Consider the following 178,786-nt stretch of genomic DNA (forward strand, 5'->3'; position numbering starts at 1 on the left):
TGAAGTCTCGGCGCGGGGTGGAGATCACGGCCGTGGAGGCGGTGTGGACGCCGTTGGCGAAACGCCTGGATCTGCATGCTGCGGCGGAGGAGGAAATCTTCTATCCCCAACTTCTCCGCGTCGGCGAGGACGGCGAGGCCGAGGCCGAGACCCTCGACGCGATCGGGGACCACAACGACATCCGCGACGGCGTCCGAGCGGCGGCGGGGAACCCCATCCTGTCCGAGGAGTGGTGGGCGGCAGTCGGCCGCACGCGCCGGGCCAACGACGAGCACATGGCCGAGGAGGAACGGGAGGGCCTGGCCGATTTCCGGACCGCCCCGGATGATCTTCGCGAGTCGCTCGGGCGGCGGTTCGCCGAATTCTTCCTCGTGCACCGCACCCTGTCGGAGGTGGACACCTCGGACAAGGACCCGAAGGAGTACGTTCGCGAGATCGAAGACGACCTCGACGAGGACGACAACCCCGGATCGCTTCGAATCGGCAGCTTGAAGGGCCGGTAGCAACGCACTCCCCACATCACAGACCGCGCGGTCTGTGTTCTATAGTTCGGGCGGTCCGCGGCATCGGGCCGGCCGGTTCTGTGGGGAGATGGGGTTGTGGCGCGAATTTCCCGTCCGGTGCCCGATGCCCTTCCTCCGATGTCGTTCGAGCGGACCGTGCCCCGCAGGTACGTGCACCGGCAATCCGTGGCCGAGGTCTTCCTCACCGACTGCGTCTCGCTGCCGGTGCCGGATCGGTTCGTCGTCGCCGCGCAGTGGCCCCGCCTGCACGGCTTCTACCGCACCCGAGACGGGCACTACGACCCCATGCTGCTGGCGGAAACGCTCCGGCAGACCGCCATCTACCTGGGACACACCCGTTTCTCCGTCCCGCTGCCGAACCGGTTCGTCATGCAGCACCTCGAGGTGCATGCGGTGCCCGGCACGCTGGCGGTGGGTGCGGCGGCAGCGGATGTCGTCGTCGAGGTCACCGTGTCCGAGCACGTGTACCGCGGCGGGGCGCTGTCTGCATTCCGCGTGCACCTGCGGTTCCGGATCGACGGACAGGACGCCGGGACCGCGACGGGGCACGCGGTGATTTTCCCTCCGGCCGCATACTCACGCGCCCGCTGGGGTGAGCGCGGCCCGCGGGCGATCGGAGCGCCGTGGTGCCCCGCTCCCGTCCCGGCGGGGATGGTCGGTCACGTCGACGACGCACACGTAGTCCTCGGTCCGCGACGCTCCGAGAACGAATGGGAGTTGCGGATCGACCACACGCACCCCGTGCTGTTCGACCATCCGTGCGATCACATTCCCGGGATGCTGCTGCTCGAGGCGATCCGGCAGGCGGCCTGCGCCGGCCTCGGCCTACCGGACGCGCACCTCGCGTCGCTGGGTGCCACGTTCCACCGTTTCGCCGAACTCGACGAACGGACCACGATCCGGCTGGACGCGGTGGACGACGGCGCGCTGTCCGTCACCGGGTCTATCCGGCAGGGCGGTGTGACGGTCGTGCGCGGAACCGCGGCGCTCGCACCTACCGCGGTGAGCGCGTGCGCGGGCGGCTAGTCGGCGTCGTCGGGCACCCAGCGAGCCCGCCGGATCCGGGCGATGTCCTGGTGCCGGCTCGCGGGCATGACTCCGGGGAGCAGGAACCCCCACATGTCGTCGACGCGCTGTTCGAGGTCCGTGCGCTGCGTCAACACCTGGGAGACGGTCTGGACGCCGGTGAAGGCGCCGATGACGAACCGCGCCAGCCGCGGCGGGTCGATGTCGGCGAGAAGGTCCCCCTGCTCGACGGCCCGGGTGGCGAGCATCTCGCAACTGTTGATCCAGTCGAGATAGGGATCCGCGGGGCCCTGGTCGTCGGCGCTGAGTTCGAGGGTGATCCGGATACCGGCGCGCACGATCGGGTCGTTCACGATCTGCCGGGCCATTTCGTGGCACAGCATCACGATCTGCTCGATCGCCGATACCTGCTCACGGCCGATCGCCTCGACCGACGCGATGGAGATCCGGTGTTGCTCACCGATGATGAAACGCGCCAGATCCTCTTTCGAACGGAAATGGAAGTACAAGGCCCCCTTCGTGATTCCGGCGTTCTCGACGATGTTGCCGAGTCTGGCTCCTTCGAAACCCGACTTCTCGAACATCTCCGCCGCCCCGCGGACGATCTGCTGTCGAGTCGCCGCAGCACGCGCCTGCTGAACCACGTTCACACCTTTCCCTGCCGCATGAGAGAAGAACGATGACGATGAAAGCACGGAACACGCGCCCATTGCCCGGAGAGACGGTACCAGCGTCGACCGAAAGCGAGCGCGGTCGAACACCGTCCGCGCCTCTACGTGTCGCGGTCGTGGGAGCGACGGGCTTCATCGGGTCCGCCACCGTGCGGGCCCTCGTATCCGCCGGGATTCCGTGCACCGCGGTCGCGCGCACACGCTCGGAACAGGACATTCCGGGCGTTCTGTCTGCGCAGGCGGATCTGACCGATCCGGCGAGTCTCGGCACGGCACTCACCGGCAACGACATCGTGATTCACGCCGCCTCCTACACCGGCAGCGACCCGGCGCACCGCACCGCCGTGAACGTCGGCGGCACCGAGAACCTCCTGGCCGCCGCCGCGCGGAACGGCATCCGCCGGGTGCTCTACGTCAGCACCATCGGCGTGTACGGCGACGGACCACACAGCGGAATCGGTGAGTTCGACGCCACGCCCGCACCCGTCTCGGCGCTGAGCGCGAGCAGGCTGACCGCCGAACACCGCGTCCTCGAATCGGGCGGTTGTGTCGTCCGGCCCGGATTCGTCCACGGCCCCGGCGACCGCTGGTTCGTCCCCGGATTCATCCGGATCCACGAGACGCTGGGCGCCTGGGTGGACGAGGGGCAGTCCCGGATCTCGGTCGTCGCGGTGACCGACCTCGCCCGGCTACTCGCGACCCTCGCCGCGCAGGCCCCGGCACATTCCGGCGACGTGTTCCACGCCTGCCATCCCGACCCCGTCACCGTCCGCGAACTCGGCCGGGCACTCGCGGACTCGGGCCGCCTGCGACTGCCGGCCGACTCTCTCACCTTCGACGACGCCTTCACCGCCGGAACCCGGCACGGCCTCACCGAACGGCACCTCGACCTGATCGGCCGCGACCACTGGTACGACCCCACACGCCTGCTGACTGCCACCGGCGCGACGTTCGACCACGGTCCCCTCGACAACCTCCCGGCGTGACGAGGTCCGGCGGGAAGTCGGTGGACGGAACGTCGTTTGCGGTCCGCCGTCGGGGTGTATACCCGGATAGAGATCGATTTCCCCCACCTGACGGAGTGTCGAGATGGCCCTTCTCGCCGAGATCGTCGTGGACACCGAAGGCGACAGCCGGATGGTGGTCCTGTATCCCGTGATGTGGCTGTTCATCGCGGTTCTGGTGACGTTCGTGGTCACCCGGCTCATCACCCGACGCATCCGCTCTCGAGGAGCGGAACCCGCGGACGACGCCGTGGACCCTGGGGGCGGTCTGATCGGCGACATCACGGTCGGCGGAGTGCACCTGCACCACCAGGTTTTCGGAATCATGTTCATGACGCTGGCGGGATTGGCACTGATCGCGACCACCCCGGAGGGCACCGCACTCAACGTCTTCGCCGCACTGTTCGGGGTCGGTCTCGCGCTGACCTTCGACGAGTTCGCGCTGTGGGTGCACCTCGACGACGTGTACTGGAGCACGTCCGGCCGGAAGTCGGTGGACGCGATCTTCTGCGCGCTCATGATCACCGGTCTGATGATCGGGGGCGCCGAACTCGTGAGCGGGCAGATCGGCACCGCGCAATGGTGGACGTCGATCGGCTATCTGCTCATCTCACTCGGCATCTCGCTCATCTGCCTGCTCAAGGGCAAGTTCGTGACGGGGATCGTGGGGATCGTGTTCCAGCCCGTCGCGATCGTCGGCGCGATCCGCCTGGCCAAGCCCGATTCCTGGTGGGCGGTCCGCCGCTACGGGACCCGGCCGCGCCGGCTCGCCCGCTCCCAGGCACGTTTCGGAGAGCGCTACCACGCCCGCTGGAATCGGGCGCGTGACTTCGTCGCCGGACCGCCGGACCCCCGTCACGCCGAAACACAGAGCTAGCCTTCGTCCGCCGTCCGCGAGCGTCCCATCATCTCCAGGCCCGCCATCGCCTTCTCGGCGCCTGCCTCGTCCACCTTCTCCATCGCGAATCCCATGTGGATGACGATCCAGTCGCCCGGTTCCAGGCTGACGTCCTCGGGCAGCATGCCGATGTTCACCTTGCGCTGTTCACCGACGACGTCGACGAGCGCGAGTTGGTTGCCGTAGCCCTCCAGCATGCGCACCACCTGGCCGGGAATTCCGAGACACACGATTCAGCCCTCCGTCTTCTCCGGTTGCAGCGTCACTGCGTGAGGCGCCAGGAGTTGGTCCACGATTTCGAAGACGGCGTCGACGGCCGGCCCGACGGCGGCGGCGACGCGCGGTGACAACCCGATTCCCTCGTCGGTGTTGTCCACCTGGCAGCCCAGCACCACGGCCCGCGGCAGCGTTCCGCCGAGCGCGCGGAGGCTGGCGAACACCGCCCCCGGATCCATGCTGTGCGCGTCGAGCGGCGCCGCGGGCACCGAATCGGGGCCCACCTCGAACGCCCTCAACGCCCCCGGTTCACCTCGATCGGGAACCGCGTCGACCAGCAGCAACGCACCCCAGCCGTCGAGCAGTTCGTACGCCAGATGTGTTCCACGGATGCCGAAATCGACGGCCCTGACTCCCGCCGGCAGCGGCCTCGTCGCGACACCGCGCAGCACCTCGGGACCGAATCCGTCGTCGCCGAAGAAGATGTTGCCCACACCGGCAACCAGTACCCGCCTGTCCGTCACGGGGCCTCACATCTTGCGCATACGCATGTACCGCTTGATGTCGGGAAGCGAGAAGACGGCGACCGCCACTCCGGCGACCGCAAGCAACGCCAGCGCGGCGGTGGTGGCCTCTCCGAGAATCTTCATGACTGTTCATCCTTTCCGGTGTCTGCCGATACGGGCTCCACCTCGTCCGGGGCGAAGTACAGATACCTGCCGTACCACTCGTGCAACTCGGACGCGGGGTCGTCGACCAGCACGACGCCGACGTGGGTGCCACCGTCGACGTCCGCGTGCACGGTCACCACGCGAGCGAGTTGTCCCGCGAAGAACAGGTCCTGGGCGTCGGCGCGGCGCGAGGGGTGGATCCGCACGACGGTGCCCTTCGCCACCCGGACGCCGTTCACGATCACACCGTCGATGTCGGGGCGCACGGCGGTGTCGGCGTCCGGATCCCACCACGGCACGTCGTCGGTCAGTTCCGGGACCAGCCCCATGTCCGGGAGGCCGCGCTGCTCCGGGATGTCGGGGCTCGGGAAGTGCGGGTTCCGCAGGACGCCGTGCATCTGGGCCAGTGTCGCGGGCGACATCTGCTCGCAGCGGTCGATGATCTGGGCGGCGAGTGGGTCGGTGGCGCGGGCCTGACGCTTCTCCTCCTCGGTCAGGGTCATGACGCGCAGGGTGAGGATCTCGTCGATCTCGGTGGCGTCGAACAGGGCGCCGTCGCTCTGCTCGGCCACCTCCGGGTGGTCGTACAGGATGATCGGCGACACCAGGACGAGGTCCGTCTCCCCCGGCAGCCCGGCCAGGACGGGGTAGCAGCGTTCCTGATGGCAGGTCGACGCGAGATCCGTGGCGTCGTCGGGCGGCTCGAGCAGCGAGACGAACTCGCCCCCCTCGGCGGCCAGCATCAGGTGCGCCCCGATCAGCGAGTGCCTGATGGCCGAATCCTTCGACCACGTGCCGATCGCGTCGATCTTCACGTTCTCGATCGACACCCGCAGCACGTCCAGCCCGTCGTGCCGGTCGCTGCCGACGCGGACGACGGCGCGCAGCGGCCACCGGGTCCGCACCACGCGCCCGGCGAGGGTCCCGTCCTCCTCACGCAACTCCTCGACGTCCACTCCCCCGTCGACGTCCACGTCGAGCCGGCAGTCCTCGAGCTCCTCGTCCGGGTACGCCGCGCCCAGGTCGATCTCGCATTCCACCGCCTCGTCCCACGACAGCCAGCTGCGGCCGGCGACGGTGAGTTCCTCGACCGGCTCGAAACCGGACCCCGCAACCTTCTCGACCTCACGCACCTGCAGTTGCAGGAAGCGGACGGTCACCGAGACGCCGGACCGCTGACCCGCGCGGGGGCGCATCAGTGTCTGACAGGACAGCCGCGGTTCCTCGCCGACCCCCGATTCCGCCGCACCCGGCGGTCCGAGGACGCCGAACTGCCAGCGCGATTGGTTCTTCGACGAACTCGCACGATACGGATACAGCAGGTAGCCCTCGTAGAGGACCGCGTCGGCCACGGCCCGGACTCGCTGCAGGGACGCCGGGGAGATCATGCGATCACCTCCCCGGCTCCCTGCAGCAGGTTTGCGATGGCGACGTCCAGCCCGAGTAGTCCGTGCGCCGCCTTGTATTTCGCCAGTGCCGCCAGCGTGTCGTGGTCGAGGCGCACCCAGCCCGTGTTCGGGTAGTGCGCCTGGACGAGTTCGCGCCACACCGCCACCGGCAGGTCGTACGTCGATTCCCGGTCCCACGGAATCCGTTCCACGCCGAACCCGGCGACGCCTCGCGTGAAGACCGTTCCGCTGAACAGGAACACCAGCGGCACCGTCGACCCGGCCTCGTCCAGGGCGTGCAGGTACTTCGAGGCCGTCACCTCGAAGTCGTACGTGCACGGCAGCGGCAACTCCACCATGCTCGCCCCGGTGAACCCCTGCGCCACGGTGCTGGTCTGCATCCACTGGAACGGTTTGAGTGTCGACGTCCACCGCTCGCGGGGCCCGAACAGATCGAGCAGACCCTCCACCTCGGTGTCGGTGTAGCGGCGGCGCTGCGGGTCGATACGCACCTGGCACCGCACGGCCATCGCGTGCACGACAGCGCCGCTCGACTCCGTCACGTCCACCCGCGCAGTCAGATTCGGCGCAACCGCGAACGGTTCCGGGAACACGTCTTCCACACGGAACGTCAACTCGGTCACGTCGGCTCCTTCGCGACGCGACTGCGCGCCCGCACGTCGTCGAAGAACGTGTCGATGACCCGGCGCGCGTCCTGACCGCCGTCGAATCCCCGCCACACCTGCCGCAACTCGCCCACCAACTGGTAACAGGCGTCGATCGGAACGAGGTAGCACTCGGGGTCGCCCTCACCGTGCTCGGGGACCCGCAGCAACAGGGCTTCCGTGTCGGCGGACAGCTGGCCGAGCGCGGGGTTCACCGCGAGCACACCGTCCCAGGCGTCGAGGGGCAGTTCCGATTCGGTCGCGCCCGCCGGACCGGGATAGAACGCGACGGTCTTGGCCAGCAGCGAGTTCCGGAACACGAACGCGAGCCCGACGGGGATCTGCAGTTCGTCCCAGCGTCCGGGCGCGAGTTCGAAGTTCGGAAACGACAGGTAGCGTTCCGGGACGGCCCGGAACCGCAGCTCGGCTTTTTCGTCGGTGAACAGCAGGTAGCACCCACGGCACACGCACATCAGTTGCCGGTCCTGCACGTTCACGACGTGCTGGTGGGCGTCGGCGATCGGCACGGCACACATGTCGCACCGTTCCCCGACCACCGGTTTGGGCCGCTCGGACGCGATGCGCTGCAGAATGCGCAGCCCGTTCCCCGACGGGCTCATCACGCCACCTCCGCGGCGGGCACGGCCACGGAGACGACGCCGTCGCGCACGAGGACCGGGAGCGGCGAGAGCGTTTCGGCGCCCGCGTCGCCGTCCAGGCGCAGGCCCGCGCGACGCGGGTCGAAATGCGCCCTGCACGTCGGGCAGCGCAGCACCGCGTCCCCCACCTGCCCGCCCGCCCTGCGTTGCAGCGTGGCCCCGGCGAGTGAGTTGGTGCAGGCGGCGCACCGGTCCCGGTAGGCGAACAACTGCTCCCCGATCCGGCACACCAGGATCGGGAGTCCGGCGACGGAGAACCCGGCCACCTCCCCAGGCGTGAGCTCCTCGAGTTCGGGCACCGACACCCACGTCCCGGTGCCGCTCGACCCGTCCAATCCGTTCGGATGAACATGGGAGAACAGCGATTCCGCCGCGATCAGTCCGGACCCTGCGGCGGGGGTTGCGCCCACCACCTCGATGTCCACCGTCTCCGGCGCGGCCGCCAGCACGGCGTCCTTGACGGCGAGTTCCAGGGTCACCGCCGACGACGGGCAACTCTGACAACTACCGGTCAGCCGCAACCGCACCACACCGTCCACCACACCGAGCAGTTCGACGTCACCGCCGTGGGAGCCCAGGTAGGGGCGCACGCTGTCGAGGGCGGTGGCGACCCGCGTCTCGACGTCGTGCGGATGAAGTCCGTTCACGAGGAGCAGGCTGGCCACGAGTTCGTCGGCGGCGAGACGTTCGACGAGGTCATCGTCGCGGTCGCCGATGATGTCCAGGACACGCTGCAACCCGGCGCCGTAGAGTTCGACCACCTCCCGGACCAGTTGCTCGGCGCGCTCGCGGGCCACCGAACCACCTGCCGAACTCGCGTCCAACAGGCTGTCGATCCGTTCGCCGGCTGTCCGCCACCGATCGGGGTCGTCTACTACTTCGTCACTCCCCCACGTCTCCGATCCGCCACTCTCCATGCGTACTCCGTCACTCGCCGGTCACGGACTGGGTCGGCGAATGCAGCTTCTCCAGTGTCTTTCCCTCACCGAGATACATGTGCACGCCGCAGGGCAGGCAGGGGTCGAAACTGCGGACGGTCCGCATGATGTCGATGCCCTTGAAGTGCTCCCGGTCGTTCTCCTCGAAGATCGGCTGGCCCTGCACCGCGTCCTCGTACGGCCCCGGTGTTCCGAAGCTGTCGCGGGGGTTGGCGTTCCACGGCGTCGGCGGATACGGATGATAGTTCGCGATCTTGCCGTCGCGAATCACCATGTGGTGCGACAGGACTCCGCGCACCGCCTCGGTGAAGCCGCAGCCGATGCCCTCGTCGGGGACGTCGAACTTCTCCCACGTCTTCGTGTGCCCGGCGCGGATCTCGGCGAGCGCCTTCTCCGCGAAGTGCAGCGCGCACGCCGCCGCGTAGGCCTGGAAGTAGGTCCGCGCCCGGTCCCGCTCGATCGTGTTGCTGCCGTACTGCGGGATCTTCCATTCCAGCTCGACCGGGCCCTTCAGCGCGGTCTTCGGCAGGTTGATCTTCACGCTGTGACCGGTCGACTGCACGTACCCGATGTCGACGAGGCCCGCGAGGGCCGTACTCCAGAGCCGGGCGAGCGGCCCGCCGCCGGTGTCCAGTGCGAGGTGATCGGTGCCGTCGAACCACCGCGGCGACATCACCCAGCTGTACTTGTCCTCCATGTCGCGTTTCTGCGGGTGCGGGTTGGTGTGCTGGTTCCACGGGTGCCTGCGGTCGATCGGATTCCCCAGCGGATCGTTCTTCACGAACATCTCCTGGTCGGTCCAGTCGTCGTAATACGAACTGCCGAGCAGGATTCGGATGCCGAGGTTGATGTCGACCAGGGACGTCGTCACCAGCTTTCCGTCGACCACGACGCCGGGCGTCACGAACATCGCCCGACCCCACTTCTCCATGTCCTTGTAGGAGAAGTTGCACACCGCCGGATCCTGGAACGACCCCCAGCAGCCGAGCAGGGTCCGGCGCAGACCGACCTTCTCGTAGCCGGGCATCGCCTCGTAGAAGAAGTCGAACAGGTCGTCGTGCATGGGCACGACCTTCTTCATGAACTCCACGTAGCGCATCAGGCGCGTCGTGTAGTCGGTCATCAGCTGAATCGTCGCGACCGTTCCCACGCCACCCGGGTACAGGGTGGACGGGTGAACGTGCCGACCCTCCATGAGACAGAACATCTCTCGGGTCCACCGGCTGACCTGCAACGCCTCCCGATAGAACTCACCGGTGAACGGGTTCAGCGACCGCATGATGTCGGCGATGGTCTTGTAGCCGTGTTCCCCGGCGTGCGGCGCCTCGGTCTTCTCGGCCTGAGCCAGCACCCCCGGATTCGTCTCGGAGACCATCTTCTCGCAGAAGTCCACACCGACGAGGTTCTCCTGAAAGATGTTGTGATCGAACATGTATTCCGCGGCCTCGCCGAGGTTGACGATCCACTCGCCGATGTTCGGGGGTTTCACACCGTAGGCCATGTTCTGGGTGTAGCACGAACACGTCGCATGGTTGTCACCACAGATGCCGCAGATACGGCTCGTGATGAAGTGGGCGTCGCGCGGGTCCTTGCCCTTCATGAAGATCGAATAACCACGGAAGATCGACGAAGTGCTGTGGCACTCCACGACTTCCTTCTGCTTGAAGTCGATCTTCGTATAGATGCCCAGGCTGCCCACGATGCGCGTGATCGGATCCCACGCCATCTCGACCAGGCCGTCGGATTCCGACTTGTGCGAAGGTTCCGGAATGATCGTTGTCATCGACGTACCTCTCAGTGTTCGAGGCCGGCGGACCACCGCCCGAGACCCCGAGCGGGACTACCAGGTGCGTGTCGCGCCCGTGGTCAGTTTCGTACCGCGACTGCGCCAGTGCGGCTCTTTGTCCAGCGTGTTCTTGGTGATCTTGCGCAAACTCCGAATGGCCGAGCCGTACAGCCCGGACGCCGTCGTCGAGAGTTTGCCGCCCGGCGGTTCATCCATGAACGGCATGAACTTGTCCGGGAAGCCCGGCATCGTGCACCCGATGCAGATACCGCCCACATTCGGGCACCCACCCACACCGTTGATCCAGCCCCGCTTCGGGACGTTGCACTTGACGACAGGACCCCAGCACCCCAGCTTCACGATGCACTTCGGTGAGCCGTACTCGGTGGCGAAATCACCCTGCTCGTAATAGCCGGCGCGGTCGCAGCCCTCGTGCACCGTGGCGCCGAACAGCCACTGCGGACGCAACGCGTCGTCGAGCGGGATCATGGGCGCCTGCTCGGTGGCCATGTAGAGGAGATACGTCAACGTCTCCGACAGATTGTCCGGCTGGATCGGGCAACCGGGAACGCAGACGATCGGAATGCCCGCCTTCGACTTCCAGTCCCAGCCGAGATAATCGGGAACACCCATCGCACCGGTCGGATTGCCCGCCATCGCGTGGATACCGCCGTACGTCGCGCACGTGCCCGCCGCGACGATCGCCGTCGCCTTCGGGGCCAGACGGTCGAGCCACTCACTCGTCGTCACCGGCTGACCGGTCTCGGGATTGTTGCCGAAGCCGCACCAGTAACCCTCGTCGTGAAGTTGCTCGTTCGGGATGGAACCCTCCACCACCAGCACGAAGGGTTCGAGTTCGCCGCGGTCCGCCTTCCAGAACCACTCCAGGAAGTCGTCGGCGCCGCCCTCCGGACCGTTCTCGAAGTCGATCAGCGGCCAGTGCACGGCCACTTTGGGCAGGCCCGGCAGGGCTCCCAGGGCAATCTCCTCGACACTGGGCTGCGTCGCAGCCGTCAAGGCCACCGAATCGCCGTCGCAACTGAGTCCCGCATTGATCCACAGCACGTGAATCAGGGTGTCCTCGGCGTTGATTGCTTCCTGTGTCGGCATATCAGGTCGCTTTCCGGAGTGAACACAACTCCTGTCGCCACCGGAGTCGACCGTCGGCCCACCTGCGTGGCGCTGATATTTATTTAGCTCCGCCGCCGAGCGGATGTCAACGGTCCCCGGCGCGTCGCGCCGCGTCGTCCGTCCGCGTCGTGTAAAGGCGTCATTGCTTCGCGATCCAGTCGTACCACTGCTGGATGCCCTGACCGGTCGTCGCCGACAATGTGATCATCTGCAGGTCGGGGTTCACCGACCGGGCGTACTTCGTGCACAGGTCGACGTCGAAGTCCACGTACGGCAACAGGTCCGCCTTGTTCACGATCACCAGGTTCGCCGCCGCGAACATGTGCGGATACTTCAGCGGCTTGTCCGTCCCCTCGGTCACCGAGATCACCACCACCCGGCTCTTCTCACCGAGATCGAACAGTGCCGGACAGACGAGATTCCCCACGTTCTCGATGAACAGCAGCGAATTCGGTTCGGGGTCGAGGGCGGTCAGCGCGTCCCGCATCATCTCGGCGTCGAGATGACACCCGGCGCCCGTGTTCACCTGCACCACAGCACATCCCGTCGCCTTGATGCGGTTGGCGTCGAGCATCGTCTCCTGATCGCCCTCCACCACCGAGACCCGACGCTGCCCGCCGATGTCGGCGATCGTGCGTTCGAGCAGCGTCGTCTTCCCCGACCCCGGCGAACTCATCACGTTGAGAGCGAGCACCCCGCGCCCCGCCAGCCAACCCCGATTGCGCTCGGCCGTGAGGTCGTTCTTCGCGAGCACCTTCTGCTCGAGGGTGACCGTCTCGGTCGCGCGCTCGTGGGGGTGTTCGTGATTGTGTGGGTGGTCGTGGTCGTGCGGGTGCTCGTGGTCGTGCGGGTGCTCGTGGTCGTGCGGGTGCTCGTGCGGCACCGTGATCCTGGTCCCGGTCTCGTCTCCGCATCCACAGGTGGCACACATTTGCGTCAGCTCACTTCCATCGAGAGGATTCGTAGTTCCCGACCCGACGTGACCTCCACGTCCGCACTTCCGCACGGGCACAGCAACACCAGGTCCGTGAGCACGAAGTCGTCGCCGCATGCACGGCAGTGCGCACCGCCCGGAGTGTGGTCGATGTCGAGACGGGCACCGTGCGCGACGGTCCCTTCGGTGACCAGTTCGAAACAGAACTGCATCGAATCGGCGACCACCGCAGTCAGCGCCCCCACCTGCACCCGCACACTGTGGACCGTCCGTCCCGCGGCGGTCTCGCAGACGGCGTCGACGACGCTCTGGGTGATTGCCAATTCGTGCATCACGGCCCCGTTCAGGACTCGTCACTATCCTGTTCGAGCGTAGCGCTTCGCACCCGTGAGTACTTGTTAACCGCCGGCGGTTAAGAAGTACTCACAGGCGTTCGATGATGGTGGCATTCGCGGTGCCGCCGCCTTCGCAGATGGTCTGCAGGCCGTAGCGGCCGCCGGTGCGTTCGAGTTCGTTGAGGAGCGTCGCCATCAGTTTCGTGCCGGTCGCGCCGAGTGGGTGGCCGAGGGCGATCGCACCGCCGTTGACGTTGACCTTCGCCGGGTCGGCGCCGGTCTCCGCGAGCCACGCTAGGACCACCGGCGCGAAGGCCTCGTTGATCTCGACGAGGTCGATGTCGTCGATGCTCAGGCCGGTCTTCTCCAGCGCGTAGCGGGTCGCGGGAATCGGCGCGCTGAGCATGAAGATCGGGTCGGCGCCGCGGGCGCTGAGGTGGTGGATGCGGGCACGGGGCGTCAGGCCGTACCGCTCGACCGCTTCCGGTGAGGCCAGCAGCACCGCGCTCGCGCCGTCGGAGATCTGGCTCGCGACCGCGGCGGTGAGACGACCACCGTCGGTGAGGGTCTTCAGCGCCGCCATCTTCTCGAGGCTGGTCTCCCGCGGACCCTCGTCGGTCGTGAAGTCGCCCACCGGCACGATCTCGCGGTCGAAGCGACCTTCGGCGATGGCGGTCCGCGCCCGCTCGTGGCTCTGCAGCGCCCAACGTTCGAGTGCCTCGCGGCTGATGTCCCACTTGTCCGCGATCAGTTCGGCGCCGTGGAACTGCGACACTTCCTGGTCGCCGTAGCGTTCGGCCCAGCCCGTCGATCCGCCGAACGGGGTGTCGAACCCGTACTGCTGCCCGACCACCATCGCCGAGGCGATCGGGATCTGGCTCATGTTCTGCACACCGCCGGCGACGATCAGGTCGGCGGTGCCGCTCAGGATCGCCTGCGCCCCGAAGTGGACGGCCTGCTGGCTCGACCCGCACTGCCGGTCGACGGTGACACCCGGGACCTCTTCCGGGTAGCCGGCGGCGAGCCACGCGGTGCGGGCGATGTTGCCCGCCTGCCCGCCGATCGCGTCGACACAACCGAAGACGACGTCGTCGACACCAGCCGGGTCGATGCCCGTGCGCTCGACGACGGCCTTGATGACGTGCGCACCCAGGTCTGCTGGGTGCACGCCGGACAGGCCACCGTTCTTCTTGCCGATCGGCGTGCGAACAGCGTCGACGATGTAGGCCTCGGTCATGTGAAACTCCTAGTCAGTGTTACGGACTCGCAAGTCCGTCGAGGACGATCGAGAGGTACTGCTTGGCCACGGTGTCGACCGTGACGGAACCGCCGGGCCGGTACCAGCGGACGGCGACCCAGGCGGTGTCGCGGAGGAAGCGGAAGGCGAGTTCGACGTCGATGTCGGCCCGAAAGCTGCCGTCCTTCACCCCCGCCTCGAGCACACCCATCCACAGGTCGCGGAATTCGGTGTTCAGTTCGGACAGGTACGTGAAGCGCTCGTTGGCGACGAGATGCTTCACCTCGTCCTGGTAGATCGCGACCGCCGAGTGCGACGCGTCGATCGCCTCGTAGGACGTGGTGACCAGCGCTTCGAGGGTCGCGCGGCTGTCGAGTCCGGATGCGACGATCTCGCGGTACTTGCCGAACAGGTCGTCGAGGAAGCCCCGTAGGATTTCGTCGACCATCGACTCCTTGGAGTCGAAGTGGTGGTACAGGCTGCCCGACAGGATGCCCGCGGCGTCGGCGATGTCGCGCACGGTGGTGGCCCGCAGGCCGCGTTCGGCGAAGAGGGTGGCCGCGATGTCGAGGAGTTCGGCCCTGCGTCCGGACTTGCCGGTGGTGTCGTCGGGGGGTGGAGTCATCGTCACATCCTATCAACCAAGCGCTTGCTAGGGCCTCCGGCCCCGTGCGCCTTTTTGGTAGCTGGAACAACCAGAAAGGCGCACGGGTGGCGAAGCCGCCTACGCCCGCTGCGACGAGATCGACACGACCTCGCCGGTGAGGTAGGTGGTGTAGTCGCTGGCGAGCATGGCGATGGTGGCGGCGATTTCCCACACCTCGGCGGCGCGGCCGAAGGCCTCGTCGGACGCCAGTTTGTCGAGGAGTTCCTCGCTGGTGACCTTGGCGAGGAACGCGTGCCGCGCGATGGACGGTGCGACGGCATTGATCCGGACCCCGTAATCGGCGGCCTCGATCGCGCTGCACCGGGTGAGGGCCATGACACCGGCCTTCGCCGCCGCGTAGTGGGCCTGCGAGTGCTGCGCCCGCCAGCCGAGGACGGACGCGTTGTTGACGAGGACGCCGTTGTGCTCCACGCCCTTGAAGTAGCGCAGCGCGGCGCGGGTGGCGCGGAACGTGCCGTTCAGGGTGATGTCGAGGACGCGGTCCCATTCCTCGTCGGTCATGTCGACGAGCGGCGTCTCGCCGCCGAGTCCGGCATTGTTGACGAGGACGTCGATCCGGCCCAGGCTGTCGGCCGCCCCGGAAATCAGCGCGTCCACCTGTTCGGTGCTCGACACGTCGCACGTCAGCGCCTCGACGGCCTGCCCGGGAAATTCCGCGGCCAGTTTCTCCTTCGTCTCGGTGAGGCGGCGTTCGTGCCAGTCCGACACCAGGACGTCGGCACCCTCGAGCAGGGCACGACGCGCGGATGCGAAGCCGATGCCGGTGCCCGCGGCGGCGGTGACGACGACCTTCTTTCCTTTCAGCAGGTCGTGGCCCGGTGTCTCGACGGGTGCGGTGGCGAGCGGTGCGGGTTTGGTCACGGTCGTGCCTCTCGGGGGAGTCCGAGCACGCGCTCGGAGATGATGTTGCGCTGGATCTCGTTGGATCCGCCGTAGATGGTGTCGGCGCGGGTGAACAGGAACAGCCGCTGCCATTCGCCGAGTTCGAGATGTTCGGGATCGGTGACGTCGGACGTCGGTTCGACGGGGGCGAGGAGTGACGACGCGCCCTGCACTTCCATCGCCAGCTGCCCGAGGTCGCGGTGCCAGTTGGCCCACAGCAGTTTCGCGACGGAGGCCTCGGGTCCGGACGTTCCGGCGTCGACGGCCTCGAGGGTCCGCAGGGCGTGGGCGCGCATCACCCGCAGTCCCACCCAGGCGCGAGCGATCTTCTCGCGAATGTTCGGGTCGGATGCGGCGCCGGTGGCTTTCGCGAGGTCGACGACGCCCTGCAGTTCGCGGGCGAATCCGATCTGCTGCCCGAGTGTGGACACACCGCGTTCGAAGGTGAGCAGTCCCATCGCGACCCGCCAGCCGTCTCCGGGTTCCCCGACCACCAGATCGGCGTCGGTGACGGCGTCGTCGAAGAACACCTCGTTGAACTCGGACGTGCCGGTGAGTTGCTGGATCGGCCGGACGGTGACGCCGGGCTGGTCGAGGGGCACCAGCAGGAAGCTCAGCCCCTGGTGCCGCTTCGAGCCGGGTTCCGTGCGGCACAGCACGAACGCCCACTGCGCGACGTGCGCGAGCGACGTCCATACCTTCTGGCCGTTGATCACCCACCTGTCGCCGTCGAGCCGTGCGGTGGTCGCGACGTTGGCGAGGTCTGAGCCGGCGCCGGGCTCGGAATAGCCCTGCGCCCACAGTTCGGTGACTGTGTTGATCCCGGGCAGGAAGCGTCGTTTCTGCTCCTCGGTGCCGAACGCGATGAGCGTCGGCCCGAGCAGTTCCTCGCCGACGTGGCTGACGCGTGCCGGTGCCCCTGCCTTCGCGTATTCCTCGTGGAACACGACCTGCTGCGCCAGCGTGGCGCCGCGTCCGCCGTGTTCCTTCGGCCAGCCGAGGCACGTCCATCCGGCGGCCGCCAGGTGCCGGTCCCAGGCAAGCCGTTCCTCGAAGAACTCGTGCTCGCTACCGGGGCCGCCCTTTCCCTTCAGCCGGGCGAAGTCGCCGGTCAGGTTGTTTTTCAGCCACGTCCTGACGCTCTCGGCGAAGTCGTCGTCGGTGATCAGCCCGTCCGGGCTCTCGCTCTGGTCCACGTCTGTAAGATAACCTACCAAGCACTTGCTAGGTAGGTAGGGAGCCCAGTGACCGAACATCCGAGAACCATCCCGTCCGCCGTCATCCACGCCGCGCGTGCATACGGCGAGCTTCCGGCGGTGTCCGACGGCGACGTCCGTCTGACCTTCACACAACTGCATGACCGTGTCCGCGATTTCGCCGCCGCACTCTGCTCACAGGACGTGCGGCCCGGCGACCACGTCGCGGTGTGGTCGCCCAACACGTATCACTGGGTGGTCGCGGCGCTCGGCATCCACTACGCCGGCGCGACGCTCGTCCCGATCAACACCCGGTACACCGCACCGGAGACCCTCGACATCCTCGAGCGCACCAAGACGACCGCGCTCGTCGTCGCGGGCAACTTCCTCGGCACCGACCGGTACGCGTTGCTGCGCGACGAGTCGAGCACCCTCGACCTGCCGACGGTCGTCCGCGTGCCGGTCGACGGCGGCGACGCCCCGACCCCCGGTGTCGTCGACTTCGACGACTTCCTCGCCCTCGCCGACGACGGCACCCGCACCGAGGCCGACGCCCGCGCGGCCGCCGTCTCCCCCGACGACGTCTCCGACGTCATGTTCACCTCGGGCACCACGGGCCGGAGCAAGGGGGTGATGAGCGCGCACCGGCAGTCGGTGGGCATCGCCCGGGCGTGGGGCGAGTGCGCGGACGTGACGTCGGACGACAACTACCTCATCATCAACCCGTTCTTCCACACCTTCGGCTACAAGGCCGGGTTCCTGGTGTGCCTGCTGAACGGGGTGACGGTGGTGCCGATGGCCGTGTTCGACGTGCCGAAGGTGATGGCGACCGTGCACGACGAGCAGATCACCGTGCTGCCCGGTGCCCCGACGATCTTCCAGTCGATCCTCGACCACCCCGACCGCCCGAAGTACGACCTGTCCAGCCTGCGGGTCGCGATCACCGGCGCGGCCGCGGTGCCCGTCGCCCTGGTGGAACGCATGCAGTCGGAACTCAGCTTCGACGCCGTCCTCACCGCCTACGGCCAGACCGAGGCCGTGGTGGTCACGATGTGCCGGACCGACGACGACCCGGTGACCGTCTCGACCACGTCCGGTCGCGCGATCCCCGGGATGGAGGTCCGGATCGGCGACCACGGCGAGATCCTGGTGCGCGGCGAGAACGTGATGCTCGGTTATCTCGACGACCCCGAATCGACGGCCAAGACCATCGACGCCGACGGCTGGCTGCACACCGGCGACGTCGGGACGCTCGACGACCGCGGGTACGTCGACATCACCGACCGTCTCAAGGACATGTACATCTCCGGCGGGTTCAACGTGTATCCCGCTGAGGTGGAGAACGCCCTTGCCAGGCTCGACGGTGTCGCGGAGTCTGCCGTCATCGGTGTTCCCGACCAGCGGATGGGCGAGGTCGGGCGCGCGTTCGTCGTGGCGAAGGCGGGTACCGCGCTCGCCGAGGACGACGTGATCGCGTTCTGCAAGGAGCGCCTCGCCAACTTCAAGGTGCCCCGCTCGGTGCGCTTCGTCGACTCCCTGCCCCGGAACCCCTCCGGGAAGGTCATGAAAAACGTTCTGCGTGAGGAGAAGAAATGACGGTTCCGGACGAGGGTGACGTCGTCACCTACGACGTGCGCGACGGTGTCGCGTTCGTGACGCTCAACCGCCCCGATTACCGCAACGCCCAGAACTCGGTGATGACGTACGCCCTCGACGCCGCGTTCGAGCGGGCCGTCGAGGACGACAACGTGAAGGTGATCGTCCTCGCGGGCAACGGAAAGCACTTCAGCGCCGGGCACGACATCGGTACCCCGGGCCGCGACCATCACGTCCGTTACGACAACAAGGCCGTGATGTGGTGGGACCACGTCGACAAGCCCGGCGGCGACCAGCGCTACGCCCGCGAGATGGAGGTGTACCTGGGGATGTGCCGGCGGTGGCGGGAAATCCCGAAGCCGACGATCGCGATGATCCAGGGCGCCTGCATCGCCGGCGGTCTGATGCTGGCGTGGGTGTGCGACCTGATCGTCGCGTCCGACGACGCCTTCTTCTCCGATCCGGTCGTACGTATGGGCATTCCCGGGGTCGAGTACTTCGCGCACCCGTGGATGCTGGGACCGCGGTTCGCGAAGGAAATCCTCTACACCGGTGACCGGTTCACCGCGCAGCGCGCGTACGAGGTGGGGATGGTCAACCGCGTCGTGCCGCGCGAGGACCTCGAGACGGAGACCCTGGCGATCGCCGGCCGCATCGCCGCGATGCCCCGGTTCGGTCTCGCGCTCACCAAGAAGGCCGTCAACCAGTGCGAAGACCAGATGGGCATGCGTAACGGGATGGATTCGGTGTTCGGACTGCATCACTTCGCGCACGCACACAACGCCGAGGTCGACTCGGATTCCCTCGGCGGCATGGACGCCAAGTCGATGGCGGCGAGCGCCCGCAACGAGAACGGGGCCAAGTAAGTGGATCTGGAGTACGACGACGCCACCCTCGCCTTCCGCGACGAGGTCCGGGCGTTCCTGAAGGCCAACGTTCCCGCCGAACCGCTGCCGTCGATGGACACGGCCGAAGGGTTCGAGGCGCACCGCCGGTGGGAGCGCACCCTCGCCGACGCGCGGCTGTCCGTGGTGTCGTGGCCGGAGGAACTCGGCGGCCGGGACGCGTCCCTGCTGGAGTGGGTGGTGTTCGAGGAGGAGTACTACCGCTCCGGCGCGCCGGGACGCGTCAGCCAGAACGGCATCTTCCTGCTCGCCCCGACGCTGTTCGAGCACGCCGACACCGAGCAGTTGGCCCGGATCATGCCGCGCATGGCCCGCGCCGACGACATCTGGGCGCAGGCGTGGTCGGAACCCGAGTCGGGCAGCGACCTCGCGTCGCTCCGCTCCACCGCCCGCCGCGTCGACGGCGGCTGGGTGCTGAACGGGCAGAAGACGTGGAGTTCCCGCGCGAGTTTCGCCGACTGGGGTTTCGGGCTGTTCCGGTCCGACCCGGATGCGCAGCGCCACAAGGGCATCACGTACTTCATGTTCGACCTGCGGTCGCAGGGTGTCACCGTCCGCCCGATCGATCAGCTCGACGGCGAACCCGGCTTCGCGGAGATCTTCCTCGAGGACGTCTTCGTGCCGGACGACCCCGCGCACCCCGGCGAATCGGGTGTGATCGGCGGCGTGAACGAGGGCTGGCGGGTCGCGATGAGCACGGCGTCGAACGAACGCGGGCTGTCGCTGCGCAGCCCCGGACGGTTCCTCGCCACGGTGGACCGGCTCGTCGCGCTGTTCCGGGACAGCGGCCGCACCGACGACACCGCGCTGCGCAATCGGGTCGCCGACGCCTGGATCGGGGCCCGCGCCTACCAGCTCAGCACGTTCGGGACCGTCACCCGGCTCGCCGACGGCGGACAGCTCGGCGCCGAGTCGTCGATCAACAAGGTGTTCTGGTCAGAGTGGGACATCACCACCCACGAGACCGCGCTCGAGCTGCAGGGCCCGTCGGCGGAGCTCGCCGACAACTGGATGGACGGCTACCTGTTCTCCCTCTCCGGTCCGATCTACGCCGGCACCAACGAGATTCAGAAGAACGTGATCGCCGAGCGGCTGCTCGGCCTACCGAAGGCAGACCGATGAGATTCACACTCGACTCCTCCCGGACGGACTTCGCGTCGAGTATCGACGCACTGCTGTCGAAGGCCGACCTGCCCGCGGTGATCCGGTCGTGGAACACCGGCGACACCGGCCCCGGCCTGAAGGTGTGGCAGCGCCTCGCCGAGACGGGCGTGAACGGACTGCTGGTGTCCGAGGAACACGACGGACTCGGCGCCGACGCCGTCGACCTCGTGGTGGCCGTCGAACAACTCGGACGCCATGCGGTCCCGGGGCCGGTGGCCGAGACCCTCGCCGTCGCACCGGCCCTGCTCGCGCAGGTGTCCCCGGACCGCCTGGCGGCATTGGCATCCGGGTCCCTCACCACCGTGGCCGCGGCGCCGCACGTGCCATTCGCCGTGGACGCGGACTCGGCCGAAATGGTCCTGCTCGTCGACGGTGCGACCGTGAGTATCGGCGCGCCCGGCGACGCGCAGAGGTCCGTGGATCAGTCGAGGCGACTGTTCCCGCTCACCGCCGGTGACGCGCTGGGCGACGTCGATTTCGCGCCGGCGTTCGATCTCGGCGCACTCGCGACCGCGGCGCAACTGCAGGGTCTGGGGCAGACCCTGCTCGACGTCGCCACCGACTACGCCAAGCAGCGCAAGCAGTTCGGCGCGGTGATCGGACAGTTCCAGGCGATCAAGCATCACCTGGCGGAAGTGGCTGTCGGGCTGGAGATGTCGCGGCCGCTGCTGCACGGTGCGGCGCTGGCCGTGCGGGACGGGTCCGGCGACGCGTCGCGGGACGTGTCGGCCGCGAAGGTGGCGTGCGGGGATGCCGCGTACCGGGCGGCGCGGGTGGCGCTCCAGGTGCACGGTGCCATCGGGTACACGCAGGAGCACGACCTGTCGCTGTGGCTGACGAAGGTCCGCGCGCTCGTGTCCGCCTGGGGCACACCGGCCTTCCACCGCGGGAGCGTCGTCGATTCACTGGTGGAGGCGTCGTGAGTTTCGACAACGAGGAACGGGCCGCGCTGCGGGAGTCGGTGCGGGACCTGCTCGGCAAGCATTCCGACTCCGCCGCCGTCCGCCGGGCGATCACCACCGAACACGGTTACGACGAGTCCCTGTGGTCGAAATTGTGCGAGCAGATCGGCGTCGCCGCACTCGCGGTCCCGGAGAAATACGACGGTGTCGGCGCATCACTGCTGGAAGTCCATGTGGTGCAGGAAGAGCTGGGTCGCAGGCTGACGCCGTCGCCGATGCTCGGCAGCGCGGTGCTGGCCGCGCAGGCGCTGGTGCTGTCGGGGGACGACGACGCGTGCGCCCGGCTACTCCCCGCCATCGCGGCGGGCTCGGTGGCGGCGCTGTGCTGGGCCGGTCCGGACGGGTGGAGCGACTTCGGCGTGACGGCGTCGGGCGAGACGCTGTCCGGGACGGCGTCGTACGTGCTCGGCGGTGACGTCGCGGACGTGCTGCTGGTCCTCACGTCCGACGGACTGTTCGAGGTCGACCCGGTGGCCGACGGCGTCACCCGGCGTCGGGTGCCGGCGATGGACCCGACGCGGTCGCTGTCGGAGGTGACGTTCGACGGTGTCGCGGCACGCCGGCTGGTCTCCCCGACCGACCTCGTCGAGCAGGTACGCACGATCGCGCTGGTCGCACTGTCGGCGGAGCAGGTCGGCGCGGCAGCGGCGGCGCTGGAACAGACGGTCGAGTATGCGAAGTCGCGCAAGCAGTTCGGACGTGCCATCGGATCCTTCCAGGCGCTGAAACACCGCATGGCCGACATGTACGCGCTCGTCGAGACGGCCCGGTCGATGTCGTACGCGGCGGCGCTGTCGGGGACGCACGACGATGCCGTCGTCGCGAAGGTGTACTGCTCCGAGGCGCTGCAACAGGTCGCGGCCGAGGCCATCCAACTGCACGGCGGCATCGCCATCACCTGGGAGCACGACGCGCAGTTGTACTTCAAACGCGCCCACGGGAGCGCACAGCTCTTCGGGCAACCGCGGGAGTTCCTCCGCCACCTGGCGACGGCGGCGGGGCTGTAGGCGGCTCCGCCGCCCGTGCGCCTTTTTGGTAGCTCCAGCAACCAGAAAGGCTCACGGGTGCGGAGCGCCCGCCAGCCCCTCCAGATAGCTGGCGACCCCGTCCTCGTCGTTGCTGGGCAGGACGTGGTCGGCGAGGGCGAGGACTTCGGGCAGCGCGTTGGACGGGCACAGTGCCGTGCCTGCCCACGTCAGCATCGGGACGTCGTTGATGGCGTCTCCGGCGACCGCGACCTCTGCCGTGGTGATCCCGTCGACGGCGCACAGTGCGGCGAGGGCGCTCGCCTTGGACACACCGGACGCCGCCATCTCGACGTATGGCGCACCGGAATGCGTCAGTTCGACGCCGGCGACGCCGGCGGCCACCGCCGCGCGGTACAGGTCCGCGCTGGGCACCTCGGGGTGCCGGGCGACGATCTTCACCATCGGCTCGTCCATGTCGGGCAGCAGTTCCGACAGCGTCATCTCGTGCGGATGCCGGTGGTGATCGGCGAACTCGCACAGCGCCGCGTACGCCGGTTCGGCGACGAACCGCGTCGGGCCGACGTTCGCGAACACCACTCCGGGCATCAGCGTCCGCACCCGGTCCATCGCCGCCGCGGCCGACGCCATCGCGATGGTCGTCGTCGCCGTGATCACCGGGGTGCCGTCGGCCAGGTCGAGGACGACGGCACCGTTCGCGCAGATCGCCTTGCCGCGGAATCCGCACGACTGCGCGAGTTCGTGCACCGAATGCCGGGCACGGGCCGTGGCCCACACCACCTCGACCCCCGACCGTCGCGCATCCTCCATGGCCCGCGCGGTGCGCGGGGAGATCGTGCGGTCCGATCGCAGCAGGGTGCCGTCGAGGTCCGTCGCCAATAGCCGAATTCGGGTCACCTCCGCATGATGCCAGGCGGCGCATGTACCCAGTCGATAGCCTGGACAGCATGAGTCCTCGAGTACCCAGCATCGTGCTGAATTCCGGAACCATCGTCCCCCAACTCGGCTTGGGGGTCTGGCAGGCCGACAACGACGAGACCGAACACGCCGTCGGGTTCGCCCTGGACGAGGCGGGCTACCGGCACATCGACACGGCCGCCGCGTACGGCAACGAGGAGGGCGTCGGCCGCGGCATCGCGAACTCGGGAGTCCCGCGCGAGGACATTTTCCTCACCACCAAGTTGTGGAACTCGGACCAGGGCTACGAGCCGGCGTTGAAGGCGTTCGACGCCAGCCTCGGACGCCTCGGTGTCGACTACGTCGACCTGTACCTGATCCATTGGCCGCTGCAGGACGACGACCGCATCCTCCGCACCTGGGATGCGCTGGAGAAGATCGCCGAGTCCGGGCGCGCCAAGGCGATCGGCGTGTGCAACTTCGAGCCGCGTCATCTGCAGTTGCTGATCGACCGCGGCGGCGTCGTCCCGGCGGTCGACCAGGTGGAGTTGCATCCGCATCTGGCCCAGCAAGAGGTCCGGGGATTCGCCGTCGAGCACGGCATCGCCGTCGAATCGTGGAGCCCGCTCGGCGGCACCAGCAACTCGGGCTGGGGCGACGACTCCAAGCCGAACATCCTGCTCACCGATCCGATCATCACCCGCATCGGCGACCGGCACAGCAAATCCCCGGCCCAGGTGCTGATCCGCTGGCATCTGCAGAGCGGGCTGATCGTCATCCCCAAGTCGGTCCACGAGTCGCGGATCCGCGAGAACATCGACGTGTTCGATTTCGAACTCAGCGAGCAGGACCTCAGCGAGATCGAGACGATGGACGACGGCGCCCGCATCGGCGCGCACCCGGACGAGTTGAACATCGACGCACCGGAGTAGGCGGCTTCGCCGCCCGTGCGCCTTTTTGGTAGCTGGAGCAGCCAAAAAGGCGCACGAGCCCGAAGGGCCTACACCTTCACCGGCATCTCCTCGAGCCCGGACACGAAGTTGGCGGGACGACGCCGCAGCGGGGTGTCGTCGACGAGCATCATGTCGGGCAGCCGCGACAGCAGTTGTTCGAACATGATCTTCGCTTCGAGCCGGGCGAGTTGGTTACCGAGGCAGAAGTGGGTGCCGAAACCGAACGCGACGTGCGGGTTCGGGGACCGTTCGGTGTCGAACACCTCGGGGTTCTCGAATACTGCCTCGTCGAAGTTGGCGGATTCGAACAGCAGCATCATCTTCTCGCCTTCGCGGAGGGCGGTTCCGAAGAAGTCGACGTCGCGGGTGACGGTGCGGCACATGTTCTTGATCGGCGACGACCAGCGCAGCATCTCCTCGACCGCCGTGGGGATGCCGCCGGGGTCGTTCACGAGGCGTGCCTGCTGTTCGGGGTGGCGCAGCAGTTGTTCCATGCCGCCGCTCAGGACGTGCCGGGTGGTCTCGTCGCCGCCGATGAGGATCAGCAGGGTTTCGCCGACGATGTCCGCGTCGCTCAGCCGGTGCCCGTCGATTTCGCTGTGCACGAGGATGCTGGTGAGGTCGTCGGTCGGGTTCTGCCGCCGTTCCTCGATGGTGCGGAGGGTGAACTCGTTGAACGCCAGGTAGGCGTTGGCCTGCGCCTGCAGTCCTTCCGGGGTGGCGTTGCTGCCGAGCGCGTTCATCAGGTCGTCGGACCACTGCAGAAACAGGTCGCGTTCCTGGGGGCGCACGCCGAGCATGTCGCCGACGACGGCCATGGGGAGCGGCGCCGCCAGATCGCGCACGAAATCGACTTCGTCCTTGTCGCACGCGGCGTCGATGAGGTGGTCGCAGATCTCGCGGATCCGGCCGACCTTCGCCTCTACCTGTTTGCGAGTGAAGCCGGCGTTGACGAGTCGGCGATGCTGCAGGTGCTGGGGGTCGTCCATGTCGATCATCTGGGGCAGCGGACCCACGCCTGGCCGGATTCCGCCCGCGTTCGAGAACAACTCCGGATCGCGTTCGGCGGCCAGGACGGCCTCATACGACGCGGCGCCGAGGATGCCGTCGGCCCGGTACACCGGTTCGTGGGCGCGCATCCAGGCGTATGCCTGCCGCGGGTCACCGAGTTCGCCCGAGTAGAAGCGTCCGTCGATGAGATCGAATTCCGGCCTGTCCGTCATCGAGACGCTCCTCCGCATTGAATCCCGCCGTTCGTGCCCCGATAATAGAACGTGTTCCTACTATGACGCAGTGGTATAGCGGCAGTTTTCACAGATCCCCGGCTCGATAATTGACACGAGTTCTATTACCTGGAGGTGCGCGTGGTTACCAACGACGGCAGCAGCGGGCTCGCGAAGATGTCCGTACTCGTCACCGGCGGCGGCAGTGGCATCGGACTGGGCATCGCCACCGCACTGGTCGCCGAGGGGGTCCACGTCACGATCTGCGGTCGGAACGAGGAGAAACTGGCACGCGCGGCGGAGCAGATCAGCGCCGACAACCCCGCGGGGACGGTCGACACGGTGACCGCCGACGTCACCAACGAGGACGACGTCGTCCGCGCGGTCGCGAAGGCGAGCGAACGCACCGGGCAACTCGACGGCGTCGTCACCTGCGCAGGCGGCAACGAGACGGTGGGGCCCGTGACCCAACTCGACGTCGACGCCTGGCGTCGAACCGTCGACCTCAACGTCACCGGCACGATGCTGACGATCAAGCACGCCGCCCGCGCGCTGGTCGCCGGGGGCGGCGGTTCCATCGTCACCATCTCCTCGATCGCGAGCAGCAACACCCATCGCTGGTTCGGCGCCTACGGCCCGTCGAAGGCGGGCGTCGACAACCTGACGCGACTCGCCGCCGACGAACTCGGGGCCAGCAACGTCCGCGTCAACTGCATCCGCCCCGGACTGACCCGCACCGACCTCGTCGCACTCATCACCGACGGCGGACCCGTCCTGGACGACTACCTTGCCAACACACCGATCTCACGGGTCGGCGAGGTCACCGACATCGCCGCGCTCGCCAAGTTCCTCCTCGGCCCCGACTCCACCTGGATCACGGGCCAGATCATCAACGTCGACGGCGGACAGATGCTGCGGCGCGGCCCCGACTTCGGGTCGATGTTCGAGCCCATGTTCGGCGCCGACGGCCTGCGCGGGGTGGTCGCGCCGTGACGTCGCACGAGGTTCTGGGCAAGCAGGTCGCCATGCCCGTGGAGATCCGGGCGGCGTCGGCGTTCACGGCGATGTATTCGGTGCCGACCGCGGCCGCCCAGTCACTGATCGACTACACCGGACTCGAGATCCTGCAGTTCCGGCCGGGGCGCGGTGTGTGCGTGCTGGTGTTCGTCGACTACGTGGACGGCGACCTCGGGCCGTACAACGAATTCGGGGTGTCATTCCTCGTCCGCGACCACCGGGCCGCCGGGACGTCGGTCCCGCAGGACCTGAAGGCGCTGGCCCAGGGCCGGGCAGGCGCGCTGATCCACCACCTGCCGGTCGACGGCGACTTCACCCTGGCCGCCGGCCGCGGCATCTGGGGCTTCCCGAAGGTCCTCGCCCATTTCGACGTCGACCATTCCGGGTCCGTCAAACGCGGGTCGGTGAGTCAGGGCGGTCGGCTGATCGCCCAGTTGAGTGTCAAACAGGGCATTCCCGTGCCGGGCTCGGGCGCGAGTACGTCGCTCGCCGCCTATTCACACCTCGACGGACTGACCCGATTCACCACCTGGGACATGAGCCCGACCGGCGTCCGCTCCCGGCCGGGAGGCGCGGAACTGAAACTGGGGAGCCATCCGATCGCCGACGAACTGCGGTCGCTGGGACTGCCGAAGCGGGCGCTCGTCACGTCGTCAATTCCCGAGTTGAGGATGACGTTCGGGGACGCCCAGCCCGTCTGACCCGCAGGTGAGTGGCAAAGTGTGCCGGGGACGCTTTGCCACTCACCTGCGGGTGGGGTTGCGCCGATCACCGAACTGCGGTCCAATACCGGTTCTGGACGCTTGACCAATTCGTGGTGCCCCGGGGGCTGCCGCCGAAAGGACGATCGGTAGTGCAGATCAAACGACGCAGCGTGCTCGTGGGCGCAGCCCTGACTCCGGCGGTCGCGACGCTCGGTTCCGGCCGGGCCGCCGCGGATCCCGGCACCGACGACGCCGGCGAATTCCTGGTCGGCGTCGGCATTTCCGACGCCACCGGGCCGGTCGCCGAGGTCGGAATGATGGGCTACTCCAGCTTCGAGCAACGCGCGGAGGGCCTGCATCAGCGAACCCGCGCCCGGGCATTCGTGTTCGCCGAATCCGGCGGGACGCAGCGCGTGGTGTACGTGTGCGCCGACGTCTGCATGATCTTCCAGTCCGTCCACGACGCCGTGCTCACCCGGCTCGCGCAGGTCTACGGCGACCTCTACACCGAACGCAACGTGATGCTCACGGCCGTCCACTCCCACGCGGCGTGCGGCGGCGCGTCCCACGACTACGCGTACAACCTCGCCGTGCTCGGCCACAACCCTCAGGTGTTCGACGCCGAGGTCGGCGGCATCGTCGAGGCGATCACCGCCGCACACGATTCCCTCGCACCCGGTTCGCTGTCGTACGGTCGCAGCGAACTCACCGACGCCAGCGTCAACCGCTCGCGAATCGCGTTCGACCGCAACCCCGCCGAGGACAGGGACTACTACCCGCTCGGCATCGACACGTCGATGCGGGTGCTGCGAATCATGCAGGGCGGCAGGGACGTCGGCGCGATCAACTGGTTCCCGACCCACGGCGCGTCGCTCACCGACACGAACCACCTCATCTCGGGTGACAACAAGGGCGCGGCCGCCTACTTCTGGGAGCACGACCACGAAGGTGTCCGCTATCTCGACGGCACACCGCAGTTCGTCGCCGCGTTCCCGCAGACGAACACCGGCGACATGTCCCCCAACCTCGACCTCCGGCCCGGCCACGGACCCACCGACGACGAATTCGAGAACACCCGCATCATCGGGCAGCGGCAGGTCGAGGCCGCACGCACCGCGTGGGCGTCGGCGTCCGAGAATCTCACCGGCGGCGTGGACAGCCGAATCATGTACCTCGACATGGCGAATCAGGAAGTCGGCAGCGAGTTCACGCCCGACGGCCGAACATATCGGACGTCACCCGCCTGCGTCGGTGCCGCCATGAGCGCCGGCAGCACCGAGGACGGTCCGGCCATCCCGATCTTCCCCGAGGGCACCACCAACCCGCTCGTCGACGCACTCGGCGGGATGGATGCCCCGATCCCCCAGTGGCTGCAGGACGCGCAGGCCCCGAAACTCGTGCTGGTGGCCGTGGGCCTGCTGCCACCGGACGGCTGGGTTCCGCACGTGCTGAAGATCCAGATCCTGCGCATCGGCGGGTTGTATGTCGTGGGCGGTCCCGCGGAGTTCACGATCGTGGCCGGGTTGCGGATCCGCCGCACCGTCGCCGACCGACTCGGCGTGCCACTGGAGAACGTGATCTTCCAGGGTTACGCCAATTCGTATGCGAGTTACTGCACCACCCCGCAGGAGTACGACGCCCAGCAGTACGAAGGTGGGTCGACCCTCTTCGGCCGGTACACGCTGCCCGCGTACCAGCAGGGATTCGCGGCGCTCGCCGACGCGTTGCGCACCGTCGGCGACGTCCCGCGCGGCCCGGCACCCCGCGACCTGTCGCAGTTCCAGCCGTATTTCGGTCCTCGTGTCGAGCACGACGAGCCACCCGCCGGCCACGCCTTCGGCGATATCCTTACCCAGCCGGCCTCGAAAACTACTCCGGGCCAACAGGTCACCGTCGAGTTCGTCACCGGACACCCGCACAACAACCCGCGCCGTGGGGGAACGTTTCTCGAGATTCAGCGCCTGAGCGGCGACCGCTGGCTACGGCACGCCGACGACGGCGACTGGTCGACCAGGTACCACTGGACACGCACCGAACCCCACCGGTCGGTCGCGCGCATCACGTGGGACATTCCGGACGAAACGCCCGCCGGGCAATACCGGGTGCAGCACTACGGCGACAGCCGGGACGCGGCGGGAACGATCACCCCGTTCACCGGGACGTCGAACGACTTCGACGTCGAGTAGCGGGCGGCGACTACCTCGCGCACACCGGCTCCCTGGCACATGTCCCCGCTTACACCGACCGCGCGATGCCTTCCGCACCACATGTCTGCTGTGCCACATTCAGCCTGCACGCCAACGTATTTCACGATCACCCGTCACACCGCCGACCGTGTGAGGAAACGGCTTCGCAATACGGCGGGGACACAGTGGGTGCATGAACGATGCCGAGAGAGAACCCGGAGTTCATGTCAACGCGTGCGAGGCGTGCGGCCGGCTTCCGCATCCCCGCCGGGTCCGTCTGGCTCTGGCGAAGCTGTGCGCCGTGTTTCCCGTCGAGCTGTTACTCCATGCCTTGGTCGTTCATTTTCACACCTCCTATCTGATGACAGTCGCGGTCCTCACCGTCACCACGACCGTGTTGGTGATCTGGGTGGTCGAGCCGTCGGCGATGCGGCTCCTCGGCGGGTGGTTGCACGGTCCCGCGGACGGTAAGCACGGCCACCTCGCGACCGGACAGTCGCTCTGGCGCATCCGCGTCCGGGTGAGCGATCGCCCGGGTCAGCTGGAATCGCTGGCCCACCACCTCGCGGAGCTGGACGCGAACATCCTGACCGTGCACGTTCATCACTTGGAGGGCGGTTCACTCGACGAGTTGATCGTCGGGGCGTGCCGCGACACGTCGCCCGAGGCGCTGTCGAATGCCGTTCGCGCCGGCGGCGGTCACGGTGTCGGCGTCTGGCCGGCATCGGCGCTCGCCCTGATCGACGGCCAGACCAAGGCCTTGACGTTGGCGTCGCGGGTGGTGGCCGATCCGTCCGAACTTCCGCTGTCGATCGCGGAACTCCTCGGGGCCCAGTACGTCGATGCGCGCGTGAGCGACGTTCCCACTGCCGTGACGAGTGTCGAGATTCCGTCGGGTGATGAACAGCTCGTCTTCGTCCGGTCGGCGGACGAGCCGTTCACGCCGGCCGAGATCGCCCGGGCCCGCCGCCTCGGCGAATTGGCGCAGAAGGCACGAGAGATGGCGGTGTAAGGACCGCAGGGACGGTCATTCGCACACAATTGCACCCCAACACGAGCCGACTTCCGTGACAGATCGTCAATCCGTTTGACATACTTGAACTAATGACTACCCGGACAATGTTTCACGGCTCTCACAAGGATGCGATCTCGATGCGAGATAACCAGTCCGCAGCCTCCGCCTTGCAACTCTACTGCGCCTTTCGGCATCAGCATCCGCGCAGCGTGATGCCCTTCGATTACGTCACCGACTGCGGTTTCCGACTCGGACGCTGGCAGGACCGTCAGCGCGTGGCCCGGATGCTGGGCACCCTGCCGCCGCAACGCATCCAGCAACTCGACGCGATCGGCTTCCTGTGGAGCGATGACGCTGTCCCGCTCCCGGCCGTGTCGGCGGCGGACGGCAAGCGGCGGCGAATGCTCACCGCCATCGCCGCCTACCGCGAAGAGCACGGCAACGCACTCGTTCCCGCGAACTACGTCACCGCCGACGGAGAACAGGTGGGCCAGTGGCTCTATCGAGCGGTGAAGAAGTGGCGGGCCGACGCACTGCCGGACGAAGAACGTCGCCCGCTCGTCGTGCTCGGTGTCTCCCCCGGTCCACGCCCACGAGGGCCGCGGACCTCGGCGTCGCACGTCGGAAGGCAGTCCGCCGGTCGCCACTGACGGCCAGAGCCGTCAGAAGTCCTCATTGATGCAGGCCAGACGATCACCGGCCATCCCAGCCTGGCCAGGACCGGTCATGGTGTGCTGCGCGTGGAGCACTACGGAATTGGCCTCGCCTTCGCGAAACTCCCAGTCGACCGTCGTCGACGCCTGCGCATTGCCGCTCGCGTCGGTGGTGACGTCGAGCCAGATCTCGTTCTGAGGGTTCGCGTATGCGGGATCCGAAGACGGCTTTTCCGGGGTCGCCGCGGGATCCACATTGTTCTGATAGTGCGGTCCCGAATCCGAAGGCTTCGGCCCGCACGGACGCGTGTGCGCGTGCACACCGAAGTCGCGGTTCGGCGCGAGCCCGGTCGCGGTGAACGTCACCGTCGTGCGGCCGTCCTGTCCCTCGGATTCGACGTGGACGGACGAACCCACCGGGACAGCTACCTCGTCGTAGGTGAAGGCGTTGTCCTCACTGGCACCTTCCACGGGAAGTTGGAAGCCGTCGCCTGTCGTGCCCGGAAGCGGGACCGCCACGCTGGTCGTCGTTTCGGCGGAAACCGGAGGTGTCTCGACGGTGGCATCCGTCGACGCGTCGTCGCTGCCGCACCCGGCCGCCACGAGCGCGGTCAGGGACACTCCGGCGATCAGAGTTGCTCGTCGTGTATTCATGATTTCCCGCGTACCCGGGGAGCGGACCACCGAATCCAGCTAGGCCCTTCGGGCCCGTGAGTGGTTAGCGAGTCTCTGGACTCGTCAACCACGCGCAGGCGCGGAGCGCCTCCGGCGCCGGCGCAGGGTGAGTTGGAGTTCGAGGAGAAGGCGGTCGGAGGCATCCTGTAGGTTCACCCCGACGATCTCTTCGACGCGGCGAATCCGGTACCGCAGCGTGTTCGGATGCACCTGCACCGCCGCCGCGGCGCTGCGGACGTCGCCGTAGTGCGCGAGGTAGCTCTCGGCGCTCTCACTGAGGTTCGACGCGTGTGTGGTGTCGTACTCGAACAGGGCATCCAATCGTGGATCGTGGAGTTCGGGGTGCTGATCGACGAGGTCGAGGATCTCGCCGAGCAACACTGCGGTGCGTGATTCGGCGAGGGTGGTCACCCGCCCTTCCGGGAAGGTGGCGGCGGTGCCGTCGAGGACCCGATCGACCTCGGTCCGCGCGCCGGCGACGTGCCCGAGATCCGTGACCGGGACGGCGATCGCCGCGCGGAGGACGATCGACCGCTTCGTTTCGAACTGGTCGACGAGTTGCCGGGTCCAGGCGGCGACGGTGTTCGCCGACTTGTAGCGCGGCAGCAGTACATACGCACGGTCGCCGATGATGGTGACCACCGAGTCTCGGCTGAAGGAACTGGCGTGCAGGCGCAGCATGCTGCCCGATTCCGCGAAGTCGCCGATCGGCGCTGCCGCGTCCGTGGCGGTCGGAGCGAAACCGACGACGGCGGCCGGACCGGTCACCGGCAGATTCAGCGCACCGGCCACCGACGGGACGTCCACTCCGCCCCCGCGCGCACCGAACAGTCGTTGGATCAGCAGCGCCTCCGTGGACGGGGCGTTGAGGGTGCGCGAGATGATCCGTGCGGCAATCGCCGACGCACCCCGCAGCACGTCGGCCGCGTCCGGCGTCAGTGGAGTGTCGCCCTGCTGCACCCAGATCGAGCCGAGCAGCCGGGACGCCCCCGCCCCTTCGGTGGTTTCCCGGATGCTGACCACCAGCCGCCTCTTCGTACCGAGTTTCGGATGCGCCGGGACGTCGATGACCTCGTCGCTCTTGCGGAGCCGGTCGAACACGCCCCATTTCTGCAGCACGCGCAGATAGTCCCGCGGTCCCTCGCGGCCGAGAATCGACAGCATCCGCAACTCGTCCGCCGACTCGTCGGACGACGAATACGCCAGCACGCGCGACTGCGCGTCCTCGATCGACACCATGCCGCCGGAGTTCTGGGCCACGATCTGGGCGAGTCCGAACAGGTCGGTGTCGGTGGCCAGCAGTTCCTGGTCTCCCAGACCGGACTGCCGCCGACGGGAACGGTCCAGCATCCGCTGCACCAAGGGGAACACGTGGTCCCACCGGGCCCTCGGATGCACGGCCACCAGCGCGACACCCGCACGGCGCGCCGCGGTCTGAAGTGCGCGCGACTCGGTCGCCGTTTTTGACATCACTGCGCGCGGTCGCTGTCCGGGTGGCCGCTGCGCGACGCGATCGAACCAGCGCACCGCCTCGGCCTTGCCGACCCCGACGTGCAGCAGCAGGTCGGGCAGAGGAGATTGCGATTCGATCTCGGCGGCCAGATCGGTGCCGTCGACGAGCGCGACCGACGCAATTACGACGTCGTCACCGGCGGGGGCCTCCACCAGTTCGACGACCGCGGTGTCGAGAGAGCGGAGAAGCTCACGCAGAGTGATGATCTCGACCTCGTCCGGCGCCTTTTCGGAGACCGGAAATACGGGTCGATCACGGCGGCTCATGGGGATGTCTCCAGTTCGGAAATCGAAAATCGGTTTGGCCAATCGTACAACTCGACGCGAGACAATTTGTTCGACTGGCTCATCAACCAGGGGCTCTCCCAGTGTTCACTGTGACTAGTTCGTTGCGGCGGTGCTCGCCGCCACATCTCGTAGGAGGTTTCATGGACGCCGTCATCACCACTCCGCAGCCGGTCAACGAGCCGGTCGGCAGTTTCGCACCCGGCAGCCCCGAGCGGGCACGGCTGCAGGCCAAGCTCGCCGAACTCGGGTCGAACCCCACCGAGATCCACAACGTGATCGGCGGGCAGCACCGCCGCGGCAACGGCCCGACGATCGATGTGGTGCAGCCGCACCGGCACGCCGCGGTGCTGGGCACCTTCACCAACGCCGCCACCCAGGACATCCAGGACGCGGTCACCGCGGCCGCCGCCGCGGCACCGGCATGGCGGGCGCTGTCGTTCGAGGACCGCGCCGCGGTGTTCCTGCGCGCAGCCGACCTGTTGTCCGGACCGTGGCGCGAAACCCTAGCCGCCGCAACGATGCTGGGTCAGTCCAAGACCGCGTACCAGGCCGAGATCGATACCCCGTGCGAGCTGATCGACTTCTGGCGGTTCAACGTTCATTTCGCCCGGCAGATCCTCGCCGACCAGCCGATCTCCTCCCCCGGTGTGTGGAACAAGGTCGAATACCGCCCCCTGGAGGGCTTCGTCTACGCCATCACCCCGTTCAACTTCACCGCCATCGCAGGCAACCTGCCCACCGCCCCCGCACTGATGGGCAACACGGTGATCTGGAAGCCCTCCGAGACGCAGGCCGTGGCCGCGTACTGGACGATGAAGCTGCTCGAGGCCGCCGGCCTGCCTCCCGGCGTGATCAACCTCGTCAACGGCCCCGGCGCCGCCGTCTCCGACGTGGTTCTCGCCGACCGTCGCCTGGCCGGCATCCACTTCACCGGCTCGACCACGACGTTCCAGCACCTGTGGCGTCAGGTCGGCAACAACATCGCGAACTACGACTCCTACCCCCGCCTGGTCGGCGAGACCGGCGGCAAGGATTTCGTCCTCGCCCACAGCTCCGCGAACCCGGACACCCTGACCACCGCCCTGATCCGCGGCGCCTTCGACTTCCAGGGCCAGAAGTGCTCCGCCGCCTCCCGCGCGTTCGTCCCGAAGTCGGTGTGGGCGAAGATGGGCAACGACTTCATCGAGAAGGTGTCCGACCTGAAATACGGTGACGTCACCGACTTCTCGAACTTCGGCGGCGCCGTCATCGACAAGCGGGCATTCGACCGCAACGCCGACGCCCTCGCCCGCGCCAAGGCCACCCCCGGCCTGACCATCGCCGCCGGCGGCCACGTCGACGACTCCGTCGGCTACTTCGTCGACCCGACCGTCCTACTCGGTGACGATCCCACCGACGACGCGTTCCGCACCGAATACTTCGGGCCGATCCTGGCGGTGCACGTCTACGACGATTCGGCCGCCGGATCCTTCGACACCGTGCTCGACCTGGTCGACAAGGGCTCGAAGTACGCGCTGACCGGTGCGGTCATCGCCGACGACCGCACCGCCGTCGCCAAGGCCACCGAGGACCTGCGGTTCGCGGCCGGCAACTTCTACATCAACGACAAGCCCACCGGCGCCGTCGTCGGACAGCAACCGTTCGGCGGAGCCCGCGCGTCCGGCACCAACGACAAGGCCGGTTCCCCGCAGAACCTGCTGCGCTGGGCGTCCGCCCGCACCATCAAGGAAACGTTCGTCCCCGCCACCGACCACCGCTACCCGCACCAGGGCACCGACACCACCGAGGACAACTGATGGCCGTCTCCGATCTGCTCCGGCCGGCGCTGCTCGCCGCCGCCCGCTCACCGCGCATGGAACGCACCGTCACCAGGATCCCGGTGACCCGCAACCTCGTCGACCGGTTCGTCGCCGGCGAAACCGAGGACCAGGCCGTCACCGCGTCCACCGGCATTCTCGGCTCCGGCCGCTTCATCACCATCGACTACCTCGGTGAGGACACCACCGACCTCGCGCAGGCGAACAGCACGGTCTCGCACTACTTGACGTTGCTGTCCTCGCTGGCGCGACTCGCTCCCGCCGCTGCGAACACCGGTGAGCCGCGCAACATCGAGGTCTCGCTCAAGCTGTCCGCACTGGGTCAATTCCTCCCCCGGGACGGGCACAAGGTGGCGCTCGAGAACGCGCACAAGATCTGCGCGGCCGCCGAGGAGGCCGGGGCATGGGTCACCGTCGACGCCGAGGACCACACCACCACCGACTCGACGCTGTCGATCGTGCGCGAGTTGCGGCAGGACTTCCCGTCGCTGGGCACCGTGCTGCAGGCGTACCTGAAGCGCACCGAGGCCGACTGCCGGGACCTGTCCGGGCCCGGATCACGGATCCGGCTGTGCAAGGGCGCCTACAAGGAACCGGCCTCGGTCGCCTATCAGGGCAAGGCCGCGGTCGACGAGGCATACCTGCGCTGCCTGCAGATCCTGATGAACGGGCAGGGCTACCCGATGGTCGCCTCGCACGACCCGGCCATGATCGACGCCGCACTGCAGTACGCAGAGACGGGGGGCCGCGGCGTCGACGACTTCGAACTCCAGATGCTCTACGGCATCCGGGACGCCGAACAACTGCGGCTCATCGACGAGCAGCAGCATGTGCGGGTCTACTTGCCCTACGGCGAGCAGTGGTACGGCTACTTCATGCGCCGCCTCGCCGAACGACCCGCCAACCTGGCGTTCTTCCTGCGCTCACTGGCCTCGACGAAGTAGGCCGAGACTACGATTACAAATTCTCGCCCTGCCGCTGCGCGATGCTCCATGCCGCGATCTGTGCGCGGGAGGTGAAACCCAGCTTGGACAGGATGTGTTCCACATGGCCCTGCGCGGTGCGCTGCGAGATGACGAGCCTGCCGGCGATCGCCTTGTTCGTCAGGCCCTCGGCGACGAGTTCTGCGACTTGTTGTTCGCGCCGCGTGAGGCTCGTGGGTCCCGGCTCGATTGCGGTATCGGAAGGCCCGGTCTCGTCGAGGGCGTACGCTGCGGCGTCGTCGAACCGCATTTCGAGGCCCTGCCGGAATTCCGCCTCGAACGCGCGGTCACCGATCGCCAGGCGTGCCTGTTGCTCGAACCGGGCATGTTCGAGGTGTGCGCTCGGGAAAATGGCGCTCGGACTCCCCACCGTGTGAACAAGGGCCTCGGTGGCACCCATCAACCTGGCCGCGCGCCTCGAGGCCTCCTGATCCACCGCAATCCACGAGAGGAGCTCCATACATCCCAAAGCGCTGATGCGGTCGTCCACCAGCCGTGCGAGCTGCAGCCCTCGCGTGACCAGATCCTTCGCACGGGAGCCCTCGCCGCGCCGCCAGGCGCCCATCGCAGCACCCCACAGCGACCATCCGCGGTACACGGATTCGCCCCGTGACTCGGTGACCGCCAGGATCTCCCGCTGACAATCCTCACTCCGGGTGCGGTCTCCGGCCGCGTCTCCGGCCAGCACGAGACCGAGCAGCGACCACATCAGATACAGCAGGTTGCCGTCCTCCCGGAACACCGGAAGCGAGGATTCGAAGTACTCGCACGCCGCCGCGGACTCCCCGATGAACAGCGCATGCCAACCCGCGGCATCGGCCATCATCGCCTCGCCGACACGATCACCGACCTGCGCCGCCATCGCCGCTCCCCGCTCGGCATAGAGCGCCGACGCATCCGGGTCGCCATTGAGCCCGGACAGCGCACTGAGCACATACAACGCCTTGATCGGCTCCACACCGGGCGTGCCGCCGTGAACCGCCAGAAGCTGCGCGAGCCACCGCATACCCTCCCGTAACCTTCCCCGCACCCGCCAGTACGGGTACAACGCCGCTGCCATTCTCAGCCCCGCACCCGCCTCACCCGGACCGGTCAGGCAGAACTGCAGCGCCGCACGGATATTCGGCAGCTCGGCGTCGAGACGCTCCAGCCAGGCCACCTGCCGCGAGCTGATCCACTCGGACTCCGCCCGCAGCACCAGCTGTTCGTACCAATCCCGGTGCCGACGCAACAGCGATGCGAACTCCCCGGTCTCCTGCAACCGTTCCGTACCGTAATCACGCAACGTCTCGAGCAGCCGAAACCGCACCACCCCGACGGCCTCTTCCCGGATCAGGATCGACTTGTCGATCAACGACCCCACCACATCGACCACCTGATCCGCCCCCCTGACGTGGCCGCAGATGCCTTCGACCGCGTCGAGCGCGAAGCCGCCCGAGAACACCGCCAACCGGCCCCACAACTCCCGCTCGGCGGGCGAACACAACTCGTGACTCCAGTCGATGCACCACGCCAAAGTCTGCTGCCGAACCGGTGCACCACGACTGCCCATTGTCAGCAGCCCGTACCGGTCCGTCAGCCGTCGCAGGATCTGATCCTCCGACATCGCCCGCAGCCGCACCGCCGCCAACTCGATCGCGAGCGGCAGACCGTCCAGTCGACGACAGATCCTCGCCACCACATCCTGATTGTTCTCGGTGACCGCGAAGCCCGGGACCACCATCGCCGCGCGTTCGGCGAACAGGCTCATCGCCTCGTAGTGGTCGATGTCCCCTCCGGCCGGGGACGGGCGGTCCAGGTCCGGCATGGTCAGGGGCGGCACCCGATACACCGCTTCTCCCCCGATGCCGAGCGGTTCCCGGCTGGTCGCGAGAACCCGAAGTTCCGGGCACGCGCGGAGCAGGGAGCCGGTGAGGTCGGCGGCCGGTTCGACAAGATGCTCACAGTTGTCCAGTACGAGCAGCAGCTTCCGGGCCGCGAGGTACTCGACGAGCAATGCCTCGGGTGCGACGCCCCCGCCCTCGCGAAGCCCCAACCCCGACAGGACCGCGTCGACGACCGCACCCGGCTCCTGAACCTCCCCCAACTCGACCAACCACACACCGTCGTCGAACGCGCGCAGGGAGTCCGCGGCGACCCGCAACGCGAGCCTGGTCTTTCCCACGCCCCCGATACCCGACAACGTCACGAGCCGCGACACCGACAGCAGTCGGCGAACCTCGACGATCTCACGGCGACGGCCGACGAAACTCGTCAGTTCGTGGGGAAGATTCCCCACGTTAGCCCTGCCTCCGAGCGGCATGAACCGTCACCTTCTCACGTACCCCCGCTGACCACGGTACCTCCGCCGACCGGCCGCGGTCCGGAGGTTCGCGACCACCACCGGACACGACCGGCGGAGAAGGCGGTGTGTGGTTCATTCGGTGTTGCCGTACAACGAGCTTCGAGTCCGGAGGCGGCTCGCGTCCTGCCCTCGAATCCCGGACGAATTCGGCTGCAGCTCTTTTCGGCTCGCACACTGAGCCGCGGGCGCGCCGACCCACTCCCTGGGACAATGGCGCGACGACGAAGAAGGGCCGTCCGCCTGGACGTGTCGAGATCCGGTCGGTCCGTTCGTCATTTCTTCGAGACATCGTGACAGTGGTGATTGGAGGAGCTGTGCAGTACATGCTGCTGATTTACGACTGTGAGGGGCCCGAACCCGCCGATCCGGAGTTTCCCGAGGCGATGGCCAGGGTGAATGCGTTCGCCGACGAGGGTCCGATGCTCGCGGTAGACCTTCTGAGGACCGCCGTGGTTGCTGACCGCGGGCCGCAACAGTGCCGTCGACCGGCTACGGCGGGTTCACGGCGGCGAGCCTTCCCGGCCCCTCCCGCCGCGGCACCGTTCCCGCTCATTTGTTCGCGTATCAACTCGAGTACGGCGTCATTCCACGGCTGGGCTGGTCAGGGGCCGACGATTCGGTGCTGTGTCACCAATGTGACTTCGCCGGCTGCGTCAACCCGCACCACATGCGTCTGGGCACGAACGCCGTCAACCGCACCGAGTACCACCTGCGTCGGCGCAATCTCTCCAGCCCGCTCGCCGACGTCCGGGGCCCCGCCGGCCGCATCCGCGCAGTCGCCGCCGCCATCCGCACCGGACTCGCACGTAGTGACGACACCGACAGCATCGAAGAACGGATCCGGTGCGCCGAAGCGGCCGGGCTTCCCCTCACCCTCTGGTAACCGTCCACGGTGCCATCGGCTGCCGGCAAGTGTGCGAATCTCGGTCCGAGGGTTTCAGCCCCGGTGTGCGTGGCCAGGTATTTCGATCTGCGAGTTCTGACGCAGAGGCTCGGGCGGGCCAGAACTCCCGTCGGCCGTACTCCGAACCGGACGCGCAGATCTTCCTGTCGTCCAGGCCGGTTGGAATCGGTACGTGATGTTCAGATCGGGAACTTGGCTCATGCTCCGAACTGCGGAGCACGTGTCCCTGTTCAGAAGATGCGTGATCTCACGCGAACTGGTAAATCGACTTGAGTTGTTGGTAGGCGGCCAGCCCTTCGGGCCCGAACTCGCGTCCGAGACCGCTTGCCTTGATCCCGCCGAATGGTGCAGTGGGTTCGGGGAGGTAGCCGTTGATACCGATGGTTCCGGATTGTATGCCGGACGCCACGGACAGTGCCCGGTCGCTGTCTGTGGACCAGACACTGCCGCCGAGTCCGAAGTCGGAGTCGTTGGCAATGCGGATTGCGTCGTCGTCTCCGTCGTAGGCGATGACCGACAGCACGGGTCCGAAGATCTCCTCCCTGGATACGGTGGCGGTGTTGTCGATGTCGGCGAACAAGGTCGGCTTGACGAACCACCCTCGGTCGATACCGTCGGGTCGTCCCGTTCCCCCGACGACGACCCGCGCGCCCTCCCGGGAACCGAGATCGATGTAGTGAGCGACTCGATCCCGTTGGATGGAGCTGGCCATGGGGCCGATCAGGGTGGATTCATCGAGGGCGTCGCCGACCGGTGCGCCTTCGATCAGGGCGGCGAAGGTGTCGACGACCTCGGTGTATCGGGAACGAGGTGCCAGGACGCGCGTGCCGAGGAAGCAGACCTGGCCGTTGTTGGCGAGCGTCGCGGCGAACAGCGACTGGCCTACGTTGCCCAGGTCGAGGTCGGCATCGTCGAGGATGACGGCCGCGGATTTGCCTCCGAGTTCGAGGGTGACGGGACGCAGGAGTCCCGCGCAGGCCTGAGCGACGGCTTGTCCTCCGGCGGTGGACCCGGTGAAGGCGACCTTGTCGATGCCGGGATGCGAGACGAGGTAGGCGCCGAGTTCGCGGCCACCGGGGACGATACTGACCACGCCGTCCGGGATGCCGGCGGCTTCGGCGGCCCGGGCCAGTAGAAAGGCATCGAGAACGGTCTCCGGGGAGGGCTTGATGACGATGGTGCAGCCGGCGGCCAGGGCCGGAGCGAGTTTCGTCATCGTCAGCGTCTGGGGCACGTTCCACGGGATGATTGCGGCGACAACACCGATCGGTTGACGGCGGACGATCGTCGACTTCACGAACAGTCCCTCACGGAGCTCCTCGACGGGTTGGCTCCGGATCAGGTTCGCGTAATACCGCAGCAGGGTGGGCGGGAAGGTTGCTTCGAGCTGCCTGGCGATAGCGATCGGCATGCCGTTCTGCTGAGAGATCGCGTACAGGATTTCTTCGCCACGCTTGTCGTACTCGTCGGCGAAACGATCGAGGATCTCGGCGCGGCGGTGGGCGGGCCACCGGGACCATCCGTGCGGATCGTCGAATGCGCTGCGGGCCGCGGTGACGGCCGCGTCGACGTCTGCTGGGGCGCCTTCGGGGACCGAACCGATGCGCTCTTCGGTACTGGCCGAACGCACCTCGATCCGATGAGGGCTCGACGGTGTAACCCATTGGCCGCCGATGAACAGGGAGGAGTGATCGATCGTCATGTGTTGTGCTCCTTCAGGACGTAGGGGATCTACATCGCGGGGGGTTCACCCGGGGAAACGGTGTGATGTAAACAACAATGGAGGCAGTGCGAGCCGTGGTCATTGGCTCGGCAGTCCAAAGTTCGGTGTAGATGTTGTACGCGAGCTGCCCTGGCTGTCAGGGCAGCAGCACGTGGGTGCCGAAATAGTCGGCGAGTAGCAAGGCGCAGTACAGTTCGGTTCGCCGTTGTGAAATGGGATGTCCGAGAGTGTCTTCGATGCGCCGGATTCGGTAGACGACCGTGTTGCGGTGGACATGTTGGGCGGTGGCGGTGTGTACGAGACTCTGATTCGACTCGATGTAGCTGCGCAGCGTCGACCGTTGTTCCGCGGCCGCGGCGTCGGACCGCGCGAGGGGACCGAGGCGGGCGCTGACAAACCATCGGGCGCGTTCGAGGTCACTGCCCAACAGGGTCACCAGCCCCGTGGTGTCCCAGCTGGTGACGGTGTCGCTGGTGTGGGAAATTCGCGCTGCCGCGGCCGAATCTCGGGCCTGCCAATGGGATTGTCGGAAACCCTCGGCGCCGGCGCAGACCGGCCCGTACGCGACACGGACGCCGGGCACCGACGGTCGTAGACCATCGAGGTTCGTGACCGTATCGGGTGTGGGGACACAGGGGAAGCTCAGCCACGCCCACATCTGCCCGTCGTCCACGGGCACCGTGAGCAGGGTGTTCTCGGGAAAGATGGACGTTATCTGTCTGGCAACGCGTTCGAGTTCGTAGCCGGCGGCTATACCGGGAAACCACAGCACGAGCGCCAAGTGGTAGCGGGTGATATCGATGCCGAGCTGGGATTGAACCAGTCCGGTGTCGACAGAGCTCGATCCCTCACACAGCCCCTGTACGGTGGCGCGGCGCCAGGCGAGTTGGCCGGCGAGAAGTTGTTCCCGTTCGGCGAGGTACTCGGTGATGAACGTGTCGACGACCGCATCGAAGACGCGGGAAGTGATCGTCAGGATCTGTTGCAGGTCCGGTGACGCCGGGACACCGCCGATGACGTCGAGAAAAACGCTGACCCAGTGTTGTTGGACGATTCGCATCGCATCCACGATCAGTCGGACGTGGACTCCGCGGCGGGCGGCGTCGCGGGAAAACCCCCGATACTCGTCGGTGAAGCGTGTCAGTTCCGTCCCCCCGACCAGCAGTCGGCAGATCTGCAGCAGGGTGCTCTCGATCGCCCGGGCGATACTGTCCACCGGCAGGTCGGGAACCCCGGGATAAAAGGCCTCGATCATCTCGACGGTGCGCGCCGATTCTTCGATCGCCCAGGCGACTACCTGTGGCGGCAGAGCCTGGCAGGCGTCGACGATTTCGGAATCCGGTAGGACCGAGCACTTCAGGGCGTCGGACGTCGTTGTTGCCGGAGCCAGTGCCCGCACCGCCGATATCACTGCGGCGCTCGGCGGTACACCCTCGGGGTCGAGGGGGCCGTGCGTGAGTGAAGTCGGCGGTGGCGGGTCGATCATTGGAGATGCTTTCTGTCAGCCGGTCGCATTGGCCTTGCGGGCTTCGACGACTTCGATCGGTTCGCTCACCACTGCCTGGCCGGCCGGGTGGGGGCACTGGCCACCGCCCCCGAGGGGCGAGACGGCTGCCTGGTGGTCGAGGCTGCGCGCGACCGCCTTCCTGCGGCGATGGATTTCCGGCAGTGACTCCTGTGGATCGGGCAATACCTTCTCACTGAGGGTCAGACCGAATCGGACGCCGAGCCGTACCAGCTTTCTGGTGATCGGGCGCGGGCGGGGCATGTTGTGTACGCGCAGGACGGTGTCGTTGTACATCGCAAGGACGAGCGTACGGGCCAAGGGGTGCAGTAGTCGAGGGAAGTAGCGTTCGGCGAACGGACCCAACATGCGTTCGGTGACGTCGGCTCCGAGGGGATTGTCCGGCCAGTTCTTCCCCTCGTACTCGTCCATGAAGGCGTTGATTCCCGCGAAGTCCTCAGGGAACCCGTGCAGTTCGGCGCCGCTGTCGGCGTTGACGAACAGCTTCGCCATCCGAGACCAGAATTCCCAGGCTGCCTGCTGCTGTTTCTCGCTGATGCCGTTCATTCCCAGCTTCAGGCGCAACCGGTGCATCAGCGCGGCTTCATAGCAGAGGGTGTAGATGTAATCCTCGTTGTAGCCGAAGTTTCCGGGATACTTGCGGGCGTAATACTTGTGGAGGTTGTTCAGAGACTGCACGGACCGTTGGGTCTTGATGTCCGACGGGCCGTTCTCCCACCAGACCAGCATGTGGCGTGTCGTGTCATCCATGCGGCGGTTGGGATCGGTGTAGACCTTGCCGGTTCCCTCTCGCAGCACCGCCTGGGCGCCTCGCTGCGGAACGATGAAGTTCGGGAAGGTGATGGCGTAGATGTAGTCGGCAAGGAAGTCGTTGATGTAGTAGATACTCGACAGCTTCCAGATCGTCTCGTAGTCGGTCTTCGGATCGAGCTTCTCGATTTCCCTGGCAATCCACTTGTAGGGTTTCGTGCGTGCCATTGCCCCACGTTCTCCTTCGATTCTCACTTCGGAAGGGCGGTGGCTGGTCCCACTGCCGCCGAAGTTCGTGGTGTGATGGAAGCAACATTTCCCTGTTTTCGGGCGGAGATCATTGGTGGTCCGATACGAAAAGCACCGCTCGTTCGGTACCCCCGATACAGCCCGGCCACCGGCATGCATCGGGGGTCCGGCCATATCAGGATCCGGTGTCGACCCGATTGCGGACAGGGGTGATGTCGGCGGGGGGTTTGGGGCCGCGGGTGGCGCCCTTCGTCGGGCAGGGAACGGCGCCGGTGGCCCTGACGTTCACGGACAGGGTCCCGATCCGGTCGATGGTGACGGTCACGGTGTCGCCGTCGTGGATCTGACCGATTCCGGCGGGGGTGCCGGTGGTGATGATATCGCCGGGATGCAGGGTCATCACCGAGGAGGCGTAGCTGATCAATTCGGGAACGCCCCAGATCAGGTCCTTGATGTCGGCATCTTGGCGGAGGACGTCGTTGACGCGGGTGCGCAGCTGTAGCTGTTCGAGCGGTCCGACCTCGTCCGGGGTCACCAGGTAGGGGCCGACCGGGGTGAAGGTGTCGAAGGACTTGCGGGTGGAGCGGTCTTCGCCGCCGCGCATGGTGATGTCGAGTAGGCAGGTGTAGCCGGCGACGACGTCGAGAGCATTCTCGGCGGAGACGTTTTCGGCGGTGCGGCCGATGACGAGTGCGAGTTCACCCTCTTGGTCGAATCGGCGGTCGGTGTAGGGCAGTTCGATGGTGTCGCCGTGGCCGATGACCGACGACGGTGCCTTGAGGAAGACTCCGAGGGAGTCGATGTGATAGTCCTCCATCATTTCCGCCTGGTGGTCGCGGTAGTTGACCGGTGCGGCAATGACTTTGGTGGGGTCGGCGACGAGAGGGGACACCGCGACCGAGTCCAGGGCGATGCGCTCGAGGCCGGCCAGGTCATTGTCGTGGAACTGCAGACGGCCCCCGGTGGCGTGCAGTAGTCGGCGAATCGGGCTCAGGCCGGTGGCGTCGGTGCCGGCGGTCAGCGGTGCGAGGTCGACGAGTGTGTCGTCCGCGATCAGGGCTCCGACGGAGTCGTGGCCGGTGGCAGTGCGGTAGCTGAGGATCTTCATGGGGTTCTTTCTGTTGGTGCGGCGATGCGGTCGCCGGATCGGTCAGGCGCGCAGCGGCTCGGTGTCGGTGGGGCGTTCGGCGTAGAGCCAGTCGAGTTCGGAGTAGTCGTCGGCGGCACGCGTGCGGAAGACGCGGTTGCGCAGCGCGAGCATGGCGGGATCATCGGTGTGCCAGGTACGACCCCACGGGCGGGCGACGGTCTGGCATCTGTTGGTGACGGGGACGCGCAGTTCTTCGTATGCCTTGAACGCACGTGGCGCGTCGCCCGGGAAGGCCGCCAGGGCCCGGGACAGGCTCAGCGCGTCTTCGAGTGCTTGGCAGGCGCCCTGTCCCAGGTACTGCAGCATCGCGTGCGCGGCGTCCCCGATCAGGACGGTGTGAGGCGTGCTCCAGGTACTGATGGGGTCGCGGTCGAAGACCGGCCAGGCCCGACTGGTGTCGATCTGGGTGACCGCGTCGCGCACGGCTTCACAGGCCGGGGCGAACATCTCGTCGAACTCGTCTTGGCTGCCCCAGTCGTCACCGCCTTGGGCGTAGCGGGGACTCTCGTACACCGCGACCTGGTTGTAGAGTTCGCCGCGGCGCACCGGGTACTGCATCAGATGGATCCCGGGGCCCATCCACAACACGACGTCGTCGGTGGAGACGTCGGTGCGGACCTCGGCGATGTCGATGGCTCCGCGGTGCGCGATGTGTCCGCTGAAGACCGGTTCGGAGGTGTCGAGGAGTTGCCGGACCCGGGACTTGATGCCGTCGGCACCGATCACCACGTCGGCGGTGTACTCGTCGCCGTCACCGAAGGAGACGACCGCACCGGTCGCGGTGTCGGTGACCGCCTGGACGGTGCGGTTGTTCTCCAGGGTGACCAGTGGTTCCTCTTCGCAGGCGCGCAGCAGGATCGACAGCACATCGCTGCGGTGAGCGACCAGGTACGGGTGACCGTAGCGGGTGAGAAACGGTGTCCCCAGGTCCAAGGTCGTGAGAATGTCCCCGGTGTAGGCGTCGTGCACGATCGCGCTGCGCGGGTGTACGGCGATCGCGGAGAGTTCGTGGAGCAGGCCGAGGCGGTCGAGGGCCCGGGTGGCGTTGGGCCCGATCTGCAGACCTGCCCCGATCTCGGTGAACGCCGGAGCTTGTTCGACAAGCTGCACGGGGCGGCCGGTGCGAGCGAGGGCGAGGGCGGTCGCCAGCCCGCCGATACCTCCGCCGATGACCAGGGTGTCGAAATGGGTTGTTGTCATGATGGATTGACCTGCTCACTGCGGTAGAGCGAGAGCGCGTCGAGGACGGGCGCGTCGCTGGTGGTGAAGATGTCGAGGTCTCGGTCGGCGTGCACCCGGTGGGTGGCCCACGAGGGGACGACGAAGATGTCGCCGGCGGCGAGAGTGAAGCTTGCCTCTCCGATGTCTACTCGCCCGCTGCCGTTGAGAACCGCACAGACTCGAGAGCCGGTCTGTCGATCGGTCGGTGTGCTTGCGCCGGCGAGGAGTCGGCGCATCTCGCAGCGCAAGGTCGGCATGACGTCGCGATCACGGGTGGGATCGCGGAAGCGTAGTTGCGCGTGACCGGTGTCTGTCAGTTCGAGCATCGCCGACAGCGCCGCATCGGTATCGGCCCATCGGTAGACGACCAGGGGGGAATGCGGCGAAGCGTGTTCGGTGATATCGCCGCCGACAGGGGCAAGCCCCGGTCCTTGGCCGTAGAGCCGCTCCGACCGGGACCGTGGGGCGACGCTCTGATCGGCGACCTCGCTCGGTCCCTCTTCGAAGAAGACCGCATCGAGTCCGGCGACGATCGGCAGATCGAGGACATCGAGCCACATCATCGGCTTGCTGCCCGGGTTGTGGTGCTCGTGGAACGACCAGGCCGGGGTGAGGACCAGATCGCCTCGGGACATGGTCACGGGATCGCCGTCGAGAACGGTGTAGACCCCGTCGCCGTCGAGGACGAAGCGTAGAGCTGCCGGGGAATGCCGGTGCGCCGGAGCCAGCTCGCCGGGTTGGAGGAACTGCACCGCGGCCCACAAGGTCGCCGAGATGAAGGGCGCACCGTCGAGACCCGGATTGGACAGGGCCAGGACCCGTCGATCCCCTCCGCGGTCGATCGGTACCAGCTCACCGGATCGTTCGGCGAGCTTGGACAACTCACCGGAGCTCCACCGGTGCGGCACGGTGGCGACCGTGGGTGTCTTGGTCAGCAGGCCCCGCATCTCCCACAGCGGTTGCAGATCATGTGCGGCGATATCCGCGTAGAACGCGTCCAGCTCGGGATTGTCCGCGGTATAGCGTGTGGTTGTCATCTCGTCTCACTTACATCAATGGCGGGTCGGGGACCCTCGGTCACGGGGCGGGTTCGGGGCCGGGAAGGCGCGTCGAGGCCGTCGGTGGCGCTCTCGCGCAGGAACAGCAGCGCCAGGAAACTGACCGCACCCAGCACGGCCATATAGGCGGCGATCAACGTCGAGGTACCAGTCGCGGCGTACAGGGCCGTCGCGATGATCGGGGCGAGGGCGCCGCCGAGAATGGAGCCGACCTGGTAGGCGAGGGAGGCTCCGCTGTAGCGCACTTCGGCCGGGAACAGCGCTGCCACCAAGGTCGCCTGTGGGCCGGCCATCCCGGCGATACCCGCCGTGCCGACCGCGAATGCCAGCAGGATCAGTGCCGGTGAGGCGGTGTCGACGAGCAGGAAGAACGGGAATGCCCACGCGGTCACCAGAAGAGCGCCGGCGAGGAACACCGGTTTGCGGCCGATCCGGTCGGCGGCTACTGCGGCCACCGCGATCATGATCAGCCAGACCGCGCTGCCGAGCACGATCAGCCAGAGCATGGTCTCGCGCGGCAGCTTCAAAACCTGGACACCGTAGGACAGCATGTAGACCAGCACCAGGTAGCCCAGTGCGGGGGCGGCGATCGACGCCGCGCAGGCGAGCACCAGAGCCTTGCGATGCCGACTGATGACCTCCACGATCGGGCTCCGGGACAGGTTCCGCTCTGCCTTGGCAGACACGAACGCCGGGCTTTCACCGATCTTCAATCGCAGCACCAGACCAGCGAAGATCAACACCGCGCTGAGCAGGAACGGCACCCGCCACCCCCATGAGGCGAATGCCTCGGGTGCGACGGTGGCGCTGACGAACAAGAAGACCAGGTTCGCCGCGATGATTCCGGCGGGAAGACCCATCTGTGGGAACGCCCCGTATAGCGCACGGCGGTTGCGTGGGGCGAACTCCACGGCCATCAGGACGGCCCCACCCCATTCGCCGCCGACCCCCAGTCCCTGGATGAAGCGCAGGACGACCAGCAGGATCGGAGCTGCGATCCCGATCGTGGCGTAATTCGGCAGCACACCGATGGCCACGGTGGCCGCCCCCATCAGCATCATCGACCAGACCAGCATCGACTTGCGCCCGACACGGTCGCCGAAGTGCCCCATGACGACCCCGCCGATGGGACGTGCGATGAAACCGACGGCGAACGTGGCGAATGCCGCCAGCGTCCCGGTCAACGGATCGGCGGTGGGGAAGAACTGTGGTGCGAACACCAGCGCCGCAGCGCTGCCGTAGATGAAGTAGTCGTACCACTCGATGGTGGTGCCGATGAAGCTGGCGGCAGCGACGCGGCGACGCTCGCTGGCAGTCGGCGACAGCTGTGACGGATCGGGCATAAGAACTCCTCGACGGGAACGTAACCAAATTAGTCCGTATACGTACGATTACGCTAATCCGGTTCTCGCGTGACTGTCAACACACCGATTCCGGAGGTCGACGTACGCCGCGCGGCGCAGCCGCAACACGCCATGCATGGTCACTACTGGCCTGTTGAGCGCATCGGATGGCAAAACCTTCTCCGATCACCACCCTCCAGACGCGTTGACCCAACGGGCCGATGCGTTGTAGCGTCCATCACATCGCATTTATTACGTATACGGATTGATAGCACTGCTGGCGAGAGCCGAATCCGAGTAGAGGAGAAGGACCGATGTCTGTCATCTCTCACGACAGTTCCCAGTTCACCGACATCGCCGCTAGTTCCTGGCCGATGAATGCCTGGTACGTCGCAGCATGGGATCACGAAGTCGGACGCGCGTTGCAGCCCTGCAATGTCGCGGGCCGCCCAGTCGTGGTCTACCGCACCACCGCGGGTGAGCCGGTCGCACTGGCCGACGCCTGCTGGCATCGGCTGGTGCCCCTGTCGATGGGCACGCTCTGCGGAGACGAAGTGCAGTGCGGGTACCACGGGATCAGATACGACCCGGACGGCAAGTGCACCTTCATGCCGGCCCAGGAGACCATCAACCCGAGCGCGGCCGTCCAGTCGTATCCGACGGTCGAGCGACACCGGTTCATCTGGGTTTGGCCGGGCAATCCCGCCTTGGCCGATCCGGATCTGATCCCGGACTTGCACACCAACGACGATCCGGACTGGGCCGGGGACGGCTCCGCAATTGCCGTCGACGCCGGATATCAACTGGTACTGGACAATTTGATGGACTTGACTCATGAGGAGTTCATCCACACCTCGAGCATCGGCAACGAGCACCTCTCGGTGGCCCCGTTCGATACCGAGCACTCCGAAAACGCGGTGACGGTCACTCGATGGATGCGCAACATCCCGGCGCCGCCGCTCTGGCAGTACATGCTCAACATCAAATTCCCCGACTACCAGGGTCCGGTGGACCGATGGCAGATCATCAACTACCTGGCACCGTCGACGATCGCCCTCGACGTGGGCGTCGCCATCGCCGGAACCGGTGCACCCGAAGGTGATCGCAGCCAAGGAGTGAACTGTTTCGTCCTGCACACCATGACCCCCACCGGCCCGAAGACCTGCATGTATCACTGGGCCATCACCCGCAACTTCGCGATCGACAAACAGCGAGTGACCAATGAACTCCGCGAGGGCGTGGCAAAGGTGTTCTTCGAAGACGAGACCATGCTCAACGCGCAACAGTCGGCCATCGACGCCAACCCCGGCTACGACTTCTACAACCTCAACATCGATGCCGGTGGCATGTGGGTGCGCCGCACAATCGCCAAGATGATTGCCGAGGAACGTCAGTGAGCGCCACCTCCCAGCGACGTTGGACCACCGCCACCGTCATCGCCGCCGTCGACGCCGCCGACGGCGTACGCAAGATCGTCCTCGAATACCGCGATCCGATACGAGACCCGATCGAAGGCAGCCACCTCGACGTCGACGTCCATATCGAGGGCCGCACCGAGGTCCGCTCCTACTCGATCGTCGAACGGGACAAGGCGAACCCCCGTCGCCTTGCCCTCGGGGTGCACCGCGCACTCAACTCCCGCGGCGGATCGCGCTACATGCACACGCTCACCGCCGGCATGACGCTACGCACCACCCAGCCCCTGAACAGTTTCCCTTTCCGGCGCACCGCCGGCCCGGTGCGATTTCTCGCCGGGGGCATCGGAGTGACCGCCGTGATGTCGATGGCCGCCGCCGCCCGCGCCAGGCCTGCCGCCCCCGGAAGCGACTACCACCTCACCTATGTCGGGCGTGCACCATCGGTGATGGCCTTCCACGACGAGCTCGCCGAACTGCACGGCGAGGCCCTGACGGTGCACCACAGCGACACCGACGGGCTCTTCGACGTTCCCACCTTCGTCGCCGGCTGCCCCCGCGAGAGCATGCTGTACCTGTGCGGACCCATCGGCCTGCTCGATGCGGTCCGCACCGCCTGGGTCGGCGACGGACGAGCCCTGCGAGACCTGCGATTCGAAACCTTCGGCACGACAGGTAATTTCCCCACCGAGTCCTTCACCGTCACCGTGCCGGCGCAGGGTCTGGAAGTGGTGGTGCGCGAGGATCAGTCCATCCTGGAGGCACTCGAGGCCGCCGGGGCCGAGATGATGTTCAACTGCCGCAAAGGAGAATGCGGACTGTGCCAGGTCGACGTCCGGGGCGTACGAGGGCACATCGATCACCGAGATGTGTTCTTCAGCGATCAGCAGCATGCCAACGGAGCGAAGCTGTGCACCTGCGTGACTCGGATCGCGCGTGCAACCGGTGCCGAAGCGCCGGCAGTGACACTGCATCTGCCCTGACCAATCGACAAAGACCGGCTCCCCGGTCGCCGATCAGCCAGCACCGACCGGAAGCCGGTCCACCGGATCCCGCTCGATCAGAGCGACCTGCTGCATCAACGAAACGAATCGATCGCGTTCCCGCGCATCGAGCGCACACAGGAGCTCGTCCTGCACCTGCTCGACAGAGCGAGTCAGATGCCGCATGGCCGTCACCGCCGGCACGGTGAGGTGGATCCGCATCCGTCGGCGGTCCCCCGGATCCCGCCGACGGGTGATCCAGCCCTTCTCTTCCAGCCGGGCCACGATGTCCGTCACACTCGACGAATCCAACGAAGCACGCAGACTGATCTGCGATTGATCGACCGAATCCGTGCCCGCAGTAGCGGCAGCGGTGAGTACCGCATACTGCGGGCTGGTGAGGTCACCGGCGAAGATCCGGTTCCACACCGCAGCATGCACCTGCTGGGCCCTCCGAATCAGGTATCCGGGTGTGGTACTCATCTCCAACACATCAACACTGCGCAATGGCGCAGTACTTACGGTCGACTCGGCATCGGGGAACGCCACCCGTTGCAACAAGTCGATGAACTCCGGCCGATCCCGCTCCACCAGCGGCTGCAACAACAGACGCTGCACTTCGGCCGCCCCTGCGGTCAGCTCAGGTAGGCGGCGCCGAGCATCCTCGGTGAGCACGAGCAACCGGCGCCGCGCATCGGCAGGATGGCGTTGCCGAGAAATCCACCCCTTCTTCTCCAGCCGGGCGAGAACTCCGGCCACAGTGGATTTGTCCAGCGAGGCGAGCTCTCCGGCCAACTTCTGGTCGACTTCCGGCCACCCGGCCACCGACACCAACGTCGCGTACTGGGGACCCGTGATGTCCTCGTCGATCTCGCGCGACCAGTAATCGGTGTGTACTTGCTGAGCCCGGCGCAGCAGATGTCCCGGCGCTGCAGAAAAACGCAGGGCAAGAGGGTCTTCATCTGCCACGCCATCACCTCCCATCTCGCCTCAAACTGCTTATCCATACAGTATTGCGCTGATGCGGACTTCGTTCACGGCCCGCCGGTCCGCATCAGCGAGGTCGCCAATCACTTAATTTAGTATGTATGCATACTAAATGCTGGCATGTGAAGCGGACGCTGAGATAGGCTTCGGTCACCTCCCGATCCCGTCGCCAAATTCGTGCTATTCAGCAAATTGTCCTCTACCAGAGCGGCTCGCGAAGTTCACCGGACCGCCGTTGTGACGCCACGGATCACTGGTTCAAGCCAAATAAGATACGTATACGGACTGAGTATTCGGGTGCTGGAGTCACCAGAATCCATCCCCGCATCCAAGGAATCCGCTATGAGTGCAAACAGAGCAGTAACCTTCGTCGGCCCAGGCAAAGTCGAGGTTCGTGACATCGACTTCCCTACGTTGGAACTGCGGAACGGCCCAGGCATCAACCCCGCCAACATCGGGCGCAAGTGCGAGCACGGGGTCATCCTCAAGGTGATCTCGACCAACATCTGCGGCAGCGATCAACACATGGTTCGCGGCCGCACCACCGCCACCGAAGGGCTTGTTCTCGGCCACGAAATCACCGGCGAGGTGATCGTGGTAGGCCGTGACGTCGAGTTCATCAAGGTTGGTGACCTTTGCTCGGTACCGTTCAACATCGCCTGCGGACGATGCCGCAACTGCAAGGAACGCAAGACCGGAATCTGCCTCAACGTCAACCCAGACCGACCCGGCTCTGCATTCGGGTACGTTGACATGGGCGGCTGGGTCGGCGGACAGGCAGAGTACGTCATGGCCCCCTACGCCGACACACTGCTGAAATTCCCCGACAAGGACCAGGCGCTCGAGAAGATCCGCGACCTCACGATGCTCCGGATATCTTCCCAACCGGTTACCACGGCGCGCTGACCGCCGGAGTCCGCGCCGGCTCTACCGTCTACATCGCCGGTGCCGGCCCCGTCGGGCTCGCCGCCGCCGCCGGAGCACAACTGCTCGGTGCCGCAGTGGTCATCGTTGGTGACCTCAATGCCGACCGGCTCGGCCAGGCCCGCTCCTTCGGGTGCGAGACCATCGACATCTCAAAGGGTGCACCCCAGGACCAAATCGAACAGATCCTCGGCATCCCCGAAGTCGACGCCGCCATCGACGCCGTCGGATTCGAGGCCCGCGGCCACGGCGGCTATACAGGCCACGAACAACCCGCAGCCGTCCTCAACTCGTTGATGGAACTGACCACCGCCGGCGGTGGCATCGGCATCCCCGGCCTCTACGTCACCGGTGACCCGGGCGCCGCCGACGACGCAGCCAAAGTCGGAGCCTTGTCGCTGAGCCTGGGAACCGGCGACTGTAGCTGAGGCTAAGACCGGAGCGCTGGTCGCGTGCGTCCGCTCGATGGTGCGGAACTGCCAGTCGCGCACGCACACGTCGTTCGTCACGGTGAACCCGGCGATCGCATCGACGGCGTTGTCGAGAAACGCGCGATGGACGCCCCGCCCGATGACCACAACGAGCTCGACCTCCCCAGTCCAGGGTGTCGGTCTCGGCCGGCTTCACGATGTCGTCGTTCGCGCCGATCAGGGTGTCGGCGAACTTCGGGAACAGCGTCGGGTACGACGGCGGCTCGCCGCCCATCTCCTCGATGTGGTTTGCGTCGTTCTGCCCGACGCAGATCCCCTTCGGCGGATTCGGGATGACGGGAGTGAAGTCCGCGCCCTCGATCGGATAGGACGTGCCGGCGGCCGGAGCGTCGCGCCAGTCGGGTCGGGCGAGCAGTTCGCCGACGTCGGCCGCGCGAATGTTGGCGAGCTTGATCAGGTGTTGTCCTGTCGGGTCCGACGGTCGGACGGCAGGGTCGAAGGTTCGCCGAGAAACAGTTTCGCCTGCTCGACGAAACGCTCGGCTTGCTCGATCTGGATCCAGTGACCAGCGTGCGGCAGGACGTGGAGCTGTGCATTCGGGAGGTTCTCGGCGAGGTAGTAGCCGGCCCGGACCGGCAGCATCCGGTCCTCGCGACCGTGGAGCACCAGTGTCTCGTTCTTGATCTGCGCGAGCGCTTCCTCGCTGTACCCGACCGGGCTGAACGCAGGGTTGAAGGTCGCCAGATGGGAGCGGCGTACGTCGGGCCGGTTGGCTTTTGCAGCTCGGTCCGCCGCGATCTGGTCGAGTTTGCCGGCGAACAGATCGGTGTTGTCGACGAAACGGATGAGCAGGCCGGCCATGGCCTCTGGAGACGGGTCGTCGTAGAAGGTGATGAGCCGCATGAGGTCGTCGGTCGGCTTCATCGGTGCACCGCCGGACCCCATCAGGATCATCCGGTCGACGCGCTCGGGCGCGATCTGTGCGATGCGCAGCGAGATCATGCCGCCCATCGAGTTCCCGATGAAGTGGGCCTTGTCGATGCCCAGCGCGTCGAGCAGGGCGATCAGGGAAGTGGCGCGAAGGTCGGTGTACTCCGGCATTCCACCGACCGGTGCCGGGTCCGGATGCTCGGAGTCGCCGAAACCGAGGACGTCGGGTGCGATCGCGAAGTAGCCGGCCTCGGCGAACACCGGAAGCAGGTGCTCCCAGTTCGACGGTGCACTGACACCCGGCCCCGAGCCATGGACCAGCACAACGGCAGGGAGCACCCGATCACCGCAGGTGTAGACCCGGAGCCGATGGTCCCCGGCATCAACATCCCGGCTGGTGACCTGCCCGCTGACCATCGCTCCGCTGGCGGCCACGGTGTCACAGGTGGCCCTCACGACTGGACCTCTGCCGCAGCGGCGACGGCCTCGTCGACGGCTGCGCGCTGGAGCTCGTCGCCGCGGTCGGCACTCTCGATGAGCCACTTCCCGAGCTCCCGCGAGTTCTTGTGCCCCCACATCGAAATCGCGTCGTACTGGGTGACTTCCCAGGCTTCGTCGTCCTCGATGATGAGACCGCCCCAGCCGAACTCGACGGCAACACCGGAGGGTGAGTGGGCGTAGAAGGAGAACATCTTGTCGTTCGGGTGCACGCCGAGGGTCATGAGCAGCGGCACGCGGGCCTCGAGGATACGGTCGTAGGCCAGGCCGACGTCCTCGCGGAGGTTGTTCTCGATCAGGAAGTGGTGCAGCTTGAACGGCGCCGGGGCCTCGGCGATCGCGAGGGTGTGGTGGCGGCCGTTGCAGTGGGTGAACGCCGCGTCGATGTAGACGCCGGGCGCCATCTCCTCCTTGATGTAGTCCGACAGCTTGAAGCCGAGGTAGCCGTAGAACTCGAGCATCACGTCGCGCATGCCTTCTCCGCAGAGTAGGAAGATGTGGCCGGCACCCCCTTGCTGGGTCTGGAAGCCGCCGCTGTTGACATCGTTGCGGTAGGGCTCGGTCGCCGCGGCGAGACCGGTGATCAGCTCGACGCGGATCTGTTCCGGGTCGTGGGTGATGAAGACCCGCTGGACTCCGCGCTCGGTTCTGAGCGCTTCGTCGCCCTCGGTGACTTCGTGGCCTTGGGCTCGGAGCAACGCGACGACCTCGTCGAGGTCGGCATCGGACCCGCAGTCGTAACCGACGAACGAGACGTCGTTCTTCGGGCCGTGCTCGATGATGTGGCGGTGGATGCGGTCGTCGATCCGGAATGTGCGGACGTCCTCGGTGTGACGAGCCGGCATCACGCCGAGCAACTGTCCGAGGAAGCCGCTCCAGGCATCGAGGTCGGAGGCCTCGATGCCGACGTACGCGAGTTCTTTGACGGTGGCGGTCATGGTGACTCCTTGCTGATCAGAGAGCGGGGATGGAGAGGCCGGTGCTGTCCGCAGCGGCCACGAACCGATCGGGACGTACGACGACCACGCGGGCGCTGTACCTGCGAAGCCATGCGAGGAGGGTGCCGTCGATGTCGACGACGTCCTCGGGGCCCTCGGTGGCCTGGTCTGCGGCGCGCACGGCGACGTACCGGACACCGATCGCGTCCCATGCGGTCTTCTCCGCCGGGGACAGGACCGTGGCCGGGTCGACGTTGTCGCCGAGCACGACGAACCCGCTGCCGAGGAGGTCGTCGAGCGGCCCGATGAGACCCTGAACGTTGGCCGCACGTGGCTGCGGGATCATCCGGCCGACTGCGCCCTCAGGCATGCCCATCGGATCGGCGGAGATGCCGGTGAACCATCCGGCGGGGTAGGTCGGCGGCCACAAAAGCGGCGGCAGCTCGCCGGACTCCTGAGCTGCGGCCAACCCGGCCTGCTCCTCGGGCGTGAGCTCTTGCTTGATGATGCGGCCGAGTTGGATCGAGACGCCGGTGTAGAAGTCGACGTTGGGTCGCCGCTCGGCCTCGTAGGAGTCGAGGATTGTCTCGGGCAAGGTGCCGTCGAGGACGCCGGCCAGCTTCCAGGCGAGGTTGAACGCGTCCCGGATGCCCGACTGCATGCCGGATCCGGCCCACGGGGGCATGAGGTGGGCGGCATCGCCGAGCAGGAAGAGGCGCTCTCCGAGTCGCCACTTCTCGGCAGATCGGATGTGGTGGCTGTAGAACGCCCAGCCGTGGATGTCGATCTCCTCGTGCGAGACGCCGACCGACTCGAGCAAGGGCCAGATCTTCTCGGGGCTGTCGAAGTCGGCGTCGGTCTCGCCCGGGTTGAGTGGGATCTCCCAGCGGTGGTTGTCGCGGCCGAGCGCTATGTCGACGACGGGGCGCTCCCTGTCCGACCAGAAGGTGAGGATGTGGCGGTTGGGCCACCAGCGCTTGACCTTGCCGTCGATGACAACCCAGCGCACATCGAGCGTGTCGCCGAGGAGGTTGACCCCGAGGTGCTCGCGGGTGCGCGCCTCGCCACCGTGACATGCGAGTGCGTAGCGGGCGCGGACGCTCGACTCCTCGTCCGTCACCATGTCTCGGGTCGTCACGGTGACACCGTCGGCATCCTGGGCGACGTCGACCACAGTCGCTCCGTACTCCACGCGGATCTTGTCGCCGTAGCGCGAGGCGCCGTCGCGCAGCGTCTGCTCGAGCGTGGGCTGGTAGATGGCGTATGAGGTGGCGTGGCCGAGCTCGCCGGGTGGGAACGATGTGCGGAGCAGCTCGGCGCCGTCGTAGGTGATCCACCGCAGCGCGACTGTCGGGTCCATCTCGGCCTTGGCCTGCTGGTCCAGGCCGACGGACTGGAAGTGGCGCATCGTCCAGTCGTTGACGGTGACGGCGCGAGCCCGGGCGTAGATGTCGTGGTCGCGCTCGAAGGCGATTGCGGTGACCCCGAGCGCGCCCAGCGCGTTCGCGGCCGCGACGCCGGACGGGCCGTATCCGATGATTGCGACGTCGGTGTCGTAATTGGTGCTCATGGCACTCCCTCAAGTTCTGGACTGAACGTTCCAGACAGAAGTCTGTGGCCCTGATTACACTCGCAGCGGTCACGCCTGTCAAGAGTTCTGGAATAAACACTCCAGAAACACCGTGGCCAGCGGTGCCCTCGCGCACCTACACTTCGTCGCGTGCCACCAGCAGCGAAGCGACCGAACAAGCGCATGGCCCAGGGTGCGAGGTCTCGCGACGAGATCCTCGACGCCGCCTCCCGGATGATGGCCACCCGCGGATTCGAAGGAACGAGCGTCGCCGACATCGCCCGCGAGTCAGGCCTGCCGAACAGCTCGATCTACTGGCACTTCAACTCCAAGGCCGGCATCCTCGCGGCGGTGATGGAGCGGGGCGCGGAGCGCTTCTTCGCCGACGTACGACCGTCGCCGGCACTGCCGGACGAGACTGCGGACGCCCACCTACACCGAGCTCTGCGCGGCGTCGGCGAGGTTTTCGTCGCCCACCCGGAGTTCTTGCGGCTGTTCGTCATCCTGTTGTTGGGCAACGAGTCCGACGATATCAGGGAGATCGTGCATCGGGTGCGTGAGCGCGGACGTCAGAGCCTGAACACCTTGCTCCAGGCCACCCTCGGGCCATGGGGTGAGGCGACGGCCGCCCGTGTCAGCGACCGCATCGTCGACTTTGCCCTGGCGGGATTCGACGGCGCCTTCCTTGCCCTGCAGGCCGGTTCTCCGACCTCACACGAAACCCTGATGTCCCAGCTGGCCGACTCCGTCATGGAACTCGCACGCGGCGAACGGGAAGTTCAGCCGACCCCCCTGAGTCGCCCGAGTGTAGTTCGCCGTCGCCATTGAGGCAGGGTCCCCGCCGGCGCGAGCACGATGCCGAACCGCCTTTCCTGCGGTATCGGGTTCTCGGGGACATGGCCGCGGCGCACTGCCCAACGATAGAACCCAACGATAGAAAGTGTTGACCGCGGACACTTCCCGGTTCCATGTGGCGCCGGCGACCCGCGGACCCTCGGGATCGCGGCGGCGCCCACCAGATAGGCGACGTGATCTTCTTCGGTCGAATCGCGCCACGAGCGGCCCCCGCGAGCCGCGGTCAGGAAAGAGAAAAAGTCCGCGATGTTCCACGCGTACCCGTGCTGGGTCACCGGCGACAATCCCACGACCCCCGAACTCCGGAAGTTTCAGTTCAGCAGCACGTCGAACTCAAACGCCGGCGACAACAAGAACGGAGCGCCGGCCATCGTGTCTTCAGGAAAGAACCCAGACGCACGGCCTTCGACTGTCCCGCTCGCAGAGGGACGGGGAACCCCGGCTCAGAGGCGACATGCCGACACGGCGCGCGGCGGGGACGGCACCGAATGGGTCGCCGTCGGCGAACTGAGCGCGCAGTCTCCGGACGGCCCGCGCCGGCGACTCGATCTCGATGCGCGGACTCGCGGCACGGTGCACTGGATTCAGCCGGATCCGTATACCGATCCAGCAAACGCGGACGTCATGGCGAGAATCTCGGTGCCGATGCCGCGTCCGCGGCTGTCGGACGAGACGGCGGGCCAGTGACCCTGTTTATACGCTCCGACCTGTCTGTCAAGCTTTTTCAGAGAAGCGGCGGGCCGGATGTCCTCCAACTATCGTCGCATTTCGAAGGTGACCGGATCGTGCTTCCAGGGATCTGACCAGCGGAACCGTACCGCTTTCGGTACTCCGTTCAGCACCCAGGAAAGCGAACTCGGGCGTTGCGTGACCCGGTGAAGTGGATTGATCTCGTCATCGTGCAGCAGTGCTTCGGACTGGTTGAACAGGCAAAGCGTGAAGCTGACACCTGCCAGGTCGACGACCCCGCCGAACAGCAATTTCGGATCGTGTTTGATTAGTGGTGCGGCCGACCACCAGTCGCTCGTGACCGTCTCGATTCGGGTGAACGGATCGAACGACAGATGCGTGTTCGAGAGATCACCCGTCACACCGAGTCCCCACGCGCTGGGCCAGCCCGCACGATCGAGCAGCAGGTCGATCGCCTCGTCGGAGACGAGAGTCGTTACGCGCTCGCCGTTGTTCCCGGTGAGCACGTCCGCGGCGGCATGGGTGATCAGTAGTTTGAGTACCCATCGCTGGAAGTCGTCTCCTGACACCTCGACCTCGTCTGGCTCACCCCAGGTGCCGGCTCCGTTCATGTATCGGAGAGCGATGCTGCGCAGGAAGGTCGCGAAGGCGAGCGCTGCTCCGTCCGCATTGCTGAGACCATTGTTGTGCGCCGTGCAGAGGACATTAGCGACGAATCTCCTTGGCTGGATGCCGACGGGGATCCGGTAATTCGGTGTGGGTTGGATCCGGACGCCGGGGTCGTCGAATGTGTAGAGGCGGATCAGCGCGTGAGATATGTAGTGCTCGCCCGAGATGGTGGTCGAGCAGCCGCCTCTCGTGTTCGCGTAACACTTCGGGTGCACGTAGCTCGGGTCCGTGTCAGGCATCTCCGTTTCCTATCTGTCGAGGTCGCAAGAGGCGGGCCCGGAATCTCGCAGACCGAACCCGAGCATAGGGGCGACGGCCGACACCACAATCCACACGTCACCCTTCGCGTTGATTCGCGAACGCCGAACCGAATCCCCCGACCTCAGTCCGAATTCGAACCCACGTCTCACATCCCTCACTGGATCGCCCGGTGACGATGCGCCGCCCGTAGGGAGCGTTTCATGAGCCGTCTTCGTACCGCCACCGATGTTCTCGCCGCGATCCCCGCGATGCTGGGATTCACTCCGGTGCAGTCCATCGTGGCGATTCTGCCCGGTGAGTTCGAGGCCGACGGCATCACCGGAACCCGTATCGTGCTCGCGGCCCGCTATGACGCCGACGACGGTCCCACCCACCGCGCACCGCTTCACGCAATGCACGCGACCGCGCTGCCCGTGCGGCGCGGTCGGGCCCGTACCAATGCCATGTCTGTCCGCGGCCGCCGCCGCGCCCCCTTCACGCCCATCCCGGCAAGATTCTGTGCTTGCGTGCCGAGCACGACGTGCGGACGACCCAACGCTTCCGACGACGCCCGCACACAGATCGGGTTGTCGCACACTTCGTGCAACGCGACCGCGAAGTCGTCGACGCCGCCCGCGACACCCTCGTCATCGGCACCTGAACACCCACAATCACCCCGAGGACGATCTGATGACCAGGATGCTCGGATACGCCCGCATCACCTCGCTTGACCGAAAGCCGCCTCGCGCTCCAACACGACGCGCTCGCCGCGGTCGCCTGCGAACGCATCTTCACCGACACCACCCCCGCAGCAGGCGCACCGCAACCACAGCTCGAGGCCGCCATCGCCGCGCTCGAACCGAAAGACTTGCTCGTCAGACCAGAACCCCGACCATCAGGTCGACGCGCTGCGCCGCGCCGGGGTGGCCGCCGAGAACATCCACATCGATCACGCGGGCGGGGCGAAAGCCTCTCGCCCGCAACTCGATCTGGTGCTCCAGCGGCTTCGCGCCGACGACGTCCTGGTGATCACCCGGTTGGATCGGCTCGGACGGTCAATGCTGCACCTGATCACGCTCGGCGCCGACCTGAGCGAACGCGGCATCGGTCTGAAGGTGCTCGAGCAGGGCATCGACACCGCCACGGCCGAGGGCCGCGCCATGTTCGGGATGCTGTCGGTCCTGGCCGAGTTCCAGCGCGAACTCATCGTCGCCAACACCCGCGACGGGCTAGCCGCCGCCCGGGCCCGCGGCCGGAAGGGTGGCCGGCCCTCGAAGCTCAGCCCGGACCAGATTCGACTCGCGCAGCGCCTGTACGACGCCGGGGAACACACCGTCGCCCAGATCGCCGACATGCTGAAAGTGCCGCGCACCACGGTGTATGGGCATCTGAACAAGCGCGTGGACATCGCACCGATCACGCAGGAGATCCTGGTCGCCGATCCACCTGCACCTATACCCACCTCTCGAACGTGTCCGACCTGCGGGCACGAACCCACCACTCGCGCCGAGGCAGCGCACCAACGCGCTGACCTCGCGGTGATCTGGCTCCACCCCGATCCCGAGCACCGCGGAGCGGTCATCAGCCGACAGCACTGCCATCAATGCGAACCCGGGCAGCCAGCTTTCGACGTCGCCTGCAGCGTCTGCGGCGACGGACCCATCCTCGCCGGGGCTCTCGCTGAGAAGGCCGAGAACGGCGAGCTCAGCGAGCCGGTCCAACACTGGCTCGCCAGCGCCGGGTGGACCGTCACCCCTGATCTACTCTGCCCGGGCCACGCATGATGACGCCGACGGCATCTCTCTGCCACCCACGGATGAATACGACACCTTTCGAATACCGCACCCCACCAGTCCTCGGGGCTGACCGCCGGGCCACCGGGATCGCCGACCTGCCCGATTCCGCAGTCCTGGACGCGCTGCACGTCAACCTGGTGTGGAACATCGTCAACCGTCTGGCCAACGCGTTCGGGTTCACCCTCCGCGAGGGCCGACTGCGCAGCGGCACCCGAGCGCTGCACCGGTTCGGCTACAGATTCCCGCGCTTCCTGCTCGCCGACTGGCCGACTGGCCGACCACCGACCACGGTGACGTCGCGGCGGACGGCCCGCTTCCCGAACCGTGGTAGCCCTACGTCACCGCCGTCCGTGACGCGTCGTACACGATCACCGACACCGACATCGCCCGGCTCACCGCCGCGGGGCACACCGAGGATCAGATCTTCGAGATGACCGTTGCGGCAGCGGTCGGCGCGGCGCTCCGCAGCTTCGACGCCGACCGAAGCACGCTCGGTCTCGAAGCCTGATCCGGACTGTCAGTCCACGATCGTGGGCGGCTCGGTCAGGAACGGGCGCAGCTCTAGCCATTCGTGGATCGGCTTCCCACCCGCACCCGGCGCCGCGGACAGCTCGCCGGCGAGTTCGAGGGCCCGCTCGTAGGTGTCGACGTCGATCATCATCCAGCCGGCGATCAGGTCCTTCGTCTCCGCGAAGGGGCCGTCGGTGACCGGTGGGCGTCCCTCGCCGTCGTAGCGGACGAACGTCCCCTCCGGGGCGAGCGCCTGACCGTCGACGAACTCCCCGGTCCCCTCCAGCTTGGTCGCGAAATCCTGCATGTACTGCACGTGCGCCGAGATCTCCTCCGGCGTCCACTCGGCCATCGGGACGTCGTTGACCGCCGCCGGCGCGCCGCGGTAGTGCTTGAGCAGCAAGTACTTGGCCATCATGTGCTCCTTGGTACTGGTGCGACCCATTCTGGTCACATTCACCACGGGGACGGAGCCGATCATCGGTTCTCGACAACGCCTCCAAAACTATTTTCGATCGAGCCAGTCGCCGAACAGCGCGGCGAGCAGCTCGGGCCGCTCGTGTACGAGCGCATGGCCGGCGTCCTCGAGGACGGCCAGGGTGGCGTGCGGATAGCGCTCGGCCAATTCGCACGCGTCGGCGTACCCGGCGACCGAATCGCGCCGGCCCGCCACGATCACCGTCGGCCCCGCGAACGCACTCGACCCGACGTCGACCGCCCACCCGGCGAAGATGCGTCCAAGCGCCTCCTCGTCGACGAGCGTCGTCCCCGGCACCACGTGGTCGCGGTAGCGGCGAGCGGTGGCCCGGGTGCGCACGACGAAGTACTCGTCGAACCCCGCCCACAGCGCACGGTCGAGTTCGTCGTAGGCTTCGGCGTCCCGACGAACCACGCTGCGCTCGGGCACATTCCGCGACCGCTCGGCGACCGGGCACAGCAACGCCAGGCCGAGCACCACGTCCGGTCGCTGCGCGGCCACACCACGAGCCAGATAGGCGCCGTAAGAATGCCCGACCAGCATCACCGGGCCCGCCCCGAGGCCGTCGATGAAGGCGGCGAGCAGCGTCACCACATCGTCGTTGCAGGTCAGCCCGTCCGCTGTCGACAGGCCCATCCCCGGCAAGTCCGGGTATATGCGTCGATACCCTGTGCCCGGAACGACGGCCTCGATCGCCGCCTCGATCTCACGATGATCCACGCCGGCGCCGTGCAGGGCGACAATCGGCACGCCACTGCCGTGCTCGACCCAATGGACCACGGCTTCGTCGATCCGGCGTTCCATGGCAACACCCTAACGATCCACGGCGCCCCTCAGTCGATTGCGAGCCACCAGACATTTCGTCGGCTTAGACCCTACGAAATGCGCACTGGAAGGGTGGGAGTTCTGTGACACGAGCACACACCACCGCCGTACCGGCGCCCCTTGCCCGGCGACCGCTGCGAACCTTCCGCCCCAAGGGGCATCAGCACGGCACGCCTGCACCACGCGATACCCCACTCGGGGCCGCACTGGTGACCACCCCCGAGCAAACCATCCTCGATCTGGCACGGTGGCCGCAACTCGGTGACGCCGAGATCGAAATCCCCACCGCGATCGCGGCCCTCCATCAACGCAGCGACCCCACGCGTCCAGCCGCCCTCGCCACCGAACAACACGGTATGACCGCCGTCCTCACCCGAGCTCATCTCATTACTCCTGGCCTACATCAGTGAACATTTCGCCGATCGACTGCACTTCATCGGTGGCACCGCACTCGCCCGCACACACCTCCGCGACGGGCGGCTCAGCGAGGACATCGATCTCATCTCACTCGACCCGCGACGCAGCGCGCTGGCCGCCGACCTCGACACACAGCACTCCACCGATCCCAACAGCGATCGCACGGCCGACTCGACTGGGCGCCGTCGCACTGTTCCGCAAGTACGGACCCACCGGCGGGAACCCCGGCGACGCACCGTCCGCACCGTCTGGTCGCACCTCCGCCCGTACAGCACTGCGACGCGTGCCGGAACATGAACCGGAGGTCGGCTGGAAGGCCAAGTCGCCGATCCACGGTCGTGAGACTCGACGGGCGGAAAATGGTTGGCAGGCACGGCGCCCGCACTGCTAACGTTCGGAGGACCGTGACTTCGAGCGAGGAGGTGAGACCCATGAACGCAGTACGCAGGTGGGTGCTCCCGCTCTTCACGGCCGGGCGATCGACGTAGATGTCGCCGGGAGCGCCTCGACAACAAGGCAATCCCGAAAGGCAACACCATGCACTTCACCTCTGAGACATCGTCGAACGGTGTCATCGAACGCAACTTCACCCTGGGCGAGATCACCGGCGTGCTCTGGTCACCCGTATCCGGAAGCGTCGGTGCACCGCTGCTGCTGTCAGGGCACAGCGGCGGCATGCACAAGAAGGCGCCGGGACTGGTCGCCGGCGCACTCCACTGCGTGACCACCTACGGATACACCGTCGCCGCCATCGACACCCCCGGACACGGTGACCGGCCGCGCAACCCTCAGGATCAACGGTCAGCCGACGCGATCCACCGGGCCCGGGCGGCTGGGGAACCGATCGCCCCGATCGTCGTCGACTACAACAGGTGGCTGGCGGAGCGTGCGGTGCCGGAATGGCAGGCAACGATCGACGCGCTGCAGGCGCTGCCCGAGATCGGCGCCGAAACGGCGATCGGCTACGGCGGCATGACGTTGGGTGTCGTGACCGGGCTGATGCTGGCGACGGTCGAATCCCGGATCGCCGCCCTGAGCATCGGCGCGGTCTTCGTCGACGACGCTCTGATCGAGACGGCACGAAAGATCACCATCCCGGTCGAGTACCGGATTCCGTGGGACGACGAATACATCGACCGCCACGCCGGTCTCGCGTTGTTCGACGCCTTCGGCTCGAGGGAGAAGACCCTGCACGCCCACTCGGGCGGGTACAACCAGGTGCCGGAATACGAGCGCGACAACTCGGCCCGGTTCTTCGCCCGCCACCTCCGCCGGGCCGGCGCGACACCAGCCTGACATGACCGGTATCGGCGGCCGGACACCGGCCGGCCGCCGATACCGCTGCCACCCTTTCGGGTCCGCATAACGCTCGCGAGCCACCCGGCGCCACAAGGGCGCAAGGTCCAGACGCTCGGCGACGCCCGCGTAGATCAAGCGTGCAGTGTGAACCCGATCCCGCGGACCGTGTGGATGAGGGGCGGGATGCCGCTCGATGCAAGCTTGCGGCGCAACGAGCTGACGCACATGTTGAGTACGTTGGTGCGGGTTTCGCCGGGATAGCCCCAGACGGTACGGAGGAGGTGTGGGCGGCTGACGACACGGCCTGTGTTCTGGGTGAGGATGCCCATCAGTTCGAATTCGTTTCTGGTCAGGAAAATTCGGGCGTCGTGTATTTCGACTGTCCCGCGCGCGGCGTCCAGGGTGATGTACGCGGGGTGTGACGGATTCAGCGCCGGGGGTGCGAGGCGCCGGAGCAGGGCGCGTAGCCGGGCGATGGCTTCATCGTGGATAACCCGGGCGGTCAGGACGTCGTCGGCGCCGGCCTCGAGGAACGCGCACACGCTGTCGGAGTCGGTCGGTTGCGGTCCGGTGATCACCACGATGCCGATGCCCGGTTCTGAAATTCTGACCGCCCGTACGGCCGCGAGGCCGTCGAAGCCCGGCACTCGGGAGTCGATGATGACGACATCGGGTCGCTCAGGCGTGGAATGCACGGCTGCTCCACGGATCACGCGGAATCCGGCGTCGGCTGAGAGCCGCGTGATGAGTGACGCCTCCCCGCGTGGCGGGAGGGCGAGGATGATCGCCGGTGTCGAGGCCGGAGTGAACGGTGGGGTCATTCGCAATATCCGAGGTGGTTTGTGTGTGCCGACTGGGGCACGGCCGGGACTGTACGGGCGGCGGAGTGGGGGTTTGTCAGACGAGTTCGGCTTGGTAGTCGATGTTCGGGCGTAATGCCGCCCAGCCGAATCCCAGTGCCGCGCAGAGCGGGATCAGCAGCAGCAGCCATCGTGCGACGCCGCCCTGCCCGCCGAGCAGAACGCCGTAGTTCTGCACGGCGAGCCATACGACCACCGCGAACCCGAGCAGTGCGCCGGCGGGTGCCACCTTGGTTTTCCAGATGCTCGTTTCCAGGCGGGTGCGGGCGAAGAAGGCGATGATCGATGCCGAGGTGAGGGCGAGGATCACGATGAGCGAGACGGTGCCCAGGGACAGCAACCAGCTGAAGGTGACGGTGATCGGATCTGCGCCGGCGAGTTCGAAGGCAGCGAGGATGATCGCGAGCGCGATGCCGACCACCAAGGCGGCCGCCGCAGGGGTGCCGGTCTTGGCGTTGGCTTCACCGAGTCGGTGCGGCAGCACCTTCGCTCGTCCCAGTGCATAGAGGTAGCGAGACAACATGTTCTGGAAGCCGATGAGCATGGCGATGAAACTCGTGACGACCAGGATCTCCATCGCCGTGCTCAACCAGGGACCGACTTCGGCCTCGGCGATGGCGAACACGAATCCGGCCGGGTCGTCGGTGGCGGCGGCCTGGACAGCGTCCGCGCCGACGGAGTTGCCCAGCGCCCAGGTCGTCAGGGCGTAGAAGACGCCGATGAACGCGATCGAGGTGTACACGGCGCGGGGAATGGTGCGGTGGGGGTCCTTTGCTTCCTCGGAGAAGACGACGGTGGCCTCGAAACCGGTGAAGCAGGTGATGCAGAACAGGAACGCCACACCGAGCCCCGGACCGACCAGTGCGGACGGATCGAAGGCCGCCAGCGAGTTCCCCGAGATGCCACCCCCGACGATGATCGCGACGTCGAGCACGACGAAGGCGGCGATCTCGAGCAGCACGAGCAGTCCCAGCACCTTCAGACTGACGTCGACACCGCGGACCGTGAGGGCGGTGACCAGGGCCAAGGTGGCGAACAGCAGCACCCACGCCGGTACGTCGACGCCGAGTTTGTCGGTGATCAACTGTTGCGCGAACACCGAGTACTGGGACCACAGGGCCGCCTGCAGGGCCGTGTAGGCCAGGATGGCCAACCCGGCGGCGGCCGTGGCCAGCCGTGGCCCGAATCCCTGCGCGATGTACGCGACGAAGCCGCCGGCATTGGTGATGTGCCGGCTCATCGTCACGTACCCCACGGAGAAGACGACGAACAACAGGGCCGCCAGCAGATACGTCGCGGGGGCGGCGACACCGTTGACGGAGAAGACGACGGGTGAGGCGCCGACGATCGCGGCCATCGGGGCGACTGCGGCGACGACGAAGAACACGATCGCCGCGACCCCGAGCCTGCCTGCCCGCAGCCCCGCCCTCCCCTCCCCAGGGGGCTCGTTGTGACCTGTGTTCTGTGGCGGGACGGCCTGGTGGGGAGGGGTGGACATTGGAGCCTCCGAAGAAGGGATTCGCGGGATAGTGAGGGTGGGTGTCGCGGCGTGTTCGTGGGTGACCGTTGGCGGACGGATCCGCGTCAGGCCGTGGGGCCGGGGCGGGCGTCGTCGACGGACGGGGTGCGCTCGAATTCGCGCGCGTACGAGCCCATGGTGATGTTGACCAGGTCACCGCTCTGCTGGTCGATGCCGAACTGGATGCCGACGGTGCGGAGGGCGTTGAGGTCGACCAGGACCATGCCCTCGACGCCGACGTTCTTCTCCAGCCAGGAGAAGAGGTACGTGTTCTCACGCAGCTTCCAGTAGGTGCAGCTGTCGGTGTCACCCACACCCAGCTCGGCGCCGCCGATGCACAGCCAGGTGAAGAGGTTCTCGTTGAGGTAGACGTGGTCGTAGACGTCGTCGCCGCTGTAGGCGTAGCGCACCCGGCGCCCGATCAGCTCGCCGGTCGGCTCGTGGGCGTCAGCCGCGGTGGCGGCGCTGCCGGCGATCTGACCCTGGAACCAGCGCTGCCGGGCAAGGTGGGGGTGGGGGCCGAGTCCGACTTCGCCGACCGCGCCGGTGACCTGACCGGTGGTCAGATCAAGGGCGGCGCTGACGACGACCGGGTGGTCCTCGCCGCTGCGCCGGTAGTGGAGGTAGAACAGTCCGGGCTGCATCTCGAACAGTTCGTAGTTCTCGGTGCCGGCCTGCTCGCCGGTGCGCCAGCTCAGTTCTGCTTCGGAAAATGCGTGGGTGAGGGTGAACTCGTCACCCGAATCCACGAAGCGGGCGTTCAGGGTTAGTTCCCGGCCGTCGAGGGCGCAGCTGTAGGCGGGCCGGTATTCGTCGAAGCCGTCGGCCATCTCGCTCAGTGAGGCCCAGTCGTCCTTGTTCCAGCTGAAGGCCGAGGTAGTGGAGGTGCTCATGGTGTCAGGTGTCCTTGGATCGGTGGAGGGATTTCTGGTGGGTCGTTCGCGGGCGGGTCAGCCGAGGTTGACCCAGACGCCCTTGGTCTCGGTGAATTCGTCGATGGCGTTGGAGCTCATCTCCCGGCCCCATCCGCTGGAACCGAATCCGCCCCACGGGGCAGCGGGATCGAGGAACGGCAGCATGTTCGCGAAAACGCTGCCGGCGTGGATCGAGGCGGCGAGGTTGTGTGCCAGCTCGAGGTCCTTGGTCCAAATACATGCGGCCAGACCGTAATCGGTGTCGTTGGCGCGGGCGGCGAGCTCGTCGGCGTCGTCGTAGGACAGGATCGACAGCACCGGCCCGAAGATCTCCTCCCGGGCGATGGTCATGTCATCGCGCACACCCGAGAACACGGTGGGCGCGAAGAAGTTCCCGCCGGACAGCTCTCCGCCGACTCGGCTACCGCCGGTCACCAGCTCCGCGCCCTCGGCGACCCCGGCGTTGACGAGCCGCTCGACGTGGTCGGCGTGCTCGGGCGAGGCCAGCGGGCCGATCACCGTCTCGGGCGACATGCCGGGACCGATCGGCAGCGCACTCGCCGCGGCCGCGATCTTCTCGGTGAACTCGTCCACCCGCTTCGAGTCGACGAAGAACCGCGTGTAGGCGGCGCAGACCTGACCGCTGTTGAGCAGGGCGCCCTGCAGGTTCCCCGCGACCGCGGCGTCGATATCCGCATCTCGCGCAATGACACTCGGCGCCTTGCCACCGAGTTCGAGGGTGACCCGCTTGAGGTTGCCCGAAGCGGCGACGACGATTTGCTTACCGACCGCGGTCGACCCGGTGAACGACACCTTGTCGACGTCGGCGTGCTCGGTGAGGGCCTTGCCCGCCTCGGGACCGCCGGTCAGGCAGTTCACGACACCGGACGGGAACCCGGCCTCCACGCACAGCCTGGCCAGGAACACGGTGCTCAGCGGCGTCTGCTCGGCGGGCTTGAGGATCACGGTGTTGCCGCAGGCCAGCGCAGGGGCCAGCTTCCAGGCGGCGATCATCAGCGGGAAGTTCCACGGGGTGATCAGCGCGCACACGCCGACCGGTTCACGGCGGGTGTAGTGCATCGTGTTCGGGATCGACACCGCCGAGTTCTTGCCCTCGATCTTGGTGCACCAACCGGCGTAGTAGCGGAAGACCTCGGCGGCCATGGTGAGGCTGACGGTCTTCGCGACCCCGAGCGGCTGCCCCTGGTCGCGGGTTTCGAGTTCGGCGAGTTCGTCCGCGTGCTGCTCGATCAGATCGGCGACCTTCCACAGCAGCCGTGCGCGGGCGGCGGGCACCAGGGCCTTCCAGGCCGGATCTGTCAGGGCATGCCGCGCCGCCGCGACCGCGGCGTCCGCGTCGGCGGCGCCGGCGTCCGCGACCGTGCCCAGAGGCTCCCCCGTCGCCGGATCGTAGGTCTTGAACTCGGCACCGGACCGGGCCGGAACCCAGCGGCCGTCGATCAGCAACTGCTCGCGCACATCCATTGTGAGAACTCCTCGAAATACTCGTGACCAGGTCACGTGACGTGAGTCTCACTCTGCTCCGGGATCTGTGGGAATGCATTGCCGAAGTCCGTACAAGCATTGACTGATTGCGCACACCTTCGGCGGCAGCAAGTCAATCGAGACCGGTCGCGGCCGCCAAGTTGCGAGCAGGGACCGGCGGCGAGCCGGTAACACACGGAGACAGCAGGCGAATGCCGTTTCTACAGAACCTTTTTGGGAGATCGCGCGCCGTGCTCCTCACTCGGCAAGTGAGCGCAGAAACCGGCGAAGATGCGCGAGCGCGGCCTCGTTGAGTTCGGGGCGATCGAGGGTGATCTGCTGAAAGATCAGTCCGTCGGCAGCCGCGATGAACAGTTGGGCCATCGCCTCATCGCAGTCGACTCCGCCGTGCGCCAACTCTTCGGCGCTCACATTCCCCTGTCGGCGCAACCTACCAGGCCATGCTCACCAAGAACGGGCACACGCTCACCAACGTGGAGAAGGTGATGAGCGGCGAGCTGTCCGCCGAGGACATCGACATCAGCCGCTAGATGCTGACGCGGCCAGCGCCCGACCCGTGATCGGAGCGAGGCGCTTGCCGTGTGGCGTGATCTGTAGCCACCCCAGGGTGAGAACCGGGCCCCCTGCGGGTGTGAAGTGTCAGCACTAGGGGGCGTGTTGGTCCTCGATGGAGGGGACGAGCGTGGACGACGCCCCACGAGGTGCTCCACCCAAACGAAGGCACACCCAGGGCACAAACAAGGAAAGTCTGATGTCCGAACCCCCCACGAAAGAATTATCCGAACTGGGCAAAGAAGCACTGAGACGACTGAAAGATCAGCGTCTACCCTCTTTGCCCAAATTCGCCCCAAGATCACCGATACCCCCGCTCGAAACCCCTCCACCCAGCGCACTCACCCGCCTCGCGGATGCAGGCAGATGGGCCTTCAGAGGCGTAAGGACCATCGGGACCGCAGTTACCAGTACCGCCGGGGCAACCCTGATCGGAGTCGCGGTGCTCGCCCTCGGCGCCGGATACCTCTGGGCACGCTACGGCGGCGACAAGCCGATCGAGTACGGCCCGCGGTTCGACCCGAAGCCAGCCGTCGAAGCCCCCGTGGTGCCCGGCGCCGCGGCACCCGCTGCCGCACCGGCGGTACCTGCACCGCCTGCCGCCGCACCTGAACCCCCCGGTGCCGTACCCGCGGCACCCCCACCCCCCGGTGGTGCCGCCTCAGCGGCCGCTCCTCAACGCGATTCGGCGCCCGGTCTCCAGAACCCCGCCGCAGCCGACCAGCCCTCGATCCTCGAACCACCCCCGGGGGTCCCCGACCTGAGGCCGTTGGGCCTCCCCCCATTCGGCCCCGCCCTGCCGGCGCCCCTTCCACCGCGTCCTGCGCCTGCAGTCGAGGTCCCGCCCGCACCTGTAGCACCGGCCGCGGATGCACCGGTGGTCGTTTCCCCCGCTGCTCCGGCTCCGGTGCCCGACGCGCCCGCCCCGGCACTCATTGCACCCGCACCTCCTGCACAGATGCCCGACGCTGGGCATGGCGGAAGCGACCAGACGACGATGGGCGGTCACGATGCTCCCGTGGCACCGCCGGTCGAGGCCGCACCCGCGGCACCACCGGTCGAGGCCGCACCCGCGGCACCACCGGTCGAGGCCGCACCCGCGGCACCGCCGGTCGAGGCCGCACCCGTGGCACCTATGCCCGATTCTCCACACAGCGCACCCGCTCCAGCTGACGTCGGCGGTACCGGTGCCGATCCCGGCACCTATACAGACCCCGGGACGGGGTATACCGATCCGGGCACGACCTACACCGATCCGGGCACGACCTACACCGATCCGGGGACCACCTACGCCGATCCGGGCACGAGCAGTGGCTACACCGCTCCAGCTGACGTCGGCGGATACGGTGCGGATCCCGGAACCCCCACGGATCCTGGAACGGGTAGCGGCTACACCGATCTCGGACTCACCGAGAGCGGCACCACCGGATAGATCGAGAGAGAAACCTGCGAATCATGTGACGCAAGAATGCGCTACGACCCGTGACCGGATCGAGCGCATTCCGCGTGGTACGGGCGTTGCGCTTTTAGTGTTAATGCATGGCCCAACGGTAGGCGGGCCAAATCAGCATGTGTCGAAAATGCTCCGCGGGAGGGTTTTCGACATGGTCAACGGCCGGCTTTCGAGACTTGCCGGTCGTCGGCCCGGCGACGGTACCGCTGAGCCGGAAGGATCCAGAAACCGAAGAACATCAGCATCGCTACCGTTGCCGCGAGCACCCCGGTGGGCATGTTCACCACGACATCGTCGCTGCATCCACCATCGACACCGAAACCTCGAGTGCGATCCTGTCGATCGCCACCGTCCTGGGTATCGCCGGTTCTGCACTGGCCACGGTCCTGGGCGCCCGGCCGAGCACGAGAACCAACCTCCTCGTCGGGTATGTGGCGATGACGCTGTCGGTCGGTCTGCTCGCCGGGATGCCCGGGCTGCTCCGATTCACCGTTGCAGCACTGCTTTTCAAGTTCACCTGGACGTTCATCCTTCCCTACATCATGTCCACCCTCTCCGGCCTGGACCGGTCGGGGCGAGTGGTGAACCTGGCCAACATCGCCATCGGCGGCGGCTTCGCGATCGGCCCGTTCATGGGAGGACGCCTCGTCGAGAGTGCGGGCGGATACGGAACGTTGATCGCGGTCAGCGCCGCGGGACTGGTCCTGTCGCTGGCACTGATCATGACTACCCAACCCCGGCGGACCACCGCACCTGCCGCCACCGCCCCAGTTCCGCAGATGGCCGAGTAGCACTTTCAGTCGACAGGTTGATCGAGAGCACCGCCGGCAGTCCGATAACGGCCGGCGGTAACTCCGAAACGGGTCTTGAACAACCGCGAGAAGTGCGCCGGGTCGGAGAACCCCCACCGCGCTCCGACGGCAGCCACCGGGAGGTGGCAGTTTCGCGGATCGACGAGATCGCGCCGGCACTGCTCGAGTCGGCGCTCCCGGATCCACCCGCCCACGGGGGTGCCGTCCGCCTCGAAGATCTTCTGCAGATGCCGCACCGAAATATGATGCGCGGCAGCCACCATCGCCGTATCGAGACCCGGATCCGTCAGATGCTCCTCGATGAACGTGCCGACCCGGACGCGGAGGGCCGTTTGCCGCGATTCGAGCGACAGACTGTCCGTGATCTGCAGTTGCTCGGCGAACGCCGCGGCCAGCACGTCGAGGACCGCGTCGTTGAGATGCACCGCCACCGCGGGCTCGGTATCGAAGACCCGGTCCCCGAGATCCTTGACGAACGGCGCGACCAGGGCGCCCATGCCCTGGCGGCCGGAGATCCGCCGTGCCGTGAGCTCCGCTATCCCGGCGGGGGGAATCCGGAGCAGTTCCCGCGGGAACATCATGACCAGCATTCGGAACCGATCGTCGAACGAGAGTTGATAGGGCCTGGTCGTGTCGTAGATCGCGAAGTCGCCCGGGGTCAACGCCGCCTCGCGGTCGTCCTGTGTCAGCACGCAGTAGCCGCGGACCTGCAACCCCACCTTGTAGAAACCCGGATCGCTGGCGCGGATCGTCTTCGGGGTGCGGCGCACCGTGTGCGCCGACGCGACAACATCGGCAACCTGGACCTGACCGAGGGAGGCACCGTGGATATAGCCCGCGAAATCGGTATCCGGGGCGATCGACGTCTCCAAGGGGACGAAACTGTCGGTCACCGACTCCCTGAACGTGTCGAGATCAAGTGATCGATTCCGAATTTCGACGATCTCACCCATGGCTGACTCGGTCCTCGATGCCGGCGCACAACTGCGTCGCCGGTTCCGACGAGGCGCATCGTCCGGAACTGTTCTGCCGCAGTAGTTCCCGCAGATGGGCGAGAGCCCTCTCGGTCAGCTCGGGGGGACCGAGGGTGATCTGATGGAACACCAGGCCGTCGGCGGCCACATAGATAAGGTGACTCAACGCCGGGTCGGGATCCATCCCGGCGCACTCGAGTTCGAACTGCAGCCGGTCGACGTACGCCCGGTAGATCGCCTCGACGTACGGGCGCAACTCCGGACGGCGTCGAGATTCGAGGATCAGCTCGTATTGGAAGGCGAGGTCGTCGGGGTTACTTTCCACCATCGTCGCCAGTCCGGCGAAGACGGCGTCGAGGTCACCACTTCCCGGACGGGTGCTGATCGAGGTCACGCTGTTGTCTACGGAGAACTGCAGCGCCGCCTCGAGCAGCGCGTCGCGGGACCCGAAGTGATGCGCCACCAGCCCGTGCGCGACACCGGCCTCACGCGCCACCGCCCGGTACGTCAGCTTTCGCAGTCCCTGCTCGGCGACCACACGCACCGCCGCAGCGAGGAGGGCGGTGCGTCCCTCCCCGTAGCGGGGCGCCTGCCGGGCCGAGCCCTCTTCGGAGACGGTCATCGCGGTAACTCCTCGCTGTCCACTTGGCCAGTTTCTCCAGAATTATAGACGCGGGGCCGCTCGCTGTCCAGATGGACAGTTGCCGATTCGGATCAGGATTCCCGCTCGGCCGGCCGCGCTAACTCAGCAAGCGCAACGCGCTGGAGACACTTCACCCGGCCACTGACAGGAAGGCAGGAGATATCAGTCAAGCTCCTGGCCCGTACTTAGGCGAGCACTCGATCACGAGTTTCTGGCATCCGCGCGTACACGACCACTCCGCCGAGAGCCGCTGCCGCGACGTAGAGCCATACCCAGTCTTGGAGACCGTTGGTCGCCAACCAGGTCGTGATGTACGGAGCCGTCCCACCGAAGAGAGCAACCGCGATGGCGTAGGGGAACCCGATACCTGTTGTGCGGACTTCCGCGGGGAACTGTTCGGCCATTACCGTTGCAATGAGTCCTGCATAACCGGCCAGCAAGGTGACACCGACGATCTCGACGGCGAGAAGAGTCCAGAAGCCACCGGTCTCGAGCATTCGGAACGCCGGGTAAGCGAACAGGAGGAAGCCGATCGCGAAGGTCAACATCACCGGCTTGCGCCCGACACGGTCGGCGATGATCCCGGCGAACGGCAGGAGGCACAGAAAGTATGCCAGTGCAATCGTGTTCGCCAGGAGCGCCGTCTGCAATGACATCGTGCCGAGTGCGGCGCTGACGTACCCGGGCATGTAGTTGATCCAGATGTAGTAGATCAGCACTCCGGCGGCAGCCATTCCGATCACTCGGAACGCCGCATTAGGATGCTTCCGCAACATTTCGGTCATCGGGTTTCGCGGGATTCGTCCATCGGCTTGCGCGTTCCGGAAGCTGTCGGTCTCCTCGAGCCCGATCCGCAGCCACAAACCGACCAAACCCAGCAGTCCACCGGCGATGAACGCGGCCCGCCATCCCCACGCCGACATCACCTCCGGATCGAGCGTCGACGTGAGGATCAGTGCCAGCACGGCGGCGATCAACACACCCAGCCCTGCCGACACTTGTTGCCATGAACCAGCGAAGGCGCGTCGCATTCCCGTCGCAGATTCGACGAGGAGAGCGGAGGAGGATCCGAACTCACCGCCGGCCGAGAATCCCTGCACGAGCCGGGCCAAGAGAAGCACGATCGGTGCCGCCACACCGATTTGGTCGTATGTCGGGCACAGTGCGATGACGAACGCACACCCGGCCATCATCACGATGGTCAGAGTCAGCCCCTTCTTCCGGCCGTGACGATCGGTGAAGACGCCGATCACGGCACCACCGACAGGCCGCATGACGAATCCGACCGCGAAGACGGCAAGTGTTGCCAGCAAACCGGATCCGGGCGCCGAGGGCGGGAAGAAGTGTGTCGCGAAGATCGGTGCCAGCGCGCTGTACAGAGCCCAATCGATCCATTCCACGGTATTTCCGACCGAGCCCGCGACCAGCGCTTTGCGCTTCTTTCGCGACTCGGTCCGCTGAGCGCTCGAGGGAGCATCCTTGCTTCGGACACGCATCGTCCAACCTCTCGTTCGGGATTCACAGTGTGAGTATTCGTGCAGATGTACCGCGGAGACCGGCTTCAGCGGCCGACGTAGTGCGCCGGCCGCTTCTCGACCATGGCGCGCCGGGCTTCGTGCGAATCCTCGGTCGACATGACGACCGCGTGATGCGAGGAAATCAGGTCGAGTGCTGTTCTGAGATCATGTTTTTCACCGAGCCTGGTGCTGCGCTTGATCATCTGCACCGCAACGGGAGGCTGGCGCGCGATCTGGGTTGCCAGTTCGAGCATCTCCGTCTCCAACGCGTCGTCGGGGTGCACCGCACTGACCAGTCCGAGCGAGAGCGCTTCCTGAGCCCCGACAACGCGTCCCGTCCACATCAGTTGCAGGGCGGTGGCGGTGCCGACGATCCTGGGCAGCAAATAGCATCCCCCGTCACCGGGAACAAGACCCACCCGGATGTATGCCTGAGAGAACCGGGCAGACTCGGAGGCCAGCCGGATATCGGCGAGAAGTGCCATGTCCATTCCCGCACCGAAGGCATCGCCGGAGACCGCGGCGAGGTACGGCTTGTTGAGCGCTTCCGCGGCGTGCGCGACCTTGTGCACATGCCTGGTCAGGAGGTTTTTCGCACCCAGGGGTGTCGGTTCGATGCTATCGAGAACCGTGAGGTCGACTCCGGAACAGAATGATCCGCCGGCGCCGGTCAGGACGACGACGCGGACGTTGGGGTCGTGTTCCGCCTCGATTAGCGCATTCGCCCAGGTGTCGATCATCTCGAGCGTGAAGGCGTTCTTGCGTTGCGGCCGGTTGAGCGTGATGGTGGCGATGTGATCGGCCACCGCATAGTCGATGTCTGCCATGATGATTCCTTCGGTGTGCGTAGCTGGTGACCGCGATGTCCCGGTCAGTCCGCTGCGCCGAGGACGAGGACGTTGTAGTACTGGGCCCCGGATCCGGCACCGGCAACCAGGCCGGTCCGAGCTCCGGGTACCTGCCTGTTGCCGCCGTCCCCGCGGATTTGCCGGACAGCTTCGATGATCTTCAATGTTGGTGCACCCCAACCTATGTGACTGAACGAGAGGACGCCGCCGTCGGTGCAGGTGGGCAGTCCCCCATCGATCCCGATTCCGGTGTCCATGGCGAACGGTCCACCGTCGCCCTGTTTGCAGAATCCGAGTGCCTCGTACTGCCGGAGGACCTCGGCGGAATTGACGTCGTACAGCTGGACGAAGTCGAGGTCCTCGGGTTCGAGGCCTGCGGTGGCGTAGGCGCGACGCGACGCGTCCGCGCCGATCATCCAGACGTCGTCGTAGCGGGGCGGGTCGACGTATTGCTGGCGCATCCATTCTGCGCCGCCGCCGAGGATGCGGACCGGAGTCGACGGCAGGTCGCGGGCGCGCTCCATCGATGTGACGACCAGTGCGGCAGCGCCCTCGTTCGCCAGGCAGACCTCCAGCCGAGTGAATGGATCGACGACCTTCGGCGCGGCCAGAACGTCCTCGGCGGTGTAGGGACCGCGACCGGCCATCACTGCATCGGGATTGGCCGATCCCGTGTTGCGGATGGCGGCGGCGACGTGGGCCATACCGTCCCTCGCGTGGGGGTATTCGTGGAGGTACCGCTGCGCGACCAACGCGAACTGTGCCGTGGTGAATGAGCCGAAGGGTTCGACGAACTCGTTCTCCGGACGGGTGTAGGACGCGACACGGCCGGCTTCGGCGCTCATCACGCCTGCCTGTCCGCCGGTGATCAGCACCGTGTGGCACTGCCCGGTTGCGATTGCCGCGGCCGCGTCGAGAACCGCAGGCACGCCTTGCGGGTAGGTGTCGCCGATCCATCGCACCGGGATTCCCAGCAGTCCCGCCCAATCCGCTGATCCGGGTTGGAAGACGGTGCCGCCGGGTCCGGGCCAGCGGGCGCAGATGCCATCGACGTCGGTACGGTCGATCCCGGCGTCCGCGAGGGCGGCCTTCGCCGCGTGCACACTTGCGGTCAGTGAGTTCATCTCCAGTCGTCGGGCCTGCTGGGTCATCCCGACGCCGACGACGGCAATATCGTGAAAGGGGTGGCGCGCGGTCATACGACACCCGCCGGGGAGGACAGCCTTTCGCGCACCTGTGCCTTGGTGATCTTGCCGACCGCGTTGCGGGGGAGGTCCTGCCACACTTCGATCCGTTCGGGAACCTTGATGCTCGGGAGGCCCTGCTGTCGGCACCACTGCATGAGTTCGTCCGCCGACGGTGCCTGCGCCCCACTTGCGATGACTACCGCGGCGATCGCCTCACCCCACTCGGGATCGTCGAGGCCGACGACGGCTGCCTCGCGTACCTGCTCGTGCAGGGTCAGCACGTTTTCGATCTCGGTGGGTGCAATATTGAACCCACCACGGATGATCAGATCCTTCTTCCTGCCCACGATCTTCAGATAGCCGTCGGATGTCCACTGCCCGATGTCACCGGAGTGCATCCAGCCATCTATGAGTGCCTCCGAGGTGCGCTCTGGTTCGCGGTAGTAGCCGATCATCGTGTACGGCGTGCCGAAAGCGATTTCGCCGCGCTCTCCCGCGGGAACGTCCGTACCGATCTCGTCGACCAGGCGCACCATCACTGCCATCGACTCTTTCCCGCAGGTGGTGAACAATTCCGGACGACCGTCCGCGGCGGCGGCGTGGTCACTCTTGCGAAGCATGGTGCCGATCGAGGCGATCTCCGCCATCCCGTACAACTGCACGAAGATCGGGCCGAAGCGCTCGACGAGTGCCGCGACTCGATCGGGGGCGATGGGGGCGGATCCGTACCCGATCGTCTGCAGGCTGGGAATCGTGTCTCGGTCGATCCCGGATTCGAGTAGACGGATCAGCATGGTCGGCACCAGGAACGTGTGCGTCACGGCATTCGAGCGCACCTCTTCGACGAGCCGCTCGGGCTTGAATCCTCGGGAATCCGAGAACCCGATAGCCCCGCCGAGGAGAGCCAAGGGTGCAAGGGTGATCTGCATGCTGGAGTTGTGCGGGATGGCGATCAGCCACCTCGTGTTCTCGGACAGCTCGTACTCGGATGCCGCCACCGCCGCGTGCTGAAGGGTCGCACCGACGCTGAAGAGGATGCCCTTGGGCCGGCCCGTCGTGCCGCTCGAGTACACGATGCAGAACTCGTCCTCGGAGTTCACCAATCGCTCGGTGGCGGGCGCCGCCGGCGAGGCGGTGCTCAACTGCGCCTCGTACTGGGTGGGATCGTCGATATCGAGTACCACCACGTCCGTGCCGTCGGTCAGTTTTCGCGCCATCGGGGCGAGGTCGGCGTCGGCGAGGATCACCTTGGGAGTGCAGTTGTCGAAGATCTCGTCGTATTCGGGCTCGCCGAGGCGGAAGTTCAGCCCGACGTACACCGCACCGGCCTTTGCACAGCCGCCGACGAGTTCCACGACTTCCACTCGGTTGGCGACCAGTACTGCGACCCGGTCGCCGCGTTGGACTCCGTACCGGTCGATGAGCAGATTCGCCAGGCGGCACGCGCGGTCGTCGACCTGCTCCCAGGTGCGCGAATCGGGGCCCGCGAAGGTGGCGAGCGCATGCGGGTTCCGGCGGGCGTTTCTACTGAAGGCGAGTCCGATGTTCATCGCGGCAAGTCCTCTGTGTCAGTGGCGTGAAAAGCGGGAAAGGTCCAGTTCTCGTCGATCTCGACCCATGCGACCTCGACACGGGTGCCGATTGGTGTCGGGGTGCCCTCGGTGGTGACGATGTTGGTCAGCAACTGCCACCCCTCGTCGATGTCGACGATGGCGAGCTCGTAGGGCGCAGGCAGTGCGGGAGACGGCGGGCGGTGCACGATCGTGCTGCTGTAGATGCTTCCGCGGCCGGTGCTGGTCTGGTAGCTCCATTTTTCGCCGAGGCAGTGGGGGCAGATCAGTTGGGGTGTGAAGAAGCTGCGGGTGCAGTCGTCGCAGACCGGACGGACCAGACGATGCTCGCGGGCCGCAGCCCAGAACGGCGCTGTCAGCTCGCTCGGGGTGGGCAGTGGCCGCTCGAGCTGCAAATCCATCACTCGCCACCGACGAGGAGGAGGTGAGCGGCTCGAGCGACGGGCATGCCGATGGCGACGCCGCGGTCGCGTGCCGGACCGTTACAGGCGCTGATCAGGCCCTCCTGGTAGCCGCGGAAGGCGTCACCGATCGGCGCAGTGCGGCCGTCGATGCATGCGCCGGCCAGTCCGGCGCCCTCGGCGGTCCGAAGTCCGACGATGCCGGAGTCATTCTTCGACATGCCACCGTCGTGGCAGATGAAGGCCCACGGGTCGGCTTCGAGTAGGAACTTCGCGCCGCTGCGACCCGTGTGGCCCGCGGTCACCATGACGCTGCGGCGGGCGTCCTCCGGCAGAGCCCACACGATGGAGTCGGTGACGACGGTCCGGCGGCCCTCGAACTCCTCGACGATCTCGCGCCGGATCTTGTTTCCCACGGTGGTGTCGGCCAGCTCGGTGTCGCGCAGCAGCTCGGCCGCTTCGCGAACGGGCATTCCGACTGACACGCCGAGGATTTCGGCGTGGTAGTTCACATGGGAAATCAGGCCATTGTCGTAGAGGTCGCGTCCGTTACCCATTTCCACGGACATGCCGTCCGCAGTGGCGGCGGGGATGCCCAGCGCCTCCAGGTACCAGAGCCCGGCGATCCCGGCCCCGTCCTTCCCGACGCAGGCGTCGTGCCCGATGACGCCGCGGGGCCGGTGGATCGCACACATGCGCGCGGGAAGGACGCCGATATACGACGCCGGCAGGACAACGTCCCGGTCGGTGTTCCGTTCGTCGACCCAGCGGGCGGAGTCCATGATGATGATCCGTCGTCCGTCGCGCTCCGCGACAACTTCCTGGGGATGGTCCTTCTCCCGCTCGAGCAGGGTTTCTCCCACGTCACTTCTCCTCGCCAGTTCGGTATTCATCACACAACTGTTACAAAATGTGGTGATATCATAAGCATATTTAAAGCCGCTTGAGAAGAGCTCCCGCCAAACCAACATTGTTGGCGCATCACGTAGGTCGGACGTCAACGGCCGAACGCTCTGGGCCGGTTGCGGCCTCGACGGCGGGCAGTAAAACTGCTTATATTAATGATATTAATCCGGTGTCTCGGTCGAACTGGGCCGACCGGGGCTTTCAGACGAAGGAGAATCTTGTGAATCTTGACGGAACATCCGCGCTGGTCACGGGAGGGGCGTCGGGCCTGGGCCTGGCCAGCGCGCGCGCACTGGCCAAACGGGGAGCACACGTGACTCTCCTGGACCTGCCCAGCTCCGCCGGTGAGGCGGTGGCAGCGAGCTTCGGTGGGGGCGCCGGCTTCGCGCCCGCCGACGTCACCGACGAGGAATCGGTGTCGGCCGCGCTCGACATCGCGCAATCACACGGGCCCCTGCGCGCGGTCGTGCACTGCGCCGGACGCAGTCACACGATGCGCATCCTGGACAGGGAAGGGCAACCCAACCCGCTCGAAAACTACGCGGGAGTCATCCAGACGAATCTCATCGGCTCCTATAACGTGCTGCGCCTCAGTGCCGCCCGCATGGTGAGCAACGACCCTCTCGACGGTGATCGTGGCGCGATCGTGATGACCGCATCGGTCGCGGCCTGGGAAGGTCAGGTCGGGCAGATTCCCTACGCCTCGTCCAAGGCAGGCGTGGTCGGTATGACGATCGTTGCCGCGCGAGACCTCGCCACCCACCAGATCCGGGTCGCGACGATCGCACCCGGCATCTTCGACACTCCGCTGCTCGCGCGCCTACCGGAGAACGTGCGCGACAAGCTCGGACAGTCCGTGCCGCACCCCAGTCGTCTCGGCGATCCGGCGGAATTCGGCGAGCTCGCAGTCCACATCATGGAGAATTCGATGATCAACGGTGAAACCATTCGACTCGACGGCGCAATCCGGATGGCGCCGCGATGAGCACCACCGAAGCCGTGGAATCGTTGACGGTTGCTCGTCTGGCGAGTGGTGTCGCAGTGCTCACGATCAACCGGCCGGAAGCCCGCAACGCCGTCGATCTGGCCACCGCCCGGGCGATCAGCAGCACCCTCGACACGCTCGACGACGACCCGAATTGCCGAGTAATCGTGCTGACCGGCGCGGGTGGCCATTTTTCTGCGGGAATGGACCTGAAAGCCTTCCGGGCGACGGGCGAACGCCCGGTCGACGAGAAGCGTGGCCCCTTCGGCCTGGTGCGCATGCCGCCGACCACGCCGATCATCGCCGCTGTCGAGGGTGCTGCCGTGGGCGGTGGATTCGAGATCGCGTTGTCGTGCGACCTGATCGTGGCGGCCGAGGATTCTGTGTTCGGTCTCCCCGAGGTGCAGCGTGGACTTACCGCCGCCGGCGGTGGGCTGCTGCGACTGCCCTCGCGCATCCCGTATCACCTGGCAATGGAAGCGGTCCTGACCGGACGACGGCTGACCGCCGCGTGGTGCGCCGAACACGGCCTGATCAACAGAACCGCAGCGTCCGGTCGTGCCCTCGATGCTGCACTCGCCCTCGCGGAGGAGATCAGCGGCAACGGCCCCCTGGCCGTCCAGGCGTCGAAGAAGGTGATCATCGAGTCCGGCAACTGGGCCATCGACGAGGCGTTCGAGCGTCAAGAAGCCATTGTCGACCCGGTTCGCCACTCCGCCGACGCACGTGAAGGCGCGACCGCTTTCGCCGAGAAGCGGCAGCCCGTCTGGACCGGTTGCTGACCGGAGGCGACACTCCCGTCTCCGCACTTACACCAGCGGCACCAGGCCCAAGGAGCATCGGATGCTGGAAACGAATGGCAATGGCATCACCCTGAACGACATGACACCGCAGGCCTACGAGCCGCGGATGCCGCCGAAACGCTCGGAGGTGATCGCCCAGCGGATCGCCAAGGACATTCGGACCCGCGGGCTTCGTCCCGGTGATCCGCTGGCCACGGAAGCCGACATGTGCGCCTCCCACAGTGTCGGCCGGAGCACCCTGCGGGAAGGGCTGCGAATCCTCGAGCTTCTCGGAGTGATCGAAATCCGTCCCGGACGCGGTGGCGGACCGGTCGTCGCTGCACCCAATTCACGTCATCTCGCCAGCACCATGGCGTTGTTGATGCAGTTCTCGGAGACCACGTTTCGTTCCGTCATCGAGTTGCGGGGATACATCGAGCCCATCGCCGCATCGCTGTGCGCGGCACACCGGAACGAGCAGACGGTCCTCGCCCTGCAGGAGTCGGTGGCCAACATGCGGGCCGACATCGACGACGAAGCCACCTTCCTGCACGAGAATCACCGGTTCCACATCCTCGTGGCCACCGGCGCCGGCAATCCGTTGATCACGTACATCTCCAACTCCCTCGACTGGGTTCTCGACGGCGCGCCACTGGGCGTGCAGTACACCAGAAATGCTCGCCGTTCGGTGCTCGCAGTGCACGAACTGATCTGCCGAACGGTCGAGGCGGGTCAGCCCGATGCGGCGGCGGAGGCCATGCGCCGCCACATGTCCGAGTCTGCGGCGTACTTCGAGAAGAAGTACCCGAATGTCATGCGGCAAGTCGTAACGTGGGAAATGTACGGCCTCTGACTTTCCTTCGACACACGAGGACCGTATCCGCCCACCTGGACGGATACGGTCCTGTTGTGCGGGCGATATTTTCATTGCGGCGACCGGTATCTCGGATATCGCGGCCACGGCACACCAAGTGGTGGGGAAGCCTCCACCGACACTTCCCCACCACATTGGCCGTGCGGCACTATCCCGAGTAGGCCCCGCTGAGCAAGATCTGCTTGAGTTCGGTGAACCCGAGGATCCCCTCGGCACCGCATTCGCGCCCCCATCCGGACTGCTTGACGCCGCCGAAGGGCTCGGTGAGCGAGCAACCCGCGAGATTGAGCGCCACTCCACCCGACCGGATACGCTTCGCGATGTCGAGCGCCGTGTCCCGGTTCTGCGCATAGACCGACGCGGCGAGACCGAATTTGGTGTCGTTCGCGATCCGAACCGCATCATCGAGATCGTCGTAGGCGATCACGACGGTGATCGGGCCGAAGACCTCTTCCTGGGCGATCTCCATGTCGCTGGTGACGTCGCGCAGCAGAGTCGGCGCGAAGTAGTAGCCGCGTTCGAGACCGTCCGGCCGCTTACCGCCGGCCGCAACCACCGCGCCCTCTTCGAGCGCCTTGGCCAGCATCCGTTCGGTCCGCTCGACGGAACGCTTGTTGGCGAGCGGACCCAGATCGGTGTCCGGGTCGAAGGGATCGCCGACCTTGATGGCATCGAACGCCGCGGCGAGTTTGGCAACGACCTCGTCGTAACGATTGCGGGAGACGAGAATTCGCGACAGCGCAACGCACACCTGCCCACAGCCGCCGGTGGCGCCGGGGACGAGGGTCGCCAGCACCTCGTCGATGGCGACGTCGTCGGCAATGATGGCCGGCGACTTCCCCCCGAGTTCGAGGGCTGTCCGGGCAAGGCGGTGCGAGGTCTGCTCGACCACTTCCTTGGCCACTGCAGTGCCCCCGGTCATGTGGACCATGTCGATCCCCGGGTGCTGCACGAGATGCTTGCTGGTCTCGAGCTCCGCGGCGAGACCGCTGATGACTCCGACCGGGAACCCGGCGGCCTTGGCGGCATCCATGATCAGGCGGGAAGTCAGCTGCGATTCGGGAGCGAATTTCACGACCACGGGACACCCGGCGAGCAGCGCCGGGATGACTTTCATGCCCATCAGCGGCACCGGTCCGTTGTAGGTCAGGATCGCCAGGACCGTTCCGATCGGTTGATGCTGGACCAGCACCTCACTGGTGGCGTTGGTGCGGATCTCTTCCCACGGCAGGGTAGGCGCGATGTCGATGGCATGACCCCAGATCGCACTGCCGGCACCCGAATTGATCATCTCGCCGTGCGCGCGGGTGTATCCGGACTCGATCGTCCAGGCATGATTCATCGCGTCCAACCGGGCTTCGAGCTCGTCTGCGAAGGTGCGGCAGATTCGTGCCCGCTCCTCGACGGGCATGCTCGGCCAGGGACCCTGATCGAACGCCGCCCGCGCCGCCGCGACGGCGGCGTCCGCGTCCGCCGTGGTGGGCGAGGGAACCGTGGCCACGACCCGCTCGGTCGAGGGCATGACCACGTCGATGGTGCCGGCACCAGTGGGTGTGACCCACTCACCGGCGATGAACACCTTGTCGAGTTCGGGAATGGTGACGTCGAGCTCGTCAGTGGTCGCGATAGTTGTCATCAGAACCTCTCGGATTCGAGTGAGATGTGGTGCGTCCCTGTGATGGGAATAACACTATAACGTATCTAACATAGATATGTTTTAGAAGTCAACGACGACGCTGCGCCGCCGGATGGCGAGCCTGTGACCCAGATCTCGACAACCCCAAGGGCGGTCTGTAAGGTAGATAACATAATCCTATTTAATCCCACACCGCCAACCAAGGAATGTGCCCATGACCACCGCGTATGCAGCAGCTCAGACCACCGAAAAGAAGCAATCGTTGGCGATCATCGACTCAGACGTCCATCCCTATATGGAGAACGGGCTGGCGACTCTCGTGCCCTACATGAGCACGGCGTGGCAGAAGCGCATCGGCAGCGGATTGGGCGGCGGCCACACCGTTGCATCTCAGTTCCACCTGCCGCTGGACTACCTGTACATCAACTCCTCCGGGGGGATGCGCGCCGACACCGCCCGCCCCGGCATGTCCCCGGCGACCGATCCTGCCTTCACCGCCACGCAGCTACTCGACGGAGCCGGCATCGATCGGGCGATTCTGCTGGCCGGACACCTACTCGGCCTGGGCGCTATGCCCGACCCGCAGGTCGCCGCCACCATCGCGTCGGCGTACAACGACTGGATGTGCGAGCGGTGGCTCCAGTTCGACCAGCGGTACCGCGGTGGGCTCGTCATCGCCCCCCAGGATCCCGAGCTCGCCGTCAAGGAGATCGACCGGATGGCCGATCGCCCCGGAATCGTCGAGATCTTCATGCCGCTGCACGAAATCCTCATGGGCGAGAAGCATTACTACCCGATCTACGAGGCCGCGCAGCGCCACGGGCTCCCCATCTGTGTGCACCCCAGTGGCACCGAGAACGTCTACGCTCGCGCCCCCAGGATGGCAGGCACCCCGACGTACTACATCGAATGGCATGCCCTGCTCGGCCAGATTCATCAGGCGAACACCGCGAGCCTGCTGTGCCACGGTGTCTTCGAACGCTTCCCGGAGCTGAAGGTGGTCATTGCGGAGGGCGGAATCGCGTGGATCGCGGAGCTCGCCTGGAAGCTCGACGCCGACTGGCACGGGCTGCGCGACGAGATCCCCTGGGTCAAGCGGCACCCGAGCGACTACCTCAACGAGAACATGCGGTTCACGACACAGCCGTTCGTCGAACCACCCAAGCGCGAGCACTTGACCTCGCTGATGGACATGATCAACGCGGAGAAGGTGCTCATGTTCAGCTCCGACTACCCGCACTGGAACTACAACGACCCCACCAACGCCCTCGCCGGCCTGCCGGAGGAACTCCAGCGCCGGATCATGTTCGACAACCCACGGGAGTTTTACGGTGACCGCATCAACTGATTGGGATCCCACGGTCATGAATCTGCTGCTGACTGCGAACGACGACGAAGTCGATCTCGTCCTCGTCGTGCACAACCGACGGATGCTGACGCCGGACATCGTGGCGTTGGAACTTCGCGCGGATGATGGTGCGCTACTGCCCTCGTGGGCTCCAGGCGCCCACGTCGAGATGAACCTCGACAACGGGCTGTCCCGGCAGTACTCACTGTGCGGAGATCCGGCCGATCGTCAGACCTGGACCGTTGCGGTGCTGCGTGAACCGAACAGCCGGGGAGGTTCCTCCTATATCCACGAGGAACTGTCCACGGGAACGAAGATGCAGTGCCGGGGCCCGCGCAACAACTTCCCGATCGAGGCCGCGACCGAATACAAATTCGTGGCCGGCGGCATCGGCATCACCCCGATGCTGCCCATGATCGGTGCGGCGGAGGCATCCGGCACCCCCTGGACGCTCCTGTACGGTGGGCGCTCACTCGAATCGATGGCCTTCCAGGACGAACTGGCGCGCTTCGGCGACAAGGTGCGCCTCCACCCGCAGGACACCCACGGACTGCTGGACCTGGCAACCGAACTGGCCGATCCCGGACCCGGGGCCGCGGTGTACTGCTGCGGTCCCGAGCCGTTGCTGGCCGCGATCGAGAACCACTGCGAATCCACCTGGCCCGTGGGTGCGCTACACGTAGAGCGGTTCCGCGCCGATCTGCCGGACCTGGCCGATGCCAGTCCGATCGAGGTCGAACTGGCCCAGTCGGGGATGACGCTGACGGTACCGTCCGACAAGAGCATCCTCGAGGTGTTGACCGAAGCCGGTGTCGAGGTGGATGCCTCGTGTGAGGAAGGCACCTGCGGAACCTGTGAAGTGATGGTGCTCGAGGGCACTCCGGAACACCACGACGTGGTGCTCACCGAAAGTGAGCGCGAGAGCGGCGAATGCATGATGATCTGCGTCTCACGCGCCAAGAGCAAATTCCTCAAGTTGGACCTGTGAAAATCGTTGCACGGCAATCAGTAGGCTCTGACCGTCCCGAATTCGGAGTCGACAATGCCCGGCTGGACAAGGAAAACTAATGGCCTTTGAACTGGATCAGAAGTACCTCGCTATTCGCGACGAAGCGGCCGCGGCCGCGGCCGCGGCCGAACCATTCGCCGTCGAAGCCGACGCGATGAGCACCGTGCACGAGGGCATGCGGAAAGTGCTTGCCGACAGCGGTCTGTGGACACTCACCGTGCCGGCAAGATGGGGCGGGCGGTTCGAGGCCGTCGACCCGCTCGCGGTGTGTGTCGTTCGCGAGGTTCTCATGGGAACGTCGGCGCACCTGGATTCGCTGTTCGCGCTGCAGGGTATCGGTAGCTTCGGACTGGCGCGGGCCGGTAACGACAAGCTCCGCGACGAGTGGCTGCCCGAGGTCGCGTCCGGCGAGGTCCTCGCCGGACTCGGGCTGACGGAGCAGGACGCCGGCTCGGACTTGAAGAACATCGTCACCGAGGTGCACCGGGACGGTGAACGTCTGGTGCTGAACGGCAACAAGTCCTTCATCTCCAACGGCGGCGCGGCCGGCTTCTACTGCGTGCTGGCCCGCGAGGACCAGGGCCTGAGCCTGTTCCTCGTCCCCGCGGACGCATCGGGCCTGACCATCACCCCCACCCCGGAGATCATTGCTCCGCATATCCTGGCCGAGCTCGCGTTCGACGATGTCGAGGTGAACGAGGACAACCGCATCGGTGAGATCGGCAAAGGTCTCGAGCACGTGCTCGCCACCTTGGCGGTGTTCCGCGTCTCGGTCGCGGGAGCATCGATCGGCCTCGCTCAGTCGGCGCTGGACGAGGCGGCCCGGCACGCGGGGACACGAGTGCAGTTCGGGCGCCCGCTCGCCAAGCTCGGCGCAGTCGCCGACATGCTCGGCGCGTCCTGGGCCGAACTCGAGGCGGCCCGCCTCCTGACGTACAAGGCCGCCGACATGGCCCGGGCAGACCCGGCGGCATCGCTGCACTTCAGCTCCATGGCGAAACTGGTCGCCAGTGAGACGGCCGGCCGCATCACCGACCGCGCCGTGCAGATCTCCGGCCGCTTCGGGCTCGTTCGCGACTCCAAGCTCGAGCGCCTCTACCGTCAGGCCCGCCCCATGCGGATCTACGAGGGCTCCTCGGAAATCCTCCGCCTCGGCATTTCCAAGACGCTCGTGAACAACGTCCTCGCCGACGGTGCGGCCCAGGCCGCGACCACCCCGGAAGGAGCCCGACGATGAGCACCGACACCGCGCATCAGGCCGTCATCATCGACGCGGTCCGGTCGCCGGTCGGCCGCGGGCATGCCGAGAAGGGCGTTCTCCGAGACGTGCACCCCGCCGACCTGCTCGGACAGTGCTACGAAGGTGTCCTGCAACGAGCGGGCATCGATCCGGCCACCGTAGACAACGTCATCACCGGATGCGCCAACCAGATCGCGCAACAGTCCTCCGGAATTGCCCGCACCGCCTGGCTGCAGAAAGGTCTTCCGGCCACGACGGGCGCCACGACGGTGGACATCCGGTGCGGCTCCAGCCAGCAAGCAGCCCACTATGCGGCGTCCTCCATCACGGCCGGCATCGATCGTGCCGTGATCGCCGCCGGGATCGAGCACATGGGCCGCAACGGTTTCCGCGTTCACCACGGTTCGCAGGAGCAGTGGGGACAAGCGTTCACCGAGGAACTGACGTCACGCTACCCGTTGGTGTCGCAAGGTATAGCCGCCGAGCGCTTGGCCGATCGCTATCAGATCAGTCGCGCCGAAATGGACGAGTTTTCCGCCCGGTCCCACCAACGCGCCGCCGCGGCTGTCCGGGACGGACACCTGGCCCGGGAGATCCATCCGATCGAGGTCGACGGCACCAAGGTCGACGCCGACCAGGGCATCCGGCCGGAGGCGACAGCGGAGTCGCTGGCAGCCCTGAAACCGGTCTTCGCGGACGACGGAAAAGTAACCGTCGGCAACTCGTCTCAGATCTCTGACGGAGCGGCCGCCGTCCTGCTCACCAGCGCCCAGTTCGCACAGGAAAACGGACTCCGGCCGCGCGCACGCGTGGTGGATCAGGTCGTTCTCGGGGTCGACCCGGTCGATATGCTGACCGGCCCCATCCCTGCGACCACACGTATCCTCGAACGCAACAACCTGAGCATCCGCGACATCGACGCCATCGAAATCAACGAGGCATTCGCCTCCGTCGTGCTCGCCTGGCAGCGCGAATTCCAGGCCGACATGGACCGGGTCAACTCCTGGGGCGGAGCGATCGCGATCGGGCACCCGTTGGGCACCACCGGGGCCCGGCTACTCACCACGATCGTCAACCGGTTGGAAAGCACCGACACCCGCTTCGGCCTCGTCACGATGTGCTGTGGCGGAGGCCTCGGCACCGCCACGTTGATCGAACGGATCTGACCCATCACCCTCACCGTTCCCTCCGACGGAAACGGTCTCATCGCACAACTGGAGCACCACAATGACACGCCACGTGATCGGCAAACTGGACGAATTTCCCGACGAGACCCGCCGCGTCGTCGACATCGACGGCGTGGAGATCGCCGTCTTCAACGTCGGCGGCGCCTTCCACGCTATGCGCAACGCATGCCCCCACAAGGGCGCCTCGCTGTGCACACTCCCTCCCACCGGCATGATGCTCGAAAGTGCACCCGACGTCTACGAATGGGGACGTGACGGTGAGATCGTGCGGTGCCCTTGGCACGGTTACGAATTCAACCTGTCCGACGGCAAGTCGGTCATCGCGCCGAAGCTCAAACTTCGCGCCCGCGTCTACAACATCGACGTCGAGGGTGAAGAAGTGGCGCTCTACGTCTGACTCAGCAAGAACATTCGGGCACATGCGATCCGGGCCGGTGACAACCGGTCCGGATCGCTTTGTGATTTTTCCACACATCTCGAATGGGAATCGAAACGGCCCTGGTTCGATCTCTGCGTGAGATCGAACCAGGGCCACCGGTGACGAGGAGCAGATGCCTCGCCGAAGCCTCACATGACGAGGACCCCGCGTTCCGCAATCTTGTGTTCGGCAAGATCCTGAAGCGCCTGGTTGACGTCGTCGAGACTGTAGCGCGTGGCGTCGGCGTTGATTCCGTGTTCCTTCCATAGGCTGATGACCGCAGCCAAGTCGGCACGCGACCCGAGCGAGCTCGTACTCACCTGCACTTGCTGGTTCGGGTTCGTGTAGCCGAAGGGCAGAGTGCCGCCCCCGATTCCGACCAGCACGATCGCACCGCACGGCGCGGTGACGCCGGCCGCGAGGGCGAGCGTGCTGTCTATTCCGACGAAGTCGATGACCGCGTCGACACCGAGGCCGTCACCGGACACGTTCAACAGCTGGCCCACAGCATCATCGGATGTGGAATCCACCGCCATGGAAGCCCCGATCGTGAGAGCGTGTTCGCGCTTGCCTGCGTCGATGTCCACAGCGACAATCCGTGCCGACGTCAGTGCCGACAAGTATTTGATCGCGAACTGCCCCAGTCCCCCGGCCCCGATCACGGCCACGCTTCGGTCGGGTTCGAGCAGTCTGTCCAGGACCTTGGAGACCGCCCCGTAGGCGGTCAGTCCGGCGTCGGTCAACGGCGCCGCCTCCACGGGGTCCAGGTCGCCCAGTGGAACGAGGTGCCGGGCGGCAGGAACGAGTAGGTAGTCCGCCCACCCTCCTGGCTGGGTCACGCCTACATAGCTGACGTTCGGGCAGATGTGCTCATGACCGGCCCTGCAAACGCGGCAGGTGCCATCACCCCACCCCGGCCATACCGCTACCGCATCCCCCACCTCGAAGTCGGTCACGCCGTCGCCGAGTGCATGCACGTATCCGGTGTTTTCGTGCCCGAGTGTCCATGGAAAATACGGCACGGAGGGCATGCCGGGTCCGGCGTTTTGGATAGTGACGTCCGAGTGGCACACACCGGACGCCGCGATTTTCACCACGACCTGACCCGGCCCCGGCGTGGGGTCCGGGATCTCCTCGACGACGAGATCAGAGCCGGTGGACGGCAGTCGAGCAGCGCGCATTGGAATCCTTCCTTCGTATGGTGCTTGTTGCGGCAACCGTCGACATTCAGGCAGTGAACCGGTACCGAGCCAGACCCCGCACCCAGTAGGACGGCATCCACTCGGGATCCGACTCCAGCGGCTGCAGATCAGGGAAGCGTGTCAGCAGTCCGCTGACGGCCTTCGCGCACATCATGCGGCCGAGCGGTGCACCGATGCAGTGGTGCGCGCCGGTGGCGAAGGACAGGTGCTTGTTGAGGTTGGGCCTGTCGAGGATGAACCGCTCCGGCTCGTCGAACACCGTGTCGTCGTGGTTGGCCGACGCGAGGTACGCGAACACCATGGACTCCGCCGGGATGGTGACGCCCGCGACCTCGACGTCGCGCGTGGAGGTCTGGAAGACCATCTGCACGGGTGAGTTCTGACGTAGCGTCTCCTGGACCGCTGCCAGAGCCCTGGTCGGGTCGCGACGCACCTCGGCCAGGATGTCCGGGTGCGTGAACAGGTTGTATATCGTCGAGCTGATCAGGTGGGACGGCGTCTCGGAGCCGCCGAACTGCATCAACGCGACCAGACTCAAGATTTCGGTGGCGGTGAGAGTCTGGCTTTCTTCCTCGGCGCGAACAAGATCCGAGACCAGATCGGTCCCTGGATGGGTTCGACGGTATTCGATCTGCTCGGTGAAGTAGGCACGGAGTTCGGCGACACTCTTGCTGATCTGGTCGAGCTCTTCCTGGGGAAGAACTCCGCGGCTGGGCGACTTCAACAGATCCATCGTCCAGCGCTTGAAGTCCTCCCGCACGTCCGGGTCCTCGACGCCGAGCAGGTCCGCGGTGACGTTGACCGGGACGTAGGCGGCGAAATCCGACACCAGATCGAATTCCGAGCGCTTGTTCTCCAGGTTGTCGAGCAACCTGTTGACCACGGCATCGACCTTCGGCTCCATGGACTTGATGGCACCCGGCCGGAAGCCGGCGTTGGCCAGGCGGCGGATGCGGGAATGCTCCGGCGGGTCCGTGGCGATGATGGACTTCACCTCGGGGACGGGATCGAACTCACCGAACGCGCTCGTAGTGAAATCCTTGGCGGAGAAAGTTTCCGGATGCTTGAAGGTGCTCTCCACATCGGCGTACCGGAAGATTCCCCACGCGCCGACCGACTCGAGATACTGCACCGGCGCGTTCTGGCGAAGTTCTTTGTAGAAGGGGTAAGGGTTCTGCTGAACCAGGTAGTCGAGCGGATCGAAACCGGTGGCGGTTGTCACCATAACCTCCAAATCAGGACCGGCAGACTCTTGTGAGTCGTGCTCGGACGGTTCGTTCTGTGACGCACAACACGTACTGAAATAACGTAACCATAATCATATTATCTACGCAAGGTCGGAGTGCGTTTCGACGGAACAAATATTGGAATCCTCAGCTGGAAGCTTGCTTTCACACCCTCCGACCGGACAGCAGCACACCTACGGAACCGACTCGAAGTCGATTTGCCGCTCTGTCAGACGGCTTCGATCCGAGACACGAGTCGTGCCTCGGACCGAAGATCGTGATTCGGCCTTGGTGCCGATCAGGATGAAATTTTCAACAACCGCGCCAAATTGAGTCCGAGGATGTTGTCGACGTCGCTGTCGGGTAGACCCAACTCACGCACGGCCTGGATCTCCCGCCCCTGATCCGCCATCGGCCAGTCCGAGGCGAAGATGATCCGCTCGGGACCGTGCGCCTCGATCGCCTTCCGTACGTCGGCGGGGTGGAGCTCGGCAAGGCTCGGCGGCCACGAGGTGTCCAGGTAGACCGGCAGTCCGACGACCGTGTCGACCGCCGCCTGGAACTGCCGGTAGCCGCCGAAGTGGCAGGCGATGACGTCGAGCCTGGGAAATTTGCGGATCAGTTCTGCCAGCATCGCCGGGCTGCAGACGCCCTCCGAACTGGCGGTGGAGATGGAACCGATGTGAATGATGACTGCGAACTCGCCTTGCATGGCGTCGAACAGTCGGTCCATGCGCAGGTCGTCGAGAGCGTACTTCTGGAAGAAGGGATGGATTTTCACTCCCTTCAGACCGTGCCGGCGAAGGCTCTCGACGTTCTCTTCCGCCGACAGCTCGGGATGAACCGATCCGAATCCGATGAAGTAGTCGGGATCGAGTGATCCGGAGAACTTGTTGGCTTTGTCCACGGCCGCACCGTCGTTCGCGACGGCCAAGCAGACCGAGCGGTCGATCCCGGCTGCGGCCATGGACTTCTTGAGGCCGCTCGCGGTACCGTCACCGCGACGTTCGAGATCCGGTACCGATCCGGCGAGGGCGCGTTTGGCGACCGCGTCCGGCCACATGTGCGTATGTGCGTCGATGATCATGGGGATACCTCTCAGAGCCGGCTGACCTCGCCGCCGTCGATGACGGCGACCGAACCGGTAACGAAATCGGACAATGGGGACGCCAGGTATGCCACCAGCGGACCGAACTCCGCCGGGTCGCCCATACGGCCGGCGGGGATCTTCCTCAGTCGCTTCGCGAGAACGTCCGGCGAGTCGGTGACAGCACTCTGCGCGTCCGTGGTGAAAGCACCGGGGGCGATGGCGTTGACCTGGATGCCCCTCTTTGCCCACTCGCCCGCGAGTGCCTTCGTGAATTGCACGAGCGCGCCCTTGGATGACGAGTACGCCACCAATGTCGGCTTTCCCTTGAGCCCGGACGTGCTCGCGATGTTGATGATCTTGCCGGACCCCTGCGGGAGCAGGTGTTGCGCCGCCGCACGGGTCAAGACTGCGGGCGCGCGCACGTTGACGTCGAAGACCTCGTCCCACAGTTTCTGAGGCTGCTCGTCGAAACGCCCGGCCGGGGCGATGCCGGCGTTGTTGACGACGATGTCGAGGCGACCGAACACCTCGACCGCAGCGTCGGCGAGAGCCGCCACCGCATCCATGTCGCGCATGTCGCAGGTCTGCACCGCGGTGCGGTCAGGGTATCGACCGTGCAAATCTTCCAGCGCCTCCCGCGTGCGTGCCACCAACAGGACTGACGCGCCTTCCTGTATCAGGGCTTCGGCCGCCGCCCAACCTAGTCCACGGCTTGCGCCCGTCACGATCGCGACCTTTCCGCGAAGCTGGAGGTCCATTGATCCCATCCCTTTCGGTGCTGAAGTGCCTCGGCGCAACCACATCTACGGAAGCACCGGCGTCGCGCCCTTGCCAGGCGACGAAATTATAATTATATTTGCCATATTAAACGTCAATCGGTGCCGGCGCCAGACCCACTTCGCCCCGACGAGAGGGCCCACGATTCGGTGCCCGATGACACCCACCACACCTCACGAAAGGCAAGGAACCTATGAGTGTCCCGATGACTGTCGAGGAGACCACCCTTTCCCCTGCGCCCGCCGCGGACATCTGGAAGCTGTGTGGCGCCCCCGCCTCGATCGCCGAGTGGTCTCCCGCCGTGGGGAAGTCGTGGATGGACGGCGACGTGCGCCACGTCGAACTCACCGGAGCCGGACAGGCGCGGGAACGAATCACCGAGCACGATGACGCGGAACGCTACTACACCTACGACTACGTGGACGGCCCGCTCGTACTCGATGCGATGTCATCACGGTTCGCGGTGCACGCCACGGCCGACGGCGGATCGAAGATCGTGTGGTCCGCGCAGTTCGCTGCCGTCGACGACGCGCAAGGTGCCGAGCTGGCACAAGCAGTGAGCGGCATGTACCAGGCAGGCTTGACCAGTCTCGCCGCGCTGGTGGCAGCGAGTCCGTCGTGACGTCGCGGGTCCGGCGCCGCGTGCGTCGTGCCTGTTCTGGAAGGAGCCCCCGGTGAGCAAGACTCGACTGATCCCACCCGCCGTCGACGATCCGAGCGAATACGATGCGCTTCGCGCCGAGGTGCGTGGCTTCCTCCGCAAGTGTCTCGACGACGCAGTATTCACACCAGGAGTCGACACCTGGCTCACCGGGTGGGACCCCGCGTTCACGCGCTTGCTGGCCGAACGCGGATGGATCGGCATGACCATCCCCACCGAATACGGGGGACACGGGCGGTCGCACCTGGAGCGATTCGCCGTGACCGAGGAACTTCTAGCGGTGGGCGCCCCGGTCGCGGCCCACTGGATCGCGGACCGGCAAATCGCTCCATCACTGTTGAAATTCGGCACCGAACAGCAGAAACACCGGTTCCTCCCTGCCATCACAAGGGGCGAGTGCTTCTTCGGCATCGGCATGAGTGAACCCGACTCCGGATCGGATCTGGCGAGCGTTCGCACGAAAGCCGTTCGTGTCGAAGGTGGCTGGAGAATCACCGGGACCAAGGTGTGGACGTCGGGAGCTCACCGTGCGGACGCGTTCATCGCTCTCGTCCGGACATCACCGAAGGACCCGGACGTCCGGCACGCCGGCCTCAGCCAACTCATCATCGAGCTGAGGTCACCGGGAGTCGAAATCAGACCGATCATCTCGATGGGAGGAAGCCATCACTTCAACGAGGTGATACTCGAGGATGTTTTCGTTCCCGACGAGATGGTACTCGGCCGGATCGGTGACGGCTGGCGGCAAGTGACGTCCGAACTCGCCTACGAGCGCAGCGGTCCGGAGCGCTTTCTGTCGACCTTCGCCCTGCTTGCCGAGACGGTGGAACAGGTCCGTACCGAACGAATTCGGGGCGACGGCGACCTGGGTCGCCTGACTGCCCGAATTGCAGGACTGCACCAGATGTCCTCCGCCGTCGCCGGAGCCCTGCACCGCGGCGAGCCGGCTGACAGTGCGGCCGCCGCGGTCAAACTGCTGGGCACCGCGACCGAAGGCGACATCGCAGACTACGCGGATGTCCTCATGAATCGCGACGCCCGCGGCCTCGACGCCGATCTCTTCACCGACCTCGTCGACCAGGCAATCGTCCAACGACCCGGCTTCACTCTGCGGGGCGGCACCAATGAGATCCTCGAGGGTGTTGTCGCACGAGAACTAGGACTGCGCTGATGAACACACATACGACGGTCGATCCGGATCTCGTCGAGATGATGGAATCGGTCTTCGCGACCCATCGCACTGCCCTTCCGCACCCGGGAGATGCCGCAGCATTCGATCCGAAGCTGTGGGCGGTACTCGGCGATCTCGGTCTCGCGCGGCTGACCGGGGGCGAATCCCATGGTGGCAGCGGTGCTGACTGGCACGCCTCCGCGGTGCTGCTCGGTGCCGCCGCAGCAGCGGCCGTCCACGTCCCCGTTGCCGAACATGACCTGTTGGCCGGATGGCTTCTCGAGACGGCGGGCCTTCCCATGGACGGTCGCTTGCGAACAGCCCTCCTGCTCAACGACCCTCGGGAGGCGAGCGTGGTGCCGTGGGCACGCGACGCCGAATTTCTGGTGGCTCTTCGCCGCACCGAATCATCGTGGATGGTTTCCGACATCGCCAGAGAACGGGCGACCATCATCACGGCGCAGAATGTTGCCGGCGAGCCGCGGGACCGCGTCACAATCGATGTCGACAATGCGCACTGGACCACAGTTCCGCACCACGTCGCCGAGACCTATATCCTGCGAGGGGCCCTCGCCCGCGTCTTGCAAACGTGCGCGGCGATGGAACGGATCGTCGAGTTGTCGATCGAGCACGCGTCCAGCCGCGTCCAGTTCGGCCGGCCGCTGGCGAAGTTCCAGGCAGTACAACGCCTGGTCACCGAAATCGCATCCGAGACCGCGCTCGCACGCGCCGCCGCAGACTCGGCTGTCGCCCGAGTCGAGAGAGAGGGTTGGAACACATCCGGCGCTGCCTTCAGCGTCGCGGTGGCCAAGTCCTGTGCCGGTCATGCCGCCTCGACAGTGGTCCGCAGTGCCCATCAGGTCCACGGCGCCATTGGCACGACACATGAGCATGAGCTCCACCGGTACACCCTGCCTGTGCTCGCATGGCGCTCGGAGTTCGGATCCGTGTCGCAGTGGGATCAGTTGCTCACCCGAACCGCGGTCGCCGCAGGACGGGATCAGGCATGGAGTTTGATCACCGAGGGTCGTCCGGTGCCGGGAGTATCAGACATCATCGGGTAGACGACCGGCGAAAACCGGTTTTGCCGAATCACTTTCGGCACAACCGGTTCACTTGGCTCAGCGGGCGCAACACCACTTCACAGCGAATGCGAGGATGTCATCGTCGCGATTCGTCGCAACCCTCCTCCGCCGGCGGCCATTCGTCGACCATGTGCAAACCGCGTCCGAGATGCGCGGCGCCGTCGATCTGCAACAGTTGCCCAGTGATCATCCGACCCGCCGGCGACGCGATGAACGCGACGAGTTCGGCGACGTCCGCGGCCGGCGTGGGCCTGCCGGCCGGCACCGACTCGGGAACTACGTGATCCCGCAGGGATGACGCAATGTCATCGGGCAGCGAGTCCGAAATCACTACACCCGGCGCTAGGCAATTGACGCGGATGCCCAGATGAGCCCACTCCAGTGCCAGCGTCTTCGTCATCGCCAGCACGCCCGCGCGGGCCGCCAGCGAGTGCGCGAGGCCCACGCTCCCCCGCTCGACACCCGAAAGGGAGATGTTCACGATGCTGCCGCCCCGCCGGGCCAGAAACTGCTTGGCTTCGGAGATGACGGTGAAGACCGCATTGAGGTTCAGATCGACCACGGCGCGGAATCCGTTGTCGGAGATCTTCTCTGCCTCAGCATAGAACTGTCCGCCCGCGTTGTTGACGAGAAGATCGATGCCCAACTCGGCCGACGCCTCGGAGATGATGGTTCGAACCTGCACGCAGTCTCGAACATCGACCGAGAACCACCGGAAGCTGCCCTGCGCACTTCCCACAAGCTCCGCCGTCCGCTGCAGCGCGGACTCGTTACGACCGACCCCCGTCACCGTCGCCCCGAGCTCGACCAGGCGAACGCAAATTTCCTGCCCGATACCGCTTCCGGCGCCTGTCACCACAGCGTGATTGCCTGCGAGGAGCAGCGGTTGCAGCACCTTCACATCGGCGACCTCCCAGGCCCGCCCCGATTGTTGCGGATGCGGCCGATAAGTTCGCATGCCAACTCCCTTCGAACTCGACAGCGACTCCGTGTCGGTTCTGATCACGCCTCGGCAGGTGCCGTCTCGGGTACCATCTGGCCGGAGCACAGCATTAGATGCATAACATAGATATGTTTACTGTCAAAGAATCACTCCGTCAACCCCCGGTCGGATCAGCGTTCGGCCGGCACCCTCGGCGGCGGCCAACTCGACGCCGGGGCAGCACCGCTGAGCGAGGGGTCCCGAATGTATGATGAACATATGCCAGGTAAAAAGGTGACAGGGTCGACTACGGCCAGTAGTCGCACACGCTCCGGTCGCCCGTCCACAGCAGGCGAGACCGTCACCCAGATCCTGCCACTGTTCCGGGACGTCACCCCGCTGACACGCCTTCCCGCGATGCCCCTCAAACGCGCCGAGATGGTCGCTCAGCGCATCGTGCACACGATTCAGGAACAAGGCCTGAAGCCAGGCGACCCACTGCCGGTCGAATCGGACATGTACGAAACTTTCGGCGTCGCGAGAAGCACTCTTCGTGAGGCGCTACGTGTGCTGGAGCAGCAGGGCGTGATTGTGATCCGCCCGGGCCGAGGAGGCGGACCCACCGTAGGACTGCCGGACTCACGGCACCTGGCGAGCACGCTTGCCCTCCTGATGCAGTTCTCGGACACTCCTTTTCGATCCGTGCTTGAGACCCGTGAATACATCGAGCCTATCGCTGCTTCCCTCTGCGCGCAGAACGGTGATGACCGGGTCATCGACGGACTCCGCCAATCGGTCGACGCCATGCGCGCGAACATCTCCGACGAAGATTCGTTTCTCTACGAGAACCACAGGTTCCACGAGTTGATCGCGGAGGGGGCACGGAATCCGCTGATCTCCTACTTCCTCAATTCGCTCGACTGGATCATCGACGGCGCGCGCTTGGGTGTTGTGTACAGCAAAGCCTCACGCAAGCAGGTTGCGGTGATTCACGATCAGATTTGCGAAGCAATCGAAGACGGCGACGGTGACCGTGCACGGGATGCCATGAGCGAGCACATGCGCGACACGCGTGCCTTCTTCGAGCGAAAGCATCCTCAGGTGATGAACCAGGCTTTGACCTGGGAGATGTACGGCCAGTAATCGGCCCGGGCGAGATCGTCTAGGACTCGATGAGAGCCAGCTTGATGGCTTCCTTCGCACCCAACCGCGACCCTTTGCGGTGCCGCGATCGAAAACCTCGTTCACCTAAGCTGCTGCGAGTCGATGCCTCGCATTCGGTGTGGTGACTGCGAAGTTCCTCGAACAGTAGAGGCGAGCTTCCCACTGCAGATCCAAGCGACTCCGCCGCGCCCAACAGCAGGGCGGCTCGGTCGAAGTCGCTGTTACGACCAGAGATCCACGCCAGAACTTCCAGACACAACGCTGTGACGAGCGGCTCGTCGATCAGACGGCAGAACTGAAGGCACTCACGCATATATTGCTCTGCACGAACAGTGTCTCCTTGCCTGAGCACCGCGATACCGATACCCCACAACGAGTACGAGCGGTAAACCGATTCGCCGCGTGCCTCGGTGATGCGGAGTACTTCGTTGTGACACGCGATCGCCCGCTCGTTGTTGCCACCCAATTCGTAAGCCAGCCCCAGCATCATCAGAATCCATACACGCACTCCGACCTCCGCATGTTCGCCGAATGTCTGGAGAGCTTCTTCGAGCCTCTCGGACGCCTGCAGCATATTCCCGCTGTAGAGTTCGAGAATTCCCCTGGCGTGGGCAACTCGGGCATCACTGACGGGATCTGACATCTCGGCGACCAGCAACTCGCCCTGGGAGACAAGGTTCGAACCAGCTGAAAGGTCGCCTTGCAGTTCAGCGAGCACACTGTTGGCATACAGGGCTTTGACTCGATCTGCCGACGCGCAGACAGGTCGCGTTTCCAGGGCGCGGTCGAGCCAGAATCTCCCCTCGCTGAGCAGGTTGCGGGAAAGCCAGAACGGAAACAGTGCCGCCGTAATCTCGAGCGCGGAGCCGTTCATTCGTTCGTCGGACTCGAGTACCGCGAACTCGATGGCCTCGCGGAGATTCGACTGTTCGCGGCCGAGTCGGGCGATCCATCCGAGTTGCCTGACGCTGATCCAATCGCTCTCGGCATCGAGTACCAACTGGCGATACCAATCATGATGCCGACGCCGAAGTTTCGCGTGATCGCCGGATTCGCGTGCTTTTACTCGCCCGAATTCACGGATCGTCTCCAACATTCGGAATCCGACAGCGTTTCCGTGCTCCTCCCGAATGAGAATCGACTTGTCGACGAGCGAGAAGATGCCGTCGAGTAGCTCGTCTCGATCGATCTCCTCACAGACGCCCTCTGCCGCGTCGAGTTCAATGATGCCGACGAACACCGACAGGTTGATCCATATCTGCTGTTCCAGCACCGAACACAGGTCGTAACTCCACTCGACGCAGAGGAGAAGGGTGCGCTGACGAGCCGGTGCCGCACGGTTTCCATGGGTGAGCAGTTTGTATCGATCGGTCAGCCGCTGAGCGATCTGCTTGAGCGACATCGCCCGTAACTGCGCTGCCGCCAATTCGAGGGGTAGGGGCAGGCCGTCCAGTTGACGGCAGATTTGCACAACGGTGTCGATGTTGTCATCGGAAAGCTCGAATCCCGGCACCGCGTCGGCGGCACGTTCCTCGAACAACGCGACTGCGTCGTAGTTCGGTGATGCCATCAATGCGGGCTCATGGTCCTCGGCGGGAGTGCTCAGGGATGGCACGCGCAAGACGGACTCGCCGGCAATGTTCAGAGGCTCGCGAGTCGTCGTCAGGATCGAGACCTCGGGGCAGGTTCGGAGAATCGTCTCTGCAAATCGCGCTACCGGCGCTATCACGTGCTCGCAGTTGTCCAGCACGATCAGCAACTTCCGATCGATCAGGAACTGGACGATCTCGTCCATGGGATCCGTGTGACCAGTTCGCAAACCGAGGGCTCGGGCGATGACGTCGATGAGGACGGACTCATCCAAGACTTCACCGAATTCCGCCAGCCAGACACCGTGCGGGAAATTCTTTCGCAGGTCAGCGGCGAGTCGCAACGCGAGCCGTGTTTTCCCGACTCCGCCGATCCCCGTCAACGTCACGAGCCGCGCGGTGTCGAACATACTTTTCGCGTCGGACAGTTCGACCTGGCGGCCGACGAAGCTGGTCAACTCCAGGGGCAGATTTCCGGCGCGACTCTGACGCGCGGTTCGGCGGCCTGAGTGCTCTTCCGTGGATTCTGCCGAAACGGCATCGCGTCGCCCCAGCGGCGCCACTGGCTCCTCCCCCAGGAGCGCCATCTCATCGACGTCCATGCCATTCCGCGCTTGGACGGCGCGTAGTTCATCACCGAAGTCGACAGCGGTTCCTGGACGGTCGTGAGGGTCGCGTGCCATGGCGTGTTCGATCACTCCGGCGATGTCGTCCGGAATTCCGTGTTCGCGCAGGTCGGGAAGAGGATTCCGCGCGATCCGGACGAATTGCGCCACGACCTTCTCTCCTGATCGGCGCTCGAATGCCGCGTGGCCTGTCAACGCACAGAAGAGGGTCGCGCCGATGCTGTAGATGTCCGACGCCGGGGTCGGCGGATCACCTCTGAGGATCTCCGGCGCCGCAAATGCAGGCGATGCCGTAATCGTGTCTTTCGCAGTCTCGAACCCGCCCACGATGTGCGCGATTCCGAAGTCGGTGAGCGCCGGCTCGCCGTAGCTCGAGAGCAAGATATTGCTGGGCTTGATGTCGCGGTGCAGGATCCCGAGCCGATGAGCGGTCTCCACCGCACCGGCGATTCGGACCCCCACTCTCAACACTTGATCGGGACGAAGTGGACCGTCGTCCCGGATCAATGTTTCCAACGAGTCCAACGGGTGATAGGGCATGACGATGAAGGGGTGCCCGCTCGTTGTGGAACCCACCTGGAGGACATTCACGATGTTCGGGTGGCCGGTCAGGCGACCCATCGCACGCTGCTCGCGGAAGAATCGGGTCCGGTTCTCGTCGTCGATCGCACCGATGAGAACTTTGACCGCGACCGTTCGGTCCAGAGAGGGTTGCAGACACCGATAGACCACTCCGAACCCACCACTGCCGATCTCGTGAGCCTCCGTCAATCCGACCGCACTCAGATCACGTTTCATGGCGTCGTCTTGCCGTGTCTTCAACCGACCATCCTCAACCATCACACCAGTCACAGACTTGCGATTTTGCCGCGACGACGTGAGATCGTCGTCACAACATCACTGTGAATCTACCCTCTGATGGAAACCGCGACGGTCCTCGCCGATCGCACCGGTGACGTCGGTAGCCGCATCGAGGATCGGGCAGCCTGCCTCGAGACGCACGGTCGATCACCTTTGTGACAGCTCACCCGATACCGCCGAGTTCGCGACGACCCCGCCCTAGACTCGGGCCATGGGAAGGACCGACCGTGCCAGTCGGGTGATAGCGGCGTCACCGACGACCGTGTACGACGCCCTGCTCGATCGGGAATCCGTCGAGGCCTGGTTGCCACCGGAGGGCATGCGGGGCCGGATCGAGCAGTGGGACCCTCGGCCCGGTGGCGGGTTCCGGATGGTCCTCACCTACCTCGACCCCGCCGACAGCCCCGGCAAGAGTTCGGCAGCGACGGATGTCGTCGACGTCGGGTTTGCCGACCTGGTGCCGGCCGAGCGGGTGGTGCAGCAGGCGGTGTTCGAGGCCGACGACCCGTCGTTCGCGGGCACCATGACGATGACCTGGCACCTCACCGCCACCGGTGACAGAACCGAGGTGACCGTCACCGCCACCGACGTGCCACCCGGCATCGACCAGGCGGACCACGAGGCCGGCATCGCGTCCTCGCTGGCCAACCTGGCGTCGTACGTCGAAACGTCCGGCTAGACCTCGCCCGCATTTCGGCTCCTCAGAGTTGCCGGTGGGCCGCGGCGATGCAATTTTGCACATCCCCCTTGCAGGTTCGGTGATTCCGCGATCGTCCCCGCGCGGGCACACTCGAAACCGTTCCCGGCGGAGAGCGACGCACACAGCGGCCCGCTTCCCGGGATTCACCCACGACCTGTTGTCCGGATCGATGCGCGTGCGTGGAACGTCGGCAACCACAAGGAGTACAGATGAGCAAGATCGCTTTCCTCGGGCTCGGAAACATGGGCTTGGGAATGGCCACGAATCTGACGCGAGCCGGCCACACGGTCGTCGGATTCGATCCCTCCCCGGCGGCCGCGGAGAAGGCGAAAGCACACGGAATCACCTTCGCTGACAGTGCTGTCGCCGCCTCCGAGGATGCCGACGTGATCATCACGATGCTGCCCAGCGGCAAGCACGTGCTCGACGTCTACGCCGACCTGGTCCCGGCGGCACGGCCGGGAACCCTGTTCCTCGACTGCTCGACGATCGATGTCGCCGACGCGCGGGCCGCCGCCGAACTCGCCGTCGCCGCCGGTCACAGCGCCGTGGACGCCCCCGTCTCCGGCGGCACCGTCGGTGCGGACGGCGGAACCCTCACGTTCATGGTCGGCGGTCCGGCCGACGCGGTGGACCAGGCTGCCACGTTCCTCGATGCCATGGGATCCCGGATCGTCCGATGCGGCGACGCCGGGGCCGGGCAGGCCGCGAAGATCTGCAACAACATGATCCTGGGAATCTCGATGATCGCCGTCAGCGAAGCTTTCGCGCTGGGCGCCAAGCTGGGCCTGACCGACCAGGCACTGTTCGACGTCTCGTCGACCGCGTCCGGTCAGTGCTGGGCGTTGACGACCAACTGCCCGGTCCCCGGTCCCGTTCCGACCAGCCCCGCCAACCGCGACTACGCGGGTGGATTCGGGAGTGCGTTGATGCTCAAGGACCTTCGCCTCGCGCAGGCCGCCGCAACCGACAACGGGGTGGACACCTCGCTCGGACGGCGCGCGACCGAACTCTACGAACAGTTCGTCGCTCAGGACGGCCCGGGCCGTGACTTCTCCGCGATCGTGACGGCGATCCGTTCCGGCGCCCTCGACGCCCAGGCATAACCGTCGTCACCCCCGCTCGACGCGAAAGGAATTTGTTGTGCGCATCATTCTGACAGGACCGCCCGGAGCGGGTAAAGGAACTCAGGCGCAGTCACTTTCGTCGGAACTGCAGATCCCCCACATCTCTACCGGCGACCTGTTCCGAAGCAATATCGCGCAGGGCACGGAACTGGGCCTGCGAGCGAAGTCGTTCCTCGATGCAGGCGAACTGGTGCCGGACGACGTCACCATCGGAATGGTGGTGGAGCGACTCGCCGACGACGACACGACCGCCGGATTCATTCTGGACGGCTTCCCCCGCACCGTGGCTCAGGCAGTTGCCCTCGATGAATTCCTGGCCGAGCAGCTGATCCAGATCAACGCTGTCCTGGACTTTTCGATCGCGGACGATGCCGTCGTCGAGCGGATGCTCGCCCGCGGACGCGCCGACGACACCGAGGACGTCATCCGTCGACGTCTGCGGGTCTATCACGACGAAACCCGCCCGCTGCTCGACTACTACTCGGCACTGCTGCTGACGGTCGATGCGGACGGGGAGGTCGACGACGTCTACGCCCACGCGATCGACGCGCTGTCCGAGCGCGGAAGTGTCGCGCCCACTCCCTAGCACTGCCCCCATTGCTTCCGTCTTCGCTGCACTCGCAGCAGAGCTATCCCTTATCAAGGAGATTCCGACATGACCTCCACACAGTCCACACTCGCTGATCTCGCGATTCCCGAAGCCCGCGACTACCCCATGTTCGTCGACGGCGGTTGGGTCGAAGCCCGCTCCGGCGAATGGACGAACGTGACGACCCCGGTCCTGCGTGAGCACGTGATCGGCCGGGTCCCGTCGTCGAGCACCGAGGATGTCGATCGGGCGGTCCGCGCGGCGAACAAGGCCTTCCCGCAGTGGCGTTCCCAGCACTTCACCGCACGGGCCCGGATCCTGGCGAAGATCGCCGACGCAATCGACGCCCGCTCCGAGGAACTCGCACGGCTCACCGCCCTCGACACCGGCAACGCGCTGCGCACCCAGGCCCGCCCCGAGGTCATCACCCTGGCGAACCTGTTCCGCTACTTCGCCGGCGTCGCCGGTGAGATCAAGGGCACCGTGCTGCCCGCAGGCGACGACCAGCTGCAGTACTCCCGGCAGGAGCCGCTCGGCGTCATCGGCGCCATCCTGCCCTGGAACTCCCCGCTGATGATCGCCGGCTTCAAGATCCCCGCGGCCCTCGTCGCCGGCAACACCGTCGTCGTCAAGGCCGCCGAAGCCGCACCGCTCAGCGTCCTGCTGCTCGCCGAGATCTGCGCCGAATACCTGCCCGCCGGTGTCCTCAACGTCATCACCGGATCCGGCAGGGTCGCCGGCGAGGCGCTCGTGCAGCACCCGGACGTCCACAAGGTCTCCTTCACCGGCTCCACCGAGGTCGGCCGCCACGTGGCCCGCGAAGCCGGCGGCCGCCTGGCCCACGTCTCCCTCGAACTCGGCGGCAAGAACCCGTCCATCGTGTTCCCCGACGTCGACGTCGACGACGACTTCATCAACCAGCTGCTGCTCTCCACCCGAGTGCACCGGCAGGGCCAGAGCTGCACCGCCGGCTCCCGCCTGTTCCTGCACCAGGACATCTACGACCAGGTCCTCGACCGACTCGTCACCACCCTCGCCGGCCTGAAAGTCGGTAACCCGCTGGACGAGGCGACGGACATGGGCGCCATCATCAACGACAAGCAGTTCGCGTCGGTGAACGGATTCCTCGAGGACGGCCTGAGCTCGACCAAGGTCTCCACCGTCCTCGACGGCTCCCCCGACACGATCGGCAACACCGACGGCTACTACATGGGCCCGACCGTGTTCTCCGGCGCCGACAACACCTGGCGCCTGTCGCGGGAAGAGATCTTCGGACCCGCCCTGGTCGCGATCCCGTGGAACGACCACGCCGACGTCATCTCGATGGCCAACGACTCGCACTACGGCCTGGCCGCGTACGTGTGGACGCACAACCTCGACCTGGCCCTGTCCACGGCCCACGCACTCGAAACCGGGTGGGTGCAGGTCAACCAGGGTGGCGGCCAGATGGTCGGCCAGTCCTACGGCGGGTACAAGCAGAGCGGCCTCGGCCGCGAGGTGTCCCTCGAGGGCATGATCGCCGGATTCACCCAGACCAAGCAGGTCAACGTGCGCCTGCGCACACTCTGAGGAGGAAACGCATCATGACTGTCGGACCTCTCAATGACATTCTCGTGCTGGACGTTTCCCGGGCACTGGCCGGGCCGATCGCCGCGATGATGCTCGGCGACCTCGGCGCCCGCGTCATCAAGGTCGAAGCCCCGGGCACCGGCGACGACTCCCGCACCTGGGGGCCGCCGTTCGTCGGGCCGCAGGACGACCCGCAGTCGTCGTACTTCATGTCGGCGAACCGGAACAAGGAATCGATCGTGCTGGATCTGAAATCCGAGCACGGCAAGGACGCGCTGCGTCGCCTGATCCGTCAGGCGGACGTGCTGATCGAGAATCTCCGGCCGGGCGCCTTCGATCGCCTCGGGTTTTCGCCGGAGGTGCTCGAAGAGCTCAACTCGCGGCTGATCACGTTGTCGATCACCGGGTTCGGGCACGACGGCCCGGAAGGATCGCGTGCGGGCTACGACCAGATCGCCCAGGGCGAGGCCGGCCTCATGTCGGTGACCGGTGACCCCGACGGGGAACCGACGCGGATCGGAGTGCCCGTGGCGGACGTCCTCGCCGGTGTCCACGGCACCGCCGGAGTGTCGGCAGCGCTGGCGGCCCGGGAGAAGACCGGCAAGGGCATGGTCGTCCGGACGTCCCTGCTGGCCGCCGCGGTCAGCGCGCACACCTTCCAGGGCACGAAGTGGACCGTCGGCGGTCAGGTCGCGCAGCGGTCCGGCAATCACCATCCTCAGATCGCCCCGTACGGCAGTTTCCGCTGTGGTGACGGGTATGTGCAGATCGCGGTCGGCAGCGAGGCGATCTGGGCGAAGTTCGCGCCGGTCGCCGGTCTGTCGGCCGACGATCCGCGGTTCGCGGTCAACCGTGACCGGGTCGCGGCCCGCGATGCACTGATCGCCGCCATCGAGGCCGACTTCGCCGGCCGCACTCGGGTCGATGTGCTCGCCGCGCTCGAGGCCGCGGGTGTTCCCGCGGGGTCGATCCGGACGATCGACGAGGTCTACGAGTGGGAGCAGACCCGCAGCCAGGGCCTGCTGCTCGAGGTCGAGCACCCGGTGGTGGGACCTGTGCAGTTGCCCGGCCCGTCGCTGCGGATGGAAACGGCAGGCGGCGACTCGCTGGTACGCGCCGAGCACGCTGCACCACCGGTGCTCGGGCAGCACACCGAACAGATCCTCAACTGGCTCGACTCGGTGGACGCCGCCGATCCGCTCGATACCAGGGTGCCCGCGCAGGCGTGACGCCCTCCGACGGAACTACCTGGTGGGGACCAGTTCTTCTCGACGGCTGAGAGCCTCTTCCTGGATCGCTTGCCGCACAGCCTGTACCGCAGGATTGGTCAGGCTTTCGCGGCGAGCGGCCAGGGAGAAGGAGAGTCGGACGTCGACGGTGTCGGGCAGGATTCGGCGCAGATCGGCGTGCTGGTCGGCCATGAATGCCGGCAGCAGTCCGATGCCGCCACCGCACCGGGTGGCCGCGACGTGAGCGAAGATGTTGGTGGACATGAATTTTGCCGCAACACCGGGCAGATGACGGTTCAAGTCGAGATCCCCGACCTGCAGCAGGGAGTCGACGAAGAAGACCAGCGGGTGCGCCGTCAGCTCCTCGATGCTGCCGGGTTCACCGTGGTCGCGGAAATACTGTTCGCTGCCGTACAACCCGAGCGAGTACTGGCACACCCTTTCGGAGACCAGCCGACTGGTGATCGGCGTCCCCACCGCCACGGCCAGGTCGAACCCCGATTGATAGAGATTGAGTTGCCGTGTATCGGTGACCAATTCGACGACGAGATGCGGATGATTCATTCTCAACTTGGCCAGCGCCGGAGCGACGAACAACGAGCCGAACCCGTCCGGAGCGGTGATCCGGACCGTTCCCCGGAGTGTATCCTCGCTGATGCCGAGGACCACGTCGGCCGCTTCCTGAACGGCTTCCTCGATGTGTTGCGCCTTCTCCGCGATCGATCGGCCGACATCGGTCAACTCCCACCCGTCGGCACTGCGCTGCAGCAGTCGGACGCCGAGAACCTTCTCGAGCGCGCGCACGCGCCTCGAGACGGTGGTGTGATCGACGCCCAGGTCCATCGCAGCAGATTGGCGGCGACCCGTCCGCGCCACGGCGAGCAGGTACCGCAGATCATCCGAGCGAATATTGCGTACGTCGATCACGGCCGGTCTCCCGACAGTTCGGCGGCCGCGGTCGATGCCCGCCGGGTTGCGGCGAGTAGCTGTTGCAGACCCTCGTGGAGACGGTGCATGTCCTGTGGGTCCGCGAGCGCGACGCCGTCGAGGGCTCGGCTCGCCGACGCCCCCACCTCGAGGCCCTTGTCGGTGACCGTGACCAGGGTCGAGCGACGGTCGGAGCGATTGATCGCCCGCACGCACAGCCCTGCCTCTTCGAGGCCGTCGACGAGCGTTCCGATGGTGGTCGGGTGCCGGTCCAGGGCACGAACGATCCGCACCATGGGCAGCGGGCCGTTCGCGGCGACCATCATCGCCAGGACCTCGTACCGCGCGAACGACAGGCCCAGTGGGCGCAACGTGGAGTTGAGGTGATGGGTGATCAGCTTCTGCGTCTGCAGGACGGCGGCGATCAGCGCCGTGGCCGGCGCCGGGTGGGGTGGTTGCGTAGTGGCCACCGGTAGCCTCCTCGTGGTTCGTACTCGGGAATCCAATGAACGACCACTTTCGGGTCACATCCCACTGGCAATTTACATGGATATCCAACTATAGTACTTCCAACTACCCGAACCTGAAAGGGTCGATTTGTATGTTCACCTTGACCGATGACGAGCGGGCGATCAGTGACACGGCCCGTGATTTCGCGGCCGAGCATCTGGCGCCGCATGCTGTGGAGTGGGATCAGACCAAGCATTTCCCGGTGGATGTGCTGCGCAAGGCCGCCTCGCTGGGGATGGGCGGGATCTACGTCCGCGAGGANGTGGGCGGCTCCGAGCTGACCCGCGTCGATGCGGCCCGNATCTTCGAGCAGNTNGCGAAGGGCTGCCCGTCGATCGCCGCCTACATTTCCATCCACAACATGGTCACCTGGATGATCGACAAGTTCGGCACCGACGAGCAGCGGCACACCTGGGTGCCGGGACTGTGTGCGATGGATCAGCTGGGCAGCTACTGCCTCACCGAACCCGGCGCCGGCTCGGATGCGGCGGCGCTGAGCACCAAGGCGGTCCGCGACGGCGACGACTACGTCCTCAACGGGGTCAAGCAGTTCATCTCCGGGGCCGGGACGTCGGAGGTGTATGTGGTGATGGCCCGCACCGGCGACANCGGGCCGCGCGGGATTTCGGCGTTCATCGTNCCGAAGGANTCGGCGGGGCTGTCGTTCGGGCCGAACGAGGTGAAGATGGGCTGGAACGCCCAACCGACCCGGCAGGTGATCTTCGAGGACGTGCGGGTACCGGCGGGCAACCTGCTCGGTGCGGAGGGCGGCGGGTTCCGGATCGCGATGGCCGGCCTGAACGGGGGCCGGTTGAACATCGCCGCCTGCTCGGTCGGCGGGGCGCAGACCGCGCTGGACAAGGCCGTCNCGTATCTGGCGGACCGCAAGGCGTTCGGGGCNTCGTTGCTCGAGTCGCAGGCGTTGCAGTTCCAGCTCGCGGACATGCGCACCGANCTCGAGGCGGCCCGGACCCTGNTGTGGCGGGCGGCGGCCGCGCTGGAGGAGGGCGCCCCGGACGTGGTNGAGTTGTGTGCGATGGCGAANCGGTTCGCCACCGACACCGGNTTCGAGGTCGCGAACAAGGCGCTGCAGTTGCACGGCGGGTACGGCTATCTTGCCGAGTACGGGATCGAGAAGATCGTCCGCGACCTGCGGGTGCATCAGATCCTCGAGGGCAGCAACGAGATCATGCGGGTGGTCATCGCCCGCAGCNTCNTNGCGGGACACGGGAAGCAGGGAGCGGCATGACAGACACGGTGGACGAGGTTCTGATCGAGAAGCGGGACGGNCTGGGCCGGATCGTGCTGAACCGGCCGAAGGCGATCAACGCCCTCAACCACACCATGGTGCGGAGGATCGCCCCGGCNCTGGCGGAGTGGGCNGGGGACGAGGAGGTGCGGGCGGTGCTGATCACCGGCGCCGGGGAACGCGGCCTGTGCGCNGGCGGGGACATCGTNTCGATCTACCACGACGCGAAGGAGGGNGGTACCGGGTCGCGGGAGTTCTGGCGGGACGAGTACATCCTNAACGCGGCGATCGCGAACTACCCGAAGCCGTATGTGGCGATCATGGACGGCATCGTGATGGGCGGCGGGGTCGGGGTGTCGGCGCACGGCAGTGTGCGGATCGTGACCGAGCGGTCGATGATCGGGATGCCCGAGACCGGGATCGGGTTCGTTCCCGACGTCGGCGGCACCTATCTGCTGGCCCGCACCCCGGGGGAGTTGGGCACCCACATCGCGCTGACCACCGCACGGCTGAGTGCCGGGGATGCGATCGCGTGCGGGTTCGCCGACCACTTCATCCCGTCCGCGAAGATCGAGGCGTTCGTCCAGGCGCTGTCGAGCGTGTCGATCGACGAGGCGTTGGCGGAGTTCACCGAACCGGCCCCCGAGTCGGACCTGCTGGCGCAGCAGGGCTGGATCGATGCCGCGTATTCCGCGGACTCGGTGGCGGAGATCGTGGCCCGGCTGCAGGCCAGTGCGGTGCCGGAAGCGCAGAAGGCGGCCGAGCAGGTGCTGTCGAAGTCGCCGACCGCGTGCGCGGTGACCCTGCGGTCGCTGCGCCGGGCCCGCGTCGCGGGCAGCCTGGAGGAGGTGCTGAACGAGGAGTTCCGGGTGTCCGTGGCGTGCCTGGGTTCGGCCGATCTGGTCGAGGGGATCCGGGCGCAGGTCGTCGACAAGGACCGCAACCCGCACTGGTCGCCCGCGACGATCGACGAGGTGACCGACGCCGACGTCGCACAGTTCTTCGCGCCCCTCGGCGACCTCGAACTCGGCCTCACGGCCCCGCAACCGCAACGCTGACCACCAGCCACAAGCGTCCAGGAGGGACTGCAATGAGCACTACCGTCGGATTTCTGGGACTCGGTCACATGGGTGGCCCCATGGCGGCCAACCTCGTCAAGGCGGGACACACGGTGGTCGGCTTCGACCTCGCGCCCGCCGCACTCGAGCAGGCAGTGAAAGATGGTGTCACCGTCGCCGATTCGGCCGTCGAGGCCGTGCGTGAGGTGGACGTCGTGATCACGATGCTGCCGAGCGGCAAGCACGTTCTCGGGCTCTATGCGGAGATCCTGCCCGCCGCGAAACCGGGCACCCTGTTCATCGACTCGTCCACCATCGACGTGGCGGACGCCCGCGCGGCGCACGACGAGGCCGTCCAGGCCGGACACCGTTCGGTGGACGCACCCGTCTCCGGTGGCGTCGTCGGCGCGACCGCGGGAACTCTCGCGTTCATGGTCGGCGGCACGGCGGACGACTTCGAATCCGCGAAGCCGCTGCTCGACGTGATGGGCAAGAAGGTCGTCCACTGCGGCGACCCGGGTAACGGTCAGGCCGCGAAGATCTGCAACAACATGATCCTCGGTGTGTCGATGATCGCCGTCAGCGAGGCGTTCGTCCTCGGCGAGAAGCTGGGGCTGAGCAACCAGGCCCTGTTCGACGTCGCATCGAACGCGTCGGGTCAGTGTTGGGCGCTCACCACCAACTGTCCTGTGCCCGGACCGGTTCCGACGAGCCCGGCCAACAATGACTACCAGCCGGGCTTCGCCGCCGCACTGATGGACAAGGATCTCGGTCTCGCCGCGAACGCGCTGAAGACCAACGGCGTCGAGGCCGAACTCGGGCTCCGCGCCGCCGAACTGTACAGCCGGTTCCACGCCGCCGGCGGTGGTGGCCAGGACTTCTCGGCCATCATCAACGACATCCGCGAACGTTCCACCGAGGGAGAGCAGTGACCGACTTCGAGACCATTCTCCTGGAGCGCAAGGGCCGGGTGGGGATCATCACCCTCAACCGTCCGAAAGCCCTCAACGCACTGAACTCCGAACTGATGCGCGAGGTCGTGTCGGCTGTGGAGGAGTTGGAGAAGGATTCGGCGATCGGTGCCATCCTGATCACCGGTTCCGACCGGGCCTTCGCGGCGGGCGCCGACATCAAGGAGATGCAGCCCAAGTCGTACATGGACGTCTACCTGGACGACTTCTTCGCCGCATGGGATCGCCTCGCCGCGGCCCGCAAGCCCACCATCGCTGCTGTCGCGGGCTACGCCCTCGGCGGCGGATGCGAACTGGCGATGCTCTGCGACATCCTGATCGCCGCCGACACCGCGAAGTTCGGTCAGCCGGAGATCAAGCTCGGTGTCATTCCCGGCATCGGCGGCTCGCAGCGGCTGACGCGCGCAGTGGGCAAGGCCAAGGCCATGGAACTGTGCCTGACCGGCCGGAACATGGACGCCGAGGAGGCCGAACGCGCCGGGTTGGTGTCGCGGATCGTGCCCGCCGCCGACCTCCTGGACGAGGCGCTGCAGACGGCGACCACCATCGCCGAGATGTCCCTCCCGGTCGCGATGATGGCGAAGGAGGCGGTGAACCGCTCCTTCGAGACCACGCTCACCGAGGGCGTCCGGTTCGAGCGCCGGGTGTTCCACTCGACGTTCGCCACCGAAGACCAGAAGGAAGGCATGGCGGCGTTCGTCGAGAAGCGTTCGCCCGTCTTCAAGCACCGCTAGACGCCCTGACGACTGTCGCCCCGCACCGGGATCCGGTGCGGGGCGACAGTCGTGGGTCACCACTTGGTGGGCGCGTCTCCGGTGTCGAAATCGCCTGCCTCGCGGCGCAGTTCGGCGAGGATGGCGACCAGTTGTTCCAGCTTGTCACCGGACACGCCGGGGCGTGAGAACACCTGGGCGTTGAGCCGCTCGGTGGACTCGACGGCCAGTTTCCTTCCCGCGTCGGTGATTTCGATCAGCGTCGCGCGTCGGTCGCTCGGATGCGGAACACGCCGCACGAGATTCGCCGTCTCGAGCCGGTCGACGGCGTTGGTGACGCTTGTCGGGTGAACCTGAAGGCGCGCGCTGGCCTTCGCCATCGGGAGCGCACCGGTACGCGTGAACGTCAGCAAGGTCAGCAATTCGTACCGGGCGAAGGTGAGCCCCGACGGTTTGAGCACCTCTTCCACCCGCGCGATCATGATCTGATGGGCGCGCATCACCGAGGTCACCGCGGCCATGCCGTCGGCGACGTCACCCCAGCCGTGCTTGGTCCACTGCCGGTGGGCCTCTTCGATGGGGTCGAGATGAAGTGGTGACGGTGGTGGCATGCGTCGATCATCCCATGTCGGGTGATGGGCCGTGAAAGTCTGCCGAGCGTGTCGTCAGCGGGCTTCCGCCTTCGCTGCGGCGGCCAGCGCCACCAACCCGAGTCCCGTGCACGCGGTCATCGTGACCGCGAGTGCGACGCCGGTGTTACCGAGCACGCCGACCAGGGGAGCGATCAGGGCGCCGACACCGAATTGCAGGGCGCCGAGCAGTGCGGCAGCCGTGCCCGCGGCCTCCCCGTGCCTGCCGAGGGCCAGCGCCGGAGCATTCGGCAGGACGAATCCGACACCGCCGAGGAGGAACCACAGGGGAACGACGAACCCGACGAGCCCGCCGAACTCGAAATGCGCGGTGGTGATCAGCGCCAGCCCGGCCACCGTCGCGAATCCGAGGGCAGACACCGTGATCTGCAGCGGTGACCAGCGTGCGAGGGCGCGGACGTTGAGTTGCGAGGCGCCGATCAGAGCGATCGCGCCGGAGCTGAACAGCAGCGCGAACTGCTGCTCGTCCAGGCCGTACTGGTCCTGGAACACGAACGACGCACCGGAGACGTACGAGAACAGCGATCCCATCGCCACGCTCGATACGAGGGCGAGCACCATGAACGCCCGGTCCCCGAGCAGTCCCCTGTAGGTGCCCAGCACGGCGAGGAGATTGCTCTTGCGGCGACGCTCGGGCGGCAGCGTCTCCGTCAGCCCCCACGCACCGATCAACGCGGTCAGCGTGCCGATCACGGCGAGGACGACGAAGATCCCGCGCCAGTCGAGGGCGATGAGGAGCGCCCCGCCGATACTCGGGGCGAGCACGGGTGCGACGCCGAGGACGAGCATCAGCCGCGACATCACGACGGCGACGGTGTTCCCGGAGAAGAGGTCGCGGACCACGGCGAGCGCGACCACCGCTGCGGCGGCGGCGCCGATGCCCTGGAAGACGCGCAGCACCCCCAGCACTGCGACGGTCGGCGCGAACACCGCGAGTACGGACGCTATGACGTGCACACCGATGCCGGCGATGAGGGGGCGCCTGCGTCCGAGGCTGTCCGCCAGCGGTCCGACGATCAACTGCCCCAGCGCGAGGCCGAGCAGGGTTCCGGTGATGGTCAGCTGGACCGCGGACGAGGATGCGCCGAGGTCGGTTCCGATGTCGGGTAGCGCCGGCAGATACATGTCGATGGTGAAGGGGCCGAGGGCCACCATCGCGCCGAGTACGAGGATCACCCGAAGGCTGGGCCGAGTGGTGGTCCGCTCGCCCGTCGGGGCGGCGCGTTCTTCGGTATCGGTCATGAAGCAACACAGCAACGAGGGCACACGGTTTGTTCCCGCCCCGGCGTGTCGGTTCAGAATCACCGTGAGCACAACTCTCGCGCCCTCGGAGCCGGCCGGGCACAGTGATGATCGATGCGGGTGTGACTGAGTGGTTGAGGTACCGGCCTGCAAAGCCGTTCACACGGGTTCGAATCCCGTCACTCGCTCGACGAGAACCGGCAGGTGATGCACCTGCCGGTTCTCTGTGTGCCTGTCGGTGATTATCCGGTGTAGCCGGAGAGGTCGTACACAGTCGTGCCGCCCACCGTGACGGCGGTGAAATTGGCCGCCACCCACTCCTGGATCGCGCCGGACGTGCTGTCGCCGCCGCGACCACCGCCGCCATCACCTGAGATGTAGTAGTGCACCTGGCCGTTCTCGACGTTGGAGATGAACTGGTCGAGTGTCGGCGTGGGGTCGGAACTCCATCCGCCGATGGCCATCACCGCGGTGTCGGCCGCCAGTTCGTAGGTGGCCGCGCTCTGCGAACCGTTGGTCGCGGCCGACCACGTGGTGCCTGCCTCGGCGAGCAACGTCGTGAGCTCGGAACTCGTCCCACCCTCGTTGCCGGCCATGCCACCGCCGGGTGCCTGGCCGCCGGCCATGTCACCGTCGGGCGCCTGGCCGCCGCCCATGCCACCGTCGGGCGCCTGGCCTCCGGCCGTGTCACCGCCGGGTGCCCGGCCGCCGCCGCCTCCCATTCCGGTATCGGTGACAGCCCCGGACGGGCCGGCCGTGGGGATCGATCCGTTGTGCGCGGTGGCTGCGGTGGCGATCGCGTAGGACGCGGAGCCTCCGATTCCGGCGAGCGAGCCCAGCAGCACGCCGGTGACGGCGAGTTTCCGGAAGCGGTTCCCGTCGCCGAACGCGATCAGGGCGGCGCCGAGAATGGTACCGGCGAGCAGGACCCACTTCAGGGCGGGCATCCACTCGGTGTTGCGGTGCAACAGAACCCAGCTCCACGCACCTGCGGCCACCATCATGAAGGCGAGGCCGGACCGTCCGAGAATGCTGCCGCGCGTTTGCCACAGGGCGTACCCGCCGGTGCCGATCATCCCGGCGATCGCGGGGGCGAGCGCCACCGTGTAGTAGGGGTGGATGGTGCCGGACATGTAGCTGAAGATCAGTCCGGTGACGAGGAACCATCCGCCCCACACGATCAGGGACGCCCGCATGCGGTCCGTGCGCGGAGCGCGTCCGCGGGCGAACAACCCGAAGACCAGGGCGACCAGCGCCGCCGGGATCAGCCACGAGATCTCGATGCCCATCTCGCTGCCGAACAGGCGATCCAGCCCGGTGCTCCCACCGAAGCTCGATCCCGCACTGCCGCCGGACATTCCGCCGCCGCCGGTGTTTCCGAAGATCCGGCCGAGTCCGTTGTAGCCGAGCACCAGATCCATGACGCTGTTGTCGGTGGAACCACCGATGTAGGGGCGGGCGTCCGCGGGCCACAGCCACACGGCGAGAACCCACCATCCGGCCGCGGCGACGACGGCGGCGACACCCCCGGCCAGGTGCAGCAGCCGAACCCGCAATCGGGCGTGCCCGGCCACCAGATACGCCAGACCGAACGCGGGCAGCACCATCAGGCCCTGCAGCATCTTGGTGAGGAACGCGAAGCCGAGCGCGACCCCGGTGAGGGCGATCCACGTCGCGGCGCGGCGGCCGGTCTCCGTCTCGATCGCGCGGACCACGAAGTATCCTGCCGCGGTCATCAGGAGCACGAGCAGCGCGTCGGGGTTGTCGAAGCGAAACATCAAGGCGGCCGCGGGAGTTGCGGCGAGAACGGTGCCGGCAATCAGCCCGGCGCCCCTGTTCGTGACGCGGGTGACGGCCGCGTAGACCAGGGCGACCGAACCGACGCCCATCAGGGCCTGGGGGGCGAGGAGGCTGGCGCTGGAGAACCCGAAGATCCGCCCGGACAGTCCCATCACCCACAGCGACGCGGGCGGTTTGTCGACCGTGATGAAATTCGAGGTGTCGAGTGAGCCGAAGAACCACGCCTTCCAGCTCTGCGAACCGGCCTGTGCCGCTGCGGCGTAGAAACTGTTGGCGTAGCCGCTGGAGGTGAGGTCCCACAGGTACAGCGCCGCGGTGGCGGCGAGTAGCGCGGTGAGGGCGAGTGCGGAACCGCGTCGGCGGATCCACGAATCCGACTCGGCGCGGTGGCCGGGCGATCCTGTTCTCCGTGGCGGCGCCGGAGTGAGAACGGCAGTCATCAGGTGGTCCCTTCGCGAGTTGCTGTCCCGACAACGTTCTCGCGCGGGGGCGTCACCCGGCTGGGAGGCGGCTGGAAGGTTCCTGTGAACCCGGCCCCTCGAGTTCAGCGTGTCGTGTCGAGGGCGTCGACATCGACACCCGCTGCGGGAAGCAGGTGGTAGAAGGCGCGTTCGCACAGGTCGATCATCTCGGTGCGCTCCATGGTCGGCTCGTCGAGCCAGGACAGCACGATCTCCTCCATGAACGCCTGCCAGCCCGAGATCGCGGCCTCGAGCGCGGGCGTCGTCGGCACGCCGAACTCGGCCAGCGACACACCGATCCACCGGGTGAACGTCCGCCGCATGCCGCGGTAGATCTGCCGCATCCTCTCGTCGCCGCTACCGGCCATCCGCATGACCGCGAGGTAGATGGTGGGGTGCTCGATCACCGCGTCCGCGAATGTTTCGACGCCCGCCCGGAGTTGCCCGTACACCGGGAGCGTCGCGTCGGGTGTCATCCGCCGCTGCAGTTCGGACGCCGAGGCTTCGAGGACGGCGTTGCGAAAGCCCTGCTTGTTCTTGAAGTAGTGGAACAGCAGCGGTGCGGAGACGCCTGCCTCGGCCGCCACCTGGTCGATCGACAGGTCGTCGAACGGCACCGCCTCGAGGAGCCGGACGGCCACGTCGAGGATCTGCGCGCGCCGATCTTCGGGAGAGCGGGGTGCGGCGGCCACCCCTGCACTCTATTGAGGAACTCTCGAACCGTCCATTGACTTTTACTCAACAGCATACGTAACCTCGGGTAACACATACTGAGTGTGAGGAGCGCAACAATGTCGGATTTCGATGTGGTCGTCAATGGTGGGCTGTGGTTCGACGGAACCGGATCCGCGCCGCTGCGACGCAATCTCGGCATCCGCGACGGAATCGTCGTCCGGGCATCGACTCGCCCGCTGCCCGTCGGACCCGATACCGAGGTCATCGACGCCGCAGGCAAGTGGGTGCTTCCCGGGTTCGTCGACGTGCACACCCACTACGACGCGGAAGTGCTCGTCAGCCCCGGACTGCCGGAGTCGGTGCGACACGGCGTGACCACCGTCGTTCTCGGAAATTGCTCCCTCTCCACCGTGTATTCGACGCCGCGTGAGTGCGCCGACCTGTTCAGCAGGGTCGAGGCAGTGCCGCACGACTCCGTGCTCGGGATCCTGGAGGAGAACAAGATCTGGCAGAGCCCGGCGGAGTACGTCGAGGCGCTCGAGTCGTTGCCGCTCGGCCCCAACGTCGCCGGGTTCATCGGGCACTCCGACATCCGCACCCACGTCCTCGGCCTCGGCCGGGGCACCGACAAGCGGATCGAGCCGACCGCTCGCGAACTCGAGCAGATGGGTGCGATGCTCACCGACGCCGTCGACGCCGGCTTCCTCGGACTCTCCTCGATGACGAACGCGCTCGACAAGATCGACGGCGACGAATACCGTTCCCGCTCACTGCCGTCCACGTACGCGCGGTGGAAGGAATTCCGCTTCCTCAACCGCATCCTGCGCGAGCGCGGCAAGATCCTGCAGAGCGCGCCCACGATCAACCTGCACCCGAACATCGCCGGATTCTTCGCGGAGAGTTCGGGCCTCGGGCGGCGCAAGCCCCTCAAGACGTCGCTGCTGTCGGCCGCGGACTCGAAGGCGTATCCGCCGATCGTCTACTTCATGCTCGCCGCGGCGCCGCTGCTGAACCGCTTCGCCAAGACCGATTTCAAGTGGCAGCACCTGCCGGTGCCGTTCACCGTGTACGCGGACGGGATCGACCTCGTGGTGTTCGAGGAATTCGGCGCAGGCGCGGCGGCACTGCACCTCAAGAACCAGGTGGAGCGGAACGCCCTGCTGCAGGACGAGTCCTACCGGCGCCGGTTCCGCAAGGACTACGACAACAAGTTCAGCCCCCGCATCTGGCACCGCAACTTCTACGACGCGGTGATCGTCGGGTGCCCCGACGAGACGCTGATCGGCAAGACGTTCGGCGCCGTGGGTGATCTCCGCGGTGTGCACCCGGTCGACGCGTACCTCGATCTCGTCGTCGAGTACGGCACCGATCTGCGGTGGCGGACCACCATCGCCAACCATCGCCCCAGGTTCGCGAAGAAGCTCGCCGCGAGCTCCGGGGTGCAGATGGGATTCGGCGACGCCGGCGCCCACCTGCGCAACATGGCGTTCTACAACTTCCCGATCCGGTTGCTGAAGAAGGTCAAGGACGCGCAGTCCGACCGCAAGCCGTTCCTGACCGTCGAGCGGGCCGTTCACCGGCTGACAGGCGAGCTGGCCGACTGGTACGGCATCGACGCCGGCCACCTCCGCGAAGGTGACCGCGCCGACCTGGTCGTCGTCGACCCGGCGGGCCTCGACGCCTCGGTGGACGGATTGTTCGAGGCGGAGGTCCCCGAATACGGCGGGTTGCGGCGGATGGTGAACCGCAGCGACGGCGCCGCGGTCGCGACGGTGATCAACGGCAGGCTCGTCTACCGCGACGGCGAATTCACCGGTGGATTCGGGGTGACCAAGACGGGACGCTTCATCCGCGCCGGAGAGTCGGCCGCAGACCGCAGCGAGCGTGAGACGAGCGTCGGATGAGTCGCACGGAGCGGATCGGCACGTTCACCCGCGACGGACTGGTGTTCGACGTCCGCGACGAGGGACCGATCGACGGCACACCGGTGGTGCTGTTGCACGGATTTCCGCAGGACTCGCGGTCGTGGGACGCGCTGGCGCCGCTGCTGCACCGGCGCGGGTTCCGCACCCTGGCCCCGGACCAGCGCGGCTATTCGCCCGGTGCCAGGCCCCGCGCCCGCCGCGCGTACCGCAGCACGGAACTGATCGCGGACGTCGTCGCGCTCATCGACCGGGCAGGCCTCGGCCCGGCGCACGTCGTCGGACACGACTGGGGCGCGGCGGTGGCCTGGGGCGTCGCCGTCGAACGTCCGGACCGGGTCCGCACGCTCACGGCGCTGTCGGTGCCGCACCCGGCGGCGTTCGTGCGGGCGCTGCTCACCAGCCGTCAGATCCTGAAGTCCTGGTACATGTTCGCGTTCCAGCTGCCCTGGATCCCGGAGCGAATGATCACCCCGGACGGCTTCGGCTACCGGGCCCTGCTCGCCAGCGGCCAGTCGCCGGACGACGCGAAGCGCGACCTCGGGCCCATGCGCGACCGGACGCGGGCCCGCGGCGCCCTGAACTGGTATCGCGCGATGCCGTTCACCTCGCCCCGATCGGCCTCCCGGAAGGTCCGGGTGCCCACGCTCTTCGTCTGGAGCGACGGCGACACGGCGATCGGGCCGGTGGGGCCAGAGTTGACCTCCCGATTCGTCGACGCCCCGTACACGTTCGAGGTGCTCCGCGGCGTGAGCCACTGGATCCCGGACGAGGCCGCCGAACGCGTCGACGAACTACTCGGCAATCACCTGCTCGATCAGTCGTGATCGGCTGTCCGCTGTCGGTGAACGCCGCGGCGTCCGGGCGCGCCGTCTGGAAGACTCCGGAGGTATGGAAGCTCAGCGCAGACTGACGCTGGTCACGGCCGCCCCCGAGCGTTCGCGGGAGGAGCCGCTGGTGCGCGAGCTCTACGGGCGGGTGCTCCGCGAGGCGCGCCGCGACCAGGACCGGAGTCTCGAGGACGTCGCCGCCGCCGTCGGGATGTCGAAGCAGTACCTCTCCGAGATCGAGCGCGGGAAGAAGGAGCCGTCCTCCGAAATGCTGCGCGCAGTGTGCGGAGCCCTAGGGCTGCCGGTCGAACACCTGCTGTTCCGGTCCGGGCGCCGGCTCGGCGCGGCGAACCGGAACTCGGCGACCGGGATCCCCAACCGGCAGGTGCCCACTCTGCTCGCGGCCTAGCCGTCACTCCGCGACGAGCGTGTCGGCCAGGCCGTAATCGATGGCGTCCTGGGCCGTGAAGATGCGGTCCCGGTCGGTGTCCCGGCGCAGGCGTTCGACGGTCTGCCCGGTGTGTTTGCTCAGGATCGCCTCGGTCTGCGAACGGACCCGCAGGATCTCGGCGGCCTGCAGCGCCAGGTCGGAGATCGTGCCGTTGCCCTGCGTGGAAGGCTGGTGCAGCAGCACCCGGGAATGCGCCAGGACGTGCCGGTGTCCCTTGGTTCCTGCCGCCAGGAGCACCGCCGCGGCGGAGGCGGCCTGCCCCATGCAGTAGGTGGCGATGGTCGGGCGCAGGAACTGCATCGTGTCGTAGATGGCGAGCATCGCGGTCGTGGAGCCGCCGGGGGAGTTGATATACAGCCCGATCTCCTGATCGGAACTGTCCGCCTGCAGATGGAGCAGCTGTGCCATCACGACATTGGCGACGCCGTCGTCGATCTCCGTGCCCAGGAAGACGATTCGCTCGTTCAGCAGCCGACTGAAGATGTCGAACGACCGCTCGCCTGCCGGGGTTCGTTCGATGACGTGGGGAATGGTGTATTGGGACATGGCTTCACAATCCAATTCTCGGGGTGGTGGTGTGCGGCGCTATTTCCGCGAACGAGGACACGACGCGGTCGACGATCCCGTAGTCGCGGGCCTCGTCGGCGGTGAACCACCGATCCCGGTCGCTGTCCTCGGCGATCTGCTCGACCGGATGCCCCGTCTCCGCGGCCAGGATCTCCTGCGACTGTCGTTTCATCCGTTCGAGGCTCTCGGCCTGGATGGCGATGTCGACGGCCGTGCCGCCGATGCCCGCCGAGGGCTGGTGCATCATGATGCGGCTGTGCGCCAGGCTGATCCGCTTGCCGTGGGTTCCCGAGCACAGCAGCACCTGCCCCATGCTGGCGGCGAAACCCATGGCCACGGTCACCACGTCGTTGGGGACGAGTTTCATCGTGTCGTAGATGGCCAGGCCTGCGAAGACGGAACCGCCCGGCGAATTGATGTACAGGACGATGTCGCGTTTGGGATCGGCGGCCGCGAGAAGCACCAGTTCGGAGCAGGCCCGCTCGGCCATGGCGTCGTCGACCTCGCCGGTGAGAAGGATCGTGCGCTGGCGAAACAGTCTGTCCGCCAACAGGTCGCGGTAGTTCAGGTCGGGTAGCGCAGCTGTGGTCATGTCTCCAGTACTACCGCCGCGCCGGCGCCGGACCGCCAATTGTCTGCTGTGGGCAGACGTGGGGGCGCCAGGTGTTCGTCAATCGAGGTGACCGCGAGGAGTCGGGCAGATGAACGACCCGCCACGTGCAGATGAACTGTAAGAACAGACCGCTCGGACAGTGGAATCGGACTCGCTCGTAGGCGAAGTCGCTGGTTAGGGTTGCCTCATGCACGTTCTGTTCGTCTGTAGCGGGAACGTCTGCCGCTCGCCGATCGCAGAGCGGCTGACACACGCGTACGCGCTCGCCCGCGATCTGCCGCACCTGACCGCGGAGAGCGCCGGCGTCCGCGCCCTCGTGGGCTTTCCGATCGAACCCGTCGCCGCCCGCGTCGTCGAGGGTCTCGGCGCCAGCGCCGACGGCTTCCGGGCGCGCCGCCTGCGGCCCGAGATGATCAAACGCGCCGACCTCGTCCTCGCGATGACCGAGCAGATCCGGGACCGTTCGATGGAACTGCTCCTCGGGACGAGCCACTGCACGTTCACCCTGCGGGAAGCACGCAGGATCGCCGCCGCAACCGGGGCCCGCACCGTCGCCGAACTCGCCGTCGCCCGCCGCGACTACGGGACGGTCGACGAGCCGAACATCAGCGACCCGGTGGGTCTGGCCGAGTCGGCGTTCACCGAGGTGGGAGACCGGATCGCCGCCGAGTTGATACCGCTGCTCGACGCCCTCGACCTCGACAGCGGTACGACGTGGTCGCCGGAACCGGAGCCCGAACCGGAACCGGAGCCCGAACCGGAACCGGCACCCGAACAGGATCGCCGACCCGAGCCCCAGCCCGAACTGCCGCCGCCCCCGGTCGTCCACCTGCCGCTCTCGCCCAGGCCGCTGATCGCGGCGCGGGCGGCGTCGTCGATCCTCGACTATCCGGTCAGCTGGTAGCGCTGAACTGGTAGTTGGCGAATCGCTCGTCCACCTGCTCGGCCGTCAGCCCGAACTCCTCGAGCGTGTACTTGTGCGAGGGGCGGCGGTCGCCGCTGCGGCTCTCGGCGTGCATCGCCTCCATCGCCGCCCGGGCGGGCCCGCCGAGATCGAGCCCGAAGTGCGTGTAGACCCCCTCGACGGTGCCGATCGGATCCGCCACGAAATCCCGGTAGTCGACGTCGATGAACTGGGCGGGGTCGTGCCGCGCGCGGGCCGCGGTGAACTGCTCGAGTCCCCGGGCCCACAACTCGAGTTGGCTCTCCCCGATGACGCTGCCGCGGAACTTCTCGGACCAACCGTCCGTCGCCTGTTCCGCCAGGCTGCACACCGACGGGACGATCGTGCGCGGCGGCCGGTGGGTCTGGACGATCAGCGCGTCCGGGTAGACCGCGAGCAGTTCGTCGAGCGCAAACAGGTGGCTGGGGTTCTTCAGCACCCAGCGGCGGTCCCGGTCGGGAAGCCCGATCAGCTGCAGGTTCTTCTTGTGCCGCTGATACGCGTTCGTCCAGTCTTGGCCCTCGAGCCAGCGGGAATACGTCGGGAGAGACGCCAGGCACTCGTAGGAGATCGACTTGAACGTCTGCCGCAGCAGTTGCCAGCACTCCTCGACCTCGCTCGCCGACATGTAGTGCACGCCCATGAATTCGGGGCGTTCGATGTGGTGACGGCTGAAGCCCTCCTCGATCTTCTGGAACACCGGATTCGATTCCCAGGTCTCGCGCGGCGGCCGGGGTTGCGGCATCTCGGTCAGCCACATCTCCAGGCCCTGATGCGACGGGTCCGCGGTGAGCAGCCGGTGCAGCGCGGTCGTCCCCGTGCGGGGAAGACCGGTCACGAAGATGGGTCGCTCGATCCGCACGTCCGCGTGCTCAGGGTTCTGCTTCCACGCCGCCTCGCTCAGCAGCCGGGCCACCAGGGCGCCGCGGAGGAACACCCGGGACACCTTGCTGCCGAGCGGTGTCAGCTGCTCGTCGGTGTGATACGAGTCCAGCAGGACGCCGAGGGCCTCGGTGTAGTCGTCCACCCCGAAGTCGGTGAGACCGGTCAGCCGGGTGGCTGAGGCGTGCAGGTCCTCGACGGTGCCGACCGTGGTGCGCTCGCTCATGATGCTCCGGTTCTGTTCGCTAGTGATGGAATTCGCCGCAGTTGACGTCGAGGCACTGCCCGGTCACGGCGCTCGCCAACGGGGAAGCCAGGAAGATCACGGCGTCGGCGACCTCGTCGGTCGTGGGGAGCCGTTTCAGATCGGTGTTCACGGCGGTGTGCTCGTAGATCTGCTCGACGGTGGTCCCGTATTTCTCGGCCTGGTGCGTGAAATACCGCTTCAACGTGTCTCCCCAGATGTAGCCGGGGGCAACGGAATTGACGCGGATGCCCTGTGGTCCCAGTTCCGTGGCGAGCGACTGCGACGCCGCGAGCAGGGCGGATTTGGCCATCTTGTAGCTGCCGTACCGCTCCTGGGAGTGTCGCAGCACCATCGAGTTGATGTTCACCACCGCGCCGTTCACCTCGGCGAGTGCCGGAGTGAACAGCTGGGTCAACCGCAACGCCCCGAGCACGGTCAGCTCGAAACTGCTACGGATGTGGTCGAACTCGGTGCGGGCCAGCGGTTTCATCGACGGAACCGAGAACGCGTTGTTGATCAGGACGTCGACCTTGCCGTACGCGTCGACGGCCGCGGACACCAGGTTCTCGGCCGATGCCTGGTCGGTGATGTCGGTCGGGACGGTCACCGCGCGCCGCCCGACCGCGACGATCTCCTTGGCCACCTCGTCGAGGCGCGACGCGGTCCGGGCGGCCAGCACCACGTCGGCGCCGGCGGTAGCGCAGCGGACGGCGAGGGTGCGGCCCAGGGCCGGTCCGACGCCGGAGATGACGACGATCTTGTCCTGCAGGAGTTGCGGAGCAGTCATGGCGGTCATCCGAGCATCCGGTCGGCCACCGCGGCCTGGCGTGCGGCGATGCGTGCGGCGAAGTCCTCGGGGGAGATCTTGTTGGAGTCGTAGTACGGCAGGGTTCGATGGATCTCGTCGAACTTCACGACCTCGATCCGGGGACCGTCGTCCGGGGTGAGTTCGCGGGACACCCGCTGCCAGCGGAATTGCAGGTAGCCGCGAAGGTGCCCGACGGTGGCGATCCAGTTGGCGACGCCGGGATTGCGCTCGCTGACGACGAGTCGGATGTGGTCGTCGGGATCCACCTGCGACTGCGCGACGTTCAGCGAGGTCTGGTGGTTGACGTAGTCGAGGGAGATGTACCACATGCTGCCGAGCTGAAAACCCTGGTAGGGCACGTCGGCTCTCGGGACGGTGATGACGACGGCCTCGTCCTCGGCAAGTTCGTAGTGCCCGACGGACGAGTACTGGGTGGCGAGGCCGCCCGGGGTGAGTCGCGGTTCGGTCATCGTGTTCACCGGCAGGTTCAGGTAGAACCACTCCGGGAACTGCAGCCACGTCTTCACCCGCGCGACGAGGGCCCTGCCCGCACGCGCGTACCGCTTCTCCACGGTCTCGCGGGTGAGCGGGCCCGGGGCGGTACCGGCCACATCCGCCCTGGCGATGCGAATGGTGCCGCGCCGCTGACCCCAGTCGCTGTACACCTCCCGGACCACCAGTTGCGACGAACCCGGCGCGAGGGTGAAGTAGTTGCGCCTGCCCGCGCTCTCCCCGGGGCCGAACCGCACCTCGAACGAGCCGTCGGGCGCGATGTCGATCTCCCGGTCGTCGAACGCCGTGACGCTGCCGGGAACGTGTGCGGCCGTGTAGTTTCCGCTCAGCACCTGGAAACTCAGGTCTGCGGTGGTGCCGCGTCGCCCGGTGACCACGTATTCGACGTCGTCGTCGATCCGCGCACCGAAGTAAAGGGTGTCCGGGTTGTCCAGGCCCATCTTCATGTACGGTCCGGTGCCCGAGATGAACGTCGGGTGCGACCGTTCGGTGGCCCAGGCCGCGTGCGTCGTGGCGAGGATTCCGCCTGCGAGGTACTGGTAGCCCTCCAGCAGATCCTGTTCGGTGCGGATGTGGGGGGCGCTCTCGATCAGTTTCTCGGCCTCGGCCATGGCGTCGGCGAATGGGTCGGTCAGCACACCGTGCTCCTCACGAGAGGGTGGTACAAATATGTACCTGCGTGGTAGAACATTGATGAACCGACAATAGAACGTGTTCTAAGGAGTGGTCAATGGGGCCCGAGGACGAGATGCGCGACCGGGCGCAGGGCCGGCGGTCGCCGCCGACCGAACGGGTGGTGCAGGTGCTCGACTTCCTGGTGGCCCGCAAGGAGCACCGGTTCGGGCTGTCCGAACTGGCCCGGCAACTCGACATCAGCAAGCCGACCTGCCTGGGCATCCTCACCGAACTGGCCCGCGGCGGCTACCTCGTCCGGGATCCGGCCACGAAGACGTACGGCCTCGGGCCCGCGCTCATCGCGGCGGGCCGCGCGGCCCAGCAGGGGTTCGCGGCCGGGCCCGTCGCGCGCAGGCATCTCGCCGTGCTCAGTGACGAGTTCCGGACCACGTGCACGGCGTCGGCTGTGGTCGGCGACCGCATCGCAGTCCTCGAACTGACCAGCCCGCCGGGCGTGCGGGCCGCCGCCAAGGTGGGGGAGATGTACCCGTTCGCGCCGCCCGTCGGGTTGATGTACGTGCTGTGGGACGGCGACGACGCGCTGCAGTCGTGGCTGCGGCGGGAACCGACGCTGCCGGTGCGCCTGGACCGCGACCGGTTGCGCACGGTGGTCGAGGAGTGCTCCCGCACCGGATATCTCGTCGAGACGCTCACTCCGGTCGGGCAGCGCCTGCACACGCTCATGGCGGGCGTCGCCGCCCATGATCTGCCGCCGGAACTGCGCGACGTGCTCGGCGAGATGGTGTCGAGCCTGGGGGAGCGGGTGTATCTCGACGCCGAACACTCGGACCCCGCTGCGCCCCACCCCGTCAGCCTCATCGCGGCGCCGACATACGACGCCGAAGGTCACCAGGCCATGGTCCTCACCCTCTACGTGGGGGCCGAACTCGCGCCGTCCGACATCGCGCGACGCGGCAAGGCCCTCGCGGCGGCGGCGGACGCGATCACGACGGAGGTGGGCGGCCGCCGGCCCAGATAACCGGCGGCCAGGGCATTGACCAAAATCTGAAACACGTTCTATTCTCGGAGGTGCATTCATTTTCGACCGGGCTGGTCCAAATATGAACCAGTGACCGGTAAGGCACTCGCGACGAGGAGTCGCCCATGACCGCACCGCCCGTGTACGAGTTGTCCCACCTCGGCGCGCTCGAAGCCGAAGCCGTGCACATCTTCCGAGAAGTGGCCGCGACGTTCGAGCGTCCGGTGCTGCTGTTCTCCGGCGGCAAGGACTCGGTGGTGATGCTCCACGTGGCCGCCAAGGCGTTCTGGCCGGCGCCGCTCCCGTTCGCCGTCATGCACGTCGACACCGGCCACAACTTCGACGAGGTCATCGAGTTCCGCGACCGGACCGTCGAACGCCTCGGCCTGCGGATGGTGGTGTCGAGCGTGCAGGACGACATCGACGCGGGCCGGGTCAGCGAGGAGTCGGGGCCGCGGGCCAGCCGCAACCGGCTCCAGACCACGGCCCTGCTGCGCGGCATCCGCGACAACGGGTTCGACGCCATCTTCGGCGGCGCCCGCCGAGACGAGGAGAAGGCCCGCGCGAAGGAGCGGGTCTTCAGCTTCCGGGACGAGTTCGGGCAGTGGGATCCGCGGGCGCAGCGCCCGGAACTGTGGAGCCTGTACAACGGCAGGCACCGCAAAGGAGAGCACATCCGGGTGTTCCCGCTGTCCAACTGGACCGAACTCGACATCTGGCAGTACATCAGCGAGGAGGAGATCGCACTGCCGCCGCTGTACTACGCGCACCGCAGGGAGGTCGTGCCTCGCGACGGAATGCTGTTGGCGCACACCCGGTTCCTGACACTTCTGCCCGGTGACGAGCCGTACGAGGCCCTCGTCCGCTTCCGGACCGTCGGCGACGCCACGTGCACGGGCTGCGTCGAATCGTCGGCGACGAGCCCCGAGGCCGTCGTCACCGAGGTTGCCGCGAGCAGGGTGACCGAGCGTGGGGCCACCCGCGCCGACGACCGGATCTCCGAGGCGGGCATGGAAGATCGCAAGAAGGAAGGGTACTTCTGATGCCGCAGTTACTCCGGGTCGCGACCGCGGGCAGCGTCGACGACGGCAAGTCCACGCTCATCGGCAGGCTGCTGTACGACTCCAAGGCGATCTTCGAGGATCAACTCGAGGCGGTCGAACGGACCAGCCGCGAACGGGGCGACGAACACGCGAACCTGGCACTGCTCACCGACGGCCTGCGTGCCGAACGCGAGCAGGGCATCACCATCGACGTCGCGCACCGCTATTTCGCCACACCGCACCGCAAGTTCATCATCGCCGACACGCCCGGACACGAGCAGTACACGCGGAACATGGTGACCGGCGCATCGACCGCCGACCTGGCCCTGATCCTCGTCGACGCCCGTAAGGGGATCTTGGAGCAGACGCGTCGGCACGCCTTCATCGCCAGCCTCCTCGGAATTCCGCACCTCGTGCTGTGCGTCAACAAGATGGATCTCGTCGGCTGGTCAGAGGAACGGTTCGAGGAGATCAAGGAGGAATTCCGGCAGTTCGCGATCAAACTCGAGGTCCACGACCTCACGTTCATCCCGGTGTCGGCGCTGCGCGGCGACAACATCGCGCAACGCACCGCCAACATGCCCTGGTACGAGGGGGCGTCGCTGCTGCACTACCTCGAGCAGGTGCACGTGGCGTCCGACCGCAACCTGATCGACGCACGGTTCCCGGTGCAGTACGTGGTCCGGCCGCAGCGCCAGACGGATTCGGCGTTGCACGATTTTCGCGGCTACGCGGGGACGGTCGCCAGTGGGGTGTTCAAGCCGGGCGACGAGGTGGTGGCGCTGCCGTCGGGATTCACCTCCACCGTCAGCGCCATCTGGGGTCCCGGCGGAACCCGCCTCGACGAGGCGTTCGCGCCGTCGGCGGTGTGCGTGCAACTCGCGGACCAGCTGGACGTGAGCCGGGGAGACGTGCTGTGCCGTCCCAACAACCGTCCGCTCGTCGGTCAGGAACTCGACGCGATGGTCTGCTGGTTCATCGAACAGTCCGCGCTGACGCCGGATGCCCGGTACACGCTGCTGCACACCACCCGCGCCACCAGGGCGTCGATCGCGCGGCTCGACTACCGGCTGGACGTGAACACCCTGCACCGCGACGAGTCCGCACAGTCGCTGTCGCTCAACGAGATCGGCCGTGTGCAGCTGAGAACGTCGCAGCCGCTGATGTTCGACCCGTACCGTCGCAACCACGTGACGGGCAGTTTCATCCTCGTCGACGAGTCGACCCACAACACGGTCGCCGCCGGCATGATCACCGGGCCGACGCTGTCGCGGTCGAAGGTGGTGTGGCACGCCGCGGCCGTGGCGCGGGACGAGCGGGCGACGCGCGGTCGCACCGTGTGGCTGACCGGACTGTCGGCGTCGGGGAAGTCGACGGTCGCGGTGGAACTCGAGCGCCGCCTGGTCGCGTCCGGGGTGCCCGCCTACCGGCTCGACGGCGACAACCTGCGGCACGGCCTCAACGCCGACCTCGGGTTCAGCGCGCAGGACCGCGCCGAGAACGTGCGCCGCGTCGGCGCCGTCGCACAACTGCTCGCCGACTCCGGGGTGGTTGCGATCGCGTCGCTGATCAGCCCGTACCGCGAGGACCGGGACCGGGTTCGGGAGCAGCATCGGGCAGCCGGGCTCGACTTCGTCGAGGTGTTCGTGGACACGCCGGTGGACCAGTGCGAGGCACGTGATCCCAAGGGCATGTACGCGAAGGCCCGCGCCGGGGAGATCACGGGATTCACCGGGGTCGACGATCCGTACGAGGCGCCCGAGAACGCCGAACTCGTGCTGCGGCCCGAGGACGGCACGCCGACCGAACAAGCCGCGAGAATTATGGAATTGTTGACACGTGACCACTGACGCACGACTCGCGGCCGACATCGCCTCCGGTGCCGGTGCCCTGCTGCTGGACATCCGCACCGCGGGACTGGGATCGGCCGACGGTCGTGAACTCGGCAGGCGTGGCGACATCGCCGCCGATGCGTTCATCCTCGGCAAACTCGCGGCGGAGCGACCCGAAGACGCGATCCTCTCCGAGGAGTCGGCCGACGACCGGTCCCGGCTGGAGCGGTCACGGGTGTGGATCATCGACCCGCTCGACGGGTCCAAGGAGTACGGACTGCCCGGGCACTCGGACTGGGCGGTGCACGTCGCGCTGTGGGAGCGGGGTCGCGGCATCACGGCGGCCGCGGTCGCGCAACCGGCACTGGGCGCCGTGTACGCCAGCGACGACGACAGCCACGCGGTCCATGCCGAACAGTTGCCTGCCCGCCCGCGGATCGTCGTGTCGGCCAGCAGGCCGCCTGCGTTCGTCGACGCCGTCGCGACGGACATCGGTGCCGAGGTCACCACCATGGGTTCGGCGGGCGCGAAGGCGATGGCGGTGCTCCGCGGAGACGTCGACGCCTACATCCACGCGGGCGGGCAGTGGGAATGGGATTCGGCGGCCCCCGTGGGCGTCGCCGCGGCCGCGGGCCTGCACTGCTCGCGGATCGACGGAACCGCGTTGGAGTACAACGAATCCCACCCCTACCTCCCCGACCTGCTGATCTGCCGGCCGGAACTGGCCGCGCCCCTGCTCGCGGCGATCGCGAGACATGCCACCGACACGGCCGACAGCGGACGCGTCGCGATGGCCAGGGCCTACATCGACGCACTGGTCAGTCACGACGCCACCAAGGTGCGTCTCGCGGACAACGCGTGGCGGGTGGAGAACGGGCAGCATACGGGCGAATCGGGGGAGTTCATCCGGGACGAACTCGAGAACGGACTGCAGTACCAGGCCATCCAGGCCGTGCGCGACCTCTCCTTCCACGAATGGGGCGACAACGTGGTGGCCCGGTTCGTGCTCGACCTCGGGGCCACACCCACCGAGGTGACGTCGGTCCGGATCACGGAACACTTCGACATCCCGGCCGGGGCGATCCAGTCCGTCATGGCCATCATCGAACCGTTCGCGACCGAGAGGGAGAACCGATGACCCCGGACCAGTTGGTCACCCAATTCTGCGCCGAGTGGATCGAGCCGGACCCGGCGAAGATTGCGGAGTACTTCGCGGAAGACGCTGTCTACCACAACATTCCGATGGAACCCGTTACCGGGCGTGACGCGATCCGCGAGTTCGTCGCCGGCTTCACCGCGGCCTTCGGCGGCATCGACTTCCGCGTGCACCGGCAGGTCACCGACGGCGGTCAGAGTCCCAACGCCGAGGAATCGAGCGGGGTGGTGATGAACGAGCGGATCGACGTCTTCACGCTGAACGGCACCGTCGTCGAACTGCCCGTCGTCGGCGTCTTCGAGATCACCGACGGCAAGATCACCACGTGGCGCGACTACTTCGATATGGCGCCGATCCAGGCCGCGGCCGGTGGTGGGTGACCCACACCCCGCAGTAGATGTTGACGTCAGGTTCAAGTTGGCTCTACGCTGAACCCGGGGGTATGACGACGGTCACACCCGGAGAGGCGAATCTGCATGAGTCAGGTCAGCACGGTCCGCGGACCGATCGACAGCGCCGAACTCGGACGCACATACATGCACGAGCACGTGTTCGTGCTGACACCCGACGTGCAGCAGAACTACCCGGACGAGTGGGGGAGCGAGGACGAGCGGGTCGCCGACGCCGTCACCAAGCTGCGCGCACTGGCGGAGCAGGGTGTCCGGACCATCGTCGACCCCACCGTCGTCGGCCTCGGCCGGTACATTCCGCGCATCCAGCGGGTGGCCGAACAGCTTCCCGAGCTGAACATCGTTGCGGCGACAGGGCTGTACACCTATGACGACGTGCCGTTCTTCTTCCACTACCGCGGTCCCGCGCTGGACGCGATGGTGGGGGCCGAGGTGCCCGACCCGATGGTGGACATGTTCGTCAAGGACATCGAAGAGGGGATCGCCGACACAGGGGTGCGCGCCGGCCTGCTCAAGTGCGCGATCGACCACCAGGGGCCGACACCGGGTGTCGAACGGGTGATGCGGGCCGTCGCGAAGGCGCATCGGCGCACCGGAGTGCCGATCACCGTGCACACCCACCCCGGCAGCGAGACCGGTCTGCACGTCCGGCGCGTGATGTGCGACGAGGAAGGGGTGCGGCCCGACCGGATCGTGCTCGGGCACAGCGGAGACAGCACCGACGTCGACCACCTGACCAGCCTCGCCGAGGCCGGTTTCATTCTGGGGATGGACCGGTTCGGGATCAACCTCGAGACCACGTTCGAAGCGCGCGCCGACACGCTCGTCGAGATGTGCCGCCGGGGATTCGCGGGGCAGATGGTTCTGTCGCAGGACGCGTCCTGCTACATCGACTGGATCGACCCGAACCTGATGGCGGCCCTGCCACAGTGGCACTACCTGCACATCGAGAACGACGTGCTGCCCTACGTCCGCGAGCGAGGCGTCACCGAGAAGATGATTACCGAGATGCTGGTCGACGTGCCCCGGCGCTACTTCGAGAATGTCGACGCGTACTGACGTGTCGCGCCCGCGAACCGCACCCACACCACCGGTCACCGCCCGGGGCGTCCGCACCCGCGATCGCCTGGTCGCCGCGGCCCGGGTGGTGTTCGAGCGCGAGGGATACCTCGACGCCCGTCTCGTCGACATCAGCAAGGAGGCCGGACTCTCGACCGGTTCCTTTTACACCTACTTCGCCGGCAAGGAGGAAGTGTTCGCGGCGGTCGTGGAGGTGACGCAGAACGACCTCCTGCATCCCGGGATGGGGCGGGTGGAGGACGAGGACGACGTGCACGCGGTCGTGGAGGCAAGTATCCGGGCGTACCTGCACGCGTGCCGCCGGAATGCGCGTCTGCTGGCCCTGCTCGAGCAGGTTGCGCACGTCGACCCCGCATTCCGTGAACTGGAGCGCTCACGGGACGAGACGTTCTACCGGCGCAACGCGCGGTCGATCGCCGATCTGCAGGCTCGGGGTCTCGCCGACGCGTCGCTCGACCCGATGCTGACGTCGAAGGCGTTGTCCGCCATGGTCGGGAGGATGGCCTACGGCTACTTCGTCGGGCCACCCAGCGAGCGGCGATCGCTCACGTTCGACGAACTGACCGCCGGGCTCGCGCGGATGTGGACGAACGGGCTGCGCATCCCGGACCGCGTCTGAGGGGCAGTCGGTAGCCGGGGGTGTTTGGACGATGCCCACCGCCGGATCTCGGCGGTGGGCATCGTCGTCACCTCGCGCTCAGCTGATCTTCAGCACCAGCTTGCCGGTGTTGGCGCCGTCGAACAGCAGGTTGAGGGTGCGGCCGAACGCCTCGACACCCCCGGTCTCGACCTGTTCGCGGGTCACGATCTCCCCGGCGCGGATCCACTCCGACATCGCCTCCATGCCCTCGGGGAACCGGTCGAGGTAGTCGAACACGATGAACCCCGTCATCGACGCACGGTTGACCAGCAGCGACAGGTACCGCGACGGCCCGGGCTGCGGGTCGGTGGCGTTGTATCCGGAGATCGCGCCGCACAGCGCGACCCGGGCGTTCTTGCGGAGCCGGGCCAGTGCGGCGTCGAGGATCTCGCCGCCGACATTGTCGAAGTAGATGTCGATGCCGTCCGGTGCGGCGGCGCGCAGCGCCTTGCCGACCGATTCGGACTTGTAGTCGATCGCCGCGTCGAAGCCCAGTTCCTCGGTCAGCCACGCGCACTTCTCGGGGCCGCCGGCGACGCCGATCACCGTGGCGCCCTTCAGCTTGGCGATCTGCCCGGCGATGCTCCCGACCGCGCCCGCCGCGCCCGAGATGAGCACGGTGTCGCCCTTCTCCAGCCTGCCGACGTCGGTGAGACCGAAATAGGCGGTCATGCCGGGGAATCCGAGCGCGCCCAGCCACGTCGGCGCCGGGGCGAGCGACTCGTCGACGGCGAGAGCGCCGCGGCCGTCGGAGAGCGCGTACTCCTGCACGCCGAACTGCCCGGACACGAGTTGCCCCTCGGGGAACTTCGCGTTCTTCGACGCCACCACCCGGCCGACGGCGTGGGTGCGCATCACCTCGCCGATCGCCACCGGCGGCACGTACGACTTCACGTCGTCGAGCCACCCGCGCATCGCCGGGTCGAGGGACACGTAGTCCACCTTGACGGTGAATTCGCCGTCCGAGGGTTCGGGTATCGGTTCCGACGTGATCTCCCACGTGGAGTCGTCGGGACGGCCGACCGGACGCTTCGCCAGTCGGACCTGCCTGTTCACGGTTGTCACGGTGTTCACCTTTCGGGTACTTCTGCGGTCAGTGCGTCGTTTCTCAGTGCGGTTCTGTCGATCGATCGTTTGAGGATCTTTCCGGTCGACCCCTTCGGGAGGGCATCGACGATCGCGACGATTCGGGGAATCTTGTATGCGGACAGCCGTTCCCGCGCCCAGCCGGTCAGCTGGGCGCCGTCCAGCCCCGAACCGGGGACGGTGGCCACGACCGCGGCCACCTCCTCGCCGTAGTGATCGTCGGGGACGCCCACGACGGCGGCCTCGAGGATGTCGGGGTGCGTGTACAGGACCTCTTCGATTTCACTCGGGTACACGTTGTAGCCGCCCCGGATGATGAGATCCTTCACCCGGTCGACGATGCGCAGATCCCCGTCCGCGTCGATCTCGCCCAGGTCCCCGGTGCGCAGCCAGCCGTCCGGGTCCAGGACCGCGGCGGTGTCGGACGGCCGGTTCCAGTACCCCTTCATCACCGTCACCCCCTTCACGAACACCTCGCCGACGGTCCCGGCAGGGCAGACGAGCCCGTCGTGGTCGCGCACTTCGACCGCCAGCCGGGGAACCGCGCGACCCGTGTAGCCGATCTTCCCGCCGCGGTCGATGTCGTTGAACGTGCCGAACGCGGTGGTCTCGGTGAGCCCGTAGCCCTCGAGGATGGTGCACCCGAAACGGGACTCGAATTCGCGGGCCACCTCGCCCGGAAGCGACGCGCCCCCGGAGATGGCGATGCGGAGTTGCGTGAAGTCCTGCGGGTCGGCGCCGTCCGCGGCGTGCAGCATCGCGTTCCACATCGTCGGCACGCCGGCCATGATCGTGAGACGGTCGCGGCGGAGCAGTGCGAGCATCGCGGCGGGATCGAACCGGGCCAGCAGTGTCAGCGACCCGCCGCCGGTGAACGTCGCCATCATGACCGAGGCCTGGCCGAACACGTGGAACAGCGGAAGTCCGGTGCCCGTCCGGTCGTCACTCGAACCGCGACTGCATTCCGCGCCGATCTCGCCGCCGGACAGCAGGTTCCCCACCGTCAGCTCCGCGCCCTTCGGCCGCCCCGTGGTACCGGACGTGTAGAGGATGGCTGCGGTGTCGTCGCGGTCCCGCCGGGCGACGGGAACAGGCTCGGTGTCCGGAGACGCGCTGTCGGGGGTGAGCGCCCAGACGGGGACGTCCAGTGCGGCGGCCGCATCGGCGATCGCCGGCCCGAGTTCGTGCCACACGATGGCGAGTGCGGCGCCGGCATCGGCGAGGACGTACTCGCTCTCGGGCCGGGTCGACATCGTGTTCACCGGCACCACGACGCACCCCGCCGCCTGAATGCCGAGGTACGCGACCACGAACTCGGGCACCGAGGGTGCGGCCAGCAGGATTCGGTCGCCGGGGGACAGACCCGCCTCCACGATCGCTCCCGCGTACCGGGTGCTCGCGGCCCGCAACTGTCCGTACGTCAGGGTGCTGTCCGCACCCCGCAGCGCGATGTTGCCGGGAGTGGCGTCGGCGTGGCGGGACACCGGGTCGAGCACATTCGCCTGTGAGTACTTATTAACCGCGGGCGGTTCACAAGTGCTCACGGCTGCTAGCCGGCCTCGACGACGCGGGCGACGGACTCGGACACGACCACTGGTTTGTCGGAGCCCTCGCGCTCGACGACCTGGGACATGGTCACCTGGATGCCGCCCCCGACCTGTTCTGCCGATTGGATGGTGGCGCGCATCCGGATGCGCGAACCCACCGGCACCGGCGCGGGGAAGCGGACCTTGTTGTAGCCGTAGTTCAGGCTGTGCGCGAAGCCGTCGAAGCGCAGCAGGGTCGCCGACAGGGCCGGTCCGAGGGACAGGCTGTAGAGGCCGTGCGCGATGGTGCCGCCGAGTGGGCTGGCGGCGGCGCGCTCGGGATCGATGTGGATCCACTGGTGGTCGCCGGTGGCGTCCGCGAAGGCGTTGACGCGTTCCTGGGTGACGTCGTGCCAGTCGGTGGGGCCCAGCTCCTTGCCGATCAGCGCCGTGAGCTCGTCGAAGCTCGCGGGGCGAACGGGCAGTGCGGTGGTGTCGGTCATCTGTCTCCCTCGATTCCGGGTGGTGCAGGGCCTGGATGTGTCACGTTGGCTGTATCGGAAGTCGTGTGTTGTCGACCCCAGACACTTGAACTTGACGACGGATTCAACTATACAAAAGAGAGACGCGAGTCACAACGCACCGCGAAGGAGAGGACACCTCGTGAAGGTTGCACAGAAAGTCGCCATCGTGACCGGCGGTGGAGGCGGAATCGGCGGGGCGATCGCGGACCGTCTGGCCGAACAGGGCGCCAAGGTGCTGGTCGCCGATCTCGACTCGGACGCAGCCGCTGCGGTGGCGGACGGCATCAACGCTCGCCACCCGGGATCCGCGGTCGCCGAAGGTGGCGACGTCGCGGACGCCGATCAGATCCGGCGCATCATCGACCGCGCGGAGACCGAGTTCGGGCCGGTCGATCTGTACTTCGCCAACGCCGGCATCGCGGGAGCGCCCGGCCTCGACGCCGGCGACGCCGACTGGGACCTCGCGTTCGACGTCAACGTCCGCGCCCACATCCGCGCGGCCCGGCAACTCGTGCCGAAGTGGATCGAGCGCGGCGAGGGCTACTTCGTGTCGACGGCCTCCGCGGCCGGGCTCCTCACGCAGATCGGTTCGGCCACCTACGCGGTCACCAAGCATGCGGCCGTCTCGTTCGCCGAATGGCTGTCGGTCACATACGGGGACGACGGGGTCCGCGTCAGCTGCCTCTGCCCGATGGGAGTCGAGACGAAGTTGATGCGCTCCGGCGAGAACTCGGGTGATCCCCTCGGCGTCGCTGCCACGAAGGCCGTCGTCTCGGCGGGAGAGGTGCTGCAGCCCGAACAGGTCGCCGACATCGTGCTCGACGCCGTGGACCGGGAGACGTTCCTGATCCTGCCCCACGAGAGCGTCCTCACCATGTACCGGCAGAAGGGGTCCGACTACGACCGCTGGCTGCGCGGGATGCGCCGCTACCAGAGTTCGCTGCTGGAGCACGCGTGACCGGCGAGCCCGCATACCCCGTCCTCGTCGAGGGCACCCAGAGCCCAACTCGACAAGCACCCACCCATGTTTTCTCACAATCCGTCAGGAGTTCCCATGTCCCTGTTTGACATTTCCGAACGCGCCCAGCAGTTGCAGGTCGATCTGCTCGAGTTCATGGATTCGCACGTGTATCCGGCGGAGGCGGTGTACGAGGAGCAGATGCGCGAGTCGGGGGATCCGCATTTCCAGCCACCGGTTCTGGAGGAGCTCAAGGCGGAGGCGCGGCGCCGGGGGTTGTGGAATCTGTTCCATCCGCACCCGGGCACGGGTGCCGGATTGACCAACCTCGAGTACGCCCCGTTGGCGGAGATCATGGGGCGCAGCCATATTGCGTCGGAGGCGTGCAACTGCAATGCGCCGGACACGGGCAACATGGAGGTGCTCGAGCTGTTCGGCACGGCCGAGCACAAGGAGAAGTACCTGAAGCCGCTTCTCGACGGGACGATGGCCTCGGCGTTCGCGATGACCGAGCCCGCCGTGGCGAGCTCGGACGCCACGAACGTGGAGTTGTCGATGGTGCGTGACGGCGACGAGTACGTGCTGAACGGCCGCAAGTGGTTCGCGTCGAACGCGTTGCACCGCAATTGCAAGGTGCTGATCGTGATGGGCAAGACGGATCCGTCGGCGGCGCCGCACCGGCAGCAGTCGATGATGGTGGTGCCGATCGATGCGCCCGGGGTGACGGTGATGCGGGGGCTGCCGGTGTTCGGGTATCAGGATCGTGAGGGGCACGCGGAGATCGATTTCGCCGATGTGCGGGTGCCGGTGACGGACGTGCTGAAAGGCGAGGGCGAGGGCTTCGCGATCTCGCAGGCGCGGTTGGGTCCGGGCCGGATCCACCACTGCATGCGGGCGATCGGGATGGCGGAGCGGGCACTCGAATTGTTGTGCCGCCGGGCGTCGTCGCGGGTGACGTTCGGGAAACCGGTCAGTGAGAACGCGAACATCCAAGATTGGATCGCGGAGGCGCGCATCGACATCGAGATGATCCGCCTGCTGACGCTGAAGGCGGCGTATCTGATGGACACGGTGGGGAACAAGGAGGCGCGGACGGAGATCGCGGCGATCAAGGTGGCGGCCCCGAACATCGCGCTGAAGATCGTGGACCGGGCCATTCAGGTGCACGGCGGTGCGGGCGTGACCGACGACTTCCCCCTCGCCATGGCCTGGGCGCACCTGCGCACCCTGCGCCTGGCCGACGGTCCCGACGAGGTCCACAAGCGCGCGATCGCGCGGCAGGAACTGCGGCAGTACCGCGACGCCGCCCATGCTTCCACCAACGGTCACAAGGTTGCGGTGAGCTGACATGGCCGGACTCGACCTCACCGGACGCACCGCGATCGTCACCGGCGCCTCGCGGGGCATCGGCCTGGCCGTCGCCCGGGCCCTCGCGGCGGCCGGCGCCAACGTGGTGCTCACGTCGCGTTCCCAGGAATCGGCCGACGCCGCCGCAGCGCAGGTCGGGGGCACCGCGATCGGCGTCGCCGCGCACGCCGTCGACGAGGAGGCCGCCCGGCGCTGTGTCGACACCACCGTCGAACGCTTCGGCAGCCTGGACATCCTGGTCAACAACGCGGGCACCAACCCCGCGTTCGGGCCGGTCATCGACCAGGACCACACACGGTTCGCGAAGACCTTCGATGTGAACCTGTGGGCGCCGGTGCTGTGGACCGGCCTCGCCACGAAGGCGTGGATGGGCGAGCACGGCGGCGCCGTGGTGAACACCGCGTCCATCGGCGGCATGGCGTTCGAGGCGAACATCGGCCTGTACAACGCGTCGAAGGCCGCGCTGATCCACCTCACCAAGCAACTGGCACTGGAACTCTCACCGAAGGTGCGGGTGAACGCCGTCGCCCCCGGTGTGGTGCGGACCAAGCTGGCCGAGGCGCTGTGGAAGGACCACGAGCAGGCCGTGTCGGCGTCCACGGCGCTGGGGCGGATCGGCGAACCCGAGGACATCGCGTCCGCGGTCGCGTTCCTCGTCTCCGATGCCGCGAGCTGGATCACCGGCGAAACCATGGCGATCGACGGCGGGCAACTGCTCGGCGACGCGATCCCGTTCCGGCAGGGGGCCCGGCTCGGTGTCTAGCGTGGACGTCGTCGGCATCGACCCCGAGGCCGTGAGCCGCTGGATCGGCACGCTCGGCATCGACACTGCCGGACCGCTGACCTTCGACCGGATCGGCCTCGGCCAGTCGAACCTCACCTACCTGGTCCAGGACCCGGCGGGTGGCAGATGGGTGCTTCGGCGCCCACCCCTCGGGCACCTGCTCGCGTCGGCCCACGACGTCGCCCGCGAGGCGCGGATCCTCTCCGCCCTCGAGGACACCGCGGTACCCACCCCGCGGGTGTTCGGGCTCACCGACGATCCGGAGGTGACCGAGGTACCGCTGCTGCTGATGGAGTTCGTCGACGGGCAGGTCGTCGATCGGATGTCGATCGCGGAGTCCCTGACCCCGGAACGTCGCCGGGCGATCGGTCTGTCGCTGCCCCGGACGCTGGCGAAGATCCATGCGGTGGACCTCGAGACCACCGGGTTGACCGACCTGGCCAGCCACAAGCCCTACGCGCAGCGTCAGCTCAAGCGGTGGTCGGGTCAGTGGGAGAAGTCGAAGACCCGCGAACTGCCCGCCCTCGACGACCTGACCGGACGGCTCACCGCCTCGGTGCCGGAACAGCGGGAACTGACCCTCGTGCACGGCGACTTCCACCTGCGCAACGTCATCACCTCCCACGAGACCGGGGCGGTGACCGCCGCCCTGGACTGGGAGTTGTGCACGCTCGGCGACCCGCTCGCCGACGTCGGCAGCCTGCTCGCGTACTGGCCGGAGCCGGGCGAGACCACCGGCGGCGACTTCCCGGCGTCCACCCTCGACGGTTTCCCGGACCGGGTGGAGATCGCCGGGGTATACCTCGACGAGACCGGACGCGACCCGAAGGCCCTGGCGTTCTGGCACGTCCTCGGCCTGTGGAAGGTGGCGGTCATCGCGGAGGGCGTCATGCGCCGTGCGCGGGACGAACCGCAGAACAAGGCGGCCGCGGGTACCCCGACCGTCGAGCGCATCGACGACCTCGTGGCCAAGGCGTGCGACGTCGCCGCCCGGGCCGGAATCTGACCGAAAGAGTGAGGACGATGACCACTGACGAACAGGCGATCGCACGCGATCTGAGCGGTCGCATCGCGACCCTCCTGGAACAGAACGACCTGTCGGATCCGGCCCGGTTCCTCGGGGCCCGATTCGACGCCGGCCTCGCGTGGGTCCACTTTCCGCCCGGGCGCGGCGGTCTGGGCCTGCCGCAGAGCTTCCAGGCGCAGGTCGACGCCGAACTCGAGGCCGCAGGGGCGCCCGGCCCGGCGAAGAGCCGCAACGGGATCGGGCTGGGGATGGCCGCGCCGACCATCGCCGCGTTCGGCACCGACGAACAGCGGCAGAAGTACCTTCGGCCGATCTTCACCAGCGAGCACATCTACTGCCAGTTGTTCAGCGAACCGGGGGCGGGGTCCGACCTCGCCGCCGTCGCGACGCGAGCAGTCCGTGAGGGTGACGGCTGGACGGTCAACGGGCAGAAGGTGTGGACGTCCGGTGCGCAGAACGCGCACATGGCCATCCTCGTGGCCCGCACGGATCCGTCGGTGCCCAAGCACGCCGGGCTGACCTACTTCCTGTGCGACATGAGCGATCCCGGAATCGACGTCCGGCCGCTGCGGCAGATCACCGGCGAGGCCGAGTTCAACGAAGTGTTCCTCACCGACGTCCACATTCCCGATTCCGATCGGCTCGGCGGCGAGGGACAGGGCTGGAAGGTGGCCACCGCGACCCTCAACAACGAGCGGGTCGCGATTGGCGGTTCCGCGGCCGCCCGCGAGAGCGGCATGATCGGACCGGTCGCCCGTGCCTGGCGGGAACAACCCGAACTCCGCGACCCCGCGATGCACGACGAACTGCTCCGGCTGTGGGTCGAAGCGGAAGTCGCCCGGCTGACCGGCGAACGGCTGCGGCAGCAACTCGAGGCCGGGCAGCCCGGCCCCGAGGGATCCGGCCTGAAGCTGGCCTTCGCCCGGCTCGCGCAAACCATCTCGGGTTTCGACATCGAACTCCACGGCGAAGCCGGGCTGCGTTACGACGACTGGACCATGCGCCGCCCGGACAAGGTCGACTTCACCGGCCGCGAACCCGGATACCGGTACCTGCGCGCGAAAGGCAACTCGATCGAGGGCGGCACGTCCGAGATCCTCCGCAACGTCATCGCGGAACGCGTCCTCGGCCTCCCGCCGGAGCACCGCGTCGACAAGGACATCGCCTGGAAGGACCTGCCCCGATGAACACCGCAGACCTGCTGTACTCCGACACGGAAGACGCCCTGCGCGACAGCGTCCGCCGGCTGCTCGCCGATCGCTGCCCGCCCGAACTGGTCGTCGGGGCGTACGACGGGACGCCCGCCGACTTCTCCGGCGTGTGGAAATCCCTTGCCGTCGAACTCGGCCTGGCCGGACTGCTCGTCCCCGAGGAACTGGGCGGCGCCGGGGCGAGCGCACGTGAGGCCGCTGTGGTCATGGAGGAGATCGGACGCGCTGTCGCACCCGTCCCGTACCTGTCCAGCTCCGTACTCGCGACGGTCGCGCTGCTGAAGGCGGGCGATACCGAGACGGTCGGCGCACTGGCCGACGGCACCACCACCGGTGCGCTCATGGTCGGGCTCGCGACCGCACCCGGCCGGTTCACCCCGGCCGTGCGCCGGGACGGCGACTCCCTCACCGGGATCGTGACGGGTGTCGCGGGCGCCGCGGAGGCCGACATCCTGGTCGTGCCGGTCGAGGGTCCGGACGGGCTAGAACTGCACACCGTGCCCGCGGGCGCCGCCGGGGTCACCGTCGCCCCCGTGCTCGCACTCGACATGACCCGGCCGTTGTCCGACGTCGCGTTCGACGCCGCAGCGTCCACCCGCATCGACCATGGCAACGCCGCGGACGCGGTCCGGGAGGCCCTCGTTCTCGGCGCCGCACTGCTCGCCTCCGAGCAACTCGGGCTCGCGCAGTGGTGCTTCGAGACGACGCTGGCGTACGTCAAGGAGCGGACCCAGTTCGGCCGGGCCGTCGGGTCGTTCCAGGCGATCAAGCACCGCCTCGCCGACCTGTGGCTCGAAGTGACGTCCGCGGCCGCCGCTGCCCGCTACGCCGCCGACACCGCCGCCCGGGGCGACGCCGACGCCGAGGTCGCGGCAACCATCGCGCAGGCGTACTGCAGCGGGGTCGCCGTCCACGCCGCGGAGGAGTGCGTCCAGCTGCACGGCGGGATCGGCATGACCTGGGAATACCCCGCCCACCTGTACCTGAAGAGGGCGAAGAGCGACCAGCTGGCGTTCGGCACCGCCTACCGGCACCGCGCGCACCTCGCCGGCCTGATCGACCTGCCCGCGTAACCCCGGGCCCCACCACCGACAGTCAGGAAGCAAATCCATGAAGGCATGGCGTGTCCACGAACTCGGCGAGCCGCGCACCGCGCTGCACCTCGAGGAGGTCCCGGACCCCACGGCAGGCCCCGGGCAGGTGCTGGTCCGGGTCCTCGCCGCACCGGCGAACTTCCCCGACGTGCTGCTGTGCCGCGGCGAATACCAGATCAAGCCGCCGCTGCCGTTCACACCCGGAGTCGAGCTGTGCGGTGAGGTGGTCGCGGTCGGTGACGGCGTCACCCGCTTCGGCGTGGGCGACCGGGTGATCGGCAACCCGAACCTGCCCGGCGGCGGATTCGCGGAGATGGCCGTGATGGACGAGGCCAATACGTTCGCGGCCCCGCCCGGGCTCGACGACGCCGAGGCGTCGGCGCTGAGCATCGGCTACCAGACGAGTTGGTTCGCGCTGCACCGGCGGACGCAACTGAAGCCGGGGGAGACGATGCTCGTCCATGCTGCCGCGGGCGGGGTGGGCAGCGCCGCGGTGCAACTGGGGAAGGCGGCGGGAGCGAAGGTCGTCGGCATCGTCGGTGGCGCCGACAAGGCCGACTACTGCAGGCGGCTGGGCGCGGATCTGGTGATCGACCGGCGCACCGAAGACTTCGTGCCGCTGGTCAAGGAATTCACCGGCGGACGCGGAGCGGACGTGGTCTACGACCCGGTCGGCGGCGACGCCTACGCGAAGTCCACCAAGTGCATCGCGTTCGAGGGCCGGATCCTGATCATCGGGTTCGCCGGCGGCACCATCCCGACGCCCGGCCTCAACCACGCCCTGATCAAGAACTACTCCATCATCGGACTGCACTGGGGCCTGTACAAGCAGTACAACCAGCAGGCGATCGCCGACTGCCACGAGGAACTGACCCGCCTCGCGGAGTCCGGGGCGATCACGCCGCTCATCAGCGAGCGGCTCTCGCTCGCGGACGTGGCCGACGGTATCGGCCGGCTCGGGGACGGCAGCACCGTCGGCCGCCTCGTCTTCCAACCCTGAAGGGAACGCACATGGATGCAGGTTCGCTGTTCGACGTCGCAGGCAAGACCGTGGTGGTCACCGGAGGTTCGCGGGGTATCGGCCGGATGATCGCGCAGGGATTCGTCCAGGCCGGGGCGACCGTCGTGATTTCCGCCCGCAAGGCGGAGGCGTGCGAGAAGGCCGCGGCCGAACTGTCCGCCCTCGGCCCGGGCACGTGTCACGCCCACCCCGCCGATCTGTCCACCGACGAGGGGATCGCGGGCCTGGTCGCGCGGGTCGCCGACCTCTCGCCCCGGCTCGACGTGCTCGTGAACAATGCCGGCGCGACGTGGGGTGCACCGATCGACGAGTTCCCCGCCGCCGGATTCGACAAGATCTTCGACATCAATGTCAAGGGCGTGTTCATGCTGACCCAGGCGCTGCTGCCGAGCCTGCGGGCCGCGGCGACGGACACCGACCCCGCCCGGGTGATCAACGTCGGATCGATCGACGGACTCGTGGTGTCGGGCACCGACAACTTCTCGTACGGCGCCAGCAAGGCCGCGGTCCACATGCTCACCCGCAAGCTCGCAGCGACGCTGGCCGCCGAACGGATCACCGTCAATGCCATTGCGCCCGGACCGTTTCCGAGCAAGATGATGGCGTTCATCCTGGACGATCCCGAGCAGAAGACGGCGGTCGAGGGGTCGGTGCCGCTCGGCCGGGTCGGCACACCGGAAGACGTCGCGGGCACCGCGATCTTCCTCTCCTCACGCGCCGGGGCCTACGTCACCGGCACCGTCGTCCCCGTGGACGGCGGGATGTCGGGCACACGCTGAACAGCAGGTCACACCACCGGGAACACGGAACGAGCGAGAGGCGGCACGGCGACGATGAGCTGGTACGACGACAGGCCCTGGATGGACCGGTACGACGAGAACACGCGTTCCGTGGGGGAGATCCCCGCCCGGACGGCGCTCGACATGTTCTCGGCCGCGGTCGCATCCGCCCCGGACGGGCCCGCCGTCCGGTACCTCGGCGGCACCCTGAGCTACCGCGAGGTCGACGAACTCAGCGACGGCGTGGCCGCGTACCTCGCGGAGAACGGGTTCGGGAAGGGGGACCGGCTCGCGATCTATCTGCAGAACGTCCCGCAGTTCGTGCTGGCGCTGATCGGCACGTGGAAGACAGGCGGGGTCGTCGTCCCGCTGAACCCGATGTACCGGGACGAGCTCGCCCACATCCTCACCGACGCCGGAGTCACCGCGATCGTGTGCAGCGAGAACGCGTGGGCCGATCGGGTGGGGGAGCGCGCGTCGGCCGCCGGTGTGCGGATCGCGCTGACCGCCAGCGAACTCGACATCCAGACGTCGGGCGACGCACGCGTATTCGGGGGAGTGACCCGGGTGCGCGCCGAGGGTGTGCCCGACCTGCTCGAGGTGGCCCGGGCACGCGCGGGCACCGGCCTGCCGGACCCCGGACTGGTTCCGGACGACATCGCGCTGGTGTCCTACACGTCCGGAACGAGCGGAGTCCCCAAGGGCGCCACCAACACGCACCGGAACCTCACCGTCAACAGTTCCATCCTGCGCCTGTACGAGAGCAAGCCCGCCGGTTCGCCGATCTTCGCGCTCGCCCCGCTGTTCCACATCACCGGCATGGTGTGCCAGTTGCTCACGGCAATCGACCTGGCGTCGCCGTTGATCCTCGCGTACCGGTTCGACGCCGGCGTGGTGCTCGACGCCCTCGAGCGGGAACGGCCGGTGTTCATGGTCGGCCCGTCCACCGCCTACATGGCGCTGATGGCGCACCCCGACTTCTCCGGTGAGCGCTTCGCCTCACTGGAGGCCGTGATGTCCGGTGGCGCCCCGCTACCGCCCGCCATCGTCGAACGGTTCCGGGACCTGACCGGTAAGTACATCCGCAACGGGTACGGGCTCACTGAGACCAGCGCGCCGTGCGTCGTCGTCCCACCGAATCTGGAGGCGCCCGTCGATCCGTCGTCGGGCACGCTGGCGATCGGCCTGCCGCTGCCGTCCGCCGTGATCCGGATCGTCGGGGAGGACGGCGCCGACCTCGACCCCCTCGAAGTCGGGGAGATCGCCGTCGACGGACCGATGGTGGTGCCCGCGTACTGGAACAAACCGGAAGCCACGGCGCAGTCGCTGCCCGGCGGCCGGTTGCTCACCGGCGACGTGGGATTCATGGACGCCCAGGGCTGGGTGTACGTCGTCGACCGCAAGAAGGACATGATCAACGCGTCCGGGTTCAAGGTGTGGCCGCGCGAGGTCGAGGACGTCCTCTACGGGCATCCCGCCGTCCGGGAGGCGGCCGTCGTCGGCGAACCGGACAGCTACCGCGGCGAGACCGTCGCCGCATTCGTCAGCCTCCGACCCGGGCAGACAGTCGAGACGGCCGACCTCGTCGAGTACTGCCGGGAGCGGCTCGCCAGCTACAAGGCACCGCGGCGCGTCGAGATCGTCGACGAACTGCCCAAGACGGCCAGCGGGAAGATCCTCCGACGCGAGATGCGCCGCAGCACTCAGGCGACGACCGGGTGCGGATAGTCCGCCGCGCGATTCTGGAACGACAGGATCCTCGGGTTCTGCACGACGCCGTCGCGGATCTCGACGGCCCGCCGGATCGTGTCGCTGCCGTCCCAGGCGCCGGGACCGTCGAGAACCGTCCGCAGGTGGGGGAGCAGGGCCTCGCTGATCTCCCACGACGCCGAGTTCCACAGATACGACGGGCTGTGGTCGACCGCGTAGTAGCGCACGTTGTCGCCGATCACGAACGTCGGATCCGCGAACGACGTGGGCCGGGCCCAGCTGAAGCCCATTCCCTCGTCGCAGGACACGTCGACGACGAGACTGCCGGGTAGGAGCGTCTCGGCGTCCGAGTCGATCAGGAACGTCAGCGGCGACTCCGTGTCCTGCAGGACACAGTTGACGATGACGTCGTGCCGGGCGAGAAAGCCGGCGAGCGGCATCCGACCCTCGTCGGTGGTGACATGGCTGCGGCGCGGATCGGCGTCGTCGTGGTCGAACTGCACGATCTCCGCGGAGTGGATGGGCGAGCTCACGGCGGTGACCCCGCGCTGAGTGACGACGTGAACGTCGTGAATGCCCAAGGCGTTCAGCGCCGTCACGGCGCCGCGGGCGGTGGCACCGAACCCGAGGACCACGGCGCGAAGGCGGCGGCCGTAGTCGCCGGTCGATCCCGCGATCGACAAGGCGTGCAGCACCGAGCTGTACCCGGCGAGCTCGTTGTTCTTGTGGAAGACATGGAGCTGGAACGACCCCTCGGCGCTCCAGTGGTTCATGGCCTCGAACGCGATCAATGTGAGGTGGCGATCGACGGCCACCTGGGTGAGCTCCGCGTCCTGGACGCAGTGCGGCCACCCCCACAGGATCTGGCCGTCACGCAGATCCGCCAGATCCTTCGCGAGCGGTTTGGGCAGCAGCAGGACGTCGGAGTGCTCGATCAGCTGTTCCCGGGTGCGCAGACCTCCCACCGAGCGGGCCAGCTGCTCGTCGGAGACCCCGAAAGGCTCGCCGTAGCCGTATTCGAGATGGATGCGACCGCGGAGGTCGGCGTCGATCCGGTCGAAATGGAGCGGGTGGATCGGGAGCCGGCGTTCGTCGGTCTTACTCGAACGCGCGACGACGCCGAGGCTGAGGGGAAGAGAGCGGTGTTGCTGCACAGGGGTGTCCCTTGGTCGACACTGCCGGAGAGAGTCTTCGGCAGAGAGTTGTTGCCGCGAAACCCGCAATGGAGGAGGTCAGCGTTCGATCGATGTGCGCGGCATCTGCCGGCGCGGCTGCAGCTCTCGACGAAGCCCGAGGAGATCACTCGGGGAAGACTGGTAGCACCAGAGAGAAGGACTGCGCCGCGACGGGCGGCGCAGTTTCTCGTGGTGCCCCCGGCAGGATTCGAACCTGCGACCTTTCGCTCCGGAGGCGAACGCTCTATCCCCTGAGCTACGGGGGCGCACCGGAAAACCGGTGTGCCGATTGGGCTGGCCAATGGTAGCGCATAGGTAGGGGGATCGACCAAATCGGTCCCCCTACTTCGTGGACTCGCCCCGGTAGAGGCCCGAACACGCCTAGTGTCGGGAGGACGTGGACGCTCGCGAACTCTCGGGGAGGGGTCGAGAATGACCGATGTACGGCAGCCGGGGTCGCAGGATTCCGACGGGCACTATTCCGATGCCGACCTCGAGTCGGACCTGCGGTGGTGGGCGGCGGCCAACTATCTGACGGTCGCGCAGATCTACCTGCAGGACAACACGCTTCTGCGTGAGCCGCTGCGCCCGGAACACATCAAACCCCGGCTGCTCGGGCACTGGGGAACGAGCCCGGGGCTGTCGATGATCTACGCCCTGCTCAACCGTCTCATCCGCCGGACCGACACCGACTGCCTCTACGTGACCGGTCCCGGGCACGGTGGTCCGGCGCTCGTCGCCGCCACGTACCTCGAGGGAACGTACTCGGAGGTGTATCCGGGCGTGTCCCTCGACGCCGCCGGTATCCACCGGCTCTGCAGACAGTTCTCGACGCCGGGCGGCATCCCGAGTCACGTCAGTGTGCAGACTCCGGGCAGCATCCACGAGGGCGGCGAACTCGGCTATGCGCTCGCGCACGCCGCCGGGGCGGCGTTCGACCACCCGAATCTGTTGGTGGCGTGCGTGATCGGAGACGGGGAGGCGGAGACGGGACCGCTGTCCGCGTCGTGGAAACTGCCCGCATTCCTCAATCCGGAACGCGACGGGGCGGTGTTGCCGATCCTGCACGTCAACGGTGCGAAGATCGCCGGGCCCACCGTCTACGGCCGCAGCAGCGACGCCGACGTCGAGGCGTTCCTCGGCGGTCAGGGGTGGGCGCCGGTCGTCGTCTCCGGCGACGACCCGCGGCAGGTCTTCCCCGCGTTGCATCGCGCCCTGACCGACGCGCACACCACGATCTCCGACCTTCGGCGGGAGGCGCGGGCAGGCAGGCGCAGCGCCGCGAAGTGGCCGGCGATCGTGCTGCGGACCCCCAAGGGCTGGACCGGTCCGCACACCGTCGACGGCGTGCTCGTCGAGGGCACCCACCGGGCGCATCAGGTTCCGCTGTCCGGGGTCCGGACCGACGAGGCGCATCTGCGTCAACTCGAGGAGTGGATGCGGTCGTACCGCCCGGACGAACTGTTCGACTCGTCCGGCGCACTCGTGCCGGACCTCGTGCGGCTGGCGCCGCAGGGCGACAAGAGGATGGGTTCGTCGCCGTACGCGAACGGCGGCCGCCTGCGGGTGGATCTTCCGGTGCCGCGCCTGGAGAAGTACGCGCTCCCCATCGAGAAACCCGGCACCACCCACCACGAAACCACCCGCGTGCTCGGGGAATTGCTCCGCGACGTCTACACCGCCACCACCACGCCCGACGGCGGTGGATACTTCCGGCTGTTCTGCCCGGACGAGACGTCCAGCAACCGGTTGGGCGCCGTCTTCGAGGTGACCGACCGGTGCTGGCAACTGCCGGTCACCGACTACGACGACGGACTGTCGGCCCGTGGCCGGGTGATGGAGGTGCTCAGCGAGCACCTGTGCGAGGGCTGGCTGGAGGGGTACCTGCTGTCCGGGCGGCACGGACTGTTCGCCAGCTACGAGGCCTTCGCCATGGTGAGCGTGTCGATGCTCGTCCAGCACACCAAGTGGCTGCAGCATGCAGTGGATCTGCCGTGGCGGGCGCCGGTGGCGTCGCTGAACGTGCTGCTCACCAGCACCTGCTGGCGCAACGACCACAACGGGTTCAGCCACCAGGGGCCGGGCATGATCGACGCCGTCGTCCCGCTCGCACCGGACGTGGTCCGGGTGTGGCTCCCACCGGACTCGAACACGCTGCTCTCGATCGCCGACCACTGCCTCCGCAGCACCGATCACGTCAACCTCATCGTGGTCGACAAGCAGCCGCACCTGCAGTACCTGACCCTCGCGGAGGCGCACGCGCACTGCGCGGCCGGGGCGTCGGTGTGGGAGTGGGCGGGAACGGAGTCTTCTGCGGGTACCGAACCGGACGTCGTGCTCGCCGCCGCCGGGGACGTCCCGACCCAGGAAATTCTCGCCGCCGCGCAGTTGCTGCGCGAACACACCCCGGAACTGGTCACCCGGGTGGTCAATGTCGTCGACCTGATGGGGCTGCTCACACCCACCGAGCACCCGCACGGATTCGACGCGCGCACGTTCCTCGACCTCTTCACCGCGGACACGCACGTGGTGTTCGCGTTCCACGGGTACTCGCGCGCCGTCCACGAGTTGTTGCACGGACGTCCCGCACCGGACCGCTTCCACGTCCGCGGTTTCAGCGAACAGGGCACCACGACCACACCGTTCGACATGGTCGTACTCAACCGGATGAGCCGCTACCACCTCGCGCTCGCCGCGCTGCGCCGCACCAGGCGGGAACCGGCCGGTGCCACGGAGCTGGCCGACTTCTGCCTGCGGCAACTCGAACGGCACGGCGAATACGTCGTCGCGCACCTCGAGGACATGCCCGAGGTGCGCGACTGGACGTGGTCGTGACACCGGACGTCAGTTCATCGGCAGGGGAGTGGCGCCCTTCGCGGTGAGCATGTTCGTCATCACCGTCGCTTCGCTCCGCTGGGTGTCGACCATCGTCTGCGCGAGGCTGCGGACCGCGTCTTCCGACGCGTGCTGGGCCGCGTACTCCATCATCGGGAGCCCGCCCTGGTGGTGCCGCAGCATCAGCTGGAGGTACAGGACGTCGACGGCCGGGCCGGTGGCCTGACGCAATGCGGCCATGTCCTCCGACGACGCCATGCCGGGCATCTTCGACATCGACCCCATATGCGCGTTCTCGGCGGTCCCGTGGCTGTGACCGTCCGAGTGCTCCGATTCCATCCAGCCCATGTAGCCGCCGGACGGCAGACCCGGCTGGTCCCACAGCGCGAGCCAGCCCTGCATCTGTCCGAGCTGGTTCTGCTGCGTGGTGAGGATGTCGTACGCGAGGCTGCGGACCGCCGGGTCGGTGGCGTTGGCCAGCGCAATCGCCGACATCTCCACCGCCTGGCTGTGATGCACGCTCATGTCCTGCGCGAATCCGACATCGACGGAACCGGCCTCGGGAACCGGGGTACCGGAGTCCTCGAGCGGAAGCCGGGCGAGAAACCCGAGCGCGAACCCGAGGGCGATGGCCCCGATCAGCCCGATGACCAGGAGCGCTGTGCGCTGACTGGGCCGGGCCGGGGCCGCGTCGTCGACGGAATCGGTCTCGGGTCCGTGCCCGGTGTCGGCAGAACTAGCCATTGCCGCCCTCGGCCGGGGCCTGCTGCAGATCGGACGGCAGCTGCAGGTCGCTCGGGAGCTGCATGCCGCTCGGCAGCTGCGCTCCCGCGCCGCCGGATTCCGACTGGTCGGGGCTGATTCCGCCACCGTCCATCGGCACCGCGTCCGCGCCCGGCGTGGACGGGTCGAACGGCGGCGGGTTGTCCGGGTCGAAACCGGAGCCCGGGATGGACGAGCAGCTCGCGCCGACCTCGGGATACGTGTTCTTGTTGATCCGCAGTGCGGTGATGAATTGGTCGATGCGCTCGTCGTCGACGCTGTCCACCTTCAACTGGTGACCCCACGACTGCAGGGAGACGGGGCTGTCGAGGCCCGGGTACGGCGACATCAGCGTGTACGTCTCGCCGTCCACCTTGTCCTTCAGCGTCTCGACCTGGTCGGCGGACAGCTCGTCCGGGTTGTAGGCGATCCACACGGCGCCGTGCTCGAGCGAGTGCACCGCGTTCTCGGTGCGGATCGCGTTCGGGTAGACCGTGCCGGTGCACGTCGCCCAGATGGCGTCGTGCGGGCCGCCGAACGGCGGCGACTGGTCGTACGCGACGCGCTGCGTCGGCTGGATGTGAATGCCTGCCGGGTAGTCGACCTTCAGCACGCCGTCGATGTTGACCGACGGGTCGGGGTTCTCGGCGCTCGGCGCGTACTTGGCGGCCTCTTCCTTCGCCTGATACTTGGGAATGAGGTTGATCGCGAGGACCGCCACGAGCGCGAGAACGGCCGCTCCGGCGCCGATCGTCAGCCAGGGGATGTTCCGGGGAGCGGACGCGCCGCCCTTGACTTTCGCTCCGCCGCTCTTCTTCTTGGCGGCCTTGATGGCCTTCGCCGACTTCGCGCCCGAGTTCTTATCGGGACCGCGACTTTCCGAACCGCTTGGCATCGATTGTGATCTTTCGGTGTGTGGGTTACGGGCGCTCGACCCCCGGCGACCGGGAGCTGAGAGCCGGGACTCAGGGCGATCCCACTCTACTTACCCACCCTGAGCGCAACCTGGGAGAGTGGCCGGGGCCACGCTCGCCTGCGGTCGCCGGGACTCGCGGCAAGCCGGATCACCGCTCGGGACGCGTTGGCCATAGGATAGATACCTGTGACTCCAGCTGACCTTGCCGAACTGCTCCGCGGAACCGCCGCGAAAGTGCTCGCCGAACGCGGACTCGACGTGTCCGTACTTCCCGACACTCTCACGGTCGAGCGTCCGCGCAATCCCGAGCACGGCGATTACGCCACCAACGTCGCGATGCAGGTGGCCAAGAAGGTCGGTACCAACCCGCGTGAGCTGGCCGGCTGGCTCGCCGACGCGCTGACCGCGGCCGAGGGTATCGACAGCGCCGACATCGCGGGCCCGGGCTTTCTCAACATCCGCCTGGCCGCCGACGCGCAGGGTGCGATCGTCGCGAAGATCCTCGAGGCTGGTGCCGCGTTCGGGTCCGGCCACACGCTCGACGGCAAGAAGATCAATCTCGAGTTCGTCTCCGCGAACCCCACCGGCCCCATCCACCTCGGCGGAACCCGCTGGGCCGCCGTGGGCGACGCGCTGGGCCGGATCCTGTCCACCCAGGGTGCCGCGGTCACACGTGAGTACTACTTCAACGACCACGGCGCCCAGATCGACCGGTTCTCCCGTTCGCTGATCGCCGCCGCCAAGGGCGAGCCCGCCCCGGAGGACGGATACGCGGGCGCCTACATCGCCGACATCGCCGCCGACGTGCAGCGGCAGCGCCCCGACGTGCTGGACCTGCCTGCGGGGGAGCAGCAGGAGGTCTTCCGCGCCATCGGCGTCGAACTCATGTTCGCGCACATCAAGCGCACCCTGCACGAGTTCGGCGTCGACTTCGACGTCTACTTCCACGAGAACTCGCTGTTCGAGTCCGGCGCGGTGGAGAAGGCCGTCCAGACGCTGAAGGACTCCGGCAACCTCTTCCCGGAGGACGGCGCCTGGTGGCTCAAGAGCACCGACTTCGGCGACGACAAGGACCGGGTCGTCATCAAGAGCGACGGCAACGCGGCGTACATCGCCGGCGACATCGCCTACTTCCAGGACAAGCGCTCCCGCGGCTTCGACCTGTGCATCTACATGCTCGGTGCGGACCACCACGGGTACATCGGCCGGCTGAAGGCGGCCGCGGCCGCGTTCGGCGACGACCCCGACACCGTCGAGGTGCTCATCGGCCAGATGGTGAACCTGGTCCGCGAAGGCGTGGCCGTGAAGATGAGCAAGCGCGCCGGCACCGTCATCACCCTCGACGACCTGGTCGAGGCGATCGGCGTCGACGCGTCGCGGTACGCGATGATCAGGTCGTCGGTGGATTCGAGCATCGACATCGACCTCGAACTGTGGACGAGCACCGGCAACGAGAACCCGGTGTACTACGTGCAGTACGCGCACGCCCGGCTGTCGGCCATCGCCCGCAACGCCGCCGACCTCGGCATCGCCGTCACGGATCCCGACTTCTCGCTGCTGGTCTCGGAGCAGGAGGGCGATCTGATCCGCACCCTCGGCGAGTACCCGCGGGTCGTGACCAGCGCCGCGAATCTGCGTGAGCCGCACCGTATTGCGCGCTATCTCGAGGAGCTGGCCGGCGCCTACCACCGGTTCTACGGTGCCTGCCGCATCCTGCCCCAGGGCGACGAAGAGGTCGGCCCGCTGCACATCGCGCGACTGGCGCTGTGCGACGCGTCCCGTCAGGTCCTGGCCAACGGACTCGCCCTGCTCGGCGTCAGCGCACCGGAGCAGATGTGAGCGCGCACCCCGCCGGTCCCAAGCACGCCGAGCAAGTGCACGCGCCCGGTCTGCCCGAACGTCCCGCCGACGCGGCCGCATTCGCCGCACTCTCTCCCGAGGTGTGGCCCCGCAACGCCCGCCGCGCCGCGGACGGGGTGGTCAGCCTCGCGGGCATCCCGGTCACCGAACTGGCCGAGAAGTACGGCACCCCACTGTTCGTCGTCGACGAGGACGACTTCCGGTCCCGCTGCCGCGACATGGCCCGCGCCTTCGGGCCGACGGCCAAGGTGCACTACGCGTCGAAGGCGTTCCTGTGCGGCGAGATCGCCCGCTGGGTCGCCGACGAGGGCCTGTCCCTGGACGTCGCGTCGGGCGGCGAACTCGCGGTCGCGCTGCACGCCGGATTCCCGGCGGAGCGAATTGCCATGCACGGCAACAACAAGTCGGTCGCCGAGCTGACCGCCGCGATGTCGGCCCGGGTCGGGCACATCGTGCTCGACTCCGCCACGGAGATCGACCGCCTCGACAAGGTGGCCGCCGAAGCCGGTGTGGTGCAGGACGTTCTGATTCGCGTGACCGTCGGAGTCGAGGCGCACACCCACGAGTTCATCTCCACCGCCCACGAGGATCAGAAGTTCGGGTTCTCGCTGGCCGGCGGAAAGGCGATCGACGCGGTCCGGCGGGTCTTCGCCGCCGACAACCTTCGCCTCGTCGGCCTCCACAGCCACATCGGCTCGCAGATCTTCGACGTCGACGGCTTCGAGGTGGCCGCGCACCGCGTGATCGGCCTCCTGCGGGACGTCGTCGCGGAGTTCGGCGTCGAGAAGACCGCCCAGATCTCGATCATCGATCTCGGCGGCGGCATGGGCATCTCCTACGTCCCCACCGACGACCCGCCGCCGGTCGACCAGCTCGCCGCCAAACTCGGCGACATCGTGCGCCACGAGTCGGCGCTCGCCGGTCTGCCCGAGCCGACGCTGGCCGTCGAACCCGGCCGCGCGATCGCCGGACCCGGAACGGTCACGCTGTACGAGGTCGGCACCATCAAGGACGTCACCGTCGGCAGCAACCTCACCCGCCGGTACGTCAGCGTCGACGGCGGAATGAGCGACAACATCCGCACCGCGCTGTACCAGGCGGAGTACGAGGCCAAACTGGTCTCGCGGGTCAGCGACGCGGCGCCGGTGGTGTCCCGCGTCGTCGGCAAGCACTGCGAGTCCGGTGACATCGTTATCCGCGATACCTGGATGCCGGAGGACATCGACGCCGGCGATTTGCTCGCCGTCGCGGCCACCGGTGCATACTGCTATTCGATGTCGAGCAGGTACAACCTGCTCGCCCGCCCTGCCGTGGTGGCTGTGCGCGACGGACAGTCGCGCGTGATCCTCCGGAGGGAAACCGTGGAAGACCTGTTGAGCTTGGAGGTACAAGAGTGACGAGCGAATCGGCGCATCGCGCTATCGGTGTGGCCGTCCTCGGCCTCGGCAACGTCGGGAGCGAGGTCGTGCGCATCCTGCGGGAGCACAGCGAAGACCTCGAGGCTCGCGTCGGCGCCCCGCTGGAACTGCGTGGAGTGGCTGTCCGCCGCCCCGGCAAGGACCGCGGAATTCCCGAGGAGTTGCAGACCACCGACGCGGAGTCCCTCGTGGCCCGCGACGACGTCGACCTGGTCGTCGAGGTGATCGGGGGCATGGATCTGCCCCGCAAGCTGATTCTCTCGGCGCTGAACTCCGGCAAGTCCGTCGTCACCGCCAACAAGGCGCTCCTCGCCGATCACACCGGTGAACTGGCCGAGGCCGCGGAACTGCACAACGTCGACCTCTACTTCGAGGCCGCCGTTGCCGGTGCGATCCCCGTGATCCGCCCGCTCATCCAGTCGCTTGCCGGCGACCGGGTGAACAAGGTCGCCGGAATCGTGAACGGAACCACCAACTTCATCCTGTCGGCGATGGACGAGACCGGTGCGGACTACGCCGCGACCCTCGCCGAGGCCGGACGCCTGGGATACGCCGAGGCAGATCCGACCGCCGACGTGGAGGGCTACGACGCCGCGGCCAAGGCCGCCATCCTCGCGTCGATCGCGTTCCACACCCGGGTCACCGCCGCCGACGTGTACCGCGAGGGGATCTCCAAGATCACCGCGGCCGACCTGACGTCGGCCCGCGCCCTCGACTGCACGATCAAGCTGCTGTCCATCTGCGAGCGGATCACCACCCCCGAGGGCAAGGAGCGGATCTCCGCTCGGGTCTACCCGGCTCTCGTGCCGGTGGAGCACCCGCTGGCCGCGGTCAACGGTGCGTTCAACGCCGTCGTCGTCGAGGCGGAGAACGCCGGACGCCTGATGTTCTACGGTCAGGGCGCCGGCGGCGCCCCCACCGCGTCGGCCGTGATGGGCGACCTGGTGATGGCCGCGCGCAACAAGGTGAACGGTGGCCGCGGACCCCGCGAGTCCAAGTACGCCAAGCTGAAGATCGCGCCGATCGGCGACATCCCCACCCGCTACTACGTCAACATGCAGGTAGCGGACAAGGCCGGGGTCCTGTCGGCGGTGGCTGCCGAATTCTCGCAGCACGGCGTCAGCATCTCCACCGTGCGGCAGGAAGGTGCCGGCGACGGCGCCCGCCTCGTCGTCGTGACCCACGTCGCGACGGATTCTGCCCTGTCGGAAACCGTTGAGGCCCTGAGCAAACTCGAATTCGTCACCGCTGTGACCAGCGTGCTGCGACTGGAAGGCACCGAACAATGACCGGCACCCGTAACCCCGTTCACACCCCCTGGCCGGGGCTGATCGAGGCTTACCGCGACCGCCTCGCCATCGGACCGAACTGGAAGACGGTCACCCTCCGCGAGGGCGGCACCCCGCTGCTGCCCGCCGGGCACCTGTCGGAGATCACCGGTTGCGACGTCTACCTGAAGGTCGAGGGGCTCAACCCCACCGGTTCGTTCAAGGACCGCGGCATGACGATGGCCGTCACCGATGCGCTGGCCCGCGGTCAGCAGGCCGTCCTGTGCGCGTCCACGGGTAACACCTCTGCCTCCGCCGCCGCGTACGCCGCCAAGGCGAAGATGACCTGCGCCGTGCTGGTGCCGCAGGGCAAGATCGCCATGGGCAAGCTCGCGCAGGCCGTCATGCACGGTGCGCGGATCATCCAGGTGCAGGGCAACTTCGACGACTGTCTCGAACTGGCCCGCAAGACCACCGCGGAATTCCCCACGATCGGGCTCGTGAACTCGGTCAACCCGGTCCGCATCGAGGGTCAGAAGACCGCGGCGTTCGAGATCTGCGACGCCCTCGGCAAGGCCCCCGACGTGCACGCCCTCCCGGTCGGCAACGCAGGCAACATCACCGCCTACTGGCGCGGGTACTCCGAGTACTACGCGGACGGGCTCACCAGTGTGAAGCCCCGCATGCTCGGCGTGCAGGCCGCGGGTGCGGCGCCGCTCGTCCTCGGTGCGCCGGTGAAGGACCCGGAGACCATCGCGACCGCGATCCGCATCGGCTCGCCGGCATCCTGGAACGGCGCGGTCACCGCGAAGGAAGAGTCGCACGGCGCGTTCCGGGCCGCCACCGACGACGAGATCCTCGAGGCGTACCGGCTGATCGCCAGGACCGAAGGGGTCTTCGTCGAACCCGCCTCCGCCGCGAGCGTTGCGGGCCTGCTCGCCGCCCGCAAGGAGGGCTGGCTGGACTCCGGGCTGACCGTCGTCTGCACGGTCACCGGTAACGGCCTCAAGGACCCCGACACGGCGCTGGCGGGTATGCCTGAGGTCCAACCGATCCCGGTCGACCCTGTCGCTGTCGCCTCGGCCCTCGAGCTGGCGTAGTGGGGGCGCCCACGCCCACCACGCCGCAGGACCAGACCGCCGCCATGACACAGACCCTCCCAGCGGGCCTCACCGTGACCGCCCGCGTTCCTGCGTCGAGCGCCAATCTCGGCCCGGGTTTCGACACGCTGGGTATCGCGCTCGGGCTGTACGACGAGATCACCGTGACGACCACGGCTTCGGGGCTGAACATCCGGGTCGAGGGCGAGGGCGCCGACGACGTGCCGTGGGGTCCGTCCCATCTCGTGGTCCGGGCGATCGAACGCGGCCTGGAATCGGCCGGGGTGTGGGCCGATGGCCTGGATGTGGTGTGCCGCAACGTGATACCCCATTCGCGGGGTCTGGGATCCTCCGCCTCCGCCGTCGTCGGGGGACTGGCGGCCGCCAATGGTCTGGCGATCAAGCTCGACCCCGAACTCGGGCTGTCGCCCGATCAGCTCGTCCAGCTGTCGTCCGAATTCGAAGGGCATCCCGACAACGCGTCGGCGAGCGTGCTCGGCGGTGCCGTCGTGTCGTGGAGCTGCGCGGGTGAGCAGGCCGACGGAGCCCCCGCGGCCACCGACATCTACTCGGCCGTCGCGCTGAAGGTGCACCCCGCGATCCGGGTCGTCGCGCTGGTTCCGGGGGAGCGTTCGTCGACGGCGCACACGCGGGGTCTGTTGCCGGAGACGGTTCCCCACCGGGACGCCGCGTTCAATGTCAGTCGTGGGGCCCTCGCTGTGGTGGCGCTCACAGAGCGTCCCGACCTTCTCATGGCGGCCACCGAGGACCGGCTGCATCAGACGCAGCGCGCTCCGGCCCTCCCGCTGACGACGCGATGGATCGCCGTCCTCCGGAAGGCGGGTATCGCCGCCACCGTCTCGGGAGCCGGACCGACCGTCCTCGCATTGACCACGGAGCCTTTCCCTGTGGATCTTCGAGCACAGGCCGAGGCCGAGGGGTTGCAGGTTCTCGAACTGGACGTAGCAGACGGCGTCCGGACCAGCTGACACGCCGTAGGGGCGTCTCCTTGCCCCTACGGGCGTTCACAGCTATCCTGGGCAATGTCCGTACATCGTGCGCATCAGACGCCGGTGCTTCACCAGGGCAATTACTCCAGGTCAATCGGGGTTGACGGCTCCTGGCACGATCCTCCGCACTATCTGTCGTGTAGGGATTGCGAGTACGCGCCTGTTTCAAGGGTGATGTGATGGCGGGCAAGCCGGCAGTTCTTCACATGCAACTACGTACGGCACATCCGAATTCGGTATTCGAAACCGAATTACGGGACGAACCCTCGACTCTGCGCAGCGCGAGTGAGGGAAGGAAAGGACCTCCGTGACCGATACGGACCTCATCGCCGCTCCTGTGCGCGCCTCCTCGGTGGATACCGTTGGCGCGCAGGCAGGCGACTCTTCACAGGCGTCATCAGTGACGGCCTCCACAAAGCGCGCCGACGCGCGCCGAGGTGCCGGGCTGTCCGGAATGGTGCTCACCGAGCTCCGCTCTCTCGCAGGTGAGCTGGGCATCAAGGGCATTTCGGGGATGCGCAAGGGTGACCTGATCGCCGCGATCAAGGAGCGTCAGGGCGGCTCTGCAGCCCCGGCCGCTGCCGCGACCGAAACCGCTCCCCGGACTCGGGCGACGCGCGCAAAGCGCGAACAGTCCGCTCAGACCGAACTCGAAGTGACTCCGCAGACGGAGCCCGCCGAGAAGGCCGCCGAGCCCAAGACGGCCGAACCTGCGACGGCCGAGGGCGCAGCCGGCGACACCGACACCGCCGAAGGCGGACGTCGTGGCCGCCAGCGCCGCGGATCCGCGCGTCGGGCAGGCGCTCCCGAGCAGGGTGACCAGGGCGGCAACGCTCAGGACACCGCCTCGGCGACTGCCACAGACACGCAGCAGGCCGAGCGCAAGCAGGCCGAAGACCGTCAGGATTCCGCCGAGAAGCCTGCAAAGCAGGACGGCTCCGGCGAGCAGGGCGGCGACCGCAACCGACGTGAGCGCGGCGGCGACCGTGGCGACACCCGTGGTGATCGCGGCGAGACCCGCAGTGACCGGGGCGAACGCGGTGACCGGGGCGATCGCGACAACCGCGGCGACCGCGGCCAGGGCAACAACGGCCCGCGCACCAACGACAACCGCCCCGGCGACGACGAGGAAGGCGGTCGCGGACGCCGCGGACGTCGCTTCCGCGAACGTCGTCGTGGACGCGACCGCGGTGAAGGCGGCGGCGGCGACGTCCGCGAGACCGAGATCCGCGAGGACGACGTCCTGCAGCCGGTCGCGGGCATCTTGGACGTCCTCGACAACTACGCGTTCGTGCGGACCTCCGGCTACCTGGCCGGACCGAACGACGTCTACGTGTCGATGAACCTGATCCGCAAGAACGGTCTCCGTCGCGGTGACGCCATCACCGGCGCCGTCCGGGTGGGACGCGAGGGCGATCAGGCCAACCAGCGGCAGAAGTTCAACCCGCTGGTCCGCATCGACACCGTCAACGGCGGCGACATCGAAGCGGCCAAGAAGCGCCCCGAGTTCGGCAAGCTCACCCCGCTGTACCCGAATCAGCGGCTGCGGCTGGAGACGACGCCGAACATCCTGACGACGCGTGTCATCGACCTGGTGATGCCGATCGGCAAGGGACAGCGTGCGCTGATCGTGAGTCCGCCGAAGGCCGGTAAGACCAGCGTTCTGCAGGCCATCGCGAACGCCATCGCGACCAACAACCCCGAGTGCTACCTCATGGTCGTGCTGGTCGACGAGCGTCCCGAAGAGGTCACCGACATGCAGCGTTCGGTGAAGGGCGAGGTCATCTCCTCGACCTTCGACCGCCCGCCGGGAGACCACACGTCGGTCGCCGAGCTCGCCATCGAGCGTGCGAAGCGCCTGGTGGAGGCGGGTAAGGACGTCGTCGTCCTGCTCGACTCGATCACCCGCCTCGGCCGTGCGTACAACAACTCGTCGCCGGCGTCGGGACGCATCCTCTCCGGTGGTGTCGACTCGACCGCGCTGTACCCGCCGAAGCGTTTCCTCGGTGCTGCGCGCAACATCGAGAACGGCGGTTCGCTCACGATCATCGCGACGGCCATGGTCGAGACCGGTTCCACCGGCGACACCGTGATCTTCGAGGAGTTCAAGGGCACCGGTAACGCCGAGCTGAAGCTCGACCGCAAGATCGCGGAACGTCGCGTGTTCCCGGCCGTGGACGTGAACCCCTCGGGCACACGTAAGGACGAGCTGCTGCTCAGCCCGGACGAGGCGGCGGTGCTGCACAAGCTTCGGCGCGTGCTCTCCGGACTCGATTCGCACCAGGCCATCGATCTGCTGATCGACCGGCTCAAGAAGAGCAAGAGCAACCTCGAATTCCTCATGCAGGTGTCGAAGACTGCTCCGGGCGCGATCGACGACTGATCATCGACCCGAAGCGGGGCCCGGCGACTTTTGTCGCCGGGCCCCGCTGTTTTCCGCTCCGGAATCACCGTGGAACAAAACGCGGACCACCCGCGTTGACCACACCGCAAGCAGAAATGCCGATTGGGATCGCGAACCTGCGATCTGGCATACTGAGCGGCTGAGTCCGGTTCCGGTTCACGTCTTCGAATGGCGAAGGCGACCCGGCGACCATTGAAAGGGACACCATGAAGTCAGGCATTCACCCCAATTACGTGGCCACCACCGTGGTCTGTGGTTGCGGCAACACCTTCGAGACCCACAGCACCAAGGAGTCCGGGCGTATCAACGTCGAGGTCTGCTCGCAGTGCCACCCGTTCTACACCGGCAAGCAGAAGATCCTCGACACCGGTGGACGTGTCGCCCGCTTCGAGGCTCGCTACGGCAAGCGTGCCGGCAAGGGCGCAGCCAAGGAATCTGCAGAGTCCTAGCTGTTCCGCCGACGCCCGTCCTGCGATAATTGCAGGCCGGGCGTCGGCTTTTTTGTGCCTACTCCCGAACGAACGCAGAGCGGAGCGAATCATGGCAGGGACCACCCAGCCTTCGGCCATCGACGACATCCTGGCCGAACATGCCGGCCTGGAGCAGCAGTTGTCGGACCCGGCCCTGCACAACGACGCTTCCGCGGCCCGCAAGGCGGGCAAGCGATTCGCCGAACTCGCGCCGATCATGGCGACGTACACCAGGCTCAAGTCGGCGCAGGACGATCTGGACGCGGCGCGTGAACTCGCCGCGGACGACTCCAGCTTCGCCGCCGAGGTGCCCGCACTCGAGGAGCAGGTCCTCGAACTGGACAAGGCCCTCACCGATCTGCTGGCCCCCCGCGACCCGCACGACGGTGACGACGTGGTGCTCGAGGTGAAGTCGGGGGAGGGCGGTGAGGAATCCGCGCTGTTCGCCTCCGACCTGGCCCGGATGTACGTCCGGTACGCCGAGCGTCACGGTTGGCGCGTCGAGATCCTCGACGCGACGGTCTCCGACCTCGGTGGATACAAGGACGCGACGCTGTCGATCAAGTCGAAGGGCGATGTGCGTGACGGGGTCTGGGCGCGGCTGAAGTTCGAGGGCGGCGTCCACCGTGTGCAGCGCGTGCCGGTGACGGAATCGCAGGGGCGTGTCCACACGTCCGCCGCCGGTGTCCTCATCTACCCGGAACCGGAAGAGGTGGAGGAGGTGCAGATCGACGAAACCGATCTGCGCATCGACGTCTACCGCTCCTCGGGCAAGGGCGGTCAGGGTGTCAACACCACCGACTCCGCGGTCCGGATCACGCACCTGCCCACCGGCATCGTCGTGACCTGTCAGAACGAACGCTCGCAGCTGCAGAACAAGGCCCGCGCCATGCAGGTGCTCGCCGCCCGGCTGCAGGCCGCGGCGGAGGAGGCCGCGGACGCGGAGGCGTCGGCGGGCAGACAGAGCCAGGTGCGCACCGTCGACCGTTCGGAGCGGATCCGCACATACAACTTCCCGGAGAACCGCATCACCGATCACCGGATCGGGTTCAAGTCCCACAACCTGGATGCGGTCCTGGACGGCGAACTCGACGCCCTCCTCGACGCGCTCGGCAAGTCGGACCGCGAGGCGAGGCTCGCCGCGGAGTAACCGCGAAGGCGGGACCGCGCCACCGGACGCTGGGCCGCGTGGCAGTCTGTACCTGTGAGTCGCCTTCCTCTTCGCCTGGCCCTGATCGACGCAACCGCGCAACTCGACGAGGCCGGGGTGCGTAGCTCCCGTGCGGACGCCGAACTGCTCGCCGCACACCTGCTGGGGGTGGAGCGGACCCGGCTCGGGCTCGTCCCGCTCGTCGACGAGTCGGTGATCGATGCCTACAAGAAGATGGTGGACCAACGGGCCAAGCGGATTCCGTTGCAGTACATCCTCGGTACGGCCGCCATGGGAGACATCGACATCGAGGTCGGCCCCGGCGTTTTCGTGCCGCGCCCGGAGACCGAACTGCTGCTCGGGTGGGCGCTCGCGTTCCTCGGAAGCTGCGATCAGCATCCGCCGGTGGTCCTCGACCTGTGCACCGGTTCGGGCGCGCTCGCGCTGGCGATCGCCAACGCCCGCCCCGACGCCGTCGTGCACGCCGTCGAATTGGAACCGCATGCCCTCGCCTGGGCTCGGCGCAACGCCGACGCCCGCGAACAGGCAGGTGACGCGCCGATCCGGCTGTATCAGGGCGACGTGACCGACCGGACGTTGCTCGCCGGGCTCGAGGGCGGGGTCGACCTGATCGTCGCGAATCCGCCGTACATCCCGGAGGGTGTCGAACTCGAACCCGAGGTAGCCGACCACGATCCGCACAGCGCGCTGTTCGCCGGACCGGACGGTCTGTCCGTCATCAAGCCGATGATCTCGAACGTCGCGCGCTGGCTGCGGATCGGGGGAGCGGTCGGCATCGAGCACGACGACTCGAACGGCTCCGACGTGGCGGCACTGTTCGCGTCCCGCCGCGTGTTCGGCGAGGTCGCGGAGCACCCGGATCTGGCCGGCAAGCCGCGCTTCGTCGTGGCCCGGCGCGTCGCAACGGATATCGAGGCGCAGCGTGCAGGGGCCGACGCCGAGGGTGAAAGAATGAACCGGTGAGTACCGTTTACGACTGTGGCCTTCCCGATTCACGCTCCGCCGGACTGAGTGCCGCCAAGAATGCGCTGAAGGCCGGGCGTCTCGTCGTGCTCCCCACGGACACGCTGTACGGAATCGGCGCGGACGCCTTCGACAGCGAGGCTGTCGCCGCCCTCCTGCGGGCCAAGGGTCGCGGTCGCGACATGCCGGTGCCCGTGCTCGTCGGCTCGTGGAACACGATCGACGGCCTGGTGTACAGCGTGCGCCCGCAGGCGCGCGACCTCATCCGGGCGTTCTGGCCCGGCGGACTGAGTCTCGTTGTGGAACAAGCGCCTTCGCTGGCATGGGATCTCGGCGACACCCGGGGCACGGTCATGCTCCGCATGCCGCTGCACCCGGTCGCCCTCGAACTGCTGCGTGAGGTCGGGCCGCTCGCGGTGTCGAGCGCGAACGTCTCCGGGCGCCCGCCCGCGACGACGGTGGAGGAGGCCCGCGAGCAACTCGGCGGATCGGCGAGCGTGTATCTCGACGGCGGCCGGGCGGAACAGGGGCAGGCATCGACCATCGTCGACCTCACCGGCGCGACGCCGCGGATCCTGCGTGAAGGCGCGGTGCCCACCGGCGATGTCGCCGACGTGCTCGGAGTGACGGCGGAGAGTCTGTCCGCCCAGTGAGTGCTGCCGAATCGGCCGGCACGGTGCTGGCCCAAGCAGGTGGGGGCGCGGGTGTCCCGCTGCGCGAACTCCTGCTCGTCCTCTTCACCGCCGCGGTGGTCACCTACCTCGCCACCGGCGCCGTGCGGCTGTTCGCGCTGCGGTTCGGGGCGGTGGCGGTGCCGCGGGACCGGGACGTCCACGTCACCCCGACGCCTCGCCTCGGCGGGGTCGGTATGTATCTCGGCATGCTCGTCGCGTTGTTGTTCGCGCAACAGCTACCCGCGCTCACCAGGGGATTCGAATTCACCTCCGACATTCCCGCGGCCCTGGTCTCGGGGTTCGTGATCGTGCTGGTGGGCGTGGTCGACGACCGCTGGGGCCTGGACGCGCTCACGAAGTTCGTCGGCCAGGTCACGGCGGCCGGGATCCTCGTCGTGATGGGGGTGAGCTGGTTCATCGTCTACATGCCGTTCGGGGACGGCAGCACGGTCATCCTCGACCAGCTGCAAGCCGGACTCGTCACCGTGGGCGTTGCGGTGGTGATGGTCAACGCCATGAACTTCGTCGACGGCCTCGACGGCCTCGCTGCGGGCCTCGGCCTGATCTCCTCGCTCGCGATCTGCGTGTTCTCGGTCGGACTTCTGCACGATCAGGGCGGCGACGTCAGCGCCTATCCGCCCGCTCTGATCGCCGCCGCGCTGGCAGGTGCGTGTCTCGGTTTCCTTCCGCACAACTTCCAGCCCGCCAAGATCTTCATGGGCGACTCCGGCTCCATGCTGATCGGGCTGATGCTCGCGGCCATCTCCACCAGCGCGTCCGGTCGCATCCCGTTGACCGCGTACGGCACCCGTGACCTGCTCGGTCTGCTCTCGCCGCTGTTGCTGGTCGGCGCCGTCATGTTCATTCCGATCCTCGACCTGTTGCTGGCCATCGTCCGGCGCACCCGCGCCGGGGTGAGCCCATTCAGCCCCGACAAGATGCACCTCCACCACCGGCTCCTCCAGATCGGGCACTCGCACCGCCGCGTCGTGCTGCTCATCTACTTGTGGGTCGGTGTGCTGGCGTTCGGCGCGGTCGGTTCGGCCCTGTTCGACCGTCGCGTCGTCGTGCTCCTGGTGGCGGGCGGGCTCGTCTTCGCGCTGGTCGTGACTGCCGTCCCGTCGATTCGCGGACAGCAGCACGACCGCCGGGGCTGACGGGAGGGTTGCCGCGGACCGGCGAGGATCCACTACCCTTGGCGACCGTGACGTTCACCCCCGCCTCTGCCCCTGATCACACCGCGTCGTTGCGGGCTGCCGTCCGCTACGGAGTTCTCGGTCTGATCGTGCTGGCAGTCGTCGGTTCGATCATCGCGTTTCTCGTCGCGGGCAAGCCCGGCCTGTACGGGGCACTTCTCGGTGCGGCCGTCGGGGGAGGGTTCATCCTGTGCACCGCACTCGGTGTGCTGTTCACCGCGAAGCTTCCGGCCCTGACGGCGGGAGCGGTACTGCTCGGTACGTGGTTGCTGAAGATGATCCTCGCGATCACGGTCCTCGCGATCCTCAAACCGCTCGACTTCTACGACAAGACGGCATTGGTGCTGGTCATGGTGCTTTCGCTGGTCATCGTGCTGGGGGCGGAAACGTTCGGAGTTCTCGGGACCAAGGCGCCGTATGTCGAACCCACGCCGTCGGACGACACAGGATCGTCCGATTCGGACGATAAGTAGTACTACGAGATGTAGTAAAATTGAATCGACCCCGACCCCGTCTACACAACGTCGTAGATGACTTGCTAAGGTCTGGGTCAAGCGAGAGCAATGAGAGTGCGAGTCAGTTACTCGCCGGTATTGCATGCTTGTAGGTGGCCGCACATCCAGGGCCGCCGAGTCGACGAGAGTCGCCGACACCGACAGACGCTGGACTCGAACAGTCCTCAGCAGCTGACGAATACGCGAGTCGAGCTTGTCGACTTGTTTGATCGTCAATGTCCGATCGAACCGCAGTCAACGAAGGCTGCGGACCGACTACGGGAGAGAACGCTGAGCGTCATCAACGTGGCCGCGGAAGAATTCCACGCGCCTTCCCTGAACGACTTCTTCCCGCCCGCGGTCCTGTTCGAAGGGACTCCGTTCGAACTCGACCGCCTGATGCTGGTTCGCATCCTGCTGTCCGCCCTGATGATGCTCTTCTTCGTCATCGCGATGCGCAGCCCGAAGATCATTCCTCGCGGTGTCCAGAACATCGGTGAGATCGCGCTCGACTTCGTCCGGATCAACATCGCGGAAGAGATTCTCGGCAAGGAGCAGGGCAAGCGCTTCCTGCCGGTCATCACGACCATCTTCTTCCTGGTGCTCGCCAGCAACCTCGGCAGCATCATCCCCTTCATCAACATCTCGCCGAACGCGCGAATCGGCATGCCGCTCGTGCTCGCCGCCCTGGCGTACATCGTGTTCAACTACGTCGGCATCAAGAAATACGGCTTCTTCAAGTACGTGAAGAGCAGCATCGTCGTTCCGGGTGTGCCGCTTCCGCTGCACTTCCTGCTCGTGCCGATCGAGTTCATCTCGACGTTCGTCCTCCGGCCGTTCACGCTCATGGTTCGTCTCATGGCCAACATGCTGGCCGGCCACATCCTGCTGGTGCTGTTCTTCAGCGCCACTCAGTACTTCTTCTTCGTCTCCGGTGGGTTCCAGGCCGTGTTCGGTGTGGCCTCGCTTGCCGCCGGCATTGCATTCACCTTCTTCGAACTGCTGGTGATCTTCCTGCAGGCCTACGTCTTCGCGCTGCTCACGTCGGTGTACATCGACCTGGCACTGCACGCGGATTCGCACTGAGCACCACCAAGCTTCACGACCAGCTACACCAAGAACTGAGCCTCGCCGAACACGGTGGAGGTCAACAGAAAGGGAACGAAACACCATGAGCCTCGCGTACCTGGCACAGGAAGCGGTCGAGACCACCACCACGGCGAAGGGCTTCGGAGCCATCGGCTACGGCCTCGCCGCGATCGGCCCCGGCATCGGCGTGGGTATCGTCGTCGGTAAGGCAATCGAGGGCATGGTTCGCCAGCCCGAGATGGCCGGACAGGTTCGTACCACGATGTTCCTCGGTATCGCCTTCACCGAAGCCCTCGCGCTGATCGGCCTCGTCGCCGGCTTCATTTTCTAAGACCGTCATGGCAGCCAACATCGCATTGCTCGCGGCAGAGGAAGAGAGCCACAACCCTCTCCTCCCCGCGACGTATGACATCGTTTGGTCGATCGTCTGCCTGGTCATCGTTGGTTTCGTCTTCTGGAAGTACGTCCTTCCGATGTTCCAGAAGGTCCTTGCCGAGCGAACCGAGCAGATCGACGGCGGCATCAAGCGGGCCGAAGAGGCCCAGGCCGAAGCGAAGGCGGCACTCGAGCAGTACCGCGCCCAGCTGGCCGAAGCTCGCACCGAGGCTGCGCAGATCCGTGAGGACGCGCGCACCCAGGGGCAGCAGATCATCGCCGAAATGAAGGCACAGGCTCAGGAAGAAAGCGACCGCATCGTGGCCGCCGGGAACAACCAGTTGGTTGCCCAGCGTCAGCAGATCGTCGCCGAACTGCGCGGCGATCTCGGCCGCACCGCCGTCGACCTCGCTGAGAAGCTCATCGGTGAGTCCCTCGCCGACGACGTGAAGCGGGCAGGCACGGTCGATCGATTCCTGAACGAGCTCGACTCCATCGGCGCAAATTCCGCAGCAGGGAAGTGAGCACCATGTACGCAGCGAGCCGTGAGGCCTTGACGCAGACCCGTGCTGCGTTGTCTTCGGCCTTGGGATCCGTCTCTGCCGGAGCAGCCACAGCGGCCGCGGCCCAGATCGGGGCCGAGCTGTTCTCGGTCGTCGAGATCCTGGACGAGCAGCGCACTCTCCGGAGCGCGCTGTCGGACACCTCGACGACCGGGAGCGTTCGCGAAGGTCTGGCCCAGCAGGTGTTCGGCGGCAAGGTCTCGGCCGAGACCCTCGCCGTCCTGAAGGCGGCGGTGGGCCAGGACTGGTCCGCCACCTCCGACCTGCTCAACTCGCTGGTGCTCCTCGGTCGGGAATCGCTGCTGAAGGCAGCGGCCGATCAGGGACAGCTCGACGCCGTCGAGGACGAACTCTTCCGCCTCGGCCGCATCGTTGCCGGTGATCCGAAGCTCGAGCAGTCACTGTCCGACCGTTCCGTACCGGCGAAGGGCAAGCGTGACCTGCTCTCCAAGCTGCTGTACGGCAAGGTCACCGCGGTCTCCGAGGCATTGGCGACCCAGGCAGTGGGCCGGTTGAAGAACTCCGCACCCGCGGATGCCTTCGACGCACTGTCGAATCTGGCAGCAGCACAGCGGAAGGCCGTTGTCGCCAAGGTGCGCAGCGCTGCTCCGCTGTCCAGTGAGCAGTCGGATCGGCTGACCGCCACCCTCACCCGTACCTACGGGAAGCCGGTGACGGTTCACGTGGAGGTCGATCCTGAACTCCTCAGCGGCTTGGTCGTCCGGGTGGGCGACGAGGTGATCGACGGCAGCGGAGCGGGACGTCTCGCAGCGTTGCGGAAGTCCCTCAAGTAGTCCGCAACCGAACCCCATACCCCAGATCTTTTCGAAGACCAGACACCGAGAGCAGGAAAAACATGGCGGAGCTGACGATCTCCTCCGACGAGATCCGTAGCGCGATCGAGAACTACACCGCGAGCTACTCCCCGGAGGCCTCCCGCGAAGAGGTCGGCGTCGTGACCGACACCAGCGACGGCATCGCGCACGTCAGTGGCCTGCCTTCGGCGATGGCCAACGAACTGCTGGAGTTTCCCGGCGGAATTCTGGGCGTCGCGCTCAACCTGGATGCCACCGAGATCGGTGCCGTCATCCTGGGCGATTACGAGAACATCCAGGAAGGCCAGGAAGTCAAGCGGACCGGCGACGTGCTGTCGGTACCCGTCGGCGACGCCTTCCTCGGCCGCGTCATCAACCCGCTCGGCCAGCCGATCGACGGCCTGGGCGAGATCGCGAGCGACGAGACCCGCGCCCTCGAGCTGCAGGCTGCCTCGGTGCTCGAGCGTCAGCCCGTCGAGGAGCCGCTGCAGACCGGCATCAAGGCCATCGACGCGATGACCCCGATCGGCCGCGGACAGCGTCAGCTCGTCATCGGCGACCGTAAGACGGGCAAGACCGCCGTCTGCATCGACGCGATCCTGAACCAGAAGGCCAACTGGGAGACCGGCGACGAGAAGCAGCAGGTTCGCTGCATCTACGTCGCGATCGGCCAGAAGGGCTCCACCATCGCGGGCGTCAAGGCTGCTCTCGAGGAGCAGGGCGCGATGGAGTACACCACCATCGTCGCGGCCCCGGCCTCCGACTCCGCCGGTTTCAAGTGGCTCGCGCCCTACACCGGCTCCGCCATCGGTCAGCACTGGATGTACCAGGGCAAGCACGTCCTGGTCGTGTTCGACGACCTGACCAAGCAGGCCGAGGCGTACCGCGCCATCTCGCTGCTGCTGCGTCGCCCGCCGGGACGTGAGGCATACCCCGGTGACGTCTTCTACCTGCACTCCCGCCTGCTGGAGCGTTCGGCCAAGCTGTCCGACGCCCTGGGTGGAGGTTCGCTGACCGCGCTGCCGATCATCGAGACCAAGGCCAACGACGTCTCGGCCTACATCCCGACCAACGTCATCTCCATCACCGACGGTCAGGTGTTCCTCGAGTCGGACCTCTTCAACAAGGGTGTCCGTCCCGCCATCAACGTCGGCATCTCGGTGTCCCGTGTCGGTGGCGCCGCGCAGACCAAGGGCATGAAGAAGGTTTCCGGCTCGCTGCGTCTGGAGCTGGCCCAGTTCCGTGAGCTCGAGGCGTTCTCCGCCTTCGCCTCCGACCTGGACGCCGCCTCGAAGGCACAGCTCGAGCGTGGTGCCCGCCTGGTCGAGCTGCTCAAGCAGGATCAGTACAGCCCGATCCCCGTCGAGGACCAGATCGTGTCGATCTACCTCGCCGGTGAAGGTGTCTTCGACAGCGTGCCCGTCGGCGACGTCCGTCGCTTCGAGGCCGAGCTGCTCGACGAGCTGCACCGCACCGCCTCCGGCGTGTACGAGAGCATCAAGGGCGGCAAGGCCCTCGACGCCGACAACGCCAAGGCGCTGGTCGAGGCCACCGACAAGTTCAAGGAAACCTTCCTCGCGTCCGACGGAAGCCGGGTCGTGAACGAGGCCGAGGCTGAAGCTCTGGACGCCGGCGAGGTCGGCCACGAGCAGATCAACGTCAAGCGCACCACCGTCAGCAAGTGAGCGGCCTGCCCATGATGCTGCGAAACATGAAGGGAGAGTGATCGATCGATGGCAAGCATTCTCGAACTGAGGTCTCGCATCAAGTCGGTCAACTCGACCAAGAAGATCACCAAGGCCCAGGAACTGATCGCCACCTCGCGGATCACGAAGGCACAGTCGCGCGTCGCCGCGGCGAAGCCGTACGCCGAGGAGATCACGAAGGTTCTCTCGGAGCTGGCGAGCGCGTCCGCTTCGCTGGACCACCCGTTGCTCAACGAGCGCACCGATCCCAAGCGTGCGGCCGTCCTGGTCGTCACCAGCGACCGCGGTATGTGCGGCGGATACAACTCCAACGTCCTCAAAGAGGCAGAGGAGCTGTTCCAGCTGCTGCGCAGCGAGGGCAAGGATCCGGTCATCTACGTGCTCGGATCCAAGGGTCTGGGCTACTACACGTTCCGTGGCCGCGATCTGGGAGGTGCGTGGACCGGGTTCTCCCAGGATCCGGGCTACTCCGACGCTGCCAAGGCGAGCCGGCACCTGGTCGACCTGTTCATGGCCGGATCCGGCTCCGAGGTTCCCGCGCCGAACGGCGAGGGCACCATCGAAGGCGTCGACGAGCTGCACATCGTCTACACCCGTTTCGTGTCGATGCTGACCCAGTCTCCCGAGGTTCGCCGGATGGCTCCCCTCGAGGTGATGGTCTCCGAGGAGCACGTCGAACTCGGCGAAGACATGCTGACGAACGGTCACGGGTCCAGCAACTCGGAACCGGTCGCCGGATACAACTTCGAGCCGGAACCCGACAAGCTGCTCGGTGCCCTGCTGCCGAAGTACATCAGCACCCGCATCTACTCCTCGCTGCTGGATGCTGCGGCGTCGGAGTCGGCTGCCCGTCGTACGGCCATGAAGGCCGCGACGGACAACGCAAACGAACTGGTGAACACGTTGAGCCGTCAGGCAAACCAGGCTCGCCAGGCCCAGATCACCCAGGAAATCAGCGAGATCGTCGGCGGCGCGAATGCGCTCGCCTCGAGCGCAGGAAGTGACTAAGCAATGACCGCAGCAGTAACCGAAAACAACGGGGCAGGCTCGGGTTCGTCCGTCGCCGGCCGCGTCGTGCGGGTCATCGGTCCCGTCGTGGACGTTGAATTCCCGCGTGGCGCCATTCCTGAACTGTTCAACGCCCTGCACGCCGAGATCACGCTCCCCTCGGTCGCCAAGACGCTGACCCTCGAGGTCGCACAGCACCTCGGCGACAACCTGGTGCGCACCGTCTCGATGCAGCCCACCGACGGTCTGATCCGCGGCACCTCGGTGTCCGATACGGGCAAGCCGATCTCGGTTCCCGTCGGCGACGTCGTCAAGGGCCACGTCTTCAACGCGCTGGGCGACTGCCTCGACGCTCCCGGTACGGGTCGCGACGGCGAGCAGTGGGGCATCCACCGCAAGCCACCGGCCTTCGACCAGCTCGAGGGCAAGACGGAGATCCTCGAGACCGGCATCAAGGTCATCGACCTCCTCACCCCGTACGTCAAGGGTGGAAAGATCGGTCTGTTCGGTGGTGCCGGTGTCGGCAAGACCGTTCTGATCCAGGAAATGATCACCCGTATCGCCCGCGAGTTCTCCGGAACCTCGGTGTTCGCAGGCGTCGGTGAGCGCACCCGTGAGGGCACCGACCTTCACCTCGAGATGGAAGAGATGGGCGTCCTCCAGGACACCGCCCTTGTCTTCGGCCAGATGGACGAGCCGCCGGGAACGCGTATGCGCGTCGCCCTGTCCGCACTGACCATGGCGGAGTACTTCCGCGATGTCCAGGGCCAGGACGTGCTGCTGTTCATCGACAACATCTTCCGTTTCACCCAGGCCGGTTCCGAGGTGTCGACCCTGCTCGGTCGTATGCCTTCGGCCGTGGGTTACCAGCCGACCCTGGCTGACGAGATGGGTGAGCTGCAGGAGCGGATCACCTCGACGCGAGGCCGCTCCATCACCTCGCTGCAGGCGATCTACGTGCCCGCCGACGACTACACCGACCCGGCGCCGGCCACGACGTTCGCGCACCTCGATGCCACCACCGAGCTGTCGCGTCCGATCTCGCAGATGGGTATCTACCCCGCTGTGGACCCGCTGACCTCCACCTCCCGCATCCTGGAGCCCGGCATCGTCGGTGCCGAGCACTTCCGGGTCGCCAACGAGGTCAAGCGCATCCTGCAGAAGTACAAGGAACTGCAGGACATCATCGCCATCCTCGGTATGGACGAGCTGCAGGAAGAGGACAAGGTGCTCGTCGGCCGTGCCCGTCGCCTGCAGAAGTTCCTCGGCCAGAACTTCATCGTCGCCGAGAAGTTCACCGGTGAGCCCGGCTCCGTGGTGCCGCTCCGCGACACCATCGAGGCGTTCGACCGCATCTGCAAGGGCGAGTTCGATCACCTGCCCGAGCAGGCGTTCAACAGCTGTGGTGGACTCGACGACGTCGAGGCTGCAGCCAAGAAGATCGCCGGGAAGTAGTCGACGATGGCTGAGATGACCGTGGAACTCGTCGCCGTGGAGCGACGGTTGTGGTCTGGTTCGGCGACTCTCGTCAGCGCACAGACGACCGAGGGCGAGATCGGTGTCATGCCTGGGCATGAGCCGGTTCTCGGACAGCTGGTCGAGGGCGGAGTGGTTGCGATCACGACGGCCGACGGTGAGCGTATCGTCGCTGCTGTGCACGGCGGATTCCTGTCCGTGACCGCGAAGACAGTCACGATCCTCGCCGAGTCAGCCGACTTGGCCGAGGACATCGATGTGGAAGCGGCCAAGGCCGTGCTTGCAGAGAGTGGAGACGACCTCGAGGCGATTGCTGTCGCCAAGGGTCGGGTCCGCGCTGTAGAGCGCGCCTAGGCTGCACGAGAAAGACCGCGACGGAGCCGACGAACAGTGACAATCGGAATGACTGTGTTGATCATTCTGGTTGTGCTGCTCGCGGCCTTCGTCGCGGTTTTTCTGTATCGGCTTGCAGTTCTGCGCCGCGGGGGCACCGCGGCGATCCTCCGGGTGACGCCTGCCCCGGGGGACACCGGGTGGCGTCACGGCGTCATCCGCTACGGCGAGGGTTCCCTCGTCTTCTTCAAACTGTCGAGTCTGCGACCCGGCCCCGATTCGCGCATCGAGCGCCAGGGCGTCGAGGTCGCAGGTCGTCGCAGCCCGGAGGGCTCCGAATTCGACATCATGTCCGAGGAGATCATGATCCTGTCGGTCAAGGACCGCGGGAGCTCGTACGAGATCGCATTGGACGGGGGAGCATTGACCGCGTTCCTGTCCTGGGTCGAATCGCGACCGTCCGGCCGATCGGTTCGCGGTCGCCGGCTCTGATCAGGACTTCCCGGCTCCCGGCTTCCACAGGACGTCGCCCTCGGGGTTCGCGAGCCTGCTGACGATGAACAGCAGATCCGACAGCCGGTTGAGGTACTTCGCCGGCAGAGCGTTGGTGGTCTCCGGGTTCGCGTCGACGGCCGCCCACGCGGACCGCTCGGCGCGACGGGTCACCGTCCGCGCCACGTGCAGCAGCGCTCCCAGCGCTGTCCCGCCCGGGAGAATGAACGAGTTCAGCGGTTCCAGGCGTTCGTTCAGTTCGTCGCACCAGCCTTCGAGGCGATCGACGTACTCGCCGGTGATGCGCAGCGGCGGGTACTTCGGTTCCGCTTCCACCGGGGTGGAGAGGTCGGCGCCCGCATCGAACAGGTCGTTCTGGATCTGCCGCAGTATCGACCGGATCTCCTCCGGCGGGTCGCCCAGCGCGACCGCAACCCCGATCGAGGCGTTCGCCTCGTCGCAGTCGGCGTACGCGATCAGCCGCGGATCGTTCTTCGACACACGGGAGAAATCGCTGAGTCCGGTGGTCCCGTCGTCGCCGGTCCGGGTGTAGATCTTGGTGAGGTGTACGGCCATAGCGTTACGGTACCGGCCTCCGGTGTCGGCATCCCTGGCTCTAGGCTGTGTTCTGTGAGCGAACGCTTCCTTGTCACCGGCGGTAGCCGCCTCGTAGGTGAAGTGTCTGTCGGGGGCGCGAAGAACAGCGTTCTCAAGCTGATGGCGGCAGCGCTGTTGGCTGAGGGCACCACAACTGTCACCAATTGTCCGGACATCCTGGATGTTCCCTTGATGGCCGACGTCCTGCGCGGCCTCGGCTGCGAGGTGGACCTCGACGATTCCGTCGTCCGGATCACGACACCCGCCGAACCCAAACATCACGCCGATTTCGCGGCGGTACGTCAGTTCCGCGCGTCCGTGTGTGTTCTCGGACCGCTCGTCGCGCGCTGCCGTCGCGCCGTGGTCGCGCTGCCCGGTGGCGATGCCATCGGTTCGCGGCCCCTCGACATGCATCAGTCGGGGCTGCGGTTGCTTGGTGCGCACAGCACGATCGAGCACGGCTGCGTGGTCGCCCAGGCCGAGGACCTGCACGGTGCGAACATCCGACTCGCGTTCCCGTCGGTCGGGGCGACCGAGAACATCCTGATGGCGGCTGTCCTCGCCAAGGGCGAGACGGTGATCGACAATGCGGCCCGCGAACCCGAGATCGTCGACCTGTGCAACATGCTGATCCAGATGGGCGCGAAGATCCTCGGTGCCGGCACGTCCACGCTGACCATCCAGGGCGTTCCCGCGCTCGAGCCGACCACGCACCGGGTCATCGGCGATCGGATCGTCGCGGCGACGTGGGGGATCGCCGCGTCGATGACCCGCGGCGACGTGCGCGTCCGCGGGGTCAACCCGAAGCACCTCGGCCTGGTGCTCGACAAACTGCGGGTGGCCGGCGCCGAGGTCACGGCCGAGGCAGACGGATTCCGGGTGGTCCAGGAAGCGCGGCCCACCGCCGTCAACTTCGCGACACTGCCCTACCCGGGATTCCCCACCGACCTGCAGCCGATGGCCATCGGGCTCGCGGCGGTCGCGGAGGGAACGTCGATGATCACGGAGAACGTCTTCGAGGCGCGGTTCCGCTTCGTCGAAGAGATGATCCGGTTGGGCGCCGACGCACGGACGGACGGCCATCACGCGGTGATCCGGGGAATCGCCCAGCTGTCGAGTGCGCCGGTGTGGTCCTCGGACATCCGGGCAGGCGCCGGCCTCGTGCTTGCGGGTCTCGTCGCCGATGGGGTGACTGAAGTGCACGACGTCTTCCACATCGACCGCGGGTATCCCCGCTTCGTCGAGATCCTCCAGGAACTCGGTGGCTTCATCGAACGAGTAGACGCAGATCCCGGTTCTTCACGGTGAGTCCGGCGTCACAGCGACCGGTATGAGCGGCAAAGCCCCGGACCCGTAGGGGCACACCAGCTCTGACCAGCGGAATCCGTAACTGTAAACACCGTGACCTGGCGATTTGGCAAGCAGTTTCCCTTCGCGTAACTTATTCCAGGTCAGAGCGACACGGACACCGACCCCGGCCGGAAGGCGGGGGACACGAGGTTGGACGCAGGCGCCTGGTAAATCGGAAGTTCACTACCGTGTATGGTGGTGCTTCAACCCCGGTTTGATCTTGATCAGCGTCACGGCTTGCGCCGGTGAAGCTGGTAGGATAAGATGGAACGGTTGCCCCGGAGCGGCTGGCGAGTGTGTCAGTGGTGATGGTGTGCGCGTGTTCTTTGAGAACTCAACAGTGTGTCGATGAATGTCAGTGCCAAATGTTTTTGGTACTCCACATCACGAATGTTCAACCGCCTCTTGGGGTTTGGTTGNCGTGTGTGGTGTGGGTATTTTGCTGGCTTCCCTTCCTTCTTCCGTCGGATGGGGGGTCAGTGTTTGATTGAAGCTAGTTTGAGTTTTTTTGCTAGTGATTTGACTCGATGTCTATGACTGATTGNCGGTTCTGCCGGCCAATCTAGAGTCTTCAACGGAGAGTTTGATCCTGGCTCAGGACGAACGCTGGCGGCGTGCTTAACACATGCAAGTCGAGCGGTAAGGCCCTTCGGGGTACACGAGCGGCGAACGGGTGAGTAACACGTGGGTGATCTGCCCTGCACTTCGGGATAAGCCTGGGAAACTGGGTCTAATACCGGATATGACCAAAGGCTGCATGGTTTTTGGTGGAAAGGTTTACTGGTGCAGGATGGGCCCGCGGCCTATCAGCTTGTTGGTGGGGTAATGGCCTACCAAGGCGACGACGGGTAGCCGACCTGAGAGGGTGACCGGCCACACTGGGACTGAGACACGGCCCAGACTCCTACGGGAGGCAGCAGTGGGGAATATTGCACAATGGGCGAAAGCCTGATGCAGCGACGCCGCGTGAGGGATGACGGCCTTCGGGTTGTAAACCTCTTTCAGCAGGGACGAAGCGAAAGTGACGGTACCTGCAGAAGAAGCACCGGCCAACTACGTGCCAGCAGCCGCGGTAATACGTAGGGTGCAAGCGTTGTCCGGAATTACTGGGCGTAAAGAGCTCGTAGGCGGTTTGTCGCGTCGTCTGTGAAAACTCGAGGCTCAACCTCGAGCTTGCAGGCGATACGGGCAGACTTGAGTACTGCAGGGGAGACTGGAATTCCTGGTGTAGCGGTGAAATGCGCAGATATCAGGAGGAACACCGGTGGCGAAGGCGGGTCTCTGGGCAGTAACTGACGCTGAGGAGCGAAAGCGTGGGTAGCGAACAGGATTAGATACCCTGGTAGTCCACGCCGTAAACGGTGGGCGCTAGGTGTGGGTTTCCTTCCACGGGATCCGTGCCGTAGCTAACGCATTAAGCGCCCCGCCTGGGGAGTACGGCCGCAAGGCTAAAACTCAAAGGAATTGACGGGGGCCCGCACAAGCGGCGGAGCATGTGGATTAATTCGATGCAACGCGAAGAACCTTACCTGGGTTTGACATATACCGGAAAGCCGTAGAGATACGGCCCCCCTTGTGGTCGGTATACAGGTGGTGCATGGCTGTCGTCAGCTCGTGTCGTGAGATGTTGGGTTAAGTCCCGCAACGAGCGCAACCCTTGTCTTATGTTGCCAGCACGTAATGGTGGGGACTCGTAAGAGACTGCCGGGGTCAACTCGGAGGAAGGTGGGGACGACGTCAAGTCATCATGCCCCTTATGTCCAGGGCTTCACACATGCTACAATGGCCGGTACAGAGGGCTGCGATACCGTGAGGTGGAGCGAATCCCTTAAAGCCGGTCTCAGTTCGGATCGGGGTCTGCAACTCGACCCCGTGAAGTCGGAGTCGCTAGTAATCGCAGATCAGCAACGCTGCGGTGAATACGTTCCCGGGCCTTGTACACACCGCCCGTCACGTCATGAAAGTCGGTAACACCCGAAGCCGGTGGCCTAACCCCTCGTGGGAGGGAGCCGTCGAAGGTGGGATCGGCGATTGGGACGAAGTCGTAACAAGGTAGCCGTACCGGAAGGTGCGGCTGGATCACCTCCTTTCTAAGGAGCACATCTCCAATGCNNNTGNCANNCAGGTGGNNANGNNNTGGCAGAGACNGTTNNGTNCTCNNCAGTNGNACNGCNGACGCTCATGGGTGGAACACTGACAACCNTTCNCNCANNACNGNCGNCCNGANNGNCGGCCGGCGGGNGATATATCGNNGCACTGTTGGGTCCTGAGAGAACACGCAAGTGTTTCCTCTACAGGAAAGTGACGACANACAATTGTGGTGGTCATACCGGCCGGGTTTTTCCCGGTGTTCGGTGGCGACGTGAACATGGTTGGTTGTGTGTTGTTTGAGAACTGCACAGTGGACGCGAGCATCTTTGTTGTAAGTAATGAAGAGCGTACGGTGGATGCCTTGGCACCAGGAGCCGATGAAGGACGTAGGAGGCTGCGATAAGCCTCGGGGAGCTGTCAACCG

General features: G+C 66.7%; 164 protein-coding genes, 2 tRNA genes, 2 rRNA genes and 5 pseudogenes (1 of these 173 only partly in view). 97 read left to right on the forward strand and 76 right to left on the reverse strand.

Features of this window, described 5'->3' with window-relative positions:
• Nucleotides 1-503: the 3' portion of a hemerythrin domain-containing protein gene (locus CA951_RS18295; RefSeq protein ID WP_087558192.1), read on the forward strand. 73 nt of this gene lie to the left of the window's left edge; only the last 503 of its 576 coding nucleotides appear in the window; its start codon lies off the left edge, out of view; it ends in the stop codon at nt 501-503.
• A gap of 96 nt (nt 504-599) precedes the next feature.
• Nucleotides 600-1,550: a ScbA/BarX family gamma-butyrolactone biosynthesis protein gene (locus tag CA951_RS18300; protein ID WP_087558193.1), complete on the forward strand. Its 951-nt coding sequence runs from the start codon at nt 600-602 to the stop codon at nt 1,548-1,550.
• Here the strand turns inward: CA951_RS18300 and CA951_RS18305 are convergent.
• Nucleotides 1,547-2,194: a ScbR family autoregulator-binding transcription factor gene (locus CA951_RS18305; RefSeq protein ID WP_087558344.1), complete on the reverse strand. Its 648-nt coding sequence runs from the start codon at nt 2,192-2,194 to the stop codon at nt 1,547-1,549. The genes CA951_RS18300 and CA951_RS18305 overlap by 4 nt on opposite strands.
• Before the next feature lie 35 nt (nt 2,195-2,229).
• On the opposite strand from CA951_RS18305, the gene CA951_RS18310 reads away from it, so the two are divergent.
• Entirely contained in the window at nt 2,230-3,207 is a 978-nt protein-coding gene (locus CA951_RS18310; RefSeq protein WP_087558194.1) for an NAD(P)-dependent oxidoreductase, read from the forward strand.
• Nucleotides 3,208-3,310: 103 nt separating this feature from the next.
• Nucleotides 3,311-4,102: a hypothetical protein gene (locus CA951_RS18315; protein ID WP_087558195.1), complete on the forward strand. Its 792-nt coding sequence runs from the start codon at nt 3,311-3,313 to the stop codon at nt 4,100-4,102.
• Here CA951_RS18315 and CA951_RS18320 read toward each other — a convergent pair.
• From CA951_RS18320 to CA951_RS18385, 15 genes are all read right to left on the reverse strand, one after another.
• On the reverse strand, nt 4,099-4,353 hold the full coding sequence (locus CA951_RS18320; RefSeq protein WP_087558196.1) for a HypC/HybG/HupF family hydrogenase formation chaperone: 255 nt from the start codon (nt 4,351-4,353) through the stop codon (nt 4,099-4,101). The two genes, CA951_RS18315 and CA951_RS18320, sit on opposite strands and share 4 nt — an antisense overlap.
• Nucleotides 4,354-4,356: 3 nt before the next feature.
• Nucleotides 4,357-4,863 carry a hydrogenase maturation protease gene (locus tag CA951_RS18325; protein WP_087558197.1) on the reverse strand — a complete coding sequence of 169 codons (507 nt, stop codon included), beginning with the start codon at nt 4,861-4,863 and terminating at the stop codon, nt 4,357-4,359.
• Between the two features lie 6 nt (nt 4,864-4,869).
• Nucleotides 4,870-4,989, reverse strand: coding sequence for a hypothetical protein (locus CA951_RS45115; protein ID WP_373413944.1), 120 nt, complete (start codon nt 4,987-4,989; stop codon nt 4,870-4,872).
• A complete protein-coding gene (locus CA951_RS18330; protein WP_087558198.1) occupies nt 4,986-6,398 on the reverse strand; it encodes a hypothetical protein in 1,413 nt (470 codons plus the stop codon). Before CA951_RS18330 ends, CA951_RS45115 begins: the two co-directional genes overlap by 4 nt.
• The gene (locus tag CA951_RS18335) at nt 6,395-7,042 is read right to left on the reverse strand and encodes a DUF6084 family protein (protein WP_087558199.1); all 648 of its coding nucleotides are present in this window, start codon (nt 7,040-7,042) and stop codon (nt 6,395-6,397) included. Before CA951_RS18335 ends, CA951_RS18330 begins: the two co-directional genes overlap by 4 nt.
• Nucleotides 7,039-7,683 carry a DUF5947 family protein gene (locus tag CA951_RS18340; RefSeq protein WP_087558200.1) on the reverse strand — a complete coding sequence of 215 codons (645 nt, stop codon included), beginning with the start codon at nt 7,681-7,683 and terminating at the stop codon, nt 7,039-7,041. The genes CA951_RS18335 and CA951_RS18340 overlap by 4 nt, the downstream gene beginning before the upstream one ends.
• Nucleotides 7,683-8,639 carry a NifU family protein gene (locus CA951_RS18345; RefSeq protein ID WP_179220232.1) on the reverse strand — a complete coding sequence of 319 codons (957 nt, stop codon included), beginning with the start codon at nt 8,637-8,639 and terminating at the stop codon, nt 7,683-7,685. The genes CA951_RS18340 and CA951_RS18345 overlap by 1 nt, the downstream gene beginning before the upstream one ends.
• A 10-nt stretch (nt 8,640-8,649) precedes the next feature.
• Complete coding sequence (locus CA951_RS18350) at nt 8,650-10,443, reverse strand: nickel-dependent hydrogenase large subunit (protein ID WP_087558201.1); 1,794 nt, start codon at nt 10,441-10,443, stop codon at nt 8,650-8,652.
• Nucleotides 10,444-10,500: 57 nt separating this feature from the next.
• Nucleotides 10,501-11,556 carry a hydrogenase expression protein HypE gene (locus CA951_RS18355; protein WP_012691718.1) on the reverse strand — a complete coding sequence of 352 codons (1,056 nt, stop codon included), beginning with the start codon at nt 11,554-11,556 and terminating at the stop codon, nt 10,501-10,503.
• A 160-nt stretch (nt 11,557-11,716) separates the two neighbouring features.
• Nucleotides 11,717-12,508 (reverse strand): hydrogenase nickel incorporation protein HypB, encoded by a 792-nt coding sequence (hypB, locus tag CA951_RS18360; protein ID WP_087558202.1) that lies wholly within the window; start codon nt 12,506-12,508, stop codon nt 11,717-11,719.
• 5 nt (nt 12,509-12,513) lie between these two features.
• Nucleotides 12,514-12,843: a hydrogenase maturation nickel metallochaperone HypA gene (locus CA951_RS18365; protein ID WP_087558203.1), complete on the reverse strand. Its 330-nt coding sequence runs from the start codon at nt 12,841-12,843 to the stop codon at nt 12,514-12,516.
• 91 nt (nt 12,844-12,934) lie between these two features.
• The gene (locus CA951_RS18370) at nt 12,935-14,083 is read right to left on the reverse strand and encodes an acetyl-CoA C-acetyltransferase (RefSeq protein ID WP_087558204.1); all 1,149 of its coding nucleotides are present in this window, start codon (nt 14,081-14,083) and stop codon (nt 12,935-12,937) included.
• Between the two features lie 19 nt (nt 14,084-14,102).
• A complete protein-coding gene (locus CA951_RS18375; protein WP_087558205.1) occupies nt 14,103-14,708 on the reverse strand; it encodes a TetR/AcrR family transcriptional regulator in 606 nt (201 codons plus the stop codon).
• A gap of 99 nt (nt 14,709-14,807) precedes the next feature.
• Nucleotides 14,808-15,611: an SDR family oxidoreductase gene (locus CA951_RS18380; RefSeq protein WP_087558206.1), complete on the reverse strand. Its 804-nt coding sequence runs from the start codon at nt 15,609-15,611 to the stop codon at nt 14,808-14,810.
• Nucleotides 15,608-16,828, reverse strand: coding sequence for an acyl-CoA dehydrogenase family protein (locus CA951_RS18385; RefSeq protein ID WP_087558207.1), 1,221 nt, complete (start codon nt 16,826-16,828; stop codon nt 15,608-15,610). The genes CA951_RS18380 and CA951_RS18385 overlap by 4 nt, the downstream gene beginning before the upstream one ends.
• Nucleotides 16,829-16,876: 48 nt before the next feature.
• Between CA951_RS18385 and fadD3 the strand changes: the two genes are divergently transcribed.
• From fadD3 to CA951_RS18410, 5 genes are read left to right on the forward strand one after another with little or no spacing between them, the layout of a single operon-like run.
• Nucleotides 16,877-18,424 (forward strand): 3-[(3aS,4S,7aS)-7a-methyl-1,5-dioxo-octahydro-1H-inden-4-yl]propanoyl:CoA ligase, encoded by a 1,548-nt coding sequence (fadD3, locus tag CA951_RS18390; RefSeq protein WP_087558208.1) that lies wholly within the window; start codon nt 16,877-16,879, stop codon nt 18,422-18,424.
• Complete coding sequence (locus CA951_RS18395) at nt 18,421-19,290, forward strand: enoyl-CoA hydratase (protein WP_087558209.1); 870 nt, start codon at nt 18,421-18,423, stop codon at nt 19,288-19,290. Before fadD3 ends, CA951_RS18395 begins: the two co-directional genes overlap by 4 nt.
• A complete protein-coding gene (locus CA951_RS18400; RefSeq protein WP_087558210.1) occupies nt 19,291-20,451 on the forward strand; it encodes an acyl-CoA dehydrogenase family protein in 1,161 nt (386 codons plus the stop codon).
• Nucleotides 20,448-21,416: an acyl-CoA dehydrogenase family protein gene (locus CA951_RS18405; RefSeq protein WP_087558211.1), complete on the forward strand. Its 969-nt coding sequence runs from the start codon at nt 20,448-20,450 to the stop codon at nt 21,414-21,416. The genes CA951_RS18400 and CA951_RS18405 overlap by 4 nt, the downstream gene beginning before the upstream one ends.
• Nucleotides 21,413-22,462, forward strand: coding sequence for an acyl-CoA dehydrogenase family protein (locus CA951_RS18410; RefSeq protein ID WP_087558212.1), 1,050 nt, complete (start codon nt 21,413-21,415; stop codon nt 22,460-22,462). The genes CA951_RS18405 and CA951_RS18410 overlap by 4 nt, the downstream gene beginning before the upstream one ends.
• A 51-nt stretch (nt 22,463-22,513) precedes the next feature.
• On the opposite strand, the gene CA951_RS18415 is transcribed toward CA951_RS18410, so the two are convergent.
• On the reverse strand, nt 22,514-23,338 hold the full coding sequence (locus CA951_RS18415) for an HAD family hydrolase (RefSeq protein WP_087558213.1): 825 nt from the start codon (nt 23,336-23,338) through the stop codon (nt 22,514-22,516).
• Nucleotides 23,339-23,388: 50 nt separating this feature from the next.
• Between CA951_RS18415 and CA951_RS18420 the strand changes: the two genes are divergently transcribed.
• The gene (locus tag CA951_RS18420; protein ID WP_087558214.1) at nt 23,389-24,270 is read left to right on the forward strand and encodes an aldo/keto reductase; all 882 of its coding nucleotides are present in this window, start codon (nt 23,389-23,391) and stop codon (nt 24,268-24,270) included.
• A gap of 68 nt (nt 24,271-24,338) precedes the next feature.
• Here the strand turns inward: CA951_RS18420 and CA951_RS18425 are convergent, their stop codons facing one another.
• Nucleotides 24,339-25,514, reverse strand: coding sequence for a cytochrome P450 (locus CA951_RS18425; RefSeq protein ID WP_087558215.1), 1,176 nt, complete (start codon nt 25,512-25,514; stop codon nt 24,339-24,341).
• A 177-nt stretch (nt 25,515-25,691) separates the two neighbouring features.
• On the opposite strand from CA951_RS18425, the gene CA951_RS18430 reads away from it, so the two are divergent.
• The 5 genes from CA951_RS18430 (at nt 25,692) to CA951_RS18450 (ending at nt 31,086) form a co-directional block, all read left to right on the forward strand.
• The gene (locus CA951_RS18430; RefSeq protein WP_373413957.1) at nt 25,692-26,507 is read left to right on the forward strand and encodes an SDR family oxidoreductase; all 816 of its coding nucleotides are present in this window, start codon (nt 25,692-25,694) and stop codon (nt 26,505-26,507) included.
• Nucleotides 26,504-27,232 carry an acetoacetate decarboxylase family protein gene (locus CA951_RS18435; protein WP_087558217.1) on the forward strand — a complete coding sequence of 243 codons (729 nt, stop codon included), beginning with the start codon at nt 26,504-26,506 and terminating at the stop codon, nt 27,230-27,232. Before CA951_RS18430 ends, CA951_RS18435 begins: the two co-directional genes overlap by 4 nt.
• Before the next feature lie 152 nt (nt 27,233-27,384).
• Nucleotides 27,385-29,421 (forward strand): neutral/alkaline ceramidase, encoded by a 2,037-nt coding sequence (locus CA951_RS18440; protein WP_087558218.1) that lies wholly within the window; start codon nt 27,385-27,387, stop codon nt 29,419-29,421.
• A 193-nt stretch (nt 29,422-29,614) separates the two neighbouring features.
• The gene (locus CA951_RS18445; RefSeq protein WP_087558219.1) at nt 29,615-30,433 is read left to right on the forward strand and encodes an amino acid-binding protein; all 819 of its coding nucleotides are present in this window, start codon (nt 29,615-29,617) and stop codon (nt 30,431-30,433) included.
• Between the two features lie 140 nt (nt 30,434-30,573).
• Nucleotides 30,574-31,086: a helicase associated domain-containing protein gene (locus CA951_RS18450; protein WP_087558220.1), complete on the forward strand. Its 513-nt coding sequence runs from the start codon at nt 30,574-30,576 to the stop codon at nt 31,084-31,086.
• 12 nt (nt 31,087-31,098) lie between these two features.
• On the opposite strand, the gene CA951_RS18455 is transcribed toward CA951_RS18450, so the two are convergent.
• Nucleotides 31,099-31,743, reverse strand: a complete 645-nt coding sequence (locus CA951_RS18455) for a superoxide dismutase family protein (protein WP_087558221.1) — start codon at nt 31,741-31,743, stop codon at nt 31,099-31,101.
• A gap of 84 nt (nt 31,744-31,827) precedes the next feature.
• Nucleotides 31,828-33,543, reverse strand: a complete 1,716-nt coding sequence (locus tag CA951_RS18460) for a CdaR family transcriptional regulator (protein ID WP_087558222.1) — start codon at nt 33,541-33,543, stop codon at nt 31,828-31,830.
• A 161-nt stretch (nt 33,544-33,704) separates the two neighbouring features.
• Between CA951_RS18460 and pruA the strand changes: the two genes are divergently transcribed.
• On the forward strand, nt 33,705-35,360 hold the full coding sequence (gene pruA, locus CA951_RS18465; RefSeq protein WP_087558223.1) for an L-glutamate gamma-semialdehyde dehydrogenase: 1,656 nt from the start codon (nt 33,705-33,707) through the stop codon (nt 35,358-35,360).
• Complete coding sequence (locus CA951_RS18470) at nt 35,360-36,325, forward strand: proline dehydrogenase family protein (RefSeq protein ID WP_087558224.1); 966 nt, start codon at nt 35,360-35,362, stop codon at nt 36,323-36,325. The genes pruA and CA951_RS18470 overlap by 1 nt, the downstream gene beginning before the upstream one ends.
• Before the next feature lie 13 nt (nt 36,326-36,338).
• On the opposite strand, the gene CA951_RS18475 is transcribed toward CA951_RS18470, so the two are convergent.
• Nucleotides 36,339-38,666 carry a LuxR C-terminal-related transcriptional regulator gene (locus CA951_RS18475; protein WP_087558225.1) on the reverse strand — a complete coding sequence of 776 codons (2,328 nt, stop codon included), beginning with the start codon at nt 38,664-38,666 and terminating at the stop codon, nt 36,339-36,341.
• A 514-nt stretch (nt 38,667-39,180) separates the two neighbouring features.
• Between CA951_RS18475 and CA951_RS44320 the strand changes: the two are divergent.
• A pseudogene (locus CA951_RS44320) lies at nt 39,181-39,591 on the forward strand (hypothetical protein); the annotation flags it as partial.
• Between the two features lie 268 nt (nt 39,592-39,859).
• On the opposite strand, the gene CA951_RS18490 reads toward CA951_RS44320, so the two are convergent.
• The 7 genes from CA951_RS18490 to CA951_RS18520 form a co-directional block, all read right to left on the reverse strand.
• Nucleotides 39,860-41,314: an aldehyde dehydrogenase gene (locus tag CA951_RS18490; protein ID WP_087558226.1), complete on the reverse strand. Its 1,455-nt coding sequence runs from the start codon at nt 41,312-41,314 to the stop codon at nt 39,860-39,862.
• Between the two features lie 157 nt (nt 41,315-41,471).
• On the reverse strand, nt 41,472-42,821 hold the full coding sequence (locus tag CA951_RS18495; RefSeq protein WP_087558227.1) for a CdaR family transcriptional regulator: 1,350 nt from the start codon (nt 42,819-42,821) through the stop codon (nt 41,472-41,474).
• 15 nt (nt 42,822-42,836) lie between these two features.
• On the reverse strand, nt 42,837-44,033 hold the full coding sequence (locus tag CA951_RS18500) for an oxygenase MpaB family protein (protein WP_087558228.1): 1,197 nt from the start codon (nt 44,031-44,033) through the stop codon (nt 42,837-42,839).
• Between the two features lies 1 nt (nt 44,034).
• Nucleotides 44,035-44,967, reverse strand: a complete 933-nt coding sequence (locus CA951_RS18505; RefSeq protein WP_087558229.1) for a fumarylacetoacetate hydrolase family protein — start codon at nt 44,965-44,967, stop codon at nt 44,035-44,037.
• Nucleotides 44,968-45,009: 42 nt separating this feature from the next.
• Nucleotides 45,010-46,209 carry an FAD-dependent monooxygenase gene (locus tag CA951_RS18510; RefSeq protein WP_087558230.1) on the reverse strand — a complete coding sequence of 400 codons (1,200 nt, stop codon included), beginning with the start codon at nt 46,207-46,209 and terminating at the stop codon, nt 45,010-45,012.
• Entirely contained in the window at nt 46,206-47,267 is a 1,062-nt protein-coding gene (locus tag CA951_RS18515; RefSeq protein WP_087558231.1) for a cupin domain-containing protein, read from the reverse strand. The genes CA951_RS18510 and CA951_RS18515 overlap by 4 nt, the downstream gene beginning before the upstream one ends.
• Nucleotides 47,264-48,631, reverse strand: a complete 1,368-nt coding sequence (locus CA951_RS18520; protein ID WP_087558232.1) for an MFS transporter — start codon at nt 48,629-48,631, stop codon at nt 47,264-47,266. Before CA951_RS18520 ends, CA951_RS18515 begins: the two co-directional genes overlap by 4 nt.
• A 314-nt stretch (nt 48,632-48,945) precedes the next feature.
• Between CA951_RS18520 and CA951_RS18525 the strand changes: the two genes are divergently transcribed.
• Together CA951_RS18525 and CA951_RS18530 are read left to right on the forward strand one after the other, a co-directional pair.
• Complete coding sequence (locus tag CA951_RS18525) at nt 48,946-50,028, forward strand: aromatic ring-hydroxylating dioxygenase subunit alpha (RefSeq protein ID WP_087558233.1); 1,083 nt, start codon at nt 48,946-48,948, stop codon at nt 50,026-50,028.
• Nucleotides 50,025-51,029 carry a PDR/VanB family oxidoreductase gene (locus CA951_RS18530; protein ID WP_087558234.1) on the forward strand — a complete coding sequence of 335 codons (1,005 nt, stop codon included), beginning with the start codon at nt 50,025-50,027 and terminating at the stop codon, nt 51,027-51,029. Before CA951_RS18525 ends, CA951_RS18530 begins: the two co-directional genes overlap by 4 nt.
• Before the next feature lie 33 nt (nt 51,030-51,062).
• Here CA951_RS18530 and CA951_RS18535 read toward each other — a convergent pair whose 3' ends face one another.
• The gene (locus tag CA951_RS18535) at nt 51,063-51,998 is read right to left on the reverse strand and encodes a MarR family winged helix-turn-helix transcriptional regulator (protein WP_179220233.1); all 936 of its coding nucleotides are present in this window, start codon (nt 51,996-51,998) and stop codon (nt 51,063-51,065) included.
• Nucleotides 51,999-52,358: 360 nt separating this feature from the next.
• On the opposite strand from CA951_RS18535, the pseudogene CA951_RS45120 reads away from it, so the two are divergent.
• A pseudogene (locus CA951_RS45120) lies at nt 52,359-53,356 on the forward strand (alcohol dehydrogenase catalytic domain-containing protein); the annotation flags it as partial.
• A 60-nt stretch (nt 53,357-53,416) separates the two neighbouring features.
• On the opposite strand, the pseudogene CA951_RS45125 reads toward CA951_RS45120, so the two are convergent.
• From CA951_RS45125 to CA951_RS18560, 5 genes and pseudogenes are all read right to left on the reverse strand, one after another.
• Nucleotides 53,417-53,518, reverse strand: a pseudogene (locus CA951_RS45125) (fumarylacetoacetate hydrolase family protein); the annotation flags it as partial.
• A gap of 70 nt (nt 53,519-53,588) precedes the next feature.
• Nucleotides 53,589-53,645: pseudogene (locus CA951_RS45130) on the reverse strand (hypothetical protein); the annotation flags it as partial.
• A 179-nt stretch (nt 53,646-53,824) separates the two neighbouring features.
• Nucleotides 53,825-54,757: an alpha/beta fold hydrolase gene (locus CA951_RS18550; protein ID WP_087558236.1), complete on the reverse strand. Its 933-nt coding sequence runs from the start codon at nt 54,755-54,757 to the stop codon at nt 53,825-53,827.
• Nucleotides 54,754-55,737, reverse strand: coding sequence for a VOC family protein (locus tag CA951_RS18555; RefSeq protein WP_087558237.1), 984 nt, complete (start codon nt 55,735-55,737; stop codon nt 54,754-54,756). The genes CA951_RS18550 and CA951_RS18555 overlap by 4 nt, the downstream gene beginning before the upstream one ends.
• A 16-nt stretch (nt 55,738-55,753) precedes the next feature.
• A complete protein-coding gene (locus CA951_RS18560) occupies nt 55,754-57,307 on the reverse strand; it encodes an FAD-dependent monooxygenase (protein WP_087558238.1) in 1,554 nt (517 codons plus the stop codon).
• Between the two features lie 150 nt (nt 57,308-57,457).
• Here CA951_RS18560 and CA951_RS18565 point away from each other — a divergent pair, with 150 nt between their 5' ends.
• A complete protein-coding gene (locus tag CA951_RS18565; protein ID WP_143543069.1) occupies nt 57,458-58,135 on the forward strand; it encodes a TetR/AcrR family transcriptional regulator in 678 nt (225 codons plus the stop codon).
• A 782-nt stretch (nt 58,136-58,917) separates the two neighbouring features.
• Here CA951_RS18565 and CA951_RS42845 read toward each other — a convergent pair.
• On the reverse strand, nt 58,918-59,463 hold the full coding sequence (locus CA951_RS42845; protein WP_143543070.1) for a hypothetical protein: 546 nt from the start codon (nt 59,461-59,463) through the stop codon (nt 58,918-58,920).
• 567 nt (nt 59,464-60,030) lie between these two features.
• Between CA951_RS42845 and CA951_RS44335 the strand changes: the two genes are divergently transcribed.
• From CA951_RS44335 to CA951_RS18590, 3 genes and pseudogenes are all read left to right on the forward strand, one after another.
• Entirely contained in the window at nt 60,031-60,492 is a 462-nt protein-coding gene (locus CA951_RS44335; protein ID WP_256973995.1) for a hypothetical protein, read from the forward strand.
• Between the two features lie 141 nt (nt 60,493-60,633).
• Nucleotides 60,634-61,545 (forward strand): annotated as a pseudogene (locus CA951_RS18585) (recombinase family protein); the annotation flags it as partial.
• A 32-nt stretch (nt 61,546-61,577) separates the two neighbouring features.
• Nucleotides 61,578-61,991, forward strand: a complete 414-nt coding sequence (locus CA951_RS18590) for a hypothetical protein (protein WP_179220234.1) — start codon at nt 61,578-61,580, stop codon at nt 61,989-61,991.
• 83 nt (nt 61,992-62,074) lie between these two features.
• On the opposite strand, the gene CA951_RS18595 is transcribed toward CA951_RS18590, so the two are convergent.
• Both CA951_RS18595 and CA951_RS18600 read right to left on the reverse strand, forming a co-directional pair.
• A complete protein-coding gene (locus tag CA951_RS18595; RefSeq protein WP_087558347.1) occupies nt 62,075-62,482 on the reverse strand; it encodes a YciI family protein in 408 nt (135 codons plus the stop codon).
• A 90-nt stretch (nt 62,483-62,572) separates the two neighbouring features.
• A complete protein-coding gene (locus CA951_RS18600; RefSeq protein ID WP_087558243.1) occupies nt 62,573-63,349 on the reverse strand; it encodes an alpha/beta fold hydrolase in 777 nt (258 codons plus the stop codon).
• Between the two features lie 104 nt (nt 63,350-63,453).
• Between CA951_RS18600 and CA951_RS42855 the strand changes: the two genes are divergently transcribed.
• The 3 genes from CA951_RS42855 to CA951_RS18615 all read left to right on the forward strand — a co-directional run bounded on the left by CA951_RS42855 (nt 63,454) and on the right by CA951_RS18615 (nt 65,083).
• Nucleotides 63,454-63,780, forward strand: coding sequence for a hypothetical protein (locus tag CA951_RS42855; protein ID WP_143543071.1), 327 nt, complete (start codon nt 63,454-63,456; stop codon nt 63,778-63,780).
• Nucleotides 63,781-63,805: 25 nt separating this feature from the next.
• On the forward strand, nt 63,806-64,084 hold the full coding sequence (locus CA951_RS44340) for a nucleotidyl transferase AbiEii/AbiGii toxin family protein (protein WP_256973996.1): 279 nt from the start codon (nt 63,806-63,808) through the stop codon (nt 64,082-64,084).
• Between the two features lie 240 nt (nt 64,085-64,324).
• A complete protein-coding gene (locus tag CA951_RS18615) occupies nt 64,325-65,083 on the forward strand; it encodes an alpha/beta hydrolase (RefSeq protein ID WP_087558245.1) in 759 nt (252 codons plus the stop codon).
• A gap of 134 nt (nt 65,084-65,217) precedes the next feature.
• On the opposite strand, the gene CA951_RS18620 is transcribed toward CA951_RS18615, so the two are convergent.
• From CA951_RS18620 to CA951_RS42860, 5 genes are all read right to left on the reverse strand, one after another.
• Nucleotides 65,218-65,907: a response regulator transcription factor gene (locus CA951_RS18620; RefSeq protein WP_087558246.1), complete on the reverse strand. Its 690-nt coding sequence runs from the start codon at nt 65,905-65,907 to the stop codon at nt 65,218-65,220.
• Between the two features lie 76 nt (nt 65,908-65,983).
• Complete coding sequence (locus tag CA951_RS18625) at nt 65,984-67,444, reverse strand: APC family permease (RefSeq protein WP_087558247.1); 1,461 nt, start codon at nt 67,442-67,444, stop codon at nt 65,984-65,986.
• Between the two features lie 86 nt (nt 67,445-67,530).
• The gene (locus tag CA951_RS18630) at nt 67,531-68,358 is read right to left on the reverse strand and encodes a MoaF C-terminal domain-containing protein (protein WP_087558248.1); all 828 of its coding nucleotides are present in this window, start codon (nt 68,356-68,358) and stop codon (nt 67,531-67,533) included.
• Between the two features lie 57 nt (nt 68,359-68,415).
• Nucleotides 68,416-69,864, reverse strand: coding sequence for an aldehyde dehydrogenase (locus tag CA951_RS18635; RefSeq protein WP_179220235.1), 1,449 nt, complete (start codon nt 69,862-69,864; stop codon nt 68,416-68,418).
• Between the two features lie 258 nt (nt 69,865-70,122).
• On the reverse strand, nt 70,123-70,296 hold the full coding sequence (locus CA951_RS42860; protein ID WP_179220236.1) for a hypothetical protein: 174 nt from the start codon (nt 70,294-70,296) through the stop codon (nt 70,123-70,125).
• A gap of 1,159 nt (nt 70,297-71,455) precedes the next feature.
• Between CA951_RS42860 and CA951_RS18640 the strand changes: the two genes are divergently transcribed.
• Together CA951_RS18640 and CA951_RS18645 are read left to right on the forward strand one after the other, a co-directional pair.
• On the forward strand, nt 71,456-71,869 hold the full coding sequence (locus CA951_RS18640) for a hypothetical protein (RefSeq protein WP_087558249.1): 414 nt from the start codon (nt 71,456-71,458) through the stop codon (nt 71,867-71,869).
• A 197-nt stretch (nt 71,870-72,066) separates the two neighbouring features.
• Nucleotides 72,067-72,681, forward strand: coding sequence for a hypothetical protein (locus CA951_RS18645; RefSeq protein ID WP_179220237.1), 615 nt, complete (start codon nt 72,067-72,069; stop codon nt 72,679-72,681).
• A 5-nt stretch (nt 72,682-72,686) separates the two neighbouring features.
• Here the strand turns inward: CA951_RS18645 and CA951_RS18650 are convergent, their stop codons facing one another.
• The 8 genes from CA951_RS18650 to CA951_RS18685 all read right to left on the reverse strand — a co-directional run bounded on the left by CA951_RS18650 (nt 72,687) and on the right by CA951_RS18685 (nt 80,706).
• Nucleotides 72,687-73,595 (reverse strand): helix-turn-helix domain-containing protein, encoded by a 909-nt coding sequence (locus CA951_RS18650; RefSeq protein ID WP_256973976.1) that lies wholly within the window; start codon nt 73,593-73,595, stop codon nt 72,687-72,689.
• A gap of 52 nt (nt 73,596-73,647) precedes the next feature.
• A complete protein-coding gene (locus CA951_RS18655) occupies nt 73,648-74,298 on the reverse strand; it encodes a TetR/AcrR family transcriptional regulator (RefSeq protein ID WP_087558251.1) in 651 nt (216 codons plus the stop codon).
• Nucleotides 74,299-74,504: 206 nt separating this feature from the next.
• Nucleotides 74,505-75,815, reverse strand: a complete 1,311-nt coding sequence (locus tag CA951_RS18660) for an MFS transporter (RefSeq protein ID WP_087558252.1) — start codon at nt 75,813-75,815, stop codon at nt 74,505-74,507.
• Between the two features lie 65 nt (nt 75,816-75,880).
• Nucleotides 75,881-76,663, reverse strand: coding sequence for an enoyl-CoA hydratase/isomerase family protein (locus CA951_RS18665; protein WP_087558253.1), 783 nt, complete (start codon nt 76,661-76,663; stop codon nt 75,881-75,883).
• A gap of 44 nt (nt 76,664-76,707) precedes the next feature.
• Nucleotides 76,708-77,883 (reverse strand): thiolase family protein, encoded by a 1,176-nt coding sequence (locus CA951_RS18670; RefSeq protein WP_143543072.1) that lies wholly within the window; start codon nt 77,881-77,883, stop codon nt 76,708-76,710.
• Complete coding sequence (locus CA951_RS18675; RefSeq protein ID WP_087558255.1) at nt 77,880-79,421, reverse strand: class I adenylate-forming enzyme family protein; 1,542 nt, start codon at nt 79,419-79,421, stop codon at nt 77,880-77,882. The genes CA951_RS18670 and CA951_RS18675 overlap by 4 nt, the downstream gene beginning before the upstream one ends.
• On the reverse strand, nt 79,418-79,843 hold the full coding sequence (locus tag CA951_RS18680; protein WP_087558256.1) for a Zn-ribbon domain-containing OB-fold protein: 426 nt from the start codon (nt 79,841-79,843) through the stop codon (nt 79,418-79,420). Before CA951_RS18680 ends, CA951_RS18675 begins: the two co-directional genes overlap by 4 nt.
• Nucleotides 79,843-80,706 carry a hypothetical protein gene (locus CA951_RS18685; RefSeq protein ID WP_218780506.1) on the reverse strand — a complete coding sequence of 288 codons (864 nt, stop codon included), beginning with the start codon at nt 80,704-80,706 and terminating at the stop codon, nt 79,843-79,845. Before CA951_RS18685 ends, CA951_RS18680 begins: the two co-directional genes overlap by 1 nt.
• A 263-nt stretch (nt 80,707-80,969) precedes the next feature.
• On the opposite strand from CA951_RS18685, the gene CA951_RS18690 reads away from it, so the two are divergent.
• From CA951_RS18690 to CA951_RS18700, 3 genes are all read left to right on the forward strand, one after another.
• Entirely contained in the window at nt 80,970-81,734 is a 765-nt protein-coding gene (locus CA951_RS18690; RefSeq protein ID WP_087558258.1) for an SDR family NAD(P)-dependent oxidoreductase, read from the forward strand.
• Nucleotides 81,731-82,516 (forward strand): crotonase/enoyl-CoA hydratase family protein, encoded by a 786-nt coding sequence (locus CA951_RS18695; RefSeq protein WP_087558259.1) that lies wholly within the window; start codon nt 81,731-81,733, stop codon nt 82,514-82,516. Before CA951_RS18690 ends, CA951_RS18695 begins: the two co-directional genes overlap by 4 nt.
• A gap of 61 nt (nt 82,517-82,577) precedes the next feature.
• Nucleotides 82,578-83,369 carry a FadR/GntR family transcriptional regulator gene (locus tag CA951_RS18700; RefSeq protein ID WP_087558260.1) on the forward strand — a complete coding sequence of 264 codons (792 nt, stop codon included), beginning with the start codon at nt 82,578-82,580 and terminating at the stop codon, nt 83,367-83,369.
• A gap of 169 nt (nt 83,370-83,538) precedes the next feature.
• On the opposite strand, the gene CA951_RS18705 is transcribed toward CA951_RS18700, so the two are convergent.
• Nucleotides 83,539-85,026, reverse strand: coding sequence for an aldehyde dehydrogenase family protein (locus CA951_RS18705; RefSeq protein ID WP_087558261.1), 1,488 nt, complete (start codon nt 85,024-85,026; stop codon nt 83,539-83,541).
• A gap of 214 nt (nt 85,027-85,240) precedes the next feature.
• Between CA951_RS18705 and CA951_RS18710 the strand changes: the two genes are divergently transcribed.
• From CA951_RS18710 to CA951_RS18730, 5 genes are all read left to right on the forward strand, one after another.
• Complete coding sequence (locus CA951_RS18710; RefSeq protein WP_087558262.1) at nt 85,241-86,374, forward strand: amidohydrolase family protein; 1,134 nt, start codon at nt 85,241-85,243, stop codon at nt 86,372-86,374.
• A 16-nt stretch (nt 86,375-86,390) separates the two neighbouring features.
• Nucleotides 86,391-87,362, forward strand: coding sequence for a PDR/VanB family oxidoreductase (locus CA951_RS18715; protein ID WP_179220242.1), 972 nt, complete (start codon nt 86,391-86,393; stop codon nt 87,360-87,362).
• A gap of 79 nt (nt 87,363-87,441) precedes the next feature.
• Nucleotides 87,442-88,620, forward strand: a complete 1,179-nt coding sequence (locus CA951_RS18720; RefSeq protein WP_087558263.1) for an acyl-CoA dehydrogenase family protein — start codon at nt 87,442-87,444, stop codon at nt 88,618-88,620.
• Complete coding sequence (locus CA951_RS18725) at nt 88,617-89,789, forward strand: thiolase family protein (RefSeq protein WP_087558264.1); 1,173 nt, start codon at nt 88,617-88,619, stop codon at nt 89,787-89,789. The genes CA951_RS18720 and CA951_RS18725 overlap by 4 nt, the downstream gene beginning before the upstream one ends.
• Before the next feature lie 61 nt (nt 89,790-89,850).
• Nucleotides 89,851-90,207 carry a Rieske (2Fe-2S) protein gene (locus CA951_RS18730; protein WP_087558265.1) on the forward strand — a complete coding sequence of 119 codons (357 nt, stop codon included), beginning with the start codon at nt 89,851-89,853 and terminating at the stop codon, nt 90,205-90,207.
• 170 nt (nt 90,208-90,377) lie between these two features.
• Here the strand turns inward: CA951_RS18730 and CA951_RS18735 are convergent, their stop codons facing one another.
• From CA951_RS18735 to CA951_RS18750, 4 genes are all read right to left on the reverse strand, one after another.
• Nucleotides 90,378-91,409, reverse strand: coding sequence for an NAD(P)-dependent alcohol dehydrogenase (locus CA951_RS18735; protein ID WP_087558266.1), 1,032 nt, complete (start codon nt 91,407-91,409; stop codon nt 90,378-90,380).
• 46 nt (nt 91,410-91,455) lie between these two features.
• Nucleotides 91,456-92,652 carry a cytochrome P450 gene (locus CA951_RS18740; protein ID WP_179220238.1) on the reverse strand — a complete coding sequence of 399 codons (1,197 nt, stop codon included), beginning with the start codon at nt 92,650-92,652 and terminating at the stop codon, nt 91,456-91,458.
• A gap of 302 nt (nt 92,653-92,954) precedes the next feature.
• On the reverse strand, nt 92,955-93,743 hold the full coding sequence (locus CA951_RS18745) for an amidohydrolase family protein (RefSeq protein WP_087558268.1): 789 nt from the start codon (nt 93,741-93,743) through the stop codon (nt 92,955-92,957).
• A gap of 11 nt (nt 93,744-93,754) precedes the next feature.
• A complete protein-coding gene (locus CA951_RS18750) occupies nt 93,755-94,549 on the reverse strand; it encodes an SDR family NAD(P)-dependent oxidoreductase (protein WP_306300852.1) in 795 nt (264 codons plus the stop codon).
• Between the two features lie 179 nt (nt 94,550-94,728).
• Between CA951_RS18750 and CA951_RS18755 the strand changes: the two genes are divergently transcribed.
• From CA951_RS18755 to CA951_RS18765, 3 genes are read left to right on the forward strand one after another with little or no spacing between them, the layout of a single operon-like run.
• Complete coding sequence (locus CA951_RS18755; RefSeq protein ID WP_179220239.1) at nt 94,729-95,145, forward strand: SRPBCC family protein; 417 nt, start codon at nt 94,729-94,731, stop codon at nt 95,143-95,145.
• A gap of 52 nt (nt 95,146-95,197) precedes the next feature.
• Nucleotides 95,198-96,355 (forward strand): acyl-CoA dehydrogenase family protein, encoded by a 1,158-nt coding sequence (locus tag CA951_RS18760; RefSeq protein ID WP_087558271.1) that lies wholly within the window; start codon nt 95,198-95,200, stop codon nt 96,353-96,355.
• The gene (locus tag CA951_RS18765; RefSeq protein ID WP_087558272.1) at nt 96,355-97,419 is read left to right on the forward strand and encodes an acyl-CoA dehydrogenase family protein; all 1,065 of its coding nucleotides are present in this window, start codon (nt 96,355-96,357) and stop codon (nt 97,417-97,419) included. The genes CA951_RS18760 and CA951_RS18765 overlap by 1 nt, the downstream gene beginning before the upstream one ends.
• 97 nt (nt 97,420-97,516) lie before the next feature.
• On the opposite strand, the gene CA951_RS18770 is transcribed toward CA951_RS18765, so the two are convergent.
• Nucleotides 97,517-98,398 carry an SDR family NAD(P)-dependent oxidoreductase gene (locus CA951_RS18770; RefSeq protein ID WP_087558273.1) on the reverse strand — a complete coding sequence of 294 codons (882 nt, stop codon included), beginning with the start codon at nt 98,396-98,398 and terminating at the stop codon, nt 97,517-97,519.
• Nucleotides 98,399-98,626: 228 nt separating this feature from the next.
• Between CA951_RS18770 and CA951_RS18775 the strand changes: the two genes are divergently transcribed.
• Complete coding sequence (locus tag CA951_RS18775) at nt 98,627-99,505, forward strand: FadR/GntR family transcriptional regulator (RefSeq protein WP_087558274.1); 879 nt, start codon at nt 98,627-98,629, stop codon at nt 99,503-99,505.
• A 19-nt stretch (nt 99,506-99,524) separates the two neighbouring features.
• Here the strand turns inward: CA951_RS18775 and CA951_RS18780 are convergent, their stop codons facing one another.
• Nucleotides 99,525-102,563, reverse strand: a complete 3,039-nt coding sequence (locus tag CA951_RS18780) for a protein kinase (RefSeq protein WP_256973988.1) — start codon at nt 102,561-102,563, stop codon at nt 99,525-99,527.
• A 250-nt stretch (nt 102,564-102,813) separates the two neighbouring features.
• Here CA951_RS18780 and CA951_RS18785 point away from each other — a divergent pair, with 250 nt between their 5' ends.
• From CA951_RS18785 to CA951_RS18805, 5 genes are all read left to right on the forward strand, one after another.
• Nucleotides 102,814-103,281 (forward strand): SRPBCC family protein, encoded by a 468-nt coding sequence (locus CA951_RS18785; protein ID WP_087558276.1) that lies wholly within the window; start codon nt 102,814-102,816, stop codon nt 103,279-103,281.
• A 200-nt stretch (nt 103,282-103,481) separates the two neighbouring features.
• Nucleotides 103,482-104,408 carry a 3-hydroxyisobutyrate dehydrogenase gene (gene mmsB / locus CA951_RS18790; protein ID WP_256973989.1) on the forward strand — a complete coding sequence of 309 codons (927 nt, stop codon included), beginning with the start codon at nt 103,482-103,484 and terminating at the stop codon, nt 104,406-104,408.
• A gap of 37 nt (nt 104,409-104,445) precedes the next feature.
• The gene (locus CA951_RS18795) at nt 104,446-105,015 is read left to right on the forward strand and encodes an adenylate kinase (RefSeq protein WP_087558278.1); all 570 of its coding nucleotides are present in this window, start codon (nt 104,446-104,448) and stop codon (nt 105,013-105,015) included.
• 69 nt (nt 105,016-105,084) lie between these two features.
• The gene (locus tag CA951_RS18800; protein ID WP_087558279.1) at nt 105,085-106,587 is read left to right on the forward strand and encodes an aldehyde dehydrogenase family protein; all 1,503 of its coding nucleotides are present in this window, start codon (nt 105,085-105,087) and stop codon (nt 106,585-106,587) included.
• 14 nt (nt 106,588-106,601) lie between these two features.
• Nucleotides 106,602-107,816 carry a CaiB/BaiF CoA-transferase family protein gene (locus CA951_RS18805; RefSeq protein WP_087558280.1) on the forward strand — a complete coding sequence of 405 codons (1,215 nt, stop codon included), beginning with the start codon at nt 106,602-106,604 and terminating at the stop codon, nt 107,814-107,816.
• 15 nt (nt 107,817-107,831) lie between these two features.
• On the opposite strand, the gene CA951_RS18810 is transcribed toward CA951_RS18805, so the two are convergent.
• Together CA951_RS18810 and CA951_RS18815 are read right to left on the reverse strand one after the other, a co-directional pair.
• On the reverse strand, nt 107,832-108,743 hold the full coding sequence (locus CA951_RS18810; protein ID WP_087558281.1) for a LysR family transcriptional regulator: 912 nt from the start codon (nt 108,741-108,743) through the stop codon (nt 107,832-107,834).
• Entirely contained in the window at nt 108,740-109,213 is a 474-nt protein-coding gene (locus CA951_RS18815) for a MarR family winged helix-turn-helix transcriptional regulator (RefSeq protein ID WP_087558282.1), read from the reverse strand. The genes CA951_RS18810 and CA951_RS18815 overlap by 4 nt, the downstream gene beginning before the upstream one ends.
• A gap of 131 nt (nt 109,214-109,344) precedes the next feature.
• On the opposite strand from CA951_RS18815, the gene CA951_RS18820 reads away from it, so the two are divergent.
• From CA951_RS18820 to CA951_RS18835, 4 genes are all read left to right on the forward strand, one after another.
• Nucleotides 109,345-110,502 carry an acyl-CoA dehydrogenase family protein gene (locus CA951_RS18820; protein WP_087558283.1) on the forward strand — a complete coding sequence of 386 codons (1,158 nt, stop codon included), beginning with the start codon at nt 109,345-109,347 and terminating at the stop codon, nt 110,500-110,502.
• Nucleotides 110,499-111,560: an enoyl-CoA hydratase/isomerase family protein gene (locus tag CA951_RS18825; protein ID WP_087558284.1), complete on the forward strand. Its 1,062-nt coding sequence runs from the start codon at nt 110,499-110,501 to the stop codon at nt 111,558-111,560. The genes CA951_RS18820 and CA951_RS18825 overlap by 4 nt, the downstream gene beginning before the upstream one ends.
• A gap of 32 nt (nt 111,561-111,592) precedes the next feature.
• Nucleotides 111,593-112,492 carry a 3-hydroxyisobutyrate dehydrogenase gene (gene mmsB, locus CA951_RS18830; protein WP_087558285.1) on the forward strand — a complete coding sequence of 300 codons (900 nt, stop codon included), beginning with the start codon at nt 111,593-111,595 and terminating at the stop codon, nt 112,490-112,492.
• Entirely contained in the window at nt 112,489-113,265 is a 777-nt protein-coding gene (locus CA951_RS18835) for an enoyl-CoA hydratase (protein WP_087558286.1), read from the forward strand. Before mmsB (CA951_RS18830) ends, CA951_RS18835 begins: the two co-directional genes overlap by 4 nt.
• Nucleotides 113,266-113,321: 56 nt before the next feature.
• Here the strand turns inward: CA951_RS18835 and CA951_RS18840 are convergent, their stop codons facing one another.
• Nucleotides 113,322-113,855 (reverse strand): MarR family winged helix-turn-helix transcriptional regulator, encoded by a 534-nt coding sequence (locus CA951_RS18840; RefSeq protein ID WP_072946034.1) that lies wholly within the window; start codon nt 113,853-113,855, stop codon nt 113,322-113,324.
• A gap of 54 nt (nt 113,856-113,909) precedes the next feature.
• Nucleotides 113,910-115,160 carry a multidrug effflux MFS transporter gene (locus CA951_RS18845; RefSeq protein WP_087558350.1) on the reverse strand — a complete coding sequence of 417 codons (1,251 nt, stop codon included), beginning with the start codon at nt 115,158-115,160 and terminating at the stop codon, nt 113,910-113,912.
• A gap of 92 nt (nt 115,161-115,252) precedes the next feature.
• Here CA951_RS18845 and CA951_RS18850 point away from each other — a divergent pair.
• Nucleotides 115,253-115,324: transfer RNA gene (locus CA951_RS18850), tRNA-Cys, on the forward strand.
• A 54-nt stretch (nt 115,325-115,378) separates the two neighbouring features.
• Here CA951_RS18850 and CA951_RS18855 read toward each other — a convergent pair.
• Both CA951_RS18855 and CA951_RS18860 read right to left on the reverse strand, forming a co-directional pair.
• A complete protein-coding gene (locus CA951_RS18855) occupies nt 115,379-117,376 on the reverse strand; it encodes a glycosyltransferase family 39 protein (protein ID WP_179220240.1) in 1,998 nt (665 codons plus the stop codon).
• A gap of 104 nt (nt 117,377-117,480) precedes the next feature.
• Nucleotides 117,481-118,089: a TetR/AcrR family transcriptional regulator gene (locus CA951_RS18860; RefSeq protein WP_087558287.1), complete on the reverse strand. Its 609-nt coding sequence runs from the start codon at nt 118,087-118,089 to the stop codon at nt 117,481-117,483.
• A 99-nt stretch (nt 118,090-118,188) separates the two neighbouring features.
• Here CA951_RS18860 and CA951_RS18865 point away from each other — a divergent pair, with 99 nt between their 5' ends.
• The 3 genes from CA951_RS18865 to CA951_RS18875 all read left to right on the forward strand — a co-directional run bounded on the left by CA951_RS18865 (nt 118,189) and on the right by CA951_RS18875 (nt 121,233).
• Nucleotides 118,189-119,976 (forward strand): amidohydrolase family protein, encoded by a 1,788-nt coding sequence (locus CA951_RS18865; protein WP_087558288.1) that lies wholly within the window; start codon nt 118,189-118,191, stop codon nt 119,974-119,976.
• Nucleotides 119,973-120,821, forward strand: a complete 849-nt coding sequence (locus CA951_RS18870; protein WP_087558289.1) for an alpha/beta fold hydrolase — start codon at nt 119,973-119,975, stop codon at nt 120,819-120,821. The genes CA951_RS18865 and CA951_RS18870 overlap by 4 nt, the downstream gene beginning before the upstream one ends.
• A gap of 64 nt (nt 120,822-120,885) precedes the next feature.
• Entirely contained in the window at nt 120,886-121,233 is a 348-nt protein-coding gene (locus CA951_RS18875; RefSeq protein WP_087558290.1) for a helix-turn-helix domain-containing protein, read from the forward strand.
• A gap of 3 nt (nt 121,234-121,236) precedes the next feature.
• Here the strand turns inward: CA951_RS18875 and CA951_RS18880 are convergent, their stop codons facing one another.
• Both CA951_RS18880 and CA951_RS18885 read right to left on the reverse strand, forming a co-directional pair.
• Nucleotides 121,237-121,821, reverse strand: a complete 585-nt coding sequence (locus CA951_RS18880; RefSeq protein ID WP_087558291.1) for an ATP-dependent Clp protease proteolytic subunit — start codon at nt 121,819-121,821, stop codon at nt 121,237-121,239.
• Nucleotides 121,822-121,825: 4 nt separating this feature from the next.
• Complete coding sequence (locus CA951_RS18885) at nt 121,826-122,434, reverse strand: ClpP family protease (protein WP_087558292.1); 609 nt, start codon at nt 122,432-122,434, stop codon at nt 121,826-121,828.
• 208 nt (nt 122,435-122,642) lie between these two features.
• Here CA951_RS18885 and CA951_RS18890 point away from each other — a divergent pair, with 208 nt between their 5' ends.
• Nucleotides 122,643-123,359: a low molecular weight phosphatase family protein gene (locus CA951_RS18890; protein WP_087558293.1), complete on the forward strand. Its 717-nt coding sequence runs from the start codon at nt 122,643-122,645 to the stop codon at nt 123,357-123,359.
• On the opposite strand, the gene CA951_RS18895 is transcribed toward CA951_RS18890, so the two are convergent.
• The 3 genes from CA951_RS18895 to CA951_RS18905 are packed head-to-tail and all read right to left on the reverse strand — an operon-like array spanning nt 123,349 to nt 126,486.
• Entirely contained in the window at nt 123,349-124,506 is a 1,158-nt protein-coding gene (locus CA951_RS18895) for a sulfotransferase (RefSeq protein WP_087558294.1), read from the reverse strand. The two genes, CA951_RS18890 and CA951_RS18895, sit on opposite strands and share 11 nt — an antisense overlap.
• Nucleotides 124,507-124,525: 19 nt before the next feature.
• Complete coding sequence (locus CA951_RS18900) at nt 124,526-125,314, reverse strand: SDR family oxidoreductase (RefSeq protein ID WP_087558352.1); 789 nt, start codon at nt 125,312-125,314, stop codon at nt 124,526-124,528.
• A gap of 5 nt (nt 125,315-125,319) precedes the next feature.
• Nucleotides 125,320-126,486 carry a hypothetical protein gene (locus CA951_RS18905; RefSeq protein ID WP_087558295.1) on the reverse strand — a complete coding sequence of 389 codons (1,167 nt, stop codon included), beginning with the start codon at nt 126,484-126,486 and terminating at the stop codon, nt 125,320-125,322.
• Between the two features lie 92 nt (nt 126,487-126,578).
• Here CA951_RS18905 and CA951_RS18910 point away from each other — a divergent pair, with 92 nt between their 5' ends.
• The 7 genes from CA951_RS18910 to CA951_RS18940 all read left to right on the forward strand — a co-directional run bounded on the left by CA951_RS18910 (nt 126,579) and on the right by CA951_RS18940 (nt 133,642).
• Nucleotides 126,579-127,502 (forward strand): helix-turn-helix domain-containing protein, encoded by a 924-nt coding sequence (locus CA951_RS18910; RefSeq protein WP_087558296.1) that lies wholly within the window; start codon nt 126,579-126,581, stop codon nt 127,500-127,502.
• 125 nt (nt 127,503-127,627) lie between these two features.
• Complete coding sequence (cysD, locus tag CA951_RS18915; RefSeq protein WP_087558297.1) at nt 127,628-128,545, forward strand: sulfate adenylyltransferase subunit CysD; 918 nt, start codon at nt 127,628-127,630, stop codon at nt 128,543-128,545.
• Complete coding sequence (cysC, locus tag CA951_RS18920) at nt 128,545-130,395, forward strand: adenylyl-sulfate kinase (protein WP_087558298.1); 1,851 nt, start codon at nt 128,545-128,547, stop codon at nt 130,393-130,395. Before cysD ends, cysC begins: the two co-directional genes overlap by 1 nt.
• The gene (locus tag CA951_RS18925; RefSeq protein WP_087558299.1) at nt 130,385-131,515 is read left to right on the forward strand and encodes a 3'(2'),5'-bisphosphate nucleotidase CysQ; all 1,131 of its coding nucleotides are present in this window, start codon (nt 130,385-130,387) and stop codon (nt 131,513-131,515) included. The genes cysC and CA951_RS18925 overlap by 11 nt, the downstream gene beginning before the upstream one ends.
• The gene (locus CA951_RS18930) at nt 131,512-131,913 is read left to right on the forward strand and encodes a nuclear transport factor 2 family protein (protein WP_087558300.1); all 402 of its coding nucleotides are present in this window, start codon (nt 131,512-131,514) and stop codon (nt 131,911-131,913) included. The genes CA951_RS18925 and CA951_RS18930 overlap by 4 nt, the downstream gene beginning before the upstream one ends.
• 96 nt (nt 131,914-132,009) lie before the next feature.
• Entirely contained in the window at nt 132,010-133,002 is a 993-nt protein-coding gene (locus tag CA951_RS18935; protein WP_087558301.1) for a phosphotriesterase, read from the forward strand.
• Between the two features lies 1 nt (nt 133,003).
• The gene (locus CA951_RS18940) at nt 133,004-133,642 is read left to right on the forward strand and encodes a TetR/AcrR family transcriptional regulator (protein WP_087558302.1); all 639 of its coding nucleotides are present in this window, start codon (nt 133,004-133,006) and stop codon (nt 133,640-133,642) included.
• Between the two features lie 78 nt (nt 133,643-133,720).
• Here the strand turns inward: CA951_RS18940 and CA951_RS18945 are convergent, their stop codons facing one another.
• Genes CA951_RS18945 through CA951_RS18955 form a run of 3 tightly spaced genes read right to left on the reverse strand, consistent with a single transcriptional unit; the run spans nt 133,721 to nt 136,778 of the window.
• Nucleotides 133,721-134,728: an NADP-dependent oxidoreductase gene (locus CA951_RS18945; protein ID WP_087558353.1), complete on the reverse strand. Its 1,008-nt coding sequence runs from the start codon at nt 134,726-134,728 to the stop codon at nt 133,721-133,723.
• 5 nt (nt 134,729-134,733) lie between these two features.
• Nucleotides 134,734-136,293, reverse strand: coding sequence for an AMP-binding protein (locus CA951_RS18950; protein WP_087558303.1), 1,560 nt, complete (start codon nt 136,291-136,293; stop codon nt 134,734-134,736).
• A gap of 5 nt (nt 136,294-136,298) precedes the next feature.
• Nucleotides 136,299-136,778 (reverse strand): MaoC family dehydratase, encoded by a 480-nt coding sequence (locus CA951_RS18955; protein ID WP_087558304.1) that lies wholly within the window; start codon nt 136,776-136,778, stop codon nt 136,299-136,301.
• A 160-nt stretch (nt 136,779-136,938) separates the two neighbouring features.
• On the opposite strand from CA951_RS18955, the gene CA951_RS18960 reads away from it, so the two are divergent.
• The 9 genes from CA951_RS18960 (at nt 136,939) to CA951_RS19000 (ending at nt 146,769) form a co-directional block, all read left to right on the forward strand.
• Nucleotides 136,939-137,757: an SDR family oxidoreductase gene (locus CA951_RS18960; protein WP_087558305.1), complete on the forward strand. Its 819-nt coding sequence runs from the start codon at nt 136,939-136,941 to the stop codon at nt 137,755-137,757.
• A 96-nt stretch (nt 137,758-137,853) separates the two neighbouring features.
• The gene (locus tag CA951_RS18965; RefSeq protein ID WP_087558306.1) at nt 137,854-139,104 is read left to right on the forward strand and encodes an acyl-CoA dehydrogenase family protein; all 1,251 of its coding nucleotides are present in this window, start codon (nt 137,854-137,856) and stop codon (nt 139,102-139,104) included.
• 1 nt (nt 139,105) lies between these two features.
• On the forward strand, nt 139,106-139,888 hold the full coding sequence (locus CA951_RS18970; protein WP_087558307.1) for an SDR family oxidoreductase: 783 nt from the start codon (nt 139,106-139,108) through the stop codon (nt 139,886-139,888).
• Entirely contained in the window at nt 139,881-140,915 is a 1,035-nt protein-coding gene (locus tag CA951_RS18975) for a phosphotransferase family protein (protein WP_087558308.1), read from the forward strand. The genes CA951_RS18970 and CA951_RS18975 overlap by 8 nt, the downstream gene beginning before the upstream one ends.
• Before the next feature lie 17 nt (nt 140,916-140,932).
• Complete coding sequence (locus tag CA951_RS18980) at nt 140,933-142,123, forward strand: acyl-CoA dehydrogenase family protein (RefSeq protein ID WP_087558309.1); 1,191 nt, start codon at nt 140,933-140,935, stop codon at nt 142,121-142,123.
• Nucleotides 142,120-143,220, forward strand: coding sequence for an acyl-CoA dehydrogenase family protein (locus CA951_RS18985; RefSeq protein ID WP_087558310.1), 1,101 nt, complete (start codon nt 142,120-142,122; stop codon nt 143,218-143,220). The genes CA951_RS18980 and CA951_RS18985 overlap by 4 nt, the downstream gene beginning before the upstream one ends.
• Before the next feature lie 37 nt (nt 143,221-143,257).
• On the forward strand, nt 143,258-144,241 hold the full coding sequence (locus tag CA951_RS18990) for an NADPH:quinone oxidoreductase family protein (RefSeq protein WP_087558311.1): 984 nt from the start codon (nt 143,258-143,260) through the stop codon (nt 144,239-144,241).
• An 11-nt stretch (nt 144,242-144,252) separates the two neighbouring features.
• On the forward strand, nt 144,253-145,041 hold the full coding sequence (locus tag CA951_RS18995; protein ID WP_087558312.1) for a glucose 1-dehydrogenase: 789 nt from the start codon (nt 144,253-144,255) through the stop codon (nt 145,039-145,041).
• A gap of 54 nt (nt 145,042-145,095) precedes the next feature.
• Nucleotides 145,096-146,769, forward strand: a complete 1,674-nt coding sequence (locus CA951_RS19000; RefSeq protein ID WP_087558313.1) for an AMP-binding protein — start codon at nt 145,096-145,098, stop codon at nt 146,767-146,769.
• Here the strand turns inward: CA951_RS19000 and CA951_RS19005 are convergent.
• Both CA951_RS19005 and CA951_RS19010 read right to left on the reverse strand, forming a co-directional pair.
• Nucleotides 146,745-147,905: a N(5)-(carboxyethyl)ornithine synthase gene (locus CA951_RS19005; protein WP_087558314.1), complete on the reverse strand. Its 1,161-nt coding sequence runs from the start codon at nt 147,903-147,905 to the stop codon at nt 146,745-146,747. The two genes, CA951_RS19000 and CA951_RS19005, sit on opposite strands and share 25 nt — an antisense overlap.
• Before the next feature lie 211 nt (nt 147,906-148,116).
• Nucleotides 148,117-148,192, reverse strand: a tRNA-Arg gene (locus CA951_RS19010).
• A gap of 166 nt (nt 148,193-148,358) precedes the next feature.
• On the opposite strand from CA951_RS19010, the gene CA951_RS19015 reads away from it, so the two are divergent.
• Complete coding sequence (locus CA951_RS19015) at nt 148,359-150,761, forward strand: phosphoketolase (RefSeq protein ID WP_087558315.1); 2,403 nt, start codon at nt 148,359-148,361, stop codon at nt 150,759-150,761.
• A gap of 9 nt (nt 150,762-150,770) precedes the next feature.
• Here CA951_RS19015 and CA951_RS19020 read toward each other — a convergent pair whose 3' ends face one another.
• Together CA951_RS19020 and CA951_RS19025 are read right to left on the reverse strand one after the other, a co-directional pair.
• Entirely contained in the window at nt 150,771-151,505 is a 735-nt protein-coding gene (locus CA951_RS19020) for a DUF305 domain-containing protein (RefSeq protein ID WP_087558316.1), read from the reverse strand.
• A complete protein-coding gene (locus CA951_RS19025) occupies nt 151,498-152,418 on the reverse strand; it encodes a DUF3105 domain-containing protein (protein ID WP_087558317.1) in 921 nt (306 codons plus the stop codon). The genes CA951_RS19020 and CA951_RS19025 overlap by 8 nt, the downstream gene beginning before the upstream one ends.
• A gap of 207 nt (nt 152,419-152,625) precedes the next feature.
• On the opposite strand from CA951_RS19025, the gene argS reads away from it, so the two are divergent.
• The 21 genes from argS to CA951_RS19135 all read left to right on the forward strand — a co-directional run bounded on the left by argS (nt 152,626) and on the right by CA951_RS19135 (nt 174,324).
• A complete protein-coding gene (argS, locus tag CA951_RS19030) occupies nt 152,626-154,278 on the forward strand; it encodes an arginine--tRNA ligase (RefSeq protein ID WP_087558318.1) in 1,653 nt (550 codons plus the stop codon).
• Nucleotides 154,275-155,696 (forward strand): diaminopimelate decarboxylase, encoded by a 1,422-nt coding sequence (lysA, locus tag CA951_RS19035; protein WP_087558319.1) that lies wholly within the window; start codon nt 154,275-154,277, stop codon nt 155,694-155,696. Before argS ends, lysA begins: the two co-directional genes overlap by 4 nt.
• Nucleotides 155,693-157,006 carry a homoserine dehydrogenase gene (locus tag CA951_RS19040; protein WP_087558320.1) on the forward strand — a complete coding sequence of 438 codons (1,314 nt, stop codon included), beginning with the start codon at nt 155,693-155,695 and terminating at the stop codon, nt 157,004-157,006. The genes lysA and CA951_RS19040 overlap by 4 nt, the downstream gene beginning before the upstream one ends.
• A complete protein-coding gene (gene thrC, locus CA951_RS19045) occupies nt 157,003-158,085 on the forward strand; it encodes a threonine synthase (protein ID WP_087558321.1) in 1,083 nt (360 codons plus the stop codon). Before CA951_RS19040 ends, thrC begins: the two co-directional genes overlap by 4 nt.
• A 44-nt stretch (nt 158,086-158,129) precedes the next feature.
• Complete coding sequence (gene thrB / locus CA951_RS19050) at nt 158,130-159,074, forward strand: homoserine kinase (RefSeq protein ID WP_087558354.1); 945 nt, start codon at nt 158,130-158,132, stop codon at nt 159,072-159,074.
• Nucleotides 159,075-159,402: 328 nt separating this feature from the next.
• On the forward strand, nt 159,403-161,478 hold the full coding sequence (rho, locus tag CA951_RS19055) for a transcription termination factor Rho (RefSeq protein ID WP_087558322.1): 2,076 nt from the start codon (nt 159,403-159,405) through the stop codon (nt 161,476-161,478).
• A gap of 227 nt (nt 161,479-161,705) precedes the next feature.
• Nucleotides 161,706-161,948 (forward strand): 50S ribosomal protein L31, encoded by a 243-nt coding sequence (gene rpmE, locus CA951_RS19060; RefSeq protein ID WP_087558323.1) that lies wholly within the window; start codon nt 161,706-161,708, stop codon nt 161,946-161,948.
• A gap of 91 nt (nt 161,949-162,039) precedes the next feature.
• Complete coding sequence (gene prfA / locus CA951_RS19065; protein ID WP_087558324.1) at nt 162,040-163,119, forward strand: peptide chain release factor 1; 1,080 nt, start codon at nt 162,040-162,042, stop codon at nt 163,117-163,119.
• Nucleotides 163,120-163,173: 54 nt separating this feature from the next.
• Nucleotides 163,174-164,103: a peptide chain release factor N(5)-glutamine methyltransferase gene (gene prmC / locus CA951_RS19070; protein ID WP_072946115.1), complete on the forward strand. Its 930-nt coding sequence runs from the start codon at nt 163,174-163,176 to the stop codon at nt 164,101-164,103.
• Nucleotides 164,100-164,756 carry an L-threonylcarbamoyladenylate synthase gene (locus CA951_RS19075; RefSeq protein ID WP_087558325.1) on the forward strand — a complete coding sequence of 219 codons (657 nt, stop codon included), beginning with the start codon at nt 164,100-164,102 and terminating at the stop codon, nt 164,754-164,756. Before prmC ends, CA951_RS19075 begins: the two co-directional genes overlap by 4 nt.
• Nucleotides 164,753-165,934 (forward strand): glycosyltransferase family 4 protein, encoded by a 1,182-nt coding sequence (locus tag CA951_RS19080; RefSeq protein WP_087558326.1) that lies wholly within the window; start codon nt 164,753-164,755, stop codon nt 165,932-165,934. The genes CA951_RS19075 and CA951_RS19080 overlap by 4 nt, the downstream gene beginning before the upstream one ends.
• 38 nt (nt 165,935-165,972) lie before the next feature.
• Nucleotides 165,973-166,446 (forward strand): hypothetical protein, encoded by a 474-nt coding sequence (locus CA951_RS19085; RefSeq protein ID WP_087558327.1) that lies wholly within the window; start codon nt 165,973-165,975, stop codon nt 166,444-166,446.
• Between the two features lie 321 nt (nt 166,447-166,767).
• Nucleotides 166,768-167,553, forward strand: a complete 786-nt coding sequence (gene atpB, locus CA951_RS19095; RefSeq protein WP_371851572.1) for a F0F1 ATP synthase subunit A — start codon at nt 166,768-166,770, stop codon at nt 167,551-167,553.
• A gap of 85 nt (nt 167,554-167,638) precedes the next feature.
• Nucleotides 167,639-167,887: an ATP synthase F0 subunit C gene (locus tag CA951_RS19100; protein ID WP_012688412.1), complete on the forward strand. Its 249-nt coding sequence runs from the start codon at nt 167,639-167,641 to the stop codon at nt 167,885-167,887.
• A gap of 7 nt (nt 167,888-167,894) precedes the next feature.
• On the forward strand, nt 167,895-168,455 hold the full coding sequence (locus tag CA951_RS19105) for a F0F1 ATP synthase subunit B (protein ID WP_087558328.1): 561 nt from the start codon (nt 167,895-167,897) through the stop codon (nt 168,453-168,455).
• 5 nt (nt 168,456-168,460) lie between these two features.
• Nucleotides 168,461-169,288, forward strand: coding sequence for a F0F1 ATP synthase subunit delta (locus tag CA951_RS19110; protein WP_179220241.1), 828 nt, complete (start codon nt 168,461-168,463; stop codon nt 169,286-169,288).
• Nucleotides 169,289-169,350: 62 nt separating this feature from the next.
• Nucleotides 169,351-170,994: a F0F1 ATP synthase subunit alpha gene (gene atpA, locus CA951_RS19115; protein ID WP_012688409.1), complete on the forward strand. Its 1,644-nt coding sequence runs from the start codon at nt 169,351-169,353 to the stop codon at nt 170,992-170,994.
• Between the two features lie 48 nt (nt 170,995-171,042).
• Nucleotides 171,043-172,023, forward strand: coding sequence for a F0F1 ATP synthase subunit gamma (locus CA951_RS19120; RefSeq protein ID WP_087558330.1), 981 nt, complete (start codon nt 171,043-171,045; stop codon nt 172,021-172,023).
• 3 nt (nt 172,024-172,026) lie between these two features.
• Entirely contained in the window at nt 172,027-173,478 is a 1,452-nt protein-coding gene (gene atpD, locus CA951_RS19125) for a F0F1 ATP synthase subunit beta (protein WP_005252960.1), read from the forward strand.
• Nucleotides 173,479-173,484: 6 nt separating this feature from the next.
• A complete protein-coding gene (locus tag CA951_RS19130) occupies nt 173,485-173,853 on the forward strand; it encodes a F0F1 ATP synthase subunit epsilon (protein WP_007300053.1) in 369 nt (122 codons plus the stop codon).
• Between the two features lie 48 nt (nt 173,854-173,901).
• Complete coding sequence (locus CA951_RS19135; RefSeq protein ID WP_087558331.1) at nt 173,902-174,324, forward strand: DUF2550 domain-containing protein; 423 nt, start codon at nt 173,902-173,904, stop codon at nt 174,322-174,324.
• On the opposite strand, the gene CA951_RS19140 is transcribed toward CA951_RS19135, so the two are convergent.
• The gene (locus CA951_RS19140; protein WP_087558332.1) at nt 174,325-174,900 is read right to left on the reverse strand and encodes a cob(I)yrinic acid a,c-diamide adenosyltransferase; all 576 of its coding nucleotides are present in this window, start codon (nt 174,898-174,900) and stop codon (nt 174,325-174,327) included. It abuts the gene before it with no gap.
• Nucleotides 174,901-174,954: 54 nt separating this feature from the next.
• On the opposite strand from CA951_RS19140, the gene murA reads away from it, so the two are divergent.
• The 3 genes from murA to CA951_RS19155 all read left to right on the forward strand — a co-directional run.
• Nucleotides 174,955-176,229, forward strand: coding sequence for a UDP-N-acetylglucosamine 1-carboxyvinyltransferase (gene murA, locus CA951_RS19145; protein WP_087558333.1), 1,275 nt, complete (start codon nt 174,955-174,957; stop codon nt 176,227-176,229).
• A 613-nt stretch (nt 176,230-176,842) separates the two neighbouring features.
• A 16S ribosomal RNA gene (locus CA951_RS19150) occupies nt 176,843-178,361 on the forward strand.
• Between the two features lie 330 nt (nt 178,362-178,691).
• Nucleotides 178,692-178,786, forward strand: a 23S ribosomal RNA gene (locus CA951_RS19155); the annotation flags it as partial.

It is taken from the genome of Rhodococcus sp. NCIMB 12038, assembly GCF_002165735.1.
Lineage (GTDB): Bacteria > Actinomycetota > Actinomycetes > Mycobacteriales > Mycobacteriaceae > Rhodococcus_F.

What these genes read in the sequence shown, in the direction of transcription:
- CA951_RS18625 (WP_087558247.1), bottom strand. Translation starts at nt 67,444, where the DNA reads ATGTCCACCCCTCCCCACCAGGCCGTCCCGCCACAGAACACAGGTCAC.
- CA951_RS18455 (WP_087558221.1), bottom strand. Translation starts at nt 31,743, where the DNA reads ATGAATACACGACGAGCAACTCTGATCGCCGGAGTGTCCCTGACCGCG.
- CA951_RS19110 (WP_179220241.1), top strand. Translation starts at nt 168,461, where the DNA reads ATGTACGCAGCGAGCCGTGAGGCCTTGACGCAGACCCGTGCTGCGTTG.
- CA951_RS18990 (WP_087558311.1), top strand. Translation starts at nt 143,258, where the DNA reads ATGAAGGCATGGCGTGTCCACGAACTCGGCGAGCCGCGCACCGCGCTG.
- CA951_RS18425 (WP_087558215.1), bottom strand. Translation starts at nt 25,514, where the DNA reads ATGACGGACAGGCCGGAATTCGATCTCATCGACGGACGCTTCTACTCG.
- CA951_RS19020 (WP_087558316.1), bottom strand. Translation starts at nt 151,505, where the DNA reads ATGGCTAGTTCTGCCGACACCGGGCACGGACCCGAGACCGATTCCGTC.
- CA951_RS18315 (WP_087558195.1), top strand. Translation starts at nt 3,311, where the DNA reads ATGGCCCTTCTCGCCGAGATCGTCGTGGACACCGAAGGCGACAGCCGG.
- CA951_RS18620 (WP_087558246.1), bottom strand. Translation starts at nt 65,907, where the DNA reads ATGACCCCACCGTTCACTCCGGCCTCGACACCGGCGATCATCCTCGCC.
- prfA (WP_087558324.1), top strand. Translation starts at nt 162,040, where the DNA reads ATGGCAGGGACCACCCAGCCTTCGGCCATCGACGACATCCTGGCCGAA.
- atpD (WP_005252960.1), top strand. Translation starts at nt 172,027, where the DNA reads ATGACCGCAGCAGTAACCGAAAACAACGGGGCAGGCTCGGGTTCGTCC.
- CA951_RS18340 (WP_087558200.1), bottom strand. Translation starts at nt 7,683, where the DNA reads ATGAGCCCGTCGGGGAACGGGCTGCGCATTCTGCAGCGCATCGCGTCC.
- CA951_RS18855 (WP_179220240.1), bottom strand. Translation starts at nt 117,376, where the DNA reads ATGACTGCCGTTCTCACTCCGGCGCCGCCACGGAGAACAGGATCGCCC.
- CA951_RS18965 (WP_087558306.1), top strand. Translation starts at nt 137,854, where the DNA reads ATGTCCCTGTTTGACATTTCCGAACGCGCCCAGCAGTTGCAGGTCGAT.
- CA951_RS18670 (WP_143543072.1), bottom strand. Translation starts at nt 77,883, where the DNA reads ATGACCGCGCGCCACCCCTTTCACGATATTGCCGTCGTCGGCGTCGGG.
- CA951_RS18595 (WP_087558347.1), bottom strand. Translation starts at nt 62,482, where the DNA reads ATGGCCAAGTACTTGCTGCTCAAGCACTACCGCGGCGCGCCGGCGGCG.
- CA951_RS18885 (WP_087558292.1), bottom strand. Translation starts at nt 122,434, where the DNA reads ATGACCACAGCTGCGCTACCCGACCTGAACTACCGCGACCTGTTGGCG.
- CA951_RS18870 (WP_087558289.1), top strand. Translation starts at nt 119,973, where the DNA reads ATGAGTCGCACGGAGCGGATCGGCACGTTCACCCGCGACGGACTGGTG.
- CA951_RS18475 (WP_087558225.1), bottom strand. Translation starts at nt 38,666, where the DNA reads ATGCCGCTCGGAGGCAGGGCTAACGTGGGGAATCTTCCCCACGAACTG.
- CA951_RS19140 (WP_087558332.1), bottom strand. Translation starts at nt 174,900, where the DNA reads ATGGCCGTACACCTCACCAAGATCTACACCCGGACCGGCGACGACGGG.
- CA951_RS18555 (WP_087558237.1), bottom strand. Translation starts at nt 55,737, where the DNA reads ATGACCGCCACCGTCAAAGAACTCGCGTACGTCGGCATCGAGGCCTCC.
- CA951_RS18720 (WP_087558263.1), top strand. Translation starts at nt 87,442, where the DNA reads ATGGCCTTTGAACTGGATCAGAAGTACCTCGCTATTCGCGACGAAGCG.
- CA951_RS18770 (WP_087558273.1), bottom strand. Translation starts at nt 98,398, where the DNA reads ATGCGAACTTATCGGCCGCATCCGCAACAATCGGGGCGGGCCTGGGAG.
- CA951_RS18370 (WP_087558204.1), bottom strand. Translation starts at nt 14,083, where the DNA reads ATGACCGAGGCCTACATCGTCGACGCTGTTCGCACGCCGATCGGCAAG.
- CA951_RS18725 (WP_087558264.1), top strand. Translation starts at nt 88,617, where the DNA reads ATGAGCACCGACACCGCGCATCAGGCCGTCATCATCGACGCGGTCCGG.
- CA951_RS18350 (WP_087558201.1), bottom strand. Translation starts at nt 10,443, where the DNA reads ATGACAACGATCATTCCGGAACCTTCGCACAAGTCGGAATCCGACGGC.
- CA951_RS18675 (WP_087558255.1), bottom strand. Translation starts at nt 79,421, where the DNA reads ATGAACATCGGACTCGCCTTCAGTAGAAACGCCCGCCGGAACCCGCAT.
- CA951_RS18355 (WP_012691718.1), bottom strand. Translation starts at nt 11,556, where the DNA reads ATGCCGACACAGGAAGCAATCAACGCCGAGGACACCCTGATTCACGTG.
- pruA (WP_087558223.1), top strand. Translation starts at nt 33,705, where the DNA reads ATGGACGCCGTCATCACCACTCCGCAGCCGGTCAACGAGCCGGTCGGC.
- CA951_RS18660 (WP_087558252.1), bottom strand. Translation starts at nt 75,815, where the DNA reads ATGCGTGTCCGAAGCAAGGATGCTCCCTCGAGCGCTCAGCGGACCGAG.
- CA951_RS18500 (WP_087558228.1), bottom strand. Translation starts at nt 44,033, where the DNA reads ATGGCCGGACCCCCGATGCATGCCGGTGGCCGGGCTGTATCGGGGGTA.
- rpmE (WP_087558323.1), top strand. Translation starts at nt 161,706, where the DNA reads ATGAAGTCAGGCATTCACCCCAATTACGTGGCCACCACCGTGGTCTGT.
- CA951_RS18890 (WP_087558293.1), top strand. Translation starts at nt 122,643, where the DNA reads ATGCACGTTCTGTTCGTCTGTAGCGGGAACGTCTGCCGCTCGCCGATC.
- CA951_RS18445 (WP_087558219.1), top strand. Translation starts at nt 29,615, where the DNA reads ATGAACGATGCCGAGAGAGAACCCGGAGTTCATGTCAACGCGTGCGAG.
- CA951_RS44335 (WP_256973995.1), top strand. Translation starts at nt 60,031, where the DNA reads ATGCTGGGATTCACTCCGGTGCAGTCCATCGTGGCGATTCTGCCCGGT.
- CA951_RS18765 (WP_087558272.1), top strand. Translation starts at nt 96,355, where the DNA reads ATGAACACACATACGACGGTCGATCCGGATCTCGTCGAGATGATGGAA.
- CA951_RS42845 (WP_143543070.1), bottom strand. Translation starts at nt 59,463, where the DNA reads ATGAACGGAGCCGGCACCTGGGGTGAGCCAGACGAGGTCGAGGTGTCA.
- thrB (WP_087558354.1), top strand. Translation starts at nt 158,130, where the DNA reads ATGACACAGACCCTCCCAGCGGGCCTCACCGTGACCGCCCGCGTTCCT.
- CA951_RS18490 (WP_087558226.1), bottom strand. Translation starts at nt 41,314, where the DNA reads ATGACGATCGATCACTCCTCCCTGTTCATCGGCGGCCAATGGGTTACA.
- CA951_RS18755 (WP_179220239.1), top strand. Translation starts at nt 94,729, where the DNA reads ATGACTGTCGAGGAGACCACCCTTTCCCCTGCGCCCGCCGCGGACATC.
- CA951_RS18800 (WP_087558279.1), top strand. Translation starts at nt 105,085, where the DNA reads ATGACCTCCACACAGTCCACACTCGCTGATCTCGCGATTCCCGAAGCC.
- CA951_RS18930 (WP_087558300.1), top strand. Translation starts at nt 131,512, where the DNA reads ATGACCCCGGACCAGTTGGTCACCCAATTCTGCGCCGAGTGGATCGAG.
- CA951_RS18805 (WP_087558280.1), top strand. Translation starts at nt 106,602, where the DNA reads ATGACTGTCGGACCTCTCAATGACATTCTCGTGCTGGACGTTTCCCGG.
- CA951_RS18730 (WP_087558265.1), top strand. Translation starts at nt 89,851, where the DNA reads ATGACACGCCACGTGATCGGCAAACTGGACGAATTTCCCGACGAGACC.
- CA951_RS18970 (WP_087558307.1), top strand. Translation starts at nt 139,106, where the DNA reads ATGGCCGGACTCGACCTCACCGGACGCACCGCGATCGTCACCGGCGCC.
- CA951_RS18705 (WP_087558261.1), bottom strand. Translation starts at nt 85,026, where the DNA reads ATGACAACTATCGCGACCACTGACGAGCTCGACGTCACCATTCCCGAA.
- CA951_RS18430 (WP_373413957.1), top strand. Translation starts at nt 25,692, where the DNA reads ATGTCCGTACTCGTCACCGGCGGCGGCAGTGGCATCGGACTGGGCATC.
- CA951_RS18865 (WP_087558288.1), top strand. Translation starts at nt 118,189, where the DNA reads ATGTCGGATTTCGATGTGGTCGTCAATGGTGGGCTGTGGTTCGACGGA.
- CA951_RS18590 (WP_179220234.1), top strand. Translation starts at nt 61,578, where the DNA reads ATGAATACGACACCTTTCGAATACCGCACCCCACCAGTCCTCGGGGCT.
- cysC (WP_087558298.1), top strand. Translation starts at nt 128,545, where the DNA reads ATGCCGCAGTTACTCCGGGTCGCGACCGCGGGCAGCGTCGACGACGGC.
- CA951_RS18710 (WP_087558262.1), top strand. Translation starts at nt 85,241, where the DNA reads ATGACCACCGCGTATGCAGCAGCTCAGACCACCGAAAAGAAGCAATCG.
- CA951_RS18630 (WP_087558248.1), bottom strand. Translation starts at nt 68,358, where the DNA reads ATGAGCACCTCCACTACCTCGGCCTTCAGCTGGAACAAGGACGACTGG.
- CA951_RS18510 (WP_087558230.1), bottom strand. Translation starts at nt 46,209, where the DNA reads ATGACAACAACCCATTTCGACACCCTGGTCATCGGCGGAGGTATCGGC.
- CA951_RS18615 (WP_087558245.1), top strand. Translation starts at nt 64,325, where the DNA reads ATGCACTTCACCTCTGAGACATCGTCGAACGGTGTCATCGAACGCAAC.
- CA951_RS18600 (WP_087558243.1), bottom strand. Translation starts at nt 63,349, where the DNA reads ATGGAACGCCGGATCGACGAAGCCGTGGTCCATTGGGTCGAGCACGGC.
- CA951_RS18695 (WP_087558259.1), top strand. Translation starts at nt 81,731, where the DNA reads ATGAGCACCACCGAAGCCGTGGAATCGTTGACGGTTGCTCGTCTGGCG.
- CA951_RS18515 (WP_087558231.1), bottom strand. Translation starts at nt 47,267, where the DNA reads ATGACAACCACACGCTATACCGCGGACAATCCCGAGCTGGACGCGTTC.
- CA951_RS18775 (WP_087558274.1), top strand. Translation starts at nt 98,627, where the DNA reads ATGTATGATGAACATATGCCAGGTAAAAAGGTGACAGGGTCGACTACG.
- CA951_RS19105 (WP_087558328.1), top strand. Translation starts at nt 167,895, where the DNA reads ATGGCAGCCAACATCGCATTGCTCGCGGCAGAGGAAGAGAGCCACAAC.
- CA951_RS18405 (WP_087558211.1), top strand. Translation starts at nt 20,448, where the DNA reads ATGAGATTCACACTCGACTCCTCCCGGACGGACTTCGCGTCGAGTATC.
- CA951_RS19130 (WP_007300053.1), top strand. Translation starts at nt 173,485, where the DNA reads ATGGCTGAGATGACCGTGGAACTCGTCGCCGTGGAGCGACGGTTGTGG.
- cysD (WP_087558297.1), top strand. Translation starts at nt 127,628, where the DNA reads ATGACCGCACCGCCCGTGTACGAGTTGTCCCACCTCGGCGCGCTCGAA.
- CA951_RS18375 (WP_087558205.1), bottom strand. Translation starts at nt 14,708, where the DNA reads ATGACTCCACCCCCCGACGACACCACCGGCAAGTCCGGACGCAGGGCC.
- CA951_RS18785 (WP_087558276.1), top strand. Translation starts at nt 102,814, where the DNA reads ATGGGAAGGACCGACCGTGCCAGTCGGGTGATAGCGGCGTCACCGACG.
- CA951_RS18700 (WP_087558260.1), top strand. Translation starts at nt 82,578, where the DNA reads ATGCTGGAAACGAATGGCAATGGCATCACCCTGAACGACATGACACCG.
- CA951_RS18735 (WP_087558266.1), bottom strand. Translation starts at nt 91,409, where the DNA reads ATGCGCGCTGCTCGACTGCCGTCCACCGGCTCTGATCTCGTCGTCGAG.
- CA951_RS18495 (WP_087558227.1), bottom strand. Translation starts at nt 42,821, where the DNA reads ATGATCGACCCGCCACCGCCGACTTCACTCACGCACGGCCCCCTCGAC.
- thrC (WP_087558321.1), top strand. Translation starts at nt 157,003, where the DNA reads ATGACCGGCACCCGTAACCCCGTTCACACCCCCTGGCCGGGGCTGATC.
- hypB (WP_087558202.1), bottom strand. Translation starts at nt 12,508, where the DNA reads ATGTGTGCCACCTGTGGATGCGGAGACGAGACCGGGACCAGGATCACG.
- CA951_RS18895 (WP_087558294.1), bottom strand. Translation starts at nt 124,506, where the DNA reads ATGAGCGAGCGCACCACGGTCGGCACCGTCGAGGACCTGCACGCCTCA.
- CA951_RS18460 (WP_087558222.1), bottom strand. Translation starts at nt 33,543, where the DNA reads ATGAGCCGCCGTGATCGACCCGTATTTCCGGTCTCCGAAAAGGCGCCG.
- CA951_RS18345 (WP_179220232.1), bottom strand. Translation starts at nt 8,639, where the DNA reads ATGGAGAGTGGCGGATCGGAGACGTGGGGGAGTGACGAAGTAGTAGAC.
- mmsB (WP_087558285.1), top strand. Translation starts at nt 111,593, where the DNA reads ATGAGCACTACCGTCGGATTTCTGGGACTCGGTCACATGGGTGGCCCC.
- CA951_RS18665 (WP_087558253.1), bottom strand. Translation starts at nt 76,663, where the DNA reads ATGGCAGACATCGACTATGCGGTGGCCGATCACATCGCCACCATCACG.
- CA951_RS18955 (WP_087558304.1), bottom strand. Translation starts at nt 136,778, where the DNA reads ATGACCGACACCACCGCACTGCCCGTTCGCCCCGCGAGCTTCGACGAG.
- CA951_RS18525 (WP_087558233.1), top strand. Translation starts at nt 48,946, where the DNA reads ATGTCTGTCATCTCTCACGACAGTTCCCAGTTCACCGACATCGCCGCT.
- CA951_RS18635 (WP_179220235.1), bottom strand. Translation starts at nt 69,864, where the DNA reads ATGGATGTGCGCGAGCAGTTGCTGATCGACGGCCGCTGGGTTCCGGCC.
- CA951_RS18310 (WP_087558194.1), top strand. Translation starts at nt 2,230, where the DNA reads ATGACGATGAAAGCACGGAACACGCGCCCATTGCCCGGAGAGACGGTA.
- CA951_RS18560 (WP_087558238.1), bottom strand. Translation starts at nt 57,307, where the DNA reads ATGAGCACCAATTACGACACCGACGTCGCAATCATCGGATACGGCCCG.
- CA951_RS18750 (WP_306300852.1), bottom strand. Translation starts at nt 94,549, where the DNA reads ATGTGGTTGCGCCGAGGCACTTCAGCACCGAAAGGGATGGGATCAATG.
- CA951_RS18745 (WP_087558268.1), bottom strand. Translation starts at nt 93,743, where the DNA reads ATGATCATCGACGCACATACGCACATGTGGCCGGACGCGGTCGCCAAA.
- CA951_RS18420 (WP_087558214.1), top strand. Translation starts at nt 23,389, where the DNA reads ATGAGTCCTCGAGTACCCAGCATCGTGCTGAATTCCGGAACCATCGTC.
- CA951_RS18365 (WP_087558203.1), bottom strand. Translation starts at nt 12,843, where the DNA reads ATGCACGAATTGGCAATCACCCAGAGCGTCGTCGACGCCGTCTGCGAG.
- CA951_RS18655 (WP_087558251.1), bottom strand. Translation starts at nt 74,298, where the DNA reads ATGACCGTCTCCGAAGAGGGCTCGGCCCGGCAGGCGCCCCGCTACGGG.
- CA951_RS18470 (WP_087558224.1), top strand. Translation starts at nt 35,360, where the DNA reads ATGGCCGTCTCCGATCTGCTCCGGCCGGCGCTGCTCGCCGCCGCCCGC.
- CA951_RS18910 (WP_087558296.1), top strand. Translation starts at nt 126,579, where the DNA reads ATGGGGCCCGAGGACGAGATGCGCGACCGGGCGCAGGGCCGGCGGTCG.
- CA951_RS19135 (WP_087558331.1), top strand. Translation starts at nt 173,902, where the DNA reads ATGACTGTGTTGATCATTCTGGTTGTGCTGCTCGCGGCCTTCGTCGCG.
- CA951_RS18450 (WP_087558220.1), top strand. Translation starts at nt 30,574, where the DNA reads ATGCGAGATAACCAGTCCGCAGCCTCCGCCTTGCAACTCTACTGCGCC.
- CA951_RS18880 (WP_087558291.1), bottom strand. Translation starts at nt 121,821, where the DNA reads ATGTCCCAATACACCATTCCCCACGTCATCGAACGAACCCCGGCAGGC.
- CA951_RS18395 (WP_087558209.1), top strand. Translation starts at nt 18,421, where the DNA reads ATGACGGTTCCGGACGAGGGTGACGTCGTCACCTACGACGTGCGCGAC.
- CA951_RS19015 (WP_087558315.1), top strand. Translation starts at nt 148,359, where the DNA reads ATGACCGATGTACGGCAGCCGGGGTCGCAGGATTCCGACGGGCACTAT.
- CA951_RS19025 (WP_087558317.1), bottom strand. Translation starts at nt 152,418, where the DNA reads ATGCCAAGCGGTTCGGAAAGTCGCGGTCCCGATAAGAACTCGGGCGCG.
- CA951_RS18900 (WP_087558352.1), bottom strand. Translation starts at nt 125,314, where the DNA reads ATGACTGCTCCGCAACTCCTGCAGGACAAGATCGTCGTCATCTCCGGC.
- CA951_RS18995 (WP_087558312.1), top strand. Translation starts at nt 144,253, where the DNA reads ATGGATGCAGGTTCGCTGTTCGACGTCGCAGGCAAGACCGTGGTGGTC.
- CA951_RS18520 (WP_087558232.1), bottom strand. Translation starts at nt 48,631, where the DNA reads ATGCCCGATCCGTCACAGCTGTCGCCGACTGCCAGCGAGCGTCGCCGC.
- CA951_RS18875 (WP_087558290.1), top strand. Translation starts at nt 120,886, where the DNA reads ATGGAAGCTCAGCGCAGACTGACGCTGGTCACGGCCGCCCCCGAGCGT.
- CA951_RS18980 (WP_087558309.1), top strand. Translation starts at nt 140,933, where the DNA reads ATGACCACTGACGAACAGGCGATCGCACGCGATCTGAGCGGTCGCATC.
- CA951_RS18935 (WP_087558301.1), top strand. Translation starts at nt 132,010, where the DNA reads ATGAGTCAGGTCAGCACGGTCCGCGGACCGATCGACAGCGCCGAACTC.
- CA951_RS19000 (WP_087558313.1), top strand. Translation starts at nt 145,096, where the DNA reads ATGAGCTGGTACGACGACAGGCCCTGGATGGACCGGTACGACGAGAAC.
- CA951_RS45115 (WP_373413944.1), bottom strand. Translation starts at nt 4,989, where the DNA reads ATGAAGATTCTCGGAGAGGCCACCACCGCCGCGCTGGCGTTGCTTGCG.
- CA951_RS18505 (WP_087558229.1), bottom strand. Translation starts at nt 44,967, where the DNA reads ATGAAGATCCTCAGCTACCGCACTGCCACCGGCCACGACTCCGTCGGA.
- CA951_RS18840 (WP_072946034.1), bottom strand. Translation starts at nt 113,855, where the DNA reads ATGCCACCACCGTCACCACTTCATCTCGACCCCATCGAAGAGGCCCAC.
- CA951_RS18985 (WP_087558310.1), top strand. Translation starts at nt 142,120, where the DNA reads ATGAACACCGCAGACCTGCTGTACTCCGACACGGAAGACGCCCTGCGC.
- CA951_RS19100 (WP_012688412.1), top strand. Translation starts at nt 167,639, where the DNA reads ATGAGCCTCGCGTACCTGGCACAGGAAGCGGTCGAGACCACCACCACG.
- CA951_RS18330 (WP_087558198.1), bottom strand. Translation starts at nt 6,398, where the DNA reads ATGATCTCCCCGGCGTCCCTGCAGCGAGTCCGGGCCGTGGCCGACGCG.
- CA951_RS19120 (WP_087558330.1), top strand. Translation starts at nt 171,043, where the DNA reads ATGGCAAGCATTCTCGAACTGAGGTCTCGCATCAAGTCGGTCAACTCG.
- CA951_RS18680 (WP_087558256.1), bottom strand. Translation starts at nt 79,843, where the DNA reads ATGGATTTGCAGCTCGAGCGGCCACTGCCCACCCCGAGCGAGCTGACA.
- CA951_RS18715 (WP_179220242.1), top strand. Translation starts at nt 86,391, where the DNA reads ATGAATCTGCTGCTGACTGCGAACGACGACGAAGTCGATCTCGTCCTC.
- atpA (WP_012688409.1), top strand. Translation starts at nt 169,351, where the DNA reads ATGGCGGAGCTGACGATCTCCTCCGACGAGATCCGTAGCGCGATCGAG.